The following is a 230,686-nucleotide window of genomic DNA, read 5'->3' on the forward strand; positions in this document are numbered from 1 at the left end:
ATTTCGCCTTTTGATATCCGTATACCGGCATTACGTGCTACATATGAGCCTGGTTGTTCCTCCACCACAACTTTGCAGTTGCCAGGCAAAAAATAACCTTCCGGCACTTTGTCGGCCGTGTAGTTATTCACGACGATGATTTCGAACAGCTCGGAATCGTAGTCTTGATTAGATAGTGCTTGCAGGCACAAAGAAAGCCTTGCCCAATCTTTATAAGTTGGTATGATGATCGAAACAAATTTCGGGGTCATAAAAGTTTATAATGAGTTAATGATTTTAAAAACTACTTTAATTGCTTGACATACTGCCTTGCTTTGATTTTTACTTTATGATATAAAGCAACCTTAGGCTGATGCACCTGTAATAAGCTGTTCACATACTCGGGGAATAAATACTGAAAAGACATGATCTCGGTGTATATATATAGATCGATAGTTGACTTAAGCGCAGGTGTTAACTGGGATCGGTAGCGCAGTTCGTTTTTAATCTGTAACCGTAGGTTTACTCTGTTATTTAAGATTTGCTTTAACTTAGTAAGATCCGTACTCTTTGATACTGAATTATTCGAAAAGTGAACAATTGTATTGATACTTTTATCTGTAATTACAACGGCCTTATTTTTTATAAGTCTGAACAACAAATCGTATTCCTGAGATGAAGTTAACGCCTCATCCCATCCGTTTACCGCGCGTAAAGCAGTAGCCCGCCATAGGTTTGAGCTCGTAATACCTAATTTCGAGTTAATAAGCCCCCTCCAAATGTTTTGGTCGGTATAACGGGTTATCTCCGTTTTGCCATTATCATATTTAAGCAGACAATCCCCAGCCACAACATCTGCGTTTGCTGCAAGTGCAAGATTTAGCTGCTGCTGAATCTTTTCGGGCAATAATTCGTCGTCTGCATCCAGAAACTGTATCCATTCGCCTTTAGCGTATTTCAAACCGTAATTACGTGCAGCGGGAGCACCTTTCTTTAGTTCCTGATATATTCTGATCAAATCAGGGTGCTTTGCCTGGTAATCTCTCATTACCGCAAAAGTTTGATCAGTTGAATTATTATCAACAAGAATTAACTCAATATCTTTGATATCTTGCTTCAATACGCTCGTTATTGCTCTGTCAATAAAAGCTGCACAATTGTAACAGGGGATAATTATTGAAACCATAGGCATATTCATTGATGAAACTATTTTTTACGAAAACCGGTGTAAAAGGCCATCAATTCAGTTTTCATAAATAACCATATGATAGAGCTGTAGCAAGCCATAGTGATTATTCCAGTAATAACATAATTTACCCCGGCAGCCTTTACCAGGTAAGCAACAATCGTGGTAATTATTGCGTCAATAACCGGTGGCTTAATAGCCAATAAAAACTCTTTAAAGCTGATCTTGATAGGGATTAAATAGTTGAAGGTGTACTGCGCCACCAAGACAACAATAAATTTATTAAGCAAAATAGCCCAGGCGGCACCTAATATGCCATAGTAATAGATACCTACAGCTAATGATGGAACAAAAATAGCCGCCTTCAATATCTGTTGCTTCATCTCCAGACCTGGTTTGCCCAGCCCCCTTAACAAGGCGGTATTACCGCTCACTAAAATGTGCAGCATTACCGAAAAAGATAATATTTGCAGCGGCCCAACAGTTCCGGCCCACTTAGCGCCGAAAATGTTGACCACAAACTGATCGCCCGCTACAATAAAATAAGTCATGATCGGGAATATAAACAGACAGTTAAAAAGCACAACCTTTAAGTAGTATTTCTTTAACAGCTCAGGATCGTTTTGCTTTTTACCGTAAATAGGGTACATAACACTATTGATAACAGCCATCAATCTACTTCTGAAGGTATCCGTAAGTACGAATGCCAATGTGTAAATACCAAGAGATGAAGCGCCCAACAGTTTACCGATTAACAGATAATCGATATTGTTATATAAGTAATTTAAAATATTAGATCCGGTAGTGTAAACTCCAAAACCAAATACATCTTTAAAAGCTTGTTTTTCTAAAATAAACGCCGGTTTCCACTTTGTTGCGTTAAAATACAAAGGCATGGCAAAAAACAAATTGGCTACAGAATTAAACACAAGCGCCCAAACCCCTGCGCCCATAAAGGCCATTATAAGAGCAATGACACCTGCGAGTATATTTGATGTATTATCTATAAATGCCAGCTTCTTAAAGTTCATTTCTTTAGTAAGCTGTGCTTTGTGTACAAGGTTAACCGGGCTAACCAATATCCCTATGCTTAATACAGGGATAATTTGCTGCAACATTGGTTCGTGATAAAATACCGCTGCGAGTTTGGCTACAACTAAGCTCATGATGGCAAACAAACAAACGGACCATATTACCCCTACCCAAAACGCGGTGTGAAAGTGCTCCTTACGTAAATCTTCAACTTTACGCTGTACTAAAGCTGAACCAACGCCCAAATCATTCAACACCTGCACAAATCCGGTAAAAACCACAGCCATACCAACAAGGCCAAACTGCCCCGGAAATAATAATTTCGCTAAAATTAGTTTTAATCCGAAAGCAAAGGATTGATTTACGACAAGTTGTAAGAAATTCCAAAATATCCCGCTTGTAACAAGTTTCTTATCGTTTTGTAAAGCAGGTTGCTTAACAGTAGTATCCATCAATTTTAATATTTATGCTTTACCGATTATAATGTTGGCTTAGTAGCGATTGTAACCGCTTGGCTTACCAAGTCGCCGGTTACTTCTTTGTAAAGCGACAAATGTTTGCTTATATATTTTTGAACCGAAAAGTTCCTGGCTTCTCTTACGCAATTTGCTTTCTTTACGGCCAACTGTTCCCTGTTTTTTAAAATGTAACTTAATTGAGCTGCTAACTGCCCCTTACTGGGCGAAAATATCCAGGATGTGTCCGAGCTGTAAAGCTCTTTCAAGCCTCCTCGGTCTGATTGGCATACCGGTACCATGTACGACAACGATTCAATAACTATACGACCAAATGGCTCATTCCATAGCGCAGGGACCACTAATACATTTATGTTATGGTAAAAGTCATCTTGCTTAACTACGCCTAAAAACTCACATTCCACATCATTGAGCTTAAGCTTAAGCTTAAGTTTGTTTATAAATCCCGGATTACCATGGCCTGCAAATAATATCTTCAAATTAGATTTTTCTGCCACATCCAAGGAAGCTATTTCATCAACCATATAGCTTACCCCTTTGTCACTATCAATCCGGCCAATATAGCCAAACACAATTTTTTGGGTCGGCTCGCTTGTATTGAAGGAGGTGTTTCTCGTGTCAACCGCATTGTAAATCAGTCTGCTCTTTGCAGCGATTTGTGGGTGATAAGACTGATATTTACTCAGTATAAAGTTGCTTATGCCAATAAACCTATCAGGGAATTTGAAAAAATGTTTTTTGACGCTGTGTGTCGTTTTGCAGGGGCTGCAAAGCGTATTACAATTATTACTATTATACAAACTGCATTTGTGGCACAACATATAATAATCGCGCATAGAATGTACTAACGGGATTTTCTGCTGTTTGATGATATACCACAAAAACGGCGAAAATCCTTGTATACTATTAGTATGTGCGATATCCGGTTGTATGCGCTTTAATATTGATTTTACCTTAAAATAATATAAAAAATTCAGCGAGTCGAGTAAGTGCCAGAACACTTTTAAAAACTGGGAATGCGGCTTTTTGTCGTAACTGTTAAAAATATTTAATTGTTTAATGCTAATTACAATTACCCCGTTTACTGTGTAAACTTTATCTTCAACACCAGTAGTTAATACATAAACCTGGTTGCCTGTAGCTCTTAACCCTTCAGCTAGTAGCTTTACTGAAATTTCTGCACCACCCACAAAAGCAGGAAAATAGTAGGTATTTGTAATTAATATTTTCATACGGTTATAGCTTTTGACTGCACACCTTCTGATACTTCCTGCGGCATTCCTTTTTGTAAAAGATACTTCCTTGTGACGAACGACCTTATCTTTAATACAAATGCAGCTTCATCAAATGACTCAGCATGTGCCCTTATAAAAGCCGGGCTAAAAGTTAAGGTCTCAAATAAATCGATAGCGCCTTTCAATGCAAGCGCAGTTTGCTCTTTAAAAAATAAGGCGGTGGCTGAAGCAGCGTCCGTTGTATAGGGAATCATTGTTTCTGTTACTCCGCCTTTACCGTAAGCTATTACAGGCCTTCCCGAAGCATTAGCTTCTAACGGTGTTATGCCATAGTCTTCTAATTGAGGAAATATAAATGCCTTACAATTAGCGTAGACCTGGGCAAGTTCTTCACGCGTTAAACCACTTAAAAATGTGATATTAGGGCTGGATATTTTTCTAAGTTCATCTTCTCTTGAACCCTTGCCAACGATAACCAAGTTATGTTGCGGCATGCTTTTAAAAGCTTCGATAACCATATCCACTTTTTTATAAGACTCAAAGCGGGATACAACGAGGTAGTATTGCCCATAACCTTGTGAGACAAAAAAGTTGTCGCATTTTACTGAGGGGTTTATGATAGCAATTTCGGTCTTAGGTTGATAGGCTGCTTTAATCCTCGGAAGCACTTCTTGCGAATTGGTAATAAACCAACTAGTTTTATCAGCAAAACCTTTATCTACACCCTTCATGTAGTTGATAACCTTTTGATATATAAATTTTTTGACACGGCCCGAGTTAGCTATCTTCTCATATGACTCAGAACTCCAAACCAATCTGAAGGGATTGTGGCAGTACGTTATAATTAGGGCATTACTTGCTGTTTTAACGTATTTTGCACAGTGTGTTGTTGACTGTAAAACAACGTCAAAAGCTGTTAAATCCAGCTTTTGCATAGCCAATATGCCCAACGGAAAATAAAATCGTTTACAATTTTTTTCGCTCTTAAAGAGTTTACCGAACCAACTGGTTTTTATTTCACAATCTCTGAATTCAGGATACGTGTTTTGCTCATCATAGCTAAGCGTATATATCGGAGCGTTTGGAAAAGCGTTGTGAAAGCTTAACGCAACCTGTTCTGCTCCGCCTTTACAAACCAGGTTGTCATGTACAATGGCGATTTTCATAGTGTATTTATCGTGTTTAAAATTGGTAGTGATCTATTTCGACACCATACGGTGCTGCAAAATGATTTTCGCGCAAAAAGAAATGGTTACTTAAATCCTTGTATCAGCTGTTTGTAAGCAGTGTAGGCTTCTTTTGGCGCATATAATCTATTGCCTTCCTGATTTATCAAGCCGTAGTGGGCTTCCTCAGCATTACGTTTGCTTAATGCCGGCTGATCATAGAGTTCATATACAAATATGCCAGTTACGCCGTTACTAATTAGTTGAGGTATAGTACTGGTTAAATAATTACTTTGCGTTACCAAATCGGCCTTTAAGGTTCCTTCGGAATAATTAATCTCGGTAACCCAAACCGGTTTGTTGAACTTCGTTTTGATAATCTCCAGCATGTTAATACCGTTTGGTCGTGCGTTGGTAATTGGCCCCATATTGGAGTACCAATGGCAACCCACTATATCATACTGTACATTGTTGTCTTTTAATAATTGCAAATAATAATAATGGGTATAGCTTACTGATAAGGTTATCTTCATATTAGGAGCTACCTTTTTAACCCCGTCAGTAAAGCCCTTAATGGCCGTTATTACACGCTGTGATTTTTCGATGTCATAGTCAGATTTTTTGGTGCCGCCAGAATTGCGCGGTAGCATAATTTTTAAATCAGCTTCGTTATTCACCTCTATAACAGAAAAGTACTTTCCATATCGCTTTGCAAAGTTATTTCCCTGCTTATAGCTGACATTATAAATCGCTTCGCTATCAAGCCCTTTAAGCCCGCTTTGCATAAGTACCGGTAACGCTGCTAACCCGTTATCGGCTAACTTGGACAATAATTGCGTAAACGCTTGATCTTTCTTTGAAAAACCGTCGCTATCTAATAGAACATCGAAGCGATAAGTACTTACATGAAGGTCTTTTAAATCAGTTATTTGCTGGTCAATATTTTTGGTGTAGGCTACTTGGGTGAGCGGGTGCCCATTTATTCCCCATGTCACTTGGGGTAAACTATGTTGCGCAAGTGCTAAATCAAAAATGCACAAAAGCATTAGCAATGTAGTAACCGCTGGTTTGATTTTCATCTCAGTACGTAGGTGCTATTAATGTAGACAGTTTTAAATCACAGTTACTTGACAACATCCCCGTAACCAATTCCGTAACCGTACCCTGAATATTTCGCCTTAGAAAAATCAACATCATTTATCACCAGGTATAAGTTTTCTACGTTATCCTTGGTCTTGATATCATTGATAATGTCAATTTGGTCTTTTCCGGTATAGTTGTGACGGCATACAAATATGGTCATGTCTACATGTTTTTGTATAACCAAAGCATCAGAAACCAAACCAACAGGTGGGCTATCTACAAGGATAAAATCAAAACTCTTTTTTAGTTCATTAATCAGAGTTGGAAGTTTTTCACTCAAAAGTAATTCGCTTGCGTTAGCAACTACCGGACCAGACGAAATCAAAAAGCAATTGTCATCAAATTTGCTTGGTTTAATCATTTCGCTAATTGGTAGATCATCCATTACGTAGTTAGAAAAACCTTTTTCCTTATTATTGATACCCAAGAACCCTGATAGGCGTGGTTTGCGTAAATCAAGTTCAAGCAAAACCACCTTTTTCCCTGCCATTGCAAGTGTACTTCCCAGATTTGATGTTAAGAAGGTTTTACCCTCCCCTTCTACGCTCGATGTGATCATAATCACGTTTGATTGCTGATTATCCAATAAACTACGTAGTTTGGTCCGAAGCGTTCTGAAACTTTCGGTAACAGGAGACCTGGAATTTATATCTACTAATCGACCATCAGAAATAGCGTTGTGTCCAATTTTGCCGATGATCATTACATCGGTTTGTTTTTCGATATCAGCTTCCGAGTTGATTTTCTTTGCAAACAAGCTTTTCGAATTAACATACCCTAGTGGTACGATAAATCCCAAAAAGAAAGACATCACATAAATAATGGGCTTAATAGGTTTAGCAGGTGTTTTGCTACTTTTGGCACTGTCAACAATACGTGAGTAAGGCATATCCGCAGCTTTTGCCATGGCTGTTTCCTCACGTTTTTGTAACAAGTACACATATAGCTGCTGTTTTAATTCCTGCTGTCTCGCAAAATCGCCTATGGCGCGCTGTTTGCCCGGAACCGCACGAATTTTACTTGTTACGGCATTATTCTGGCTATTTGAGCCAGCGGTGGTCAGTGCAATCTCCCTCGAATAGCTGTCGATACTTTGCAACAAGTTGCGCCTTGCTAAAGATATCTGTTGGTCAAGATTTTGAATAACCGGGTTGGATTCTGTGTAAGATAACTTGCTCTTTTCTCGCTCATTAATAAGGTTATTGTATTGAACCAAACCAGCTGCAAACGAAGCATTTTGAATGCTTAAGGAACTTGGAATAACATCTTTATTCCCTGCATCAGCCAGGCGCCTTTTCAAAGCGTTGATTATGGACAATTGTACCTGTTGTTGCTGGTACCTATCTGCATAGGCACTCGCGTTCCCTACTAATACTTTTGATTGTTCAGCAATATCAGTAATATTATTATCGCTCCTAAATGCCTGATAATTCCGTTCAATACCACTAAGTTCCTGCTCAACAACAGCTATCCGGTTATTTACAAAGTTTATAGTACTATCAATATTCCGTTTTCTGTTGGCCAAATTGTCTGCCAGATAACGAGTCATAATTGTTTGTAAAATGGCTTCTCCCTTTTTTGAATTTGGGTAGTAAAGGGTTAGTCCTACCGTTGTAGTTGCCTTATCAGTAAACTCAGCATCATAGCCGTTCATAATTGCTGTGGTTGCATCGTCTTCGGATTGTATCGTAGTCGAAAATTCCTGCTTTACGGGGGCAACTCCGTTACGTTTTTGGATTTGAATATTATATTGTGGCAACGACACTGTTTTCCCAAACGGAACTTTCATATCCACACCTTCATCGCTGTTGGCTATATTGACAGTTTTGTCATCTACCACATTTATTACGTATTCTCTTTGTTTCAAAGAATCTACCTTATTTTTTATTATATCAATTACAAACGGTGTTTCGTCAAACGCTTCGGTTGCTAAAAAACCGCTTTTATAGAAATATCTAATATTAAGGTGCATACTTTGCACAACTTCCTTCATCAGGCTTCTTGATCGCAGCACATCCCCTTCATTTTTGATGTTATCGTTCAACGTTAATGCAGTTGACGCACCACCATTTGCAAATTGTGAAGAAGCATCTGGCGAAGTAGGGTGCTGTTGAAGTAATATAGTGCTTGACACAAGATATTGCTTAGTTGAAAAAGTTACATAAGCATAAGCAAGGCCCAAAAACACAACGAAGCTTATTGCGAATAAATACCAGTGTAACTTTAATTGTAAAAGAAATTTATTAACGGCATTGCCATTCTCTTTTACCGGGCGGATCTCCATAAAAGTTTATTTTATTGTTGTTGAGTAATTGAAGTGACGGGTTGCTTATAAATACCTAATAGCTAAAATGATTGCCGTAAATACTGTAGCCCCTGCGGTAATGTATCTAAATACGTTATTATCATTATTCTGCACCTTAGATTTATCAGGCTCTATGTAAACCACATCATTTTGCTTCAGATAGAAATAGGGAGAGTTAAGCGTCGACTTTTTTGTAAGGTCAAGCCTTACGGTTACATTTTTTCCTGCTGCATCCTTGCGAATAAGCAATACGTTATTTCGTTTACCATATACTGTAAGATCGCCGGCATAGCCAATAGCATCAAGCAAACTAACCTGCTCGTTAGGTATAACGTATGAAGCAGGTTTGTTAACTTCACCTATTACAGTTATTCTAAAATTGGAAAAACGAACATCCACAATTGGGTTTTTGAAAAAGTCGGTAGCCCGCTTACGCACAATATCCCTGGCCTCAAGCGTGGTTAGGCCACCTAGCTTTATACGGCCTATTATCGGCACGTCAACAAATCCGGTTTTGTCTACCAGGTAACCGGTAACCGGGTTGATAGTCCCTGATTGAGGATTAACACCCACATTTGTAAACCCACCGTTCCTGCTATTAATAGCAGTCGTAGCTTGTGGATCAATAGTGTTTATATTGATAGCCAGTATATCGTCGGGCTGGATAGTTGTCTCAGTATACGCTGCAATATTGATGGGCGTTGCACTATCCGACTCAGGCATATCCTGAAAATATTTAAGCCTTTTTGTATTTACACACGAACTAAAGGCCACTACTGTGAACAGAAGCGCCAGTTTCAGGTGTTTGGTTGTACCTTGTATTTTCATATTGTTTAGATGATTTTTGGACATATGCCTTATGTAAAGCATGCAAAGCTTCGCCACTCCGCTTACATAAGCAATTTTGTTATTTTAAATATGGCAACTATCATTAGCATCTGATTTTAAATTGGTAATCATGTTGCTAACTGTTATCAAATATTGCAATAAAACGTGTTAAAATTTAGCATTTAAGAGGGTTGACACCTTATTGTAAAATAGTGTGCAATTAATGTGAACAACGGTTTATTGAACGAGTAATTTGGCATAACCCCGCCCACTGTTTGTGCGGACATTGATAATGTAGACACCCATTTGCAATGTCTTATTTAGGTTAATAAGCCTGTTTACGCTTCCTAAATTATCAGTAATGATTTTTTGTGTGTGAATGGGCTTACCCCAACTATCGGTGACGGTTAACACGCCCTCCTCATTTTTGCCAAAATTTGAAAGGCTGATGTTAAAAGAAGAACCTCCATTTGGGTTAGGATAAACGCTTACTTTCTTTTCCGATGAGATCAGATTGAGATCTTTCGATATTGGTGTTGCAGCTAACCTATTGCTTGTAACAACAGTATTATCATTTACCTGAAACAATTCAAGAGCAGCTAAAGCGACCCTATTTGCCGTAGGGTTAAATTTGATATTTAACACGCCGTCGCTAACGGTCACATTATAATCTTTAACAATCGCTGTACGGTACGGCACTTCACTGATGATGTCAAAATTGGTTAATACCCGCTGATTTTCAAGTGTTATCGCAAAAACCCGCTGGCCTTCATCTTTCCAATAATTTTCAACGAAGTGAAATCTAACCTGATAATTACCATTAGTAACAGGTATCTCGTACCTGGTTTCGGCCAAATCAGCAGCTGCAGACAAATAAGTTTGATAAAGGGAATCTATATCAGTACCATCTATGCCGCTCGCAATTACCTGCATATCTAATTTTATAGAACCTTTACGATAGTTTTTGTCAGACTCATACAAGTTGTTTCCAATGGTAACATTTGCGTCGGATCCTCCTTTAATACGCCTGACGACATTCACTGTTGACGTAGCTGTGTTAGCTATGCCGTATAATGGTATCCTTAAGGGGCTGATGCCACTATTGTAGTTAACTATCAATGCAGCATTTTTTATACCTACACTTTGCGGACTAAACCTTATGTTGATGACTTTTGTAGCCTGCACTGCTAATGTTGTAGTGGAAAAACTGCCGGTTGAAAATTCTGATGCATCAGGCCCTACAAGCTGTATACTTTTAATTTGGATTGATGGGTCGGATGTACTGTCAGCATAAGTAGTACCGGTATTTTTAAGCGTTACAGCTATTGTGCTAGTTGCACCTGTTTGTGTTGCATCAAAGTTATAAGCCGTGTTTGGCAAGGGTACCAGGCTGGAGTAATGAACCGATCCCGAATCTGGCCGTATATTTTCTACATAATAAATATTGTCCTGATAATCGTAGTTGGTATAGGATGTGCCGAGGTAATCTCCGTTTAAAAAGTATGCATTCGGAATAACGTTTCCCTTGTCATCTAATGCTTTTAAAACACGTATCCCAATTAATCCGTTGAAGTTTTGTTTTCGATCTGATGAAGACGACCCTACTCTAAAACCGAATGTATTAGTTGGATTAAACTCACCCCGCGCCAGATTAACACTTGACCCGATTAGACGAGGTAAGATCGATTGCCCATCAAGAGGATTGTGCGTGAATATATTGCTGGACGATGATGACCCTTTATTGAAATACCTGATTGATTCTGTTGCTGAGCAGCATCCGTGATAGGCCGCCAGTTGAACAACCGTTACAGGTTTACTAGGGTCTGCACGAACGAAATAATCTGCGTTCACCTCACTTGAGTTTGGTACGCGTGTTTTACCATCCACACTACCATCATTAGCTGCATAGCCAACAACACTTTTAAAACCAAAAGCATTTAAAAGTTGCTGAGCAAATGGTTCATTGGTACTTTCACCCTCCTTTTGCCATATACCGGTAAGCATTACTTTCTTACTTGGCGCAATGCTATCATTACTAATGATAGTTAATGTATCATTTAATATTTTAAGGCGCGTACCTGCATCTTTAGCCCTAAAATTTATAATTACATCGGTATAGGTGCCTGCATTAATTGATACCGGCAATGTTGCAGCAGTATCTGTGCCAATGGACACTATTTTCCAATCCTGTAAGTTTGTAAGGTTTAGTGCTGTAACTCTAAGCTTACCTGTACCTTTATTGTTTATGCGCAACCTTACCTTGTCATGATTAGCATTGTATGGTGTAGTGTCTGGACTGGTACGCCTCCAGGGCACTTGAATTAATGAGAAAACTAACCGATCATTCGATGGAAAACCGTCCATATTTTTCAAAACCATATAAGCGCCCGTGGTTGATTGCGCCGCGATATTGAACGCGTAGGATGTATTTGTCACATTCCCATTTCCATCTACCGCTTTCACTGCAAGCGTATAATTGCCCGCAACGGATAATGTAAATGGCGATTTGTAATTTGTGAAGGCACCGCCATTTATTGCATATTGCAAAGAAGCCAACCCAGATCCGCCTTCGTCAGTAGCAGATAAATACACCTGTACCTGATCATCATAAACACCTGTTGATTTAAGTGTGCCAACTAATCTTGCGGTGGCTGTTGGCACTGTATTGTCCGCAATTGTTGTTGCAGGTATAATATTGATATAATTGAGCTTGGAATTGGTCCCTCCAAATGCATCCACCGTTAATTTACCATCTGTTACCTGTACCAGGCCGGTAGCTACCCGGTATTTATTGGATGAAGAGGGTGTAAAATCGGCTATCACAGGCAGGCCTTCCACATTTATTTGATTATTGCTATCGTAATATCCAGAATCACCGGCACTTACAATTACGCGGTACATACCATTACTCATAGCATACTCCCATGTACCCGGAACCTGACCATTTGTTGTTGCCTGCATTTGTACCAGGCTTAGCTGTTTTATATCTCCAGACCCTGTTCTGAGGCGCATATTTGCTTGGAGGTCGGCAGGTTGGCCAGTTGTGGGGCTTATCCACCCAAATTGCCTCGACGTATTATATGGAAGGCCCGTGTCAGCAATATAACCCGTTGGAATCGGCGCTGAAGCTGTTTGAAAATTGACGTTAACCGTTGCGCTAACAGGAGCTTTCACAGAAGTCAAGGCGAAATCGTCAAACGAATAGGTCACGGCGGTACTTCCATTACGATAGCTTGCATATATACCCGCATAAGTGGTTAAAGTAGCAATATTGGTATTAGCTATGTTGAGTGACGCTGTTGGATAACTTGACCCAACGTTGACAAAGTTTACGCCATCCACCGAATAAAAGCCTTCAACCGTATTTGCTACCGAATCAACTACCATTCGCAGGCTAACGGTTTTATTATTTAAACCGGATATCACTGAAGTTATGCGCTGATCTGGATTACTCGTACCAGATACGGTTGAAGAAACATCATTAAGTTCTTTCCTTAGCTCAACCTTATTTCCGTTTATGGAAAGCTTTATAAATGTTTTATCGTTCAGGCCAAACCACAATCCTGCCTGTTGCGCTTGCGTACCATTGTAAGGGTTAATTAAATTCGCCTCTAATTGTAATTTTGCGGCTGGTGCAACTTGTACCCCCAACACATTTAGCTGATTGTTATTGCCCTGATAATCGATACCCTTGTTAGCTGTCAATTGCAAAACGCCACCTGTTACTGCAATTTTTGAAGGCTCGTAACCGGGCACTGTCGCAAAGGTATTCGAACCGTCTGCGGTGAGCCTAGTGCCTGAATAGGTGTTTACCGTTGTAAAACCAGTACCGAGGGCGTTTCGATCCTTAATTGTCCCTGCAATGTTATTGGAGAAGCTAAGGTTAAATGGTAGCGCCACTTTTAACGCGTTGCAATCCAGCGTACTAATAGGCGGGCAAGTATCAGCAGGCATCAAAATCATTGCCGTACGCCTGTTGGCTAAGCTGCTACCAAAAGCTGCTGAAGTTTGCGTTGATGAGCAAACTATTGCAATTACCAAAATAAGCGCATAACAAAACACGACGGCATACCCGTCTTTTCTGGTAAAATTTTTCATATTTAAATTGATGAGGTTACTAACCAGCGAAGTGCTGACTAATCACATTTATTTGACTTTTTTGACTATCTGGCTGCGTGAAGTAACTGCTTTTTCGTTATCTTCAGTGACCTTAAGTAAGGTGATCTGAGATATCAAATTAGGATTCTCGTTCCAGTTAAACTCACTGATGTATAAGTTGCCGTTTGTTACATCTTCAGTTATTTCCAAAGGATTGGCAAAACCAACCATACCTTTAAGGCCATAGTTTCCAGATCCGCTTGCTGATTTTACGATATCATAAATACTATCGTTTGCTTGATTAACAAGTTGCTTCTTAGTAATTGAACCAGGTTCCAAAACAATAATATCGCCACCGCCACTGAATCTGCAAACCAATAATTTTCCTTTCAAAGCACGTTTGAAAGCGTTGCTTTTGTATTCGATAACGCCATTGGGTGATTTATTAAAACCGAAATCAAAAGCGGCACCTCTATAATTATTATCCGGCTTTACCCCAGGTGCGTACATCGGGTTATCTTTACTGCCACGGTTAATTACATATTCGCCCCGCAGGGGATTTGGATGGCCGAAATAGCCAACTTTCCTGTCGGGATTTATTCTGAATAGCCAGTCGTGCTGTACCGGCACATTCTCAGTAGCTTTAACTGCCGATCCGTTATAAAAAGTACCATCAGGGCGCCTTGTACCTCGTATAGATTGTGGTGAATTGCCACCGCCACCAGATCCATTGGCAGGTATATAAAGTTGTCCGTTACTATGCCAAACCATATCATACCCGTTACGTATGCCCGAGGCAAATATGGTTAGAGGCGAATTTATGCCGTATGGATTATAAGTGCCATCAGAAAGCTTAATCGAACCTATAGGCGCGTTATCTATTAACTTTTGATTTGATGTAGTTTTAACATCAAGCGGAAGTGCAACCTTCTCAAGTTTTTTTAGGTCGAGGCGCATGATACAACCAGCCAGCAAGGTTTCCTCTCGTTGCCAACCTTTGTCAAATCTACCTGCGGAACTATTACTGCCCTGCGAAATATACAAAGCACCATCGGGGCCAAATACGATGCTGTTTACCATATGGTCTCTGGTAGATCTGGGCAAGTTTATGATCATCTGTTCCTCGGTCAGCAAGTCAGGACCGCTTAAGCGCGAGATTTTCCCATCGAACTCCGGAGCCGCATTTAATCCCGATGATGAATAAGATACCCAAGCAACAGGGTGCGCAGCTGTAGATGAGGGATCGAAAGTAAGGCCGATAGCCGTTGACTCGCCGCGTTTTTTTACGAGTGTATTAATACTGGTCATTCCACTCAGCATACCAGATTCATGATCGATTTTGAAGCGTTCAATACCTCCATTTATCTTCAAAGCATAAAATAGTCCATCGGGTCCAAATGTGAGTGAAGTATACTTTTTATTTTGAGTACCTGGTACAGATATCTTAGTAAAAGCAGCTTTAATAATGTTACTGGAATCAACAGGAGCAGACGATGTTGAGAATGAGCTCTCAAACGGCTGAAATGAAGCTCCGCTGTAAGACTTTACCCCGCTCGTAATCACAAATTTGTAATTTGTGTAGGGTTCTAATGGCTGGGCAGGTGTAAAACTGATAGCGTCCCCGCCGCCCGTGCCCTGCACATTGCCGGGGACAATGCTATCTGTATCATTCGCAACTTTTATTAATTTAACTGTTTTATTTGTTATAGTAGCATTATTTACACCGCCCTTAAATCCTTTTTTTGCCGGGACAGAAATACTGTTTGCTGCAATTGTAGAATTTATGATTATTGTAGCGCCGTTAATTGGGTTAGCACTAATAACGTAGGGCCTAGTTTCGTCAACCACGCGTAACCTAACATCAATAGCCGCTGATGAATATCCATCAGCTGTAGCACTTATCGTAGCGTTATAAGTCCCCGGAGCAAGATTTCGGTTGACCGCATAATCAATTTTTACAGAATCAGTATCGTATGCTTCTCTACTTAAGTGAATCCAGTTTACACCTTTATCTGGATAAGCTACCGTCAATTTGTATGGCACCTTTTTAAGCGCTGAGTTTCGTATTCTAAGGGTCATGTATTGAGGAGTTTTAACATCTCTTCTCAATAACAAATTTTGATCTGCTGATTCAAGATACAGATAAGGATTAACTGAAATTGGCGCAATGCTTACATAGCATATTTTTGTATTAATACCGCCTTTAGCATCAATGGTTAACAGACCATCATTCACCGTTACGGTTACAGTTGCTTCTTTAAATCTGCCCGGGCTTCGTAATTTACCCATTGGTTTAAAATTGTAAATTGCTTTAACACCTTCAACGTTTATACAATCCAATTCTTTTGCCTTATGAACAGCCCCGTCGCCCGTAGCAACAGTTACTTTGTATACGCCATTTAAAACTTTCAGCTCCCAATAACCGCTGGCCTTAACGCCATCAAACGCACCGTATCTTAAACCACTGATATGATCAGCCTGCATGTGCATAAAGGTGGATAGCAAAACGTCTTCTGGCTCGAGTCTTGCGCGGCCATTTCCGCGTAAATCAAGTGGTTTGTCATCAGCTACACTTTTCCATCCAAACGTCAAATCTGAACCTTCAAAAACACCGGGATGAGCAGAAAAAGGTTCACCCCAATCTTTTAACCAGCCCACAGGTGCCTGAGTACCATCATTTTGAAAGTTTATTTGTATTGGGCTTATTATAGGCTTAGCCGCCAAGTTAAAATACTTATCAAAGCGGTAAACAGGCTGCTTACTTACCTCTTTCCTACAGCTGATCGTATAGCAAATAATGAAAATTAATGATGCGATGACACAAATGGTCCTAAGCGGAGACTTTATAATAAATTTAATGATTGTTGCCATGTTTAACTAAAATGAAGCCTCGCAATGATACAGCTTCGCCCTTCCGCTTACATTAAAATTTTTGCGATTTATTATTATTACAATTTTAGATTAATTACTGCTTCATTGGAACTCATAACACCCAGTTGTACGCTTTATGTGCATTTACGCGAAATGGTGAGCAATAGGAAGTCCTGACTTTTTAAAAAGTTGATTAACCCGACGTGGAACAATGAAGACTTTGTACTTGGAATATGTATTGAGTACAAATGATACACACTTTTGTTAAACTTCTCACCCTTCTACAAATTAATATACAACCCCTTTAAAAGATGTTTTAAGAGAAGCCTATGCATTAGTTTAGTAAGAAATTACGAGTGAGGCCACGACACTTGTTATCATATCTACAAACAAACCGAGCACTATCATGAAAAGTCCAAACGATCCGAACTGGATGGTTCTTTATACAAGATCCAAATGGGAAAAAAAAGTGAATAGGCTATTGAATGATCAGAACATAGTGGCCTATTGTCCATTGGTAAAAACCAGCAAAAAATGGGTTGACCGGCAAAAGGTAGTAGAAATTCCGCTATTCAACTCATACATATTTGTATATGCCCGGCACTTGGATTTGGAAAAGATTGTGCAAACGACAGGGGTTGTGACATATATAAGTTACTGCGGAAAACCGGCAATTGTACGCGGACAAGACATTGAAAATATACGTGCAATGGTCAACAAATATCATGATTTGCAAGCCATACCTCTACAGAACCTCAATATTGGAGACGAGGCCGCCATATTAAGCGGGCCATGGAACAACTACCAAGGAGCTATTCAAAAGATCAACGGTAAATCAGTTGTTATGATCCTGAAATCAATGAATTACGCCCTTACAATAAGGACTGATCTTCAAACACTAACGCCAATTTCAAAACGAAACTAAATCACACTACACAACATATGGATAAACATTACGGACAAATTGTTGAACTGACTATCAGGAAAAAAGGCTTTAGTATCAGCGAACTTGCAAGGCTTGCTAACGTTAACCGAAAGTGTGTATATAACTGGTTTAATCAGAAATACCTCAAGCCGGAAACTATACATCGCATCGGAGTATTTATTAATCATAACTTTTCGGTTGAATTTCCTGAACTATTTACTGCAGATGATTTTATCCAACCCCTTAATGACGAAAATTTCGGTTCGTCAACTGATAAAGTTGATGGAAGTACCATATGGAAAGACCGGTACATCGACCTTTTGGAAAAATACAATGACTTATTACTTGAGCAATATCAAAGAAGCTTATAGGTAATAATAGTGCAATCCAAAGTCATAAATAAACAAAGGCAGACCATTATTAGATCTGCCTTTTGAGATAAGAGTATCCCCCGCTACCCTCTATAAAATAAGCTATCTAAAACGATATCATTTACGGCACGAGCACTTTAGCTGACCAAACTTCATTAACTTTTTTGTTGGCATCGTTATGATAAATTTGCTTGCCCTCACGGCTATAAACATTAACCACAATTGCCTGGTCTACATCTGCGGCTGTAACATCTACGCTTAATAAAAAGTTTCTTTGGTATTTAAGCGTGTATGTACCAATCGTTTTATCTATCGTTACTTTGGTAACCTTATCTGCAACAGTATAACTGATGTTGCATTGTCCTGCACACTGTACTGTCAATCTTCCTTCGCCAAATTCTTTATCCTGGTTTACGTCATCTTTTTTACATCCGCTATTCAACATCAACGCCATACCCAGGATTGCGATACATTTTAAGGCAGCTGAACTTAGCTGCGGCTTAACGCGATTATTCAATTTTTTCATCTTTAAATTTTCATAAAAGTAGACGTTACATGTTGCAAATCTACCCTTATCCCAAAAGTGTATAACAGGTTGTGAAATAATGTAAATGCGTTATAACCACAATTAAATAATTGATTTGGCAAGATGGTGGTATGTTATACTTTTATGCTTTTTATATAGATAAAGGAAGATTATAATTATAGCAGCATTCATATTCAATTTTGCTGCTATCACGCTTTACACACATTTGGGCACAATAGCGCAGGCATCTTTTACAAACAAGCTACTTACACTTAAATTTGGTTGCTGCAATTATGGGCACATTTTATAACTACATGCCGACACCCAACAAATCAAATATATTCCTAAAAATATCCTTACTCCTTATAAGCATTAGTATATCGTGCTTGATTTCTGTTGATGTAAACGCAGAATATGATAAAATAGGCGCTTTAGCAAACGTTTATCTCCCATATATAATGGGTGGCTTCACATTATTGTTATTTGGTATTAGTTTGCTTATAAACCGATACAGAAAGTCTACGATTGCTTGCTTTTGCCTCTCAGCAATAAACATCTTCACAGGAATAGCCCTAAATCTAAATTTTGGCGGGTTTATTAAAGATCTTGAAGCCAAGGAGATCGGAAACCTGGCCCCTTTTGAAAAAAATATTAAGCAATCTAGCAATGAAAACATATTGATTAATGAGCCAGCGCTTTATCCCATATTTAACGGCTCTGTTTTCTCCTTGTCTTATAATCCGAAAAGTAACCTAACTGTAGATAAAAAGACCAATCACAACCGTGACAGCGTCACGATAAAGTTGACAAATCAGCGCGTTCAAAACCTTGTCATCAACAAAGCGACTTTCTCAAAGCTTAATTTGTGGGATCTTAATTTTAGTGATACTAATAAACATGTGCTAAGCCTCCCTATTTCTGTACTGCCAGGCAATTCTATTGACATTAATATTCGTTTCACCGGCATGGCACTTAATAACCGGGTTACTCCAGTATGGTGGCGAAGTATTTTTAAATTACATAATTGGTTCATTGGATTTGGGCGCTACTTTAATCATCAGCCATCAGCCGGAAGCACTTGCACAAATGTTGATGGCCTGCTTAACATATACACAAATGATTCAACAGGAAATGTAAAAAGCTTTCGACTAAGTGCCATATGGCAATACGGCGCCGAAAATGATTGGGAGCCGGGTCTGCAAATGATAGTTAATGCATTTCATTTACGAACAAAAATTGGCTTTACTTATTTCGACAATTTGCTCAATGGAAATGAACTTGTTAAAGGTAGCGATGAGATCTTAGCAGATTATTTTGAGTCAGCCGATAAGAAGTTACCGATCTTAATTAAAAAGATTGCCTCCTATCATGGTTGTTGCAACATCAATGATGCCGATACGCTGGAAATATATTATAAAAAAGAAAATTTAACCCTTGGAATAGAAAGAAATGATAAACATAGCGGGCAGATGTTACTTCCAACAACCTTCCCATTGCTGTTAAATGAACAAAGATTTAACCCCTCAATTCCATTCGCACTAAAAATCGGATCGAGCTATTCGGACCGAAAACTAAACTTCGGCCGTAAAATAGGTATCAGGGTATGGAAAGCGATTGATGAGTATCAGCGTGTAATCCCGAACACTTATATTGTAGGTAGTGATTATCTTGGAAAAAAAGGGACAAATTATGATTACCAGGATAACGTTTATATGATTCAAAATATCAAACTTTATAAAGACCAAAAGATATTATATTCAAATAATACAAATTAAGGTGGCAAATTTCTTTTGAAGACCTATTAGCAGACTTTACGTATAACATACTGACTAGTAACAAATATACCAGTAAATCATAATCGTTATCCAGGATTAGAGTTACAATCAGGATTAGATTTATAATTTCAAAAAGCAATTAAATATGTACCTAACTGCTGCTTCGGTATAGACGTTGCGCAGAAAATTAACGCTGCGATTATTTTTATTCAATATAGCAGATTAACAGTATCAACATATTCAAACTTCCATATTGCTGCTGAACTAGTGCATGAGCTCTCCAAACAATACAATATGTCAGTCTGCAATGGATCCAAAGAAATATCGAATGAAAATTCCGAAACGATATGTACTATAAAAATATCAAGGGTGTAAAGTTTAGCATATCAGCGGATCTCATATTCAATCGATGAAAAATCACGCAGTATTACAGCTCAAATTATGTTGTTAGCTGCACGTTAAGGACTATAGCTTAGGCTTATTATCAAAGTCAATAAGCATCTCTTTATACTGGCTTAAAATATGATCCGGTAGGTTATCACGCTTTTTAAGATTTTTAAAGAAAGCCGTGTTTTTAGCATAAATACCTTCCTCAAAGCAAAATTCTTTGTGATCATATTTCAAAAATAAGCTGATATCCTTACGCAATAATAAAAGCACGAATACATTTATGGCCGTAGCAAATCTTTTCATTTAAATAATTTAAGGTACAGATTTATACGTTTTGCGATCAGTAGATGTTACCATGGTCATCCTTTTTTTCACGATTTTATGGAATTAACCGTAGATAATTTGACTTGAATTCGAATAATTCGCAGCTTACCCTTTAGTAAAGTATTATTTAGTAACATATAATCAGATATTAGATACAACTATTCTTCCAGCGAGAGCAAAGATTTAAGGTTGGACCGTTTATGTGCAAATACACATTCGGCATTAGCGCAACACAAAAGATGCACACAATTGATATTTTTATGTCATTAATATTAATTTTATATGGCAGCGAAACATCATGGCCAAATCCTCGAATTTACTTTACGAAAAAATAATTACAACATCAGCGACTTGGCAAAGTCCATGAATGTCAATAGACGAACGTTATATAATTGGTTTAACCAGGAAGTGGTGAAAAAAGATATAGTCTTCAGAATTGGTTGCATAATCAGGCACGATTTCTCTATTCAATTGCCCGAACTTTTTACAGAAAATGAATTCAGCCTTATCAACATGCCTAAAGTAGCCAGAAACATCAGTGCTACAGAGGACGGATGGCGAAGCAAATACATCAGCCTTCTATATAAGTATCGCAATTTACTAGACGAGATGAAGAAAGGAAAAAAGCAATAAGCGCATAATGTGTCTATATTTTATAGCCTACATAGCTATAATGATATTTCTTGTATCGCGTCCATTTTGAAATAGTCCATTGAAAAGTAATGAACGATATGTTGGCTTACAGTATTTCGACTTAACCTGAAAAGATGATGTAAGGCTAAATCATATTCACAGATCATTATTCAGATATGATAATAGAGGTCATATTGTTTTAATTTTTAATACAAACGATAAATGGAAAAACATTACGGACAAATTGTCGAATTCCAAGTTAGGAAAAACGGCTACAGCCTTACGGATCTAGCAATAGAGTTATCTGTAAACAGAAGAACGATATATAACTACTTTGAAAACAAGTTTTTAAAGACCGAAGTGATATTTAAAATTGGATGTATTATAAGGCATGATTTTTCTATAGAATTTCCTGAATTATTTACGAAAGAAGATTTCGTGTTACACAATAACCGTAAGCATTTTGCACGTCAATTAAACAGGGCACATAGCAAAGCAATTGTCGATGATCCCTGGAAAGATAAGTACCTAAATTTACTAGAAGCATACAATCAAGTGTTATTAAATAAGCTCAATAAAACAGCCACCATTGAAAAATGCTTATAAAATGATTATAATTTATCACATTATACCGTACTGATTTCGTCCGTTTCAGTTGTTTATTTTAGGTAGCATAGTTAAAAATAGTATCCATATCTGTGTCGATCTAACTGTAAGAATCCAGATTTGATGCCTTAAACATTAAGCATTTAAAAATTTAACCGCCGATTTCTTTAAGGCGCATTTCTACTCGCCGGTTTTTCTGCCGGCCTTTACTAGTTCTATTGTTAGCAATGGGGATTGTACTGCCAAAGGCCGTGGTCACAATCCTTTCAGCAGCTACCCCCTTGTTTACAAGATACGCCTTTATTACATCCGCGCGTGCCTCTGACATTTTCCAATTACCAATATAGGTTCCTATTGCATCGGCGTGACCTCTTAATGCGATGGCATAATTATTTTTAGTGAGAAATGCTGCAAGGTCATTTAGTTGTAATCGATCACCATCCGAGATGGTGGCCTTGCAGAATTCAAACTCTATGTTTTTGGTTAAAGCCTCAATGTTAGTTAGCCTTTTCTTACCCAAACGCATAGACGCTTGCGGTTTCGAAGCTGCTAACAAAATACTTACATTTAAAATAATAGCTAATAATAAGCCTGGCACTTTAACTTTCATATTCAAAACGAATTAGTAAAATGAAAAATATGCATTAAACAGGCCAAAACAAGCAAAATAGCAAAAGTGTACACCGGCACGTGCAAATGCTCAACTTGATTCCAAATGGACAAGCATCATAATAGGTATAATTTAGGTTTTGATTTCGTCTAAGTCGTCCTTACTTACAGGAATGGATGGAAACGGAAAGACTTATGATTAAAACCGGTGTAGAGGGTTGATCAAACTGTGATGTCGCTATTAGTAACCCGAAACACTCCAATATTATCTTAGACATGCTTTCACAGAAATGCTCATTTAGCTATACAAACCCTTTAATCAAGTGGTCTGGCTACACACTTGTTATATCTTTACATTAAGATTTTTATTATGAAACCAATCAATACACTTCCCACATTTTATCCATCATCAGGAATGTTTCCTTTTATGAAACGAGCTATATTATTTGCCTCATTATCTTTAACGGCTTTAAGCTGCAAAAAATTTGACGGAACAGACAGAGATTTCGGTTACGCTAAAATTACCGTGAAATGCGAGAAATGCAGCGTTTCATATATTTCAGCAGAGCAACCTACCTCATTTACTGTGGAAGGTAGTACGGCTATAAACTACATCAGGTATAAACGAAATTACAATTTAGACATAAACGTACAATCGCTTGGCGTAAAGCAGGCAGTAACTTTGGGCGTGTATAGCAGAAGTGGAAAAGAGGTGTATTTTAGCAATGCTTCACAAGCCGAAAATGAAATAAAAAACGCCAAAATCATAATTCCATAATAATTGCGATTGTCTTCACTGCCAGTATACGCACAGATGATGGTAAGGCGTCATACGCACCTTGTTACCTATACCACCCACAATCAATCTTCATAAATAGTGCAAGCAACTAAGTTGATAAGAAAGCAGCTATAGAGATTTTGCGGGGCGCTGCAATTATTTTAATTGTTTCTAGGCCATGTAATCGGTGCAAGTCGTCAGATGGCGTTAAAGTATCTGAAGATTCAACATGTAGATTTCTTTATGACGCATTTAGTATATCCGGATACCGCTGTTTACAGTAATATCCGGGTATATATATGCCTACAAATCTCTTTTATAATCTCCCTTTAAATAAGCAGTTTGTGTTGGGTAAGATCAACAGCTTATTTATTCTACTCATCGTTGTATCTACGTTATTCTATTCAATACAACACTTAGCACAAATTACCACTAGTTGTATAATTATGCTTTAACCTCTAAGTCAGATTAACCCTGTCGAATCTCAACGAAGTTATAAACAAGTAATAAAATCTTCCCAATCCTCTGATTATAATCAGCTACAAGCGTTAACTAAATGTTGAATAAAAGTTAACTTGTTTACAATCGTTATAGTAAAATGTTTGTAGCATATTAATTTTTAATATTTTTTAATTAAATTAAAACAATACGTAACATTCTTTTAAGTTTTGCCGTTAAAGATTGAAATATTGATTAAACCCCCTTAACAAATGGTAAAAACTTATCTATTCAAAAAACATGGCTTGATGCTATGCGTCACGTTGTTAGGTTTGGCATCGTGCAAAAAAGACGACGCAATTCTTCCATCATCAGACAATCTAAAAGCCGAGTCGACTATCGGTGCCGCAGTTGACCTGTCAGAATCTGCTATGTCGGTTGGATCCATTCAAAGCCTATTAAGCGGCTCGACTTTACAAACAGGTATTGTAGGTCATCCTTTTGGAAGTGAGCCTTACAAAAATATTTCTGCGGCCACGCAAATTAAATTAGTAAAAGGCATGGGTATGAACTGGTACCGTATCGGTACGCTTGTTACATCGACCGGAGAGGTAACCGTACCGAAGCTATTCAATCCTTTATTAGAAGAAGCAGCTGCCGGCAATGTCAACATCCTCCCCATGGTTTACCTTCGCACCATGGACTTTAATGACACCCAGCAAGAATCGTATGCCAAGGGTAAAACACTGGGCGCAAATTTTGCAGCCAAGTATGGCAAGTATTTTACCTACTATAACCTTGGTAACGATTTAGAACTTGATTTGCTCCTGCCTAAGACAACCGGTCAAAGTCAGGCGCACTACGATCGCGCTAAGTTTAATGTCACAGCAGCTTATCTGAAAGGCATGGATGACGGAATTAAATCAAAAGATCCCGGCGCTAAAACAATGATTGGCGCAGGTTGGCTGCACTATGGGTTTTTAAGGATGCTCGAGTGGTATGGCGTTAATTATGACGTAGTAGCTTACCAATGGTATTCGGACATGGAAAATGCTGCTCCAAAAGCACCTAATAACATTCCTGACATCACATTAAAACTTTCAAGCTTGTTTCCTAATAAACCTATCTGGTTTACAGAGTTCAATTACCGGTACAAAGCTTCATATACGCTGGAGCAAAATGAAGCGGCACAAAAAGAATTTATAGCAAATTTCCTGGTAAAGTGCAGAAATAATCCGCAAGTAAAGGTAGCTATCGCCTATGAACTACTTGACGAACCTGTAAAAAGCTTTCAGGAGTCCAACTACGGTCTATTGAAATGGGTTACTCCATTCACCGCCTTTAAAAATAAAATTTCCGCTACCGCACTTCAACTAAAGTAGTTTAAATTTAAAAGGCCCTGCAATCATACTAAGTGGGGCCTTTTCTTTATCGCGCGATTTGTTTTCCTGCTGGTGCTATTCCTGTCAGGACCGGCTTCATTCCAATATTTTCTGACAAAACATTGTTATTAACAATTTCGCTTGTATTTACAGTTTCAAACTTCATATGCTTTATTACAAATCCTAAAGCAATGTATATCCATAACGATGGATAGCCAAACTCGGGCACCGAAGCCATCATGATTAAATACACAAATACCAAACCCAACTTGTAACAAAGTGATATTATCGGACTAGCTATTTTAAGCCCTATGTTTTTCAATGTAAACCATGTAAATACAATTAGGCCAACCAGGCCGTTGTTTACTATCAAGGTTGAAAAAAAATCTGTCGACCGCACATAGCCAAATCCTATACCAAACGCCTGGTTTAGCGGGTTCAAGGTAGACCAGTAAAAAAGGTGTTCCGTAAAGGCCCCGCTACGTTGTTGAGAGGATGAACTTTCACCGCCCAATTTCCCTACAAATATGAAGTTGTACATGCTGTCGAGTAGATGCTTAAAAGCATTGAGTTGCAAAACAAGACAGAAAACAATTATTAAAATACTGATGTAGTAAAAAATAGTAAAGTTTCTTTTGTAAATAATCCAGCATGAGTAAAACAAAATCATACACATATAAGCTGTAGTGGAAAAAGTAAGTATAAGGCAGCCCAGCATCAGAAGTTGGTCAAATTTCCTGTTTAGTCCAAAGGTCAATACCCAAAACGGAAATACTGTAAAAACAAACATCGAAGGCTCGCCCGTATAGCTTTTTATTCTCATCATCCCTATTCCCCCTAAACTAAGGGTTTGAAATAATGAGGCGGACTTTTCTCCTTCTCCAAAAGTACGATTCACCACAAAGTCGCCGTTTTGGCCGGTAAGCATATATAAAAGAAATTCGTAAAGCCCATAAATACACAGGAGACGTAGACCCCAATATATATAATTGATGATTTTTTCTGTTGAGAAATATTTCACATATGCATAAATTATAAATCCAACTATTAGCGTAATGGATTGTGTTATATGCGAGGGTCGATAGAAGGTTTTAGTCAGGTTCTTTTTATTATTGAGCAATATTGTATTAACCAATTTCAGATTCAACACCAGATTAATAAACTGCGAACAAAAACTTAGCAATAATATAACCCCAAAAAAATAGGCGAGCTCGGTGTAAAAGCGGCCCTTCGCTCCGCCTAAAGAGCAGAAGGGAATTAAGCCAAAAAGTAATGCTGACAACACATTTATGATTGTAGAACCCGGAACGCTAGGCGCTAACACAAATGTGGTGATAGGAAAAAACAACATCAAGACATTTGTGTACTTATTTACAAATGAGGCGGATGCACTGGGCAAGGCATAACTCTGTAACGAATTTTCCATTAAATGGTAAGCATTTTAAATTGTGGCATCTTTGACAAAGATTGGTAAAGCACAGGAAAAAAAAGCTACGTTTGGGGAGTTGGTAACTTATTGTATAAAAGTGAGAAAGTATTCAAAAATCATAAAAATTACACTCAGGTTTTTAGAAGCTGGAAATCGCACGCAAATTGCCTCACCATAACTACAAACTAATGTATGATATATAGACACTGTCCCAATGGATTTGAGTTATATATCTTAAAATTAACCATTTACAGCTATCTGATAATTAGTATCGGTTTATCGTTGCTACACTCCCGGCTATTGAATTGGGCAGTAGTATTTTTATTTGATACATCACTCATCATAAAACTTGCATATTTATCGGTAGCCAATTGTGCTCTCACAAATTCGGTCACATCAAAGTATACTCTTTTTGCAACAGGGTCCACACTTGCGGCACTTAATACGCCAGATGTTGGCTGCGGGCTGTTATTAAAAGTTATGCCTTGTTCTGACCAACTGTCACTATTAACACCGAAAGTTGATAAACTTAAACTATTTGTGTTATCAATATTTCGTCCATAAACGCTGAGCGTAGCTGAGTGGATCTCAGTAAAATTGACTAATGAAAATTTATAATAAGCAGCGCGTAAATAGCTGCTGGAAGTGGCACCTTTTATAAAAATCAAAGAATCCGCCCCGTAGTTATTTGACGCAAATTTTCCGTTTCTTACATAGGCATCTTCCGAAGCAACAATTTCAATAGCGGGGTTAGCTTTTTTTGGCGTCCATCTGTAATTGATTGCTGAAAAGTTACCTCCTGTATAGTGAATATTGCCATTCAGAATAGCTGCAACTCCTGCAGATTTTGCAGCACGCATTGGCTCGATTACCGACCAGATATTAGTTGCCGGATCGTAAGAAAACACCTGCTTGCCAGGTGTGTTATGTGCAGTTTGCCCGCCAAGCACTATAATTTTGTCATCGAACACTACTACAGAAGATAATATATGGTCGATACCAAAGGGCATGTCTGCCAATTTTGTCCAGGTATTTGACTGCTCATTGTAAACCTGCAGTGTACGTTGCGGCACGGAAGCTTCGTTTTGGTTATGCGAGCCACCCATTATATAAATTTGACCGTTAAAAACGGCGGCGCCGGGATGATTTACAGCGTTAAGTAGCGGAGCCAGTGTTACCCAACCTGCATTGATGTTATTCAAGTCCAAAACCAAATGAATACCGGTATCCGAGCGCGACTGGTTAGCACCGCCAATGTAATGCAACTTACCATTCAAATAACGCAATTGGCCAGCTGCAAGCGCTTGGGGCAAATCGGGCATTTTAGTATAATTATTTGCAACTACATTGTATTTCCAAACCTGCTTGGTGCCAAATATTTGCCCGGTGCCAGCTGCGTTTGATGTATATCCTCCTGCCAAATATATGTCGGTACCATCGGTAGCAACTGCAACGTGTGTCCCTCCGCCGAAATTTGTCCCATAAGGCTCATGTGGCATGCTTTTGATTGATGCCCATGAGTCATTAAGCGGGTTATAAACGTAAGCCCGTTTTGTGGGTGTCCATTGTGGGCGTTTATTTACATCAAAGCCACCAAAGATGTATAATTTACCCTGTACTACTTCGCCTTGTATTTCATGCGTTGCAATTGGCTGCGACTTTGCGGTACCCCAGACGTTGCCTGATGTACTATCGCTCAAACTCGCTACCGATACATTTGCAATGCCGTTCGCATTTAAATCTCCAGCATTATCCTTTATGTCTGACTTTTTGCAAAATTGAAAACATACTGACACTAAAAGCAATGCAACGGCAGTATGCCCCTTGTAATTTTTCACGAACATATTTAATATCTAATTTTTTATGGTTCGTAAAGTTACAAAGGGCTTATGCCGAAGCCAACGTTTGAAATATGATTGCGCTAAAACTGTGAAATCATTTATTTCTCATTAAAAATCAGAAGATATTGGTAAAGTGCCCCAGTAGCCGAACCAGACAAATTACCACCAATATTAACTTTGCCCGCCGCAAAGTCCTTTTTGTAAAGATCCATAGTAGCCAACTTGGGATCGTCCGTGCCAAGCGTTTCTTTAACTTTGGTAAAACCTTGAAGCCAGGTTGGTAATGTTTTAGCTCGTGGATCATAAGCTATAAAAACAGTGGTAGCACGATTAAGTGTGAAAGAGAGGTAAGTATTCAATTTATTTGTCTTATCGTCATTAGCTACTTTGATGAATGATGACTTGATCAGGTAACTTGGTAACGTTTTGATTTTATAATTTCGATCTGTATAATAGGTAGCATCGGTAACTAACCGTGATGTTTGAGGTTTAACAGATGAATATCCGATTAAATTTGTAAACAGATCTGTTGCCGGTTTTGAGGGTTCTGAAGGCGTTGTTTCCCCACCATCTGGCGTAAATAATTTTGCAAAGCTTTGTGCTACCAGCTTCTTAACAAATATGGTGTAAGGTAAAGACCATTTATAAAAGCCATAGTTGCTTTCATGTCCTTTTTTGTAGGGCTCATCAAACAATTGATAAGCAATCGCAACTTTAACACGCGGATTGGTTTTAATCTTATTAACAAACTTTGTCATAAATTCTTGTTGATCAGCCTCATTATCAGTTGACGTGGCTTTGTAGCGATAACCAAACTCAGTGAACCATATTTCTTTGTCGGGAAATGAATTTGCCAAGGTCACCGATATATCAGGAATGTTGTAAGGAGCTCTTGAAGCAGGCCCCTCCATATCAGAATACCAGTGGTAACCTATAGCATCAAATTTTACATTGTTATTTTTACATAGCGTTAAAAAGCCCCAGTGTAACCAGCCCGCATCTATAATGGTTTTGGCGCCTGGATCTTTAAGTTTAATTCCTTCATCCATACCTTTTAAATATGCGGTGGTGATTGCTGATTTATTAACGTCATAGTGGGTAACCTCACGACCAGTAGTGCCAGACATTAACAAATCGAGCTCCAGATCATTTCCCAAATTGTAATAACTAAAATATTGGCCATATTTTGCAGCGAAGTTAGCACCCAGGGTTTTACCCTTTTGATAGGCGACAGATGGCTTATCATTAAATGTCAATGTGCGGGGATTAAGCATTGGCAAAAGATTTACTGCGCCGCTGGCAGCAGCTTTTTGTAAAGATGAGAATAGAGATGACGATGAAGCGGAAATAGTACCATCGGACGTTGTCAATACATTAATGCGATACCAGTTCATGTTCATCCCTTTGATCAGCTCCACTTGTTTGGCAGCAGATGTTGCAAGGTAAGGCGCATCGCCAAATGGATGACCGTTAACGCCTAACATTAAACTCGATGATGAGGCGATAGATAGGCTACTTTGAAGCGTTTCATTTACTGCACTGAGCTTTCTGTTTTCGGAAGTGGCAGATTCCGGCAGGAAGTCATCTTGCTTTCGACACGAGGTGAATAGTAATCCGGCAGCACAAGCTACTGCCACTAAACTTTTAGCGTAGTTTGAAATCATAAGGGGAATTTTAATTAATCAATAGTTACAGCTGTTTACGGAACAACTGCATAAAAGTTCAATATTAGTTGGTTTTTTTTAAAACAATAACAACATTATTGTCGTTCTATTGCAGACACTGCAAAATTGCCCCATTCTGCTCCTTTACTGTGAAATTTATATTTTCTTTATTGCCCCTACCCGAATTGAGTTTTGCAAAACTAAAACGGCCGGTTCAATGGTGTTCCGTTTCATAACTTACCAGTATCTATAGATATTTTTCCGATGCCTGATTAGCGCGTTGTGATATGCTTGTAAGTCGTCGTAAAAGAAGTGTTCAGATCAGGTACACCGTTAGTAATGCTGAATGTTATTCGTTTGAAGTTTTGATTCAATTGCCACCTTTCAAGGTAGATGGATTGTAAAATCGAATTTTTATTAATCACTCCCCGCCGGTAAGCAAACAAATAATTAGCTTTTTAGAAAAAAACGCCGGTAGAAGTTCTTAGTATTAGCGCCCATAGTATTTTGCGTTTAGAATTTTTTGCAACAACACATGATAGCATATCTTGCCCTTTAAAAAGCATTACCTGCCTATGTCTAGGTAATATCTAGCGCCTGGATATCTTCCGTTTTATTATTTTTTTGAATATGAAAAGCTTTATTGACTCATCAACTCAATACACCTTCTTTCATAAGCTCTAGGTTGTAACACAGCATATACATAGCGTTATAAGCGCAACGATGACTGCAACTTTAAGAATGACTGCCAGGATGCATAAAATTCCATCTCGCTACAATAAGTATAACCCCGGATCCAGGAGGATTTTGCTTGAAAGCTTTTTAATCGGCACCATTGCCATCACATGTGTTTCTGCCTAGTTTAAACAGAGCTATTGTAAGGACCTATAGCCAATACACGTTAAAAATAGATGCGATATAATGGAAGGACTTAATTGATACAATTGTACCAAATTTCGTACTAAACACTTTTTTTAATTCTTAGAAAGTCACAACCCTTGCTGCTATATTACTGACATTATGCCTTGCACTAAATGTCATCAGGCTGCGATGAAGTTTGGCCATATTGTTCTCACCAATACAACGAGCTTTGTAACCAATATCATCAGTATGACCGTTTGACTTACTGGCCACCTACATTGCCAATAGCCATTTATAATTCGGATTCAGTACTATTAAAAATATATCGCTAATCATAAGTCAATGCCAGGTGTTGGGAACTGTTCCTTTTCTTTGCACAAGAATTGTTTGCGCTACAATAGTATATACTAAACTACAAATCCCCAAAGACTTAAACGTAGTTTAACACTAAAAACCTGTTAAAATACGAGCTATCTCGATCGATGCCACAATTACTTCGAAAAGCATTATATTAAATTAGCGATGTGCGGTAATTTTTAACGATATTTTCGTGCTTGATTGTTTGATATCTTTTGTATGATATAGTGGTGAACCTATAAGGCATTTCTCCAGCATAAAGGCACAGGATTCTGAAGTACTTACTTTTAACTTACGAAGTAAGACAGCAGTCGCTATTTTTATCTAAACACTTCAACAACAACTTACGGTGCTGCTCTAATAGGTCGATATACTTACTTTTCCAAACTTCTTCTTCAGAGCTACTGTTTGCCAATGTCGGCGTATCAGACGGTGATTTAGGTAAAACTTTAAACTCGCTTCCAGAGAAAAATTCCGGAAATTCAGCGCTAAAATCATGCCTGATGATAATGCCTATTCTCAATAGGATATCGACTTGAAGGTTTTTGTTTCGAAAATAATTATAAAGTGATCTTCTGTTTACATTTAATTGTAAAGCAAGATCGGTGATACTATAGCCGTACTTTCTGACCAAATACTCAGCTATTTGTCCATTGTGTTTTTCCATTGTAGTGTCCACGAAGTTAATAATTCTCTTTAATCGATTGATTAATATAGCTTCAGGTTGTGAATTATTAATTGTATCTAATGTGGATTGGTGACCAATAATAACATCTCATGTTGAAATAAATTATGAGTTTGAGCACTTTAAGATAAAACATTACAGCTAGCTAATTTCAATTCTATCGTTAATATTTATTAGTTCAATGTACACTTGCTTTACTGATGGCAATACTTACCTATTAAAGTTATAACATCAAAATAGCTTTTAAATTTCTATGAATCTGCAAAGCAAATTAGGTAACTTTTGATTACCCCGGACATTGCAAACAAACTTCGGCGCTTTCCCACCGATAGTATTATTAATTATAACGTTAGTTTAGCTTAGTTTGCGAAATGTACTACTATTTAGCTAGCTATATTTTCATCGCATCGAATCAAATCCGAAATTTCGACTTTCAATACCGCAGATATTTGTAAAAGCGATATGAGCTTAAGTTTGGAGACACATCGTTCAATCTTAGAGTAAGCGTTTTGGGTAATTCCTAATTTCTTAGCCATTTTAGCCTGTGTCATACCAAGCTTAGTCCTTACTTTTTTAATATTGAGTGCAATACCCTTAATATTAACAGGTGATAATTCTTCCATTCTTATTTTTTATAACAGCTAAAGAAAGAACAATAACACTTACTAAAAAGGCCGCTTTACAAAGTGTATACTAATAGGTATTTACATATACGATATTATAGCAAAAAGGAAATATTAAAGGCACAATTTTTCTCGAAAATTCACACCTACGACAAACAGGCTGTGTACAATTTTGAGAAGGCAACTTCAAGATTAAGTGGGAGATAACAACTAATTTAGCTTTAAGGATTGCAAAGCGAATCTAGTATAATTCAACTCGATTCTTGATAGTTTCGACAATTACAATGGAAAAACAAACCGGCTACGTATAGTTGCGCCTATTTTGGATCATTGGTGCCTGCCACCTTATCTTATGAGAGCTTACTTTTTAAAAAAGTGCAAGTCTTTAAACCAAAATTAGACCTGGTTTTAGATAAAGATAAGTAGTGGCCCAAATACAAAGCAAGAATAATACATGGTGCATACTGGTATGCATCCATTAACATTAATTTATAAATTGATATCACATGTTACCTCCAAAGCAATTTAAAATTTGTGAAAAGTGTGGTCACCAGTCTTTAGAGCGGGCACCACGTAAACTATTATACAAAACATTACTTTCCTGGTTGCCGTACAAAAGGTATGCGTGCTACTATTGCCTGCACTCCTACCACAAGTTAAGTTAGAAATAGATTGCTTTGCATCATGATTTTTGATACCATGATCTCACTATTTAAATCGTAATGAACTTCTTATTTTACCAAAGGATCGTATTCAAGATAAAATTATTAAGTGATTACCACTTTAAAAGCAGCCAACGACATTATACTAGTAGTTATATGCAATGGTATCCCATTGGGAATTTGTAAAACTGAAACTTTATTTGACTAAAAGCTTTCGTTTTAAATGATGGCGAAACATGTATACCAAATTGTGTACTTTAATTTAATACACGTTAAATATATTTGACAACCGATTGTGATTAGTTTTAATTTCAAGTATTATTATGTACCTTCTTTCCGTGCACATTCCATGAAAGAATAATCCAGCTAGCGATGTCGTGTTTTTTCTTTCATGGAGTGGGAAAGAAACATCACTTTACGTCGGCCTCAAAGACTTGCAGGTCCTGCAGGTCAATTGTAAAGTATATGGACGGCTGGGCGTAGGGGCGTCTGGCCGTTTTTGATAAAACTAAAACCGGTTTAATAATTTTCAATTAAATATTATTGATGCAGCAGATGATAGCAGTTAGATTACCAATCACCGCTTAAAGACTAAATTAATTAGTAACAAGGTAAGCTATTTAATTTAGGAGTATTGCTTTTCCCTGCAGCAATTTTTATCACCCGTAACTTTTACGCATTGGATGGTAATCGTAATTGAATTTGTTAAGTGTTCTGCCGTCAATGCTGATAAACTTCAAATGACGGGCGTCGTTAATTTAACATTTACTACCGTTTATTATTAATTAGCTAAAGGCCAATAGCTAATTAGCTTAAAAAGCAATATGATGCGGTGAGTGTGGTTATTTAATAGCGTATTGGCAATCAGACACAATTGTTTCCAAATTTCGAAGGTGCACGGGGATAGCTAAACCTGAAGGAACAGCTGGGTATGGTACGCGTTGAATAGTGTTTAAAAGTAGTTTGAATTTATCAGGGCAAATTGATAAGCTAATATTATCTGTGGAAAGGTCAAATATACCAAGATTGTCATTGAACAATATACTCACGATCTCTTTTTCATATATCTTTTCTTTTGCAACATATTCAATCATGTTTCTCCTTCGATAATGTGCCCAAAGATATAATGCTCTTTTCCTGCTTCTATTCATTTACAACTGTTTGTACGCTATTATCGCAAAGTTATGATTCGGCTTATTATTTCAAAGTGCAACGGTCATTTTAGCCTTAGAAAGTATAAAGTGAGGTATTTAAGCCAAAAAAGAACATTTAACTTTACCTATTTTAACAATCTTCGACCATGATATGTGAAATATTCACCACCTAGTAAAAAGCGGGGATTTTCAAATACCTGCGATGAGTGAAAAAAAAGGCAGTTGCTATGCCAGCAACTGCCTTTTGAATTTTAAATGTCAATTTCGGAACGTAAAAAGAGTCATCAATACAGTATCAAAACCAGGTTTGACTTCTGCATTACTGCTTTCAATTCTTCAAATGCACTTCTACAAATTTACTAAATACATACTTGACAAATTTGCTAGGCAAAAAAACAACCTATCACATTTAATCAGCAGTTTACTTTTCAAAGTTCAAAACCAAACTGCGCGTTAATCATGGCGAGTGCATTCCCTTGAATCTTCGGTTTAAAGGTTTACGTATAGCTTAAGCTATACGTAGCTTTTTATAGCTTGACCAATACTACAGCAATCACAGATTAGTATACAAACCAACTGAAACCCATAACTTATAATTTTTTCATTTCTATCTTTCAGCATGACATTTACAGTAAAGAGCTATCAGTGCTTCAAAGACTTTGTATCGGAAATATGCTTGCGTAATAACATTCAGGAGCCCGATCGATATCATGTCCACCACCAAGGCGATATCAATAAGGTTCAATTAAGCGATGCTTTTATCGAGCATTTAAAAAAGTACCCTGTCGCCTTCGAGCAGTTAGTAAACTATAAGGGGTAAATAGTACATTATTAATTAAGCTTATCGCGCTCGGCAGTGGCATCTATGGGTATGAAAATTGAGCTTTTAAAGAATTGTATAATCACTACAACGTTTAACTCATATAAGCAAGTGGAATATTTTAGCCATGCGGTAATTTAATTAATATTTCATCAACAAAAGGTGGTGATAAGATGTCCCTCAAAGTGTGAAGTGTTAGTTTTACGATGCTTTGTATATTTGGCAAGTAATAGTAATGGCCGGCATTTTACCGGATCATTGTGATAAGGTTTAGGTATATAAGTCCTGGCAGCAAGTGCCGGGGCTTATTGTTTCTGCTCTGTGATCAGCCGATAACCGCAAAGCAATTGTATGTTACTAGAAATTCATTTTTAAGTAATTTCAAGATCAGCAATAGCGCCAGGGCATACCAAAATACAACGATCGGCGAAGTAAGTCAATCAAACCGAATATGGATTAAACCATACAGTTAGTCTTGTTTTTCAGCTCAGACACAAGAGCGGTTCTTATCAATTACATATTAACGCCCTCCGCTCATTGCTTTTTCTTTGCACAGGTCCGTCTATAAGCCACCGGACATCGGCCGTCTTCAAGCGAAGCGACTTCTGATGCTGCGCGTTTGCAGTCCTTATCAAACTAAATTATACGGAACGATAATAGGTAGGCAATACTTAATGCAATACGTCATTAATAATATGATCTACTGTGGTTATCTTCAAAACGCTAACTATAGGCATATTACAAAGTTATCCATTAAAAACTTAGTTACTGGATGGCCTATCTAGTTTCAATAACTCTATACGTAGTGATTCATTTTTCAGCTTTACCTCTTTCAATACTGCTAAAATATATGTCGAGCTCAATTCAACACTTAGCTCCACCTCCACAAATACACCATCTATCCCATTAGCCATAAGCTGTAAATCTTCGTTAATATTAAAATAGCTATCATAACCTTTTGGCAAAAACCGTATGCGAGGCCGCTGTTTTTTCGGCGTTAACGTGATTCTAACAATTTCGCCTTCACATCCTGCAATCGTTGTTTTAGACAAACAATAGCGATAACCTTTATTTTTTAAAAAACACAATAAACCCTTTGTTAACTGCAATTTCATGGTAAAGCATAATTGAGTAGAGATTAACCAGCGCCTTCAAGCTTCTTTCAGAAATCTCATGGTGATATAGCAACCCTATTATTCCTTTTTGGTTTAACGGATTTAATTGAAATAATCTTTATAAACGGTTATTGTTCTTTTTACACAAAATTGGATCACAGTATGTTATCCAAAAATGTAGATTCTAAATAGGTATGCTATAGTTCAGAAATCAATACGTCGATTTAAAATAGAGCAGTATCTGTTTGGTGCCTTAAACTTGCTATAATTTCGTTACAATAGAGATTTGTTTGAAGTAAGTGGTTTGCAGGTGAACCGGCTTCTAAGCACCATATCGGCCAATTGCATAACGAAACATTTACACGATAAACGCCTAGATTTGTAAGCATCAATAAGTATTGGTAAATTAATGCCGATCTTACCTGACCCTTTTTCAAACTCATATGGATATGGCACTGGTTTTTGCACTGAGGTAATAACGCGTTAATAAACCAAAATAGGTGTATAATTGCGATGTCTGCTAACGATTTAATATTTACGCGATTTACTACGTCGCATCTTCGGAAAAGTCATAATCCTGTACTAAAATGGAATAACGCACTTGATTATGTCGCAAATTATCTTATATTTATTATCTCAACGATTTCGACATGTTATTGATTATACTTAATATATTGTTTACACTTGCGTTCCTTGGCTTCGCTTATGTTAATTTGAACGATAATGATTGGTACTTATGGGTGCCAATATACTTGAGCGCAGCTATATGTTGTGGATTGGCGGCTTTTCACAAATTATATCCTGCAATTTACATCTTACTAATACTGTTTTATCTCATTTACGCTGTACTACTTTTCTTTCAAAAGGACGGTGTAAGAGATTGGATTGTTATTTATAAAAAACCCAGTTTGATAGAAAGCATGCAAGCCAATAAGCTTTACATCGAAAAAGCCAGGGAATTTTTTGGGTTACTTATTATCAGTGGAGCATTGATAATAAATTATTTCATAGCTACTATTTAATGATTACTGAATTTAAATCAGATAGATTTATAGCATTATTGTCACAAATTCTAAAAGCCAACATTCCACATGATGCGTACATCTGGTTAAACAATGACAAGAATGTTAGGGCAGATGCTTTTGATACCGCTTTTGCTTCGATGCCCCGTAAAACAGGTAGAAGAAACCTAACGCTAAGTGCTGACCAACTTAATGACCTCCGTGTACTGCGAAATGGCCTAAGTTTGAATAATTGGACAGCGGACCGTCTTGGGCGAGTTCAACTTCTAATGAGATTTTGCCTCGCAAATGATAAGGATAGTCTGAAAATTATTGAAAGTCTCTTTGCTACCGCAGAAATGAATGAACAGATCGCCCTTTATAGTGCAATACCCTTACTTCCCATACCGAAGTATTGGGTAAAACGTTGTATAGAAGGCATAAGAAGTAATCTGGATCCAGTACTTGAAGCGATAATGTATGGAAATCCATATCCAGCAGAAAACCTGGATGAGTCTTCGTGGAATCAGATGGTACTGAAAGCTTTTTTTACATCGAAGCGGGTCGATTTAATTTATGGCTTAAAAAACAGGGCTAACCCCGAACTCGTTCGCATGCTGATCGACTACGCTCAAGAACGGCGAGCGGCCGGTAGGGAAATACCACACGGGCTGCATGAGCTGATAGAAAGCTTCACTGATCCTAAAAATTGATAGGTTGACTTAATAATTAAATACATAGACAGTATTAACTATAGATATAAAATGTGCTGCAATCATACTTTAGAAAACAATAAATCAACCGATCAAAAGCCTGACGAGTCATTTGAATTGAATCTGATAACCGGCATGAGTTTTTTTGATCCGCATGTCCACATGACGTCGAGAACGACGGATGACTATCAGGCAATGGCCGATGCGGGAATAGTTGCATTAATAGAGCCCTCATTTTGGCTTGGACAACCACGTACAGGCGTGGATAGCTTTAAAGATTATTTCAGTAGCCTGGTTGGCTGGGAAAGGTTTCGGTCCTCACAATTTGGTATAAAGCACTACTGCACTATAGGCTTAAATTCACGGGAGGCCAATAATGAAGCCCTAGCCGAGCAGGTAATGGAGGTTTTGCCTTTATTTATGTACAAAGATGGCGTGGTTGGTATTGGCGAAATCGGATTTGACGACCAAACCCCTTTAGAAGAAAAATATTATCGATTACAACTTGAACTGGCAAAAGAGGCTAATTTACCAGTTCAGATTCATACGCCACATCGTGATAAAAAACGCGGCACGCAACGCAGTATGGATATTGCTATTGAACATGGCATTGATCCGACGATGGTTATCGTGGATCATAATAACGAAGAAACGGTAAAAGATGTATTAAACAAGGGCTTTTGGGCGGCTTTTACGATTTATCCTTTCACAAAAATGGGTAATCAGCGTATGGTCGAAATAACCAAGCAATTCGGTCCTGAACGAATCATGATCAATTCGGCCGCAGATTGGGGCATCAGTGATCCGCTGGCTGTCCCCAAAACTGCGGCTTTAATGAAACAGCAAGGTATAAGCGTCGATGATATCCGGTTAGTAACGTACCAAAATGCCATTACCGCTTTTGCGCAAAGCGGACAAATTGATGAGTCTGATTTTACTTCCGGCATAGATCAAAGTATTAAGTTTGAAGGAAACAGTATATTGCGCGGAGGACAGCAACCCCGTATTAACAAATCATCTATTATTATTCGTTAATAATTTGAAAAAAGCACTGAGTTACTTAACAATAGTACGCCCCGCCAACGTAGTGACATCCGTTGCAGATGTGGTCGCGGGGGTGGTAATAGCCGGAGCCTTTACGAACGAAAGTACTAAAAACAATGTCACCGGAATTTGTTTGCTATGTTGCTCAACTGCCTGTTTATATGCGGGAGGTATCGTATTCAACGATGTATTTGATGTGAATCTTGATAGGATTGAAAGGCCAGAACGCGCAATTCCAAGCGGCTTGATTAGTTTAAAGCAAGCAATTCTTACAGGTAGCCTACTCTTAGGTGGCGGTATTGCATTCGCAGGTTTGCAAAGTCTATTATCAATGTTATTAGCGTTATTGATTGCTGCTGCCGCTCTTATTTATGACAAAGCAGGTAAGCGCCACGCCTTTTTTGGACCGTTAAATATGGGCATTTGTCGTGGGTTAAATTTACTTTTGGGCGTTTCCATCATACCGTTGGCACTATTCCAATATTACACTTTGGCAATCGTCCCACTCATCTACATTTTTTCCATAACCATGGTCAGCCGTGGGGAAGTACATGGCGGAAATAAGTCTAACTTGTATATTGCTGCAATTCTATACATAATTGTTACGACTTTCATAGTAACCTTTTCCTATTTTAATCATACACTGCTTTGCACTTCTACATTATTGATTCCCTTTCTTTGGATGATTTTTAAACCGCTATCCAAAGCAATAAAAAATCCTGTCGGGAAAAATATTGGGGCTGCTGTAAAAGCCGGTGTGTTATCACTGATACTTATGGACGCTGCATGGGCCGCAACATTTGGTAACATTTACGCCGCAATCTTAATACTTTGTTTGTTACCAGGGTCATTATGGCTGGCAAAAACTTTCGCGGTCACCTAATTGTGAACACTTTCTTACATACATGAATCAGCTCTCTCAATCCTTTACAATTAAATATGAATACCAGGTTTTCTTCACAGAAAATTTATTTGACTTAAGCAATACACTGCTAAACGATTTTTTATTAATTCAAAAAAAGCCCTCTGCACCTGTCAGCAAAATACTTTTTGTATTAGACAAGGGAGTCGTCGAAAAAAATGCCACTCTGGTGAAGCAGATCGAAAGTTATTTTAAACAGTATAATACAGTTGATCTTGTCCCACACTTTTTGATAGTTCCAGGCGGAGAGATTGTTAAGATTGATGAGATCTACGTCAACCAGGTTCTTAAAGCTGTTGACACCTTCTCAATTGATCGTCACTCCTACATTGCGGCACTTGGAGGCGGCGCATTATTAGATATGGTGGGTTACGCAGCAGCGATAGCACATCGGGGAATTAAGCATATTCGGATTCCGTCAACTGTACTTTCTCAGAATGATTCCGGTATAGGTGTAAAAAATGGAGTGAATTATTTCTCCAAAAAAAACTTTTTAGGAACCTTCTCTCCCCCTGCCGCTGTGTTTAACGATGAAATATTTTTAAAAACACTCAGCGATCGTGATTGGCTTTCTGGTATAGCAGAAGCCGTAAAAGTAGCTTTGCTTAAAGATTCCGCTTTCTTTGAATGGATTGAAGCCCACTCGATATTATTGGCTAAGCGAGATATGCCGGCCATGAAATACTTGATATGGAAATGTGCAGCATTACACTTAGAACATATTGGTGGAGCTGATCCTTTTGAGAGCGGGTCATCGCGCCCATTGGATTTTGGACATTGGAGCGCTCATAAACTGGAATACCTAAGCAACTTCGAAATGCGTCACGGCGAGGCCGTAGCAATAGGAATCGCTCTTGATACAATTTACTCTAATGTTTCTGGTCGATTATCAACAGCCGAAACTGAAAGAATTATAACAACACTGCAAACCTTGGGATTTCAACTAACACATAAAATGTTATTTATAAGCAATGAACAGAGCCCCCTTGTTGCTGGCCTGATGGAATTTAGAGAGCATCTTGGCGGACTGTTGACCATTACGTTGTTAAATGGTATTGGTTGTGGTGAAGAAGTACATGAAATCGATATTTCCATGTTAAGCATATCCGCTGAAAGGTTAAATCTTATAGAAGAAAGAAAACTCTATTAATCATATGGAAGTATTGAACGGGCACCTCACCTACTGTACAAATATCTATCCGGGGGAAACCTGGACGGATCACTTCTTTGCCTTAAAGCATAGCTTCTCAGAAATTAAAAGTCATTTGTGTCCAAATACGTTCATGGGTATTGGGCTACGTCTATCTAACATCGCCAGTGTCGAGTTACTTCAGGAAACCAACCTTAATGAATTTAAATCCTGGCTTCAGGCTAATAATGCTTACGTGTTCACCATGAACGGGTTTCCGTATGGCGGTTTTCACAATGTGGTAGTAAAAGATCAGGTCCATGCGCCGGATTGGACAACACTGGAAAGAATAGCTTACACGTCGAGACTATTTAAAATACTGGGGCAACTGCTGCCAGATGGCATAGATGGCGGTATTTCAACGTCGCCATTAAGCTACAAATACTGGTTTGACAATGAAGATAAATCAGCTAAAGCTAAACAAGCTGCTACCGTAAATATTATTAAGGTGCTTGTTGAGTTATACGAGATTCATATTAACACAGGCAAACTTTTGCATCTTGATATAGAGCCTGAGCCCGATGGACTACTTGAAACCGGCAGGGAGTTTATAGAATGGTTTGAAAAAGATTTATTGCCTTTAGGCATCGGCATGTTGAAAAGTCACTTCAATATTACCGAAACAGACGCATCAACTATTGTTAAAAGGCATATCAACCTTTGTTACGATATTTGTCATTTCGCGATAGGATATGAACCGCATCAAACGATCATTGAGGAGTTAAATGACAGAGGCATAAAAGTTGGTAAAATACAGATCAGTGCGGCTTTAAAAGCCATATTTAATAATACGGCGTCAACCAGAAACTCCATACATGCAGCGTTCCAAGAGTTTGATGAGCCAACGTACCTTCACCAGGTAATTGCAAGGCAATCAGATGGCGGTCTCCAAAGGTATGCAGATTTGCCTTTAGCGCTTGAAAAGGACACTGATGCACTAGAATGGCGGGCCCATTTCCATGTGCCAATATTTTTAGAAGATTTTGGTTTATTGCAATCAACGCAGGAGGATATCAAGACTGTATTAAGTATCCAGCGTGAAAAACCGTTTACCAATCACTTGGAGGTGGAAACTTACACCTGGGGCGTTTTACCGGAAGCACTGAAAGCTCCGCTAGATCAGTCTGTTATTCGCGAACTTCAATGGGTTAAATCTCAATTTAGTTAACATTTCAGCATATGAATAAAACAGTTGTTATCAATATTGTAGGATTATCTACGTCCGTTATTGGTGAACATACACCTTTTTTGAATGATTATATAAGGAGCAAATGCCTAAAGCAAATTGAGCCACTGCTACCTGCGTTAACAACTTCAGTTCAGTCAGCATATGTGACCGGGAAATATCCTTCAGAAACTGGTATCGTTGGCAATGGTTGGTACGACAAGGTAGACAGCGAAGTTAAGTTCTGGAAACAATCCAATAAACTGGTGTCTGGTGACAAGATTTGGGATAAAGCAAAAAATGCTGATCCTTCCTTTACCTGTTCAATTATGTTTTGGTGGTATAATATGTATTCAACTGCAGATTATTCGGTAACACCGCGCCCGAATTACTTAGCTGATGGCCGCAAGATGCCAGACTGTTACTCGCATCCTGCAGAACTTCGGGATTTATTGCAGGAAAGATTAGGACAATTTCCACTATTCCAATTTTGGGGGCCTGGTGCCAATATTAGATCAAGCCAATGGATAAGTGATGCGTCTATGCTAAGTGACGATCTATATAATCCTACACTTAGCCTTGTATACCTTCCGCATTTAGATTACTGTCTGCAAAGGCATGGCCCTAACATTAAAAAAATAGCCAGAGAACTACGCGAGATAGATTCGCTACTGAAAAAATTGATTACGTTTTACGAAAGAAAAAACGCTAAAATTATTTTACTATCAGAATACGGAATAGCTCCTGTAAACAACCCTATTCATATTAATAGATTGCTTAGGCAACATGGTTTCCTAAATATTAGAGTTGAAAGAGGATTAGAATTGCTTGACCCTGGCGCTTCAAAGGCTTTTGCTGTCGCTGACCATCAAATAGCACATATATACATTAACGACCAAACCATAACTGAAAACGTAAAGGCATTATTAAAAACTGTTGCAGGCGTAGAAATGGTGCTTGACCGGGAACAGCAAGCTGTCCATCATATTTGCCATGAACGTGCAGGGGACCTAATTATAGTGGCGAACGAAAACAGTTGGTTTACCTATTACTTTTGGTTAGAGGATACGAAAGCTCCCGATTATGCGCGTGTTGTTGACATTCATAAGAAACCGGGATATGACCCCGTGGAAATGTTTATGAATTCCAAATTACGAGCCGGATATAAATTGCTTAGAAAAAAAACTGGACTCAGGTATGTTATGGACGTTATTCCTTTAGATGCAATACTAATTAAGGGGTCGCACGGAAGGGTGAATGTCAAAAACGAATATAAACCTATAATTGTAACTGATAACAAAATCGATAAGGCCCATATAGCAGCAGTAGACGTCTTCGACATTATTTGGGAGCAATTAACTTCACTTTAACTATGAATAAGCACAGCCACCAACTGCGTTGGCAATTCAGTAAGCCAGCTTGTAGATTGATTTATACCAACGGATATTGAATGCATGAGCTCTTGAGTGAAGCTGATTTACGTTTTCTATATAGCAAAGCGTCGGTCGATACGATTATCAAGTGAGATCGTTATCCTTTTGGCACCACTCTAACTAAGGGGGCAGCAGTACCTAAAAAACGTAATTGTGCGTTAAATCAATTCGTACAATGCAAGTTTAATAGTTTTATAAAATCCATGCCAAAAAGTAAGTGACAATATTGGTCGTGTTGCTGCTTTACACACCGTTTCACAAAATTGGCATCAACTGTAGCTACTAGAACTAGCTTGATAACTATTAGGATATATTTGGTTACTTCTTATAACGCGATTATAAATATAATAATCGTTGTTTGTAGAACGATATAGCAATAATACGAGTCGTAATTGAAAATTTCCTGATGAAGAAGATATTGGTAATTGAGGATGACCGGGATAATATGGATACCATTAAACTTATATTGGAATCCGATGGCTACAAAGTATTCGGTATAGAGGGAACAACAGACATTATTAAGAGTGTGCACGAGTCACAACCTGATCTTGTTCTAACAGATTACCTCTTGAAGGGCCAAAACGGCCTTAGTATAAGTAACGCATTAAAATCCAACTTGGCGACTCAAAACATTCCAGTAATACTCACGACTGCACACAGGGATATCGCTATGTGTATTGATAAATCAAGCTTTTCGCATATAATTATCAAACCATTTGATATTGACACCATTCTATATGCTGTAAGAACTGGCTTAAATGATTTGAATAGAATAAATGGCAAGGTATAATTCAATTATTACCATTACTCGTATATAAAGTGGCAAATTTGTGTTCGGTGATTTAATATTTTGCAATTACATTTTGTTGCGATATTAAATACAAATTGTCTTTATTTATTGTTAAAAACTATTCACCTTTAAACAATTGTAAGGCTTATCATATCCTTTAATTAATAATTTTGAAATAGTTAAATTTAGGAAGCTCGAGAATGATCTTAATCTTGCTATTATTAGGCTCTCAAGCAGACCAGTTGGTTCGATTGATTTATGATTCATTGGGTCAGCTATTTCGAATAGTTCTAACATCATTACATAAAATAGCCAAGTCTGATTTGGATAGGCTTTTTCCGATCTTCTTAGTCTTTTGTCCATTTGCTTTTACTTTTAATTATTGTAAACGAGTACACCTGATATTTTCGATAATTTGCGTATACTTTTGCGAGCAGTGTGGCCTGTCTATCAAAATTCATAATAGTTCAACCATTCGCTTCTGTCAACACGTTCAACACCTGCATCCGGTAAAGCTTACCAATAGGTATAACGTTGCTTAAAATATGTATCTCTTCCTGGGTGTAAGAATCGATCTTGTCGAGCGCTACCATATAGGACCGATGAACCCTTATGAATGCAGATGACGGAAGCATGGCCTCAAGGGAAGTGATCGCGTACTTGGTGATGACCGGGCCTTTCTTCGTATTTATCTTGACGTAATCTTTCAAGCTCTCAATGTATAAAATATCACCGAGCATAACCTTTACCATTTTTCGGTCGGCCCGGAAATAAAGGAAAGCTGGATCGCCAGCATGCTGGCTGTTAACCGGCATTTGCGTTTCGTTCCTAATATCCTGCTCAGGTAGCGCTTTAAAGACCGCTTTCAGGAAACGGTCGAAACGCACAGGCTTGACCAGGTAATCCGTGACATCCAGTTCAAAGGCCTTGACCGCATACTGTTCAAAAGCGGTCGTCAGGATAATCTTTGGCGGATTAACCAGTGTGCCGATCAGATCCAGTCCTGAAATCTGTGGCATCTGAATATCCAGAAACATCAGATCGACATGGTGTTGTTTGAGTAGGCTAATGGACTGCACTGCGTTACCACATTCGCCGATGAGGGTAAGCATCGGTAGCTGAGCGACATAACGTCGCAACAACTCCCTTGCAGGGGGTTCATCGTCAACAATGAGGCAGTTATATTTCCTGATGGGTTCCATGATAAATAGTTTTCACTACATCTGCCGAAACTGTTGCCAGCGCGATCCTCAAATTTACAATATACATTTCTTCTTCATCATTGATCACAAGTTCATGCTGACCCGGGTACAAAAGTGCCAGGCGTTTGCGCACATTGGCGATCCCGATCCCAGGGATTGTGTTTTTACTAATTATGGGTTTGCCATTGATCAATTTCATCGACAGTTCATCGTTGTTTACAAGAATAGTAAGACTTATCCAGGGATGCTCAGTTACCTGGCTTGCACCGTGTTTAAAGGCATTCTCGATAAATGGTAAAAGCATTAGTGGTGCGATGAAATGATCAGTTGCTTTTGGCATCTGCACGGATAGATCTAGACCATGATCATAACGTGCTGATTCCAGCGCGAAATAATCCCGTATCATTTTTAGCTCTTTGTCAAGCGGAACGAATGGCTTACTGCAATCATACAGTATATAGCGAAGTAGGTGAGAAAGGCCCATGATCATCCCAGATGCCTTTTCGGATACTTCCTGTGTGAACGAATAAATGTTATTAAGCGTGTTAAATAGAAAATGCGGGTGCAATTGGGCTTTTAGCATTTGCAGCTCAGCATTTGCTTTCTCCTTCTCCAGCATCAGTGCGGTCTGCTGCCTTTCATAAAAGCACTTCATCAGCTTAATGGCAGCGGCTACGCCGCCAACCGTGATACTTCCCCGCAAGCCGGCCAGCATGGCCACGCCAAATTGTACATAAAGTGCCGGATGAGGCTCGCGGGCCACAACAGGCGATATCCTATCTGCATTTAAATGACGTAGGTGGTCGATCACGGTCATAGACAAGGCCGCTGAAAGAGCAGCTGTTAGAAACACGAGTACGATTGCGCTAAATGTAGCCCAAGCATATTTTCCAGGCAACACCAGCGTTGGAATGACCAAATACATAAGCATATAAGCCAAAAATATACTAGGGATCAAATACATCAAACTTTCCGGTGATGTGATGATCAAGCGGTGCAGAAAGGGTTGTTGCTGCAAGGCAGGTGACGGCGAGAACGAGTACAGCAAAAGCTGGAACAGGAACCAAAGCAGCCAAAAACTGAGGTGCCGCGATATTCGCCATTTCGCGCTGTTGGAATATATGAATGGTATCTGCTGCATTGAACTGAATTATCATACTAAGATACATATCGGCTATCAAAGCCTATTAACAGCGCTCACTTATTCGACAAACGCAACTAAGCAGCCCATCAGATCATTTTGTCGTCGACGAAATGATCTGATGGGCAAAGACCAAGTTTATGTTTTCGGAATAGCTACGTCGGGCTACTTTCCAAATTTTGTATGACCAATGCCGGTAGATTTGAATAAAAAACATCACTATGAAAGTATCATTCACCTTAGTTTTTTTGACCTGTTTATCGCTTGGTGCGTTCGCGCAGACCGATACGACGAGCTATCCAAAGGAGCGCCAGGAGATCCGGCAACTTCTGCGCAGTCAGGGACCCGGCACAAACATTGACTGCGCGGATATGATCGCAGTTGGACCAAAAGGCGACATTTCTTTCACTCATCAGCAATGGATAGAAGCGCAGAAAAAAGAAAAGCTGGTGTTTAAGTCTGTCAGGCCGGTACCCGGCAATGAGTTTATCCGGATCTATGATGGCACCACCGCAGTGGTCAACCTGCTGATCAATGTAAATATTATGGTTGATGGCCGCGACCTGAATATCAAGGTCCGCCGTCTGGAAGTGTACCATAAAACCTCCGGTAACTGGTGCCGCGTGGCCGGCCAGGGCACGGAGGTGGACGAGAACTTATTCCCGGTTAATAGTAAATAATTTAAATCGATGACGATCATAAAAGTAAGCATTTTAACCATTTCGCTGTTACTCTCTATGAAATGCTCCATGGCTCAAAGCACCGTCGAGAACGAGATTCGCAGGTTAGATCAACTGGAAGCACAGGCCACCATCAGCGGCGATACCATCACCTTAAAAAAGCTATGGTCGCCTGGCTTTGTGGTAAATAACCCTGCGAATATGGTCGTGAATGTTGCGCAAATACGACAGCTGATGAAAGAAGGCAAGATTTCTTACACAACATTCAACCGTATAATTGAAAAGGTCACGATCACCGGCCCGGTGGCAGTAGCCATGGGTTACGAAGAAAATGAGCCTGAAAAAGCAACGGATAATGCCGGGAAGAAAGTGACGCGCCGTTACACCAACGTCTGGCTAAAAGAAAAGGCCGGCTGGAAGATCATTGCGCGGCAGGCCACCATCATTGATGTGAAGTAAAGAAGTGTAAATCATAAAATATCACTATGAAAAAAGCAATTAACCTGCTGATCGCCGTATCAGTATTGCACTTAGTTATGTTAGGTGCAGGTTGTAAAAAAGATAAAGCGCAAAAAGATCCGGATAAAGACACAAAAGGGCTTTACAGCTTTTCAAACACAGAATACACCGGCATAGCGAACGTTGGCAATCATTATTTTCCCAGGCCGCTGTCGTTACGATTTGGGGCGAAGGACAGCGTCACGGCATGGTCACACCTGACGCTCAGCGTATGGCGCCGGGGTGATGTGAATGGCAAAATAACAAAAGTAGAAGAAGACGATCAGGGGTTCACTTACGTCACGATACTTTTTGATCTGCCGGGGGATGAACAATACAACTCACCGCAGGTGTATAGGATCTCTGCCGATAAGAAAACCATCACAGGTGGCTCTTCACCTATTATCTCTATGGTGGATATGAAGCTGTTCCCCAAAGATGCCCCCAGCGTTGTTGGCGTTTGGGCACAGCCGGAGCATCCCGGTTGGTTCCCGGATGTGAACGTAACATACTTCCTGGAAAGAGGTGTAACCAATTATAAGCAAAACGGTGAGTTTATCCTCATCGCATTTGATCCGGCGCTAAACTTTTCCGAAAAATTCAAGCAGGATGGCTCACGTATCACATTCTGGGGCGTTAACCCACTAGTGACGGCGAACAAAATTACCAGTATTCCATATTATGGCGTGCTCTCCGCTGACGGCAAGATATTATATGTTGATGCCTACGAGTTTTCAGCGGTACGTATAACTACCTCATTAAGCACATCTAACTATTACGGGCCGAGAGGTGTGACGCCTTGGTTGATCAGGCAATAGTCTGGCACTCTATCATGCGCTCTCATAAGACATCTAACGTTGCTCATTGACAATAAATTAGGATAAAGTAAGCCCCATTCAAGCGTCATCAAGCAATTAACCGCTTGCATAACTCCAAAAGCTTTACGATTGAACAATTTAAATCCAGCTTTCGTAAACTTATGCTTAGAAGGGATAGTGAAGCATACATCAAAGTCAGCATTTCAAAAATTATTCCCGACGCTCTTTAATTCCAAAAACATAAACGCTCTTCATCCGCAGATTTTACGGGACGAATTTTTGTCACTGCGTAAGGACTTCCGGAATTGGTGGAAACCAAAGAAATTTTCATATATTTACTGTATAAGCATTAGCATTTATTGAATAATCTGGCATGTGACCTATTGGCGACCTAGGCAAGTCTAAGATAAATAAGGCCTTGATTTAGAGTATATTTATATAAAATTAATTATTCCTTAACTCTCCGCCAGAAGTATTTAAAAGTGTTAAAAGTCCTTTAATTGAAAGATTAAAGGGCTTTTTCTTTTTCATTACCTACCAAAACTCGCATACAATCGTAACTCTATTAAGTCTTTCAAAAATCAATCAAAAAATAAAATGACGCAATGAAAGCAATACCATGTAATAATGCATTCCTAAATATTTTGAGATCATCTCGTCCAAAATTAAACCGCTAATTCTTTACGTATAATTTCAGCGCCTGCGCTTAATGCACTTAACTTACCTCTTGCTACAGTTCGGGATAAAGGAGCCATACCACAATTCGTGCTTGGGTAAAGGTTTTCTATATCAACAAATGCGAGCGTTTTACGCAGGGTGTCTGCTACTTCTTCGGGTGTTTCGATCTCGTTTGATGCCACATCAATGGCGCCGACCATTACTTTCTTCCCGCGAACAAGTTCGATCAAATCTAGAGGCACATTTGAGTTATGGCATTCTAATGAAATTATGTCAATATTAGAATTCCGAATTTTAGGAAAGATCTCCTCGTATTGACGCCACTCCGCACCCAGTGTCTTTTTCCAATCATTATTGGCTTGTATGCCATAACCGTAGCAAATGTGTACGGCAGTTTCACATTGTAAACCTTCAATGGCTTTTTCTAAAGCGGCCATTCCCCAATCATTAACTTCATCAAAAAAAACATTAAAGGCAGGCTCATCAAACTGGATAATATCTACCCCCGCATCTTGCAGTTCTCGCGCTTCTTCATTAAGTACTTTCGCAAATTCCCAGGCAAGTTTTTCGCGGCTTTTGTAATGGGCATCGTATAAGGTATCCACCATAGTCATTGGCCCCGGTAATGCCCATTTGATAGGCTGAGTTGTCTGCTTACGTAAAAACCTTGCATCTTCTACAAAAACAGCTTTTTGCCGCGCCACCTCACCAACAACAACCGGAACACTCGCATCATAACGGTTACGTATCCTAACTACTTTACGATTTTCGAAATCTACACCGCTTAAATGTTCAATAAACGTGGTTACGAAATGCTGACGTGTTTGCTCGCCATCACTAATAATATCCACGCCTGCCAGTTGCTGTTCCTGCAAAGAGATGCGCAAAGCGTCCTGTTTGCCCTCCAATAACTGCTCGCCTTCGAGTTTCCAGGGTGACCATAACTTTTCGGGTGGTGCCAGCCAGGCAGGTTTGGGTAAACTTCCCACAATGGACGTGGGTAATGATCTTTTTATCATAAAATAATTTGAAAGTGTATGGTTGTATAATTAAATCGCAAAATTGGCAGACCACTCATTCAATACGCTTTGGTAGGGCTTGATGAAATGCTCTTGCGCATATTTGCCCTGTTCCACCGCCAGCCGACTGCGCTCTTCGCGGTCATAAACAACTCGGGTAAGTGAATAATCTTCGTATTGAAGACTAGGCTGATAGATTTTCGCAGCCACTGAATTGGCATTGTAAATTTCAGGACGATAGATCTTTTGGAAAGTCTCCATCGTGCTGATCGAGCTGATCAGTGCAAGATCAGTATAATCGGCAAGCAGGTCTCCGGAATGATAAAAAGCCATGGGCGCAACACTGCCCGGAGGCATGAAAAAACGGACTTTTAAGCCCATTTTAGCGAAATATTGGTCAGTAAGTGAGTACTGATCCTGCAGGTATTCAAATCCCAGTACCGGATGCTGATACTCCGTGCGCGTATAAGTTTTATTGCTCGATACACTTAAACAAATGATCGGCGACATCTTAAAGTACTCTTTGTAAGTGTCTGAACTCACAAAGCATTGATAAAGCTTTCCATGTAGTTCACCAAAATTTTCAGGAACAGAAAATTGAGATTTGTTTTTATTGTACTCGGGCAATAAAATACTGAAATCATAATCACGGACGTAAGAAGAAAAGTTGTTTCCGGCGACACCGTCGATACGCTGGTTGGTCTTACGGTCAAAAATATTCGTCTTTAAAACTTCGATCAACGGCAGATCGTTGCTGCCATTTTTGTCGTCGATATGCATTGTTACAGTAATAATCTCGAGTTCAACCGAATAACGATCAGCTTTTGGGTTATCCCAATGAGCTAATGCATTGAATCGATTATTGATCATGTTCAAGGCATTACGCAGGTTTTGCTGGCGATTAGCTCCTCTGGCTAAATTGGCAAAATTGGTGGTCAGGCGCGTTTCACTCGCGGGGTGATAGTTTTCATCTAAGCAAGTGCTCTTTAAGGTGAACACAAAATCATTATTGATGGTATGTTGTGTATTTTCCATGTATTTCTTTTAGTAATTTCTAATCCTCTGATATGATCGATACCATGTAAAATGGGTCATGATCATCGAAAAGTTCTTGATTATTCCGGATACTACAGGAAAAGAAGGGGAATGAGATATGTGCACATACAGGCACAGCTAACCCACTAGGGTTTGCACCTTTTGTTGTACAATCTGACCAATAACCTCTTTACGCGGAAGTATCGTCAATTTAGTAAAGGCAGGTATCCTGGCTTGTAACGATTTTTACCGGCCTTCCCGTTTGCACAGTGACCATAATGGGTAAAACCTTAATTGTGTTACTTACAGTTGCGCGACAGCTCGTGATTTGCACACGATTCCCTATTAATTCACCGCTAAGTAAAACCTTTACCAATTGTTGAAATATATAAAGAACCCAAGTTTTAAACTCTCGCCAAAGTTATATAAACAGTTATTAAAGCTAGGTTGAAGGCTTAATTTCGAATAAAATTACCTTTAATTGAGCCTTTGTTGAATTATTATGCGGTTTAGAGATCCTTTCGCGTCTCTTAAAAGTAATTTATGCTATGGTGCAACTGGATGAGGTCGATTTCAAACTATTAAAAATATTGACCAATGATTCAAGTCAGACAATCAAGAAAGTCGCAGAGCAGGTAAATTCGGTAACATCGCCAGTGGTACAAAGCGTGATACGATAAGAAACTACTGAATTTATCAAATCATAAATAACTGATAGTAGTACAAAATAATGATGGTTCAAACTTCTCTCTCACCTCCCCTACAATACAAAGTGTCATTTAACCGCCAGTGTCGACAAAGTAGATCGTAATTCTTTGATAGTGGCAAAGGCATTCAATTCACCTTGCGAGATTGCCTTCTAAAACTTCTTATGTGAGTAGTATAAAAAAGGGTAGCCAAACTTTTACTTAAATACGGCGCCCAAGTATTCCACTTAATTAATTTTCACTATTTGAAAAAATATTAAACAATACGAAATATCTCGAGTTATAAACATATAAGTTGTAACGCGACTTAATTTACGCTACTCATCGACCGGGCTATTTAAGCTTTTTATCCTTCCGTTATTAGGCCGATAATTTTAGGTTTTCTATGATCGCTGACCCCTTTAATAGGGAAAAGTCATACTGTACACCGATATAAATTTTTCATTATTAATTTTTTATTATGGCTAATTCAACAAAAACGTCTGCACCATCAGACGCTAAGAATCCTCAAACACAGGAAGCTGGGAAACACCTTACCAATGTGGGAACCGCTGGTAGGGTGATATCGCTCTTAGGCGGTGCGGCACTAGCCTATCACGGCTGGACCAAGAAAGACACCGCTGTCGGAAAAAGTCTGACTACTGCAGGCGCTTACCTGGTGTTACGCGGAGTCTCCGGTTTTTGCGCAATTAACAAGGCATTACAAATAGATACAGCGCATTCCGGTGCTGCGGGCTTTGAGGTCACCTCAAGCGTGACGATACTTAAGCCCCGTAATGAAGTCTATCAATTTTGGCGTCAGCTTGAAAACCTGCCCAAATTTATGGCGTACCTCGAAGAGGTGAAGCAGACGGGCGGCAAGCGCTCACACTGGGTGGCCAAAGTTCCGCGGAATATTGTCACTAAAGAAAAGCTGACGACCATAGCATGGGATGCTGAGATCGAGCAGGAGGAAAAAAATAGCCGCATCAGCTGGCGCTCCCTGCCCGGCTCTGAAGTTGAAAATTCTGGTGAAGTAATATTTACGGATGCTCAGGCAAACCTGGGTACCGTTGTGCAAGCGACCATTTCCTATCACCCGCCTTTAGGAATTGCCGGTGAACTGGCGGCCAAGTTACTTAACCCGGCATTTAAAGAGCTGGTTAAACAAGATTTGCGCCGTTTTAAGCGCCTGCTAGAAGCAGGAGAAATCCCAACCATCATCGGTCAAACCTCTGGCCGTAAAGACGAGAACTACTAAACCCATTTTTTTTATTTAATAGATTACTTATGAAAGCGATTTGCTGGGAAGGGATCAATAAGGTGAGTACGGAAACTGTGCCGGATCCAACTATTCTTAATCCTCGGGATGCCATTGTGCGTGTCTTTTTATCGTCGGTATGCGGCTCTGATCTGCATTTGCTAGGTGGTTACATACCCGCTATGCGCGCCGGTGATATCATCGGGCATGAATTTATGGGCGAAATTGTTGAAGTAGGCCCGGAAGTGAAAAAACTGAAGAAGGGCGACCGAGTTGTGGTTTGCTCTGTTTTATCCTGCGGGGGCTGTGAGTTCTGTCAGCGCGAGGAATACTCCTTGTGTGATAACTCCAACGCCGAACCCGAATGGACCGAGAAAGCATATGGCTATCCGGTAGCAGGAATATTTGGTTACTCTCATGCTCTAGGCGGATATGCCGGTAGCCATGCCGAGTACACCCGTATACCTTTTGCTGAAAATACTTGTTTTAAGGTGCCTGAAGGTGTAAGTAACGAGTCTGCTTTATTTACTTCTGACGCATTCCCAACAGGATACATGGCGGCCGACTTCGCGGGAATAGAGCCGGGCGACACCGTGGTGGTATGGGGTGCAGGCGGCGTTGGCCTGATGGCCATGCATAGTGCCTGGCTATTGGGAGCCGGCCGGGTGATCGCCATAGATCAGTATCCTTATAGACTGGAACAAGCCCTTTTAAGGGCCAAGGTAGAAGTTCTAAATTTTAGGGAAGTTGATGTATTGCAGGCCTTGAAAGACATGACTGGCGGCCGTGGCCCTGACCGTTGTATTGATTGCGTGGGTATGGAAGCCAACAGCACAGGAATCGAAAAAATATATGACTATGCCAAGCAATATGCCAGGCTGCAAAACGACCGGCCTGCTGTGCTCCGCCAAGCAATTATGGCTTGCCGTAAAGGCGGAACGGTGTCTGTGATAGGTGTATACGGTGGGTTCGTCGATAAGTTCCCGATGGGTGCGGCCATGAACAAAGGCTTAACGTTCCGCATGGGCCAGCAGTTCGGGCAGCGGTACATTCCCAAATTGCTGGATATAGTGGCCAGAGGAGAGGTGGATCCCGCCTATTTACTAACCCATAAACTGTCATTAGATATGGGGCAAGAAGGATATATGATGTTTAAAGAAAAAACCAACAATAACATGCGTTCGGTATTTGCTCCTGCCGGATAGATCAATTTGTCTTTAAGCCTTGTCAACCAGAGACAATTATTATTCACTTAATTAAATTTTTATGAAAGCATTAGTTTATTATGGGCCAAAGGACGTGAGGGTCTCAGAGGTGCCCGACCCAAAGATCGAACAACCCACCGACGTATTGGTGAAGATCACAACCACTAATATCTGTGGTTCGGACCTGCATATGTACGAAGGTCGAACCGACATGGAAGAAGGACGCATTTTCGGCCATGAAAATCTCGGAGAGGTTATAGAAGTAGGCAACGCAGTGGTTAACATCAAAGTAGGTGATATGGTGTGTATGCCTTTTAATATTAGTTGCGGTCATTGTAAGAACTGCGAAAGTGGGCTTACTGCCTTTTGTTTGACCATGAACCCTGGGTTTGCAGGTGCTGCTTACGGCTTTGCCGGAATGGGACCTTACAACGGAGGGCAGGCCGAATACCTGCGGGTACCATTTGCTGACTTTAACTGCTTAAAACTGCCCGAAGATGCTCAAGAGAAGGAAAATGATTATGTACTGCTATCTGATATTTTCCCTACCGGTTTTCATGCAACCCAGTTGGCGGGCGTTAAGCCCGGGGATAACGTGGTTATATATGGAGCCGGGCCGGTGGGCTTGATGGCAACGATCTCAGCGGGCATAAAAGGTGCTAACAAAATTATGGTAGTAGATGACCATCCGGACAGGCTGAAATTAGCCGAAGAATTGGGTGCCATACCTATCGACTTTTCAAAAGCACCAGCAGTTGACCAAGTCCTTGAATTGACGGATGGTGTTGGAGCTGACAGAGGCTGCGAATGCGTTGGTTACCAGTGTTGCGATAAACACGGGCACGAACATAATAATATCACCATGAACGAACTAGTGCAGGCGGTTAAGTTCACAGGCTCCATTGGTGTAGTAGGTGTGTATGTTGCACCCGACCCAAAAGCCGCAGACCCTCTTGCAAAACAAGGCCACATGGATTTCGACTTTGGTAATTTCTGGTTAAAGGGTCAAAGTATAGCAACAGGACAGGCAAACGTCAAAGCCTATAACCGTCAGCTTTGCGGTTTGATTTCTTCAGGCAAAGCCAAACCATCCGTCATTATTTCTCATGAGCTTTCATTGGATGAAGCGCCAACTGGTTACCAGCATTTTGATGCCCGTGACAAAGGATGGACGAAGGTGATCTTGAAACCGGGTAAGCAAGGTGCCACTAAAAAACAATCAGAAGAACGGGAGGTAGTAACCGCATAATTCTCAAAATAGCTGTGGTTGGAATTAGGAAAGCCTGTTAGTTAAGGATGCAGGCTTTCCTGTCCTGTATGATATTAATAGCGACGATCCTAGCAAGCACTTCAATAGTATTCTTTTATACCTATTCAATTTCAATAACCCATACATTGTTTTTAGAACTTTCTTATGCATAATCATCGACCAACTGACAGGCTTGAGTATTTTAGTGACGCTGTTTTAGCGATCGCGGCAACGTTGCTTGCTACGGAATTGCCTAAACCGGAAAGCGAAACAGGTTTGCTGCAAGAAATTATTAAACTATGGCCTCATTATGCTGCATTTGCCGCATCTTTCCTGTTTATATGTATTGCCTGGTCCAACCATCACAACATGTTTATTTATATCCGGCAAACTGACCAATACTTGCTTCTCTTGAATGTCTTGTTCTTAATGTTTGTTACGCTGATGTCCTTTAGCACAGGCTTATTGGCCAGACACGTAGGCAAACCCGATGAAAAAGCGGCAGCATTAATCTATCATTTCACGTTACTGTTGATGACATTGCTGTACAACTGCGTCTGGTGGTACGCAGTCAAAAATAAAGAACTGTTCGAAGATGCCGATTCAAGGCTAATAGAACTTCTGACTAAAGAATATGCAATTGCTCCAGCACTGCACTTGGTTGCCTTAATCATTTGTTTTTGGAATGTATCGCTTAGTATTATACCTATTATATTACTATACATTTATTTCGCCCTTCCACGTCTCAGTGAAAGAAAATTAAATTAAACAAATGTGTGCTACTGCGGTAATGCCCTGATTAGCGAACGTCTCCATTTCTTCCAACTGCGGGTCGCCATTTACCCCCAGATTATGGGGCAAAAAAATAAAAATTATTGGAAGCTATCACTACAAGCACGCAAGTATGCGCGAAGGCGAACGCCTTTGACAGGATTTCCGCCTCGAAAGGCCGAGTCTTACTATATATTCTAGGTCTATCTGGAGAGTTGATTAGATAATAGGGTCGATCATAGCCGTTGATGCAATAATAATTAGTATAAATATATGAGCCTAGAAAGGGGCTTAGGCAAATCAATCGATATGAGCCTACCGCTGTGGGTATATTAGTGCATTTGGCAAACAGTATTGCATTAAATGATCTGAAAATTGCAATATAAATAATAAATAGAGGTCGTTTATTCTACGCGGAAAAGAAAGAACAAGCTACCCGTTATCCTTACTCAATTGCTCAATCACCTTTGAATTACGGATAAGGGAATCATCAAGTTCGTACGCACAGGCCTCAAGCATATGCAGCAAATTACCCTGTTCTTCTTTCGTTTCGGGCGAACTTAGTAAAGGCAACATGCCTAAGATCGAGCATAGTGGTTTTCGTAATTCATGCGAATGAGACCAAGCGATCCGAAGCAAAGTGTCATTTAATGTTTGTAAGCGTGCTTCTTTATCCAAAACTTCCGTAACATCCGTAGCCATTACAAGCTTACATGGCTCGCCATTAAATCCAAGCGGATGGCTTGTTACGGCCATGCTGATCTCCTTGCCATCTGCCTTAACATGACGCCATATACCCGCCTGCCTGATGCCCTGGCGCGGATCTTTGAGGATTTCTTTTAAACGTGCATGTTCGGCTTCAGGACGAATATTAAAGATGGACATGTTCAGGAATTCATCCTCACTGTATCCGTATTTATCCAAACAGGCATCGTTGACCATGACAAAGCGTAAAGTTTTGATGCTATAGATCCACATCGGGTTAGGATTGGCAGCAAACAAATCACGGTATTGTGCTTCAGAATTGATCAGGGCGCTTTGCTGCAGCGTCACCTGCCTGTAAAGGATCATCAGGACGACACTGAACCAGCTTACATCATTTATCGTGCGCACAACCTCCACCTGCCAATCCGGGTAACCTTGTCCCCAGCTCGTGATTAGCCGATCGCTTAACATTGCCCACGTCAGTCCGCAAATAAATATGATAAGGATAAGGCGATTAAATCTTTTACGCATGGAGCCGGTGTGATTGTGATAATTGCCCTGAATGTCAAGGTTGATATGATAATATGCCCAAATTAAATATTTATCCTATTAACAAAGAATTATAATTCGTTGTTAAGCCTTGACCAGCATGCGAATGGTCACATCAGTGGCGATTAGGTAAGGTCCTGTACTTTCTTCAAGTAAATCAGCGCCATCGCGCTTCCTATCAAGATCAACGCCGTTGGAAAATCTATGATTGAGCGGGTAGCGATAATAATTACCGAGCCCACCAGCGCACCCATCGCTTCTTCAGTAATGTCCTTAACAAAAGCTTTGATGCTGACATTTTTGTCATCTTCTTGAATGATGGCGCAAGCGATACCTTGAACAAGAAACAGGGAAGGAAAGTCGCTGCTGCCGCTACACTTGCACCAGGAAACCGTTGACAGGTAACCAACAAAGCCGGTGGTGATCACCATCGGAACGGACGTGATCATGGCAACAGCGACCGCATCAACAAATTGATCGTCCTTATATTCCTCTTCAGTCAGCCACTGCTTTTTTTCTACTAAATCGCGGTTCATATAACCCAGCAGGCCACCGGCCCGCCGAAGCCCAGAGCGCGAAGCTTTAAAAAATAGAGCGTGAGCTGTTTTAATGAATAAGTTTTTACTATGATCAGAATGCAATACCGAATTGGAAGCCTATGGTGAACGAAGTAGGTCTATTATTGCCGAAGCGTAACGGTAAGGGCACTGCCGCGAAAAGGCTGCTAGACTTGCCCTTGATCACGGTTTAATTAAAACTGGCGTAAGTCCGTACCTGCCGGAGGTTTCAAATGCTGCGCGACCAGCAAGTATCCAGCCCTTGCCTTAGGCTACCAGAACGCCTGGATGGAATATGAAATTGGCCATTTTGCTGTTGCCGTTCTCCGCCCGGATAAAGGGCACAAATTCTGCCGAGAAGCCGATCTTAGCGCTTTTCCAGATATTTATACCGGTTGGCATGCCTAGTACGTAGTGGTCGCCAAAGTTCGTGTCGGTTCCGGCGCTGCTCCATGTGCCGATGGGATGTAGGATACCCACATAACCAGCCACTTTAGGGTAGGTCTGCGTCGGTGTTTGGCCATAGCTGCTGACCAAAATGATAAGGGAGAATAAGGTAAGTAAAGTAGTTTTCATGATTAACGCTTGTATTTAATAATGCAAGGCTATCAATGATTCCTGTACCAAAATTGTATCTATTTAACCATTGGTCTGAATTTTACTTTTTGAGCGACTTTTTGTAGGCAGATGGACTATGACCGGTTACCTTTTTGAAGATCCGGTTAAAATGGCTTTGGTCAGAAAATCCCGTCAGGTAACCGATCTCTGTTAAACTGTGGCCCGAGTGCTTAATAAGGCCTTGCGCTTTTCGATACGAAGCTTGCGCATATAATCACCGAAGCTCAGGTTATCAAAATATTTGGAGAACTCCCGTGACAAATAGGCCGGGTTTACCTCCAGCTCTTCTGAGGCTTGTTGCAGACTCAGGAATATATTCGTGTCCAGTTGGTCTTGGATCATTTCTTTCAATGTTTGAGCCCACTCCGGCACTTTTTTACCTTTTGCCTGTTTAAGATATTGATGATACACCTGTAACAGTAATTGCTCAACCGGCCCGTCTTGAGCATGTTTCTTTTTGAACAAGTGGGTAGCCCAATTGTACAAGCCGTCATAAATGATCATGCCTAACCTCAATAATTCCCGGTCGTCTGTTATATCGTGAGCTAACCCCGAAAAACAGCTTCCAGGCCGGCTGCCTGCGGTGCGAAATCATGCCGGTCCGTATCTGCGCCGCGTACAATAGCGGCGATACGGAACAGGGCCGGATCTTTGAGCTGATGTTTTTTTATGATGTAGTCAAATGTGCATTGGTCATTGTAATGGGAATACTCGACACCGGGCAGATCAAACGGAATGGCGCCGGTGGCTTTTGCTTGGACTATCACTTCGTTGTAAGGCACATAAATGATATCCGCATCTTTATCGACAAAGCGTTTGATCAACCATGGACAGGCGATACGATCGATCTTGGGGCGTTCACGAGTGATCCATTTCATAAAGTAAATTTACTATCAAAGAGGATATGTGTGAGTGGTATCGCTAAAAACATATTTTACGCCATAATATTAAATAGCCAGCTTTATAATAACAAAGATAATTTGATCTATCTATAAGTTGGTGAGGAATAATAACTGGCAAAACATATAGTGGCCTTTGTGTGATTATAACACAGGTGTAAAAGCAAATACCTCAACAAAATATTAGTACTTTTTGCATTAGCTTAAAACTTATCAGCAGTTAGCAACCCGTTATTTACAAACTTTATAAACACAAGTCTGCTTTTTTTAAAAGTTGACTTATGAAATTGCCAGTTAGGCTTAAGGCGGCATCCGCTCCTTAAAATTCAGTTTAGAAGATATTGGTCTTACAAATTTGTGTTTTGAGATAAAATTGCCTTTACAGCCCCTTCAACTCCAAAGAAAAAAGTTGTGCCTTTGGCGCTGTTATTACTTATCGTGTTTGAGCCTGTTGCATAGATTGCATATCCATTTAATGGCTTATCCCTTGTTATAGTATTACTTGTCAAAAAATTACTATCGCCGTCAATAACCATTTCGTGAACGCCGGTGGGTGTATTATTTAAATTGTTATTATAAAAAATATTTTGCTGTATTTTGTTGCCGAAAACAAATGCAGCTATACCCGATCCTGCATTATATTGAGCTTTATTGCCGCTGAATAAGTTACCCCTTCCGTCCAAATAAAAACCTGTTTGCTTATTATACTCTGATAAATTCCCTTTTATCGTATGTCCGGTATTTCGGGTGCCAGTTCTCGGGTTATCTGTAGTTAAATCAAACCCGTCATAAAAATTGTATCTCGAAACATTATTTAATATATGAATTTTGTAATTGCGGGCGTTTAAGCCTCCAATATCTCCCTGATATAATTTTACGCCAGACTCTCCGCAATGTTCAGTTACATTGTTTTGAATATAACCATCATGATTGGCAAGAAAAACAATTCCGTTAAAGCTTGCGTATTTTACCTTGTTGTTTTTTGCTACATTTCCAATACCGTCTTGCCCGTTTAAATTACTAAAAGCTATTGCACCTACACTGTTTTTCCCGCCTATTATATCGCAAAAACTTATCGTAGAATAGGATGCATCATTTATAAATATTGAAACGAAATTGCCTGTTATGTGATCTACTAAAATGCCGGTAGCTTTACCTGAAAAGCTAATTTTCGGACCTACATCTTGCTTTTTTTCTTTTTCTGTCAGGCTATTCCAAATGTCTGTATCATTTACAGTAGGCTGATAACCACCAGTGTTTGCTTTTTTATGTAATATGATCTTCCTTAAGTTACCGGTACTGCGCCCAATAATTATTGGCGCCGTAATATTTTGGAAATGTAAACTTGCTATAACGGAGTTAGTACCTTTAATAACATTTAAAATAATACCATCGCCATAAATAATAGATTGCCTGCCTGCACCCTTCCAAATTACCTTGCCCAAGTGACTGATGGGTTTTGAAACGAGGTATTTCCCGGGAGGAAAGTAGATCGCTTTGCCGCTGTTAGTTGCTGCCTGAATCGCTTTGGTTGCGTCTTTTCCGTTACCGGTTGCTCCAAAATCTGCTACGCTTGTGTAACCTTTTGGTACAGGCCCGGTTGTAGCCAAATTCGAAGTCAGGGCAAACCATAAAAGAAGTATAAATAATTGCTGTATTCTCATCTTGTTAATTTCTCTGCGACATAAAGTCAGTAAAATCGCAATTTAGTGATTTTAAATTTTTGTGGGTATTTAACAATTTTTAGAGTATGCACCGGCATAGATCAATGTTGATTTTTTCGAGTCTTAATAGGTGCATAATCCACTGTTGTTAATTTTATAACTTGCAAGTCATACACATTTGTTTATGCATAATATATCTTTAAGCATTGTTTAGTATATCGCAAATTAATAATGCAATATTTGCAAATAAGATCTCATGAAAAGCTAAAAGATCAAATTCATAGGTTTTGGTATTTGGAAAAAGACTTTGGTAGCAAACCATCTGACTTTGAAGTACTCCCGGACGTCAATGCAGAGATCATTTTTTATTTTGCAGGCGACGTGGCCCTGCACTATAATGATATTCAAGAAACAATGTCTTCACCCTTTATTGTTGGACTTCTGGACCGGACTGTTCATTTCCGGGCGAAAAACCGTTTGCAGATCATTGGTGTTAAATGCTACCCTTGAGCAGTATATAAATTGCTTGATTTGCCTACTCTTCCAGCAGGCGTAGTTACCAAGGCAACACATCCTATCGCGTCGCTGCAAAAGGAGCTGAGTATATTGCTTGAACAAGATAAGATTAGTGAGGTATTAAATTTGGTGCAAGACTGGTTTCTAATACGCTACACGGCATCAAACGGCAAGCCCTTACTAGTCAAAGCTGGTAAAGCAATGGTGAAGGGCAATGGCGCTTTACCAATTGCAGCCGTTGCGGAAGCGGCTCATTCGACGGTTCGAACGCTGGAGCGTAAATTTAAAGCCTCATCAGGGCGCACCGTGAAAGACGTTTCCGGATTAATGCGATTTGAGCAAACCCGTGATAGATTGTGGGGCGATCCGGAATTAAATGTTGCTGGCCTGGCTCATGAACTCGGTTATGCGGATCAATCTCATATAAACCGGGAATTTAAGCGTTACAGCGGCATTACTGCTGCTGCGTTTGCCAAACAGATAAAGGTGCGTAAAGCAACGTTTGGTAATGATTTGTCGCAATTGTTCTATCCTCTCCTCTCTAACTTGTCCAGTTTTGTGCTATAAAGATATAGCGCATGAAAATGATAAAAGATCAAAAAATCCTTATTTCTGGGGCAAGCATTGCTGGCCTTTCGGCTGCTTGGTGGCTGGAACACATTGGTTACCATGTTACTTTAGTGGAAATGGCTGAGCAATCGCGGAGACAGCAGGCGGAGCGATAGACCTGACGCCCGAATCTGTAGATCTCATTAAACAAATGGGCCTTTACGAACAGTTTAAAAGCCATCAACTCGGCGTGGACCGCATTGAATTTAAAAACAAAGACGATGAAACGGATGGCAGCATAGTACTTAGCAAACAAGACGTTGATCAACCCGGCGCCAAAGATGGAATTGAAATTGAGCGCGACAAATTCGTAAACGTCATGCTCAGCGCTTTGGGCGATCGGGTGGAATTTATCTTCAATGATAGTGTCAGCACATTATTTGAAGAAAATGACGTCATAACTGTTTCATTCAAAAAAGCTGCGCCTCGCACTTTTGATCTGTTGATCGGTGCTGACGGTTCACATTCCAATATCCGTAAGCTTTGGTTCGGACCTGAAAGTGACTACAATATTTTCCTCGGTCCTTCGATCAGCATCGTTCCCAGCCTTTTGGTGCCGCAACGAACTATGCAGATATATTGCACGCCATACAGGTCGGTAATGCTGAATGCATACAATGGAAAGACAGACATAATATTCATGTATTTGTCGGATCAAGAGATTATTTATGACTACCGGGACATAGCAAAACATAGGCAGATGATCACCGATCAATTTGCGGGCAAAGGATGGCGGGTTGATGAATTATTGGCGATCGTTGACCAATCAGATAATTTTTATTTTGACAAGTGCTGCCAGATAAAAATGCCTCAATGGTCAGCTGGGCGGGTGGCGCTCATCGGAGATGCGGCTTACTGCGCTTCGCCAGCAGCAGGTCAGGGTGGCCCTTTGTCCCTAATGGGCGCAGCGGCCCTGTCCAAAGCATTACAACAACACCAGGGTAACTACCAGTTAGCATTTCCGGGATTTGAAGCAAAATTGCGGCCGTTCATTGAAATTATTCAGGCGACGGCAGAAAGCAACATTAAAGAAAAGCGTTTGCTACAGACCGAGGAAGAGATACAGCAACGGAACACCGAAGCCAAGCTATTATGATATTTACTAACGATAAAAAAGTTTCATCCGGAAAACTATGAAAGGAATTATTGACTGACAACAAAGACAAGGCTGTTTTTAAGAACCATGCCAGGACTGAATATCATTTGGCCGCCGGGGACAATTTTTATTCTGTGGGGCGTCCCACAGGTCGGTTCTTGGGATTGGGCTATTCGCCGATTATATTCCAGTTGCCGCATTCCGGTATTCATTACCGTATTGAGCCGGTATTGGATGCGACTCAAGCTAGCGACTTAGCCGGCTTAATGCACGACAGCTTTGAAATTAATCTCCTTTATACACCCAAAGAAGTTGTACAGAGAGATGCTTTTGATGGAAATACACTTGGAGCTTATTACCTTATTCACTTTGATCCCCTCACCAAAAAGGCGCTCGAATTGTAACATCCGCATTTAGATGGTCATATGAATATTAAGATTATCGGACAAAATTTGGCTTTATTCGTAGCCGTTTATAAGGAGTTATAGTATTAACAAAATTATATAGCTAAACCTCTCATACCATCGGCTTGGATAAACTACATTTTATACGTTGCGCAAGATACCTTCAACTACTTATCAATTTTTATGTTGTATTAACCACGATAGGTTGTTATTACATTGTTAACTAAGCCATGACTAATAAAATTAAAGTTTTAGTGGTTTTGCTTGTTGCTGTTTCCATTGCTTGCAATAGCTCACAGCAAGCAAAGATTCCTACGCCATCAAAAGCTGATACCGTTGTCTTGAAAGGTAGCGGGGTAATCTTTATTGCCCCAGGCGAAGAAAGTATCAAAGCACTAAAAAGGAAACATGGAAAAAGCTTCTACACGATTGCAGATGATGCTAATGCCTATTTTGCTGAAGCGTCGGGCTATTTGGATTCTTTAAAAGTTCTTTATAAAAATTACGATGATAGCAAGATTATTGTATATGACAATAAAAATACCGTCAGCAAAATCCCCAGGCATGCCAGCCCCTGGTAGGTGATCTTTTACAAGAACGGGAGATATGAAACGCTGAATCTGATAGATGTTAAAGAAGGATATACAAAATTTTTTAAGTATAAAAGTCCGGCAGCCCAAACCCGCCTCGACGCTAAACATATCATAGATTCTATTGCAGCAAAAAAGTATTTTGTATTAGAAGATATAGCGTGCGATCTCAATTCGGATACTTTCAAAGATAGGATCATCGTCTTCGGCAATAATAGTTACGTCAGTGCACAAGACCCAGCAACTAAGGTAGCCCCGATCGCGATTTTTATGAATGACCAGAATAAAAAATACAACGTCCTGATAAATGAGAATATTTATCCGAGTAATTTTGGAGATGCTTTTAAAAGGTTAGTTGTGAAGAATAATTACTTCACCTTTGAACTTTTAAATGAAGTACCCGACCAATATGCCTCTGAGAAGTATATCACGTTTAAAGTCAACAAAACCTCAAATGAAATTGCTCTTTCAAGATACGGGGAAAACATCAACTGGAATGACGGAAATAGGACTGAGACCCTGTGTTCGGACAAAGACTTCGGAACGATCTTATTTCAAACCTTCGATTCCAATACCATTAAAGCTCAATGTAAAAAATAACTTCTTGTCTTAAGGTACCTCTATAAGCAGCTACCACATGGAAACAATAGACTCAAAGTAAAATTGCAGCTTGCAGCTATCATTCCTGTTCGTTTCTCAACGCTTTTATGAGTTGTCTTCAAGCCCAATCCTGTTATTTATTGAGTCATGCAAGCCTATCATAATAAATGTATTAATCCCTTAGGTGAGCTTGAACAAGGGTGAGTAAATCCACCCACCCTTACTTTTGTATTAATCTGCTTTCTGGGCAAAGGAGTCCAAAGTCATAGGCTTTGGAAGATCCACTGAACTGCACGCGTCAGCCAGTGTCATTTCTGTAACAAACAACTCTTTTGGCGTGCGGACTTTTTTCATATTAACCAGCCAATCTTGCCCGGGCTCCCTGTATCCCAATGGAAGGATGACCGTACTTTTATATCCTGACCCTTTTAAATTAAGTAATTCATCAAGCTTGTCTGGTAAAAAGCCCTCGATAGGCGTTGCATCCACCTTTTGCTCCGCAGCAGCAGCGATAGCCATTGCAAAGGATATATAACTTTGCTTAGCTGCATGATGGGCCTGCCATTCCTGGCCAGAACGCTCGTACAGATCAAGGATGACCTGCTTGTATGCATTCATGGTTTCGTGTGGCAAGCCACGTTCATCCATCATGTAATTAAACACTTTGGTTACCCGTTCATCTGTATAGCCATCCCAGGCGGCAAAAATAAGTAAGTGGGAACAATCAGTAATCTGGCTTTGATCATACGCGACCAGCCTGATTCGTTCCAGCAACGCTTTATCTGAAACTACAATCACTTTATACTGTTGCAATCCCGATGATGATGGCGCCATACGCGCGGCTTCTAATATATAATCCAGCTTTTCTTGCGGAACCTTTTCACCGTTCATTTTTTTAGTAGCGTAACGCCACTCCAGATCTGTTAGTAAACTCATATCGATATAATTTCCCCAAATGTAGGGTTAGTCAGTGTCAATAGGTAACTTTAGGACCAAAAGTAATGGTGACTATCGAGGGGTCATTGTGACATAAAAGTAACTATATGGGATCAAAGGATGCGGAACCGGTATTACCACCGTTTGATGATTGTTTAAAAAAAATTCGGGCACTAGATGACACGATGGAGCTTTTAGCCGGTAAATGGAAATTATCCATTCTGGCCCGTCTCTGTTATAAGCCCATGCGTTATTCGGAAATCTTAAACGATATCGAACCGCTATCTGGTAAGGTACTTAGCCGGGAGTTAAAGGATCTCGAAGCTAATGGTCTGATTAAACGTCAGGTGAACGACACCAAGCCACCATCCGTTACTTATAGCGTGTCAGATTATGGAATGTCACTAAGAGATCTTTCAGATAAGATCGCAGAATGGGGTTTACTACATCGCGAACGGATAAGGGGTTCTTTTAAAGAAAAGTGATAAAAAAATGCGTAAGAGTTTGTGGAATGACAACGCTGCTGCAGACCACTATGAGCATCAATATAAAGCGTTTCATGGAGTAATTTTAAAAGTAAATGAGTTAAGGATCAGTTGTGAGCGGTCGCCTGTCTTCAAAAAGGTTGCGAGCATCTTTGCTTTATTAGGCATGATAATACCCTGAAACCATTTTTGTTTGTTAATTTGGATTGTTACCGGTTTTTTAATGTCGATAAGTTCCGTAACAATATCGATTGTAATTTCCTTAACGCAAGAGGTTTGAAGATCAATCACGTTATCGCTTACCATGGCCCGAACAGCGCCGCTCTTGTGTTTAAAAAAGTTGGCCTTACCTGTTTTACCTTCTTGATTGGTTATCATGGGTTGGATGGGCGTGTGCCAAGCAGCAGGTGTGGCAGCTGTATCAAGCTGATTAATATTTACCCAATAGTAGCTTCCATTTCTGACGTCGTCAGTTTCCCAAACCAATTTTTTGGGCGCGGGTTCCCGACGATTGCTGGCAAGCGAATCGAAAAGAAAGTAAACACTGTCAGGCGTAGCATACGGAAGACCATGGGTGCCTCTGATTACACGGCGGTGCCAATTACCACCAGCATTAACGTCCTGATCAAGTACATTATTGACCATGCTGAGTGGGAAAAGCTGATCGTTTGTAGCGCTGACGCTGTAAAACGGGGTTTGATTATGCAGATTACGTAACGTGGTATTACCAGTGTAGATTGAAGGAAAATAACAGATGCCGTAGAAGGCGGCAAATGGAGTAGCCTTGTTCATAGCAAACCAAACAGCCCCCCTACCACCATCGGAATGACCGCCAATGTACACACGATTATCATCGATATGGTAAAGCGTTTTTACGTGCTTAATTTCTTTTAAAATATTCTCGAACGCGTCCTGATTGTAAAGCCAGTTAAACCCTTTTCTACCAAACGGAAAAATAATGAATGCATTCTGTTCAAATGCCCGTTTAAAAAGCTTGGCCTGGCTGCGAGGCTCATACGCCGGGTTGCTGAAATTTTTAGGGCCGCCAACGCCTCCATGCATAAAAACATACAGCGAACTGGCCTTTTTTGCATCGTAACTTTTAGGTATATAAACCAAAAACGGAACGTTTAGCGAGTCGCCAGCTTTTACATAGTAGAGCGTCCAGAAGCCGGTACGCTTTGGTGATGGAAAAGCATTAAAGTCTTTTAGGCGCTTGAGCAACTGCTGCGGTGTGCTTCTAGCTGCCAGCTTCGCAAGATAAGCTTCTTCTGTAAGTAGCGATTTATTCACCCGTACGGTCGTGTCGTTTAACATATCCGTGATCTCTTTAAGTGATCTCATCGCCGAATCGGCCTTAAACCTGAACGGTTCTATAAAAGCTTTCCACTCCGGGCGGTTGTGCAAACAGGCTGCGAGCGGATCATTGGCAAATGTATCGTATGAGGACAGGTCATAACCGATCTCTGCCGAACGTCGTAAATAATAAGCGATTTTTTCAGTCTGCCCTGATTGGCAGGCCGCTACTGCGGCGTAGAAAGTATCATAATTACTTTGCCCATGATGTGGGTCCGCATAAAAGGTGTCATAAAAGTGGTAGGCTTTTTTGAAATCCCTTTTTTCGTAGTAGACCCTGGCAGAGTCATATAGGTTAGCCGGTTTAGTTTGTGCGATTACGCTGTTAGAAGATAGGATCGCAAATAAAAAAAAGCAGCACTTCAAAAATCTGATCATGACACGAAGTAACTGCTTATTCAAGTGTCGTGATAGTATTTTTCAGCCAGACTTTACCGGGTTGTAAGTTTTAAACTCAAACACCAGCCTGCTGTCTCCCACTTGTGCTAATTTGCATAACAGATCACTTGGATTGGAACCAGTGAATTGCCTGTAGAATTTAATTAAATATGACTGATCATAAAAATTACTTTCGTGCGTAATATCGCTGAGGCTTTTAGAACGCTCATCGAAAAGCTTATTTTCCAGCGAGTATCGGAAGCGGGCGATGCGCTGATGGGTAATAGGTGAAACACCGAGGTGCTTTTTAAATAGCCGGTTGAATGTTCTGAGTGATAGCCCCGCTGTGGCTGCGACCATTTCCATCGAGCGATCTGAATGAACATCAGCCAATAATTCAAGTGCTTGTTGCAAACTCCGTTGAGTAAATGGTCTGTAATAGCGGATAAGCAGGTTCTCCAATAGCTGCATTTGTACCGACCGGGTATCGTCGAATAAGTCTGCAGGTATAGTCCAGGCATTGAAGAGGCAAGGGTCGGCGGTGATTAGGTCTCCAAGCGCCTCATCGATGAAATGATTTAACCCTAAAGGTTTGAATAGGATGGTAACTCTGGAAAGGACGCCTCCCATATCGACAAGTAAAGGGCTTTGACGTTTGCCTTGCAGCACGCATGATATATTGTTCGATCCGTTCCCTGTTACAGCCAGTTGCCCTCCAGTATAATGAATACTTGCCCCGCAATAAATTGTAACAGCGTTAAAGGTGTGAGGAAAAGAATAGTGTCTGCTCTGAAAATTATCAGCATCGCTTTTAAGGGTATAAAAACAATAGATATATTCCTTAAGCAAAGGCGAAACAGGGTAAACAGGTTTGAATTCTGAAATCATACTAACAAGACGGCAAAAAGATTAATGCGTTACACCGGATTAAGTGCTCAATAGGCAAGATTATTATGCAACGCTGACTCTTACACATTCGAGATCACCAATAAGTTACACCCAAAAAGTATTTAAGCATTTAGTCGCGCATTAAAAATGCGTAGATTAATTCTATTATTTCTATAGATATTATATTAATTTATATATTTGCATCGTCAAGGTTCTTAATTAATTATCAAGAAAGACTGAGGGAAAGGCCCGATGATGTCTTAGCAACCTGTACGCCAAAAGTATAAAGGTGCTAATTCCTGCCTGCAGCAATGCAGAAAAGATAATGTTTGCAATTATGCATGCCCTTTGGGCACTCATTACATCATCTCTATCCGCAGCCATCTTAAATAATTGATAAGACCAATAAATAGCTACTACATTAATCGAATTTATTTTTTACAGCCCTATATATGAATACAAACATTTACACTAAGCCGCCTTTACCAAAACTGCAAACATTGCAACGTAAAGCTACCTCGTCATCTTCTTCTTTCCGCTCCTCTTTAATGTGTTGCTGCTGCTGTTCACGTTAACCATACCGCGCTGCTATTTATAGCCACATCGCGCCAAATACCACTTATTATTTAATACTCATGAGGCGTTTTAAAACGCGCTCACTAGTCGTTTTTTACCTTTACACATTTAATATGTTCAAAATTTATAAATTTTTATCGGCAGTATTATTGCTGTTTGCAAGCGTGCAACTTACCAATGCACAGGCTGTTAAAATAAGCGGTGTTGTTACCGCCCGGGCCGACGGCCAGCCACTTCCTGGTGTAAGCATTGGGGTAACAGGATCCACAAACGGTACACAAACAGATGTACAGGGTAAGTTTACCCTCAATGCAAACGCAAATGATATCTTAAGGATATCATACATTGGTTTTACCACTCAGGAAATTAAAGTAACCAACACCAGCAATCCATTACAAATTGTACTGCAGGAAGCGCCTAATTCTTTAAATGAGGTTGTTGTGACTGCGCTAAATATATCTAAGGATAAAAAATCTCTGGGCTACGCCGTTCAGGGGCTTAAATCAAAAGATATTTCGGAAGCAAAAGAAACAAACCTCGTCAACGCACTCTCTGGTAAAATAGCCGGTTTGCAGGTTACAGGCAGCCAGGGCGATATGGGTTCGTCCCGCATTATCATTCGCGGCGAAACATCTGTATCGGGTAACAACCAACCGCTATTTGTGGTAGATGGTGTTATTGTAGATAACTCGCAATTCCAGGGAACTAACGGTTCAAGGGATTTTCAGAATGCCATAGCAGATCTCAACCCCGAGGATATCGAATCAATGAGCGTGTTGAAGGGCCCAAATGCAGCGGCCCTTTATGGGTCGCGCGCTGCGGCCGGAGTTATCCTCATAAAAACCAAAACAGGCAAGGGCACCAAGGGGCTTGGCATAACTATCAACTCCAACACATCATTCGCTACGCTTAAAGTTTTCCCGGATTACCAGAACCAGTTTGGACAAGGCTCAAACGGCAGGTTTAGCTACGTAGATGGTAAGGGCGGCGGTATCAATGACGGAGTTGACGAAAGCTGGGGCCCGCCACTGGATGGCAGGCTTATACCGCAGTTTTACTCAAACGGGCAGGCTGTTCCGTTTGTGGCGCATCCAAACAACGTACGCGACTTTTTCAATACAGGTGTTACCTTAAATAACGGTGTTGCACTTGCAGGTAGCGGCGAAAAGTTTGATTACCGGGTGTCTTATAACAATTTACATCAAACGGGCGTGGTACCTAATTCATCTCAGGGCCGTAACTCGATTATGCTGAATTCAACCTTCCGCCCTACTAAAAAACTGACTGTTACAACAATAGCCAATTACATTAAGGACGATGCTGGTAACCTGCCGGGGGCGTATGGCAGGCGCGCAACCAGCACCATGCTGCAATTTACCTGGTTTGGACGCCAGGTGGATATCAACCGCTTAAAAAATTACAGGGATGCAAACGGAAATACCTTTAATTGGAACAACAGCTATTACAGCAACCCATATTTTATTGCTTACGAAAACACCGTAGCCCAGCACAAGAACAGAATTATTGGCAGTGTGGAACTGAATTATAAGATCATTGACGGCCTATCTGCAAATTTCCGCACAGGTACCGATTATTATAACGACCGTCGTAAAATCAAAGTGGCATACGGTACCAACGGAACGCCTTTCGGATCGTATGAAGAGGACGCATATACTGTTAACGAAACTAATACCGAGGCGCGATTACAATACACCAAAAAACTTAACAAAGATTTTTCGTTCGATGGATTTTTAGGTGGTAACATCAGCACCATACTTAATGAGCAAAACGACCAGATAGCACCCAAGCTGGCTGTGGCAGGATTATATACCCTAAGCAACTCGCGCGACCCTTTGGTGTCATCAAATTACTATGGGAAGCTTAAAACCTACAGTTACTTTGCATCGGCACAAATCGGGTTCAGAAACTATGCTTTCTTAAACTTAACAGGCCGTAACGATTGGTCATCCACCCTAGCTACAGCAAACTTATCTTACTTCTATCCTTCAATCAATGGCAGCTTGGTAGTATCAGAAGCCTTAGACTGGAAAAGCGATGCCTTAAGCTATTTAAAACTACGGGGCGGATGGTCTAAAGTGGGTAAAGCAACAACGCCTTACCAGTTAATCAATACGTACAATTTTACGGCGCCATTTGGTACTAATCCGCAGCAGAGCGCTGCAAGCATCAATCTAAATCCCGATTTAAAACCCGAAACAACAACTTCTGGCGAGGCTGGTTTTGAAGCAGGCTTTTTAAGAGACCGGATAAGGCTTGATGTAAGTGTTTACAACACCAATAGCGTAAACCAGATATTAAACGTTGATGTTAGCCCAACAACCGGCTATACACAAAAACTAATCAATGGAGGCCGTATAAATAACAAAGGGCTGGAGGTTCAGTTAAGCGCCACACCGGTAAAATCAAATAGCTTTACCTGGGATGTTACCGTTAACTATTCACGTAACAAAAGCAAAGTGGTATCGCTAGATGACGACGGCCAGTTGCAAAGCTACATTTTGGGCACCAACCGTACGGTGCAAGTATTGGCAGCCGTTGGCCAGCCATACGGAACGTTGTTTGGTAACGCTTACACACGTGATGCGTCCGGACAAATTGTTATAGGTGCAAACGGCACGCCGGTTATAAACCCTGCAAAACAATACCTGGGCAAATACACGCCGGATTGGCTTGGAAGCATTAACAACAGTTTCACTTATAAAGGTGTTAACCTGAGCTTTTTAGTGGATGCCAGGATAGGCGGATCCATATACTCAAACACCAATCGTACGGGCACTTACACAGGGGTGCTTGCCTCAACCCTACCCGGCCGGGGTGCAGCCAATGGAGGCTTAAGCTATTACTACCCGGGTAATAACACATCTGTACCTGCGGTGCAGGTAAGCAACGGAGCAACGGCCCCTGCCGGTGAGACAGTTTATGATGACGGTATGGTATTTAAAGGTGTAAAGGCCGATGGAACGCCAAACACAACAATTTTGTCGGCCCAATCCTACTATAAAGGCTTTACCAATGTGGATGAGGCATTTGTTTACAGTGCATCATACGTTAAACTACGCGAAGTGAAAATTGGTTACACGTTCCCGTCGCAATGGGTGAAGGGAGTAGGCTTGCAATCGGCAACTGTTTCACTAGTGGGCCGTAACTTATGGATCATCCATAAAAACGTACCGAACATCGATCCGGAAACTGCCTTCAATACAGGCAACGGCCAGGGCCTGGAAGACCTTACACTGCCTACCGTACGCAATATAGGCTTTAACATTAACCTTAAATTCTAACTACCATGAAATTCAAATACATCACCACCATATTATCAGCAACGTTCATATTGACGGCAACGTCATGCAGAAAAGATTTGGAAGAGATCAATCAAAATCCTAACGCTTCTCAAACTGCCCAACCCGATTACTTGTTAACGGCGGCCACCAAAGCAACTGCAGATACCTATTGGGGAACGGCCAATAACATGGATGCAAGTTTGCTTTTTGTACAGCACTGGGCAAAAATTCAATATACTGACCCCGACAGATACATTTATACCAACACATCTTTCCAGGATTTATGGACGGTTGGTTACACGAAAAGCATTGTAAACCTAAACCAGATCATCAAATTGGCCGATGCACAATCAAACCCCAATTACAAGGGCGTAGCATTGGTACTCCGGTCATGGGTATTTCAGCTTTTAACAGATGCTTACGGAGATATTCCATATAAGCAAGCTACCAATATCAACGAGTACTTAACACCAGCTTATGACAAGCAAAAGGATGTGTATTTTGCTTTGCTTGATGATTTAAAAGCAGCGCAAAGCCTTTTGAACACAACCGGACCTGCAATTCTAGGTGACGTAATTTATGCCAACAATATTGCGTTATGGAAGAAGTTTGCCAACTCCCTCCGCCTGCGCATTGCACTCCGGATAGCCGACCGCGAACCGGAAAAAGCCAAACAAGTGATTACGGAAATACAAACCGAAGGTGGAAGTTATATAAGCGCTAATAACGAAACGGCACAATTGGTTTACCAGGCTTCACCAAACCAAAACCCTATAAGCAACCTGTTTGATACACGTGACGATTACCGCATCAGTAAAACAATTGTTGATAAGCTTTTTGCATTGGCCGACCCCCGCCTGCCTGTTTATGCAAGCAAAACACAAGATGCCACGCCAGCTACTTATGTTGGTATACCTAACGGATTGCTTGTTGGCGATGCCAGCAACCTTGGCTTTACCAAAACATCTAAACCGGGCACCTACTTTTTGGCTCCAAACGCACCTGCCGTTATATTAAGCTATTCCGAATCTTTATTTGACCGGGCAGAAGCCGCCGCCAGGGGTATTACAACCGACAACGCCGAAAGCTTTTATAGACAAGCTATCCAGGCCTCATTACAGCAATATGGTGCAACAACTGCGGCAGTTGATACCTATTTGGCATCAAATGCGGTGCAGTACGATGCCACAAATTATAAAAAATCCATTGGTGAACAAAAATGGATAGCATTGTTTGGACAAGGTTTGGAAGCCTATGCAGAATGGCGCAGGTTAGATTATCCCCAATTGCAACCGGCTGTAGCCGGAACACTAAGCGGGAAGCTGCCATTAAGGTTTATTTACCCCGGCACAGAACAATCTTTAAACCGGACAAGTTACCAGGCTGCCGTAGCAAACCAGGGAGCTGATGTGCTCACAACTAAACTATGGTTTGATGTAAATTGATATCTATTAATAATCTGATATTAACCGTTATATGAAGGGGCTTTGAGCCCCTTTTTTATTGCAATCGCTTTAAAACAATTGAGTTTTAAAATCATCAAGCAATTGTTACGACTGTGGTCTGGACGTCATAACATAACCAAAATAAAGTGCATCCTGAGTTATGTTAATTCATGATTTTTATAGCCCATGTATCACACCAACAGCTAATGTCCCCAATGTGAGGATGCCCCAAAGTATAGCTAACCATACCTCGGGTTTTATCACGTAATGATTGTTATATTCTTTGTCGGTATCCATATGCATTTACATTTACCCAGCACTATTATTGTCAATCAAATCGGCTGATGGTAATTCAATCTCATCGCCGTTGTCAAGTTTTACGGTAATTGTATCACCTATCGCATCAACTACCTCTCCCTCTTCTCCCCGTTTGGTAATAACCCGCTGCCCTTTCAAAAACAAATGCTCATCCATGCAAGTACAACCTTAAAGAATAATTATTGTTTTTTATTAGTTTAAATTAAAAACCAATAGTTAATACATTAATGATATAAGGAGCGGTTAAGACAGCGTACGTAAGCATGCACTACCTATTAATAGGCAGCCAACTGCTATTAGTCACTTGTGCATTCAATGCTGATTAACAAGAAGTGTAAAAGAAATTAGGTGTAGTAACAAAGCGCAATACTTCGTTATTGAATAGTGATTTTGCTCTTCTTAAAAATCACAGCCCATTTCTCCAAAAATAGTGGCGAAAGCATAGGCTGCTTAACAGCCACAAAATTGATGAATAATGCAGATCGGCCCTGTATAACATAATACAGTTGCGATTCGGGCTTAGGGCTATCGTAAAAGCCTGAAGCCTGTATTTTAAACAGTATCCGGTTGTAGCCATTGGTTTGGCTCTGCTCTATAACCATTAGCGTAGCGTTTTTTGCACGCTTCTTCATCGATGCCAATATCACCGGCGGAATAGCTACCAGCGGTCGCTTCGCGCCCTTTAAAACCAACATCGAACCAATGATTTACCAGTTTTGCAACGTTTCGTTACCCGGAATAAGTTCAACCATTTGCTGGGTACCGCTTTTTTGGTTCGAACCTATCTTCCACTTATATTCTTCCGGCCAAAATATTTTAAGTACTTCCTGCTTCGTTTGGGCAAATGTGTTTTGCGCTGAAACAATAAATAAGATGGCAATGACTAATTTTTTCATGATTAACAAAATAGATTAAACACATCCACAGTACGGCTTATATTATTGCACTGCTCATAATTCACTCTTTATTAACGCGTAACGCTCCGCACAGTTTCAACTATGGGAGATTATCGCCCTATTAATATAGCCGCCTATGGAGGCAGGTCTTCTTTTAAAATCTATATTTGCCCCAGCATTACGTAACTAACCCCTACTACATGAAAAAAGCTGCAATACCATTGCTATTGGCTGCCTTATTGGCTTTGCCTGCTCTGGTAAGGGCGCAGGACAGGAAATCCATTATTCCCTTGAGCCATCTTCGTATGAATGATACGCTCGTGGTTTCAAGCGCAGACACCATACAGCAAAAGGACCTTTATGACGTAATTCGGGGCATTTTTAACAAACACTCCAAAACCGAGAACAAGGCAGCGGTAATTGGCAGCAAGCCCGTTATATCAATTTTACCGGCGGTGGGCTATACATTGCAAACAAAATTGGCTGCCACTATATCCGGCAATATTGCTTTCCGCATGTCGCCGGAGTCGCGCATTTCAACCATATCATCAAACGCAGCTTACACACAGCGAAAGCAGATCTTGATACCCATACAGTCAAACATCTGGACAAAGAACAATGCCTTTAATTACATTGGCGATATTAAATTTTACAAATATCCTCAAAGCACTTTCGGACTGGGCAGCAATTCGAGTGTCAGCAACAACAATCCCATGGACTATACGCTTATACGTGTAGCCGAAACTGTCTTGAAGAAAATAGTGGGTAATTTTTACGCAGGTGCCGGTTTTATTTATGATAACCATTACGGGATCTCTGAAGAAGGTAATCCCGATGGCTCAACATCCGACTATGCCTTGTATGGTGAAAAAAGCCATACCGTATCATCGGGCATAACGTTAAATGCACTTGTTGATATGCGTAACAGCACCATAACCCCTACCAGCGGCTTTTATGCCTCGCTTATATTTAGGGATAACAAAAAGTTTTTGGGCAGCACCTCATCATGGAAATCGCTCATTGTAGATGTGCGCAAATATTATCGCTTCCCCGAAAATTCAAAGAATGTATTGGCGCTTTGGAGTTACGACTGGGTGGTGCTTACCGGCAGGCCACCATACCTTGATTTACCGGCCACCACCTGGGACCAAAACAACGGCACGGGCCGTGGTTACATACAGGGCCGCTTTCGCGGTGCACAAATGGTTTACCTGGAAAGCGAGTACCGTTATGGCATCACCGCAAACGGCTTATTGGGCGGCGTTGTGTTTGTAAACGGGCAATCGTTCTCGGCCAGCCCCGGCAGTAGCCTGGAACGCATGCAAGCGGGCTACGGGGCAGGCTTGCGCATTAAGCTAAACAAAGTTTCTAAAACAAATATCGCTGTTGATTACGGTTTCGGTAACCAGGGCTCAAATGGGGTATTTGTAACCGTAGGAGAGATTTTTTAAAGTCATATATTCTAAAACCCTACAACAAAGGTGCTGTTAGTAAAGTAAAACGCTATGGCACTGGATAGATTTATTGAGGCACAAGAACGTGATTACGGTACTGCACTTACTGAAATAAAGAACGGCCGCAAGCGCAGCCATTGGATGTGGTACATATTCCCGCAAATACAAGGGCTTGGCAGTACCGACACCTCGAAATTTTATGCAATTAAAAATCTAACTGAAGCGTCCGAATACCTAAGCCACCCTATATTGGGTAAGCGTTTAATAAAGATAACTGAGGCTTTATTAGCAAACTCGGGCAATGACGCTCACGCTATTTTCGGCAGCCCGGATGACTTGAAACTAAAATCTTGCATGACGCTATTTGACGCAGTACCCGGCGCCCCCAACTTGTTTAGGCAGGTGCTTGGTAAATTTTACGGCGGGCAAAAAGATCAGCGGACGCTTCAGCTGCTTGGCATAAATAACTAAGCTCCCTTGCGCGATTGCAGGCTGTTCATCAGTTGATCGTACAGGTCGTCGTTGCTCTTTTTCTTTGGCTTAAGCTTTTTAATGGTTGGGCGCTTGCCTTTAGCCTTAGCTTCAATAATCTTAAGCAATTCGGTGTGGTATTCGTCTTTATATTTTGATAGGTCCAGCGGCTCGGTGTATTGCTCAATCAAGTTAAGGCCCATATCCAGTTCCTTCTTACTCACGGTTACTTTATCATCCAGTTTCAGCTCACTTTGATCACGAATTTGCTGCTCAAACCTTATCCGTGTCACCACTATAGATTTCTCAACCGGGTGTATCACGCACAGGCTCTCGGTACTGCGCAGTACAAACCTTGCCAGGCCAGCCTTTTTAGACTTCTTAAGCGCTTCTAACAGTAAAGCATAGGCCTTGTTATTTTTTGTGGCCGGTTCGGTATAGTACGATGTTTCGTAGTACATGGGGTTAACATCGGCAATATCAACAAAGCTTTCAATCTCTATCACCTTACTTTTTTCAGGCGAGGCTGCCTCAAAGTCGGCTTCTTCAACTATAACATAGTCATCATCATACTTATAACCCCTTACAATTTTGTCATAAGGCACCTCTTTTTTTGTCTTTTCGTTTACCCGCTGAAACTTAATATTGGCATGATCGCGGCTATCAAGCATATCCAGGTCAAGCGAGGAAGTTTGTACTGCCGAAAATAGTTTTACCGGGATGCTTACCAACCCAAAACCCAATGAGCCTGTCCATATTGATCTCATAACCTACGTTTTTAATGATTTCGCTGATGCGGATGATGTGCCTCTATTTTATCTGCCAACAGGTTTAAAACCCTCTCATCCAAATTACCCGGGTTTTGGCAAACATGCAGGTACTGGTGAGCGTCTGGCTCAAAACTGGCAACCATTTTCCCATTTTCAAAAACTTTGAATTTGCAGCGCTCATCTTGATGATGAAGGTACTCTCCTATTTCAAATTGATAGGTTTGCTTTTTCAGCGTAACGGTTACCAGATAATTTTCCATACGGCAGCTTATTTCTGTGCAACAACGCCGCTACGCTTTTGTTTAACGTTGGCTGTAACTACAAAGCCCTTAGCTTTTGCAGCTAACGGCTTTGCCAAACATGTTTTTACTTAAGCCAGCGCCTGATAAATTTCGGCGCTAAGCAACCCGCTGCCACCGCCGTAGTGGTAAACAGTTTTGGTACCGGGGCTGTGTTGGTTTACAAATTCTGTTACTTCGGATTCCTCGGCCTCGGTAAAACCATTGCCCAAAAGTGCTATATCAAAATTATCACTTCCCAGCATTTGCTTTGCTTCAAAAAGGTTGTTGGTGCCTATACCTTGCCAGTCGGCGTTGTTGCCCAGCAGTCGTAGTATGGTTTCTCTTATTCCATCATGTTTACATAGCACCAGTATTTTAGCTTGCATATTATTGTTGTTTTACTTCCATTGGCACTTCCATAAGCAATAGTTGTGCGCCCGCTTGTGCATTTATGTCAAGTTCATCAACTGCCCAAATGCCCATACCATCTTTAGTATCAAGTGCCTGGCCATTGATAGTCGCCTGCCCTTTAAGTATCAAAATATAAACGCCATTATCGGCTGCATTGTTGAGCTTGTAGGTAACATTTGTGTCAGTATCAAATTCACCCATATTAAACCATGCATTTTGGTGTATCCAAACGCCTGCATCATCTTTATTTGGCGATAATACCTGATATAATTCATTAGGCTTTTTAGCTTTTATCAGCATCTGGTCGTATCGCGGTGTCACATTGCGTTTATTTGGAAATATCCATATCTGCAAAAACTTCACCGCCTCACTTGGGTCGGCATTATACTCGGTATGATAAATACCTGTACCCGCGCTCATCACCTGTATTTCGCCGGTGGTGATTATGGCCGAGTTACCCATACTATCCTTATGGATCAACTTACCTTCGAGCGGTATCGAAATAATTTCCATATTGTCGTGCGGGTGATCGCCAAAGCCGCGGCCACCAGCCACATAATCATCGTTTAAAACCCTTAGCGCACCAAATTGCACACGTTCATGATTGTAGTAACCCGCAAAACTGAAAGTATGTGAGCTTTTAAGCCAGCCATGATCGGCGTAACCCCTTGTGCCCGCTCTATGTATAACGAAGTTTTCCATCTTATAAATCTTATAATCAAAGATACAAATAAATAAATGTTTAAACACCTATATGCAACTAATTACCTGTGTTTGACATTTTTAGTGTCAGTTGACCTTTATAACATATAAGCTGCTGCATGCATCATTATTAAAACCGCATTAGAAATTCACTATTTATGTAACTTCTTCATCAATTCGCAACAATCAATAAGTTTTTTACATATTTTAGCCGCAGGAATGAAGTGGTTATTCAGATTATTTCTTTCATTAAGTTTTCTCCTCTCGTATGGTTATGCCTTTGTGCATGCTGATACGTTGCAGGTGAACAGCTCCTTACACTCGGCGCAGGCTACCTATAATAGGCTGCATGCCAAGGATACCGTTAAACTTACCACAGGTAACAATAGCAAGAAGGTACGCAAAGTTTATGCTGAAGAAGCAGAAGATGATAGCGACGAAGTTGTTAATTACCGCAAACAGCTTGATAAAGGCACCTGCCTTGCTGCATTATTTTACATACAGCTAACCGGATTTTTAAGTACAGCTCAGCAAAGTAGCCTACCCGTAGAGCCGGTATCAGATGCTCCTACAAATAAAATATACCGCACCCTGCAGGTATTCCGTATTTGATCTTCTTCTCTAAGCAAGCAACTATAAAGCCTGCTTAAATACCATTTGCCCTGCCCAAATAGTTTGCTGCAACGGGCTTAGCGTGCATGTGTCTTTCGCACTTGCCGCTTTTAAATTTCAACTTATTACCTTTTAATATTAAGCTATCATGAAGAGATTTATCATGTTCACGGGGCTGTGTGCAGTGCTTTGCTATACAAGCTGCAAGCCCAAGGAAGAGAAAAAAGAAGAAGAATCAAAACTACTGGTCACCAGCCCGCTGCAAATGGATACAACCGTTACCAACGAGTATGTAGGCCAAATCCGCGCCATAAGGCACATAGAGCTGCGTGCCCAGGAAAAAGGGTATTTGCAAAAAAGTTTTGTTGATGAAGGTGCTTTTGTAAAAAAGGGCCAACTGTTGTTCCAGATAGTACCAACCCTTTACGGTGCCGAAACCGCTAAAGCCGCAGCCGAAGTAAACTTCGCTGAGATTGAATACCAAAATACAAAAAAACTGGCCGACAGTAACATTGTTGCCCCGAACGAGCTGGCCATGGCTAAAGCCAAACTGAAAAAGGCACAGGCCGAACTGTCGCTTACTAACGTACGCCTAAAATTTACAGAAATACGCGCCCCGTTTGACGGTATAATCGACCGCCTGCAAGTGCGTTTAGGCAGCCTTGTTGATGAAGGCGACCTGCTTACTACTCTGGCCGATAACAGCCAGATGTGGGTATACTTTAACGTACCCGAGGCCTACTACCTTGATTATAAAACGCAGCAGCACCAGGCAACGCCGGAAGTTAAATTGATGATGGCTAATCACAAGCTATTCCCTTATCCGGGCAAGGTTGAAACCATTGAGGCCGACTTTGATAATGAAACCGGCAACATCCCTTTCCGTGCTACTTTTCCCAACCCTGATGGCTTGTTGAGGCATGGCGAAACTGGCAACGTACAACTGGTTGTTCCGCTTAAAAATGCACTGCTGATTCCGCAAAAGGCAACCTTTGAGGTGCTTGAAAAGAAATACGTTTTTGTGGTTGACAAGGATAGCCGTGTGCAGGCTAAAGAGATAAACATTGGTTCGGAAATGAACGATTTGTATGTGGTTACCGGCGGCATTACCGCGTCTGACAAAATCTTGTTAGAGGGTTTACGCAAGGTTAAAAACAACGACAAGATCGCTTACAACTTTGAGGACATGAAACACGTGATCCCGCAGTTGCGCCTACCGTCAGAATAATTTGGCAACCTAAAACCAATAAACATGTTTAATAAATTTATTCAAAGGCCGGTACTTGCCATAGTGCTGTCACTGGTCATTATATTAATGGGGGTATTGGCTATCGAAACGCTCCCCGTTTCGCAGTTCCCATCCATAGCGCCACCCATGGTGGTGGTAAACGTAGCCTACCCTGGTGCAAGTGCCGATGTATTAGTTAACTCGGTGCTGGTGCCGATGGAAAAAGCCATCAACGGTGCACCTGGCATGAAGTACATGACGTCTGACGCGACAAGCGCCGGTGAAGCTACCATTCAGGTGGTATTTGACCTGGGTACCGACCCTAACCAGGCTGTAGTAAACGTAAAGAACCGCATTGAGCAGGTAACTAATAGGCTGCCAGAGCTGGTACAGCGCGAAGGTTTGGTGGTAAGCTATACATCGCCAAACATGCTGATGTATGTTAACCTTTACAGTAAAGACCCTAAGGCGAATGAAAACTTCCTTTACAACTTTGCCAGCGTTAATATCATTAATGAGCTTAGCCGACTTAAGGGTGTTGGTAGCGCCAAAATTTTGGGTAGCCGCCAGTATGCTATGCGTATATGGCTAAAACCCGACAGGATGCGTGCCTACAACGTATCTACCGAGGAGGTAATGGAAGCCATGGCGCAACAAAGCGTTATCGGTTCGCCGGGCAGGCTTGGCCAAAGCACGGGTAAACGCTCGCAATCGCTCGAGTATGTATTGACCTACGAGGGGCGTTATAATAAGCCCGAGCAATATCAGAATATCATAGTACGCGCCAACAAAGACGGCGAACTGCTTTACTTAAAAGATGTGGCTGATGTTGAGCTGGGTAGCGAGTTTTATGACATCTACTCGAATATGGATGGGCACCCATCTGCAGCAATCACGCTTAAACAAACCTACGGCAGTAACGCCAGCGACGTAATTAAAGAAGTTAAAGAAAAGCTCGAGGAAATTAAGGCACAATCATTTGCGCCGGGGATGGATTACCAGATAAGCTATGACGTGTCCAGCTTTCTTGATGCATCTATGGAGAAAGTTGCCCATACGCTTATTGAAGCGTTTATCCTGGTGGCTATCGTAGTATTTATTTTCCTTGGCGACTGGCGCTCTACGCTGATACCTACCCTTGCTGTACCAGTATCATTAGTTGGTGCATTCTTTTTTATGCAGTTATTCGGGTTAACAATCAACCTAATCACCCTCTTTGCATTGGTACTGGCTATAGGTATTGTGGTGGATAACGCGATAGTCGTCGTCGAGGCCGTGCACATAAAAATGGCCGAAAGCCACTTGACGCCGTTTAAAGCCACCAAGGAGGTTTTGCAGGAAATAAGCGGGGCCATTATAGCTATTACATTCCTGATGACAGCGGTATTTGTGCCGGTGGCTTTTATGACCGGGCCGGTTGGTATATTCTATCGACAGTTCTCTATTACGATGGCTACATCTATCGTGATATCCGGGTTTGTAGCATTGACGCTTACCCCGGTATTATGTGCCATGATCTTACGCAATACGCATGGCCAGCCGCGTAAAAAAACGCCTATCAACCGCATTATTGATGGGTTTAACAATTGGTTTGAGCGGGTAACAGGCTCATACACCACGCTGCTTCATAAAATTGTAAACAGGCGCGTGGTGACATATGGTATGCTCATTGCGTTTTGCGCAGGTATCTATTTCACATCAAATTCGCTACCTGCAGGCTTTATTCCGGGTGAAGATCAGGGCCAGATTTACGCTATTATCCAAACCCCACCAGGATCAACCCTTGAACGCACAAACGACATTGCACGCCAGCTGCAAAAAGTTGCCGAGCACGTTGAAGGCGTATCATCGGTATCGGCATTAGCTGGTTACGAAATCCTTACCGAGGGCCGCGGATCAAACGCCGGTACTTGTTTGATCAACCTGAAAGATTGGTCGGACAGGAAAAAATCAGCAAAAGAACTTATCGAGGAGCTTGAAGAAAAAGCGAAGGTTATTCCGGGAGCCACAATAGAGTTTTTCGAACCACCGGCGGTGCCTGGTTATGGTGCAGCGGGCGGTTTCTCGCTTCGTTTGCTTGACAAAACCAACTCAGGCGAGTACGAATCATTTGGCAAAGTGAACGATGATTTCATGGCGGCTTTGCGGAAACGTAAGGAGCTTACCGGCTTGTTTACCTTCTTCGCGGCCAACTACCCGCAATACGAATTGGAGATTGATAACAAAGCGGCTATGCAAAAAGGTGTAACCATTGATAAGGCCCTTAATAACCTTTCTATCCTGATTGGTAGTACTTACGAACAGGGTTTTGTACGGTTTGGTATGTTTTACAAGGTGTACGTACAGGCATCGCCCGAGTACAGGGCCTTGCCAGATGACCTTTTAAAGCTATACGTAAAAAACAACCGCGACGAGATGGTACCGTACTCTGCCTTTATGAAAATAAAGAAAAAGCAGGGCCTTAACGAGATCACGCGTTTCAACATGTATACCGCATCAGCAATTAACGGAGCCCCCGCCCCTGGCTACAGCAGCGGCGAGGCCATTAAAGCCATACAGGAAGTTGCCAAAAATACGTTACCGCGCGGTTACGATATCGACTGGATTGGTCTTTCAAAAGATGAAGTCGGTCGTGGTAACGAAGCTATTTACATCTTCCTTGTGGTATTGATATTCGTGTACTTCGTGTTGGCTGCCCAGTACGAAAGCTTTATTATACCGCTATCGGTAATCCTGTCATTACCTACAGGGGTATTTGGCGCATTTATATTGCTCAAGATCATGGGGCTATCGAACGACATTTATGCCCAGGTTGGCTTGGTAATGCTTGTAGGTTTATTAGGTAAAAACGCGGTATTGATAGTGGAGTTTGCCGTACAGAAACATCAGCAGGGCGCTACCATACTTGAGGCTGCAATTGAAGGTGCGCGGATACGTTTCCGTCCCATTTTGATGACCTCATTTGCATTTGTCGCCGGTTTAATACCTATGCTTTTTGCGACCGGGCCGGGTGCTTTGGGTAATCGTACCATTGGTGCGGCATCTGCAGGCGGTATGCTATTAGGTACCATCTTCGGGGTAATTATTGTGCCGGGCTTGTACTACATTTTTGCTACGCTTGCCAATGGCCGCAAGCTGATTAGGGATGAAGATGAGTTTCCGCTTAGTGAGGATTTCACCCACTCGAAAAAGAAGAAAAGGAAGTGGCTGTTTAAGTCAAATGACGAGCACCTGTTAACCCCCAATACTGACAATCATGAATAGACAAAGCATTTATAAATACATAGGGTTTACGTGCCTGTCGGTAGCGGTTTGGGCATGTAAAACGCCCCAATTGGAGCAAAACACGCTCGAGAAGAGCAGGAATATGCCCGCGGCTTACACAACAAACCAGGCAGACACCGCAAATACAGCCAAACTTGTTTGGAAAGACTTTTTCAAGGATCCATACCTAACAGCACTTATTGATACCGCCCTCAAAAATAACCAGGAGCTTAACATTACGCTGCAGGAAATTGAAGTGAGCCGGAATGAAATTCGCGCACGTAAAGGCGAATACCTGCCATTTATTGGCCTGCGTGCCGGGGCAGGTTTAGAAAAAGTTGGCCGTTATACCAGCAAAGGAGCAAATGACGCTACAACGGATATCAAACCGGGTAAGGAAATGCCCGAGCCACTGCCCGACTACCTGATATCTGCCTATGCTACTTGGGAGATAGATATATGGAACAAGTTACATAATGCTAAAAAAGCAGCCGTATCAAGGTACCTGTCGACGGTGGAAGGCAGAAACTTCATGGTTACCAACCTGATTGCCGAAATTGCAGATTCGTACTATGAACTGCTCGCGCTTGACAACCAATTGGCCATAGTGAACCAAAACATAGGCTTGCAAACCAATGTGCTTAAAATTGTACGCACGCAAAAGGAAGCAGCACACGCTACCGAACTTGCCGTTAAACGTTTTGAGGCCCAGGTATTGGCTACCCAAAGCATGCAGTATGACATCCAGCAAAAGATTACCGAAACAGAAAATAAGATCAACTTTTTGTTGGGACGTTATCCGCAGCGTATACAACGGGAAATACAGGGTTTTGAAAATCTGAGTCCTACCCCTGTGCAGGCGGGTTTGCCGTCTCAATTGCTGGCCAACCGCCCGGATATCAGGCAGGCAGAGTTTGACTTGGCTGCTTCAAAGCTGGATGTTAAGGTAGCCAAGGCAAGGTTTTATCCATCCCTTGGAATATCAGCAGCTATAGGTTACAACGCGTTTAATCCATCGTACCTGTTAAATACGCCCGAGTCGTTATTGTACTCGCTTACCGGTGATATACTGGCGCCGCTTGTTAACCGTACGGCAATCAAGGCTGGTTACGCTAATGCCAATGCAAAACAACTGCAAGCAGCATACAATTACGAGCGTGTTATTCTTAACGCCTATGTTGAAGTGGCCAACCAACTCTCAAAGATCAATAACCTTGAGAAAAGTTATGATTTAAAATCGCGCCAGGTGCAGGCGCTGTCTCAGTCGGTGAACATTTCTAACACATTGTTTAAAGCTACCCGGGCAGATTACATGGAAGTATTGCTTACCCAACGGGAAGCTCTCGAAGCGAAGTTTGAGCTGATTGAAACCAAAAAGCAACAAATAAATGCACGCATAAATGTGTACCAGGCGCTTGGCGGCGGCTGGAAATAAACATGAGCCCCCACCCCTACTATATAACTGCACCCTTAACGGGTGTTACAACACAAAAGGCCTGCTTGCGCGGGCCTTTTGTGTTATCACTCATTAAGCCGTGGCAGGCTCCCTCCAAAATATCTCTTGTTGCAAACCATGTTCGCGGGTTATTCTGCGTATATCATATTGAAACTGCTTTTTAATATCGGGCTGCCCTTGCATAAAAGCTTCGTTCCTTAACAATAATGCAAGGGTATAAAGCTTTGATAATTTACTTCCTGAGCCTATGGTTATGGCTTCCACATATCTAAATTCGGGCATTATCTGATTTTCGTGCCCGTTTATAACCAGCATTTTAATTTTCATGCATGCCAGCAGTATACGCATAAATGGTGTAAGCAATTCGTAAGCGTACTTTTCTTCGAGCCATTGATATATTGCGGTTACTTCTTCTGCATTCCCAAACCTGAAATAAGCATCGGCTTGTAATATTTTTGAAAAGAAAGTGTAGGTTTCATCATTACGCTGGCCATTGGCATTGCAATAACTGCCATTTATTTTTTTAACAACACGCATCAATTTACGTGGGTTATTAAATAGGTAGCCGGTATAACATGCCAACAGGCAAAGCATATCATTAGACGCGCTATGCTCAAGCTCGTTGTAATATTCATGAGGCCTGCCGGCAAGCCGGGTTAATTCTACAAGTGCTTCACGGTTTACAATTCCATATTTAAAATAGCTGTGCAAAGCCCTTAAAGCCGACAATGGACTAAATGGAAATTCGGCGAATACATCCGCGGGGATAGCACGCATTTTTTCAATACTGTTTTCAACCGCATCCAAATCAAGACCCATAATGCCTATAATGCCCAGGGCTGTGTAAACAAGTATGCGTTTGCGATGCGGAAGATTAAAAAGCAACAATGTATTTAAAGCATTTTGGTACTCGGCGTTAATAAGCTCCAGGCCGAAGAAATACTCAAACATTTGCTTGCTAAAAGGCTGATTAAAATAATTCACCAGCATTTCAGATTTATCTATCAGCTTAAATTCGTTACGCAATAAATCGCCCAAAAAGTTAACCAGCTCCAACTTTTGATTCGTGTCCAGTTCAAGGGATGGGATACGGCTGAAGCTATCCTGCTGGCCTGTGCGTATGGCATGTATAATGCACCATTTCGCAACCGGCAGTTTCAGCTCCGGGCTATTCAACTCGTTATTGATGCGGGCTATGATATTATTATCAAACCTTTCCTGATTTTCATACAGCCATGTGCGTGCTATGCTGTGGCTTGCAAAATGTATGTTGCCAAACCTAACCATATTACGCGCTGCATAACCAACCACTTCATTTATTTCGCGCAAAAATCCCACACCCAATAGCTGCCGGTAGGCAGGCTCATGCAACTTTATCAGGGGTAATAAATCCTGTTTGTCGGTGCCTTCCTCGCTTCCGCTAAGTACCATTTTGTTAACCAGTTCACGGGTAAGCATTATCTTTTCATCAACATATTTGCCAAGCTGCACTTTGTTGAGTATAAACAGCGCACTTATTTCAAACATTAACGTATGGTCAATATGTTTAAATGAAAAATCCTCTTTATGCTCCCTGTAATAAAATTCAAAATAAAGCGGGTGGCCAAAACTATCTGCAACGGCAATACTTACCGACTCTTTCATGGCAGGATTGATATGACTCGATAATGTGCCAATTTCATACGAGTTTAGCAGCGGCACATTGATGCAATTATCTCCGTTTTTAAACCCGGTGTACCAGTTGCTGCTACCTGTGAGCAAATCATGGCGGTAACTTTCCCACGTTGCCGTGCGCATACTAACAATCATTTTAAAAAAGCTGCTTTCACGGTAGATGAAAAACACATCCATCAACTGGTCAATCAATACCTTAAAATGCTCAGGTTTAAACCAGTGCTCATCAAATCCGTCAATAATCAGATAAAAAGTACCATTGTTCCTATCATTTATATCACTGAGTGCTATTGCATCTTTGCCTTGCCCGTAACCTAGTAATCCTTGCAACCAGTCATGCATATTTCGGCCGCTCAGATATGTACTAATTAGTGCTGTGCAGCTAAAAAATAAATAAATATTATCGTCGTGATTCTTAATCTGATGTTCTACCCATCGGCAAGTTGCTATTGTCTTGCCGTAACCGGCAGGTGCTGCGATGATAGTACCGGCCGAGTCACTTTGTAAAAACTCGTCCATATGCCGGTTGATAAATTGCCTGTCAACGGTATGCTGATAGGGTATCCCGCTACGGTTTCGCAATGATTGCAAGGTATATTCTGTTATGCGGTCTGCTTGCTTCTTTAAACCCCTCCATGTTACTTCGCCTGCATTAGTGGCAGCCGGTTGTTCCCTCTCCTGCCAATGCTGCCAACCTTGGTAACCGCAAAATATAGCCATAGCATCCAGGGTAAACATTGATGGCTGGTACTTTGAAAAAGCAAAACCGTACATGCGCTTAATAGTGGTTTCGCTTATTCGGTGTTTTGTTTTCTGCTCGATCACGAAACAAACAACGCGGCAATCGCCGGGGTTGATACGGGAAAGCCCGGCTTTTACAAGTACCTCGGCTTTGAGTAATTCCAGGTGGTGTGCAGAAATAGTGGTCATGATATAAGATTTATAGGTTTAGTTTTAAAGTATTATCTGACAGCTTTTTACCATCAACAGCAAATCTTAGGGATTACTATTTAGCAATACAATACATATACGGGATATCAATAAACTTGGATACCTCTAAGTACCCGAAATATTCTCACAAGTTGTCAAACCCATTCAATGAACAAAATGAACAATATACAGCGCGACATGTATCCGTTTTTAGCGGATTTTACGCTATGTTTTTATTGTTTGCCATATAAGTTATCTGTTCAGTATTTTTACCAGTTCACTTTTTGTTCACCCACATGGCATCTATTTTATCTCGCAGACGATTTATAAATTTAACGGGCATTAGCGGCATTGCACTATCTATTCCTGATTGGGTATTAGCTGGCATTGGCAAAGTGTCTTCAGCAAAAGTTTTAGAAGCCAGCATAGACGTTGATGTGAACAAAGTGATTGCACCAATTGCTCCTGAAATATTCGGGCAGTTTATTGAACATTTGGGCCGGGCCATAGATGGCGGCGTATATGAAGAAGGGTCGACCCTTTCAAATGCCAAGGGTTACCGGAAAGATGTTTTGGAAAAGGTGCAGCAACTGCGGGCAAGTGTATTGCGCTTCCCAGGCGGCACTTTTACCAAAATCTACCATTGGACGGACGGCGTTGGCCCGAAAAAGGACCGGCATGCACGGCCCAACTTGATTTGGGGCGGCGTTACCAACAACCACTTTGGGACCGACGAATTTATTGACTACTCGCGCACTTTAAACGCAGCGCCATATCTTGCTGTTAATATGGGCACAGGCACTGCCGAGGAAGCCGCTAACTGGGTTGAATATTGCAACGGCACGCGCGATACCTATTATGCCAATATGCGCCGAAAAAACGGCAATGATAAACCGTTTAACGTTAAGTATTGGGGTCTGGGCAACGAAGAATCGGCTGAGCCGGACGCGGGAAGGCTGCAAAATGTTAAGGAGTTTACTAAGGAAGCCTGGTTTTATGCTAAGCTGATGAAGCTACAGGATCCGTCCATCAAATTTATTTTGCCGGGTGCCGATGATACGTGGAATGAACAGCTGCTAAAGGATATGAATCCCGTTTGCGATTACATATCAACCCACTACTATGTAAGCACGCCCAAGAGAGATGTGCCCTCCTCATTGTTTGGATTGGTAGATGGCCTGGAAACGCAGATCATCAAGATGAAAAAGCAAATTGCCGATCTTACGCCTGGAAAGGTGACCGGCTTTAGCGAATGGTACCGCTTCCCGCCAAGGCAACAGGCTGTTAAGATATCTTTAGACGAATTAGGCATATGGGAACACGAGGGAGAAGGCGCATACCATTTGGAGAATGCTTACAATTGGAACCACGCCCTGGGCACTGCTACCTTTTATAACATTATGCTGCGCCATGCCGATGTTGTAGGTATGGCCACATGGGCGCAAACGGTAAATGTGTTGGCACCAATCCTAACAAGTAAAACTGCATCAATAGCGCAAACGGTATTTTACCCAATGGTATTTTATCGTAAACATAGTGGTGACACGGCCATTGCTGCAATTGTTAAAACACCCCAAATTGAAATGAAGGATGCAAAAGAACATGCTGCCCTTGATGTAACAGCAACAATAAATAGTAAAGACGGCAGTCTGATCATATTAGTTGTTAATCGCCACGCCGAAGCTGATACTAAAACAAGCCTGGCTGGCATTAGTAACAAATACCGCAGTGCTACAGCGTACGAACTGAACGCTGCAAGTGTATTAGCTGCTAATGATATAAAGCAACCGAAAAAAAACGTGGTAACTGAGAAAGAGCAGGCACTAAGCCTTCCCTTAAGAGAATATACTTTTAAGGCGCACTCGATCACCGCACTTGTCTTTAAGGGCTAATTTTTCGTAAGGCAAGGTTGGCGTTTATACATATATCTTTTCGTTAATTTGTTGCTGATTTAGCACACACCGGCAAATGCAGGCTACAATACTTATCATCGACGACGAAAAAAAGCTGAACGATTTGCTTACGCGCATTATTGGCCTCGAAGGGTTTAATGTTATACAGGCATTCAACGGTAAGGACGGCATGAAGTTGCTGGAGCGCGAAGATGTGCAGGTTGTTTTAAGCGACGTTAAACTGCCCGACGTAAACGGTGTCGACCTGGTTGCATCAATCAAAGCAAAAAAAAGCTATGTTGAGGTTATCAACCTTACTGCGTATGGTACAATAAATGATGGTGTAAAGGCTATAAAGAACGGGGCCTTCAATTACCTTGTTAAGGGCGATGATAATGAAAAAATAATCCCGCTGTTAAACCAGGCTGTAGACAAGGCTCGATTACAACAAGCTGCTTTTAATGCCGATAAAAAAGCTGCCGACAAATTCAGCTTTGCTCAAATAGTCGGCCACTCGAAAGCCATAACAGATGCCGTAAGCCTTGCACGGCGAGTGGCCGCTACCAATACCACGGTTTTATTATTAGGTGAAACCGGTACAGGTAAGGAAGTATTTGCATCGGCCATACATTATGAAAGTGAGCGCCGCCAAATGCCATTTGTAGCCATTAACTGCAGCGCCTTTACAGCCGAGTTATTAGAAAGCGAATTATTTGGTTACAAGGCCGGAGCCTTTAGCGGTGCTAACCGCGATAAAAAAGGCTTGTTTGAAGAGGCCCATCACGGCAGCATCTTCTTAGATGAAATTGGTGAAATGAACCTGGAGTTGCAGGCAAAGCTATTGCGTGTGCTCGAAAGTAAAACGTTCATAAAACTGGGCGATACGCAAACTACTAAAGTTAACATCCGCATTATGGCGGCCACCAATCGCGATCTTCAGCAGGAGGCCGAGGCAGGAAAATTCAGGCTCGATCTATACTATCGCCTTTCGGTATTCACCATATCGCTACCCGCACTTAACCAACGAAGGGAAGATATTGAGCCGCTTGCAAGGTATTATCTCAACTTTTTTGCAGGCAATGAAAATCGACGTATAAAAATGAGCGATGAGTATTTAAAGCTTTTAAAACAGCATAACTGGAAAGGTAATATCCGCGAGCTGAAGAACCTGATTGAACGCTCGGTGATACTGGCAACCGACGAATTAACAGCTGATACCCTACCGCCACATTTCAACAATCAGGTTACGGAATCTTCATCCCTTGATCTGCAAAGCATCGAAAAGCATCACATCAGCAAAGTACTTACGCATACCCGCGGCAACAAAACAGAAACCGCCCGGCTACTCGGCATTGGTTTAACAACGCTATATAGGAAGATTGAAGAATACGGCTTGTAAGATTTATCTTATGATGCCGAAGCATTTACAAACACTTAACTGATAGCATTCTTTCCCCTAAAACCCTCAGCTTGTCATGCTGAACGTAGTGAAGCATCTGATGACGGATTGCAAAGTATGCGAATAGATTCCTCGTCCATCAGAATAACAATAACTTTAACATTGTAGAGAGGCGACTTGCCGTACTTCCTACTCCCCCTTTCAAAACGATAATCAACCCTTCCATAATGGAAGGGTTTTTTGTTTTTAAAACTCTTTCAAGCTCATCTTAAATTAAATAAACAGCTCTTTTACAATTACTTAAACCTTAAAGCATTCACGTTGGCATTCCCATTGGCATAGGGCTCTCAAATTATTATAAAATGCTAACAATACTGCTCTTTTTGGCCATCCTGCTCAGCTGGTGGCTCATCTTCAAATCAATTAACTGGTTCGAAAACATTTAACTCGCCATGATCGCATTATTTATCATTTCAATAGCAGTCTTCATTTACATGGTATATGTACTGCTTAAACCCGAAAACTTTTAAACCGACATCGTAATGAACACCGAACTTTTAGGCATTACAGCATCCTTTGTGCTGATGCTGATTATAGGCATACCGCTCGGCAAATACCTGGCAAAAATATTTGCAGGCGAGCGTGTATGGACCGATTTTATGAAGCCGCTTGAAAATGGCATTTTCAAACTGTCTGGCATTAACCCCAACGAGGGTATGGACTGGAAACAGTTTTTGAAAGCCATGATGGCCATCAACCTTTTATGGCTGGTATACGGCTTTTTTGTGTTACTATATCAAGACAAGCTGCCTTTAAATCCCGATGGCAACCCGGGCATGACGGCCGATCTTGCTTTTAATAGTATTATAAGTTTTGTAGTAAACTGTAACCTGCAGCACTACAGCGGCGAAAGCGGTGCATCATACTTGGTGCAGCACTTTATATTTATGTTTTTGCAATTTGTGAGCGCCGCAACGGGTATTGCCTGTGCTGTAGCAGTGTTTAAAGCGTTCCGCGACAAAACCACTACAGACCTGGGTAACTTTTGGAACTATTTCCTGAAATCGATCACCCGTTTGCTATTACCATTATCAATTGTTGTTGCACTGGTACTAACTTTTAACGGCACCCCTTCAAGCTATGCAGGTAAAGACCAGTTTATCTCTCTACAGGGCGATACCGTGCACGTATCACGCGGGCCAGCTGCTCAATTTATTGCTATTAAGCACTTAGGTACAAATGGTGGTGGTTGGTTTGGCGCAAACTCGGCACACCCGTTAGAGAACCCAAGCTACCTAACAAATATGGTGGAGATCGTTTCGCAAATGATCATTCCTATTGCTATGGTATTGTGCTTTGGCTACTTTATTAAACGTAAAAAGTTAGGCTGGGTAATATTTGGTGTGATGATGATAGGCGCATTAATGTTGCTCATACCATCAATCAGCAGCGAAACGGGCGGCAATTCGGCCATAGCTAAAATGGGTATTGCACAGCCAACCGGCGCTATGGAAGGTAAGGAAGTAAGGCTTGGCCCAACAGCCACTGCTTTCTGGAGTACATTCACCACTATCGTTTCAACTGGCTCGGTAAACGGTATGCATGACAGTACCATGCCCCTAACCGGTTTATGGCAATTGCTGGGAATGATGATTAACGGCTTTTTTGGCGGTTGCGGTGTTGGTGTACTTAACTATTTCATTTATCTAATCATAGCAGTATTTATATCCGGCCTTATGGTTGGCCGTACGCCCGAATTTATGGGACACAAGGTTGAAGCACGCGAAGTTAAAATTGCAGCTTTAATAACATTGCTTAGTCCGTTTTTAATTATGGTGGGCACTGCAGTAGCAGCCTACTTATTTACCAACCATGGCAATGCCGACTGGGCGGTGAAACCATCTGCGTGGTTAAACAACCCAAGTTTTCATGGCTTTAGCGAAATGTTGTATGAAATGACTTCGTCAAACGCAAACAACGGTTCGGGTTTCGAGGGTCTGGGCGATAACAATATTTTCTGGAACGTATCAGCAGGTATTTTGATGATACTTGGTCGCTTCCTGCCAATTATTGGCCCGGTAGCTATTGCTGGCTTGCTGGCCAAAAAGAAATTCATCCCCGAATCTGCAGGTACGCTTAAAACAGATACCGTAACCTTCGGCCTCATGACCTTCGCTGTAATACTTGTTTTAAATGCATTATCATACTTCCCTGCCCTGGCCCTAGGCCCTATTGCAGAGTTCTTTTCAATGCCTAAGTAATCTAAATCATGACAACCAAATCAAATAAATTGTTCGAACCTGCCCTTGTGCAAACCGCACTTAAGGAATCGTTCATAAAACTTGACCCGCGCATAATGATGCGCAACCCGGTAATGTTTACTGTTGAAATAGGCACAGTAATCATGCTATACATGTGCGTATATAGCTTTACACACAGCGGCCAGGGTTCATTCGCATATAACCTTATCATCTTCATTGTATTGTTGCTAACCCTGCTGTTTGCCAATTTTGCCGAAGCTATTGCCGAAGCACGTGGTAAAGCACAAGCCGACAGCCTGCGCAAAACACGTGAAGAAACACCTGCAAACGTATTGCTTAAAGATGGCAGTATAGTACAAAAATCGTCAAACGAGCTGCGTAAAGGCGATATGTTTGTTTGCGAAGCAGGCGACACCATCCCTACCGACGGCGAAATTACTGAAGGCCTTGCAACCATAGATGAATCGGCAATTACGGGTGAGTCTGCCCCGGTTATCCGAGAAGCGGGTGGCGATAAATCATCCGTTACAGGTGGTACGAAGGTATTGTCTGACAAGATAAAGGTTGTGGTTACCACAGAACCCGGCGAAAGCTTCCTGGATAAGATGATTGCATTGGTTGAAGGTGCCTCAAGGCAAAAAACACCAAATGAAATTGCCCTTACTATATTGCTGGCCAGCTTCACGCTGATATTTATCATTGTTTGCGTTACGCTGAAACCATTTGCAGATTACGCCAACACGCCTATTACCATTGCAGCTTTAATTTCTTTATTCGTTTGTTTAATCCCAACCACTATCGGTGGCCTTTTATCGGCCATCGGTATTGCCGGGATGGACAGGGCATTGCGTGCCAATGTGATCACCAAATCTGGTAAAGCGGTTGAAACAGCAGGTGATATCGACGTATTACTTTTAGATAAAACCGGCACCATTACTATTGGTAACCGTAAGGCAACCCAGTTTTGGCCTGCGCCCGGCATATTACCGGAAAATCTTGTAAAGGCTGCTGTCCTATCTTCATTAGCTGATGAAACCCCTGAGGGTAAATCAATTATCGAGCTGGCTCAACAAAGCAATATGTGCATATCGATGGTTGCCCCGCAAGGTGCCGAGTTTATAAACTTTACTGCCGAAACCCGCTCGAGCGGTATCAACACCCCTGATGGGTTGAGAATACGCAAAGGCGCTTTTGATGCAATGCGTAAACTTACATTAAACGCAGGTAATAATTTCTCTGCCGATGTTGAAGAGCGTGTAAAAGCCATTGCATCAAACGGTGGCACACCACTGGTAGTTGCACAAAACGAACAGATTTTAGGCACCATCGAACTTCAGGATATTATTAAGCCGGGCATTGCCGAACGTTTTGAGCGCCTGCGCAAAATGGGTATTAAAACCGTGATGGTAACCGGGGATAACCCGCTTACTGCCAAATTTATAGCGCAAAAAGCCGGTGTGGACGATTTTATTGCCGAGGCCAAGCCTGAGGATAAAATGAACTACATTAAAGCCGAGCAACAAAGCGGCAGGCTGGTAGCCATGATGGGCGATGGTACGAATGATGCCCCTGCCCTTGCCCAGGCAGATGTGGGTGTGGCCATGAACAGCGGTACACAAGCCGCGAAAGAAGCCGGCAACATGGTTGACCTTGACAACGACCCTACCAAATTGATAGAGGTGGTTGAAATTGGCAAGCAGTTGCTTATAACACGCGGTACGCTTACCACATTCTCAATAGCTAATGATGTGGCCAAATACTTTGCCATTGTTCCTGCACTATTTATTGCATCTATACCGGCGTTACAGGCTATTAACATTATGCGCCTGCACAGCCCGGAGAGTGCTATCCTTTCAGCAGTCATATTTAATGCTATTATCATACCTATGCTTATACCATTGGCGCTTAAAGGTGTTGAATACAAACCAATTGGTGCAAGTGCATTATTGCGCCGCAACTTGCTGATATACGGCTTAGGTGGCGTTATTGCACCGTTTATCGGTATAAAACTTATCGATTTACTTATTTCCCTGTTCTTCTAATTAATTAAGATCATGAAAAATTCAAATATCATCAAATCAATACGCATCACATTGGTACTTACCGTGCTGCTATGCGTAATATATCCTGTGCTTATATCTATGGCGGGCAAATTGTCTAAAGGACAGGGTAACGGCGAAACTGTTACGCTTAACGGCAAAGTGGTTGGTTGTGCCAACGAGGGCCAGAAGTTTGATAAGCCCCAATACTTTTGGGGCCGCCCTTCGGCGGTTGATTACAACGCAGCCGGCTCTGCCGGTAGCAACAAAGGCCCAAGCAACCCCGATTACCTTAAACAGGTGAGCGACCGTATAGATACTTTGCTTAAATATCACCCTTACCTAAAACGCAGCGATATCCCTGCCGAAATGGTTACCGCATCGGGCAGTGGTTTGGACCCCGACATTTCTCCTGCAGCTGCTAAAATACAAATTGAGCGTGTTGCCAAAAATCGCTCGCTAAGTGTTGACCAGGTTAGCCAGTTGGTTGCCAAAAACACCGAAGCGCCGCTATTAGGCTTATTTGGCCCGGCCAAGGTGAACGTGTTAAAACTGAATGTAGCTTTAGACGAATTAAAGAAATAAAACATTTTCATGCTGAGACGCGAAGCATTTATCAGCCTAAGTGGCGACACACAAAGCTGATAGATCCTTCGCTCTCGCTCAGAACGACAAAATAACGAAACAACCTTGTCATGCTGAACGCGGTGTAGCATCTATTATTGAACAGAACAACCTGCTTATAGATCTTGCTCACGATCACAAAAAGCAATCTTGTCATGCTGAGGAAAGAAGCATCTATTGCACAACTTGCAAGTTGACACATGTACAGCAATAGATCCTTCGTTTGCAGATGACAATGAATGAATTATATATACACTAACAAAAAATGAAAAAAGTACTATTTTATATTGCACTTATACTTACATCCCTGTCTGTAAAGGCACAGGACTCTACCAAAACCAGCAACCTTAACATTAGCGGCTACGCCGAAATTTATTACGGTTTCGACTTTAATAAGCCCGCTAACAACAATCGCCCGGGCTTTGTATACTCACACAATCGCCATAACGAGGTAAACCTCAACCTGGGGTTTGTAAAAGCAGCTTATGATAACGGAAGTGTGCGCGCCAACGTAGCTTTAATGGCTGGCACCTACGCAAATGCAAACCTTGCTGCCGAGCCCGGTGTACTTAAAAACATCTTTGAGGCTAACGCAGGCTTTAAACTTTCAAAAACGGCAAACCTTTGGGTTGATGCGGGTATCTTTTCATCGCACATAGGCTTTGAAAGCGCCATATCAAAAGATTGCTGGGTGTTAACACGTAACATAGCTTCAGAGAACACCCCGTATTATGAGGCAGGTGCAAAAATCACCTATATTACTAATGATGGTAAACTAACCTTAGACGGCTTATACTTAAACGGCTGGCAGCGCATAAACCGGTTAGATGGCAACAGCAAACCCGCAGGTGGCGCCCAGATAGTATGGAAACCAACATCGGCAGTTACTTTAAACTATAGCAATTACCTGGGTATTGAAGGTGCAGATTCTGTTGGTGTACGCCGTTTTTATAACAACTTTTACGGTATTTTCCAGCTAACAAAAGCTTTAGGCTTAACGGTAGGTTTTGATTACGGCACACAGCAGCAGGCTAAAAACAGCAGCGAATACAACCACATTATTTCGCCGGTTGCTATAGCCCGTTACCAAGTGGCTCCTAAATGGGCAGTTGCCGGTCGCGTGGAATATTACCAGGATAAAAACGGTATGATCATAGCAACAGGAACCCCCAACGGTTTTAAAACAACAGGCTATTCCTTAAACATTGATTATGCGCCGGTTAGCAACGCCGTTATAAGGCTTGAGGGTAAAACATATAGCAGCAAAGATGATATATTTACCCGCAACGGCAACCCGGTAAGCAACAACTCGCTTTTAACGGCAAGTTTTGCCATATCATTTTAAATAAGCATATGCCTCCCGAAACAAACCAAACGGCAAACAATTTTCTGCAACTGGTAAAGCAGTCGCGCAGGGGAAAGCTCAAGATATACATTGGCATGAGCGCTGGTGTGGGCAAAAGCTACCGTATGTTGCAGGAGGCACATGCTCTGCTTAAAAACAATATTGATATACAAATAGGGTACATCGAAACACATAACCGGGCCGAAACCCATGCACTCCTTGGGGGCCTGCCGATAATTGACCGCCGCAAAACCTTTTATAAAGGTAAGGAACTTGATGAGATGGACCTGCAAACCATCCTTAACCGCCACCCCGAAGTGGTGATTGTTGATGAGCTTGCCCACACCAATATTGAAGGCAGCAAAAACAGCAAACGCTGGCAGGATGTAATGGATATTTTGGAAGCTGGCATAAGTGTTATCACCGCGGTAAACATCCAACACCTCGAGAGCCTCAATCAAGATGTTGAGCAGATAACCGGCATTACAATTACCGAACGTATCCCCGACCGTATACTTGACCTTGCCGACGAGGTGGTAAATATTGACCTTACGGCCGACGAGTTGGTTGCGCGATTAAAAGATGGCAAAATATACGAACAGGCCAAGATTGAACGCTCATTGCAAAACTTTTTCAGGAGCGATAAGATCCTGCAATTGCGCGAACTGGCACTTAAAGAAGTGGCTCACCATGTAGAGCGTAAAATAGATATTGAGGTACCCAAGCAAATCAAATTGCGGCCCGAGAAATTCCTGGCCTGCATATCATCTAATGCCGAAACGGCCAAAATAGTGATTCGCAAAACAGCAAGGCTTGCCTCTTACTACCGGTCGCCGTGGATAGTGCTTTACGTACAAAGCAGTAGCGAAAGTTTGGACAGGATAAAACTTGATAAGCAACGCCACCTTATAAATAACTTTAAGTTAGCCACCGAATTAGGCGCCGAACTGATTAAACTTAAAAGTGACGCCATAACACAAACCATTATGAAAGTTGCCGAAGAAAAAGATGTTACCACCATTTGCATTGGCAAGCCGCACTTAAATTTGTGGCAGGTAATACTCCGAACGGCTATCTTTAATGAGTTACTTAACAAAATAGCCAAAACAGAAACAGATCTGGTCATATTATCATGAAAGTAAGAACTAAACTCAGGCTGGGATTCGGCTTTTTATTTGTAATTGTGCTGCTTTTTGGGGTTGCAGCGTTATTTTACATCCGCGATATCTCTGAAAACTCAAAGGTTATTCTGCAGGACAATTATGAGTCGCTGAGCTTTGCCCGGGAAATGCGCTCCATACTGGATAACAACCAATTGCCATTAAATGCCGCAGCAACAAAAAAATTCAATTACTATCTGGCCAAACAGCAACGGAATGTTACCGAGCCGGGCGAACTGAAGTTTACCCAGGCACTACAGCAAAACTTTGTTAAGCTTAACGGCGCCGGAACTGCAAATGCCGAAACCCTGCGACAATTGCGTATGTCACTTAGTGAGATTGAGCGTGTAAATATGAGATCGATCGTCAGGAAAAACGATATTGCTCAGGCTGCAGTAAGCCGGGCTACCCTATTTTTGGGACTGGCCGGCAGCTTTACTTTTTTGGTATTGTTTAGCTTCAGCGTCAACTTTCCCGAATATATCGCCAATCCACTGCGTTCACTTGTAGAAGGTATCCGCGAAATAGGCCAAAAAAACTATGGCAAACGGCTCAATTTTACACAAAACGATGAGTTTGCCGAGGTAGCTGCAGCCTTCAACGCCATGGCCGTTAAATTAAACGACTGGGAGAATAGCAACCTGGCCACCGTTGTATCTGATAAGCGCCGTATCGAAACCATAATTGAACAAATGCAGGACGCCATTATTGGCGTGAATCAAAATGACGAAGTGCTGTTTATCAACAATGCAGCCCGCAAAACACTCAGTTTAAATGATAAAGAAATCACTGGCAAAAACACCGGGTTACTTGCCAAAAGCAACGATCTGCTGCGCGCCATTTTAGCTGTTGGTAACACCGTAAAACCATTTAAAATAGTGATTGATGGGCAGGAAGCGCACTTCCAGTTACAGACTACAGATATACAGGTGCCAAATATTGGCGATACCAACGATGGGTTGAGAATAGCAAGTAAATCTGCCGGTAAGGTTTACATTTTACGCAACATAACCGAATTTAAAGAGCGCGACGAAGCGAAAACTAACTTTATTGCCACGATATCGCATGAGTTGAAAACACCTATCGCGTCTATCAAGATGAGCCTTAAGCTTTTGAATGATAACCGCGTTGGCGAAATGAATAAAGAGCAAGCGCAACTAATAGAACATATTAAAGACGATAACGAACGCTTATTGAAGATAACCAGCGAACTGCTGGAACTATCGCAGGTAGAAACGGGCAACATCCAGCTCAACTTTGTACCATCCAACCCGGTAAATATTATAGATTATGCGGTTGAATCCATTAAATTGCAGGCCGAACATAAGCAGGTGAGTATTGATGCACATGCTGCGGACAAATTACCGCAGGTGCAGGTTGATATCGAGAAAACGGCTTGGGTAATGGTGAATTTTCTGTCCAACGCTTTACGCTATAGCGCCGAGCGGTCAAAAATTTTGATAGACGTAAAACAAGCAGGTGCCTGGGTGGAGTTCTCGGTGAAGGATTTTGGCAAAGGTATTGACGAAAGTTACCAGAAGCGCTTGTTTGATCGCTATTTTCAGGTACCTACCGACGGGCAAAATAAATCGGGATCGGGCCTTGGGCTTGCTATCTCGAAGGATTTTATAAGTGCCCAGGGCGGTACCATTGGCGTTGAAAGCGAATTGGGCAGCGGCAGCCGCTTCTGGTTTAGGTTACCGGCAATTGCCGCGGCTTAACGCCTCGCCAGCTTTTAATATTTATACAATGAACAGAACTATAAAAGACGATCCTGATACGGATCAGAACACACTAACTATCGAAAAAATTGGCGGTACTTCCATGACCGCCTTACAACAGGTAATTGATAATATAATATTGTTTGGCAGCGATGGTAACACACCGCGATACAACCGTGTTTTTGTAGTATCGGCCTTTTCGGGCGTTACTGATATGCTGCTCGAAAATAAGAAGAATGGTAAACCCGGCGTTTACCACGCCTTTAAAAAATACCAGGATTTTAACCGCCCGCTCAAAAAATTAGTTGCCAGCCTTAAAACCATTAATAACAGGTACCAGCCGCTTGGCCTGAATGTGGAGTTAGCTAACATCTTTTTAGAAAAACGGATTTACAAAGCACAAAAATACTTGAGCAACCTAGCAAACATCCTGTCATCAGGCTATGTAAGCAAGGAAGGCATATTGCAGGCCGCACGGGAGATCCTGGCATCTATTGGCGAAACACATTCGGCATATACGCTCACGCAGATACTGCAAAACAGAGGCATTAACACACAGTTAATCGACCTGAGCGGGTTCGACGATCATAACTCCTTTACGATAGACCAACGTATTAAAAGCGCATTTAAACACATCAACCTTAGCGATAGCATTTGCATAGTTACGGGCTATGCGAAAGGCACTGAGGGTATTATGCGCGAGTTTGACAGGGGCTACTCCGAAGTTACCTTCAGCAAAATTGCCCAGATCCTGAAACCGCACGAGGCCATAATCCATAAAGAATACCACCTCTCTACCGCCGACCCGGCAATGGTCGGCATCGATAACTGCCTTCCGGTTGGTTTTACCAATTATGATATAGCCGACCAGTTGGCTGATGTAGGTATGGAAGCCATACATCCAAAAGCATCAAAGCCGCTTGAAATTGGCAAGATTGACCTGCGTATAAAAAATACGTTTGAGCCATCGCACCCCGGTACGCTTATTACCCGCGACTATGTTAGCGAACACAAGCGTGTAGAGATAATTACCGGTACCGACAAGCTTTTGATAGTTGATGTTTACGACCCCAATATGGTTGGCAACGTGGGCAGCGATTTACTGATTATGCAAATATTAGCTAAATACGGAATAAGCTACACGTTTAAAACCACCAGCGCCAACAGCATATCAACTGTTATTTGGGAAAAAGATTATTCTAGAAAACTCATTGCAGACCTGTCTGCGGCTTTTGAACAGGTCACGGTGGCACCTGCGGCGATGGTATGCTTGTTGGGCTCAAATATGGACAGGCCCGGTTTATTGGCCAAAAGCGCAGCCGCATTGGCATCGGTAGATATCAATATCATGAGCGCAGGCTTGGCCATGCGTAAGGTAAATATTCAATTCCTTGTAGCCCGGGAGCATTACGCCGCAGCAATTGTGGCACTCAACAGCGCAATGAGCAGCAATAATAGTTAAACGTTTACTATGAATAGCAAAATTAAGGCTAACGAAGCATACGTTAAACACCACCAGGAAATTGAGGATATAGGCCGGTCAAACGTTTGCCCCATAACCATTTTGGAACAACAGGGTGGGCAGGCGTTTTTATTTAGGAAGATTCAAACATGGTTACGTTTGCAAAACCAAAAGCTTGACTATCGCTTGCTGTATTGCGACATAGCTGTTTGCTGTGTTTATATATTGTTTATTTTCAGCGCGCTTACGTTCAATTCGGTTGTTTTATCGCAAGATTGGCTTTCAGCTATCATCGTAATTGTATTGCTGGCCGGCTGTATACTATTTATAGGCATTCACTTAGTGCCTTATAAAAAAAGTGATACCATCGCCCCCAAGCCTGTTGCTGAAACCTGGGCAAGTTACAGGCAAATAATTAGCAAGCTGCCCGCTGCTTTAAAAGCATATACGTGCACCTTCATTTTACTCCTGCTGATGTTTGGCTATAACGAATTATATCCTATTCAGATGTTAAGCGCATTTTTGTTACTAAGCACTGCAATACTCTTTGGAACAGGTGTTTATTTGCTATCCAAAGCGCTGAACGCCAAATACATCACCAAGGTATATGTTACCGAAACTGCAAGGTTTGTGCGTAACAACCATATATAAAGGCTCAACACCCACTCAATAATAAGGCTGCCTTTTCAGGGGCAGCCTTTCAGGGTTTGTTCGTTACAACCAATTAACTAATAAACCAATTTCAGGGCTGATATGCCGTTTCATAATCATGGCAATTTGATAGCCTTTGTTTGTTTAAGCTTTAGGCTTTTTTAACCAATGCGTATTCAATTTTTGGATAGCCCCTAACACCACCGTCCTGTGTGGTAAAGCTTACAAACTTCAGCTTATATACATTGCCTGCCGCATCTTTTACAACATAAAAACGATCTGTTTTTACACCAACTGTGCCGGTTGTTGCGCGCCAGTTTGATCCGATTGTATTACGGCCCGCCGCAAAGTTTGTAGTGGCAATATTGGCTTCGCCGTAGGCAGCGTAAGTAACCGAGCTGGTAAGCACTTCAGCCACCTGCGTATTGTTAAGGTAGTTGGTAAATACCAGGTCAGAAAAAGCGTATGGGGTTGTGCCGGTGTAGTAAATGCTGTATGTCCATACAATGTCCCAACGGTCTTTAGCCGGCTCAACGGCAACGGCGGCACCGCTGTCAAAATTGATGTAGTTGAAATTGCGAGCTGTATTTTTAGTAACCGTGAGGGTTTTAAATGTAGTTTCGTTGAGCTTGGCATATTGTAGGGTGTAGCCGTTTGTTGCACGCAGTACACGTATCTTTATCAGATCAGCGGCGGCGGCAGTGCTTCCCGAACCACCAACACGGTTAATTACATAAACTTTGTTGTTTGCATCCGTTGCAGACACACCGGCAATAGCTGTTTTTGTTAAATCGCCGTTTACATCATCAAAAGTGCTGAACGATCCTTTGCCAAAACCAAGCTCCAGGTTGGCAAGGGTAACATCATTTGCTGTAACGGCATTGATATCCGTTTTATCAACCATAACGGTCGATGCAACGGCAGTGTTATTTAGAATAACACGGAAATCATCGCCATTATAAAAGCCTAAATCCCAGCTGGTACGCAGTACTGATGATTGCGCGTTGGCACTAAGATCTACATAAACCGAGTTAACCGCTGCCGAACCGCCGGTTCCACCCTCTAACGTTAATGCAGAACCCGTAGATACGATTGAAGAAAAGCTTAGCTTTAGTGTTTTGGTGCTGCCAACAACAACTGGCGAACCTGCAGAGGCTACATCAAATGTAACAGACTCGGTGCCGTTTAAAAACACGCCCTCTTTTTTTGTCAGCTTAAAGGTCACCGAGCTAGCCCCCGCAGGTACGGTTAAATTCAACTGGTTATTTGTTGCAGCAGGCGTCGTAGTAAATTCGGTACCATAGGCCACGCCTGCGCCGGTTAAGTTAACAACAACCGGTACTGCAACATCTGTAGCGCGGCCAAGGTTTAATGTAATGTCGATGGAAGCATCTGCCGATGCAATACCCTGGCTGGCTGCCGTAAAGTTTAGGGTGTTATCGGGTAGTGCAGGGTCGCTCTTTTTACAGGCTGCAGCCAAAATGGTAACGCTTAAGAATAAGTAGAGTAGTTTTTTCATGAATGTATTGTTATTGTGATTTATTGTGATGTATTAATATTTACTGAACTGATAGGTTATACCCAGGAAGTATGAGCGACCGTAACCCAGCGGCACCGGGCCGCCTGTGCTGTGTGCACCGCCAACATCAGTTGAGGTATTATTCACCGTAGTTACGTTAAACAGGTTGCGTACGCCGCCCGCCACGGTAAATGATTTGTTGATGACTTTGTTGATGGTTAAATCCGCAGTGGAAAAGGCGGCACGTTCGGCACGGCGTATGGTGGTAACGCCATTTACGGCCGATAACTCGTAAACAGGCAGTTTGCCGTTATATTTATAGAATAAGCTCACATCGGTTTTGATGCCGGTAAAGTGGTACATGATATTGCTATTCACTTCCGGATACCAGGTAAAGCCGGGCAATGTGCTATCCTCCTGCTGCATGCGGTTGTAAATACCTGTGTAGGAGAAGCCAAGCTTGGCTGTAAGGTTTTTATAGTTGAGCGTGTTCTCGAACGTACCGCCGGTGGTTTTGGATTTATCCACGTTGATATAAGTCATTACCGAAGGATCAGCAGCATCATACCCTGTTGTGATGAGGTTTTTAAATTGGTTATAAAATCCACCTATCGACGAACGGATAGTTAAAGGCCCGCTGTTCATCACCCGCCACGCCAACGAGCCGTTAAAGCTATTGGAGTATTCGGCTTTTAAGTTCTCGTTACCACGGATAGAATGACTGGCATCAAAAAAATTGAAATATAACTCACGCAATGCCGGTGAGCGGAAACCACGCGCGTACGAAAGCCTTAGATCGACATCGTCGGATAATTTGACTTTTGTATTCAACGACGGGATTATAGGAGGGGCATCATAAACAGAGTTTTTATTAAATCTGGCTCCGGGCCTCAGGCTAACCGGGCCAAGCACTATCTCTGATGACAGGAAAAAAGCATAATCATTTATGGTAGGCTTGCCTGATATACGCGCGCCGCTGCTACCTGTCAGGCTAACCTCAATACCAGGCTGTAAGGAAACCTTTTCGCTCAGTTTGTACTGTGCCGTGCTACGGAAAAACTTTGTATCAAAAATTGCTTTATCCTGCTCGCCCGTACCGAGTGTTAGCCGCACATCTCCGGTGGCAAGGTTTGTATTTGTGGTTTGGGTGCGGCGGCTGTAATCGGTGTATGACGCTGCACCGTTGATACTCAGCCTATCGTTTACCTGCCACTCGGCCTGTAGCTGGTGCATCCAGCGGGTGGTTAAATAGCGCACATCGGTACGGGTATTTTCGGCAGTTGGTGTACCCTCTTTGTAAAGCGTTTCGTCGGTACCGTCAACCCTGTACCATACGTGCAGGCTGTTTGTAAGATAGCCCAGCACGGCATCACCAAGGTATTGCTCCTTGGGCATCCAGCCAAGGCGGGCACCATCAAAAAAGTTGCGGGTAAAGTTTCCTGCTGACTGCCAGCCCTTATGCTCCCAGTTAATGCCAACATTCTCCAGGTGGGTACCGCTTCCGTTGAATGGCTGGTATTCCTTGCCGGCAGTTTCCTCCTGCACGCGGGCAACCAGCCGCAGGCTTTCGCCGCCTGAACCCTTTTTTGTAATAAGGTTAATTACGCCGCCAAGGGCATCAGTACCATAACTAACAGACATTGGCCCCTCTACAATTTCAATATGGTCAATGCTGTTAACATCCACCTGGTTAAGGCTCTCACGGGTATCGCCGCGATCAAGCAATGGCACGCCATCAAGCAATATCTTAACCCGCTGCCCGGATATGCCCATCAATGTAATATCCGTGGTACCCAAAGTAAGGTCGTTGCTAAAACGGAAACCTAATTGGTCGGTAAGCACATCCTGAACTTTAGCCGGGTTGCGCATCTTTATCTGCTCGGCAGTAATTGTACGTACCAGGTATACTGAGTTTTTTAGGGATTGCGGCGCATACTGGCCTGTAACCACCACATCTTTAAGCTGAATGGAACTGACTTCCAAGGTGACGTCGGCCAGTTGCGTAACTTTCCCCGCAGCAATAGTTACCTGTTGCTGATTTGTGGTCATACCCATTGCCTTAAATTGCAAAGTGTAGCTGCCCGGTTTTATATTGATAATATACCTTCCGTTAGCATCAGTACTTGCGCCGTAATTAGTGCCTGGTATTGAAACGGTTACGCCTGCTGCGCCTTTGCCATCGATCGTCAAAACACGACCTTGCAAACTACTTGTAGTTTTTTGTGCTAATAGGGTGGTTGAAATAATAAGTAAGTAAATAGTAACTGAGTAAACACATTTTATCATTATTTAGACTAATTAAAAATAATAATGCAAATATGAGTACTTTGCTATTCGTTAATCAACGCGAAACGGATTTAAATAGACGCAAAACGGATTTTTATTAGTTGTGTTGAGAGGGCTTAGATTTCCATAATATTTCACATTTCCTGACGGATAGTGATCCTAAGAAGATGTATCACAAAAGATACAGAGCATTAACATTTAAGTTAACGGTTTTATGACATTTGCATTCACAGCTATCAAATGTTTTTAGGATGTTTGTAGATTATTTTTAAGCGTTGCCAAGCTGACTACCGGGCCGGAATGATGTGTGATTTTACCAAGTTAACCGAAGAAGAATTGATCGATCTGCTCAAGCTGGATAAGCCTGCAGCATTTCGCGAAATTTATCGCCGGTATTGGAAAGAACTGTATGCCGCTGCCTACAAGCGCCTCAAAAACAATGAAACTGCCGAAGAAGTTACGCAGGAAGTGTTTACCACATTTTGGCACAAGTGTACTGAGATCAGTATCAGCCAAACGATAGCCGGCTATCTGCATAGCAGTACAAGTCATCTAATTATTGATCAATTCAGGAAAGAGCAGGTACGGGCTCGTCACCGTGAATCATTCAAATTAGTCTATTCGGAAAGCGACACATCTACCGAAGATTTGATCCTGGCAAAAGATCTTGAGGAAACCATAGCCCACGAGGTAAATGCCCTACCCGACAAATGCCGTTCTGTTTTCGCACTAAGCCGGATAGAACATAAAACCAACAAGGAAATTGCCTTTGAGCTGGGCATTTCTGAAAAAACGGTTGAACATCATATCACAAAAGCATTAAAAAGGATAAGGCTTGGCTTAGGTAACGCCCTGTTTCTCATGGGCTTCCTGCTACTTAAATAACAATAAATATTTTTTTTAATTCAGAGTAAGGGTTGCGCTTGATATAAACGTCAATGTATATATAAGCCCAAGTTATAAACGCTACCTTCATGAACAAACCTTTACCAGGCAATTTACTGGATAAGTATTTAAACGGCACGTGTTCCGCTATGGAAGAGGAATTGGTGTTGGCCTGGTATAAATCGTACGACAAGGAAGCAGACCATATTTCGGGCCTGAGCGAGGCTGAGCAGTTGGCGCTTGAAGAAAAGATATATGACGCCATTCTTCAAAAAATTGCCTATCGGCAGCCAATTGTCGAAGCACAAGTTATTGAATTGAATAAACCTAAGCTTCCCTGGTATAAAATTGGCGCGGCCGCGGCCGTTATTACAATTGCGGTTACCGCAGGCATTTTTTATACTAAAAGCAACACCACCCCCGCCCCGCATACTGCCAGTGCCGAAACTGTTGAATATATCTTAATAGCCAACAACTCTAATCACATCTATAAATCGGTCTTGCCAGATAGCAGTACCGTTTGGGTAAACCCACATGCTACGCTAAAATATCCGAGTGTGTTTGACAAAGCGGCCCGCATGGTGAGCATGACCGGCGAATGCTTCTTTGAGGTAACTAAAAATCCAAAAAGGCCGTTCATCATAACCAGTAATAACATCATAACCAAAGTTTGGGGAACCAGCTTTTTTGTGCGCGATAATGATATCGATAAAGCAGCTTCTGTATCTGTTGTTACGGGAAAAGTGTCTGTTTCAGTAAAATCAAAAACCAGCACTAACAATATCGCGCAGCTTAATAAGGGAGAAGTTATTCTTTACCTGAAACAAAAAGCTGTTTTCAGCAGGGCGACTAAAGCGCTGCAGATGCAAAGCAACAAACCCGATGCGGAGTTGCAAATATGGAAACATGCCAACCTGGTATTTGATAATAAAGCATTGCGGGATATTGTGCCACAATTAAATGCTACATACAACGTAAATATTAAAGTTGCGGACGATAAGCTAAACAGGTTTATGCTTAATGCGGATTTGACAGGCCTTAACCTGCCTGATGTTTTAGATGCCTTAAGCAAGGCGTTGAATATTGACTATTCTTTTATCAATAATACTATTGTACTTAACCAACCAATAAATTACCGTAAAAATTAAATATGAGGAAAAACGAACCAGAAATCAACCTATAAACATCTCAAAAGCAAAAAAACTTAGAAGTGTTGCGAGCACTCCTAAGCTTAAAAATGAAGCCCACACACATTTTACACACCGTTAGTAGCGGTGCAGGGCATTATTGTTCCATTTTTTACCAACGAAACAAATCAAATATAATGAAATTTCATTTACGTAAACCTATTCCCTGGTATCAAATCATGAGGATTACATTTATACAAATCTTCCTTTTTGGGGTGTTAAGCAGTATGGCTTATTCAAGCAACCTAACTGCCCAAAATATCCTTGACAAAAAGGTAAGCATATCGTTAGCAAACACGTCATTGCAAAACGTGCTTAACCAATTGCAAAAAAACGATAAGGTTAAGTTTATTTATAGCAACACAGCTATCAACTTAAACAAACAAGTATCGATAAGCGCTGATAACCTTACACTTAAAACCGTTTTGGACGATGTTTTAAAATCGAACGGCATTAGCTATGAAGTTATCAAAGATAGGATAATCCTTGGCCAGCCCGGTACGTTGAACACTGCTGTTGCGGGTAATGCTGTACAAGTTGCCGCAACACCTATCCGCGGTAAAGTGGTTGACTCAAAAGGCCAAACCGTTATTGGTGCAAGCGTACTTGAAAAAGGTACAACCAATGGTGTAACCACCGATGTTGATGGTAACTTTAAACTGAACGTAGCCGGTCCAAATTCTGTATTGGTAATTGCCTACATTGGGTTTGCCAGCAAAGAAGTTATTGTAGGCGACCAAACAGAATTTAACATTGTACTTACCGAGAACGTTACCAACCTTAACGAGGTAGTTGTAGTAGGTTACGGCACCCAAAAACGCGGTAGCATTACCGGTGCTATCAGCAGCGTTAAAGCAAGCGACATCCAGGACCAACAATTAACCCGCGTTGATGATGCCCTTAAAGGCCGTACAGCTGGCGTTAACGTTGTGCAAAGTTCCGGCGCACCTGGTTCGGCACCAAACGTACGCGTGCGTGGTGTAACGTCTATCAACAACAGTAACCCATTATACGTAGTTGACGGTGTAGTGTTAAACGGTGGCCTTGAATTGTTAAATCCAAGTGACATCGAATCAATGGACGTGTTAAAGGATGCTGCTGCATCTATCTACGGTTCACGTGGCTCAAACGGTGTAATTTTCATCACAACCAAGAAAGGTAAAAACGGCCCGCCGAGAGTTGCTTACAATGGTTATGTTGGCTGGCAGGCACCTGTTAATAAACCAGAACTTGCTAACGCTACCCAATATGCCACATTAAGAAACCAGGCGCTTACAAACGACGGCAAAGCTGCATTATTTGCCAATCCGTCTGCTTTTGGAACTGGCACCAACTGGCAAAATGAGATCTTCAGCGATAACGCGATGATCCAAAACCATAACTTGAGCGTTAATGGTGCAAACGATAAAGCTAACTTCTATACATCATTCGGGTACATTGATCAAAAGGGTATTGTAATGCCGGAAATTTCAAGCTTCAAGAAGTTTACCTTCACCGTTAATACCGGCTACAAACCAAAAAAATGGTTAAGCATTGGCGAAAACTTCACTTACTCTTACATCCGTAACCGCAATAGCTTAAATACAAACAGCGTATACGGTGGTCCGTTGAGCTCGGCATTAAACCTTGACCCTATTACGCCGGTAGTAGTTACAGATATTAATGGCCAGCCAAATGCATCAATCTACACCAACAATGCAGCAACTATCGTTCGCAATGCACAAGGTTTGCCATATGGTATATCAAACTACGTTGCGCAAGAGATAACCAACCCGTTGGCTTATACGCAAACGCAAAACGGCAATTACGGTTACGCTACCAATTTGTTGGGTAACGTTTATGTAGAGATTGAACCAATTGCAGGTTTAAAAGTACGCTCGCAAATGAATGCTAAACAAGCATATTATGGCAGCGAATCTTTCACGCCTATCTACTACCTAAACTCAAGCACTAGCAACCTGTCAAACACGTCTTTTTACCGCGAAAACAATAACAACTTAAGCTGGAACTTAGATAACACGGCAACTTACACCCGCGGATTTGGTAAACATACCATCACTGGTTTAATAGGCTACAGTGCGCAAAAATTAAGTGCGTCTGGCCTAAATGGTACTTTCCTTGGTTTGCCGGTTAGCAGCTTTAATGAGGCGTCTCCAAACTTTGCTTTGGCAAATGCCAACAAAATTGCCAACGGTTTCGACGACCAGCCTTATACGCTGGCATCAACCTTTGCAAGGGTAACTTACGATTATGATGGCAAATGGTTATTTACCGGTATCATCCGCAGGGATGGTTCATCAAAATTCGGTAGCAACAACGTTTACGGCGTTTTCCCTTCAGGCCAGGTTGGTTACGTAATGTCTAAAGAAGACTGGTTCCCAAAAAATACCTTTGTTGACTACTTAAAAATCCGCGGTAGCTACGGTATTGTAGGTAACGAGATGTCGTTAAACCCATTCCAATACACATCAACTGTAAGCGGTGGCCGTAACTACATTTTCGGTAATGATGTTAACTATGTAGGTTACAGCCCTAACGCACCTCAAAACCCGGATTTGAAGTGGGAACAAACCCGCACAGCTAATATTGGTGTTGATGCAACGTTCTTCCAGAACCTAACCGTTAGCGTAGATGTTTACCGCAAGGTTACTAAAGGCATGTTGCAAACAGTACAATTACCATCATATGCTGGCTTTGCTTTACAACCATCTGCTAACATTGGCGATATGGAGAACAAAGGTATCGAGTTAAACATGTCGTACAGCAATAAAGCAGGCGACTTTAACTATACAGTAGGTGGCAACATATCTTACAACCATAACGAAGTTACTTACCTGGGTAACCAGATCAGCTTCTTCACAGTTGGTAGCGTGCAAAGTACTGCTTATGAAATTGGTCGTACTGCAGTTGGCCAGCCGGTTGGCTCGTTCTACGGATTTGAGCAATTGGGCACATTTAAATCTCAGGCTGAAATTAATGCTTACACCAACGCAAGTGGCGGCTTAATACAGCCAAACGCAAAACCGGGTGATTTTAAATGGATTGACAACAATGGCGACGGTGTAATTAACGATCAGGATCGTAAGTTTTTAGGTAACCCGCTCCCTACGTTTACATATGGTGTTAACTTCAGCGCTAACTATAAGAACTTTGATATCAGGATGTTTGGCCAGGGTGTTTGGGGTAACAAAATTTACCAGGCATACCGCAGGTTAGATATTGCTACTGCCAACTACCCTATTGCGGCTTTAAACGCATGGACTGTTGACAACCCTACCAGCAACTACCCAAGATTAACTGATGCCGACCCGAACAACAACTTCAGGTACCCATCAAACTTTTATTTGCAAAACGGTGCATACTTCCGCATTAAAACTTTGCAGTTGGGCTACAACTTATCATCAGATTTCCTGAAACGTGCTGATATACAACGTGCACGCGTATACCTGGGCAGCAACAACTTAGCTACAATTACAGGTTACAAAGGTTACGATCCTGAAATAAGCGGCGGTATTGATATGGGTATTTACCCGCAGGCCCGCACATTTATGGTTGGTTTGGATATCACTTTATAATAAATACTATCATGAAATTTAGAAATTCCATATACACAGGTGCTGTTTTACTGGCTATTGGCAGTATGGCAGCTTGTAAAAAATCATTCCTTGAAAACGACCCAAAAGGTCAGTTTCTTGAAACTAACTATTACGCTAATCCAACACAAGCATTTAATGCTCTTGTTGCAGCGTATGACCCAATGGTAACCGAAACCGGTGGCCTCGATAACACATACATTAACCCGCTTGGCGCGTTAAACTCAGCATCGGATGATTGCTTTGCAGGCGGCGGCGGCTCGTCTGACGTACCGCAATGGCAAGCCATCAACAATTACACCATGACGCCGGCTATTGGCCCGCAAGGTGGCTTTTGGGCATCAAACTTCCAGGGTGTTAACCGTACCGACGTTTTGTTGGAGAAACTGCCGAACGTACCGGGCTTAAGTGCAGATCTACTTAAACGCTATACAGCCGAAGGACAGTTTTTACGCGCCCATTATTACTTTGACCTTGTTAGGCTATTTAAAAATGTGCCTTTAATACTTACTTCGCTTCAACTTTCGCAGGTTTATCAGCAACCGCAAGCTACGCCGGAAGCTGTTTATGCACAAATAGAGGCCGACCTTACAGCTGCAATCCCGGCATTGCCGGCTTCGGTATCGGCTGCAGAAAATGGTCGTGCTACGCAAGGTGCTGCGAAAGCATTACTAGGTAAAGTTTATCTTTACCAAAAGAAATGGGCTTTAGCAGCTTCAACGCTTGCAGAAGTTAACGGCACACCGGGCGGCACCAGCACTTATGGTTATAAACTGGTAAGCAACTATGGCGACATATTTAAGCCAACCAATAAGTTTAACAGCGAGTCGATCTTCGAGATTGTGCACTCTGGCCTACAAAATTACACCTGGAGCAACTGGAACCAATTTAAATCGAACGTATACGTACAAATGGTAGGCCCAAGAAACTACACCGGTCCTATTTATTACGGTGGTGGTTGGGGCTTTAATCCTATTACACCAAACCTGGTAAGTGCTATTAAAAACGACCCGCGTTACCCATACACAGTGTCGAACATAGATAGCCTTACAAAAGCTACCGGCTCTGCTTTCCTGGAAAGCTACCAAGGCACAGGTTACTATATTGAGAAATACGCACCTAAAAAAGAGAACGTTGTTACAACCGGTTTAACTGATTTGAACTGGCCGAATGACTACATCGAAATACGCCTTGCTGATACCTATCTGATGGAAGCAGAAGCTTTGGTAAACGCAGGTGGCGACATTAACCGCGCAGCAGCATTATTAAACGCTGTACGTGCACGTGTTAAGCTTGCCCCGGTAGCTGCAACTTTGGCAAACATTTATAACGAGCGCCGCCTTGAACTTGCTACAGAAGGTCACCGTTGGTTTGACCTGGTTAGAACCGGCCAGGCTGCATCGGCACTTGCATTTAAAGGTTTTAAAGCAGGTACTAATGATGTTTTACCTATCCCGTTAACCGAAACACTTAACGGTACACAACTTAAACAAAACCCGGGTTATTAATACAGCCCGCAAATAATTGAAAAAAGCTGCCGTTTTAAAAGCGGCAGCTTTTTTATTGCCTTTCCCATCAATGGCTCCTAAAAAAAAGCTTTTATTTTTATGCCTTTTGCTGCTGCCCCTGGCTGCTATTTTAACGCAATGCCTTGGGCCGCAAAAAACTACCGACCCACGCGGCGAGGCATTTGCAGGCTCGCAAAGCTGTAGGAAGTGCCATGGGGCGGTTTACGACAGTTATTTGCAAACGGCTCATTACGCTACCTCGCGCCCGGCTAACGCCAAAAGTATTCATGGAAGTTTTTCAGCCGGTCACAACGGGTTTGATTTTGGCAACGGCAGCAAAATTGTAATGGATCAACGAGCCGATGGTTTATACCAGTCTGGCTATATAAACGGCAAACGCGTACAATCCCAAAAGTTTGGAATCACCATAGGTGGTGTTAAGGCCGAAACGTATTTATACTGGCGCGAGAAGCTGCTTTTCGAGTTGCCTATATCGTACTTCAGCGCCTTGCATAACTGGACAAACAGCCCGGGTTATGATGCCGGACGGATTGACTTTAACAGACCAATTGCCACGCGTTGCCTGGAGTGCCATACATCATACGTGAGGGAAATTGAAAAAACAAGCGGCAGTATTACCGACCGCAGTGTACAATTCGATAAGGCGTCTATTATTTACGGAATCGACTGCGAACGTTGCCACGGCCCATCGGCAAACCACGTAAACTTTCATACCGAGTACCCGGAAGTTAAGGAGGCGAAATATATCCACACAAACAAAAGCTTTACCCGCCAGCAAAAGCTGGATGCCTGTGCCGTTTGCCACAGCGGTAACAAAGAGGCCTTTTTACGCACGGCCTTTGCGTTTAAAATGGGCGATACGCTAAGTAATTTCAAGGAACACAATTTCTTTTCGCAGAATGTTAATCCCGCTACACTTGATGTACACGGCAATCAAAACGGCCTGCTGGCAGCAAGTAAATGTTTTACCATGAGTAATATGGATTGCAACAGTTGCCACGATACGCACAAAAAGCAAACTGGCGACCTTGCTGTGTTTAATCAAAAATGCCTAAGCTGCCATACCCATAACAACGGCAACGAGTGCCCGCTAACCCAAAAGCTCGGCACGGCTATTAAAACAAAATGTATTGATTGCCACATGCCCGCAAAACCTTCCAACCTTATTGCGGTTGAAACTAATAAGAACAATAAGTTGCAAGTGCCCTACCTGGTACGCACACATTATATAGCGGTATATCCGCAGGAAACAAAGAAAGTGATGGCTTTTATAAATGGAGCCCGCTAAAGGCATCAGGTCATTAATAGTCCCTTGAGAAAGGACTACATGAGATTGACCTGATTTAGTTGATAACGCCCCGGGATGAGATCCGGGGCGTTCTTTTGTTGATCAATTTTACAATGACGACTGTGTATTGTCTTCCCTGTCGTCTTCATCAACATCTGTTTGTATGATGTCGTCCGGACCGGTGCCAGATTCAATATTAGTTTCCTTATACGTCGAATCCCAGTCGTCACCGCGCGTTTCTTCGGTGCCTGATAAGCCTTTGTTAGTGGTGATAGTTGTTTCGCTTACATCATCAGGCAATGCTTCTGCCGGTACAGTGTTATCTGTGCTATCCTGGTAAGTAGCGTTCCAATCATCGCCGCGTTTGTCGGCATCTGTTATTGCGTTAAAATTGCTTTGCGTTTTCATAGGTTAATATTTAGAAGTACTAAAACAATATGTATGCCTAAATTATGATGCTGATCTTTTCTTTGATATGACTTCTATTAAATTACATCAAATCATTTAGCTTAATTGGCAGGTTACGTACACGTTTGCCCGTTGCATGGAAAATAGCGTTTGCAATAGCCGGCGGCACGCCTACCAAACCAATCTCGCCAATTCCTTTTATGCCAAGGTCGTTTACAATTTGATCATCTTCTTCCACAAATATCACATCAAGCTGATGGATGTCTGCATTAACAGGGGTATGGTATTCGCCAAGATTAGTATTCATGAAACGCCCTATCCGATGGTCCATTACAGATTCCTCGCGAAGTGCTTTACTTATGCCCCAAACCATGCCGCCCAATATTTGGCTGCGTGCCGTTTTTGGATTTAAAATTTTGCCAGCGGCAATAGCGCTTACCAGCCTGGTTACTTTTACAACACCGAAATCTTCGTCAACCTCAACTTCTGCAAATATAGCGCTATGCGCGGCACGGGTATACTTGCGCTGCTTCATCATTTGCGGCCAGCCCATGTTTTTGCTTGCTATTTGCTTATTTTTTGAGGCAGCTGCCAAATCGGTATAAGCAATCGGTTTGACTGCGCTGTTCGTAGGTTGAAGCTGACCATCCACAAAGGCGATATCATCTAAGTTCACAGATTTATATTCTGCATTGGTACTTTGGGCTTTTTTAAGTAACTTCTTTTTAAGCCCAAGGCACGCTGCCTGTACAGCCGTTCCGCAGCTTGCTGCCGTAAATGACCCACCCGAGATTGGTGCGAAAGGCATGTCCGAATCGCCAAGTTCAAACGTCACATTGTCCAAGCTCATTCCCATAGCGTCGGCAGCAATTTGCGCCATTACCGTATAAGTACCTGTACCAAAATCGGCTGTAGCGCTCCGTACCGTAAGCTTTCCATCCGCGGTTAAAATTGCCTCGGCCCGGGTAGGCACCTGCATGGCTTCCCATATGCCGGTTGCCATACCCCATCCTACCAACTTGTGCCCCCGGCGCATTGACCGTGGCTGAGGGTTGCGCTTGGCCCAGCCAAACTTTTCGGCTGCCTGCTTAAAGCACTCTTTCAGCTCCTTACTTGAGTAAGGCTTACCCGTAGTTTCATCTTCATCGGTATAGTTCAACAACCTGAACTCTACCGGATCCATACCTGCCTGGTGAGCCAATTCATCAATAGTGATTTCTACCGGGTGCATACCAGTGGCGCCGCCCGGCGCACGCATATCCATTGGGCTTGCCATGTTTAACGGAGCCAGTTTGTACTGGAGATTAACATTTGGCGATGGGTAAATCATATTTGCCCAGTTAACAACTATCTCAGTGTAATCTTCATAGGTAGATGTTTCGGCTACACTTTCATGCTGTATCGATTGCAACTTACCATCAGCATCCGCACCGTAGAAAGTATTTTGTAGTGTGGCCGGCCTGTGGCCAAACGTAAACATTTGGTGCCTGTTTAATGTAAGCCTCACATTGCATTGCATATCCAGCGCTGCCATTACCGACAGAAACAACTGATACTGTGGCCGCAAGCCTGATCCAAATGCCCCGCCCACAAACGGCGACAATACCCTTACATCTTTAAACTTTAAGCCAAATACGTTAGCTACATACATTTGGGTATTTACCGAGCCTTGCGTTTTGTCATAAATTTTCAGTTTATCTTTGTCCTCATAAACTACTGTTGTTGCAAAAGGCTCCATGGGGTTATGGTGCTCAACCCCGTGATAAAAACTCCCTCCTGCTTTTAGCGGTGCAGCCTCATAAGCTTTAGCCGCGTTTCCCTTTGGTTTTGGTGGTGGTGGTTTTAAAAATGATGCAAGTCCTTTTTTAGGATCGCGGGCATTTTGCAGGTTTGCCACAAGGTCTGTATCGGATTTATCAGCCTTATATTCAACCGTAATTAATGATGCAGCATAGCGGGCCACTTCAAAACTTTTAGCAACTACCATCGCAATTGGCTGGCCGTTGTACACCACCTTATTGTTGTGCATGGGTACAAATGGCTTGCCTGGCGGGGCATCCATATCGGCGTAATTCAAACTCAGCCATGCTGTTGACGGCCGGTTTTCGTGGGTGTAAATTTTTACAACGCCGTCAACCATTGCAGCCTTTGTAAGATTTATCTTTTCAATTTCGCCGTTTGCAATTGTGCTGTTTACCACGTATCCGTAATGCAGGTCAGGTACGTTATATTCCGCGGCGTATTTAGCTGTGCCGGTAACCTTGGCCGGGCCGTCTACACGGCTTATTGCTTTGCCAATATATTTCTGTTGCATATTACTTATCGGGGTTTAGTGCTGTTAAACAATTACGCACAATGGCACGCTTTGCAAGCTCAATTTTAAAGGCATTGTGTTTTAGCCCTACCGCGCCCTTTAAAATAAGGGTAGCTGCCTGGGTGAAGCTTTCTTTGGCAGGTTGCTTGTTTTTCAAAAATTCCTCTGCCTCCGTAACCCGCCATGGTTTGTGTGCGACACCGCCAAGTGCTATCCTGGCGTCGACTATCAGGCCATCCTTCAATTCAAAAGCTGTAGCTATCGAAACCAGCGCAAAGGCATATGACGTACGATCTCGAAGCTTGAGATAAGAATAGTTTTTATTGAGGCCGCCCGGTGGTAAATCTATCGATGTAATAATTTCGCCGTGCTGCAAATTATTATCTAACTGCGGCGTATCGCCCGGCAGGCGATGAAACTCGTTAAAAGGAATTTGCCTTTCGCCCGTTGCGCCGCTAACGTTAACGGTTGCATTGAGAGCTGCGAGTGCCACACACATATCACTTGGAAAAACAGCTACGCAGTGCTCACTCGACCCTAAAATAGCGTTCATGCGGTTATAGCCATCGTAGGCAGCACAACCACTTCCGGGCTCGCGTTTGTTGCAAGGTGTAGCAATGTCATAAAAATAATAACACCTGGTGCGTTGCAATAAATTGCCACCATTTGTTGCCATGTTACGCAACTGCGCCGAAGCTCCGGCTAAAATGGCGTCGGCTAATAGTGGGTAACGCTCCTGCACCAATGGATGATAAGCGGTATCTGCATTGCGGGCCAGTGCGCCAAGACGTAGACCGGCGTCCGGCAATTCGGTTATTTCATCGAGCCCCGGAATTTTATTTAGATCAATCAATTGATTTGGCTTGGCAATGTTTTCCTTCATCAAATCAATAAGATTGGTGCCGCCAGCTATAAACGCAGCATCAGGATTTTGCGAGATAATATTTGCAGCCTGTTTCGGTGTATCTGCCGCTATATAAGTAAAGTTATTCATTACCCTGCGCCTCCTTCACTTCCATAATGGCATCAACAATGTTGGTATAAGCACCGCACCGGCACAGGTTACCGCTCATTAATTCCTGCACATCCCCTCGCGTATGTGCGTGGCCTTCATTAAGCATCCCAATGGCCGAGCATATCTGCCCGGGCGTGCAATACCCGCACTGAAAAGCATCATGATCAATAAAAGCCTGCTGCATTGGGTGCATTCCGTCTTGGGCAATGCCTTCAATGGTAGTTATATCATTACCGGTTTGCATTACGGCAAGTGTAAGGCAGGAGTTGATGCGTTTACCGTTTACCAGAACCGTACACGCGCCGCATTGCCCGTGGTCGCAGCCTTTTTTAGTGCCTGTGAGGTCGAGCCGCCCACGTAATGCATCAAGCAAAGTAACCCAGGGCCGCACAGTTATGGTGCGATCATGCCCATTTACCCGCAACACAATATCAAGCTCCGGCGCTAAAGCCGCCGGCAACTTATCATGTTCATTATTTATTACCTGTGGCTCCGACTTCATACTTAAAGAATTTCGTTATAAGAAAACAACCCGATACGGCATTACTTGTTTGCTTATAACTATTCTAAACTCAGTATGACGCGTACTGCTTAACGAAGCAACAAATTATAAAATGAAGTACTATCCCCTCGGAAGGCATCAAAATCTACCGTGTGGTTAATACCATCTATCCGGGCAGTTTCCGAGTGTTGCCAAAACTGCCAGTTTGTACCATCGGCCATCTTTAATTCCTGCTGATTGTAGTGGGCAATCCATAAGGGGTAGCTATCAAAATAGCCGTCGAGATAATCCTTATAAAAGCTAAGCCCGGTGTATATAATAGGTTTGGCACCGGTATGCTTTTCAATATGCTTGATAAATGATGTTAGTTCCTTTCGCATGTTTTGCGGAGAGGTGCCATCCAGCCTTTCAATATCAACCACACAAGGCAAATCTCCCGCTTCCACATTTACATTTTGCAGGAAAAACCTGGCCTGCCATAAGCCATTCTTTTTAGGACGGAAAAAGTGGTATGCTCCGCACGTTATGCCCACCTTCGGCGCTTCGCGCCAGTTGCGCTTAAAATATGGGTCTACAGTAAGCAGGCCCTCGGTAGCTTTTATAAAAGCAAACTTGATGCGCACGCTATCTTCTTCCATTGCAGCCACGCGCTGCCAGTTAATTTTACCTTGGGCGTATGATACGTCGATGCCGTGGATCTTATACCTGGTGGGGATGCGGATGTTGAAGCTTCGGTATTTGCGGTAATGCTGATCTTCGCCAATATCAAGCAGCCATCGCCACGACGATGATGCCATTTTAAGCACGTAACCATAATAAAAAGGTGATAGCAAGATGAGTGCAATCACCGTATATTTTGGAAACTCGCTGGGGTTACTTTTCTTTTTTGCAGCCGGCTTTCGTTTCGTGGTTGCACGGGGTTTGGGTTTGAGTATTTGTTTGGCAGACGGTTGTTTTCTTGGCGGCACAGCGCAAAGATAAAACGATTACAAGCAAAATTACCCGTTTTAAATTTTAAACATCGGGTGCTATTGTGTGCATTTCTTAAGATATTTACAGCCAAGCTAATAGTTTACGGGTGGTTACAGGTTACGGCATAAATGATATAACGCAGCACACTTTTGTTTTAAAGGACACCCCTTTTGAAAACATCACCGAGGCCGTTGTACAGCAAAATACCGCAGCCAACATCGATCCTTCATCCTACCAAGACATTACGCCACGCCACATCCAGCTCAACGAAGGCGTTTTTACGCACCAGTTTGATACGACCTTCCCTCCGGTTGGCCTTTTACAGCAACCGGGCCTATTAATATTGACCTGTAGCTGCGCGGCTATTGCCGGTAAAATGTGCATGCACCAGGCGCTTGCTTTGGGCGCTGTGTTACGCAAGCCCGAGCTTGGCATTTTTTTTAATGGTAAATTGCGGCATAAACAATTGCAGAAAATAGCTGCTGAATATGGTTTGGAAAACGAACCTAACCTCGACCGTTTCTTCACCGTTAATTATCAAAATAAAAAGGCAGTAATCAGCGCTGCATCTACGTCTCTCGTAAAGGTAACCAAGGAAAGTCTTGCTAATCTGAATGAGCTCATCGCCCAGCCAACGCAACTGCCGAATAACGAAACCGATCATGCTATATGCGTTGTAATCAAACAGCATAAGTACTACAAGTATCTTTTTATTGAGTTGTACTCGGCGCAAACCACTAAGGAAGGTAAAATTAAAAACCCCATGGTGGTTGTTAACCCGCTGGATATGATCTGGCAAACTGACGATAATAGCTATCTTAAGTTTTTTACCGGAATTAATAAATTTCAAAACCACCTTAACAACACCCGTACCGAGGCCGATGTGAAAGCCCTGCGTGCCATTGTAAAAAATGAGCCGGGTTATACATTTTACTATCATAATGCTGATGTATCTGAAAACGTAACGGCAACATCTGTAGTGCCAGTGAAGGTTGCCATAATTCCCCGTGAGGTGCGGTTGAGTGTTAAGCAAAAGGGTAACTTCTATGAAGTTTCGGGGAGCATCCGTATAGGCGACAAAGATTACCCACTTAACCAACTTGGCATCAGTTTTAGCTATTTTGTATTGCTGAACGGTACGCTTTTCCTTGCCGATAATTTGCAGGTATTGGCGCTGATAGATCTGCTCAAAAACCGCACAGACAACCTGCTGGTACACCAATCAAAGTTCGAGGAATTTAAAGCCGGGTTCTTATCTAAGTTGGAAGACAGGATAAACGTTGGTTATAAAGATATAAAGCCGGCAACGCCGAAACAGCTACAACAACACGGCTTTACAGAAGGTACCGAAAAGATAATTTACCTGTCCGACTTTGGGAGTCACGTGATGATAGTCCCGGTAATGCGCTATGGCGAGGTAGAGATACCCATTCGCACCAAGCGACTTATTTACGGCAGCGACGCAAAGGGTAAACCTTTTTTGATTGAGCGCAACCAGGAGGCCGAGCTCGAGTTTATGGCGCTTTTGCTAAAACAACATGTGTATTTTGAGGAGCAGCTTAACGAGGATGACCTGCAGTACTTTTACCTGCACAAGCGCCATTTTTTAAATGAGGATTGGTTTTTGAGCGTGTTTGAAGATTGGGCTGCCAATGATATAACTGTATTGGGTTTTAATGAGCTTGAAGGCAACAAGCTCAATCCAAATAAAGTTAAGATTACCATAAGGGTGCTAAGCGGTATAAATTGGTTTAATACCGAAGTTAATGTGCGCTTTGGCAAAGCACGCGCACCGCTCAAAAAGGTGAACAAGGCTGTACACAATAAAAGCAGGTACATCCAGCTTGATGATGGCACACTTGGAATTTTACCGGCAGATTGGATAGAAAAGTTTGAAAGTTTTTTTAACGCCGGCGAAATAAGTGCCGACGATACGCTGAACATCCCTAAAACAAACTTTGATATTATCGAAGAGCTTTTTGAAGGGCACCAGCTTGATGAAGCCATGCGTACCGAAGTGGCCAACTACCGGCGCGACTTTAAAAACATTGAAGATATTAAAAGAGTGCCCGTGCCTGCCTCGCTATTGGCAAAACTGCGCCCCTACCAGCAGCAGGGCCTTAACTGGCTCAACTTTTTGGATAGCCATAACTTTGGCGGGGTTTTGGCCGATGATATGGGTTTGGGTAAAACCATTCAGATCATCTCATTTATTTTAAGCCAACGGGAAAAGAATCAGCAAAATACCAACCTGCTTGTAGTGCCTACCTCAGTGCTTTTTAACTGGCAAGCCGAGGTTAAACGCTTTGCCCCTTCCATCAAACTGCTCACTATTTACGGTGCCGACCGCCTGCGCGACATTCACGAATTCGGCTCCTTTGAGATCATCCTAACTACATACGGCACTTTGCTGTCCGATATTAACTTTTTGAAGAATTATACCTTTAATTACGTTTTCCTGGATGAATCACAGAACATAAAAAACCCCGATTCGCAGCGCTATAAAGCAGCGAGATTATTGAAGGCGCGCAACCGCATTGCTATAACAGGGACACCTATCGAAAATAATACGTTCGATTTGTATGGGCAACTATCTTTTGCCTGCCCTGGTATGCTGGGTACAAAACAATACTTCCGGGATATATATGCCATACCCATAGATAAGTTTAAAAGCTATAAACGTGCAGAAGAACTGCAGCAAAAGATATCTCCCTTTATACTGCGCCGCACCAAGGAGCAGGTAGCTGCCGAGCTGCCGCAGAAAACAGAGATGATACTGTATTGCGATATGCAGCAGCAGCAACGCAGCATCTATGATGCATACGAGAAGGAGTTTCGCGACTTTATATCGGCCACTACCGAAGATGTGTTAAAGAAAAGTCCGATGAATGTTTTAAAGGGACTTACCCGCTTGCGGCAAATATGCAACTCGCCTGAACTGATGGCCGGAGAAAAGCCGCCGGGTAACGAGTCGGCCAAAATTGATATGCTGCTTGAACAGATTGAGGGAAAATCGCCCAAACATAAAATCCTCGTGTTTTCACAGTTTGTATCAATGCTGGAGCTGGTTAAAAAACAATTAATTGCGCGCAATGTTGATTTTTGCTGGCTCACGGGAAGCACACGCAACCGCGAGAAGGTGGTTAATGAGTTTCAAACCAATGCAGATAAGCGTGTGTTCCTCATCAGCTTAAAAGCAGGCGGCACAGGGCTTAATCTTACCGAGGCCGACTATGTTTACCTGATCGACCCATGGTGGAACCCTGCAGTTGAAAACCAGGCTATAGACCGGGCGCATCGTATCGGGCAAAATAATCACGTGGTAGCCATAAGGCTAATTTGCCCTAACACCGTCGAAGAGAAAATAATGGAGCTGCAGCAGACTAAAAAGCAACTGGTCAATGATTTAATTAAAACTGATGCATCGGTTTTACAGTCGCTTTCAAAAACGGATTTGCTATCGTTATTAAAATAAAAAGGGTAACCAATGGCTACCCTTTTTTGTTGTAAAGTTCTTTTAATTACAATTGATTGTGGTTGATGATTTTTAAACCTGGTTTTAAATCATTAACCGTGGCCGATGCAGTTCCTTTAGCAAATACAGTGTAATTATTGCCACTTTGAAGGCTTGTATTTTCTAAACGCCCAATTTCGGCACCTGTGTTATGATCTTTGATAACCATTGCAACGTTATTAATGGGTGCAATTTCAATAAAGTTGGTTGCCACCTTGTAAGGCACATTGGCAAATATTGGTGTTTGCCCTGCAACTCCTACATCAACAGATGATGTGCCCGGAGAAAGGTGCACAAACCTAATACGCACTTTATTAGTTGCAGGCGCACGCAACGAGTCAACTGTTAAAACATAGCTTAACGAGTCGCTTGGGGTTGCGCCAACACCGGCAATGTATAGCGAATAGTAAGTGTCTTTATTAAGCTTTAAAGTTTTGTTGATGAGTGTGGTGTTTGCAGTGCTGTTTTCGGTTACGGTAAATTTACGGTCGCCGCTAAAGGCGCGCAGGTAGCTGAAGCCCGACAGGTAGCTGATACCGCTTGAATTTAATTTCTTGTCATCAATAGCAACATTGATAGTTCTTGAGTTTGGCGATGCATTTATAATACTTATTGCCGCTACATCCTGTGCCGGTATAACTGTGTTGTTATCGTTTTTTAGGCACGATGTAAAAACCACGCTTGCCGCAGCTACTGCCACCATAGCAGCGCATTTAGCAATCCCTTTTCCCTTAAGTAATGAAGTGTAAATCATTTTATTGCAAATGTTAAGTGTTTATAGTTTCAACCGCCTGCTTGCCCGGCGGTCATATATAAAACGTAACCCAATTACTAAACGCTACAGTGCAATTGAAAAAAATTAAGTGCACCACTAAATCATTAATTAATGGTTATTAAATATTGACCTGCTGATACCCATTTCCAAACCCCTCAGTTCGGCCAGCCCACGCAAACGACCTATAGCCGAATAGCCCGGGTTTGTTTTTTTGGCCAGATCATCAAGCATTTGGTGCCCGTGGTCGGGCCGCAAAGGTATATTTACTTGGCGGCGTTGCATGGCCAGTATAATTTGTTTTACCACGGCATACATATCCACATCGCCTTCCAGGTGGTTGTCCTCATAAAAATCTCCGGCAGCGTTGCGGCGGGTGCTGCGCAGGTGTATAAAATTAATACGGTCGGCAAATTGGGCAAACATGGCGGGCAGGTCATTATCTGCCCTTACCCCAAATGACCCCGTACAAAAACATAGACCATTGCTCAGAGATGGTACAGCATTAAATAAATATTGCAGATCATCAGCCGTGCTCACTACCCGCGGCAAACCTAAGATATCGTAAGGTGGATCGTCCGGGTGAATAACCATCTTAATACCCAGTTCATCGGCCAGTGGAACAACCTCCTTTAAAAAATTAACTAAATGCAAGCGCAATTTAGCGGCATCAATGCCTTTGTACGTATTTAGTGCCTGCCTGAACTGCTCAAGCGTAAAGCTTTCTTCGCTACCCGGCAATCCGGCAATAATATTCCGCTGCAGTAGCGTCTTTTCGGCATCGCTCATTAAATCAAACCGCGCCCTGGCAGTTAAAATCTCATCATTATTATAGTGTTGCTCCGCCCCTTCCCGCTTCAATATAAAAAGCTCGAACGCAGCAAATGCAGCTTTTTCAAAAAGCAATGCTTTTGATCCGTCGGGCATTTCAAAAGCCAGATCGGTACGTGTCCAGTCAAGCACCGGCATAAAATTGTACGTTACTATTTTAATGCCACAGGCTGCCAGGTTGCGCAGGCTGGTTTTGTAATTTGCGATGTGTCTTTTGTAATCGCCGGTTTGAGTTTTTATGGATTCGTTTACGGGTAAACTTTCAACAACCTCCCAAGCCATACCAGCAGCGGTCACTTCACCCTGCCGTTTTTTTATTTCCGAGACCTCCCAAACTTCGCCATTGGGGATATGATGAAGCGCCGTTACCACACCTGTGCAACCTGCCTGCCTAATATCGGCCAGGCTAACCGGGTCTTGGGGGCCATACCATCGCATGGTTTGCAACATACTGTAAATATTGGCTGAAGGTGTCATGTTGATATGGTTGATTAAAGTCTATTTATGCAGGCATCTAATATATAAAGCAAAAGCAACGCAACCTCAGCTTTTTTAATATAACTTTTTCGCAATCCTTGATGTAAAATCCTCCGCATGAGAACTGTATCACAGAGCTCAACCATCTGTTAATATGCCTATAACTTAATTTTTACAATATATTAACCGTTTTAAATAAGCGATAAACTAATATTGCACATTAACAGCCCTACCTGCGGCTTCCCCCTCTTTAATTGATATTGATGGATGAAAGTGTTATACAACTCAACTTTTCTTAAGCTATTCCTGATTGTTTTGCTTTGCCAGTTAAGCATAAGTGCTCAGGCACAATTATCAGCGTCGGCAGCCAATCGAGGGCGTTATATAGACAGCTTAAGCAAAATAGAGACTGCAAATTTTCTTTTCAACACCAATATATCTTCTGCAAATAACAGCTCAGTTAAAAAGGTCAGCTCACCGGTAAATGTATTTGATGCAGATGATAGCGAATTACAAAAGTCGCTCTCTGCAACCTTGACAAAAAAAGAGCAGCGTGTCCAGCTGATGGAATACCTAAAACAGCTGGATATGGAAGATAACCTGAACGCCAACCAGGCCAACCGTAAGTTGATGTTTAGGTTTGCCAGCCTTTTTACACGGCTTAAAATGTATCCACTGGCAATGAAATGCTTTTTTAAAACCATAAAAAAAGACCGGGATAAAGCAATTAAGCAACAAACAGATAACAATTCCCTTGACAATAACCCCGTAGATAATATTGACGACCTCCCCATCAATTATAAAGATGATTCGCTGATAACAGTGCAGACTCAACTGGTAAAGAATGAAAAAAGTAAGATGACCACTTACCAACGCATTGCCGGGACTTTTAACGATAACAAACCCGCAATTGCTTATGCCATGCTGTTCCATGTTAAGCAGCCTGTACCGGGCAAACGTAAAATATTTTCGTTCAGTAACACAGGGCATACGTTTATTACCCTGATAAAGTACAACGCCGACTCTACCTACGTTACCTGCTCTTTTGGCTTTTACCCAAAAAAAGACCAGCCGCTGGCAGCTACACCTGTAGCACCATCATCGCCATCGCAATTAAAAGATGATAGCGGGCACCTTTGGGATGAAGTGGTTGGCAAATTCATTTCGCAGCGAAAATTTGAACGTATACTTAGCCTAACCAAAAAATACGGCGATCTGGAGTACCATTTAAGCAAAAATAACTGTACCGATTTTAGCTTGCAGGCAGCGTCGCTGGCGGGCATCAGCATCACCGAAACTTCGGGCAAGTGGCCTTTGGGCAGCGGCAATAACCCCGGCGTAACCGGCCAGGCTCTCATAGGCGGCAAATTTAGCAATACCGACGAAAACCCGGGCAACAATCTATTCTCAACGCTTAACCTATCGGTTTTACATTAGCATTACTGACCAATAAAAAATAAATATTGGATTAATATTATTTATCGTAATATTGCGATAATGGGAACTACCAAAGTTGAAGCATATACTGAAGCACAAAATTTACTTGCTGCGCAGCTTAAGGCCATAGCCCACCCGGCACGAATAGCAATTTTACAGGAGTTGATAAAAGCCAACGCCTGCATTTGCGGCGACCTTGTAAGTGAATTGGGGCTTGCCCAGGCAACAATATCGCAGCATCTTAAGGAGCTCAAAAGCGTTGGGCTTATCCAGGGCACTATTGAAGGAACCAGTATTTGCTATTGCATTGAACCGAAGGCATGGCATAGCCTGCAAAAAAAAGTAAACGAACTATTTAACTCTTATAAAGAACTTAACACCTGCTGTTAAAAAAATTTACATTCATTAATCGCAATATTACAATGGAAACAAAATTAGGAACTGACGATAAGTTGAAAGAAATAGTAAGGCAAAAGTATAGTGAAATTGCTTTGCAGGATAAGGAAGACAATCAGGCATCATGCTGCGGTGCAGGCGGATGCTCAACCGAGGTTTATAACATCATGACGGATGATTACACAAACTTAAATGGCTACACCGCAGATGCAGACCTCGGTTTAGGTTGCGGCTTGCCTACTCAATTTGCAAAAATTAAACAAGGCGATACGGTGATTGATCTGGGAAGCGGTGCAGGTAACGATTGTTTTGTTGCACGTGCGGAAGCAGGCGACACCGGTAAGGTTATTGGTATTGATTTTACCCCCGCTATGATTGCAAAGGCCCGTACAAACGCCGAAAAATTAGGGTACAACAATGTTGAGTTCAGGCAAGGTGACATTGAAAGCATGCCCGTAACATCAAATGTTGCGGACGTGGTGGTGAGCAATTGCGTGCTTAACCTTGTTCCTAATAAAAATGGGGTGTTGAAGGAAATATACCGTGTTTTAAAGCCCGGTGCCCACTTCAGCATATCTGATGTTGTATTGGTTGGCGAGTTACCCGATGCTCTGCGGAAAGACGCTGAAATGTATGCGGGCTGTGTATCCGGGGCGATACAGAAAAAGGACTACCTCGACTTGATAGCTGTTAATGGTTTTGTGAACGTGTCGATACAAAAAGAAAAACCGATTATCATTCCTGATGATATCTTAACAAATTACCTTAACGAAACTGACCTTAAAAGTTTTAAAAATGGTGCAACCGGCATTTACAGCATCACGGTTTATGCAGAAAAGCCTTTAGGTGGTAATGTTTGCGCCGGTCCTGAGTGTTGCTAATTAATTAAAAAAGATGACAAACGTATTAATACTTTGTACGGGTAATAGTTGCCGCAGCCAAATGGCGGAGGGTTATCTACGGCATTTCACCGGTAACAAAATAAACATTTACAGCGCCGGGATTGAAACTCATGGCGTAAACCCAAGGGCAATTGAAATTATGAGAAGGGATGGCATCGATATTTCAAAGCAAACATCAAACAATGTAAGCGAGTATTCCAGCATTCCGTTCGACTTTGTAATAACGGTTTGCGATAACGCCCGCGAAAATTGCCCCTGGTTTTCATCTAAGGCGATCAAGCTACATCAAAATTTTCCCGACCCGGCAAAAGCATCAGGGAGTGAAGAAGAAATAACCGAAAGTTTTGATGCAGTACGTGATATGATAAAGCAGTATATCACAAAATTCGTGCAACAGTATCTAAGCGGGCTGAGATAAACCAGCCTGCTTATTAAAATATCCCCAAAAACTTTTTGCGTTTTTTCTTCTTCGGAGCAGACCAACGTTTTGTTTGTGGGCTATCGGTTTTGGCGGCAGCTAAAGAGTCGGCGCGGCGTTTACGGCGCATCATCTTGGCTACTTCAAGCTCTTCAACCGTTTTGGCTACCGCAGCCTCGTCATAAGCTCTATTTATAAACGGAGGCTTGGCAAATACACTATTTTTTAACAGCGGCCCACCGGGCGTATAAGTTGGCTTGGTAAAAATTGCGTATGCAAAAAGCACGGCAAATATCAGCAAGCCGGCTACGGTGAATGTCAAGACCTTTTTAGGGATGATGGCCAGTTTGGGGTTACGCTCATAACGGCCAGTTGCCGGGTTCTTTTTGGCGCCCGTTTCAAGCGCGTAAGCTTTAAGACCGGCCAGTTGGTCTTCATTTACCCTGATCGCCTCCTGCTGCGATTTAACTTCAGCCTGCAGGCGCTCGTTCTCGCTCAATAAAACATCTTGCTGGCCCTGCCGCTCGCCATTCAGGCTGCCGGCAACAATCGCCTCCTGCAGCTCAATACCGCTGGCATAACGCTCACCGGGTTTCTTCTGCAAGCATTTATTTATAACTGATAGTAACCAAAATGGCACCTGCATTTCCAGGTGCTGTTTTTCATCGCTCCATGTTATGGGCAACGCAGCGTGGCGGGCAACCATCAAATCGGGCACGGGCTTTTCCATGTGCGCAATCATTACGGTATTACGCGCCGTTTCGGTATGCCCTTCCAAAGGAAAAGGCACCTGGCCGGTAAGCAGCTCATACATGATTACGCCAAAGCTGTAAACATCGGTTTGCTCCAGCATGGTACCATCATGCTGCTCGGGTGCCATAAACTCAATTGCCCCGGCATTACGGATACTGGTACGCCGTGCCTCGTCTGTAAGTATGGCCAATCCAAAATCAAGCAATACGTAATTGCCTGTGTTGATATTGTATTTTACGTTATTACTTTTAATATCGCCATGCTTTATACCCAGTTTATGGCAGTGAGCAAGCGCATTTGACAGTTGATATGCTACGCGAATCACTTCCTGCAGCATAAATATTCTTTCGTGAGGTGGCTGCAGCAAATCACAAAGATCAGGGCCCTCCACATACTCCATCTCTATGTAGGGTAATGAGCCGCTTTCGGTAATGCCCGAGCTTAAAAATTTTACGATGTTGGGGTTAGCAACCTCGTTAACCATTCGCATTTTGGCTACCTCATTGCTAAACGCGCGATAGTTTTTATCCTCGTCGCTTTCCGAATATATAGGTGTTGGCAACAGCTTAACAGCGCTGATAATAGGCCCCATACGGCGGCCTTTATAAACAGAACCCTGCCCGCCCGACCGTAACGCACCTAAATTTTCAAGACCCTCTGTTATAGTAAATACTTTGCTCATTAATTGCCCGGTTGATAACTAAACTCTAAAACAGCCGATTCGCCCAAAATAATCTGGTCGCCCTCGGCCAGTTGGTGGCCTATCGCTGTTGAACCTAATTTGATAATATCCTCGCTTTTTTCTGACCGGATCTTAACCTTGTTACGTGGTGGTACACCGCCTTCATCTGCATAAATGATAAACTTACCGGCTTCATTGTTCCACTCGATGTGGGCATGCTGGCGACTTACATACTTGTTGGCGTCGTTGCCACTGTCTGAAGGGAAAGCTATATGATTAGTGCGAAAAAAACCATCATCAGCCTGGGCCTTTTTATCACGCCCGATATTGATCTTGTCATTCCCCGATTTTACGTTATACTCCGGCTGATCTGTTTCACCATTCAGCGCACGTAAATACGCCGAAGCTGTTTGTTTGATAAAATTTGTGCTCGTTTTTATGAAAAAGGCGGCATCTACTTTATCTCCCTTTACCGCTTCCGCCGGAATATCTTCACCAAAAATAACCTCAAAGGTCCACTGGTTAGGTAAGGCCACGGCGTAGTCGTCGGCAATACGCTGCACTTCATTCTTAAAAATTTCAGGTTCTTCAAAGTAAACTGCGGCTTCGTACAACGGCCTGTCGGCTGCATTGCAATTCAGGTAAAGGTTAAGCCCCTTGATGTTGCCGCCTTCGCCACCCTCGGCTTTTTGCAATTCCTGCTTTATAAATTGCAGCAATTCATAACGAATGCTTTTTACATCATTCGGCCGATCCTCTTTTGCGTTACTGAAAAAATTAAACATGATACTTAATTGTGATATTATAAACCGCGATAATTATCAATAAACCCCCGTATTATTTAGTTGTTTGCAGGGCTAATGCTTTTAATATAACCCCTTTTTAAAAGATTTGGTATAATGTGCTGGCCGGCCAGTTTTACCGCGTCTGACGAGCCCTTGGTAGATTCGATACGGATACACACTACCACGTTGCCCCCACCCATTTGTTTGGGTGCAAAAAATACATACCAGCCATCATTAATCTGCTCGCCCTTCCAGATACGCTCGGGTGTACCTGTTTTACCCGCGACAGCAAGGCCAAGCGCGTAAGCTTTTGGTGCGCTTTGCTCAATCATATACTTACGCATCAACTGGGCATATTGCGGGTTGCTTACTATCTTGATACCCGGCTTCACTTGCGTTGTAGAGTCGCTTACCTTAAGTACGTACCTGTTATTTGGCATGGTGCCATTATTGGCAATACCAGATGCGAGGCGGGCCACCGCAGCAGGTGTGGCAATGAGCTCGCCTTGCCCCCAGGCCATACCGGATATACCCTTTGCCCTTGTTTTACGGATGTTGTTAGGATTATACCGCGGCTTGGTATTGAACTCGGTTTTACGCCACAGTTCGCGCCACTTTTCTTCCTGCTTTGCGTTTTCCGCATCACGGCCATAATAGTAACCGCCTACACCATGTAAAAACATACCTGTTTGCATGTAAAGTGTAGCCATATACTCCTGCAGGTGTTCCTGATTGGCCAACTTGATAAAATATACGTTATTTGATTTGGCAATGGCTCTTTCAAGAGTAATAGTACCTGTTTCATCCGGCTCGAAACCTTTGGTACGGATGCGCTCGTTCATGGCTACATTATATGTTTTGGCCGCAGCCGCCATGCCCAATTTATTAAATGATGCCAAACCGGTGATAAGCTTTGCTGTTGAGCCGGGTTGCGTTGCCTGGGTAAAGCCAAGGTCGGCGGTGGTCATCCAGCCTGCAAGCTGGTTTTGCTCGGCAGTAGTCATAGTCAGCTTTTCCCAATTATGCACAGGTGGCAAAGGGTATACGGCTGATGTAAGCACATCCCCTGTGTTCGACTCCATTACCACTACAGATACACGATTATCCAGCAATGATGTATCCTGCTCCATGGATTGCTCAATTGCTGTTTGCAACCCGGCATCCATCGTAAGTTTAACATCACGGTTGCGGTTTTTAAATGCCTCAACTTCATTACTGTTTATGCCTGCCAATAGCAATGGCGACAGCGCGCTGTAGTCCTTACGCACAACTGTCATTTCTTTAACCCCCCTTGCCAAAAACCTGTCTTCACGGTAGCGGTTAGCTGTGATGTTCATCTTTTTTGTGGGCAGTTTAAAACCCCGCAGCTCGGCAGCGTGCTCGTACTCGGCAAAGTAACCATTGCTGCTGCCATTAAACACTCCTGTATTTGCATCGCCTGTCCAAAAAAACATTTTCTCCTCAAAAGGATAATACCTATCCAGCCTTTTATGCTCGACCGAATCGATATTGTATGCCTGCGCACCTGCATCCGCTAATTTTGCACGCTGCTTTCTTACCAGTTCGGGCTTGCTGGTAGCCAGTAAAACGCCATACCTGTCATACAAGTTACCCGCCTGCAAACGGTTCATTAATATACCAATGCGCGGATTGTAGCTAAACATGCGTGCGCCGCTTTTATCGGCCACCAGCGCAGGTTGCACCACCCAGCGCGAATTATCAAATAAATAGCTGGATACATTTACGCCCAATAAAATAATGCCCGCAAAGGCTGCTATTAGTGCAGGTACCAGGTTACGATCCTGTTGTTGAGATATGTAACCCATTTGCACAGGCGTACCGCGCACCAAAGAGGCTGACAGCAAAAAGCCCGATGCCACCATGTTGGCCACCAAAGATGAGCCTCCATAACTTTGAAAAGGCAATGATACGCCTGACAGCGGCAGAGCTCCTGTAGAACCACCTGCGATGAGCAGGAACTGCACGAATGTTGATATGCCTATACCTGCGCACAAATAGAACAGGAAAGGTGTACCCGTTCGCCGCCCAATGATAATAGAGCGATGCAGGTATAGCAAGAACATCACAAAAATGCAGATGATACCTGTAAAGCCAAACTCTTCGCCCATGGATGGCAATATCATATCGGTATGCGCCTCGGGAATGGTTTTGGCAAAGCCCTCACCTACACCCTGCCCGCTAACGCCGCCACTGCTTATGGCCCAAAGGCCGTTTGCTACCTGGTCGCCGCCGTAAACCTCGTTGTTCCATGCATCCTGCCAAATAGCTTTACGGTCAACAAGGCGTTGTACCGGCCCGGGGAATATCTTGCCTAAGTACGGCACTTGGTCTATGGTTAAAAAGGCTGCCATGATAACCAGCACCATAATGGCCGACTCGCTCAGCTGCTTGCGTTTAAATAGCATGATAAGCCCTACAACCGCAAAGGTAGCAAGGGCAGATATCCACTCTACTTTCACTATCCAGCTTATTATTACATAGGTGACTACCGCTATGGCCATAAACATAAAATCGCCACGGGAAAATGAGAATAACGCGATAAACGTAAAACAAACAACCATTGCCGGGCCTAAATCGCCCAATATTAAAAACAGCAGTAAAGTCACCAATATGGCCATGAGGGCAAACCAAAAAAACGACCAGCGCTTTGTCCAACTGGTATATTCGCTTATCAGCTTTTCATTGGCTGCAAAAAATCCCGCAAGGAAAAATATAACCAGGTACTTAACAAACTCGCTGGGCTGGAAACCAAAAAGATTTACTTTAACCCCGCTACCTTCGGGGCCGGTACCAAATACAATGGTCATGGCCAACAGGCCCGTTGCTGCAATTATCCATGGCCAGCCGTTTGCTGCACTACGCACATTCTTGAAAGCAAACATGCGGTACACGGCCGAATCCGGTGTGAAGCGACGCAGACTAAACTGCATTACAACCAGCATGGCAATTACACCTATACCAAGGTAGGTAAGCATATCTTTGGCCAAAAAACGATCTCGTAAAGGATCCTGCAAGCTCAGGAGCGTAAGGAATGACAGCCCTGTGAGCAGCATGATAACCGGCAAGATCAATTGATCTGCCATTGAAAACTTCCAGGAAAGGATGATATGCAGGAATAAGAAGGCTCCTATAAAGCTGCCCGCTATGATCCAGAACCAGGAGTTAAAGTCTGCCGGTGTGCGTACTATAAACGACTTTTCTTTCTTAAGAATATTAAAATCGCGTGTTGAAAACAACCTGATGGTATGCGGCGACTGGCTAAATGTAAGCTCTACATTCTCGTCTAAATCCTGCACACCTTGTGAGGTGCCAAACTGATATCCGGGCTGCAAAGGCAAAACTTTAAAGGCCTTGCCGGCAGGTAAATTTTTAAATGAAAATTTCCCGCTTGCATCTGTACGGGCATAAGCAATAAGCGATTGCAGATGGCGCTTGCCGGCACTATCGGGCAGGTAAACCTTCGACAGATTGTTACCGTTTTCCTTTATTGGTCGGGTATCTTCTGAAAGTTCGTCTGTGATAAGACTATCTTGCGGCAACACCATTTGCAGGCGAATTAAGACACCACTAACCGGCACTTTTTTATTGAGTATAATGCCGCTTATGCTGTAGTTACCCATGCCTAAATCGTTTACAGCATTAACAGCCGGCGGATTTTTGCGTTCCTGGCTAAATCGTAATGAATCGTCGCCGGTATAACCCAATAACGACCGCGATGCAGTTACCCGGCTTTTGAAGGACTCCCCACCCTGCTCAAATGCATCGTCTGCATTAAGATAATACTTACGTTTATTGAGTTCCCCAACGTTATCAATGGCCTCGCCTGTGCCAATATTATTGCCTATGGTTTGGGTAATCAAGTCAATGTCGCGCTTATCTTCCAGGTAATAACCTTTGGTAAGCATTATCTTGGTTTTACCTGCCGGATCTTTTGCATTAAGGTTAACCATGGTACCCGCCTGCAGGCGTTTGTCTACATTGGCAAACCGGGTTTGCAGTACGGTATAAAGCCTGAAAAACAAAAAGCCGAACAAAACGGCGATAAGGAACAGGAACAAGCGCTCTTTGGTGCGCTTAATTTTTACAGGACTATCGGGTTGCATTTGGCTTTTGTGAAATAGGTTTTGCTACGGTGTCTGCAATTATGGTTGTATTAGAAAATGCTGCTGTAATAAACTTTTTGTCGTCTAAAAGGTACTGCCGCTGTAAAGCAACGCGGCAATTGGTAAAGCTGGCACCCTTTAAAACTACTGCGCTATTATAAGCAAGTATGCCAACGTCAAACCCATCAAACTTAAGGTTATCAACTATTACGAGTTTGCTTTTAGCTGCAATGTTAAATGCAGGGCCATTGTAAGCAGTGTCCCGCTGAAGAACAACATTCCCCTTAGCGCGAATGTAAAGCGTATCATGCTGCAAATGCAAGGTGTCGCTTATCAAGATGGGCTGCTTGTAAGTAGTGTCTGACAGGGTAAGCGTATCGCCCTTCAAATTATTTAGGGCATTTTGTAACTTGATTTCATCGGGGTGGCGTTGCACGTTATCTTCCTGCTTTACAATCGCCTGCACAGGCGGCTGCAGCGCTTTTTGCCATTGAAAATATAGCCATACACAGCCGGCCGCGAAAACGAAAGTCACTACGGCAAAAAATACGGTAAGTGCGTTGCTCTTTTTTGCGGGGCTATCAGGATTATCATTAACAATAGCAGCGCTTTCAGATTGCTTTTTTACAGTGCCGGCCACTACGTTACCGCCGTTATTACTGTTTTTTTTTAACGTAGCGGCAGGCTTAACGGCTTCCGTTTTTTTCGAAGATTTATCGTTATGTACCAAAACTACGGTTACATTATCGCGCCCGCCATTAGCGTTGGCCGCGGCAACCAATTCGGTTGCCTTTTGCCTTAATGATGAGTTTGGCTGGGCGATTATATCGATTATAGCTGCTCTGTCGACCATATCAGTAAGGCCGTCGCTACACAACAACAATAAATCTCCCGGCAAAAACGGAGATGTACCGGTTTCAACAAAGCTGTCATCGGTATCTATCTGGTTGGTAAAACCAAGTGCCTTGTTTATTTCATTACGCTTAGGGTGGTTCATGGCCTCACTCTCGCTTAAACGACCGGAGTCTTCCAGGAACCCAACAAAGGAGTGATCTTTGGATATCTTAACTAAGGATTGATCGCGCAGCAAATACAACCTGGTGTCGCCAACATGGGCGTAGTAAAAGGTATTGTTTTCAACATCAACAAGTGCAGCTGTGGCAACGCACGCCATGCTTTCCAGCTCTTTATCCTGTTGCTTTTTCTCGAAGATGTTTTGGCTGGCAGTTTTGAAGGCGAGCGTAAGGCTGTCTATTATGTTGCCATTTAAGCCATCGGCCATTGCTGTTAACGCATCTTTTGCAATAGCAGCAGCTACCTCGCCGCCATTATAGCCCCCCACCCCGTCAACCACGGCGGCAAGCAACATGCCATTTGCCGCAGGTAGGGTAACAAAAGTATCCTCGTTATTATCGCGGATACGGCCAGTATCGGTTAATCCATAATAATTTTCAGCCATTGTTCTTACCGGAGTTTTTAATGTCGGCGAAATGAGTGATCAAAAGCAACACACTTATAACCAACAAGCCTATTGATAATATCTGCGACATGCAATTATGATTTAAAAAGGTTTAAACCAATAATGCCGTTCAATAACATGCGTGAGTTTACGGGTAGCTCTACCCATTGCGGTGCATTTACATCGCTGCGCTCAACAACGTTTTCATTCAGCGTGGTAATCTCTCCAAAAGAGGCCAGGTAAAATTTATCGTCGGCCTTGTTGTATTTTATTTGGAGATGGGGCGCATTAACCCATTCTGAAGGTATGGTAAATATGCTCTCATCCTCGCGGGTTTCGTCGCTGCCCGATACGATGATATCATCCGTACGCATTAAATACTCGAGCTTTTTGCCAGCATACTTCTTGTCGGGAATGATTGTTTCTAACCGGGCGATGTTTGATGCTGCCTGCGCAGATTTACGCTCGGCCTGCTTTTCGGGCTCCAGGTTATCCTGGTACGGAATTTCAAAGTAACCCTCGCTGTAATAAGTAAAGCCTTCCAATATATTCTGATCCACATCAAAAGTTTGCGCTATACCTGTTTGTCTGGGGATAAAAGTTACGCGCAGGTTTTCTTCCTTTTTATTGTTGTCTGGCAATAATTTACCGATAAATCCTTTGTCGCCACGGGCGTAATCGGGGTGTGAAACCAGCCTGAAAACCCATTTAGAGCCCGAAGGCTTAACAGTTTTACCGGCATCACGATACTCTTTTAATATCTCATAAAACTTCTCCACTGTTTCATGCACGATCAGACCGAATATGCCCTGCTTATTGGCTATAAATTCTTTATAATCATCTGCATTAAAGCTGATAATAAACTCATGATAAAATACAACCCTGTCGGCAAAAGACAGGTCGGCAATGGAGCTTTTAAAACGCTCTATGATGTAACTGTAAACGGTATCGGGCGTTAACGCCTTTGCCTTGGCCTTTTCGGTTGTTTCGTTGGTCAAAAACCAATCCTGTATGCCAATGCGCTGCCAAAAATTGGGGGTTGATGCCATTTAAATAGTAATAGGTAAATTGATGATATGGTTACTGAACATAAAAGTTATACAGATGTTTACTGCCTGTTATTGATCGGGCTTAACGGTTGTATCGGGCTCCAGGTTTTCAACAGTATCAGTAGTAGCCGGAAATACAACTTTGGGCTGCAATTTTGCACTATCGCGCTTTCGCTTAGCCAGCGAATCTACATCTATGGCATTATCGCCAAGTTGAGTTGCTGAACCATAATTTGGCGGTACATCACTTTGCGAGGTATCGGGCTGGTTGCTTACGCTATCAGCACTAACTGATTTTTGAGGACCCTGTTTTTTAAGAAAAGTGCCGTACACAGCGACGCCCATAAACACCACAAGCAGCGTCATGATGGTATAGTAAAACGGCTTTGATAGCGATATACGGGATGGATCTTCCACTTCGGCAGTTTCAACTACCTGCTGACTTTGCTTAAGCGCTGTCAGTTCGGCTTGTAATCTCTTATTTTCGGCCTGCAATGCAGGGATATCGATATTATTTTGCACAACCGTCACGGGCGCCTCTGATGATAAACTCCCTGCAACAATTGCCTGTTCCAGTTCCACCCCGCTGGCATACCTGTCTTCAGGTTTTTTCTGCAGGCATTTGGCAATCACATTTATTAGCCATTGCGGTATCTGCATTTCTTGCCTAAGTTTGTTGGCTTCCCATGTTTCGGGCAGGGCAAGCTTACGTGCGCGAACAAGATCGGGCACCGCATTTTCGAGATGGGCCAGCATTACTGCATTACGCCCTGCCTCGCCGTTACCCTCAAGCGGGAAAGGCACCTGGCCCGTAAGCAACTCATACAATATTACGCCGTAGCCATAAACATCTGTTTGTGGCAGCATTTTACCCTCATGCTGCTCGGGTGCCATAAACTCAATTGCACCTGCATGGCGTATGCTAGTTCGGCGCTGCTCTTCTGTCATGATAGCCAAACCAAAATCAAGCAGCACGTAGTTGCCAGTATGTATGTTATATTTTACGTTGTTGCTTTTCATGTCGCCGTGCTTAACGCCCACACGGTGGCAGTGTGCAAGCGCGCCGGCCAATTGGTCGGCCACACGAATAACCTCCTTAAGCGTAAAAATTTTGTCGTGCGGCGGGTGCAACAGGTCGCACAAATCTGGCCCTTCAATGTACTCCATCTCGATAAACGGAAAGGAACCGCTATCTGTAATACCCCAACTTAAAATCTTAACTACATTGGGGTTCGGCTGCTCGTTTACCTTTTGCAGCTTGGTAACCTCGTTCCGGAAGCTTTTAAAATTTTTATCTTCTTCGCTTTCGGTGTGTATGGGAGTTGGCAGCAGCTTTATGGCGCTGAATATAGGCCCCATGCGCCTGCCTTTATATACTGAACCCTGCCCACCGGTGCGTAGCGCCCCCAGGTTTTCGAGCCCATCGGTAATTGTAAATACTTTGCTCATGTAGTTTGCAATTGTGTAAGTTATTTTTTAGCTACACACCTAAACTACACTTATTAGGATTAATTGTTGGCGAAAATGTAATCTTTACCGCCAAATACGGTACAAAAAAGCCCGGCATGTTTCACATACCGGGCCTGCTATAATATTTAGCTATTAACTTAAAGGCGCGTATGCCGATGTGCGAATAATATCAGCAAATACTTTGTAGGAATACAAGCGTGATTGATGATCGAATATATGCGATGTAGCCATAACCTCATCAATACCTGTTAATTCCAGGAATGAGGTCAGTTTATTTTTTACCGTTTCGGCACTGCCTATAAATGAATAGGCCAGCATTTGCATTACCGCTTCTTCTTCATAAATATTCCAAACATCGTCCATTGAGCGCACAGGCGGCGGCAGCAACTGGCGCTTACCTGTTACCACGCCCTTAAACATTTGCTTAACTGAAGTGGCCAGGCGTTCGGCCTCGGCATCGGTATCGGCGGCAACCACATTGATACAAGATATCACATAAGGCTCTTTTAAATATTCAGATGGGCGGAAATTATCACGATAAATCCTTATCGCTTCCAAAAAATGCGCAGGTGCAAAATGGCTGGCAAATGCATAAGGCAAACCCATTGCAGCCGCAACTTTTGCACTATCTGTGCTTGATCCTAAAACCCATATAGGGATATCCAGGCCTTCGCCGGGAACCGCACGCACTTTGCTATCGGCGTTATCTGCAGAAAAGAACATCTGCAACCTTGCTATATCTTTTGGAAAGTTGTGTACCGCATTAAAGTTTTCGCCACGGATAGCCAGCGCAGTAAGCTGATCGGTACCGGGCGCGCGGCCAAGGCCCAGATCTATACGGCCGGGATATAATGAGGCCAGCGTACCAAATTGCTCGGCCACTACCAGCGGTGCATGGTTTGGCAGCATAATACCACCCGAGCCTACACGTATTTTTGAAGTGTGCCCCGCTATGTGCCCAATAAGTATTGATGTAGCTGAACTGGCTACTCCGGGCATATTGTGGTGCTCTGCAAACCAATAGCGTGTGTAACCCAGTTTTTCGGCAAGCTGTGCAACTTCAACGCTTTTCTTAAAGCTGTCAGCAGCATCTCCCCCCTGCACAACGGTGGCAAGGTCTAAAACGGAATATTTAATATCAGATAAACTCTTCGCGCTCATTTTCTTTAGATAGATATTGTTAGCTGCCGAATTAAAACAAGCAGCAAATCAAATTTAAGGCTAATTAAGCCCCAATTTTTATGATGATTTTTTAAATGACTTTGGGCACACATACCGACAAACACATGACATATTACTAGGCCAGAGCATTATGGATAGACACCGAGGCTTAAAGTATTTGCTTTGCACAACTCGACTATTTCTTTTTTTCTATCTTAGCGCAAAACATACGCGGACGTTTTTATGATTGATAGTAGCGAGGGTAAATACATTTTGCAAAGGCTGGAGAAAGAGCTTCCTGCACATTTTTATTACCACAACGTTGATCATACTTTAGATGTGTACAAATGCACCGCAGCCATAGCCGGGCAGGAAAACGTTACAGGTAAAAATCTCGACCTGCTCTTGATAGCAGCACTTTACCATGACAGCGGTTACCTGTTACAAATAGCTGATCATGAAACTGTATCAAGCAATATTGCAAGGCAGGCCTTAACACAGTTTGGCTATTCACCCAATGAAGTTGATGCTGTATGCAATATAATAATGGCTACACGGGTACCGCAAACGCCCACATCATTGCTTGAAGAAATTATTTGTGATGCCGACCTTGATTACCTTGGCCGCGACGATTTTTTCACTATCGGGCAAAAGCTATTCGAGGAACTGAAGGCAACCGGACAATTAAATGATGCCGACGAGTGGAATAATAAGCAAGCCACATTTTTACAGCAGCATCGTTATTTTACAAAAACGTCGGTAAATAACAGGCAGGCCAATCAAGAGCGTAACCTTAACCAGATAATACAAAAATCTACCGTATAAACAATGAGTACAAACACAGCTATAAAAATCACTTTAACAGATGTAATGTACACCGTTTTAGGGATACTTTTTTGTGGGTTTGCCCTTAAAAGCTTCTTAGTTCCCAACGCCTTTTTTGATGGTGGTGTTACCGGTATATCATTGCTTATACATGAGCTGTACCACTTTAACATTGCCTATGTAATTATACTTTGCAACCTTCCATTTATTATTATGGGAGCGTTCCAGGTAAATAAGTCTTTTGCCATAAAAACGTCTTTGGCGATTATAGGGTTGGCTTTATGCTTGCTGTATCTGCCCTACCCCGAAAAGATAACTTCAGATAAATTGCTTGTATCTATTTTTGGCGGGGTGTTTATGGGCATTGGTATTGGCTTGGCCATACGCGGCGGCTGCGCGCTTGACGGTATTGAGGTGCTGGCGCTTTACACCGGTAAACGCATCAGCTTTACCATCAGTGAGATCATCCTGGGTATTAATATCGTTATATTCTTAATAGCTGCTGTTAAGTTAGGCTTGCCTACCGCGCTATACTCAATACTTACTTACTACACCGCATCCCGAACGATAAACTTTGTTATTGAGGGACTTGAGGAATATACAGGGGTTACTATCATTTCAGGTCAAAACGAACTGATAAAGGAAATGCTTGTAAAACAGCTTGGCCGTGGTATAACCATTTACAAAGGCGAACGTGGCTTTTTAAAAGAAAGCTATGACATTAGCCACCCTGTAGATATTGTGTTTACCGTTGTTACCCGCCTGGAGCTGCGCCGCTTGAAGGATATGGTACACGAGATTGACCCTAAAGCGTTCATATTTACCAGCATTATTAAGGAAGCTGCAGGCGGTGTACTTAAACGCCGTGCAAGGCATTAATAAAATATTTACCACATAAAAAAATGCCGCTGATATAATGTCAGCGGCATTTTTTATAAAAGTATTTCAATAGTTACTCTACTACTTCGTAAGTGTTAACCGGCTTGGCTTTGTTCTTCAATTCAAACTCACCATTGGGGCGGCATTTAAATGATTCTTTGGCTTGCTGGTAAACATCTTCGGTAATAATGATCTGCCCCGCCTGTGCAACGGATTGCAGGCGTTGCGCCAGATTAACCGAATCTCCGATTACGGTATAGTCGAGGCGTTTTAAGGATACTGAACCAATGTTACCTGATACCATTTCGCCCGAATTGATGCCTACGGAGATTTGCGGTTTAAAGATTTTATCGCCGGCAGTAAGCTCAGGCTCGTTGGCCAATTGGCTCTTTACAGCAAGTGCCGTATCTATCGCCCTATCCAGGTGGTACTCTCCCCTGAACACTGCCATTACAGCGTCGCCCATAAACTTGTCTACATGCCCGCCTTGTGCTATAATTTCCTTTACAATCTTATCAAACAAGCCGTTTAACAGGTTTACCACGGTGTTTGCCGGTACATGCTCTGTAATAGATGTAAAGCCGCAAACGTCTATAAACATTACTGTTGCCTGAAGCGTCTCATTTTTCATGAGGCTGCTTTCGTACTCCTTGTGCGACATAAAGTTGAGCACGTTTTCATCTACGTACATCTTCAGTATGTTGTTTTCCTTTATGGCGCGTAATGTATCCTGTAACTGTCGCACATGGTTGATGGTTTTTTGCATGGTAACATCCAGGTCGTCAAAATCAACCGGTTTTACAACAAAATCAAATGCGCCGCGGTTCATGGCTGTGCGTATGTTCTGCATATCGCCGTAAGCTGATACCACCACTGCCTTAAGCATCGGGTTAGCTTCGGGCAGGTGGGTAAGCAGCGTAAGGCCATCCATTACCGGCATGTTAATGTCCGACAGTATAATGTCCAAATCTGGGTGCTCTTTTACGAGTTCGAGCGCCTGCTGACCGTTTTGCGCAAACAAAAATTCATATACATTCTCCCTGATCTTTTTACGAAATTTCTGCTTTACCAGTATCTCCAGATCAGCCTCATCATCTACAACTAATATCTTAGCCATTACCCTGTAATATGCTTTAGTTTCTCTTTCAACAAATTAAAATCAAGCGGCTTAGTCAAAAAGTCGTTGGCACCTTTTTCCATGGCCTGCCTGTGGTTTTCATCGTCACCATATGCGGTTATCATCATCACAACCGGTGGCGGCGGCGTATCAAAAACTTCGCGGATATGTGAAAGCAGTTCGATACCGCTCATGCCCGGCATATTTATATCCGACAGGATCAACACCACTTCCGAATACTTTTCCTCAAGATAATTAAGCGCTTCCTCGCCCGATCTGGCAAAGGTAAATTCTATCTCGCCGTTGCGAACCTCTTTACGAAATCTTTGCAAAAACAGCGGCTGCACGTCCTCTTCGTCGTCTACTACTAATACTTTCATTTGGCGTTATAAATATAAAAAAACATAACGGCTTGCCCGTTTTTATTTAAGCGGCAAGGTTATAACAAACTCGGTGCCCTGCCCTTCGGCGCTATTGATATTGATGGTACCTTTATGAGCTTTAACAATAATATCGTAGCTTAATGACAGGCCCAGCCCTGTACCCTCGCCGGCAGGTTTGGTTGTGAAAAACGGCTGCATAATTTTGTCTTTTATGCTGTCTGGTATTCCCGTTCCGTTATCTTTAATGCGCACCTCTATTGCAGATGCAACCTGCCTTGTACTCACTTCAACTACAGGCTTAAATTCTGGTCCTGCGGTTTTCTTGCGCTCATGCACGGCATAAAAAGCATTGGTAAACATATTAAGCAGCACCCTGCCAACATCCTGCGATACAATGTTAGCCATTGGCAACTCTGCATCAAGGTTGGCTATTAATTCAGCATTAAATGACTTGTCTTTGGCGCGTAACCCGTGGTAAGCCAAACGGAAATACTCATCGGCAATGGTGTTAATATTGGTTGGCTCTTTTACATTGCTGCTGGCTCGGCTGTGCTGCAGCATACCCTTTACAATACCATCGGCACGCTTGCCATGGTGGCGTATTTTTTCCAGGTTTTGCTTAATGTCTGATGCTATGGCCAGCACTTCTTCGGTATCGCCTTTGGTAAGCTCTTCCTGCATCTCATCAATAAGCTCCATGCTTACTTCCGAGAAGTTGTTTACAAAATTCAACGGGTTTTGGATTTCGTGCGCAATACCCGCAGTCAGCTCACCAAGCGATGCTAATTTTTCCTGCTGTATCAGTTGGGCCTGGGTAGCCTGTAATTCTTTTATGGTTTCCTGCAACTCGTTCTTTTGCTGGGTAAGCTCAACGGTACGTTCGGCAACGAGGGCTTCCAGTTCCGACCGGCGTTCATTTACACGTTTAATCTCCTCGCGTTGCTTTTTAGACGTAGATAAACGTGCAAAGATCCAACCGAAAGCTACAAGTTGGGCAATTTGAAAATAATCATCGTTTTCGGCGTAAAATTTGGAAAAAGCCAGTTCTGTAAAGCCATTAAAAATCGCAACAATAGCTAATGGGTAGTGTGCAAACAGCAGTATATCAAAGGCTTTAAAATCAGGTTCTTTCCTAAGGTAGGTAATAAGCCCTACTAACAAAAAGCCAGCTACAATATTGCTTATATCGTCATCGAAGAACTCATGAAAAAAGAAATATAAACCAACAATTGCAAACGAGCCAAACAGCAGCATACGCCCCCACTTTATAGAAAGTTGCGAAAACCTGATTTCTCGCCTCAGCCTGAGCAATAAAAGAAAAGCGGCTAAAAAACAAAAAAAATCCATGTTGAAATTGCTTTAGGGTTTATTGCACTAAAAGTAGTTATAAAATTGAAGATTGTTGACGCTACGGCTTAACCTTATGGCGATTTGTGCGTTTACATTTTAACCAAGCATTAAAACCGACATGGAAACAACACCATTAATTATTGAACATGCCGTTAACGCTGCACCAAGTTTTGTATGGGATGCGCTGACCAATAATGATAAAATGAAACGCTGGTATTTTGAGATACCTGCGTTTGAGCCCGAAATAGGTTACAAATTTGAATTTAGCGGCGGCCCCGAAGATGGCGAAAAGTATTTGCATCAATGTATTGTAACCGCTGTTGAGCCCGAGCGAAAAATAAGCTATACCTGGAACTATGCGCATATAGAAGGCTCATCGGAAGTTAGTTTTGATTTGATACCGCAAGGAGATGACAAAACGCTGGTTAGGGTAAATCATATTGGGCTGGAGACTTTTCCGAAAGATAGATCCGAATTTGCCCGTGAAAGCTTTGAGCAGGGATGGAACTATATTATTGGTACCAATCTTAAAAACTTTGTTGAGCAACGCTAATAATCAAGCCAATTAATTCCAACAAAAACGGTCGTCAGCAAATGCTGGCGACCGTTTCTTATGACTAAAATTTATATACTAATTAGGCCTTTTTAGGCGTACCCATGCCACCTGCCGGTGTAGTTGTTGGTGAACCTGTTGGTGTAGTGCCCGGAGAACCCATTGGTGTTGTGGTTGGCGATGTACCCGGTGTTACCGAACCTGGTGTAGTTGGTGTTGTACCCGGTGTTACCGGTGTAGTTGGTGTTGTTGGCATTGCCGGTGCTGTAGGCGTTGTTGGCGGTACAGATGGCCTGGTTGGGTCCATTGGGCTATTTGGATTTGTTGGTGTTGTTGGATAGTTTGGCACTGCCGGTGTACCTGGTGTGTTGGGCATTGTAGTTGGCGTTGTGCCCGGTGTTGTTGAACGGGTTGGTGTGGTACGATTTGGTGTGGTAGTCGGGGTAGTTGAACGCCTTTTAGGCACTGTATCCTGACTTACTGTTATCAAACCGTCGGTTAATTTCGTGTTCGACGTTGTGTGTGTTGTGTTTGCGGTAGCATATCCTATTGCGCATGATGCTAAAACCGCCATTGCTAAACTTACCTTTTTCATGATAGATATTATATAATGGTTTACAATTATTAACTTATACATACACTTTATTAACTATATGTACGTATTTAGTTTTCCAAAAACCGTGCCTTAATATCTATCAGGCAAATAACAGCTACGCCATTAATTATTATTTAAGCATAACCAGCGTGGCACCATAGCCAAACTTTTCTTTACGTGCATCTAAAAATGTTTGTACTTTTTGGTTCTTACTCAGCAACTTATGCAACTCATGCTTTAAAATACCATTGCCTGTACCATGAATAAAAGTAATCTCCGTCATGTTATGTACAACGGCCGCGTCAAGCTTTTTCTTAAAAGTGTCCAGTTGTATAGCCAGTATTTCGCTGCTGCTTAAAAACTGATAGTCATCACGCAGTTTCTCTATGTGCAAATCTATTTCTGCATCAGGCTTGGTAATCTCTGGTTTAGTCTCTGACGGTTTAAAAAATGCCTCTTTTAACTTTTGCGCGTCAATAATAAGTTCCGGCTCATCTATCTGTATCATCCAGCCCTGCTGTTTTATAACCGGAACCATTTTCTTAGCTCCCGAAAAATCTTTAGCCTTAAATTGCTCTGCAACGTTAAGCGGCTCGGGCAAAGGCTGGTTTTGTTTGGTATGAAACAGCGCCTGAAAATGGAGCTTCGGCCATAGCTGCAGATCAGAAAGCTTGGCCGAATATACCTTCGCTGCGCCATGTGCATCAACCGCACCGGCAAACTCTCCCTTAAAAGCTTTTTGCTGCTCGGTAACTACCGATGCCAACAACTGGTAGGACGTTTCATTAACGATGTATAAATGCACCAGGCCATTTGCCTTTGCGTCGGGCACTACAGCTACGTGCACACCTTTTGTTTTAAAGTCGGCAGGCGCAATTGTTGTTATGGGCACCAGTATGTCATCATCAGTATGCACAACCTCGTTATGCCCATGCACATAGGTTACCTTAGAAGCCAGCACAGGTATTTCAAAATCATCTTCCACCGTTACGCCAATCATCTGCTCATCCATTATCTGGGTTACGTAACCTTCCAGCTTTTCATCTACAAAGCGCACAAAGTCGCCCAATTTATATTTCATAATTTATCCGCTTGATGCAAATGTATCAATATACTGCCATTAGCTTTACTTAACTCATCTTTAAATAAGTATTTTTACTGTGTCCTTATATTATAAAATTATCCGTACCCAAATCTCAAAGCATGCAACCCACTACCTTACCTGACACCGACTTTCTTAATAACCTTTTTACACATCACCTTAATTGTATTTATAACGGCAAGCAATTTTTAAAGAAAAACATTGGCCGCCTCATTGACATGGCCTCTTCCAAAAAGTTGCGGATAGCCATGCAGGAATTTGCAAGCGATGTAAACACCCAGATTGCGAGGCTGGAAGATATTTATAAGGCTACCGGCAGTGCCCCGGGCGAACACATGTGTAACCCAATTAAGGCCCTTATACAAGATGAATTTTGCCTCGACAAAGAGCAAACCATATCTGCATTGAATGATATGGATATCATACTTTATGTACAGCTTATTGAGCATGTTAATATCACATCGTTCCGGATGCTGCTTGCGGTAGCTAAAAAGCTACGAAAAAGTGATGTTGTACAATTGTTAAAGGAAAACTTTGACGAGTCGAAAGAAAACGATAGCTTATTTATGGCTATAGCCGAGGAATACATAGGCGTTTAAAGAAACAGAGCCGAACACAAGGCCCGGCTCTGTTAGTTATTTAATACCCCTACTAAAATAACTTATTGCAAATAACCGCAATTAAACCCTTGCATACAAGTATTGCCGCCCTGGGCTTCTGTAACAATTCGTTTACTTTGGCTGCGTTAGCCCAAAGCCATATCTTTTTTTACATTTGCGCTTACAGCCAATTGAGCATAAAATATGAACACTTTTAAAACCTTACTAACTGCAACATTATGCCTTGCGGGGCTATCGCATTTGCAGGCGCAAAGCTTATATATGCCGCGCGATATTGCCCAGGCGTATGCCAAAGGTACCCGCAGCGCCGATGGAAAGCCCGGACCAAAATACTGGCAAAACCGTGCGCGTTATGATATAAACATTACAGCAGCGTTGCCTGGACGAACGGTAAAAGGAACCGAGCAAATAGTTTACGTAAATAACAGCCCGGATACTTTAAAAAGGCTGAATCTTAAACTTATTTTGAACATACACCGCCCGGGTGCCGCACGCGACGGCGCCACCGGCCCCGATTACCTAACCGAAGGCGTTAAGATTGACAGCTTTTTAGTAGCAGGCCAAAGCCGCCCAATTAACCCGGCTGCGGCTGTGCGTACAAATCAGGTGGTGTCTTTACCAAAAGCCTTGATGCCGCATGATTCTATTAAGCTAAACATTGCCTGGCATTTTGATGTGAGCAAGCAAAGCGGCCGTGAAGGCATGATAGATTCCACTACCTTTTACCTTGCATACTTTTACCCACGTGTTGCTGTTTACGACGACTACAATGGTTGGGACCGTATAGAATTTGTGGACTCGAAAGAGTTTTATAACGACTTTAATGATTATAAACTAAGCGTTACTGTACCTAAAAACTACATTGTTTGGGCCACGGGCACATTGCAGAACCCTACCAAGGTCCTTCAAAAGGAATTTGCTAAACGCCTGCAAAAATCAATGACCAGCGACTCGACCATTCACATCGCTACGCTTGATGAAGTTACAGGTAATAAAGTAACGGCGCAAAATGACATGAACACCTGGTTTTGGACAGCTAACAACATCAGCGATATGGCCGTTGGCATTAGCAACCATTACATTTGGGATGGCGGCAGCGTGGTAGTTGATAAGAAAACCGGCAGGCGCTCCAGCATGCAGGCTGCATATAGTGAAAAAGGCACCGACTTTAAGCAATCTGTACAATATGGTCGCAATGCCTTGGGTTGGTTTAGCAATAACTGGCCTGGTGTACCCTACCCTTTTCCTAAAATGACCGCTTTTCAGGGTTTTGCTGATATGGAGTACCCAATGATGGTTAATGACAGCCAAATGGGCGACCCGGGCTTTGCACAGCTTGTGCAGGACCACGAGATTGCGCATACCTGGTTTCCGTTTTACATGGGTATCAACGAAAGCCGTTATGCTTTTATGGACGAAGGTTGGGCTACCACATTTGAGTACCTGATAGGCATTGCAGAAAAAGGCAAGGATAAAGCTGATGCTTTTTACAAGCAATTTAGAGTTGCCGGCTGGATAGGCGACAAGACAACGGCCGAAGATCTACCGGTTATTACCCCGAGCGATGAGCAAAAAGCGGGTTATGGCAACAATGCTTACGGCAAACCATCACTAAGCTACCTTGCTCTTAAAGATATGTTGGGCGATGATTTGTTTAAAAAAGCTTTACATGGCTATATGGACCGCTGGCATGGCAAACATCCTATTCCGTGGGATTACTTTAACTCAATGACTAACATATCCGGCCGTAACTTAACCTGGTTCTTTAACAATTGGTTCTTTACAAACGGTTATAATGACCTTGCCATAAAAGAAGTGGTACAAGGTAAAGATGGTCAAACTATAGTTATTTCTAATGTAGGCGGCTTTGCTATTCCGTTTGATGTAATTTTGACTTATGCCGATGGCACGACTAAAACGCTGCATCAAACACCGGCTGTTTGGGAAGCTGATCAGAAACAAACCTTTGTTACATTCAAGGCAAATATTGGCAACAACTTAAAGTCAATTAAAATAGACAACGGCATTTTCATGGATGCCAACCCAAAAGATAATACCTGGGAGAAAAAGTAGTTGAACTGACTACCACAAAAAAAGCCGGCACCAAAATGGCGCCGGCTTTTTTATGTTTTAACAAAACGAGTTATGCGTTTTGTACTGAATTGTTCCAATCATTTGCAGTGCTTTTCGCTTTAGATTTTGCTGAATCTACATAATCTTCTGCTTCGCCAACTGCGCCATTAAATTTTGATTTTACAGAGTCAACCACATTGCTGCCGTACTCTTTTGCTGACGATGCTGTATTTTGCGCTTTCGACTTTGCTTTGTCTACAAGGTCATTCACGTAATCAGCGATATCGCCTCTTAAATCCTCGCCTTTTTCTGGCGCTAATAATAGGCCTAAAGCGGCACCTGCTGCGGCACCCACTAAAAGTGCTGCTATTACTTTTGCTTGATCTTTCATGTTTCTTACTTTTTAGTAGATGATTGTTTTAGTGTTTTAACAAATACCATACCGCCCTGTTTTTATTATTAAAAAATAGTAATAAGTATCACCGTTATTTGATGCATATGCATACAAAAACAAACAAAACCGCCAAAAATCCTTTAAATAAGTACTATTTGCTGAAACTATGAATGTTAAAACGCTACAGCACTGGCTGCAAAACCTGCACATGCGTAAAGAGTTTTACCTTGTGTGCATCATTGCAATTATACTGCTCATAATATTTATTTACAAAATGGTACCTGCCGTTACAAAACCTGGATCATCTGCGCAGCGCTGGCTTGCAGCAACTGGTAATTTTTTATTGGCACTATTTGCCGCAGCTGTTGCTGTTGGCTCGATACTTTTCTGGCTGATTGGAAACAACCACCGCGGGTAATAAAAAAAGGCACTCACTTTAAAAGTGAATGCCTTTTGTAAGCTTAGTTTATTAATATAATTTATTAAACAACTTTCACATTAACGGCATTTAAGCCTTTACGACCGTTTTCAACTTCAAATTCTACTTTGTCGTTTTCACGGATCTCGTCGATAAGGCCTGTAGAGTGAACGAAGATTTCTTGGCCACCTTCGTCTGGTACGATAAAACCAAAGCCTTTTGTTTCGTTAAAAAATTTAACTGTTCCTGATTTTTGCATTATAATAATTATTAAAGCGCGCAAGGTAGGTATAATAATTGGCATTAGGCGCAAACTTTAAATTGCAGGCATTTTTAATAATAACAGGCGCGTCAATAGCAGCTAAGCAACAATAGATAAGTGCCTGCCATGCAGGGTTTGCTCAGAGTCTTTTACAATACTTTTAATTTTTTGATCCAACTCGTTAATGGTTGTCTCCATCATGTCCGAATAGGCAAAATCTAAACATTCCATCTTAATAAGATCCATCATGCCTAACAGTGATGCAACCGGCCTGCGCAACTCATGCGATTGGATGATGGCAATACGGTTGAGCGCTTCGTTCTGTATATTAATATATTCTTCCTGCCTTTTATGGTGTGTAACATCTGCCGAATTAAGTGCCACGCCAATGATTTCCCCCTCTGTGTTTTTAACCGGCATAAAAGTTATAAGGCGCCAGCATGCATGCGGGCTGCCGGGCATCATGAGCCATTCGCGCTTTATGGTACGGCCGGCAAGGGCAACGTTAAAATATTTTCTAAATTCTTTTATGATGCTGGTATCCGTATAGTCGAGCAGATCGTTACCGAGGGTCAGCTTATGGCCATAAATGGTTTTTATAAACCTTGCCGCCGCCTGGTTAAACGCAAGTATGGTGAAGGTTTTATCAACAAGGAGGTGTATATCTGCAGTGCTGTCAAAAATAGCTTTCAACTTCAGTTCAGATTCGTTGATGACTATGTTTTGCTCTAACTCCCTCATATGCTTTTGCTCAAGCTCATTCATACTCCAGCTAAGCTCCATCATGTTAACGACCTGTTTAGCCATCAACAAAATCGATTTTTTTTGATGTTCATTTAACTGACGTGGTATTACATCTATAACACAAAGGCTGCCTATTGCAAAACCGTCTTTGGTTATAAGTGTGGCACCTGCATAAAACCTGATATCGGGATTAGATGTTACAAGTGGGTTCGATTTAAATAAATCATTTTGGAGCGTATCTGGAATGATGTATAAGCCGTTCTGCTTAATTGTATGCGTACAAAAAGATATGCCTCGGTCGGTACATTTTAAATCAGTACCAGTGCCTGCCTTGATAAATTGGCTATGCTCATCAATCAGCGTTACCAAAGCAACAGGTGCTTCGCATATCTCGGCAATTAAGCCAACAATGTCATTTAGGTCTTTTGACACCGCCTTGTCTAGGTTCCTAAACCTGCTAACGGCCAATAAGCGCTCTCGCTCTGTGTAATTCATGATAACGTCCGCTGTAAACCGTAAAACACTCTTTTGTTTCGCCGGTGCTGCTTGCTGCTGTAAACCGGTGTTTAAACGTGTTATTAGCAGGATTTACCATAAATACGCTTTATCAATGCAAAAAGTTTTCCTTAAATGCAAATACTTCAACAGTGATAATAAGATACTTACGATGAATATACGCTTTGAACCTGATCGCGGAGATTGTAGTTAGAAGCCATTACTTCACCGTATGCACCTGCAGTGCGCACAGCAATTAAATCGCCACGGAATGATTGCGGCAATTCAACATCCTTGCGGAAACAATCGGTGCTCTCGCATATAGGCCCTACTACGTCGTATTTTATAAGTGAATTTTCTTTATCGCCAGCAACTCTACTTATATTCTCAATTTCATGGTAAGCCTGATAAAGCATGGGGCGCATTAGCTCCGTCATACCGGCATCCAGAATAAGAAAGTTTTTTTTAAGACCGTTCTTCACATACAGCACCCTTGATATCAGTGATGCCGATTGCGCAACCAAGGCGCGGCCCAGTTCAAAGTGAACTTCCTGGCCAGGCTTAATGGTTAAAAATTTATGAAACACTTCAAAGTAAGCTTCGAAGTCAGCAACAGTATTGCCGTCGGGGTTATAATAATCAACCCCAAGGCCACCGCCGGCATTTAATATCTTAACAGCAAAGCCGTGATCTTCAAACCACTCCTGTATTTCGTTTATACGGGTACACAGCGTACGGTAAACTTCCAGATCGGTTATTTGAGAGCCAATATGAAAATGAATACCCAAAAACTGCAGGTTGGCGCATTTACGCAGGGCGTCTGCAACATCATTAAGCTGCCAGGTATTGATACCGAATTTATTTTCGTCAAGCCCGGTAGTGATGTAATGGTGCGTATGCGCGTCAACATTAGGGTTGATACGGATAGCCACACCTGCTACCTTGCCCTTTGCAGCGGCCAGCTCATTAATGATCTCCAATTCCTGCACCGACTCAACATTGAAGCAAAAAATATCGGCATCCAACGCTGCATTTATTTCTTTATCAGATTTACCAACACCTGCAAAAACAACTTTATCTTTACCAAAGCCATGCTTAATGGCTGTTAAAACTTCGTTACCGCTCACACAATCGGCCCCAAACCCGTACGATTGAATCATGTCGACAACCTTTGTATTAAAGTTGGCCTTCATGGCATAGTGTACGTGGAAGTTATATTTGGCTGAGGCATCGCGGCAAGCGTCGAGTGTTTGCTTCAAAACATCAAGATTGTAGTAGTAAAAAGGAGTTTCAATCCCTTCAAAGCGCTGTATAGTGTAGTTGGAAAACATGTTGCCAATATTTATTTCATGCGTCATTGCGAGGTACGAAGCAATCTCCTGAAACTTACATGCCGATAAGCATAGTTGAAGATTGATTAGTACCTCGCAATGACGCGTTGTTTAGTGTAAGTGAGTTAAAAAAGCCTGTTGTGCAGACTACGCAGTGCCTCAACCTTCTCTTCACTTTTTAGCAAAAGGGAAAGGTTATGATCGCTGCCGCCGTATGATATCATACGCAACGGGATGTGCTTTATAGCTTCCAATACCCGTGCAGCATAGCCGTGCTTATCGGCCCCAAAATCGCCCACCACACAGATAATGGTGTGGTTAACGTCAATATCAACCGTGCCAAATGCTGCAAGCTCTTTGGTTATTTCGCCTAAGTACTTGGTATCGTCAATAGTTAATGACACACCCACTTCCGAAGTTGTAATCATATCTATACTTGTACGATAACGCTCAAATACCTCAAATACGCGGCGTAAAAAACCGTGGGCCAGCAACATGCGGCTGCTTTGTATCTTTATGGCCGTAATATCGTCTTTAGCGGCTATAGATTTTATCTTATCCTTTTCGCTGGTATTGGTAATCAATGTACCTTCAGCTTTTGGGTCCATTGTGTTTAGCAGACGCACCGGTATCTTGTATTTCTGCGCAGGAAAAACACTTTGCGGGTGTAAGATTTTAGCACCAAAGTAGGCCAGCTCCGCAGCTTCATCAAATGATAATTGTGCAATGGGTTTGGTACCTTTAACAATACGCGGATCGTTATTGTGCATACCGTCAATATCGGTCCATATCTGCACCTCTTCACTGCGGATGCCTGCACCTATAAGGGATGCAGTATAGTCACTACCGCCACGACGCAGGTTATCAATTTCGCCGAATGAGTTGCGACAAATATATCCCTGCGTGATGAACAGTTTATTATCTGGATGCTTTTCCAGTAACGGCGTTAAATGCTGTGTAATATGATCAACAATGGGTTCATTATCCTCATCGGTTTTCATAAACTCCAAAGCAGGCAACAATACCGAGGGCACGCCAATTTCCTTTAAATAGATATGGTAAAGCGTGGTTGATAACAACTCGCCCTGGGCCACAACTATCTTATCCTCTATGGGTGTAAAAAGGTCGTTAGCAAAACCACTTAACAGTTTAAAGTGATAATCAATTACCTCTTTGGCCTGGTTATAAAACTCGGGCGTTTGTATCAGTTCCTTAATAAATGCTTCGTACTTATCCTTAAGGACGCCAACAAGCGTTGCCGCCTTTGCCTTATCGCCGGCAAGGTAAGCCTGCCCTATTTCTACTAAACTGTTTGTAGTGCCTGATACAGCCGAAAGCACCACTATTTGCCGTTCGGCGGGATTGATTATATCCAGCAGCTTATGCATACGGGCGGGACTGCCGACCGATGTACCGCCAAATTTTAAAACTTTCATTAATTGTTTCCGTTTACCATAAAACATTAATATCCTTGTACGGTTATTAAGGCGCTAAAAATAGGATTAAAATATCTAAACTTATATCAAAAATGGGCAAAATAAAATTTGGAACCGACGGATGGAGAGCAATCATAGCTGACGATTTCACAGTAGAAAATGTGAAACGTGTTGCTTATGCAACCGCATTATGGCTTAAACAAAACTTTGAAAACCCTACCGCACTTGTAGGCTGCGACCCACGCTTTGCGGGCCCATTATTTGCCGACACTACTACTGCCGTGCTTGCTTCACAAGGCATTAAAGTTTTCCGTGCCGAAAACACGTTCGTGTCTACCCCAATGATATCTTTAGGTACTGTTCGCGTTGGCGCATCTGCAGGTATCATTATCACTGCAAGCCACAACCCGCCGGCATATAACGGTTACAAAATTAAAGCATCATACGGCGGCCCTGCCACACCGGATGATATTGAAAAAGTAGAATCGCAAATACCTGATACCATTAGCCTCGAGCTTAAATCTGTTACCGATTATGTAACCGAAGGCCTGGTAGAATACATTAACCTTGAAGACATGTATGTGGAGCATGCCGAAAACAGTTTCGATATCCCGGCTATTCGCGACAGCGGACTAAACTGGGCTTATGATGCCATGTACGGTGCCGGCCAAAACGTTATGCGCCGCCTGTTTCCTGATATTACCTTTTTACATGCCGACTATAACCCAAGTTTCGATGGTCAGGCACCTGAGCCTATTCAGCGTAACCTGCAGGAGTTTGAGCAGCTAATCAAATTATCTGAAGGCGAAATTGCATCAGGCCTTGTTACTGATGGCGATGCCGACCGCATTGGCTTGTATGACTCGGAAGGCAACTTTGTTGATTCGCATCATATACTGCTGCTGCTTATTCACTATATGAATAAGGTAAAAGGCGAAAACGGTGAAGTGTATTCAACCTTTAGCTGTACAAGCAAAATACAAAAGCTTTGCGACGCATATGGCTTGAACAATACAGTTACCAAAATTGGCTTTAAATATATCTGCGACCTTATTGTTAACTCTGGCAAACCATTTATGGTAGGCGGCGAGGAATCTGGCGGTATTGCTGTAAACGGCCACATCCCTGAACGCGATGGTGTTTGGATTGGTTTAATGATTTGGGAATTTATGGCTAAAACGGGCCGTAGCCTGCAAGACCTGGTTCAGGAGATTTACAGCGTTGTAGGTAAGTTTGCTGTAGAGCGTTATGACCTGCATGTAACCGAAGAAAAGAAACAGCAGATCATCAGCAACTGCAAAAGCGGCATAGAAAGTTTTGGCAGCCTAAAAGTGGCCAGAACGGAAGATTTGGATGGCTTTAAATTCTTCTTTGAAGATGAAACCTGGGTAATGATTCGCCCATCAGGTACCGAGCCGGTGTTGCGCGTATATGCTGAGGCACCAACCACTGCCGAATCGTTTAAAATTCTTGACACTGTAAAAGCTGACTTACTTAAGTAATTCAGGACGCCATATAATAAAAGGCTTGCTTCGGCAGGCCTTTTTTGTTATGCTATATTTAGACATTGGTGAGCAGCCTTTAACAGAGAATCATATCATCGCGAGCGTCAGCGTGGCAATCTCGTCGCCTATTTATCACCGCGAGACGGCTACTGCACTAATTTTTCGATTGCAAGAATCTCGTTTGTCACTATTAATTGTATTTTTAGGCACCAACATAAACATTGCGGCATTGCGCGGCTAAAACCTATCTTATACTATGTACACCAACCGAACTAAAGTTGCCATTATTGGCGCAGGCTTTATATCAGACATACACCTGGAATCATACCATCGCTTTGTGCCCGAGGCCGAGGTAGTGGCAATTTACGCCCGCAATGCAGACAAGGCAAAAGCCTTTGCGGAAAAATATCAAATTGCCCAATTTTTTGATGATGTAGATACACTGCTGGCACAAAGCGGTTGCGAAGTGGTTGACATTTGCGTGCCTAATTATCTGCATGCTTCGGTTTGTATAAAAGCGGCAAAGGCCAAAAAACATATCATCATCGAAAAGCCGCTTGCTGTGACTATTGAGGAGGCCGATGAAATGATTGCCGTTTGCAAAGAAAATGGCGTGAAACTCATGTATGCTGAAGAACTTTGCTTCGCCCCAAAATATGAGCGCGCACGTATGCTGATAAAAGAGGGCGCCGTAGGTGATGTATATATGCTAAAACAAGCTGAAAAACACAGCGGCCCGCATACCGATTGGTTTTACGACATTAACCTTGCCGGCGGTGGGGTACTGATGGATATGGGCTGCCACGCATTGGGCTGGTTCCGTTGGGTGCTGAACCACGAAAAGGTTAAAGATGTTTATGCCACCATGAGTACTGTAATGCATAAGGGCCGTACACAAGGCGAAGACAATGCAGTAGTGATAGTTGAATTTGAAAACGGCGTTACCTGCGTTGCCGAAAGTAGCTGGGCCAAACATGGCGGAATGGATGATCGCTGCGAAATTTACGGAACGGGTGGCGTTGTTTATGCCGACTTATTTATGGGCAATTCGGCACTTACCTACAGCCGCGATGGTTATGGCTATGCCATGGAAAAGGTAGACAGCTCTGCCGGGTGGACCTTCACAATTTTTGAAGAAGCCTTTAACCAGGGTTATCCGCAGGAGTTAAAACACTTTATAGAATGTGTACGCGAAGATAAAACACCTATTGTTACAGGCGAAGATGGCCGTGTTGTTTTGGAAATGATTTATGCTGCTTATGCATCGGCCGGGCAAGGTAAAAAGGTGGCATTACCTTTTACGCCTAAAGTTAGTAAACCGGTAGATCTTTGGTTAAATCCTCAAGCTTAATATTATGCAGGTAAAAGTATTTTCAGATTACGACGCAATGTCAAAAGCGGTCGCAGATATGGTTGCCAAACAGCTTGCAGAAAAGCCAGATTCACTAATATGCTTTCCATCGGGAGATTCGCCTACGGGGATGCTCAAACATTTGGTTGACGCTGCCAACAATGGCGATGTCGACTTAAGTAAATGCGCTTTTGTAGGGCTTGACGAATGGGTTGGCATGGACGAGAATGACTTTGGCAGCTGCAAATATTACCTAAAGCATAACCTGTTTGACAAACTTCTTACGCAGCCCAAGGAAGTAACCCTTTTTGATGCCAAAGCGCCTGACCTCGAGGCCGAATGTAAGCGCATCAACAAATACATTGCAGCAAAAGGTGGTTTGGATATGATGATAGTAGGCATTGGCATGAATGGGCACCTTGGCCTTAACGAGCCGGGCACTCCGTTTGATTTGTATGCCCACCCTGCAGAGCTTGCGCCTATTACCATTGAGGTAGGCCAAAAGTACTTTAAAAGTGAAACCAAATTAACCGGCGGTATCACACTCGGCTTGCGCCATTTGGCCGAAAGTAAAATTCCCGTACTTATAGCCAGCGGCGAAAAAAAGGCGGGCATTATAGCTCAAAGCCTCGAAGGTGAAGTGTGCAAGGATGTACCTGCATCAATCCTGCAAACGCTGCAGCATGCCGTGATTTTGTTAGATGAACCGGCAGCGTCCGGCCTAACTAAAGAGTAAATTTATCGATTAAAACAACCGCGCCATAGTTGAAAGGTTACAAGCCGTAAGGTGCAATCTCGCTTTTTAAAAACTTTAACACGAATAAAAGGATTTTTATGGGTACTTAATCAATATTGAAATACTTATAATAAAGCGTTTAAGTCACATTCACTTAGTCATAAAAAATACCATTAGTACCACATAATTTCTGCATCTTTAAGATACCAATTATAAATCTTCATGTCTGCAGAATTTACGAACAAGCCTGACGATAGCGCAGTGCAAACGTTTGATGCTATAGTTATAGGCTCCGGCATAAGCGGCGGGTGGGCGGCAAAAGAACTTTGTGAAAAAGGCCTTAAAACCCTTGTGCTTGAACGCGGCCGCGATGTAAAACATTTAAAAGACTACCCAACAGCCACCACGCCGCCCTGGGGATTTCCCTATCGCGGGCGTATGAGCGAGGAACACTATAAACAAAACCCGCTTATAACCAAGGCGGCAGGCTACGGCGATGATTGCGATCATTTTTTTATAAAGGATGCCGATCACCCCTATGTGCAGGAGAAACCGTTTGATTGGATACGCGGTTACCAGGTCGGTGGTAAATCATTAACATGGGGACGGGCTACACAACGCTGGAGCGAATTTGAGTTTACGGCGCCCAAACGTTTTGGCTATGGTATTGAGTGGCCGATATGTTATGCCGATGTTGCCCCGTGGTACTCGCATGTAGAAAAATTTATTGGCATATGCGGCAGTAAGGACGGGTTGGAAGCTATGCCCGACGGTGAGTTTTTGCCACCATTTGAAATGAATGCGCCCTTGCAACATATCCGCGACAGCGTAAAACAAAACTTTAACCGCCACTTGGTACACGCCCGCTGGGCACACTTAACCGAGCCTCAGCAAATCCACCTGGACCAGGGCCGTGGCAAGTGCCAGGCGCGTAATATGTGTATGCGCGGCTGCCCGTTTGGTGGGTATTTCAGTTCGGTAAGTTCTACCCTGCCCTGGGCGCAAAAAACGGGTAACCTAACCATCAGGCCAAATGCTGTAGTACATTCAATTATTTATGACGAGCAGTCCGGCAAAGCAAGCGGTGTAAAAGTTATTGATGCCAATACAAAAGAGGTTATTGAGTACCGCGCACGTGTTATATTCATGAACGCGTCTGCATTGAACACCAATCTTATCCTGCTAAATTCGAAATCCAAACGCTTCCCTAACGGCTTGGGTAATGACAGTGGGCTGCTTGGCAAGTATATCGCTTTCCATAATTATCGGGCCTCGGTAAGCGGCAGTATTGATGGCTTTACCGATAAATATTACTATGGCCGCAACCCAACCGACCTTATTTTGGTTAACTATAAAAACCTGCACAATCGAGATACCGATTATTATGGTGGTTACACCACCTTTATGAATGCTTACCGCCCGCAACACCCTAACGATACGCTGGAGGGCCAGGTAGGTGCCCAATACAAAGACGAGCTTTGCGAGCCGGGAGGCTGGCAGGTGTTTGCTTATTTACAGGGCGAAACTGTGCCGGTAGAAAGCAACCATGTACGCCTTAGCGACACAGAAAAAGATCAATGGGGTATCCCACTGCTGGTAACTTCGGTTGAGTATCATCCCAACGATGATAAAATGACGGATGACTTTTTAAATGAAACGGCTGGCATGCTCGAGAAAGCTGGTTGTAAAAACATAAAAAAATATAACAACAAGCAGTCGCCCGGGTTGGATATCCACGAAATGGGCGGCGTACGTATGGGTAAAGATCCTAAGACATCGTTATTGAACAACTGGAACCAGCTACATGCCTGCAAAAATGTATTTGTAACCGATGGTGCCTGCATGACAAGTACAGGCAACCAAAGCCCATCAATTTTGTATATGGCTTTAACGGCCCGTGCTGCTAATTATGCAGCCGATGAAATAAAAAAAGGCAACCTGTAAATTGAAGAAATAAGCGTGACAATTTTATAATTGCTAGCGCTTAGCTTTGCACTATGAGCGAGCAGGCCGATATATTAACCATTACAGATATTAAACTGTTGGTTGATACTTTTTACACGCGTATACAACAAGATGAATTGCTTGGGCCTATATTTGCCGACCGGATACAAAACCGCTGGCCCGAGCATTTAGATAGAATGTACCGCTTTTGGCAAACTGTGCTGCTGGAAGAATTTACGTACAACGGCCGCCCATTCCCGCCACATGCACAGTTGCCGGTTGGTGCAGAACATTTTAAACAATGGCTTACCTTATTTACCAAAACCGTGGACGAGCTGTTTACCGGAGACAAGGCAACCGAAGCCAAATGGCGCGCCGGTAAAATGGCAGATATGTTTAAGCATAAAATTGCTTATATAAAGAATAATCCGTTTAATTTTCAGTAATAGGTGTTCCCGGTATTGTCATCCTGAACATAGTGAAGGATATGTTAGGCGGACATAGATGCTTCGTTCCTCAGCATGACGTGGGAAATTTATCACATCGTTTCCAACTCATCGGGGTGCCTTGGCTGCCAAATAAAGTAATAGAACGCAAGGCAGGCCACCCCAAGTAAAAACGGGATAATGGCGAGATGCTTATAAGTTACCGGGCCAAAAGCATACAGGTGATCGAAGTCCAGAAACTCACTGATCATCCAGTAAGAATTAGCCGAGATCCAGAATGTAATGGCCAGGTTATGGCAAAGTTCGGACATCAATTCTTTGGTACGGTAGGCTATTACAATTGATATGGCCAGCGTAGGTATAATCATCACTATCCCCAATGGTTTCCAAAGTAAGCACCAGACAATGTCTTTAAAAAGCCAGAACACAATATGGAGATTCTCCATTTTTCGATACTTCAGGGGGATAGTATAATTAGCCATGTTACCGCTAAAATACTGAAATAATTGACGTGGAAAAGCGGGGCTACTATGCCAGCCAATCGTTCCAATCGGTAATCTTAAATGCGTAGCCCAACAACGGTTTTACGTTGACGCTTTCTATTACCTTCCATTCATTTAATTCGGGCAAGAAGCCTGGTACGTCATATCCGGATTTAGCCGCAGCTTTCGTATAAAATTCCGCCCTTGTAGGGTGGTGTGGCGTGCAGGCGTTGAAAGTGTAGCCAAATTTATCTTTTTCAATAATCGCCTCAGTTACGCCTATACAATCATCTAAATGGATCAGGTTGATGGGTGCCTGGCCATTAGGTACATTTTGCTTTCCGGCGAAAAACCTTCCCGGATCACGCTCAGGCCCAACCAGCCCTGCAAATCTAATTACAGTAGTTTTGAATGCAGTTTGGTTTCTGGATAATTCCTCGGCTGCAAACAATATTTTACCGGCTTCAGTATTGGGGGCCGGTTCATCTAATTCAGTAACAATTTTATTTAGGTCAGCATATACACCTGTAGAACTAATCAGGATAACTTTTTGCACACTCCCGCCGTTAATGCCAGCCACCGCTTTACCAAGTTTCGTCACATAATCCTGCCCCTGCCCTGATCGTGCTTTAGGCGGAATGGCGATGATCAGCACATCACAGTTAAAAAAATCCCGGTTAAGCTGTTCACTTTCAGGAGACAGATCAATCAGATATGGCAGTATGCCGACAGCCTCGAGTGCTTGTAATTTATCGGCAGATGTGGTTGACCCTTGTACCGTTATGCCTGTCTTTAATAGATGTTTGCCCAAAGCAAGGCCAAACCAACCGCAACCTAAAATACTCACCGTCATGCGTGCTAAGATAGTACTTAATCGTGGGCATAAATATTTCAAATGATATATTTGCTGTATGGATACACCGCAGACCCTGCCAGTTTTAACCGATACCGAATTACGTGTATTGGGCTCTTTAATGGAAAAAAGCAAAACTACGCCCGACTATTACCCCATGACTTTAAATGGCCTTACGGCTGCCTGTAACCAGAAAACATCCCGCAACCCGGTGGTGGATTTTGACGAGAACACCGTAATGCTTTCTTTAGACACGCTAAAGCGAAAAGGATTGATATCTACCGCAACCGGTGGCTCCAGCCGTGCTACAAAGTATAAGCACAACTTTGGCATTGTTTACCCTGTTGTACCTGCAGAGGTAGCCGTAATATGTCTGCTGATATTACGCGGACCGCAAACACCCGGCGAAATTAACACCAACTCGGGCAGGCTATATGAGTTTGACGACCTTGACGAGGTACAAACAATGCTTGAAAAACTTGCGGGCGGCGACACACCGTTTGTTGAGCAAATGCCAAAGCGGCCTGGGCAGAAAGAAGTGCGCTACCGCCACCTTTTAGGCGGAACAATTATTGAAGACGATGCCGTTGCCGACACCCCAAGCCGTCGCGCTAATCAATCGGAATTAGAAGAACGCCTTATTAAGGTAGAAACCGAACTGGCCCAACTTAAAGAGGCTTTGGATAAGCTGATGAACGAACTAATGTAACTTAACGTTTTGCAAATGCTTTGTAGCGTTCCATGGCCTCAACAAAGTAATAGTCGGCGTAGGTAAGCGGCACATCAATTTCGGTTCCTGCAGGTAAGTGCCCAACACTGTGCATTAATATAAAGCCTGCATTTGTGCCCACCTTGGCCCTGTAGGCCGGGGCAGAAAGATTTTTAATAATAGTTTCGGCAGTGGTAAAATACTTTTGCGCTTGCGCTTTATCAGCATACCGGCAAAGCTCAAGTAGTGCCGATGATATTATAGCCCCTGCCGAAGCATCGCGTAAAGCATTTGGTATGTTGGGCGCATTAAAATCCCAGTAAGGAATTTTATCGGTAGGTAAATTGGGGTTGTTCAGTATAAATCCTGCTATCTGGTTCGCGGCATCCAGGTATTTCTTGTCTTTAGTTTCGCGATACATAACGGTATAGCCGTAAAGCCCCCAGGCCTGCCCTCTTGCCCAGGCCGACTCATTGGCAAATCCCTGCGCTGTTTTCCTTTCCCGTACAGCACCAGTTTCCGCATTATAATTAATAACATGGTATGAGCTATGATCTGGCCTGAAATGGTTTTTTAACGTGGTGTTGGCATGGGTAACGGCAATCTTGTAAAAGCTCGAATCGCCAGTTTCCCTGGTTGCCCAAAAGAGTAATTCGAGGTTCATCATATTATCAATAATAACCAGGAAATCGCCCGGTTTGGAATCCCATGACTTGATTGCCCCAACTTTAGGATTAAACCTTGTAGATAATGATTTAGCACTGTTGATTAGTATCTGTTTATAACTGTTAGACGGGTTTAACTTGTTCGCAGTTCCAAAGCTGCAATACATCATAAAACCGAGATCATGAGTGTGGGTATTGTATTGTTCTTTGGCAAGATCGGCCATGATGCGGTTGGCATCGGTCGATAAAGCTTTATCGTGCTTTTGCTGATAAAGCTCCAGCAGCGTTCCGGGATAAAAACCGCTGCACCACCAGTCGGATTTACTGGTCTCCAATTTACCGGTAGCCTTGTTTATAGTTTTAGGGAAACGGCCCGGCTCCAGCAAAGTAGCCATGTATTTATATTGAGCAGCAGCATCGGTAAAGTTTTTGTCGACAACGGTGAGCAAAGCTTTTTGTGGTTTAGGCACAAAACGCTGCTGTGCAACGGCCGGCAAACAGGCAGACGCAAGCAAGACAGCGCCGGCGATAAGGCTTGTGAAATTCATAAAAGGGCTTATAATTGGTAAATGTATTAAAGCGAATTTACAGAAATATCAAATACATCCCGCAACGCTTTTTTAGCAGCATAGTAACCACACATGCCATGTACACCACCACCCGGCGGCGTTGAAGCCGAGCATATGTAAAGCCCTTTTGCTGAGGTTTTGTAGGGCGACAACCTAAGTGCCGGCCGCGTAAACAGCTGGCCAATGTCCAATACACCACCGTTGATGTCGCCGCCAATATAGTTGGGGTTATAAGCCTCCATCTGGGCGCTATCGATGGTATGCCTTGCCAGGATAATATCTTTAAAACCGGGCGCAAAACGCTCAACCTGGTTTTCAATAATGGCGGTCATGTCTTTGGTTGAGCCATGCGGTACATGACAATAACCCCATGCTGTGTGTTTACCCGAAGGCGCGCGGCTGTCATCAAACAAGCTTTGCTGGGCCAGCAATACAAATGGCTTTTCGGGGTGCTTACCGTCCCAGGTTTGTTGCTCGGCATCGCGTATCTCGGCAAGTGTATTACCAAGGTGTACCGTGCCTGCGCCGCCGCAATCTCTTGCCTTGAACGGTATGGGTTCATCTAAAGCCCAGTCAATCTTGTAAACGCCCATGCCGTAACGGTAGCGCTCGAGTTGCCATTTGTATATTGATGAAAATTTATGACCAGCTATTTGCAGCAGTTGTTTTGGAGAAACATCGAACAAAACAGCATGCGCGGATGGCAGCATTTTCAAATCAGTTACATAAGTACCTGTTTCAATTTTGCCACCTAAAGATTTAAAGTATGCAGCCAGTGCATTAGCAATTTGTTGCGAGCCGCCCTTCGGTATGGGCCATCCGCCTAAATGGCCTGCAGCAAGCAACACCAGTGCAATTGCAGATGTAGTTATATTGGTAATAGGCTGCATAGCATGCGCCGCCATACCTGCAAAAAGTGCCTTTGCCTTTTCTGTTTTAAACAAATTGGCCAGTGTAGTAGCGGGGGGCAAAGCCTTTAAACCAAACCGGGCAAAGTCAACTGGATGTTTCGGAAATTTGAGCGGACCTAAAGTATCGGCATCTATTTTGGGCCATATACTTGTAATTTCCTGCAATAACCTCCGATATGCCCGGCTATCGGTTGCTAATTCATCGGCAGTATCATCTATACTATGTTTCAGTATGGCTACGTTTCCATTATCAAGCGGATGAGCGGCGGCAAAAGTTGGCTGAATGTACGACAAGCCGAAATCATGCAAAGGAAGTTTGCTCAAAAACGGCGACGCAGCGGCAAGCGGGTGTATAGCCGAGCAAATATCATGTGTAAAGCCAGGCAAGGTAAGCTCTGCCGATCTCAGGCCGCCGCCTATTGTATCCTTGCCTTCTATTATAAGCACCGACAGGCCCTGCTGCTGCATCAGTATAGCTGCTGCCAACCCGTTGGGCCCCGAGCCTACCACTACTACATCATAATCCCTTTGCTCAAGCTTCATTACAGCTTAAAAATCTGAATAATCTGTTGGCCTTAAAAATATGATGTCGGCCTTTGATACGTTGTTTTGATACTGTGCCATGCCCGATAGTTTTTTCCAGTATGCGTCATCACCAAACGCTTTCCAGTGTTCATCACGATCAGCCATGCTGTTGAACGTGGTCATATACATCAGGTTTGGCATACGGCTGCCGGCAAGTACTTTTGCATAAAAAACAGCGTTAAAGCCAAGCCTTTTAAACAGACCTACCTCGTCGCCATCGTTAAACATCTTAACCTTATTTTTATAATATTTCTCGGTTGGTCCTTCATAGCTACGAAGCTCATAAACGCGCTCGCTTTTGGGTGCGCTTAAGTTTGGCAGTAGCGGACTAACAGCTTTGTCAAACGCCGAGAGTACAATTACTTCCATACGGCTGTATGGCGGGGTTTTATAAGAAGCGTTGATATATTCGGATTTACCATTGGCTGCATCTGCAACATCAATCTTATCCTCGAAAGCTTCGATCGCTTTCCAGTTGGCAAATGGTATCAACACATAGGTGCGCCTGTCGGCCGTATCGTTTGCAAGCGTGTTAAATACTCCTACCTGTTTCATGCCCAACTTATGAACGTTAGGTACAAATACATCTTTCAGGTAAGCATTTGTTACCTGCTGCTGTTCATTTGTTTTAAAGTGGTAAACACGCAATTGATAGTAGTAGCCTGTAGCCATTGCAGGAGCTGCATAGCAAGCTAAAAACGCAACTATAGCAAAAACGCAAATTTTTTTGAGGGCAGTCATGTTGTGATTTATTTTTGTAAATATATTAAATAAAACGCCCTGCAGCGTATGCTACAGGGCGTTCATTATCTTTAACAATCTGCTATTATAAATCTCTGATCCAGATATTACGGAAGCTAAGCGGCTCGCTTTTATCGCCGTGCGATTGTAGTTTAATTGGCGATGCACCGTGCGGCTTGCGGTACGCAGGTGTACCAATATATTGAGTTGGGCCAAGCAGCTCAATGTTGTTTTCAACCAATACACCGTTAAATAAAACAGTAACGCGCGCAGGTGTTTTAACAGATCCATCCTCTTTAAAAGTTGGTGCTGTCCAGATCACGTCGTAAGTGTTCCAAGTGCCTGGTGGCTTGGTTGGGTTAGCCAATGGTATAAACTGTTTGTAAATACTGCCGGCCTGGCCATTCACGTAAGTTTTGTTGTTGTATGAGTCCAATATTTGCAACTCATAACCATCATCTCCTTTACCAATAGATGCAAGGAACAAACCGCTATTACCACGACCCTGACCGGTACCTGTAATGTTTGCAGGAACTTTCCACTCAAGGTGCAACTGGTAGTTATTAAATTTTTGTTTGGTTTGGATGTTGCCTGTTTGTTTGTTAACGGTAAATACACCGTCTTTAACATCCCACTTAGCGGCTGATCCATCCTGCACCATTTCCCACTTGCTAAGGTCTTTACCATCAAACAAAACAACAGCGTCTGACGGGGCATCGCTTACCGTTTTACCTGGTGTAACTACTTTGGGTACCGGCTCCCATTTTTCGGTATCTTCAGGCTTAGCGCCTTGCTGTGCATTTGCCATAAAAACACTGCCCGATAATAAAAGGGCGGTTAATAATATCTTGTTCTTCATATTAATTTAGATTATAAAGATTTGTTTTTGATTAAACGTGCAATACGTTTTTAAGGTAAGCACTGCTTTGTGCAATGCTCTTATAAGGGTCAATCTTAAAGTTTTCCTGCTCAACAATAAAATGTTTGATGCCGGCCAGTTTAGATTGGGCTACAATGCTCTTGAAGTTAATTTTGCCCGTTCCTATTTCGGTATTCAGTTCGTTGTTGGCTTTATCCATATCCTTCACATGAACCATAGCAAAACGGCCCGGATGCTTTTTAAAGATATCAATAGGATTGTAACCGGCACGCACTACCCAATAAAGGTCCATTTCCATTGCCACCAATTTAGGGTCGGTTTCTGCAAGGATAGTATCATAAAACGTGGTGCCACCAATTTTCTCCCACTCAAAGTTGTGGTTATGATAGCCTAATTTTAAGCCGTGTTTTTTACAAACCGCAGCTGCCGTATTCATTTTTGCCGCAACAGATTTAAAATCAGTAACAGATTTTATAAACTCATGATTTAATGACGGAATAACAATATAGGTTTGCCCTGTTGCCTTTGCCGCTTCGATGTAACTTTCAAACTCAGTTGTTTTGCCTGTACCAAAAAACTCATCCATGCCGTAGTGGCCGCTTGGCGTAGTTAAGCCATGTGCCTTCAGCAACGCGCTAAACTCCTTTGCACTCAGGCCCCAAAAGCCGTTTTGCTTTGAGTAGCCATAGGTTTCAACTTCCTTGTAACCTGCTTTAGCTACTTTTGCTATAACGCCTTTAACATCCTTAGGCAAGTAATCGCGCAGGCTGTATAATTGTAAACCAACACGGCCTGTTGGCTTAGCCGACAATAATTGCGGCGCAAGTATCAACCCTGCCGAAGCAATACCGGCCTGTGTTAAAAATTTTCTTCTGTTTATCATTGGTTTTAGTATGTTTTACTTAGATGTTTGATGCATTAAACGTTTAAAGGTTTAAACATCACATATCTGCACCGCTTTACGCAATGATGCAATTTTGTCTTTTTTAGCCGGAATAAACTCTTGAGCCACAAAGCCTTTATGCCCTACCTCTACAACAGCACGCATAATTGCAGGGTAATAAAGCTCCTGCGTTTCATCTATCTCGTGCCTACCCGGCACACCGCCCGTGTGGTAATGGCTGATATATTGATGATGCTCACGGATGTTGCGAATTACGTCGCCCTCATCAATTTGCATGTGGTAGATATCATACAAAAGCTTAAAGTTTTCCGACCCTAATTTTTTAGCAAGCTCTGCTCCCCAAAAGGTGCGGTCGGCCTGGTAATCCTTATGGTCAACCTTGCTGTTAAGCAGCTCCATTACCAACGTAACTTTGTGTTTCTCGGCATGTGCCATCAAAGGCTTTAATCCCTCAACACAATTTGCCCAGCCTTGCTCGTCGGTTTTACCGCGGCGGCTGCCACTAAAGCATATCAACTGGCTATAACCCGCTTTGGCTACCAGTGGTATCATTTCGGTATAGTTCTTCAGCAACTTTGCGTGAAACTCCTTATCACCAAAACCATCGGTAAGGTTAATCTCAGCACCATTACACATTGATGAATACAAACCGTGCTTTTTAAGCGTAGGCCAGTCGGCTGGGCCAACAAGGTCAATACCTTTTATGCCAATGGCTTTAGCGGCAATGCAAAGTTGCTCAACACTCATATCGTCATAACACCAACGGCAAACCGCATGGTTAATATTGCCTTTTAGCTTTGCATCCATTCCCTCCTCGCTTTTTTCCGATGATCTAAATGAAGATAGCATACCCGCAGCGCTAACTGCTGCAGTGCCTGCCAGCATATTTTTAATAGCCGACCTTCTGTTTGATGTAGCCATATTTATACTTCTAACCTGCCTGTGCTTGGCTCTTCAATATCCAAACCTTTTTGCTCCTGGATCTGGTTCGTATCCTTAAAGAAAACAAGGAACAATACCAGTACAACACCGGCAATACCTGCAGGTACCAGCCAAATGCTCATCCAGTTGTGCGATGTATCAGATATTTTCCAATGATCAACTATCGGCCCAGAAATGTACGAGCCGATAAGCATACCCACACCGTAAGTAGCCAATGTGATAAAGCCTTGTGCTGCACTTTTAAATTTCTCGCCGGCTAAGTTATCGGTGTAAATCTGTCCTGTTACGAAAAAGAAATCATAACAGATACCATGCAGTACAATACCTGCAATAAGCATCCAGTAATTGGCGCCGGTGTCGCCGTAGGCAAAAAATATATAACGTAATACCCAGGCAAACATACCAAAGGCAAGCATCTTTTTAACGCCCAAACGCACAAAGAACAAAGGCATCAGCGCCATAAAAGCAAACTCAGATACCTGGCCCAATGCTTGTACGCCGGCAGCGGCTTTCATACCCACCTCGTTCAGGAACGGATTAGTAAAATTGTAATAAAACGCCAGCGGTATACAGATAGCCACCGATGCGACAAAAAAGGTTAAGTACGACCTGTTTTTTAACAAACCAATAGCATCTAAACCTAAAATATCACCCATTGACGTTTTCTGACCTTTTTTTGCCGGCGGGGTTGATGGAAGTGTAAAGCTCAATAAACCTAATATCAATGAAGCTGTACCAGCCATTTTGAAGGTTAATACCAATGAATTGCTTCGCTCCCAACCTAACCAGCCAATAGTTAAACCGGCAACAATCCAACCTGCCGTACCAAGGATACGTATAGGCGGAAACTCCTTGCTTGGGTTTGCCATTTGCTTAAACGATACCGAGTTTACCAAGGCTAATGTTGGCATGTAGCAAATCATGTAAGCCAATATTATCGGGAAAAAGCCCTCAAAATTTGGAACGGTGGTAATATAGTACAACAACGCTGCACCTGTTAAATGTAAAACACCCAATACCTTTTGTGCGGAAAAAAATCTGTCGGCAATGAGGCCAATAATAAAGGGAGCAATAATAGCACCCCATGATTGGGTTGAATAAGCGGTAGCGTTTTGAACGCCCGATGCGCCCAACGTTTTACCCAGGTACGTTCCCATAGTTACAAACCATGCGCCCCAGATAAAAAACTGGAGAAACATCATAGTTGATAACTTAACGCGTGTTGTTACGGTCATAATTGGTTGTGGTTTAAATTAATTCAGGTTGATTTTTGGTTTACTTTACGGTTAAAATGTACGATACCATTTCTTTGGCATCTTCCATTGATAACTGCGGGTGTGATGTCATTGGTGTAGTGCCCCAGTTACCGCTACCGCCTTCAATCACTTTTTTAGCTAATTTATCAACATCTGCTGTTGTGTATTTTTTAGCAATATCAACCAATGCAGGGCCAATAATTTTGCTTTGCGCGCTGTGGCAAGTGTTGCAATCGCTGTTTGCCATAAGTTGTGCGCCTTTTTCTGATGGTGTACCAGGTGCTTTGGTAGTACCAACATCGCTGGTAGCGGTATCATTAGCTGCATTGCTTTGTTGTGCTACAGCAGATTGGTTTGTTGCTGATGCTGAATCTTCTCCTCCTTCAGCCTCGCCCGGTTTGCTGCCGCCGCAAGCTGCTAATGCTAAACTTATACCTAATACTACAAATAACTTTTTCATTCTTGTTTAATTCTATTTAGTTCGTGTGTGTGTGTGTGTGTGTGTGTGTGTGCGTGTTTATAATCCTATTAATGATCTGTTAAAGGCCTCATCACTGCCTGATGCCGCAAAATCATCGAAGGCACGTTCAGTAACCCTGATGATGTGGTCTTGTATAAATGGAGCGCCTTCTTTTGCACCGTCTTCCGGGTGCTTGAGTGCGCATTCCCACTCCAACACCGCCCAACCTTTATAGTCGTACTGTGTTAACTTGCTGAATACCGATTTGAAATCGACTTGTCCGTCGCCCAATGAGCGGAAACGGCCAGCACGATCAACCCAGTTTTGGTAACCGCCGTAAACGCCCTGTCTGCCGGTTGGGTTAAACTCCGCATCCTTAACGTGGAACATCTTAATGCGTTCGTGATATATATCAATGTACTCCAGGTAATCCATTGCCTGTAAAACAAAGTGCGATGGATCATACAATAAACAGGCACGTTTGTGGTTATTTACTTTTTCAAGGAACATTTCATAAGTAACGCCGTCATGTAAATCTTCGCCAGGGTGTATTTCGTAGCAAAGGTCAACACCGTTCTCGTCAAACACGTTCAGGATAGGCTCCCAGCGCTTGGCCAGTTCGGTAAATGCGGTATCAACTAAACCTGCAGGGCGTTGAGGCCATGGATAAACCATGTGCCATATCAGCGCGCCGCTAAAGGTAACATGTGCATTTAAACCCAGGTTTTGTGAAGCCTTGGCAGCAGCCTTTAACTGCGATACTGCCCACTCCTGCCTTGCAGCTGGATTATTCTTGTAAGCATCGGGCGCAAAAGCATCAAAAAGGCTATCGTAAGCAGGGTTAACTGCTACAAGCTGCCCCTGTAAATGCGTTGATAATTCAGTAATTTCCACACCTGCTTCATTAACAATACCTTTTATCTCATCAGCGTAGGTTTTGCTGTCAGCTGCTTTTTGCAGGTCGATAAAGCGTGTATCATTGGTTGGTAACTGTATACCCTTATAACCCAATCCGGCAGCCCACTCGCTTATCGATTTAAGGTCGTTAAACGGCGCGTTGTCGCCAATAAACTGGGCTAAAAATATTGCAGGTCCTTTTATAGTGTTCATAGGTCGGTAAGCTTAGATGGTATAATCGGTCCACTTTTCGTTGCTCTCGTTAGATGCAACAACATTGTTGATAAAAGCCATACCTCTGATACCATCATCGATAGACGGGAAATCCAGCCATTCTTCCTGTGGTTCAACACCTTCAATTTTGGCGCTAAGCGTTAAAGCGAAGTTTTTATAAAGATTACCAAAGGCCTCAAGGTATCCTTTCGGGTGACCACCTGGTGTACGGCAGTTTGACGTGGCGAAGCTTGATAACCTGCCGCCATAGTTGCTGCCGGCGCGTAAAACTTCGGCCGGTTTATCCTGCCATCTTATGGTTAAAGTGTTTGGTTCCATCTGCGCCCACTCAAGGCCACCGTTTTCGCCGTACACGCGTATTTTCAAAGCATTTTCTTCGCCCGCGGCAATTTGCGAAGCGATTAACGAGCCTGTGGCACCTTCTTCAAAGCGAAGCAATACAGCACCATCATCATCCAGCATACGGCCTTCAACAACCGTGTTTAATGAAGCATTAAGCTGGGTTATTTTTAAACCTGATATATACTCGGCCAGGTGTGCAGCGTGGGTACCAATATCGCCCATGCAACCGCTCTTACCCGATTTTTTAGGATCTGTACGCCAAGCAGCGCCGGCATTGCCCTCTCGCTCGCTAAGGCGGCTAAGCCATCCTTGTATGTACTCAACATGTATTTTACGCACTTTACCTAATGCACCGCTTTTAATAAGCTGCCTGGCCTCTTTTACCATAGGGTAACCTGCATAGGTGTGAGTAAGCAATAAAAGCAAGCCGGTTTCTTCAACCTTTTGTTTTAGCTGCTGCGCTTCTTCAAGCGTGAATGTTACCGGTTTTTCAACAACAACGTTAAACCCGTTCTCCAGCGCAAGCATTGCAGGCGCAAAGTGGGCAAAGTTTGGGGTAACAATGGTTACAAAGTCCATACGTTTATCGGCAGGCATTTGCGCCTCGGCCTTAAAAAGGTCTTCGTAGTTGTTGTAAATTCTTTCAGGATCAAGGAAAAGCATCCGTCCGCTTTCCTGTGCTACATCGGCATGCATGCTAAGGGCACCACAAACTAATTCAATTTGTCCATCCATGTTTGCGGCAATACGGTGTATAGCGCCTATAAAGGCATCTTTACCACCACCTATCATGCCCATGCGCAATTTTCTGTTACTCATATAGTGTAGATATAATACTCGATAAACCCGCTAATTGGTTAACGGGAGCGGTTTTAAAAGTATAAAATTTTAGATTAAATAAGAAAGCCTTTCTGCATTTATAGCAGAAAGGCTTGTTTGGATTTTTTTAAGATAATGCCCAGGCCTTATCCCCTTTTTTGTAGGGGTAATTGCCATCGTATTTGCCGGGAACCGGCAGATACCTGAGGGCCTTTGTAGCACCTACTTCTGATGTGAAGAAACCTAACAGGGTTAATTGTTTCATCATCGCGAAGTAGTGGTTTGGCTCTTCCGGTTTCTTTTTGCTATTGTACTCTTTAGCTTCTTTGTCTAAAGCGGTAAGCAACTCGGTGCGCTGTTTAGCATCAGCCTCCATAAAGCCTTTGTTAAATTTCTTCTTGCTGGCATCTTCAAGGTCGCTAACACCTTTTTTGAATACCTTTTGATCTTCCGGTGTGTAACAGTCACGTACCATTACGGCCATAAAATCGCCAACATTGGCTGCTTTGGCACCAGGTGTTGCTGTTGCTGGTAGTATGGTTTCGCCAACCTCGTTAAGGTAAGCGGCAGTTTCTTTAGAAAACAGGTCATCGGTGTTTACCGAACTGCCCGATTTACATCCCGATAGGAAAAACTCAGCGCCGATAACGGTACCGCCGAGGATTAAACCCACTCTGCTTAATGCTTCTCTTCTGTTCATTTTTATTTGAATTATGAGTTTACGGTTATTTGGTTATGCGGTTAAGCTTTAAGCTCGAAACCGGCAGGATACTGGCGTTTAACGTATTGGTTAACATCATCAAAGTTGGTCACCTTCATGGCTTTGTTATCCCATGTGTATTTAAAGGCACCATTCTTTAAGTCGTGACCGCGTACGGCAAGGTTGGCCATCAGCAATGCTTCGGTAAGCGGACCGGCAACTTCAAACGGAGAGCTTACTTCCATTTTACCATAGCCGGCTAAACAAGCCTCAACCCACTGTGCGTAGTGACCGCTTGCACCACCCGGAACACGTTTGTATTTCTGAGGTGCCTTAGCATCAGACATGCGCGACTTTGGCAACAACGTAGCCGCATCAGAGTAAGTACTTGCGTACATTTTACCTTTTGTACCGATAAACAATGTACCGTTACCTTCTTCGCCACCCCATTTCTCGTTAGGGCCCAATTCATCAGGACGCTCGGGCTGTATACCACCATCCATCCAGTGCATGGTAACATCGCCTTTGGTTTTTGCTGTTTTAGGGAATGTTAAAGTGATGTGGCTTGATGGAGGGCAGCTTTCAGGGAAAACGCCTTTTTTAAACTCATCAACAAACACACTGCCTACGCTGGCCTGTACGTCTTTAACATACTGCAAGCCCAACACGCGGAAAGGAGCCTCAACAAGGTGGCAACCCATATCGCCAAGGGCGCCGGTACCATAATCCCACCAGCCGCGCCAGTTAAACGGAACTAATTTTTCAACATAATCTTTTCTTGGAGCAGTACCTAACCATAAATCCCAGTCAAGCTCTTTAGGGATATTGGTGCTTGGCGCAGGCCATTTAATACCCTGCGGCCATACCGGGCGGTTCGTCCAGCAGTAAATAGTGTGTACATCACCAATCATATCTGCATCGTACCACTCAGCCATTAAGCGGGTACCATCGTTTGATGCACCCTGGTTACCCATCTGGGTTACCACTTTATATTTTTTAGCAGCCTCGGTTAATAAACGGGCCTCCCAAATATCATGCGTAAGTGGTTTTTGCACGTAAACGTGTTTACCCATTTGCATTGCATGGTAAGCTATAATTGCGTGGTTATGATCGGGAGTTGAAATTGATACAGCATCAAAATTTTTGTGATCTTTTTCAAGCAATTGGCGCCAATCCTTTACGTACTTAGCTTTAGGGAATGATTTCCTTGAGTTTGCAGCACGGCGATCGTCAACATCGCAAAGGTATGCAATGTTGGCTTTTCCGCTTTTTGCAAATGCAGCAATATCGCTTTCGCCCTTACCGCCTGCGCCTACACCGGCAACATTAAGCATATCACTTGGTGCCGTAAATCCTTTTCCACCCAATACGAAGCGTGGCACTATCATGAAACCAGCTGCTGCGGTAGCGCTGTTCTTGATAAAGTCTCTCCTGGACGAATCCTGTATTGTGGTTCCTTTTTGTTCTTCAGTCATAGTGTGAGATATCAATACTGTAATTAAATGTTACCTTTTTTAAGTTCTTTAACAGCAAAGTCGGCTGCGCGGGCAGTTAACGCCATGTAAGTTAAAGATGGGTTTTGGCATGCTGCCGATGTCATTGCTGCACCATCGGTTACGAATACGTTTTTAGCATCCCAAACCTGGTTGTTACCGTTAAGTACAGATGTTTTTGGATCGCGACCCATACGTGCTGTACCCATTTCGTGGATACCGCGGCCCAATACCGGATCGGTAGTGTATGATTGCACATCTTTCACACCAGCTTTTTCAAGCATTTCTTTTGCGTCGTTCATCATATCGATACGCATTTTACGCTCGTTATCTTTACACTCTGCGTCAATTGCAAGTACCGGCAAGCCCCACTTATCTTTCTTAGTTTTATCAAGATAAGCACGGTTTTCGTGGTAAGGCAATGTTTCGCCAAAGCCGCCCATACCGAATGTCCAGCTGCCTGGTTCAGACATAGCGTCTTTAAACTCGCCGCCAATGTTAAGCTCGGCAATGTCACGGCCCCAGCCCTGGCGGCTGCCGCCACCCTGGTAACCAAAACCGCGGATGTAATCACGTTTTTCGCCGTTTAAGTTGCGGTAACGTGGTATGTAAATACCGTTAGCCCTGCGGCCGAAAGTATATTTATCTTCGAAGCCCTCTATACGGCCACCCGCGCCAACACCCAAGTGGTGATCCATCAGGTTATGACCAAGCTCACCGCTGCTGCTGCCCAAGCCGCCTTCCCAAACATCAGTTGCCGAATTCATCAACACCCATGCACTGTTTAATGCTGATGCGTTTACGAAAACGATTTTTGCGAAGAACTCATAAGTTTTGTTTGTTTCTGCATCAAGGATCTCAACACCTTTAGCTTTCTTGGTGTCTTTATCGTAGATGATCTTGGTTACGATTGACCAAGGGCGAACAGTTAAGTTACCAGTTGCCATAGCTGCAGGCAAGGTAGCCGACTGCGTACTGAAGTATGCACCAAACGGACAGCCTAACCAGCATTTGTTACGGTACTGGCAGTTTGTACGGTTGTTGTGTGGTACAGTGATATTAGCGGTACGGCCAATAACAAAGTGCCTTGTATCTTTATAAAAGTCTTTAAAGCGTTTTTGAACGTCTTTTTCAACTACGTTCATATCCATTGGCGGCATAAAGTCACCATCCGGAAGAATTGCCAAACCGTCTTTGTTACCAGAAATACCTGCAAAGCGCTCTGCGTAACCATACCAGTCGTGCAGATCTTTGTAACGGATAGGCCAGTCGGTAGCTATACCATCTTTGGCATTTGCTTCAAAGTCAACATCGGCCCAACGGTATGATTGCCTGCCCCACATTAATGAACGGCCACCAACATGGTACCCTCTAAACCAGTCGAAACGTTTTACCTCAGTGTAAGGGGCATCTTTTTCGTTTGTCCAGTAATTTAGATTGGTTTCATTTAAGGGATAATCGCGTTTTAAAACCGGATAATCTTCGATCATCTTTTGGGTACGGCCTCCCCTGTGCGGAAACTCCCATGGGCCTTTATTAGCGTTAACATAATCCTTGATGTGTTCGATATTCTCGCCACGCTCAAGCATTATGGTTTTCAATCCCTTCTCTGTCAGTTCCTTAGCGGCCCAGCCGCCTGAGATTCCTGACCCAATGACGATGGCGTCATAAGTATTTGTAGGCATAGTTTTATTGGGTTTTGTTTTTGTTAATTGGTTGTATCGTTAAATGTATGAATAAAAATTATTTTTCAAATATTTTTTCATTGTGTTTTTGTAACACATTGAATTTAAAGTCGGCAGTAAATAGTATATAGTCAGCAGTTTGTTACAAAGCGTTAATGAAGCTAAGAGCCGATGTGTGTTGGACCCCACAAAAGCGTTCTGAAAACTGCTAATTGCTTACTGCAAACTCACTCACGCATTAAGCTTCTTTTTCTCATTTACCCAATGGTCAACCGCGCGGGCAGCAAAAGCCATATAGGTAAGCGAAGGGTTTTGGCATGATGTCGACGTCATGCTGGCGCCGTCGGTTACGTAAACATTTTTACAGGCGTGCAAACGGCTCCATTTATCAAGCATTGATGTTTTTGGATCGTTACCCATACGTACACCGCCCATTTCGTGAATATCCAAACCGGGTGCACGGGTATCAGTATGCGCCTGTATGTTGGTAAACCCGGCCGATGTAAACATTTCGGTCATTTGTTCAATGTAATCCTTTTTCATCTTGGCATCGTTGTCATCATAATCAACAGATATTTTTAACAACGGTACACCCCACTGGTCCTTTTTATCTTTATCAAGCATCACATAGCTCGACTCTTTAGGGATAGTTTCGCCCATCATGTGCGAGCCCACGCTCCAGCCGCCCAACTCTTTTTTGGCAAGGTTATGCTTTAAGTCGGCACCTATGCCCTCGCTGTTACGGGTATTATTGCGGTAAGCGCCAAAACCTGCTGCGTAACCGCGCAAAAAGTCGGTTTCCTGTTTATAAACGTTGCGGAAACGAGGGATATAACCACCGCCGGCCGGGTTGCGACCATCAGTAGCCCATTCTTTATAACCGTCGTACTCGGCGCTGATGTGTGCTGAGTAGTTATGGAAGGCAACATATTTGCCTAAAGTGCCGCTATCATTACCCAACCCGTTAGGGAATCTGCCTGATGTTGAATTAAGCAACACCAGGTTGCTATTCAAAGCGGCAGCATTTAAGAAAATAACGTCAGCAAAGTACTCTATAGCCTCTTTGGTATTGGTATCAATCACTTTAACGCCTACTGCTTTGCCTTTTTTCTCATCATATATAATTGAGTGTACTACAGAGAATGGCCTTAACGTGCAATTGCCTGTTTTTAACGCCCAGGGTATTGTTGATGAGTTGGCGCTGAAGTAACCACCAAATGGGCAGCCACGCTGGCACAAAGTACGTTCCTGGCACTGGCCCCTGCCCTGGTCAAGGTGTATTTGATTAGGCTTTGACAAGTGCGCGCAACGGGCACTGATAACATGCCTGCCCTTATACTTATCTTTTACATGCTTGCTGAAATAATTTTCGACAGCATTTAGCGGGAAGGCCGGCAAAAATTCACCATCGGGTAATTCGGCAAGGCCATCCTTATTGCCTGATATACCTGCAAATTTTTCTACATGGCTGTACCAGGGTGCAATATCATTATACCTGATGGGCCAGTCTACAGCAAAACCGTCGCGGGCAGGGCCCTCAAAGTCAAAGTTGCTCCAGCGCTGTGTTTGGCGGGCCCAAAGCAGCGATTTACCGCCGGTTTGATAGCCACGGATCCAATCAAAAGGCTTATCCTGAACGTAAGGGTGCTCGGCATCCTTCACAAAAAAGTGCATGGCATCTTCGCCAAAGGCGTAGCAACGGTTTACAATTGGGTTGGCTTCCTGCACCGCACTTGGCACAACGCCATGGTGTGGGAACTCCCAGGGATAAAGGTTGGTTGTAGGGTAATCTTTTAAATGCTTAACATCGCGGCCACGCTCAAGTATCAGCGTTTTAAGGCCCTTTTCGGCAAGCTCCTTGGCTGCCCAACCGCCACTCATACCCGAGCCAATTACAATGGCATCGAAAGTGCGATCTTTTATACTATCAATATTTAAATTGGCCATTGCTTAAACTGCCTCTTTCTTAGCTGCCGGATACATGGCATTATACCTGCCCGGCACAAGTTCATAAACTACCTGCTTTGTCATGAAATATTGGGATGTAGTGTACCCAAATACCGTTTGCTGCTTTACCGTTTGGTAAAAGGTCAGCATTTTAGCATCATCCTTTGCCTTATCTTTGATATCTTTTTCGGCCTCGTTAACAAAGGCGGTACGCTCTGCTACGGTGCAATCATTAAAAGACTTTTTATACTTGGCATCAGCAGCGTCTGCAAAGGCCTTTAAGCCGGCTTTAAAATCATCCTGCTGCTGTTTGTTCATGCAGTCGTCAATCATTTTAAAAGCAAAAAGATGCAGGTTTAGGTCCTTGGCACCGGGAGTGTCGGTTTTTGGCAAAATAGTTTCGGCAAGGTTGGCTACAAGCTGTTGCTCATCGCCGTTTAGCTGTAAATGTTTAAGCTCAACAATTGGCTTGCTGTTGTTTTTATCGCCAAGGCATGATGGCAATACAGCAGCACTGCCCAGTATGAGGGCCATGTTACGTATTGCAATACGCCTGTTCATGCTCAAATTCAATGTATGTGAATTTTAGTGTTTATAATTGGTTTGAAATATAGGCTTATCTTATTAATATCCCCACTTTCTCATGGTTTGTAAATCAATTTTTACAGAGTCTACCGGGTCAAGGCCCTGATATGATTCCTGCTCAATAATAAGATATTCGGTTCCGCCTTTCTTTTTAGCAACCGACAGTACATCTTTAACCGGCAATACGCCTTTGCCTATAATGGTACTTTCGTAACCGGTGCCCTCATTGTTTTTGGCGCTCTTTACTTCGTCTTTAACGTGCATCAGCTCAAATCTGCCGGGATACTTGTCAATTAACGAGATAGCTGAGTTTTCGCGCCCATACATGTTACCAATATCCAATTGTTGGGCAACAAGCGAAGGATCAGTATTTTGCAGGATAAAATCGAATAAGCGCATATCGCCTACCATGGTGGTAAATTCAAAATCGTGGTTGTGATAGCCAAACTTCATCCCCGACTTTTTACACAGCTCACCGCTTTTGTTAAACTGATCCATCACCTTCAGCAAGCCTTCGCGGCTGCCACGTAATTTTTCATCAAGCCAGGGGCTTATCACATATTTTTGACCCAACACGGCAGCATCTTCAACGGTGTACTTCCATTCGTCGGTAAAGTCGTTTTTGGCAGCATCCCAATGTTCGGCACGCATTACAGTATGGCCGCTCGGCATTAACAGGCCAAGGTCATCAAGCCTTTTCCTAAATTCTTTTGCGTCCCATCCGTAAAATTTGCGGTTGATATAGTTTGCATGTTCAACATCCTTGTAACCCATTTGTGCAACTTTTTGCAAAGTGGCCGCCGGATCGGCCTTCATGGCATCGCGTACCGAATATAGCTGCAAACCTACCCTTTGTATAGATTTTGGCGCGGCAAGTATGCTTTTTGGCATAACCGCGGCCGCTGCAGCAGCTACCGCACCGGCTTTTAAAAAGTTTCTGCGTGACGAGATCATATTATTTGAGATTTAGTTGTTTTGCTTTAATTATAAGAACTTTCAGTATGGATCATTAATGCAGCACTACGCGGTATTAAGATTTGAGCAAGGCAACAGCGCGAAAGAGCCTGTAAGTTGCTATCCATTAAACTGATGATAATTGGTTGCACCAATATAGTTATTCGTTTACAAAACCAACTTTAAAAATTGCTTTTAAATAAAAAAGGGGCAACAATGCCCCCTTTTATTCTTAAGATATACCTCTTTTTTATTCGGTAACAAATATTTGCTTACCGGTTGTTGGGCAAAATAAAGGTTCGGGTACCGAAGCAGCCTGAACATACTCTTTCAAAAACTGTTGCTTTGAGTCGTGATAGTGGCTTACTGCACCAATAATACTCATAAATTTAATGTATACCCATGCCATATCTACCTGGTAGGCTTTAAATCCCGAGCGTGCACTTTTTGGAAATAGGTGGTGGTTATTGTGCCATTCGCCGGCTACAATGCCCGGCCATACCTGGTTAATTGACATATCTTTACGGTTATAATCAATACCCTCGCGGCGCTTATCCTGGCCTTTACCATGCCCCTCGTAATTAAATGTGCGCACGCCAACAGCCCATACGCCAGCCGCGCCAAATATCGCGCAGGCAAGCCCCATACCACCTAACAGGTAAAAAGCTGCAAACCAAAAGCCCCAGTTAAGTATAACACTCATTATGGTTAAAAACGGGTTGGCCACGGTACCCCACTTTTGATACTGTATGTAGGAGTTGGGCGTAACACCGGTATGTTTCATGAGGGTAACGCAGCGGTTATAATCGCGCTCGCTCATGTTACGGTTAATTGGCTGATGATTAGCATCTGCTAAAAAGCAGTACAGAAAGCCACCCCGGGCGTTATAAGGATCGCCGGGTTGATCTGACAATGCATGATGCACATGGTGCGATATGGCGTAAATCTCTTCGGGAATGATTTTTAGCGTTAAGTTTTGCGTGAAAAAACGCCAGAAATTGTTGCTGAACTTATAAGCACCGTGGGTACAGTAACGATGATACCATATAGTACCATGTGTGCCCATAACAATCATGCTGTAAACAAAGGCAATAATAAGCCCTGTTAAAGTGAAGTATTTAAATATAAAGAGAAGCAAAAACGGCGCAAGCACCAACACCATTGACCAGCTTAAAAATGAAAGCCAGTTTTTTTTGTTGCTGAATACATTGATACGGGATAAAAACTCTCTGAATATTTGACCGGCAGACGGTTTAGAGAGGTTGCCGTGCTCGTCTTTCCAGCCGTATGCGGGCTGTTCAAGCACTGTATGGATAAATGCCATTTAGTAGTGTTAGGAGAAATTAATCAATTGGGTTTATAATCGGGGTACGTCTTAAAGATAGTGATTTGTATTTAAGAAGCGTTAATTTTTTTAATAAAAAATTAAATTGTCAGAAAAGTGTCTTGAAAAATATAATTTTCATAATTCCGGCGATCATTTCTTAAACTTTGACTTTGATTGTTTGTCTAATTCAAGTACGTTAGTCTACTACCATCACAAATCAACTTATGCTTAAACGCTGCTTTATACTTTTAATTGCAATTGCCTCGGTTAATGTTTGCTTGGCTCAAGAAGTTATAGTTGTAAAAAGAAAACTCGACGAGAATATAAACGAAGTATTTGATGTACTAAAGAGCAACAATGCCATAAGAAACGGTAAGTATACGGCATACTATAAAAAGAAGACAATTTTCGCAACAGGCTCATTTGACAATGACAAACGCGTGGGCTTGTGGCAATTTTATGATCTAAAGGGTAATATAACGCAAACTTATAATTACACCTCAAAAAAAATTTATTACGAAGCGCCCGAGCTCGAATCTTCACCTCTTAGATATTTTGTTGACAGAGAGCTGAACCCTGGCGATACTATTACTAAACCACTAAGGGTTGGTGGCCGCTACTACGGCTTTTTGCCCTACCTCGATCTGTTTACCCTGCCGAGCGGCTACCAGGAATTAGATGGTAAAATAGGTGCCATGGTTGAGCTATTGGTAAGCCCAGGTGGCCGCCTCGCCGATTACAAGGTGCATCTTATAGTACCCGGCGCGCCACAGGCCTTTAGAATAATTAACATGAATATTAATTTACCCAACCCCGACGATCTTGTTTTTGTACCGGCTAAGCTGAATGGCGAACCGGTATCTTGCCGTATAAGCATACGCTGTGGAATAACATCAGGCGGACACCTGGAATTTTTGCAGTGAGATTTTGGTCATGCTTAGCACATTGAAGCATCTGATGTAAGTCATGCAGTTCGCCGATAGATGCATCGTCCCTCAGCATGACATGAAATTAATACAAACAAAACGGGCGCAATTTGCGCCCGTTTTGTTTAAGTGTCAATACTTATTAGTGATCGTGATGGCCATCAGGACCGTGGGCATGACCATGCGACAATTCTTCCGGAGTTGCAGGGCGTACATTAAGTATCTCACCTTTAAAATGTAGTTCCTGGCCCGCCATAGGGTGGTTAAGGTCAACCAGTACCGAATCTTCGGTTACTGATACTACCTGGCCCTGGAAACGGTTACCCTGGTTATCCTGTAAAGGCAACATCTGGCCCACTTCAGGTATCTCGCCACCGTCAAACATTTCTTTTGGCAGGTTAGCAACAGCTTCTTCATCAAATTCGCCGTAACCATCTTGCGCAGAAATACGGAAATCATAAGTATCTCCCGTAGATAGTGTGCTTAAGTTCTCTTCAAACTTTGGTATCATCTGGCCTGCGCCAAACAAAAAAGTTAAAGGCTGCTCTTGCGTTGCGCTTTCGGTAAGGCCTTCAGTTCCGTCCTCTTTTTTAACATAGAGGTCATATGTTAACGATACTACGTGATTTGCTTCAATTTTCATTTAATTTTTGTTTTTGGTTGTGGAAGCGTTTTCTGCAAAGAAAGCATTATGCTTCATAACCGGTTTTATTTATAAGGAATCAATTATTTATTTGTTTTAATGCGTCGGCCAAATTATCGGCCGGCAGCTGGCAGGTTTTGTCGCGGCAAACATATATGCGGCTGCCACTTTCAAACTTACCGGCGAGCAAAGGTAATGTTCCGGTGTTACCGCCCAACATTATTTTATCCGGAATGTAAGTTTGCTCCATCTGCTGCCTCAGCGTTTCAAAATCCGGCCCGGTGATGGCTATTTCGTACACCCCGAAAATTTCATCCAGTAACAGCGTAGTCCAGTTTGGATAGGCAGTACCATATTTGGCCAGATGCGGTACAATGTTACGCAGCATTTGTGCCGATACATCGAGGTAACCGTCATTGTCAAAAAACAAACCCAGCTTTTTTAAATTGCGAGCCATTACCGAGTTTGATGAAGGGATAACACCATCCATAATTTCGGATTTACGTGCTATTAGCTGCTCATCATTATCGGCAGTAAAATAAAATATGCCGCCATCTGCACTGTAATAATGTGCCAATGCATAATCAGCCAATTTTTGTGCTTGTATAAGCCAGCTTTCATCAAACGTCACCTCATAAAGGGCAATAAGCGAATCAACAACATTCGCGTAATCATCCAGGAAAGCTTCCCCCCAATTATCAGTTGCGACATTTGGTTTATAAACTCGTGCTATCCTTGCCCCTCGTAATAAATTATTGCTGATGAATAAGGCATTCTGCAGAGCCAGTTCGAGGTAGGCCGGTTCGTTAAATGCACGGTAGGCATCGCAAAGCCCTTTTAGCATGAGCCCATTCCATGATGCCAGAATCTTGTTATCAAGCCCCGGTCGCACCCGTTTACTGCGGACATCAAAAATTTTCTGTTTAGCGGCGGCAATACGATCGGTTAATTCGTTTACAGGCAATCCTAACTTTGCGGATAACGCTTCGTCATCTTCTCTCCTGAAAAACACGTTCGAGTGTTCTTCTTCCCAGTTGCCCTCTTCTGTTACATTGAAATATATGTTAAAGAGTTCTGCCTCATCTCCTAATATTTCATCAATTTCTGCTTTAGCGAAAATGTAAAACTTTCCTTCTATCCCCTCGCTATCCGCATCCAGGGCCGAGTAAAAGCCCCCCTCGGGAGATGTAAGTTCGCGCTGTACAAAATCCACAATTTCCTGCACTACCTTTTTATATAAAGGGTCGGGCTGCCATGTGTAGGCTTCGGCGTAAAGGCTTAGTAGCTGCCCGTTGTCATATAGCATCTTTTCGAAGTGCGGCACGTGCCAAACACCATCCACCGCGTAGCGTGCAAAGCCGCCGCCAATATGGTCGTAAATACCGCCGTAAGCCATCTTTTTTAACGTAAGCTTTACTTTTTCGGCGATACCTTTATCCTTCATTAAGTGCGCGTAGCGCATTAAAAACACCCAATTATTAGGCATCGGGAATTTTGGTGCGCCGCCAAAGCCGCCTTCCTTATCATCAATATAGCGGCGCCATGTAGCAATAATAGGCTGCAGATCGGCTTGGGTATATTTAGCCTGCCCGGCAACAAAGGGCACGCTCTCGTATTGTTTAATACCTTCGGTAAGCCGTACGGCGTAATCCTCGGCTTCTTGCGGTTTGGTTTTGTAGAAGTCGGCAAGGTTAAATAGCAGGCTTGTCCAGTCGTTTTTACGGAAATAAGTGCCGCCATAAATTGGCCGCTGATCGGGCAGGCAAATGCAGTTAAGAGGCCAGCCGCCACGACCGCTCATAAGTTGTATGGCACTCATATATATCTGGTCAACATCCGGGCGCTCCTCCCTATCTACCTTAATACATACAAAATATTCGTTCATTACGCTGGCTACATCGGCATCTTCAAAGCTTTCATGCTCCATTACGTGGCACCAGTGACAGGCGGAGTAACCTATGCTTACCAATATCAGCTTGTTTTCGTCCTTGGCTTTTTTCAATGCCTCTGGCCCCCAGGGGTACCAGTTTACCGGGTTGTTGGCATGCTGTAACAAATATGGCGAAGTAGAATTGGCAAGACGATTCATATACAGTAGATAATTGGCTAAAGTGTTAATTGTTTCGGGGATGTGCAAATCAATCAACTCACATGTGTGAATGACAAAGTATTGGCTTACTTATTTTTCAATATATTTTGAAAGTACAATAAATAAAATATAATTTTGACTGTAAAAATTATCAGTCATGAAAATTGCCGACAAAATTAAATGGGCCAAGTTAATTATGTTTTTGGCCGCTGTTTACAACCTGTTTTGGGGAGCAGTCATTTCACTTTATCCGTATATAATTCTTTTTGGTAACCCTCCTACCGACTTCCTGCTCATTATACTACGTTGTGTGGGCATGTTGGTTGGCGTTTATGGCATTGCCTATTACTTTGCATCACGCGATCCTGAAGCCTATTGGCCCCTAATATTTGTGGGCTGGCTTGGCAAACTGCTTGGGCCAATCGGGTCAGCGTATTATATATTGACGGGTAAATTGACACCTACGTTTTTGTGGGTAAACCTTTGGAATGATATTATTTGGCTTTATCCATTTGGGTGGATTATTTACCATGCTTTTACGGGCCAGCTAAGTACCCAAGCGAAACCTAAAGGAACCTTATACCAGCGGCTTATGGATAATGATTTTAATAAGCTGTCTGATAATTTAAAAGCTTTTCATGGGGCTAACCACCCAATTACGGTAACCGGAGAATTTAAAGTGAGTCGTGGCACGGGCTTTATAAATAATTTTTTTGCAAACCTTGCCAACTTGCCCAAAAGCATTGAGGCGGCGCCCGCGGAGCTGATTGTAACCCCAAATAAAAGCGGTGAAACCTGGAGCCGCAGGTTAGGCGATAAGCAAGTGCTGTCAAACCAATGGCTACGTGACGGCTTACTGGTTGAGCGTTTTAGCGTATTGAATATTTATTTGAAAGCTGAGACTCAAAATGGCGATTTAATCATTTACGATATTGCCTGCACAGTGCTGGGCATACCCATGCCACCGTTTTTCACACCAACAGTGATAGCTACCGGCACTGATGTTGGCAATAGCATCCTCATAGATGTAGAGATAGGGTTTAAACCTTTTGGCCGCATTATCAATTACCAGGGCAAGGTAAAACCAATTGCCGAAAATATTAAAGAGATAGCGTAACGAATACGTCCTAAAAGTGTTAGGATTTTTTAAAGCCGCCGCGCTTTCCCTTTCAGCCCAAAACATTAGTTTTGCAGATCAAGAAAGAGGATAAGGATTTGGATTACTTACAAGGTTTAAACCCCGAGCAAAAGGCAGCTGTACAGCAAATTAAAGGCCCGGTAATGATTATTGCCGGTGCAGGTTCTGGTAAAACAAGGGTAATTACTTATCGCGTTGCACACCTGTTACGCAGCGGGGTTGACAGTTTTAACATCCTGGTTTTAACCTTTACCAACAAGGCGGCCAAAGAAATGCGCGAGCGTATAAACCATATTGTTGGCCCCGAGGCTAAAAACATTTGGATGGGTACTTTTCACTCGGTGTTTTCTAAAATACTGCGTGTTGAGGCCGACAAGCTTGGATACCCAAACAACTTTACCATTTATGATACCGACGACAGCAAAAGTGTTATCCGAGCCATTTTAAAAGAGATGCAGCTGGATGATAAGCTGTACAGTCAAAATTTTGTTTATAACCGTATATCTGCAGCCAAAAACAACTTAGTTGGCTGGCAGGAATATCAAAATAACGAGCAAATACAAGCCGACGATTTTAGCAGTGGCCGTGGGCAAATGGGTAAGATATACGAGATGTATGCCCAGCGTTGCTACCGTGCCGGTGCAATGGACTTTGATGATTTACTATTTAAAACCAACGAGTTGCTTAAACGCTATCCGGAAGTATTAAACAAGTACCAGCACAAGTTTAAATACCTGATGGTGGATGAGTACCAGGATACCAACTTTTCGCAATACCTTATTGTGAAACGCCTTGCCGCGGTGAACGAGAATATTTGCGTAGTGGGCGACGATGCCCAAAGTATTTATGCTTTTCGTGGTGCAAACATCCAAAATATCCTGAATTTTGAAAAAGATTACCCCGACCTTAAAGTGTTTAAGCTGGAGCAAAATTACCGCTCTACGCAAAACATCGTAAACGTTGCCAACAGTATTATTGCCAATAATAAGGATCAGCTTAAAAAGAACGTATTTTCTGAAAAGGAAAGTGGCGATAAAATAAAGGTAATGCGCGCCTTCAGCGATAACGAAGAAGGTAAATTAGTGGCTGATGCCATTATGCAGCAGCGCAGCACCACTGGCGAAAAGTGGAACGATTACGCAATACTTTATCGCACAAACGCCCAGTCTCGATCTATGGAGGAGGCTTTGCGCAAAAACGGTATTCCTTATAAAATATACGGTGGTTTATCATTTTATCAGCGCAAAGAGATAAAAGACCTGATCGCTTATTTCAGGCTTACCTTTAACCCTAATGATGAAGAGGCGCTTAAGCGCGTTATCAACTACCCTAAACGTGGCATTGGCGATACCACCGTTGACCGTATTATTGTAGCCGCCGATAAAAATAATCTTACCCCCTTCGAGGTGATTTTGCAGGCACCGCGCTATGTAGAAAAAGCACCCGCATCGCTAAACGCGTTTGCTGCCATGATACAAAGCTTCCAGGTAATTACAAAAAACCTGAGCGCCTATGAGGCTGCCCTGCACATAGCGCAACACTCGGGCTTGCTGAAGGACCTGTATGAGGATAAATCTGTTGAGGGACTTAACCGTTACGAAAACATACAGGAGTTGCTTAATGGTATAAAAGAGTTTAGTGAGCGGGAAGATATCGAGGAAAAAGGCCTGGATATTTTTATGCAGGATGTGGCACTTTTAACCAACGATGATAACGACAAAAACAAGGATGCAGATACCGTATCGTTGATGACAATACACTCATCAAAGGGACTTGAATTTGCCAACGTACACGTAGTTGGCTTGGAAGAAAACCTGTTCCCATCGCAAATGTCGCTTAATGCACGCAGTGATTTGGAGGAGGAGCGCCGCCTGTTTTATGTTGCCGTTACCCGCGCCGAGCGCAAACTTACCATAAGCTACGCTACATCACGTTTTAAATTTGGCACGCTCATCAATTGCGAGCCAAGCCGCTTTTTAGACGAGATTGATGCTAAGTATCTGGAGCTTGATTTTACCGCCAAACCGGCTCCATCAAGTTCATTTGGTAACGAGCGTACCGCCTGGACACGTAAAACAGACGGACAGCAGGACACCTATTCAAAACCCAAAGCGGCCACATCGGCACCTGTTAAAACTACATCCATACTGGCCAAGGCTCATGTGCCATCGCCGGGCTTTAAACCATCTGATACCAGCAACCTGCAGGTTGGCATGGAGGTTGAACACGAACGTTTTGGTTTTGGTAAGGTAATAAATCTGGAAGGTAACAAGCCTGATATAAAGGCAACGATATTTTTTAAAGAGATTGGCCAGAAACAGCTGCTTTTAAAGTTTGCCAAGCTGAGTATTGTAAATGGTTGAGCCGATGCTTTATTTACCCAAAACTGGGAAAGCTTTTCTACAATTACACACTGACGATAATTAACAGATAGTTAATTGGGACTATTAAGGGCATATTTAACTATGGCATTTGCTTTGGTTAATAGTTAATAACCTTTTTCCCCTATTAATTTTTATTGTTCGTTATGACCGGAGTTATTAAAAAGCAAACAAACAAATCGGCAGGTAAAAATATCCGCACCTTACGTCACGACCGTGGTTGGAGCCAGGAAGATGTTGCCAACCGTTTAGGCATCTCTATCCCTGCATTTTCAAAAATTGAAACCGGTGTTACCGATATTAATTTATCGCGCCTGGAGCAAATTGCAAATATCTTTGAAGTTAGCGTTGTAAACCTGCTTTCTCTTGAGTACGTTGAAGAGCCAAGCACCCATGATGTAAGCTTGAATATTGTTCAGAAAAAATTACTCGACCGCGAAACTGAGATCACCAACCTGCAGCGCAAAGTTATTTTGCTTTACGAAGAACTGCTTAGCAAAGGTAGCACCGTAGCAGTTTAGTTGCCCTCATACACAAGTGTTTGCTAATTAAAACACCTGAAGCATTTTGTATACCGCTTGTATTTCATTTCATTTAAGTTTATTAAATGAAATGAAAATAAAACATGTATTTACGGCTAAACAATGTTAAAAGGCTCGGAACTGTTGATATACACCCATTTGGTAGCATAATTGTAATAAGCTTGGCTCAATTATAATGAGCTATGTCAAATTACATGATATCAATTTCGGACGGGTTGGCGGGTAACGGCACGATACATGATCCAAGCAGCAAACTCAAAATAAAAGCCATCGACTTGCTTAAATCGCGCTTTAAGCCTAGCACCGGCGAGGTTAGTTTTTTTGTAACATCAGGTAACGAAACGCTTGCATTTGAAACTATGGGTTACAAAAGGCATCGTAATCTTTTAATTTTGCAAATGATATCCCGGTACTGTGTTTACCTGGGTTTGTTTGACGCGCAGATACATGCTACCTGGCCGGCTTAAAAACCCGTTTTAGTAAGTATTTTTATTGGTATCGTTAAGCATCTCGCTTATTTCGATAATCTTTTGGTCAATGTCTGATACGCATTTGTCCATCATCTGTATACATTCTTTTTCGTCTACCAGCTTTTCCTTTTCAAGATTCATTAAGCCGCGCAACGTAGCAATTGGCCCGCGTATCTGGTGCGAAAGATATGACGAGTATTCTGAAAGTTTCTTATTTTTTGCCTGAAGATCCTTGGTACGCTCATCTATGATCTCTTCGAGGTGGTGGTTTATACGATCGAGGTTGTCCTTTTGCCTTGATACCTCCGCGTTGAGCTCTGTTAACTGTGTATTGGTAACCGTTTTGCGCTTCACGTTGTTTACGAGCAATACAATTACAATCAGCAGCAAACCCGCCACAACCGTAACCGCCCAAAACTTAATCCGGTCGTTTTGCTGCGCTATCAGCAACAATTCGGTATTCTTTTGCTTAGCCTGCTGCCTAAATTGTTCCTGTATAATGTTTATCTGGGTCGACTCGCTATTCACGTGAGCCGAACTATCCTGCCGGTAAATTCCCTGCAAGTAATATAGTGCCCTTTCAAAGTTTTTCCGCTTGGATTCGAGCTGATAGATGGTGTAATTATAGTCGTTGGTTAGCTTGTCATCAGCAACTACTGCTGCATACTCCTGCCCTTCCTGTACAAACTTTTCGGCCTCGTTAAATTTACCCTGCGCTATGTATAGCGATGAAAGGGTAAGATTGATACTGGCTACAGTTTTGCTCAAACCTGCCTGCTTAGCCTCTTTATTTGCATTCAACAAAAGCTTTTCTGCAATATCATACTGGTGCAGGCTGTAATAGGCTACTCCCCTGTTTTGCAAAACCTGTATCAGATTAGTGGTATCGCCAATATTCGTGAGTATAACACTGCTTTTGTCGTAGTAATTTAACGCCTGGTAAAAATTGTTCTTGCGGTTGTAAACGTTACCAATGTTCATGTACAAAGCGCCCATGAGGGGTTGGTCATTCATGCGCTGTGCAATAAAAAGCGATTTTTGGAAATACTCAAGCGCGCTTGTAAGGTTGTTATCTAAATAAAGGTTTCCAATGTTGTTATAAACCTTCGCCTGCCCTTTAAGGTCACCTATTTTTTCGAAGTAACCGATAGCTTTTAAGTAGTTATCAATAGCACGACGGGCCTGATTTAGGTAGTAATGGCCAATACCCATAACACGGTGCGCTTCGCCCATACCGCGGTTGTATTCAAGCTTTTCGGCAAGTGCAAGAGCTCGCTTACCAATCTCGACAGTTTGGGATGCATTATTTAAACGCAACGCATACGCATCGGTATTGAGCTTCTTAACCTCATTAGTGTCTTGAGCGGCAACACCGGCACCAACACCAGCGTATAAAGAACCACTAATTAATAAAAAAACTAACAGGGCGTAAAGCTTGGTCATTTAAACTCCTATACGTGTAAATACGTGGAAAGTTATGAAATTAATGCTAACTAAAACTGATTATCCGAAATTAAGATTTACAACCAAAAAAAATATTTTTTTTCTATTTCTTGAAAATTAAAAAACATTTTTATATTTGCACTGTTAACTATTTGATTACTAATTAATTAAGATAGTTTAAAGGTATTGTTTTTTATGAAAATTCGTTTCAAAAATGATTGAAGAATTCAACCATTAGTTAGTGGCTACAACACGTAAAGTTAAGCTAAAAAGAAGGGCTGTTTAGCTCGTTTAAAAATTGCGCAAAATATGTGCAGTAGTGAACAAGAACGGCAACAGTTGAAATAAATAATTAAGTAGACGATATAAAGTCAATTCGGTATGAAAAAAATCATTATCGCGGCAGCACTATTTGCAAGTGCTGGTTTATGTGTAAGTGCAGAATTGCTGCCAATTAAAAAAACTGAGCCCCCAATTTCTCGAGGTATTGCCAGTACTGGGCCTATAAATGACGAAGCTGCAAGAAACCTTGGCACCGCCGATTAATTATATATCCTCCTTTATTTAACAGATTAAAAAACATTTAAAAAACGAGATACGATGAAAAAGATACTGTTTGCCCTTGTTGCCATATTAATTGCCGGATTACTGCCATCATGCAAAAACCAGGTTACTATTACTTCATTCGCCAACGTAATCGAACATCAGAATAGCGCTGTATCTCCACTTAAAAATTTGGGCACCGCCGATTAACACCTATTCATTACAGGAAGATTTAAAATAATACAATGAAAAAGATAATAGTTGCAGCAGCATTCATGATTACAGCGGGCCTAACCCAATCATGTAAGAACCAGGTTAGCATCAAAACATTTAATGCTGTAACAGGGCATAGCACCCACGCCATATTTAAAAACCTGGGTACAGCAGATTAATTATCCTTTTCATTTCCAGACAAGTCAACTCACAAAACATATAAATAAACAACAAAGATCATGAAAAAATCAATCATAGCATTCGCATTGATATTAACCACAGGCGTATTATCAGCAACCACCCATGCTCCGATTAAACGGGACTCATCAACCACCAAAAAAGACTTAGGTACCGCAGATACTAAAAAAGACCTGGGTACTGCCGATACTAAAAAAGATCTAGGTACTGCTGATTACAAACTGACTAAAAAAGACTTAGGAACTGCTGACTAATTATTTAGCCCTCGCACAACCAATTACCACAACAAAAATTTCAAACAAGTACAATATATAACATCATGAAAAAATCAATCATAGCAATCGCATTAGTATTATCAACAGGTATCGCTTCTGTAGCCAACGCCGGTACCGGAAAGACCAAAAAAGACTTGGGCACCGCCGATACTAAAAAAGACCTGGGTACTGCCGATACTAAAAAAGATTTAGGCACCGCCGATTACAAACTGACTAAAAAAGATTTAGGAACTGCCGACTAATTATTTAGCCCTACCCCCACACATATCAATTACATAAATAAAACTTCAAACAAGTACAACATATAACATCATGAAAAAATCAATCATAGCAATTGCATTAGTATTATCAACAGGTATTGTTTCTGTAGCCAACGCCGGAACAGGAAAAACTAAAAAAGACTTAGGCACCGCTGATACAAAAAAAGACCTGGGTACTGCCGATACTAAAAAAGACTTAGGTACTGCTGATTACAAACTGACTAAAAAAGATTTAGGAACTGCTGACTAATTATTTAGCCCTGCCCACACACATATCAATTACCACAACAAAAACTTCAAACAAGTACAACATATAACATCATGAAAAAATCAATCATAGCAATCGCATTAGTATTATCAACAGGTATCGCTTCTGTAGCCAACGCCGGAACAGGAAAAACCAAGAAAGATTTAGGCACCGCTGATACAAAAAAAGACCTGGGTACTGCCGATACTAAAAAAGATTTAGGTACCGCTGATTACAAACTGACTAAAAAAGATTTAGGCACTGCTGACTGATTATTTAGCCCTCGCATAATCAATTACCACCACAAAAATTTCAAACAAGTACAACATATAACGTCATGAAAAAATCAATCATAGCAATCGCATTAGTATTATCAACAGGTATCGTTTCTGTAGCCAACGCCGGTACCGGAAAAACCAAAAAAGACTTAGGCACCGCTGATACAAAAAAAGACCTGGGTACTGCCGACACTAAAAAAGACTTAGGTACCGCCGATTACAAACCGACTAAAAAAGACTTAGGCACTGCCGACTAAGCTAAGCTTAAGCACCTAATGTTGAAAGTTGTATTAGCCTTTGCTTCAACTTGCTACAGAATTCATTTAATAAGCACGGCTTTAGTCGTAGCGTCTGCTAAGGCACATTGAAATTGATGCAAAATAAAAAAGGCGCAAAATGCGCCTTAGGAATGTGTAATATGCCAAATAGGTATACAATTATTTAGACTTGAACCTGTTGCAGTTATCAAGATTGTAAATAACCTGGTAGTCAGATTTTGCATCCGTTTGCTGACGGCCATTCGTTTTATTGTAAACCAACGCCTTTTGGGCCAGCTGTTGAGATGAGAGTTTAAACTCAACCGCCATAGTATCCTTCATACCTTCTTGCATAAAGGTCCAGGTAGCTTTTATAATGTCGCCCTGCATAGTGCCGCTTAAAGTACCCTTGCGACTGTCTTTCTCCTTAGGCATCCAGTTCATATCTCCGCTTACTTTGCCATTGTCGATCATCAGGTGTACTGCTGTAGTATCTTGCGCACTTGTGCCATCGGTATGTACAAAACAATATTCCATATTTTGAGCCGGAGTTTCTGCAGCAGTCACCACAGCAGTAGTATCCTGCCCGGCATTAGCTGTTGTATCACCATCTTTTTTTGCGTTACCTGCGCATGATGCAAGGGCAAGCATGCTTATAAAAAAGTACTTTTTCATTTGTTATAGTGTTTCGTAAATATTAAGCAGTAATACAATTTGCTTTAAAAAATGTTCGGCTTTATTAAATGATTAAGTTGTATGCCAACTGTACTTAGATATAGAACGGGTGTAATCATTCTTTCACGTATTTAGTCACAAACACCTCAAAAGTTTGTTTAATTGGCTTTAATACATATATTGGCAACGATTTAAGGTATTGTTTTGCATCTGCACTAAAACAAAACGCCTCGAAAAACATTTTATAACAAATACAATTAAACTAACAATTTTAAAAACTTATCATGGCAGCAGCAAAATCTGGTGGTATTACCGCCTATTCAGTTAAGACGAAAACCAAAAACGTACCGATGGTTGATCCAGTTATCGACGTAAAATCTGGTCGTTATATAGCAACAGGTAAAGATGCCGATGGTAACAAAATGGCAGCTATAATGAGCAAAGCAACTGCCGAGAGCCACATTGAAGCAGGCAACGCTAAAAAAGGTTCGGGCTGGAGTAAATAGTTCGAACTAATAAAAAACGCGGGTTTATTATGATAAACCCGCGTTTTTTATTTAAGGGCATTAATTCCAGTTTTTAAAAGGGTTTACAGATAAGCTTGCATTTGTATACCTGCCATCTTCGCTCACCTCCTTGGTAACCCAATCGGGTTTCTCAAATATTGCCTCTTCGCTCTGCAATTCAATCTCTGCAACTATTAATCCGGCGTTGTCACCTTCAAAAACATCAACTTCCCAGGTATGTCCTTTGTAGGGTATATTGTATCGTACCTTTTCAATCGATGATACAGCAAAGCCTTTTAATATTTCGATACCCTCTGCAATGGGTATTTCATATTCAAATTCGCTTCGGCTTATACCTGTAGTACCACCCTTCAGCGTTATAAAAGCAGATTTATTGGTTACACGAATGCGTACCGTACGGCTCACGTCACTTAAAATGTAGCCTTGCCTGTAAACATTGCCTTCCGGTTTGTTAAATGCAGCCCACTTTATATGATCTACTAAAAATTTCCGTTCTATCTCGATACCCATTTTTCTATCTTAACAATATTGTTATAAAGTGTTAAATAACCGGGCCTTTGGCCTGCGGTAAAGCTAATTGTTTATCTTAGCCCGAGCTACTTTTTTTGTGAAATGATCTTAAGAAAATTTACCCTCCTCGTATCATTAATCGCTCTGTTTTCTGCATCAGCGTTTGCCCAAAGGGATACTGTAGACCTTAACACCCTGCTTGCCAAAACTGTAAAATTTGCAGGCGATTACCCCATCGAGAAAGTTTACGTACACTTTGATAAACGCTTTTATGCCGCCGGTGATACGGCCTGGTTTAAGGCTTATGTTACGATGGAAAATCACCGGCCAACTAATATCAGCACCATAGTTTACCTGGATATTGCCAACAACCGCGATTCAATAGTACAGATACTAAAAATGCCGGTTACCAATGGCGTTGCAAGCGGCAGCCTTATTTTTTTACCTTCACAATATGCACAGGGCAATTATCATATAAGAGCATACACAGCATGGATGCGCAACTTTGAGCCCGACTACTTTTTTAATAAAAACATTGCTATTGGCAATGCTATAGATAACGATGTAAAAACCAATGTAAGTTTTAAAAGCAGCCCTACTGCAGATGGCAAATTAAAGGTTGATGCCGCCATAACTTACAACGAGGCAGGCATAGTGCAGGCAAATAAAAAGGTAAACTGGATTGTTGGCCTAAACGGCAGCGAAATTGCAAAAGGCAAGGGCACTACAGATGCCAACGGCATCTTGAACGTAAGCTTTACCGGAGTTGCAAATGCCAATCTGAAAAACGCCTTGCTTACAACCCAAATGGATATGGGTGAACGCCGAACGGTTACTAATAATATTGCTATAAAGCCGGCCATAGGTAGCAAGGACGTTCAATTTTTCCCGGAAGGCGGCGAGCTAATTAACGGCGTACGCTCTCGTGTGGCTTTTAAGGCTATAGACATAAACGGGTTAGGCATTGAGGCAAAAGGTTCGGTAGTTGATAATGCCGGTACCGAGGTTATTACTTTTTCTTCAAAACATCTGGGGATGGGTGTGTTTGCCATGGTACCTGAAGAAGGTAAAAGTTATAAAGCGAATATCACTTTTGCTGATGGGTCAAAAGCTACCTACCCCTTGCCACGCTCGATGCCGGGCGGTATCAACATGACAATTTACAATGCACCGGCCGATAGTAACATCACGCTGAAAATATCAACCAACCAAAACTATTTCCAGGCAAACCAAAACAAGCACTTTTACGTGATTGGGCAAATAGGCGGTGCCATATTTTTTGCAGCCAAAACTACTTTACAATCGCAGGTTTATAACGCATCGATACCTAAACGCAAATTTCCCACAGGATTGGTACAGTTTACACTGCTTTCAGCTTTTGGTTCGCCGGTTAGTGAGCGTCTTATATTCATCAACCATAAGGACAACCTGAAACTGAACATCGCTACTGATAAAAAGATATATACAACACGCCAGAACGTTCGCTTATCCGTATTGGCCAAAAACAAGCTACTGCCGGTTCAGGGTAATTTTTCGGTGTCGGTAATTGACGAAGGAAAAGTACCTTATGATGAAAACAACGAGACAACCATACTTTCGAACCTTTTGCTTACATCAGACCTGAAAGGATACATTGAAAAGCCGAACTATTACTTTTTAGCTAAAAACGCTACAGCCGAAGAAGATTTAGATTTGCTCCTGCTCACACAAGGTTATCGCCGCATATCCTACTCAAACATCATAAACAACCGTTTGCCAAAATTATTTTTAATGCCCGAATTAAACGGAATTGAAATAGCAGGCATCTTACGGAACAACACGGGCCTTCCTATTGCAAAAGGTAATCTTCGCCTTGCTATACCCGGCAAGCAGTCCGTCGAAACCATAACTGATATGACGGGTAACTTTAAATTGTCGAATCTTAATTTCAAGGATTCATCACAGCTTACATTGAGCGCGCGCAACAATCCAAATAACAGGAACCTGATGATCAACGTGAATCCGGAAACAGTGCAAAGCCCTTCCGCCAACGCCTATGCGCCGGATGAGATCACAAATATCGATAGCACGTTTAAGCCTTACCTAAATAATAGCAAGGTAAGATATGATGCCTTACACATATTGAAAGAGGTTGTAATTAAATCGACAGTTATAAAACGGGCTCCGCACCTTGACTACCCTATGTTGAGTACGCTGCCGCCATTAGCCGACCAAACCATTGGGGCCGAAAGGATTGGATCTTGCCCATCATTGCTAACCTGTTTGCCAGCTATAGCTTTAGGTATAACATTTGACAATAATCTTTTGTACCTTACCCGCTACTACAACACTCCCAATAAAGCCCCGGTACAAATCTATGTAGACGGCCTTGCTGTTGATGCAAACTATTTAAATGGTGTACGCGGCGACAACGTTGAAAATATAGAGGTTTTTTATAAAGATGGCGTAAGTGGCATTAATAACATGTTCGGCACAATGGGCATTATTTCCATTACTATGAAAAAAATAAAAAAGGAGAAGATAAGTTTTGCCCAACTTCAGGAAATGATTCCGCCGCCAAGTATACTTAATTTTATGCCGTTTGGTTACGCGCCTGTGCGTGAGTTTTACTCGCCCAAATACATAGTGCCTAAAACAAACGGCACTACAGACCTGCGCACTACAATTTACTGGAACCCTAAAGTGATTACCGATAAAACAACAGGTACAAGCACATTTGATTTTTACAATGCCGATAGCCGTGGAACCTACCGCGTAACTATTGAAGGGCTTGATACTGATGGCAACCTTGGCCGTTCGGTTATCAGGTACACGGTTAAGTAGCTATAATACTATATGATTTATTAGTCCGCTCATTTATTTGTGCGGACATTTTTGTTTAGGTAAATGACATTGTAATGGTTTAGATGCGTGAACAATTGAACGCCAACGCCTGTTGCTTAATCAATATCAAACACCAAAATCATGAGCGATATAAACACCTCAACAAACAAAACATTTAAAATAGGCGGCGAAATCACCATAAACAGGCTTGGTTACGGCGCCATGCGCATTACCGGCAAAGGCATATGGGGGCCGCCTGCCAACCATGATGAATCTATCCGCGTGCTAAAAAAAGCTGTAGAGCTTGGCGTTAATTTCATTGATACTGCCGATAGCTACGGCCCAAATGTATCTGAAGAACTGATTGCCGAAGCACTTCATCCGTACGCATCAGACTTGCTAATAGCCACCAAGGGCGGTTTATTGCGCACCGGGCCCGACCAATGGCCTGTTGACGCCAGCCCTGAGCATTTAAAAGAAGCTTTGGAAGGTAGCTTGAAACGCTTAAAAGTTGACCATATCGACCTGTATCAATTACACCGCATTGATCCAAAAGTACCTGCCGAAAAAAGCTTCGAATTTTTAAAGAACGCACAACAGGAAGGTAAAATAAAACACATAGGTTTATCGGAAGTTGATGTTGATGCCATTAAACATGCGCAGGAATACTTTGATGTGGTATCGGTACAAAATATGTACAGCGTAGATAACCGTAAATGGGAAGGTGTCCTGGAGTATTGCGAAGAAAATAATATTGCGTTCATACCATGGTATCCCCTAAGCGGTGGCAATGTCACCGCGGAAGAAAAGCTGAAAGCAATTGCCGACAAACACGGCGCTACCATACACCAGATTGCCCTTGCATGGCTATTGCAACATTCGCCCAATATATTACTTATCCCGGGCACATCAAGTGTGGCCCACCTGGAAGAGAACATGAAGACAGCCGACATTAAACTGGACGAAGCTGACATTGAAGAATTAGATGGTATTAACCCGCCGGTAGGTTAAGCGACCATTAAGCTATTTAAAAGGATATCACAAATGTGATATCCTTTTTTGTTATATGTATTTTTGCTTCAATGAAAACTAAAGAAGAGATTCTAGACAGCTTTTATAGCACTGGCGCTGATGGCAATCCCGAAATGTCTGCCAATGATTTATTGAACGCTATGGAAGCTTATGCCAGGCAGGCTTTTGAAGCAGCAAAACAAACGCAACATGGGCAGCAAACGTTTACCAGCTATGCCGACTACGTAGCCACTTTACAGCCGGAGCCACACAACGCAGAGGCAGAAACCGTGCGCCTTGTTTCCGAAACAATCATTGAACAATTTATCCCGCATGACCCCGCTGTTCAGCAGTTTTCGTTCGATTTTAAAACGTCCGGTAAAAGTTACCGTGTTCATTACCAAAAATCGGCACAGGGTTACTGGGAATTTAACGGCTACGACTGCTTATAACTTCACTTAGATATTCCTAGATATTTGCCACCTTAAATGGCTTAATATCCACCGTCTCCCAAACTTTAGCTACAATATAAATTTCGTTTTCCTTCCAGTCCTGCAGTTCGCTTTCGCTCTCAAATTGCAGCACCAGCGTTGATCCTATCATTTTACCATCGTCATTAAGCATGGCACCGCCTAAAACAAAATTGCCGCTCTCCTTAAGGCGTTTTGCGCCATCAAGGTGTTGCTGCCTCGCATTCATGCGTCTGTCAAGAGCACCCTCGTCGGTATAATCGTATCCGGTAACTAAGTATTGTTTCATATCAAGAAAATTAAATTATTAGCCAATGCAAATACGCAAAGGGCAATGCAAATTAAGTCAATTTACTTATTTGCCGTACCGCTAATAAGCTTAAGTTTTTTCATATTTGTTAAACATTGCCAAAGTAAACGCAAACATGAAAAACCAACTTCAGCAACAATTTAAACAAACATATAATAAGTCGGCCACACATTCTTTTTTTTCGCCCGGGCGCGTAAATCTTATTGGCGAGCATATCGACTACAATGGTGGCCTGGTAATGCCTTGCGCAGTAACATTCGGCACTTATTTGCTGGTAGCACCAAATGATGATAACGTTTTTCGTTTTAAAAGTATCAACTTCCCCGAAGAAGGCAGTATAGAAATTAACGCCGACCATGCCAAGCAAGGCAGCCTCTGGTACAACTACCCTACCGGAGTCATCAGTTACTTTCTGCAACAAAATAAAACGCTTGGCGGGCTAGATATGCTTTATTACGGCGATATCCCCATAGCGTCTGGCCTTTCATCTTCTGCATCAATAGAAGTGGTAACGGCTTTTGCGCTTAACCAAATATTCGATGCCGGTTTCAGCAAGCTGGACCTTGTCCTGCTTTCTAAATGGGTCGAAAACGTTTTCATAGGCCTAAACAGCGGCATTATGGATCAATTTTCGGTAACCTTTGGCGAGCAGAATAAAGCTTTGATGCTTAACTGCGACACGCTTGAATATGAAGCGGTACATACCAACCTTGGGGAGTACGTTTTAGCTATTATAAATACCAATAAGCCGCGCAAATTGGCAGAATCCAAATACAACGAACGCGTTGAAGAGTGTGCCGAAGCGCTGCAGGCACTAAAGCAGGAGCTTTATATCAAATACCTTTGCGATATTGATACCGATACTTATAACAAGTACCAACATCTGTTAACAGACCAAACAGTAAACAACAGGGCACGCCACGTAATTGAAGAGAACGACAGGGTAAAACTGGCAGCGGAAGCGCTAAGCGGCAATAACCTGGAAGAATTTGGCAGGCTTATGTATGCTTCGCACAATTCACTTCGCGATTTATATGAAGTAAGCGGTATTGAACTAGATACCGTTGTTGAATATGCCGCCACAAACCCCGACGTTATAGGTGCCCGCATGACGGGAGCCGGATTTGGCGGCTGCGCCATTGCATTGGTTAAAGGCAGCGCCTTTGATAAGTTTAGTGCAGAAGTTACAGAATACTACACCAATAAAATTGGATACGCTCCATCTGTTTACAAATCATTAATTGGCAATGGCGTTAGCGAATTGAAACAGGAGCAATATGCGTAAATTAAAACTCGACGAACTGAACCGCGCTACCATTGGCGAATTTAAAGAACAGGATAAATTGCCCGTTGCCGTGGTGTTAGATAATGTGCGCAGTATGCATAATATAGGTTCGATTTTTCGGACGAGTGATGGCTTTGCCGTTGAGCAGATTTGCCTTTGTGGGATCACAGCGCAACCACCACATCGCGAAATTGAAAAAACGGCATTAGGTGCTACACAATCGGTGGAGTGGACTTATTTTGAAACACCAGTGCAAGCCGTAGGAAAGCTAAGAGCTGATGGATACAAGATCATTGCCATTGAACAGGCCGAAAATAGCACCATGCTGCATACTTTTGAGCCAAAGCCAAACGAAAAGTATGCACTTATATTTGGCAACGAGGTAAACGGCGTGAGCGATGAAGTAATGCAGGTAATTGACGAGTGCATCGAGATACCGCAATTTGGCACTAAGCACTCTTTCAACATCGTGGTATCGGCAGGTATAGTGCTGTGGGATTTTTTCGCTAAACTCAATCTCAAATAAACAAATATGAATGCGCTTGCAAAAAAGTTACTGATGAAACCGGGTCAAAGCTGGCTGATACTAAATGCGCCCGAAAGCTATCCGTCTACTTTAGAGCCGGTACCGGATAATACGCAGCTTATCTTTAGTTTAAACGAAGCAAGTGTTAACGGTATGCAGATTTTTGCTAAGAACAGCAGCGAACTTGAAGCAAACCTTGCACAGATAAAACCGATTCTCACTAACGATACCGTGCTGTGGATCATTTATCCAAAAAAGAATTCAGGGGTACCGACAGACCTTGAAATGATGGGTAGCTGGGATATTATGGCTGCGCATGGATTGCGCCCGGTAGCCTCAGCTGCTGTAAATGGTGTTTGGACGGCACTACGTTTCCGCCCGGAACATTTGGTTAAAAAATCTGATAGCAGCAAGCAAGCCATTGGTAACAAAAACGATTATTCATCATTCATCGACCCAGATACCAAAACAGTAATGCTACCTGCAGATGCTATGGAAGCCCTGGCTGGCCACCCTACTGCACTCGGGCATTTTGACAAACTCGCCTACTCCCACAAAAAGGAATATGCAGTTTGGATTCTTAGCGCCAAGCAAGAACAAACGCGTCAAAACCGCATAGCAAAAATGGTGGAGATGCTGCTGGCAGGCAAACGCAATCCTACTGACAAATAAAAGATTGAGAATAATATACAATATTAGTAAAATGTAAAGGGCCGCATGCGGCCCCTTCTATTTTAAAGTATCTTATCTACATAAAAGAAGTTAGAAACACCATCAACCGTAAAGAAACGGTAAACAGTACATTTTATCCGGAGCGGGGCGTTGGCTTTAGCAGCGGTTAAGGCATCGGCATTGTTACCGGTAAAAGGCACGTAAAACTTCTGCTTGTAACCATTCAGGCTTACTCCTATAGCCTTTTTCAATCTGTTTAAATTAAGGCCGTATAACTTGTTTATCTGCATTAGGGTGAGCAGGCTGTTTCACTAACCTTGCCTGTTTCACCTGTGTAGGTAGCATACAGCGTAACCGTATCTTTGTAGGCATTTGCAAAAGCCATATTTGCAAACGGGTTTACCAATACCGAACTTTTTGAAGTTTGAGCTTTAACAGAAAAGTTAAGGGCAAGCAACGTACATATTTCCAAAGCTATTTTTGCCATAGATTAAATTATTGAGTAAAACCTTCCCCTCTAATCCTGGCTCGCAATAAGCGGCTATACTGTTTGAAAAAACTTTTCTAATATAATAAAATAACTCTACTGTCAATTAAATAGTTAGTAAAAAACCTGCTCAAATTGATTGACCGCATCTTTACTCTCAAGCGTTGTGTGCCCCATCAAAAACTCATCAACCTTACGTGCAGCTTCACGCCCTTCAGATATTGCCCAAACCACCAGTGATTGTCCCCTGCGCATGTCTCCTGCGGTAAAAACCTTACTTACATTTGTGCGGTAAACGCCTTCTTGTGCCTGTACGTTTTTACGGTCATCCAGTTTTACGTTAAGCTGCTGCAAAGCACCCTCAAACTGGGGGTGTACAAAGCCCATTGCCAAGAAAACACGCTGGCAAGGTATTTCGCGTTCGCTGCCTTCAACTTCGCTAAATTTCATAGGGCGGCCAAAATCATCAATCTCCCAGCTTACGTCACTTACTTTTAGAGCCCGCAGTTCGCCATTTTCATCGCCCAAAAACTCTTTGGTATTTATACCCCAAAAGCGTTCAACGCCTTCTTCGTGAGAACTGGTAGTTTTAAGCACCATTGGGTATGTAGGCCAAGGCATGTGCGCAGTACGTTTCTCGGGCGGTTGCACCATTACCTCAAACTGCTTAACCGAAGCTGCATTCTGGCGGTTTGATGTACCCACACAGTCAGATCCGGTATCACCACCGCCTATAACCACAACATCCTTGCCTGTAGTTAGTATTTCTTCTGCATTGATAGCTGTGCTGCTAACGCGTTTGTTCTGTTGCTTTAAGAAATCCATCGCGAAGTGTACGCCCTTTAACTGGCGGCCCGGTATAGGCAAATCACGCGGAATGGTTGAACCACCTGCAAGTACTACGGCATCATGCGTGCGCACAATCTCATCCGCAGCAATGGTTTTACCTACCTCAACATTGCATTGAAAAGTTACGCCATCCTCTTCCATAACCTGGATGCGGCGATCAATAACCCATTTCTCTAATTTAAAATCGGGTATACCATAACGCAGCAAACCACCGGGGCGGTCGTCGCGCTCGTAAACAGTTACACTGTGGCCTGCTTTGCTCAACTGTGCAGCAGCAGCCAAACCTGCGGGGCCCGAACCAACAACAGCCACCTTTTTGCCCGTTTTAATTAAAGGCGCAACCGGCTTAACCAGGTTTTTTGAGTAGGCTATCTCAATAATATGTTTCTCAATTTCCTCGATAGCTACCGCTGGCTTATTAATGCCTAACACACATGCAGATTCGCAAGGTGCAGGGCAAATTCTGCCGGTAAATTCGGGAAAGTTATTAGTTGATGACAAAATTTGGTAAGCCTCTTCCCAGCTGCCGCGATATACTGCATCATTAAACTCAGGGATAACATTGCCAAGCGGGCAGCCCGAGTGGCAAAACGGTATACCGCAGTTCATACAACGTGCCGACTGCTGGTTTAACTTTTCATCGCTATATAAGCCAACAAACTCATTATAGTTTTTTACCCTTTCGGCAACAGGTGTTTTATGAGGGAGTTCCCTATTAAATTCCTGAAATCCTGTAACTTTTCCCATAATTATTATTGACTGATAGTTTGATATTCTAATTTCTCCAATGCCTTTTTGTACTCTTTAGGGTAAACCTTTATAAATTGGCCCGAAGCCTCGCTCCAATTTTTTAACAGGTCTTGCGCTACCTTACTTTTTGTTAGGCTTACATGTTTTTTAAGCAGGGCCTTTATCTGCTCTTCATCCTTCAATGAAAGCGGATCAAGGTCAACCATTTCGGTATTGCAGTTATCGGCAAAGGTGCCTTTAGGGTTGTATACCCATGCAATACCACCGCTCATGCCGGCAGCAAAGTTGCGGCCTGTTTCGCCAAGAATAAGTGCACGACCCCCGGTCATGTACTCGCAACCATGATCGCCAATACCTTCAACAACCGTGGTAGCGCCCGAGTTACGCACGGCAAAACGCTCGCCGGCCATACCGTTTACAAATAGTTCGCCGCTGGTAGCACCGTAAAGGGCCACGTTACCAATGATGATATTATCCTGAGGCGAGAAGGTTGCATTAGCAGCCGGGTAAATCGCCAGTTGCGCTCCCGACAGGCCTTTACCAACGTAATCGTTAGCCTCCCCTTCAAGCTCAAATGATATACCTTTTGCTGTGAATGCCCCAAAGCTTTGCCCGGCAGATCCTTTAAACTTGTAGTTGATAGTATTATCGGGCAAGCCTGCTGAACCGTAAACTTTCGAAATCTCGTTGGATAACAACGTTCCTATCGTGCGGTCAACGTTCTTCACAACGAATGATGCAAATACCGGCGTTTTATCTTCTAAAGCTACTTTAGCGTTCTTTAACAGCTCCCAATCCAATATGGCATCCATACCATGATCCTGCTCCTCACTTTTGTAAAGCGTCATACCTTTGGCAGTATTTACAGGGTGCAATATGGCAGAAAGGTCAATCTTTTTGGCTTTCCAGTTCTTGATACCATCCTTAACTTTAAGGAATTGCACACGGCCAACCATTTCATTGATGGTACGGAAACCAAGCTCGGCCATAATTTCGCGCAGTTCCTCGGCCATAAACCTAAACAGGTTTACAACATGATCCGGGCTACCGCTAAATAGTTTGCGCAACTCAGGGTCTTGCGTGGCCACGCCTACAGGGCAGGTGTTTAAGTGGCATTTACGCATCATAATACAACCGCCGGCAACAAGGGCCGCAGTTGCAACACCCCATTCCTCGGCTCCCATTAAGGTGGCAATGGCCAAATCACGACCGGTTTTTAATTGTCCATCTGTTTGTAGCGTTACACGGCTGCGCAGTTTATTGCGTACCAGCGTTTGGTGTGCTTCGGCAAGGCCAAGCTCCCATGGTAAGCCCGCGTGTTTTACAGAGCTTATTGGCGATGCACCTGTACCACCGTCATACCCTGCAATCAGGATCACATCCGCATGTGCTTTGGCAACACCCGCGGCTATGGTGCCCACACCTGCTTTTGATACCAACTTAACATTGATACGTGCAGCGCGGTTAGCATTTTTAAGATCGAAGATAAGCTGGGCTAAATCCTCAATAGAATAAATATCGTGGTGCGGTGGCGGCGATATAAGGCCTACACCCGGTGTTGAGTGGCGTGTTTTGGCAATCCACTCATCAACCTTATGGCCTGGCAGCTGACCGCCTTCGCCTGGCTTAGCACCCTGCGCCATTTTTATCTGTAACTCATCGGCATTGGTAAGGTAGTTTGAAGTTACTCCGAAACGTGCCGATGCAATTTGCTTAATAGCCGAGCGCATAGAGTCGCCGTTGGCCATTTTCTCGTAGCGCATCTCGTCCTCACCACCCTCGCCGGTATTGCTTTTGCCGCCAATGCGGTTCATAGCAATGGCCATTGTGCTGTGTGCCTCGTGAGAGATAGAACCGAATGACATGGCACCGGTTGCAAAGCGCTTCATGATGCTCTCAATCGGCTCAACCTCGTCAATGCTTATGGCCTCGCGGTGGTGTGCAAAATCGAGCAAGCCACGTATGGTAAAATGCTTCTCGGTTTGCTCATTAATAACCGATGCATAGTTTTTATAAACCTGGTAGCTGTTGCTGCGGGTTGCATGCTGCAGCAAGTGTACCGTAGTTGGGTTAAACAAGTGCGCCTCGCCCCTGCGTTTCCATTGGTAAATACCACCCTCGGGCAATAAGTGGTTTTCAGATTTCGCACCAAAGCCAATTTTGTGTTTACACAAAGCTTCGCGGGCAATCTCGTCAAGGCCAAGGCCCTCTATACGGGTAACTGCACCTACAAAATATTTATCCACAACGGCTTTGTTAAGACCCAATATTTCGAACACCTGCGAGCCATGGTATGACTGCAAAGTAGAAATACCCATTTTCGAGAAGATCTTCAACAAGCCATCATTGACTGATTTAACGTAGTTTTTGAAAAGGCTCTTAATATCAAGGCTGGTATCTAACGCACCTGCATTTTTCAATGTTTCTATTGATGATAATGCCAGATACGGGTTGATAGCTGTAGCACCAAATGCCAGTAAAGTAGCAAAATGATGTACTTCCCAAACGTCGCCTGTTTCGGCAACAATGCCTACAGCACCGCGACGACCTTTTTTGATCAGGTGGTGGTGCACGGCAGACACTGCCAGCAACATCGGGATAGGCGCGTGTTCCGAATCGATAGCACGGTCGCTTAGGATCAATACTTCAAAACCATCATCAACAGCATCTTCCGCATAACGGCAAAGTCGCGCTATACCTTTTTCTAACGAGCCGGGCTGGCCGTCGGCATTAAAGTAGGTTTGCAGTGTTTTGGCATGAAACAAACCGGTATCGATACTCCTCAGTTTTTCAACCTGGTGGTTCTTTAATATCGGGTGGTTAAGCACAACGCAATGGCAGTGCATTTTATCCTCGTCAAGTAGGTTGCCATTGTTACCAATAAAGGTAGCAAGGCTCATTACCAAACGCTCACGAATTGGGTCGATAGGCGGGTTGGTTACCTGCGCAAAAAACTGCTTAAAGTAGCTTGAAAGGTGCTGAGGTTTATCAGACAGGATAGCCAAAGGCACATCAGTACCCATCGAGCCAACCGGTTCCTTACCATCCAAGGCCATTGGTTTGATAATGGTATCGATATCCTCGCGGCTGTAACCAAACACCTGCTGGTAACGGTAAACAGCATCTGCCGAAAGGCTGGCAAAGGCCAAACGTGGTGCAGCCAATTCGCCCAGGCGAATTTTATAGTTTTCCAACCAGGTGCCATAAGGCTGCTGGCCGGCAACTTCTTGTTTAATTTCTTCGTCGGTAATAATGCGGCCTTTTTCGGTATCTATAAGCAGCATTTTACCAGGTTGCAGGCGGCCTTTTCTTAAAACAGTGCTTTCGTCTATTTTAAGGGTGCCCGCTTCTGACGCAGCAATAACGCGGTTATCGCTGGTTATTACAAAACGTAGGGGGCGCAGGCCATTACGGTCAAGCACGGCGCCTACCTTTTTACCATCAGTAAATGATATGGCTGCAGGGCCATCCCAAGGCTCAACCAGGGTTGCATGGAACTCATAGAAAGCTTTTTTTACCGGGTCCATCTGCTCGTTGCCGTCCCATGCCTCGGGCACCAGCATCATCATTACGTGCGGTAATGATCGGCCGGTATGCAGCAATATCTCGATCATGTTATCCAAACAGGCCGAATCCGACTGGTTATTGTCGATGATTGGTAGCAGGATATCCATCTCTTCGGCGGTAAAGTAAGCCGAAGCATATGATTTTAAGCCGGCATAAAACCAGTTTAAGTTACCTGTTAAAGTATTGATCTCACCATTATGGGCAATAAGCCTGAAAGGCTGGGCCAATTTCCATGACGGGAAAGTGTTGGTAGAAAACCTGGAGTGGATCATGGCCAAACAGGATGCTACACGTGTATCTACCAGATCCGGAAAGTATTGGCGTAACTGGAAGGTAGTAACCTGCCCTTTGTACACAATAGTTTTGCATGACAGCGAGGTAAAGTAAAAATGCTCGCCGGCTGCAGCCACCGTTTCATTAACCTGTTTATTTATATAGCGGCGCAGTACATAAAGCTTGCGCTCAAAATCATCAGCATTTACAATGCCTTGCGGCCTTGCCAAAAACAGCTGCTCACAATCAGGCTCGGCCTGGCGAGCGGTTTCGCCAATTACCGATGAATTAACAGCCAGCTTACGGAAGCCAAGTATCTTAAAACCAAGCTTATCTGCAGCTGCGCCAATAATGGTGCGGCATGCCTTTTTCAAAGCGGGTTCTTTAGGGAAAAATATCATCCCCACGCCATACTCGCCGGGCTCAGGAAGGCTTATCTCAAGGTCGGCACATTCTTCTAACAAAAATTCGTGAGGGAGTTGAAACAGGATACCTGCACCGTCGCCGCTATCAGGGTCGCACCCGCAAGCACCGCGGTGTTCCATGTTTTCTAACATGGTTAGCGCATCATCAACAATGCTATGCGATTTATGTCCATGTATATGGGCTATAAAACCGGTACCACAAGAGTCGTGTTCAAATTCGGGCCTGTAAAGGCCTTGCTGGTTGCCATCTGTTTGATCCATATCTTTCACACGCATTTTTGTAAGCACGTGTAAAAACGAAGTTACTAAATTTCAATATTTTTATATTAAACAGCTTTATTTTTTTAAATTTATTAAAACAATGCCAATTTTTTATTAAAAAATTATTAAGTCTATAATATTCGTATACATTAGCTATGAAATTGACAATTGCATTTGCGCATTTAATATGCACACATAGTAAAAGCAGGCAATTGTTTACCTTTGCCAAAAAATCAGGATAATCTATACATCATGGCCGAAAAAGTGAAAGCAGTTTTTTTAGATCGCGACGGAGTTTTAAACAAGGAAATGGGCGACTATGTATGCCGTGTGGAAGATTTTCATATTTTGGACAACTTTGATGCACTTAAGGAATTGCAGGATCGAGGCTATCTTTTACTGGTAGCTACAAACCAGGGCGGCCTTGCCAAAGGCTGGTATACCGAAGACGAACTTGCAAAAATGCACGCGCTTTTAAAGCAAACCTACTATGACCATGGTGTTAAACTGACCGACTTTTTTTACTGCCCCCACCACCCCGATTTTACCGGCGACTGTGATTGCCGCAAACCAAAACCGGGCTTGCTATTACAGGGCATCGAAAAATACAATGTCGACCCGGCAAAATCATACTTTATAGGCGACCGCGAACGTGATGTGATTGCAGGTACATCAGCCGGTGTAAAGGGTATATTAATTAACAGCGACCAGCCGTTAAGCACTGTGCTTGATTTGATTGAGTAATTTGGTTGTTATATCAAAGCAATTTAAGGACGTTGTTTCGATGGTTTTAAAACAATATGCTCTTTGTATCCTTTTAAGCGATGAATGGGATTTTTAGATAAAATAAAAAACTACGATACCCTGCTTTTTTCGGCGATAGGGATTTACGCCATTTATATATTTACGAGCTATAACGGCGTAGGCATCTCGCCCGACTCAATCATGTACACAAGTGCGGCCCGCAGCTTTGCGGCACACGGCACGCTTCACACCTTCAACCACGTCCCTATTGTGGATTTCCCGGTATTTTACCCGGTATTTTTAGGCATAATAGCATTTACAACGGGCGTTGACCCGGTAGCGTTTGGCGCAACGCTCAACATGATTTTATTTGCTTTGCTGATATGGCTGAGCGGGTACATCATGTACAGGTTCAATCCATCGTCGCGCATATATAAGTGGCTGATGCTTACCGGAATCATCCTTAACCCGGGCTTATTGCAGATCTATTCATTGCTATGGTCCGAGACGGTATTTATCCTCGAAGTACTCATCTTCCTCGTGGTTTTCAGGCAGTATCTGGCCACCTACTCGGTTAAATGGCTGGTTGCAGCGGCTACTGTTGCTGCCATATCATGTGTAACGCGTTATGCCGCTGTAACCATTGTAGGCACGGGTGGCTTAATATTATTGTTGGACAGGCATCTGCCAATTAAAAAGAAAATCAGCCACATATTTATATACGGCTTTATCTGTATATCGTTGTTGGTAGCCAACCTGGCCATGAATGCCTATGTATCGGGCACGGTTACCGGACCGCGCGAACCTTCCATAACACCATTTATGGAGAACCTGCACTACTTCGGTACCGTTTTCTGCGACTGGATGGGCTTTACACCCGAACAATACTTCCTGGCTACCCCGCTGGCTATTATAATCCTTTTGGGCTTTATAGCCGCATTGGCTTATAACTATTACCGCAGGCATTTAAACAGCTACGAAAACCTGGCCATCACATTTGCGCTGATCTACGGTTTGTTCATCGTGCTTTCGTCAACCTTTTCGCGGTACGAGCGTATCAACGCCCGCCTGTTATCGCCCATGTATATCCCGGCCTTATGGGGTTACACCAGCTGGGCATTACTCGCACTGAAAAAAATCAGGGTTAAAACCACCCGAAACATTGTTGCAGGCATTTTCATACTACTGATGCTTGGCTACCTTACAAAGGTTTTTATGATAGATAAAGCCCGTTACAACGATCAGATTGCAGACGACTACGGCGTGCCGGGTTATACAGATGCAGAGTGGCAGGAGTCGGCTATGGCAAACTATCTGAAACAGGTAGATCATAATGCATTTAAAAAAGGGGTTCCTGTATATTCGGATGCACACGAGGCCGTGTATTTTTTCTCGGGCATGTCGGCCTATTTGGTACCCCATGTTTTCTTTAAACAGGAAATTGCCAATTTTTATAAAAAGAAACGGTTTTATATCATCTGGTTCGACCGCTTATATAATAAAGAGTTGATTACACTTGATGAAATCAAGAAGAATAAAAACCTTAAACTGCTAAAAACCTTTGAGGGTGAAGGTGCAATTTATGAGTACGATGAGGTAGACATGGTAAAAGTTTCTGACATAAAATAAGCTTATCATTCCGTGGGAAGCGCAGCGAAAGGAATCTGTGAAATTGCATAGCTCGCTATTAGATTCTTTCTTAAGCTCAGAATAACAAGATTTACTTACCATAATTATATAAGCGCTTATACATATTGCCATTTTTATAAAAAAGTGGCATAAAAATTTCATTTTCGGCAAAAAAATTCATTTTAAATTTTGATTTAAAATTGTAGTGTATATATTTGCAGCACTTACCGATACGTGTACTAAATACAAAATGGAAAAGTTTAAACTACATCATCTTCATCTGCATCATCACCATCTGGTGGTAAATAGATAATGTACGTTTCTACACGAAATAACAACTCCATTTTTTTTAATAGTCACTTTAAATCCAACTTGTGAAAACACTTAAAATAGCGATCCAAAAATCGGGTCGGCTCAACGAAAAATCCGTTGAATTATTGAAAAACTGCGGCTTAAATTTTGAAAATTACAAAAGCTCGCTTATCTCTCCTGTATCAAATTTCCCGTTAGAAATTCTTTTTCTGCGTGATGATGATATCCCCGAATATGTTCAAGACGGCATTGCCGACCTGGGTATAGTTGGCGAAAACGTTATACAGGAAACCGAAGTTGAGGTGAGCTACCTGCAAAAGCTTGGCTTTGGTAAATGCTCGCTTAAAATAGCGGTGCCTAACAATAACAGCATTGAAGACCTTTCTCAGCTAAACGGGCGCTCGATAGCTACCACTTACCCGGTAATACTGGATAAGTTTTTAAAGCAACAAAATATAACTGCAGATATTCGTACCATATCCGGTTCTGTTGAGATTTCTCCGGGCCTTGGCCTTGCGGATGCCATTTGCGATTTAGTATCAACAGGCGGCACCCTGAAGAGTAATGGATTGAAACCATTTGCCGATGTAATGAGCAGCGAAGCGGTGCTAATTGGCCGCAAAGGCAGCGAAGACGATGACCTGATAAAGGAACTTATTCAACGGGTACAATCAGTTTTACGTGCCAAAGAAACCAAGTATGTGGTATTGAATGTGGAACGCAAAAACCTTGAGGCCATATTAGCATTGCTACCGGGCGTGAAAAGCCCATCAGTTGTGCCATTGGCCGAAGGCGATTGGGTGGCTGTACACACTGTAATTCCTGAGCGTGATTTTTGGAGCCGTATAAGCCAGCTTAAACAGGCAGGCGCACAGGGCATTGTTGTTATGCCTATAGAAAAGATAATATTGTAAACCCCTACCCCTAAAGGGGAACAGAATTTGCGTGGCAATCCTAAAAAGGATATAATACCTCATCATGGAGAATAAAAACTATTCGCAACCAAGCTCTTTAAAAGCTCCCCTTTCAGGGGGCGGGGGGGCCATATACAAATATTCCGAACTTTCTGTCTCCGATATTTCTCGCCTGATACAACGTAATGTTGATCCGGCAAATGAGATACGCACGCTTGTTGAGGATATTATTGAAAATGTTAAACAACACGGCGATAATGCTTTGGCCGACTATGCCGAAAAGTTTGATAAGGTAAGCCTTGATAAACTTTATCTCGATAAAACCGAATTGCAGGAAATAGCAGCTGCTGTATCGGCCGACCAGCAAGCCGCTTTACAAGTTGCTTACGACAATATTTACAAGTTTCATCAAAGCCAGTTAAAAACCGAGGATAAGGTGGAAACTATGCCGGGTGTTAGCTGCTGGCGAGAGTTAAGGCCTATCGAAAAAGTTGGCCTTTATATTCCCGGTGGTACGGCTGTACTACCATCAACCTTTTTGATGCTGGGCATACCGGCAAAAATAGCAGGTTGTAAAGAGGTTGTAGTTTGCTCGCCGCCTCAAAAAAATGGTAAGGTTAACGCATTTATAGCTTACGTGGCTTTAATGTTGGGTATAGATAAAGTTTACCTGGCAGGCGGCGCGCAAGCAGTTGCCGCAATGGCCTACGGTACCGAAAGCATTGCCAAGGTTGATAAGATATTTGGCCCGGGCAACCAATTTGTAACAAAGTCAAAAACCATTATACAAAGCACTACCACTACTGCCATTGATATGCCTGCGGGCCCTTCGGAAGTATTGGTGATTGCCGATGATACTGCAAACCCTGTTTTTATTGCAGCCGATTTGTTGGCTCAGGCAGAGCATGGAATTGACAGCCAAAGCATTTTGGTTTGTACCTCGCAACAGATTGCCGAAGCAACGCAAGCCGAGGTTGACAGGCAACTACCTACCCTGCCCCGTGCGGAAATAGCAAGGCAGGCGCTCGATCAATCGTACATGGTAGTTACCGGGAATTTGGAAGAAGCCATGGCCTTTAGTAACCAGTATGCGCCGGAACATTTAATTTTAGCTACCCAACACTGGCAACAAATAAGCGGTAGCATCATAAATGCCGGGTCGGTGTTCCTGGGTAACTTAACGCCCGAAAGTGCCGGCGACTATGCATCGGGCACAAATCATACCCTGCCAACCAGCAGTTATGCAAGGGCTTACTCGGGTGTTTCGGTAGATTCGTTTGTGAAGAAGATTACCTTCCAGCATTTGACACATGAGGGTATCCAGAACATTGGACCATCAGTTGAAATTTTGGCCGAAATGGAAGGCCTGCACGCACACAGAAATGCGGTGAGTGTGCGGTTGAGCCCCCCGGCCCCCTGAAGGGGGAGCTGGAGTTAGCAAGGACAAAAATAATATGTCATTGCGAGGAGCATAGCGACGCGGCAATCCCGTCGCCAATGCATAATTCCTAAAACGCGAGGAGATTGCCACGCTGTCGCTCGCAATGACATGATAGAATAAAAAGACGTCTCATTGCGAGGAGATTGCCACACTATCACTCGCAATGACACGACGAAATAAAAATAAAATTTGTCATGCCTAGAAACGAAGGATCTATTAAGCTATAGATTCTTTCCTATACTCAGAATGACAAAGCGATTAAAGAATAACCATGTTCGACATTAATAACATACTACGCAACAATATCAAAAACCTGGTGCCTTATTCATCAGCAAGGGATGAGTTTCAGGGTGAGGCAAGCGTTTTCCTCGACGCTAACGAAAATGCATTCGGGTCGCCATTACAAACGGCTTACAACCGCTACCCCGACCCGATGCAGTACCAGGTAAAAATGAAACTGAGCCAGATTAAAGGTGTGCCTGCACGCAATATATTTTTAGGCAACGGCAGCGACGAGGCAATTGACGTATTGTTCCGCAGCTTCTGCAACCCCGGGGTCGACAATGTGATCATTGTACCTCCTACTTATGGTATGTACCAGGTATCGGCCAATATCAATGATGTTGAGGCAAAAAAGGTTCTACTAACTGAAGATTACCAGCTAAACCTTGAAGGTATTGCCGAAGCGATTGACAAGAACACCAAAGTGATCTTCATCTGCTCACCAAATAATCCAACAGGCAATTCCATTAATCGTGATGATATTGAAACCCTGCTGGCAAATTTTACCGGGCTGGTTATTATCGACGAGGCTTATATCAACTTTAGTCGCCAAAAAACATTTATACAAGAACTTACCGAATATGCCAACCTGGTAGTGCTGCAAACCTTGTCAAAAGCATGGGGCTTAGCCGGTCTGCGTATAGGCATGGCCTTCGCCAGCGAAGAGATCATTGAGGTAATGAACAAGGTAAAGCCACCTTACAATATCAACGAGGCTTCGCAGACTTTAGCGCTTGAAGCATTAGCGAATGTTAAGCAGGTGAACGATTGGATCAAGGAAACCCTTGAGCAGCGCGACAAATTGGTGCTGGCCCTAAAAGAAATGCCTTTTGTGGTAGACATCTACCCGTCTGACGCAAACTTTGTATTGGTAAAAACAACTAACGCTACCGCGATATATGATTTTCTTGTTAACCAAGGTATTATTGTGCGTAATCGCACAAACGTTGAGCTTTGCGAAGGCTGCTTGCGCATAACAGTTGGCACCTCGGCCGAAAATATTAAACTGATTGAAACCTTACAGCAATACAAATAAATGAGCCAGTTGCAAAAAGTACTTTTTATTGACCGCGATGGTACACTGATAACCGAACCTGAAGACGAGCAGATCGACTCATTCGATAAACTTGGCTTTTATCCCGGCGCATTGCAATACCTCCCCAAAATAGCAGCCGAACTCGATTACGAGTTGGTAATGGTTACCAACCAGGACGGCTTAGGTACAGCATCATTCCCGGAGGATACGTTTTGGCCGGTGCATAACTTCATTGTAGATACGTTTAAAAACGAAGGTGTTGAGTTTAGCCACCAGGCAATTGACCGTACTTTTCCTAAGGACAATGCCCCTACCCGCAAACCGTCAACAGGTTTATTGACGCAATATCTTGACGAAACCAAATACGATCTTAAAAACTCTTTCACCATAGGCGACCGTAAGAACGACATCTTGCTTGCCCGTAACCTTGGGGCAAAGGCCATCTGGATCAATAACAAAACAGGCTTGGGTAATGCCGAGTTCGACATTAAGGATGATGAAAACCTCGGTGACGTTATAGCACTGGAGACTACAAGCTGGAAAGAAATTTATGAGTTTTTAAAGTTGGGCAGCCGTGTTGTAGAACATCGCCGAACCACTAAGGAAACTGATATTTATATCAAGTTAAATTTAGATGGAACCGGTGAAGCCAAAGTATCAACGGGCCTGCATTTTTTTGATCACATGCTTGACCAGATTGCCCGCCACGGCGGCATCGACCTTACCATTGAAGCTAAAGGCGATTTGCATATTGATGAGCACCACACTATTGAAGACACAGGTATTGCCTTAGGCGAAGTTTTTGCCACTGCATTGGGCAACAAAATGGGCATAGAGCGCTACGGCTTTTGCCTGCCAATGGACGATTGCCTGGCGCAGGCAGCCATTGACTTTGGCGGCCGCAACTGGATAGTTTGGGATGCCGAATTTAAACGCGAAAAAGTTGGTGACATGCCTACCGAAATGTTTTATCATTTCTTTAAATCGTTTAGCGATGCATCAAAAAGTAACCTCAATATAAAAGCCGAGGGTTATAACGAACATCATAAAATTGAAGCTATATTTAAGGCCTTTGCAAAAGCCATAAAAATGGCCGTTAAACGCGACGCAAATAAAATGGTCTTACCAAGTACTAAAGGACTCTTATAGTTAACAGTAAGCAGTTAGCAGCTACCAGTTTAAGGGCACTGCTAACTGTTGACCAATAACTGCAAACTAAATATGATAGGCATTATCCGCTACGGCGCCGGGAATATATTTTCACTTACTGCAACGCTTGACAGGCTTGGCATTGCCTATGGTATGGTTTATACCGAAGATGATCTTGAGCAATATGACAGGTATATCATTCCGGGTGTAGGGCACGCTGGTGCAGCCATGCAAAAGCTTGAACATACCGGTTTGGTGCCACAGATAAAGGCACTGAACAAGCCAACGTTAGGCATTTGCGTAGGCATGCAGCTGTTAACGGCACACAGTGAGGAAGGCGATGCCGAAATGCTGGATATTTTTCCCGTTAAAACGCTGCACTTTCCGCAAGCCGAGTCATTCAAAGTGCCGCACACAGGCTGGAACCAGGTTTTTGCAGAGAAAGACAACCCGCTTTTTGCAAATATCCCGGTTGGATCACACTTTTACTTCGTACATTCATACTTTATTGAATACGATGAAGCATATACTTTAGCGTCAACCAATTACATAAATAAATTTTCGGCATCAATTTGGCATAACAATTTTTACGGGGTGCAATTTCACCCTGAAAAATCGGGAACGCACGGCGAAACACTTTTAAAAAACTTTTCAACTATATAAACAGATGTACATAATACCAGCTATCGACATTTTAGACAAAAAGGTTGTCCGCCTGCGCGAGGGCGACTATAGCCAGGTAACAGAATATGACGTTACCCTTGAGGAAATGATTGAAAGGTACCAAAGCAACGGCACCAACTTTATACATATTATTGACCTTAACGGTGCCAAAAACGATTTCAGTAACCAGCAGTATTTGTTTGATGTGATCAAAAAAACAGATATGCAGGTGCAGTACGGCGGCGGCATACGGAGTATTGAAAAGGTAAAAGAACTTATTGGCGCCGGGGTGCAACGCGTTATTGTTGGTACGCAAGCCATCACAAATCCGTCTTTTCTTGAAGATTTAAGCAAAGAAATTTGCGGTAACGACAAATGCAGCGACCAGGTTATTGTGGCGATAGACGTGTTGGATGAAGTTATTAAATACTCGGGCTGGATGGAAAGCTCGCCGATAAAACTGATGGATTATGTGGATAAGTGTCTTTCTTTAGGCTTTTTCCGCTTTTTGTGTACAGACATCAACAAAGATGGTAAACTGGGCGGTGCAGGTGTTGAGCTGTACTCTAAACTGCTTGATCATTCGCCGTTCATCAAACTTATTGCATCAGGCGGCGTAAGCTCCATGACCGATATCGAGCAGTTGAGCCGCATCAAAGTGGAATCGTGCGTGGTAGGAAAAGCTATTTACGAGGGTCACATCAGCATCGAAGAAATCAAAAACTGGAATTTGGAGAGCTTGATGTCGATTTAAAAGCCTATCCCCCAGCCCCCTGATTTTCAATATGTAATTGCGAGAAGGTACGACGAAGCAATCGCCTCGCTACCTATCCACGCAATGCATCGTGTTCAAATAACATAGAGAGATTGCCGCGCTATCGCTCGCAATGACATAGCTTTTTGCAATCACACTTATAAAAATAAATGCTCGCTAAACGAATTATCCCCTGCCTTGACGTTAAAGACGGCCGCACTGTAAAAGGTGTCAATTTTGTTGACCTGCGCGATGCCGGCGACCCTGTTGAACTGGCCTGGAACTACTCGCAGCAAGGTGCCGACGAACTGGTTTTCCTGGATATCACGGCTACTGTTGAGCGACGCAAAACCATGGTAGAGTTGGTAAAGGCGGTTGCAAGGCAAATTAACATTCCGTTTACTATTGGCGGCGGCATTAATGAAATAGCCGATGCCGATGCATTGTTGAATGCTGGTGCCGATAAAATATCCATCAATTCGGCAGCGGTGCGTAACCCGGCATTGATTGACGAACTGGCCAATGCATTTGGCGTGCAGTTTGTAATTGTGGCGGTTGATACCCGCGTTATGGATGGCAAAAATATAGTGCACCTTAATGGTGGGCGCCTGCCGACAGAAAAGCAAACGCTTAACTGGATCCTGGAAGCGGAAAGCCGCGGCGCAGGCGAAATATTGCTTACCTCTATGGACCATGACGGCACCAAGGCTGGTTTTGACAACGGCTTGCTTAAACAGGTAAACAGTGCCGTAAATATTCCTGTAATAGCATCGGGCGGTGCTGGTTCTGTACAACACTTTGTGGATGTGTTTCAGCAAACAAATGTGGATGCTGCATTGGCAGCTTCGGTGTTTCACTATGGCGAAATATTGATCCCTGATTTAAAAAGGGAATTAAGAACTAATAATATTGAGGTTAGAGAGGTATAATTGCCCTTGCTTAATTGCGAGGAACAATAGTATCTCCGAACTTTGAAGAAATAACAATGTCATTGCGAGGAGCGCAGCGACGAAGCAATCTCGTCGCCAGTGCATAAACACGAGGAGATTACCATGCTATCGCTCGCGATGACATGATATAAAAACACAATGAATATCGATTTCAACAAATCTGACGGCTTGGTGCCGGTTATTATACAGGACGAGCAAACGCTTGAAGTTTTGATGCTTGGTTACATGAACCAAGAAGCTTACGATAAAACGGTACAAGAAAACATCGTTACCTTTTATTCACGCTCGAAAAACCGTTTATGGACCAAAGGCGAAACCAGCCAAAATTATCTGCATGTTAAAAGCATGCATATCGACTGTGATAACGATACACTCCTTATAAAAGTGAAGGCAGATGGGCCAACCTGCCACACTGGCTCGCGCAGTTGTTTCCAAACAGAATACAACCAAAACTTTTTGATGGAGTTGGAAAACATCATTGGCGACAGGTTTGACAACCCGCAGGAAGGGTCATACATCAACAAATTACGCAAAAAAGGTCTTAAAAAGATCACGCAGAAAGTTGGCGAAGAAGGTGTTGAAGTAGTGATAGCTGCGCTGCATGAAACTGATGTTGAATTGATTGACGAATCGTCTGATCTGCTGTTTCACCTGATGGTGTTGTTGCGCGAGAAAGGTTTATCACTGGCAACGATTGCTAAAAATCTGGAATCAAGGCACAAATAGTTAGGCCATAGCTGATGGTTAGTGGGTTATAGCAACCAACTTCCATTAAATATATGTTGTAAACTATCAACCATGAACTACCGACCATCATCTAAATGCTAACCGTACAAAAAACAGCCGAACTTACAGGCCATGCAAACCCGATATTTTCTATCGAACTTTCTCAAAAGCCAGGTATATTATTTAGCGGCGGCAATGATAAGGGCCTGGTGGAGTGGAACATTAATGATAATACTTTCATCAAAGTGATGTTTCCTGTGCCCACTTCCGTATACGCCATTCATTGCCCGGAAGGATACCCCTTGATGTTTGCAGGACTTCGCAATGGGGAAGTTTTGGTTTTCAATTTTATCGAGCAGAAAATTACACATCGCCTGCGTAAGCACATAAAGCCTGTGTTTGATATTAAATCATCCGCAAAAAAAGATGAGTTACTCGTAGCCTCCGAAGATGGCACAGTAAGTATCTGGAGTTTGCAAACAATGGACTTACTGCATTCCATTAAAGTCTCTGATGATACCGTACGCTGTATTGCCATTAACCCTGCGCAAAACCGCGTGGCTTTTGGCTGCCGGGATAGCCGTGTAATGGTTTACGATCTTAACGACTATTCGCCAATAAAAGCGCTTATCGGGCATACCATGGCGGTATTCTCTGCCCAATACTCGCCGGATGGGCAATACCTGCTTACGGGATCACGTGATGCACAATTGAAAGTATGGGATGCAAACGATTACGAATTGATTAAAAATATCCCGGCACATATGTTTGCCATAAACCATATCCTGTTCCACCCCACCCAACCCTACTTTGCTACTGCCAGTATGGATAAAAGCATAAAAATCTGGGGAGCCTATGATTTTAAACTTTACAAAATCATAAGCCGTGAAAAAGGTTATCCGAGCCACATGTTATCGGTTAACAAGCTTACCTGGGTTGACAATCAGCTACTTTCTACGAGTGATGATAAGAGCATTATAAAATGGGCAATCACTTTCTAACAGCTCGTTCATTATATTCACTTTTTATCGCTACACTTAAATTTACGTTCATTTTGTTCATTACATTTTTAACCTATAACTAATATCTAACTTCAATCGTAAGAAAAAACGCCTGCAGTTTGCTTGTATGGCATATTACTTACGCGGTTGATGATAAGATATTTTTTGTACGGTTTCTTATGCCTGTGGCAGCTACTTGCTTACAACGCTGCAAGTGCACAGGCTACTTATGACTGGACTGGAGCTGTTAATAGCACCTGGACAACTGCCGGCAATTGGGTTGTGACACCTGCAACTGCGTCAGCGATCCCATCCGCCGCCACCGACAAAATTCGTATTGGCGTAACCCGCACCTTTACAAACCAACCCACTACTTCCACAGCCGTAACTTGCGATTCTTTAACTGTAGGCACGGCAAATGTTGTTGCCTTATTAAATAACCCGCTATTAACTATACCGTCAGCAATTACGTTGACGATAAATAACACCTTCACTGTAAACAGCATTTCGATGTACCATGGAAGCATTGGTACAGCCAACACTCGTACCACCTTTACTTTAGTTGGCACAGGAAGCGTTACTTGCAACGGTAACGTACAGATTGGGAACAACACATCACCCCCTACCGGTTTAATAATTGGAATTGGCGCGCTTAATGGAACAGTTTACAGTCGATTGAGTGCACAAATGCCTACGTTTAATATTGGCGGAAACGTCTATCTCAACTCAACGGGTAATAATGCGGACGGTGTAAACTTTCCGGAGTTTATGCTTGACAATGGCAACGTGACCATTGGGGGAAGAATTATAACGCAAAACACAAACACGTTTAGTGGCACACAAGCCTCGCCTACAGTAGCTATAAGAGGGTTGTTTCAGTTAGATAATAGTGCAACAAATACAACAAGCTTAACACTTACCAACAATGCTGCAATTAACGAGCCCATTGCCGCAGGGCAGGTTATAGACTTTACCAATAACGGAACCAGCAGTTGTACAGTTATATATGCCTCAACCACGGGCAGCCAAACCGTTTACTCAGGTGTAACTGCCCGCATTGGACGTGCTAACTTTACATATGATAATTTAACACTTACCGGGCCGAGTACAAAGGTTGTACAAGGAAACTATACCACAGGAACGCCGGGGCTAACAGTGGGAGGCAATTTATTGACCCAGGGCGGCGCTGTAAATATGCTTACCAACGGCAGTCAAATTCAGGTGGCGGGTAATTGGACCAACAGTGCGGCCACCACCCAAGGTGCAGGCGATATTGATATAAACGGCTTTCTTTCCACCTCAGGCACATTAACTCTCGGGGCCGGGAATTTATATGTAGCCGGAAACTATACCAACAGCGGCACTTTTACTTATGGTACAGGCACTGTAATATACGATGGCACGGCACAGACGCTGCTTGACAATGGAAACGGTACAACATACCGTAATGTAAACTTTACTGGCGGCGGTACCAAAACAATGTCGGCCGGCAACTTTGCCGTCGCACCGGTGGGCATTTTGACTATGTCATCAAGTTCTGTACTAAATGTAACCGGAAACTTTACTTTACAGTCCAGCACAACTTCTACAGCGTCGGTAGATGCCATTCCTACAGGCAGCAGCATTACAGGAAACGTCAACGTGCAGCGCATGCTTGTTGGTGGCAATGGCAAAGCGGCCAACGGTGCGTATACGGCACGCGGATATCGTATGCTGAGTTCACCTGTGCAGATTGGGACATCAAGACTTTACGCGTTAAATTATATAGGCCTTACCGCTCTAACCGGAGGCCCGGGTACCGGCTTCACGGTAAACAACTCCAACCCTACTATTTATTTATACCGGGAAGACGTTACCCCTAGCAATACTACTTTCAACTCCGGCAAGCATAAAGGCATCCTCAATATCAATGGTAATTTGGTTGATGTATCTGGCGGGCCTACAGGTATATCTGTGCCTATCGGCAACGGGTATATTTTTTACTTTGTGGGCAATACAACCAACCCCGCAACCAAGGCAAGTGCCAACCCTACAACCGGCCCTGAAAACACTATAATAACTGCCACTGGTAACCTGAACCAGCAGAATGTATTGGTGAGCCTTTGGTATACGCCTGCTGGTGCAACGGGTGGCACCACCGGCAAACTATCTTTTAATAGCGCATTAGGTACATCGGCAGGGTACAACATGGTTGGCAATCCGTATGCCGCAACGCTTGATCTCAATAGCGTTATCAGCACCAACAGCAGTGCAACCGGCATTCAAAACAGCATTTATGTGTTAGATAACGTAAACCCCGGCCAGCAGTATGTGGTGTACAGCCCGGCGGGTGGGTCTAGCCCGAGGGCCAACCGTTACCTGGCCAGCGGACAGGGTTTTATTGTAAAAGCTAAAGCGGCCAACTCTACGCTTACTTTCCAGGAAGCTAATAAGGCGGTTGCTTCACAGCCATCGCCGCTGCTAATGGGTATACCGTTGGCAACGCAAAACGGCCCCACAGGCTTATATGTAAAAATGGAGCGCGATAGCCTAATAGCCGACTATTGCGGCGTATACTTTAGCGGCAGCAGCTCGGCCAATTTTAACGATGAAGACGCTAAAGATTTGGATGGCACATCGTCACAAATCTACATGTCGAGCTATACGGCAGACGGCGTACGGACGGCAGTAAACCACATGCCCGATTACGTTAATGGCAGCCGGGTACGTTTGTATATAAATACCTCTGCAGACGGCATACACAAGCTAAGGGTTGAAGATGTGAGAAATATCGATACCCTGTACAACATCTGGCTGAAAGACAAATACAAAAAAGATTCGCTTGATATAAGGCGCTATGGCACTTACAATTTTAATGTTGTACGCAGCGACACCGCTACCTATGGCGGCAACCGCTTTGAACTGGTTATAAGGCGGAAGCCCCTACCGCCATACCAGCTGATTGACTTCGCAGCAGCCAAAACTACCGAAGGCATAAAATTGAATTGGAAAACCTATAATGAGGGCAACTTTACAGGCTTTACCGTTGAAAAACTACAGCCATCAACAGGGCAATACGTACCATTATACAATCAGCAAAGTAACAGCAAAACCAACTATGCTTACACGGACCTAACACCTCAAAAAGGCGTTAACACCTATCGGCTGCAGCAAAACGACATCGACGGCAAAATTACGTGGAGCAAACCCGTAAGCATATCGGTTGCTGACGACCCGACGCCTACTATCAAGACAAATTTAATAAGCGTTTACCCTAATCCTGCAGCTGCCATGATTAATGTGAGTGTAAACCCGCAAACACCCGCAAATGGATACACTGCAAAAATATACAACTACACAGGCGCCGTAGTAAGCCGGCAAAAAGTAAACGGCAACAACTGGACGCAGGATGTTACGCAACTGCAGCCCGGCACCTATATCATTGAACTGAACAAAGCCGATGGAGAGCTTGTAGGCAGGTCGAAATTTATTAAGAGATAGCGAGAAAACGATTAGTGAATATAATAACTACCACCATGAAAAAAATTCAGATCATTAAAAAAAAGGCAGCAATAAGCATTACGGCTGTGCTGACGGGTGCTGCCCTTCTCCTCTGCCCTGCAGCCGGCTATAGCCAAAGTTCGATAGATGATGATCTGGATTTGCCATGCGGCGGCGAAGATCCTTATGCAACAGAGTGCCCTGTAGATACCTGGACGTACGTGCTGGTTATAGCAGGTATATCATTTGGCACATATTCAATACACCACGCCAATAAGACAAGCGAAAGATAAACGGTATTTACAAAAAACGCTTTATAACGGTGAGTTTGTGGGTATAGCGCTTAAGTTCCTCGCTGTAAATACCCTCGTTGTCCAGCTTGTCAATTTTGACTTTGCCGGATGCGTGAATAATTTGGTTACCGTTTAATACAATACCAACGTGAACAATTTTGCCATTATCATTCTCAAAAAAAGCAAGGTCGCCAAGTTTGGCATGTGCAAGGCTGTCAACCAACTCACCCTGTAAGGCCTGTTGCGATGCATCCCTATCAATCTGTATACCTAACAATTTAAACACCACCTGGCTAAAGCCCGAGCAATCGATACCAAAATGCGTACGGCCACCCCAAAGATAAGGTGCGTTTAAATACGATTTTGCAATATTGGCGATATGGTCTTTATCCCCGATTTCTCCAATGATTTCAAACTTCTGATTGCCAATATAGCTGGTGGTTCCTTCTAAAAAGGCAAGCGAGCTGCCTGCGGCCAGGTATACAACGCTATTATCAGAAATTTTCCAGGCTTGGGTTACCGGGCGGTATGTTAAGGGCGGCGGCTCCTGCAGTAACCTTTTATAGGCCACATGGCCAAGCATAGCAAACTGCAACCTATCTACCCAGCCGGTGTAATTGTCGGCAGCTGTTTTTATTTGGGCCCACTTTTCGCGCCATTCAATTATTTCAAAGGCTTCCCCAAACAGCAGCTGCGATACCAGTTCGCTGCGATCGCTTGGTTCGGCCCGCATAGGTACAACTGCGAGGTTACAAATTCCGTATTCCATAACTTAGGTATGGCTTTTAAACGTTAAAACTTATGTTAAAGTTTCTGCAACAAAAAAGGGAGCACAAATATTGTACTCCCCTTTGGTTTACAGTAATGATTTATTAACCGTTAATGTGTAACCAATCTTTTTTGGCAAGCAGTTCTTCTTCGGTTTCGCGTACGTCCTCGTCATCTACACAGCAATCAACCGGGCAAACGGCAGCACATTGCGGCTCGTCATGAAAACCAACACACTCGGTACATTTATCAGGAACTATATAGTAAATATCATCAGATATCGCTGCCTGTGTTTCTTCGGCATTAAGCGTATTGCCATCGCCAAAATCAATTACACCGCGCAAACTTGTACCGTCAGAAAAACGCCAGCCCGCTCCCGCATCATAAATTGCATTGTTTGGGCATTCCGGTTCGCAGGCGCCGCAGTTAATGCATTCATCGGTAATTATAATCGCCATATTATTTAAATATTCTTATATTCTCAATTAACTTTGCCCTTTAACAGGGCTCGCAAATATAACAAAAAAAGGCTTCAGGGGTTTACCCCGATTACATATATATGTCAAAATTAGATATAACAAATACTATAAACACCTTCGCAATGCTTGGCAAACAGCTACGTACACCAAGTCAAGAGCTGATCAGCATCATCGAAACAGAGCGTCAGCATAACGCATGGTTCACGGCAGACAGTGTTTTAAATGCCATACTTGCAACCGGCGAAATGCTGAATGAAGCCGACCTTACAACATGGCTAAATAAGTACAGCTTTGTGAACGAAGGTGGCAAAAACGTTGGGCTGGTATTGGCTGGCAATATTCCTCTTGTAGGTTTTCATGATGTGCTAAGTGTGCTGGTATCAGGTAATTTTGCGCTTATAAAAGCATCAACGCAAGATTCAAGGCTGATAAGGCACGTACTGGAAATGCTGGTAAAAATTGATGGCACTTTTACCAACCGCTTTAAATTTGTTGAAAGGCTGGAAGGCTTTGATGCCATTATTGCTACCGGCAGCAACAACACATCGCGGTACTTCGAATACTATTTTGGTAAGGTACCGAACATTATCCGTAAAAACCGCAACAGCATTGCCGTGCTTACCGGAAATGAAACTGCCGAAGAACTGCATGAGCTTGGCCATGACATCTTCGATTATTTTGGTTTAGGATGCCGTAACGTATCTAAACTTTTGGTACCTGAAGGTTACAAATTTGACTTCCTATACGAGTCGATAGAGGATTACAAAACCATCATCCACCATCACAAATACAGCAATAATTACGACTACAATAAGTCCATATACCTCGTAAACCGCGACGATCATTTCGATAACGGCTTTTTGATGATTAAACGCGATAGTAAGCTTACGTCGCCCCTGTCTGTGGTATTTTATGATACCTACACCAGTTTGCAGGACGCTGAACAGCAACTTGCTGCGCAGGCCGACCAGTTGCAGTGCATTGTAAGCAACGCGCCTATTAATACTCAAAATCAATTGGTAAGTTTTGGTGAAAGCCAGCATCCTAAACTTTGGGATTATGCCGATGGGGTTGATACGATGGCCTTTTTGGTTGGGTTAAGTTAAAAGCATAAACACTAAGCTGAAAGCTTATTTAGGAAAAGCTAAAAGCTTTCGCCCAAAAAAAGTAAATTTGAAAACTAAAGCTTTAAGCCTTGTGCTTTTAGCCTTAAGCTTTAAACGATGTACATTATAAAAGTAAAAGGCGTTGCCAAGATACCCGACTATGTGCAGCTGCGAGATGATAAGTTTACGCTGCTGGCTTACTTCAGGGTAGACCGACCCGAAAAGTCGCTTGATAAGATTGGCCTTGGCGACAAGTACGATTACATAATGGGCGTTGTACAAGAACTACCCTTTGGTAAAATTTTAAAATTAGACCTGTAACACCATGATAGGAAATTCTATTATAAAACTAAATAACGTTGATGTATTTCAGCAAAAGCACCTGGTACTCTCAAACGTTAACCTGCATGTAGATAAAGGCGATTTTGTTTGGCTTATCGGCCAAACGGGTTCAGGAAAGAGCAGTTTACTTAAAATAATTTATGGCGATTTGCATATTGCCAGCGGTACGGGCGTAGCCTGCGGTTACGAGCTAAGCAAACTGGCCGGTAAAGACGTGCCATTTTTGCGCCGTAAGCTTGGTATCGTTTTTCAGGATTTTCAGTTACTTACAGATAGGTCTGTTGAACAAAACTTACAGTTTGTTATGCGTGCTACAGGCTGGACAGAAAAACAACAAATTGCCGACCGTATTTTGGATGTACTTGAAAAAGTTGGTCTTCGGTCTAAGCTGAAAAAGATGCCGCATGAGCTTTCAGGCGGCGAGCAGCAACGCGTGGTTATAGCCCGTGCCCTACTTAATAATCCAGAAATTATTTTGGCCGATGAGCCTACCGGCAACCTCGACCCTGAAACATCTGAGGAGATTGTTTTATTGCTTAAGCAAATAAGCCAGGGCGGTACGGCTGTACTGATAGCCACGCATGATTATCATATCATCCGCACGTTTCCGTCACGCATTATAAAATGCGAGAATGGCAAAGTGTTAGAAGATGTGCAGATAGCGTAGGGCTGTAGTTTAAAATCTCCGGTTTGCAGTTGGCCTCCACGGAACAAAATCGTGATAACTGCCAACTTTAAACTGCAATCTTTACCGACCAATTATGACTCCACTGACACCTTGTCGCATTTATTGCTATGGCAAGGAACTTGATTGGCGTTATACGCCATGAAATTTAATGACATGCTAAAGAAAAAAAAGAAGGAAAATTCAGAGATGGCTGATAATACTACTGACATAAACAACGAGAACGGACAGACTGACGGTTTGGAAGATAATCAGCCAACCGAGCAAGCTAACGATGCAGTCAATGCTGAGGAAAAACATAAAGAGGAGTTAACCGCAGCTAACGATAAATACCTAAGGTTATATGCCGAGTTTGACAACTTTCGCCGTCGCACCATAAAAGAGCGCGAGGAAGCACGCAAAACCGAAGGTAAAGATGTTATTGTAGCGCTGTTACCTGTATTGGATGATTTTGAGCGCGCATTACGAGCCATGGAAAATGCCACTGAAGTCAGTTCAGTTAAAGAAGGCGTTGCCCTTATCCAAAACAAGTTGAAAAATGTACTTGCGCAAAAAGGCCTTAAGGAAATGAAATCTATAGGCGAACCTTTTGATGCCGATTTACATGAAGCTATTACCAACGTGCCTGCGCCTGATGATATGAAAGGCAAAGTAATGGACGAAATGGAAAAAGGCTACGAGCTTAATGATAAAGTTATACGCTTTGCAAAAGTTATTGTAGGCGCATAATCATTAAAATAAACACCGATAAACCTCATTGCCCGATTGCTGTTTACGCACGGGCAATTGGTGGTTAATATCAAACATATTAACAACATTAATAACCGATGCGAATCGGTTTAAAATGATCCGAAGGAATTTAAATAATGGCTAAGAGAGATTATTACGATGTGCTTGGGGTAAGCCGTGGCGCGGATGCTGATGAGATAAAAAAGGCATATCGTAAAATGGCTATCAAGTATCACCCCGATAAGAACGAGGGTGACAAGGCAGCCGAAGAAAAGTTTAAAGAGGCAGCCGAGGCTTACGAGGTATTAAGCACGCCTGAAAAGCGCCAGCGCTATGACCAGTTTGGCCATGCCGCAAATGCTTCGTCGCCTAATGGTGGCGGCTATGGCGGCGGCAACATGAATATGGACGACATATTTAGCCAGTTTGGCGATATTTTCGGCGGTGGCGGCAGTCCTTTCGATGGTTTCTTTGGTGGTGGCCGTCAGGGTGGCGGTGGCCGCAGGGTTGCCCGTGGCAGTAACCTGCGCATTAAAGTAAGGCTAACACTTGAAGAAATTGCCAACGGTGCCGAAAAGAAAATAAAGGTAAACAAGCAGATTGTTTGTAAAACCTGCGATGGCACGGGGGCAAAAGATAAATCGTCTTTCCAAACCTGTAAAACTTGCGGT

General features: G+C 42.6%; 212 protein-coding genes and 2 riboswitches (2 of these 214 only partly in view). Of the genes, 111 read left to right on the top strand and 101 right to left on the bottom strand.

The genetic code is table 11. From position 1 onward, the window contains the following. The 10 genes from FPZ43_RS11300 to FPZ43_RS11345 form a co-directional block, all read right to left on the bottom strand. On the bottom strand, positions 1 to 251 hold the 5' end (the start) of the coding sequence (locus FPZ43_RS11300) for a glycosyltransferase (protein ID WP_146382034.1). Its footprint begins 640 nt before the window's first position; 251 of the gene's 891 nt are visible here — the first part of the coding sequence; it begins with the start codon at positions 249 to 251; the stop codon falls past the left edge of the window. 32 nt (positions 252 to 283) lie between these two features. Next, entirely contained in the window at positions 284 to 1,177 is an 894-nt protein-coding gene (locus tag FPZ43_RS11305) for a glycosyltransferase family 2 protein (RefSeq protein ID WP_146382035.1), read from the bottom strand. 8 nt (positions 1,178 to 1,185) lie between these two features. Next, positions 1,186 to 2,649 carry a lipopolysaccharide biosynthesis protein gene (locus tag FPZ43_RS11310; RefSeq protein WP_146382036.1) on the bottom strand — a complete coding sequence of 488 codons (1,464 nt, stop codon included), beginning with the start codon at positions 2,647 to 2,649 and terminating at the stop codon, positions 1,186 to 1,188. A 26-nt stretch (positions 2,650 to 2,675) separates the two neighbouring features. Further along, positions 2,676 to 3,905 (bottom strand): glycosyltransferase family 4 protein, encoded by a 1,230-nt coding sequence (locus FPZ43_RS11315; protein ID WP_146382037.1) that lies wholly within the window; start codon positions 3,903 to 3,905, stop codon positions 2,676 to 2,678. Next, positions 3,902 to 4,843: a glycosyltransferase gene (locus FPZ43_RS11320; protein ID WP_222430963.1), complete on the bottom strand. Its 942-nt coding sequence runs from the start codon at positions 4,841 to 4,843 to the stop codon at positions 3,902 to 3,904. Before FPZ43_RS11320 ends, FPZ43_RS11315 begins: the two co-directional genes overlap by 4 nt. A 317-nt stretch (positions 4,844 to 5,160) precedes the next feature. Beyond that, a complete protein-coding gene (locus FPZ43_RS11325; protein WP_146382039.1) occupies positions 5,161 to 6,153 on the bottom strand; it encodes a glycosyl hydrolase in 993 nt (330 codons plus the stop codon). 44 nt (positions 6,154 to 6,197) lie between these two features. Further along, the gene (locus FPZ43_RS11330) at positions 6,198 to 8,501 is read right to left on the bottom strand and encodes a GumC family protein (protein WP_146382040.1); all 2,304 of its coding nucleotides are present in this window, start codon (positions 8,499 to 8,501) and stop codon (positions 6,198 to 6,200) included. A 45-nt stretch (positions 8,502 to 8,546) separates the two neighbouring features. Beyond that, positions 8,547 to 9,350 (bottom strand): polysaccharide biosynthesis/export family protein, encoded by an 804-nt coding sequence (locus FPZ43_RS11335; RefSeq protein WP_186461821.1) that lies wholly within the window; start codon positions 9,348 to 9,350, stop codon positions 8,547 to 8,549. 237 nt (positions 9,351 to 9,587) lie between these two features. Further along, on the bottom strand, positions 9,588 to 13,448 hold the full coding sequence (locus FPZ43_RS11340) for a malectin domain-containing carbohydrate-binding protein (protein ID WP_146382042.1): 3,861 nt from the start codon (positions 13,446 to 13,448) through the stop codon (positions 9,588 to 9,590). Between the two features lie 48 nt (positions 13,449 to 13,496). Then, entirely contained in the window at positions 13,497 to 16,319 is a 2,823-nt protein-coding gene (locus FPZ43_RS11345; protein WP_146382043.1) for an Ig-like domain-containing protein, read from the bottom strand. A gap of 406 nt (positions 16,320 to 16,725) precedes the next feature. Here FPZ43_RS11345 and FPZ43_RS11350 point away from each other — a divergent pair, with 406 nt between their 5' ends. Beyond that, positions 16,726 to 17,244 (top strand): UpxY family transcription antiterminator, encoded by a 519-nt coding sequence (locus tag FPZ43_RS11350; RefSeq protein ID WP_146382044.1) that lies wholly within the window; start codon positions 16,726 to 16,728, stop codon positions 17,242 to 17,244. A 17-nt stretch (positions 17,245 to 17,261) separates the two neighbouring features. Next, entirely contained in the window at positions 17,262 to 17,615 is a 354-nt protein-coding gene (locus tag FPZ43_RS11355; protein WP_146382045.1) for a helix-turn-helix domain containing protein, read from the top strand. Between the two features lie 121 nt (positions 17,616 to 17,736). Here the strand turns inward: FPZ43_RS11355 and FPZ43_RS11360 are convergent, their stop codons facing one another. After that, on the bottom strand, positions 17,737 to 18,141 hold the full coding sequence (locus FPZ43_RS11360; RefSeq protein WP_146382046.1) for a hypothetical protein: 405 nt from the start codon (positions 18,139 to 18,141) through the stop codon (positions 17,737 to 17,739). 386 nt (positions 18,142 to 18,527) lie between these two features. On the opposite strand from FPZ43_RS11360, the gene FPZ43_RS11365 reads away from it, so the two are divergent. Next, positions 18,528 to 19,916, top strand: a complete 1,389-nt coding sequence (locus FPZ43_RS11365; RefSeq protein WP_186461822.1) for a hypothetical protein — start codon at positions 18,528 to 18,530, stop codon at positions 19,914 to 19,916. A 465-nt stretch (positions 19,917 to 20,381) separates the two neighbouring features. On the opposite strand, the gene FPZ43_RS11370 is transcribed toward FPZ43_RS11365, so the two are convergent. Next, the gene (locus FPZ43_RS11370) at positions 20,382 to 20,609 is read right to left on the bottom strand and encodes a hypothetical protein (RefSeq protein WP_146382048.1); all 228 of its coding nucleotides are present in this window, start codon (positions 20,607 to 20,609) and stop codon (positions 20,382 to 20,384) included. Between the two features lie 303 nt (positions 20,610 to 20,912). Between FPZ43_RS11370 and FPZ43_RS11375 the strand changes: the two genes are divergently transcribed. Together FPZ43_RS11375 and FPZ43_RS11380 are read left to right on the top strand one after the other, a co-directional pair. Further along, positions 20,913 to 21,263 (top strand): hypothetical protein, encoded by a 351-nt coding sequence (locus FPZ43_RS11375; protein WP_146382049.1) that lies wholly within the window; start codon positions 20,913 to 20,915, stop codon positions 21,261 to 21,263. Positions 21,264 to 21,485: 222 nt separating this feature from the next. After that, positions 21,486 to 21,869: a hypothetical protein gene (locus FPZ43_RS11380; RefSeq protein WP_146382050.1), complete on the top strand. Its 384-nt coding sequence runs from the start codon at positions 21,486 to 21,488 to the stop codon at positions 21,867 to 21,869. 151 nt (positions 21,870 to 22,020) lie between these two features. Here the strand turns inward: FPZ43_RS11380 and FPZ43_RS11385 are convergent, their stop codons facing one another. After that, on the bottom strand, positions 22,021 to 22,479 hold the full coding sequence (locus FPZ43_RS11385) for an OmpA family protein (protein ID WP_146382051.1): 459 nt from the start codon (positions 22,477 to 22,479) through the stop codon (positions 22,021 to 22,023). A 369-nt stretch (positions 22,480 to 22,848) separates the two neighbouring features. Between FPZ43_RS11385 and FPZ43_RS11390 the strand changes: the two genes are divergently transcribed. Further along, complete coding sequence (locus FPZ43_RS11390; RefSeq protein ID WP_146382052.1) at positions 22,849 to 23,256, top strand: hypothetical protein; 408 nt, start codon at positions 22,849 to 22,851, stop codon at positions 23,254 to 23,256. A gap of 710 nt (positions 23,257 to 23,966) precedes the next feature. Beyond that, positions 23,967 to 25,076 (top strand): hypothetical protein, encoded by a 1,110-nt coding sequence (locus FPZ43_RS11395; protein ID WP_146382053.1) that lies wholly within the window; start codon positions 23,967 to 23,969, stop codon positions 25,074 to 25,076. A gap of 46 nt (positions 25,077 to 25,122) precedes the next feature. Here the strand turns inward: FPZ43_RS11395 and FPZ43_RS11400 are convergent, their stop codons facing one another. The 6 genes from FPZ43_RS11400 to FPZ43_RS11425 all read right to left on the bottom strand — a co-directional run bounded on the left by FPZ43_RS11400 (position 25,123) and on the right by FPZ43_RS11425 (position 34,349). Beyond that, positions 25,123 to 26,502, bottom strand: coding sequence for a hypothetical protein (locus FPZ43_RS11400; RefSeq protein WP_146382054.1), 1,380 nt, complete (start codon positions 26,500 to 26,502; stop codon positions 25,123 to 25,125). Positions 26,503 to 26,759: 257 nt separating this feature from the next. After that, a complete protein-coding gene (locus tag FPZ43_RS11405) occupies positions 26,760 to 28,343 on the bottom strand; it encodes a CBM96 family carbohydrate-binding protein (protein ID WP_186461823.1) in 1,584 nt (527 codons plus the stop codon). 101 nt (positions 28,344 to 28,444) lie between these two features. After that, the gene (locus FPZ43_RS11410; protein WP_146382056.1) at positions 28,445 to 30,010 is read right to left on the bottom strand and encodes a glycosyl hydrolase; all 1,566 of its coding nucleotides are present in this window, start codon (positions 30,008 to 30,010) and stop codon (positions 28,445 to 28,447) included. Between the two features lie 1,510 nt (positions 30,011 to 31,520). Beyond that, positions 31,521 to 31,895 (bottom strand): TetR/AcrR family transcriptional regulator, encoded by a 375-nt coding sequence (locus tag FPZ43_RS11415; RefSeq protein ID WP_146382057.1) that lies wholly within the window; start codon positions 31,893 to 31,895, stop codon positions 31,521 to 31,523. A gap of 401 nt (positions 31,896 to 32,296) precedes the next feature. Next, the gene (locus tag FPZ43_RS11420) at positions 32,297 to 32,536 is read right to left on the bottom strand and encodes a helix-turn-helix domain-containing protein (protein WP_146382058.1); all 240 of its coding nucleotides are present in this window, start codon (positions 32,534 to 32,536) and stop codon (positions 32,297 to 32,299) included. 1,504 nt (positions 32,537 to 34,040) lie between these two features. Then, positions 34,041 to 34,349, bottom strand: a complete 309-nt coding sequence (locus tag FPZ43_RS11425) for a hypothetical protein (protein ID WP_146382059.1) — start codon at positions 34,347 to 34,349, stop codon at positions 34,041 to 34,043. Between the two features lie 622 nt (positions 34,350 to 34,971). Between FPZ43_RS11425 and FPZ43_RS11430 the strand changes: the two genes are divergently transcribed. Then, complete coding sequence (locus FPZ43_RS11430; RefSeq protein ID WP_146382060.1) at positions 34,972 to 35,172, top strand: hypothetical protein; 201 nt, start codon at positions 34,972 to 34,974, stop codon at positions 35,170 to 35,172. Positions 35,173 to 35,933: 761 nt separating this feature from the next. Here the strand turns inward: FPZ43_RS11430 and FPZ43_RS11435 are convergent. Continuing rightward, entirely contained in the window at positions 35,934 to 36,287 is a 354-nt protein-coding gene (locus tag FPZ43_RS11435) for a hypothetical protein (RefSeq protein ID WP_146382061.1), read from the bottom strand. A 650-nt stretch (positions 36,288 to 36,937) separates the two neighbouring features. Here FPZ43_RS11435 and FPZ43_RS11440 point away from each other — a divergent pair. The 8 genes from FPZ43_RS11440 to FPZ43_RS11475 all read left to right on the top strand — a co-directional run bounded on the left by FPZ43_RS11440 (position 36,938) and on the right by FPZ43_RS11475 (position 44,544). Then, positions 36,938 to 37,309 carry a transmembrane 220 family protein gene (locus tag FPZ43_RS11440; RefSeq protein ID WP_146382062.1) on the top strand — a complete coding sequence of 124 codons (372 nt, stop codon included), beginning with the start codon at positions 36,938 to 36,940 and terminating at the stop codon, positions 37,307 to 37,309. Next, complete coding sequence (locus FPZ43_RS11445; RefSeq protein ID WP_146382063.1) at positions 37,309 to 38,001, top strand: EboA domain-containing protein; 693 nt, start codon at positions 37,309 to 37,311, stop codon at positions 37,999 to 38,001. The genes FPZ43_RS11440 and FPZ43_RS11445 overlap by 1 nt, the downstream gene beginning before the upstream one ends. A 135-nt stretch (positions 38,002 to 38,136) precedes the next feature. Further along, positions 38,137 to 39,036 (top strand): TatD family hydrolase, encoded by a 900-nt coding sequence (locus FPZ43_RS11450; protein ID WP_261381060.1) that lies wholly within the window; start codon positions 38,137 to 38,139, stop codon positions 39,034 to 39,036. A 4-nt stretch (positions 39,037 to 39,040) separates the two neighbouring features. Further along, positions 39,041 to 39,928: a UbiA-like protein EboC gene (gene eboC / locus FPZ43_RS11455; protein WP_146382065.1), complete on the top strand. Its 888-nt coding sequence runs from the start codon at positions 39,041 to 39,043 to the stop codon at positions 39,926 to 39,928. A 22-nt stretch (positions 39,929 to 39,950) separates the two neighbouring features. After that, a complete protein-coding gene (locus FPZ43_RS11460; RefSeq protein ID WP_146382066.1) occupies positions 39,951 to 41,117 on the top strand; it encodes a 3-dehydroquinate synthase in 1,167 nt (388 codons plus the stop codon). A 4-nt stretch (positions 41,118 to 41,121) separates the two neighbouring features. Continuing rightward, positions 41,122 to 42,324: a metabolite traffic protein EboE gene (gene eboE, locus FPZ43_RS11465; RefSeq protein ID WP_146382067.1), complete on the top strand. Its 1,203-nt coding sequence runs from the start codon at positions 41,122 to 41,124 to the stop codon at positions 42,322 to 42,324. Between the two features lie 11 nt (positions 42,325 to 42,335). Further along, positions 42,336 to 43,691 carry an alkaline phosphatase family protein gene (locus FPZ43_RS11470; protein WP_146382068.1) on the top strand — a complete coding sequence of 452 codons (1,356 nt, stop codon included), beginning with the start codon at positions 42,336 to 42,338 and terminating at the stop codon, positions 43,689 to 43,691. 469 nt (positions 43,692 to 44,160) lie between these two features. Then, positions 44,161 to 44,544, top strand: a complete 384-nt coding sequence (locus FPZ43_RS11475; protein ID WP_146382069.1) for a response regulator — start codon at positions 44,161 to 44,163, stop codon at positions 44,542 to 44,544. A 111-nt stretch (positions 44,545 to 44,655) separates the two neighbouring features. Here FPZ43_RS11475 and FPZ43_RS11480 read toward each other — a convergent pair whose 3' ends face one another. The 4 genes from FPZ43_RS11480 to FPZ43_RS11495 all read right to left on the bottom strand — a co-directional run bounded on the left by FPZ43_RS11480 (position 44,656) and on the right by FPZ43_RS11495 (position 46,903). Beyond that, complete coding sequence (locus FPZ43_RS11480) at positions 44,656 to 44,907, bottom strand: hypothetical protein (protein WP_146382070.1); 252 nt, start codon at positions 44,905 to 44,907, stop codon at positions 44,656 to 44,658. Between the two features lie 104 nt (positions 44,908 to 45,011). Then, positions 45,012 to 45,746: a LytR/AlgR family response regulator transcription factor gene (locus FPZ43_RS11485; RefSeq protein ID WP_146382071.1), complete on the bottom strand. Its 735-nt coding sequence runs from the start codon at positions 45,744 to 45,746 to the stop codon at positions 45,012 to 45,014. Further along, the gene (locus tag FPZ43_RS11490; RefSeq protein WP_261381062.1) at positions 45,724 to 46,563 is read right to left on the bottom strand and encodes a sensor histidine kinase; all 840 of its coding nucleotides are present in this window, start codon (positions 46,561 to 46,563) and stop codon (positions 45,724 to 45,726) included. The genes FPZ43_RS11485 and FPZ43_RS11490 overlap by 23 nt, the downstream gene beginning before the upstream one ends. A 130-nt stretch (positions 46,564 to 46,693) precedes the next feature. Next, positions 46,694 to 46,903, bottom strand: coding sequence for a hypothetical protein (locus FPZ43_RS11495; RefSeq protein ID WP_146382072.1), 210 nt, complete (start codon positions 46,901 to 46,903; stop codon positions 46,694 to 46,696). A 205-nt stretch (positions 46,904 to 47,108) separates the two neighbouring features. Between FPZ43_RS11495 and FPZ43_RS11500 the strand changes: the two genes are divergently transcribed. From FPZ43_RS11500 to FPZ43_RS11510, 3 genes are read left to right on the top strand one after another with little or no spacing between them, the layout of a single operon-like run. After that, positions 47,109 to 47,567, top strand: a complete 459-nt coding sequence (locus FPZ43_RS11500) for a DUF4440 domain-containing protein (protein WP_146382073.1) — start codon at positions 47,109 to 47,111, stop codon at positions 47,565 to 47,567. Between the two features lie 9 nt (positions 47,568 to 47,576). Then, complete coding sequence (locus FPZ43_RS11505; protein ID WP_146382074.1) at positions 47,577 to 48,026, top strand: nuclear transport factor 2 family protein; 450 nt, start codon at positions 47,577 to 47,579, stop codon at positions 48,024 to 48,026. Between the two features lie 26 nt (positions 48,027 to 48,052). Beyond that, positions 48,053 to 48,883 carry a hypothetical protein gene (locus FPZ43_RS11510; RefSeq protein ID WP_146382075.1) on the top strand — a complete coding sequence of 277 codons (831 nt, stop codon included), beginning with the start codon at positions 48,053 to 48,055 and terminating at the stop codon, positions 48,881 to 48,883. 665 nt (positions 48,884 to 49,548) lie between these two features. Here the strand turns inward: FPZ43_RS11510 and FPZ43_RS11515 are convergent. Together FPZ43_RS11515 and FPZ43_RS11520 are read right to left on the bottom strand one after the other, a co-directional pair. Next, positions 49,549 to 50,580, bottom strand: coding sequence for a methionine synthase (locus tag FPZ43_RS11515; RefSeq protein WP_222430964.1), 1,032 nt, complete (start codon positions 50,578 to 50,580; stop codon positions 49,549 to 49,551). 30 nt (positions 50,581 to 50,610) lie between these two features. Continuing rightward, on the bottom strand, positions 50,611 to 51,615 hold the full coding sequence (locus FPZ43_RS11520; RefSeq protein ID WP_146382076.1) for a DUF1852 domain-containing protein: 1,005 nt from the start codon (positions 51,613 to 51,615) through the stop codon (positions 50,611 to 50,613). A gap of 202 nt (positions 51,616 to 51,817) precedes the next feature. Beyond that, positions 51,818 to 52,001, bottom strand: a riboswitch (cobalamin riboswitch). A 162-nt stretch (positions 52,002 to 52,163) separates the two neighbouring features. On the opposite strand from FPZ43_RS11520, the gene FPZ43_RS19735 reads away from it, so the two are divergent. The 5 genes from FPZ43_RS19735 to FPZ43_RS11540 all read left to right on the top strand — a co-directional run bounded on the left by FPZ43_RS19735 (position 52,164) and on the right by FPZ43_RS11540 (position 56,784). Then, positions 52,164 to 52,295, top strand: a complete 132-nt coding sequence (locus FPZ43_RS19735) for an AsnC family transcriptional regulator (protein WP_391563975.1) — start codon at positions 52,164 to 52,166, stop codon at positions 52,293 to 52,295. A gap of 487 nt (positions 52,296 to 52,782) precedes the next feature. Then, positions 52,783 to 53,562 carry an SRPBCC family protein gene (locus FPZ43_RS11525; RefSeq protein WP_146382077.1) on the top strand — a complete coding sequence of 260 codons (780 nt, stop codon included), beginning with the start codon at positions 52,783 to 52,785 and terminating at the stop codon, positions 53,560 to 53,562. Positions 53,563 to 53,591: 29 nt separating this feature from the next. After that, positions 53,592 to 54,767, top strand: a complete 1,176-nt coding sequence (locus tag FPZ43_RS11530) for a zinc-dependent alcohol dehydrogenase (RefSeq protein WP_146382078.1) — start codon at positions 53,592 to 53,594, stop codon at positions 54,765 to 54,767. A gap of 61 nt (positions 54,768 to 54,828) precedes the next feature. After that, a complete protein-coding gene (locus FPZ43_RS11535; protein ID WP_146382079.1) occupies positions 54,829 to 56,016 on the top strand; it encodes a glutathione-independent formaldehyde dehydrogenase in 1,188 nt (395 codons plus the stop codon). Positions 56,017 to 56,181: 165 nt separating this feature from the next. Then, complete coding sequence (locus FPZ43_RS11540; protein ID WP_146382080.1) at positions 56,182 to 56,784, top strand: TMEM175 family protein; 603 nt, start codon at positions 56,182 to 56,184, stop codon at positions 56,782 to 56,784. Positions 56,785 to 57,219: 435 nt separating this feature from the next. On the opposite strand, the gene FPZ43_RS11545 is transcribed toward FPZ43_RS11540, so the two are convergent. The 7 genes from FPZ43_RS11545 to FPZ43_RS11565 form a co-directional block, all read right to left on the bottom strand. Next, positions 57,220 to 57,963, bottom strand: coding sequence for a PAS domain S-box protein (locus tag FPZ43_RS11545; protein ID WP_186461824.1), 744 nt, complete (start codon positions 57,961 to 57,963; stop codon positions 57,220 to 57,222). Positions 57,964 to 58,166: 203 nt separating this feature from the next. Then, positions 58,167 to 58,682 (bottom strand): chromate transporter, encoded by a 516-nt coding sequence (locus tag FPZ43_RS11550; RefSeq protein WP_146382082.1) that lies wholly within the window; start codon positions 58,680 to 58,682, stop codon positions 58,167 to 58,169. A gap of 183 nt (positions 58,683 to 58,865) precedes the next feature. Then, positions 58,866 to 59,174, bottom strand: coding sequence for a hypothetical protein (locus FPZ43_RS19420; protein WP_222430965.1), 309 nt, complete (start codon positions 59,172 to 59,174; stop codon positions 58,866 to 58,868). Positions 59,175 to 59,256: 82 nt separating this feature from the next. Further along, a complete protein-coding gene (locus FPZ43_RS19540) occupies positions 59,257 to 59,391 on the bottom strand; it encodes a helix-turn-helix domain-containing protein (protein WP_315897965.1) in 135 nt (44 codons plus the stop codon). Beyond that, positions 59,367 to 59,720, bottom strand: a complete 354-nt coding sequence (locus FPZ43_RS19545; protein ID WP_261381064.1) for a helix-turn-helix transcriptional regulator — start codon at positions 59,718 to 59,720, stop codon at positions 59,367 to 59,369. The genes FPZ43_RS19540 and FPZ43_RS19545 overlap by 25 nt, the downstream gene beginning before the upstream one ends. A gap of 41 nt (positions 59,721 to 59,761) precedes the next feature. Next, positions 59,762 to 60,094: a chromate resistance protein gene (locus FPZ43_RS19550; protein WP_261381065.1), complete on the bottom strand. Its 333-nt coding sequence runs from the start codon at positions 60,092 to 60,094 to the stop codon at positions 59,762 to 59,764. Between the two features lie 368 nt (positions 60,095 to 60,462). Then, positions 60,463 to 61,779 carry a tail spike protein gene (locus FPZ43_RS11565; RefSeq protein WP_146382083.1) on the bottom strand — a complete coding sequence of 439 codons (1,317 nt, stop codon included), beginning with the start codon at positions 61,777 to 61,779 and terminating at the stop codon, positions 60,463 to 60,465. A gap of 231 nt (positions 61,780 to 62,010) precedes the next feature. Here FPZ43_RS11565 and FPZ43_RS19425 point away from each other — a divergent pair, with 231 nt between their 5' ends. The 7 genes from FPZ43_RS19425 to FPZ43_RS11590 all read left to right on the top strand — a co-directional run bounded on the left by FPZ43_RS19425 (position 62,011) and on the right by FPZ43_RS11590 (position 65,594). Further along, on the top strand, positions 62,011 to 62,289 hold the full coding sequence (locus FPZ43_RS19425; protein WP_315897963.1) for a DUF6597 domain-containing transcriptional factor: 279 nt from the start codon (positions 62,011 to 62,013) through the stop codon (positions 62,287 to 62,289). A 21-nt stretch (positions 62,290 to 62,310) separates the two neighbouring features. Then, positions 62,311 to 62,862 carry a helix-turn-helix domain-containing protein gene (locus FPZ43_RS19430; RefSeq protein WP_222430967.1) on the top strand — a complete coding sequence of 184 codons (552 nt, stop codon included), beginning with the start codon at positions 62,311 to 62,313 and terminating at the stop codon, positions 62,860 to 62,862. Between the two features lie 11 nt (positions 62,863 to 62,873). Continuing rightward, complete coding sequence (locus FPZ43_RS19435) at positions 62,874 to 63,020, top strand: NAD-binding protein (RefSeq protein ID WP_222430968.1); 147 nt, start codon at positions 62,874 to 62,876, stop codon at positions 63,018 to 63,020. A gap of 35 nt (positions 63,021 to 63,055) precedes the next feature. After that, complete coding sequence (locus FPZ43_RS11575; protein ID WP_222430969.1) at positions 63,056 to 64,000, top strand: FAD-dependent monooxygenase; 945 nt, start codon at positions 63,056 to 63,058, stop codon at positions 63,998 to 64,000. Between the two features lie 50 nt (positions 64,001 to 64,050). Next, the gene (locus FPZ43_RS11580; RefSeq protein ID WP_146382084.1) at positions 64,051 to 64,404 is read left to right on the top strand and encodes a hypothetical protein; all 354 of its coding nucleotides are present in this window, start codon (positions 64,051 to 64,053) and stop codon (positions 64,402 to 64,404) included. A 230-nt stretch (positions 64,405 to 64,634) separates the two neighbouring features. Then, entirely contained in the window at positions 64,635 to 64,985 is a 351-nt protein-coding gene (locus FPZ43_RS11585; RefSeq protein ID WP_146382085.1) for a hypothetical protein, read from the top strand. Then, positions 64,986 to 65,594 (top strand): hypothetical protein, encoded by a 609-nt coding sequence (locus FPZ43_RS11590; RefSeq protein WP_146382086.1) that lies wholly within the window; start codon positions 64,986 to 64,988, stop codon positions 65,592 to 65,594. A 231-nt stretch (positions 65,595 to 65,825) separates the two neighbouring features. On the opposite strand, the gene FPZ43_RS11595 is transcribed toward FPZ43_RS11590, so the two are convergent. Then, on the bottom strand, positions 65,826 to 66,530 hold the full coding sequence (locus FPZ43_RS11595) for a nitroreductase family protein (RefSeq protein WP_146382087.1): 705 nt from the start codon (positions 66,528 to 66,530) through the stop codon (positions 65,826 to 65,828). Positions 66,531 to 66,637: 107 nt separating this feature from the next. Between FPZ43_RS11595 and FPZ43_RS11600 the strand changes: the two genes are divergently transcribed. Further along, a complete protein-coding gene (locus FPZ43_RS11600; protein WP_146382088.1) occupies positions 66,638 to 67,015 on the top strand; it encodes a winged helix-turn-helix transcriptional regulator in 378 nt (125 codons plus the stop codon). 72 nt (positions 67,016 to 67,087) lie between these two features. On the opposite strand, the gene FPZ43_RS11605 is transcribed toward FPZ43_RS11600, so the two are convergent. Together FPZ43_RS11605 and FPZ43_RS11610 are read right to left on the bottom strand one after the other, a co-directional pair. Further along, a complete protein-coding gene (locus FPZ43_RS11605) occupies positions 67,088 to 68,749 on the bottom strand; it encodes an alpha/beta hydrolase (protein WP_146382089.1) in 1,662 nt (553 codons plus the stop codon). 42 nt (positions 68,750 to 68,791) lie between these two features. Continuing rightward, positions 68,792 to 69,637, bottom strand: a complete 846-nt coding sequence (locus FPZ43_RS11610; protein ID WP_146382090.1) for a helix-turn-helix domain-containing protein — start codon at positions 69,635 to 69,637, stop codon at positions 68,792 to 68,794. Positions 69,638 to 69,857: 220 nt separating this feature from the next. After that, positions 69,858 to 69,966: riboswitch (SAM riboswitch) on the top strand. A 360-nt stretch (positions 69,967 to 70,326) separates the two neighbouring features. On the opposite strand from FPZ43_RS11610, the gene FPZ43_RS11615 reads away from it, so the two are divergent. Together FPZ43_RS11615 and FPZ43_RS11620 are read left to right on the top strand one after the other, a co-directional pair. Continuing rightward, positions 70,327 to 73,515: a SusC/RagA family TonB-linked outer membrane protein gene (locus FPZ43_RS11615; RefSeq protein ID WP_146382091.1), complete on the top strand. Its 3,189-nt coding sequence runs from the start codon at positions 70,327 to 70,329 to the stop codon at positions 73,513 to 73,515. 5 nt (positions 73,516 to 73,520) lie between these two features. Further along, a complete protein-coding gene (locus tag FPZ43_RS11620) occupies positions 73,521 to 74,960 on the top strand; it encodes a SusD/RagB family nutrient-binding outer membrane lipoprotein (RefSeq protein ID WP_146382092.1) in 1,440 nt (479 codons plus the stop codon). 309 nt (positions 74,961 to 75,269) lie between these two features. On the opposite strand, the gene FPZ43_RS11625 is transcribed toward FPZ43_RS11620, so the two are convergent. The 3 genes from FPZ43_RS11625 to FPZ43_RS11635 all read right to left on the bottom strand — a co-directional run bounded on the left by FPZ43_RS11625 (position 75,270) and on the right by FPZ43_RS11635 (position 76,174). Beyond that, a complete protein-coding gene (locus FPZ43_RS11625; RefSeq protein WP_146382093.1) occupies positions 75,270 to 75,434 on the bottom strand; it encodes a preprotein translocase subunit YajC in 165 nt (54 codons plus the stop codon). Positions 75,435 to 75,652: 218 nt separating this feature from the next. Beyond that, complete coding sequence (locus tag FPZ43_RS11630) at positions 75,653 to 75,973, bottom strand: hypothetical protein (protein WP_146382094.1); 321 nt, start codon at positions 75,971 to 75,973, stop codon at positions 75,653 to 75,655. 12 nt (positions 75,974 to 75,985) lie between these two features. Then, positions 75,986 to 76,174 (bottom strand): hypothetical protein, encoded by a 189-nt coding sequence (locus FPZ43_RS11635; protein ID WP_146382095.1) that lies wholly within the window; start codon positions 76,172 to 76,174, stop codon positions 75,986 to 75,988. Positions 76,175 to 76,374: 200 nt separating this feature from the next. On the opposite strand from FPZ43_RS11635, the gene FPZ43_RS11640 reads away from it, so the two are divergent. Together FPZ43_RS11640 and FPZ43_RS11645 are read left to right on the top strand one after the other, a co-directional pair. Next, complete coding sequence (locus FPZ43_RS11640) at positions 76,375 to 77,625, top strand: BamA/TamA family outer membrane protein (RefSeq protein ID WP_146382096.1); 1,251 nt, start codon at positions 76,375 to 76,377, stop codon at positions 77,623 to 77,625. 54 nt (positions 77,626 to 77,679) lie between these two features. Then, complete coding sequence (locus FPZ43_RS11645; protein ID WP_146382097.1) at positions 77,680 to 78,099, top strand: DUF1810 domain-containing protein; 420 nt, start codon at positions 77,680 to 77,682, stop codon at positions 78,097 to 78,099. Here the strand turns inward: FPZ43_RS11645 and ku are convergent. The 4 genes from ku to FPZ43_RS11665 all read right to left on the bottom strand — a co-directional run bounded on the left by ku (position 78,096) and on the right by FPZ43_RS11665 (position 80,263). Beyond that, on the bottom strand, positions 78,096 to 78,866 hold the full coding sequence (gene ku / locus FPZ43_RS11650) for a non-homologous end joining protein Ku (RefSeq protein ID WP_146382098.1): 771 nt from the start codon (positions 78,864 to 78,866) through the stop codon (positions 78,096 to 78,098). The two genes, FPZ43_RS11645 and ku, sit on opposite strands and share 4 nt — an antisense overlap. 11 nt (positions 78,867 to 78,877) lie before the next feature. Next, a complete protein-coding gene (locus FPZ43_RS11655; RefSeq protein ID WP_146382099.1) occupies positions 78,878 to 79,129 on the bottom strand; it encodes a hypothetical protein in 252 nt (83 codons plus the stop codon). A gap of 110 nt (positions 79,130 to 79,239) precedes the next feature. After that, positions 79,240 to 79,536, bottom strand: coding sequence for a hypothetical protein (locus FPZ43_RS11660; RefSeq protein ID WP_146382100.1), 297 nt, complete (start codon positions 79,534 to 79,536; stop codon positions 79,240 to 79,242). Position 79,537: 1 nt separating this feature from the next. After that, positions 79,538 to 80,263, bottom strand: coding sequence for a pirin family protein (locus tag FPZ43_RS11665; protein ID WP_146382101.1), 726 nt, complete (start codon positions 80,261 to 80,263; stop codon positions 79,538 to 79,540). Between the two features lie 219 nt (positions 80,264 to 80,482). Here FPZ43_RS11665 and FPZ43_RS11670 point away from each other — a divergent pair, with 219 nt between their 5' ends. The 4 genes from FPZ43_RS11670 to FPZ43_RS11685 all read left to right on the top strand — a co-directional run bounded on the left by FPZ43_RS11670 (position 80,483) and on the right by FPZ43_RS11685 (position 86,802). Next, positions 80,483 to 80,875 (top strand): hypothetical protein, encoded by a 393-nt coding sequence (locus FPZ43_RS11670; protein WP_146382102.1) that lies wholly within the window; start codon positions 80,483 to 80,485, stop codon positions 80,873 to 80,875. 148 nt (positions 80,876 to 81,023) lie between these two features. Next, positions 81,024 to 82,103, top strand: coding sequence for an efflux RND transporter periplasmic adaptor subunit (locus FPZ43_RS11675; protein WP_146382103.1), 1,080 nt, complete (start codon positions 81,024 to 81,026; stop codon positions 82,101 to 82,103). Between the two features lie 24 nt (positions 82,104 to 82,127). Beyond that, the gene (locus FPZ43_RS11680; RefSeq protein ID WP_146382104.1) at positions 82,128 to 85,367 is read left to right on the top strand and encodes an efflux RND transporter permease subunit; all 3,240 of its coding nucleotides are present in this window, start codon (positions 82,128 to 82,130) and stop codon (positions 85,365 to 85,367) included. Further along, positions 85,360 to 86,802, top strand: coding sequence for a TolC family protein (locus FPZ43_RS11685; protein WP_146382105.1), 1,443 nt, complete (start codon positions 85,360 to 85,362; stop codon positions 86,800 to 86,802). The genes FPZ43_RS11680 and FPZ43_RS11685 overlap by 8 nt, the downstream gene beginning before the upstream one ends. Before the next feature lie 93 nt (positions 86,803 to 86,895). On the opposite strand, the gene FPZ43_RS11690 is transcribed toward FPZ43_RS11685, so the two are convergent. After that, on the bottom strand, positions 86,896 to 89,427 hold the full coding sequence (locus tag FPZ43_RS11690; RefSeq protein WP_146382106.1) for a hypothetical protein: 2,532 nt from the start codon (positions 89,425 to 89,427) through the stop codon (positions 86,896 to 86,898). Positions 89,428 to 89,723: 296 nt separating this feature from the next. Between FPZ43_RS11690 and FPZ43_RS11695 the strand changes: the two genes are divergently transcribed. The 11 genes from FPZ43_RS11695 (at position 89,724) to FPZ43_RS11745 (ending at position 103,981) form a co-directional block, all read left to right on the top strand. Beyond that, complete coding sequence (locus tag FPZ43_RS11695) at positions 89,724 to 91,319, top strand: alpha-L-arabinofuranosidase C-terminal domain-containing protein (RefSeq protein ID WP_146382107.1); 1,596 nt, start codon at positions 89,724 to 89,726, stop codon at positions 91,317 to 91,319. A gap of 76 nt (positions 91,320 to 91,395) precedes the next feature. Continuing rightward, a complete protein-coding gene (locus FPZ43_RS11700) occupies positions 91,396 to 92,718 on the top strand; it encodes a sigma-54-dependent transcriptional regulator (RefSeq protein ID WP_146382108.1) in 1,323 nt (440 codons plus the stop codon). A 452-nt stretch (positions 92,719 to 93,170) separates the two neighbouring features. Next, entirely contained in the window at positions 93,171 to 93,248 is a 78-nt protein-coding gene (locus FPZ43_RS19740; protein ID WP_146382296.1) for a potassium-transporting ATPase subunit F, read from the top strand. Between the two features lie 12 nt (positions 93,249 to 93,260). Then, complete coding sequence (kdpA, locus tag FPZ43_RS11710) at positions 93,261 to 94,979, top strand: potassium-transporting ATPase subunit KdpA (protein WP_146382109.1); 1,719 nt, start codon at positions 93,261 to 93,263, stop codon at positions 94,977 to 94,979. A gap of 8 nt (positions 94,980 to 94,987) precedes the next feature. Beyond that, positions 94,988 to 97,021 carry a potassium-transporting ATPase subunit KdpB gene (kdpB, locus tag FPZ43_RS11715; RefSeq protein ID WP_146382110.1) on the top strand — a complete coding sequence of 678 codons (2,034 nt, stop codon included), beginning with the start codon at positions 94,988 to 94,990 and terminating at the stop codon, positions 97,019 to 97,021. 12 nt (positions 97,022 to 97,033) lie between these two features. Next, entirely contained in the window at positions 97,034 to 97,603 is a 570-nt protein-coding gene (locus FPZ43_RS11720; RefSeq protein WP_146382111.1) for a K(+)-transporting ATPase subunit C, read from the top strand. A gap of 304 nt (positions 97,604 to 97,907) precedes the next feature. Next, positions 97,908 to 98,987, top strand: a complete 1,080-nt coding sequence (locus tag FPZ43_RS11725) for a porin (protein ID WP_146382112.1) — start codon at positions 97,908 to 97,910, stop codon at positions 98,985 to 98,987. A gap of 8 nt (positions 98,988 to 98,995) precedes the next feature. Continuing rightward, the gene (locus FPZ43_RS11730) at positions 98,996 to 100,123 is read left to right on the top strand and encodes a sensor protein KdpD (RefSeq protein WP_146382113.1); all 1,128 of its coding nucleotides are present in this window, start codon (positions 98,996 to 98,998) and stop codon (positions 100,121 to 100,123) included. Continuing rightward, entirely contained in the window at positions 100,120 to 101,868 is a 1,749-nt protein-coding gene (locus tag FPZ43_RS11735) for a sensor histidine kinase (protein WP_146382114.1), read from the top strand. Before FPZ43_RS11730 ends, FPZ43_RS11735 begins: the two co-directional genes overlap by 4 nt. 28 nt (positions 101,869 to 101,896) lie before the next feature. Further along, positions 101,897 to 103,330 carry an aspartate kinase gene (locus tag FPZ43_RS11740; RefSeq protein WP_146382115.1) on the top strand — a complete coding sequence of 478 codons (1,434 nt, stop codon included), beginning with the start codon at positions 101,897 to 101,899 and terminating at the stop codon, positions 103,328 to 103,330. 9 nt (positions 103,331 to 103,339) lie between these two features. Beyond that, a complete protein-coding gene (locus FPZ43_RS11745; RefSeq protein ID WP_146382116.1) occupies positions 103,340 to 103,981 on the top strand; it encodes a hypothetical protein in 642 nt (213 codons plus the stop codon). 151 nt (positions 103,982 to 104,132) lie between these two features. On the opposite strand, the gene FPZ43_RS11750 is transcribed toward FPZ43_RS11745, so the two are convergent. Both FPZ43_RS11750 and FPZ43_RS11755 read right to left on the bottom strand, forming a co-directional pair. Beyond that, positions 104,133 to 105,500 carry an HmuY family protein gene (locus tag FPZ43_RS11750; RefSeq protein WP_146382117.1) on the bottom strand — a complete coding sequence of 456 codons (1,368 nt, stop codon included), beginning with the start codon at positions 105,498 to 105,500 and terminating at the stop codon, positions 104,133 to 104,135. Positions 105,501 to 105,533: 33 nt separating this feature from the next. Further along, positions 105,534 to 107,786: a TonB-dependent receptor gene (locus tag FPZ43_RS11755; protein WP_146382118.1), complete on the bottom strand. Its 2,253-nt coding sequence runs from the start codon at positions 107,784 to 107,786 to the stop codon at positions 105,534 to 105,536. Between the two features lie 300 nt (positions 107,787 to 108,086). Here FPZ43_RS11755 and FPZ43_RS11760 point away from each other — a divergent pair, with 300 nt between their 5' ends. The 5 genes from FPZ43_RS11760 to FPZ43_RS11780 all read left to right on the top strand — a co-directional run bounded on the left by FPZ43_RS11760 (position 108,087) and on the right by FPZ43_RS11780 (position 116,268). Beyond that, positions 108,087 to 108,671, top strand: coding sequence for an RNA polymerase sigma-70 factor (locus FPZ43_RS11760; protein ID WP_146382119.1), 585 nt, complete (start codon positions 108,087 to 108,089; stop codon positions 108,669 to 108,671). Positions 108,672 to 108,760: 89 nt separating this feature from the next. After that, on the top strand, positions 108,761 to 109,819 hold the full coding sequence (locus FPZ43_RS11765; RefSeq protein WP_146382120.1) for a FecR family protein: 1,059 nt from the start codon (positions 108,761 to 108,763) through the stop codon (positions 109,817 to 109,819). A 176-nt stretch (positions 109,820 to 109,995) separates the two neighbouring features. Next, positions 109,996 to 113,433: a TonB-dependent receptor gene (locus FPZ43_RS11770; protein ID WP_186461825.1), complete on the top strand. Its 3,438-nt coding sequence runs from the start codon at positions 109,996 to 109,998 to the stop codon at positions 113,431 to 113,433. Between the two features lie 11 nt (positions 113,434 to 113,444). Continuing rightward, positions 113,445 to 114,959, top strand: coding sequence for a RagB/SusD family nutrient uptake outer membrane protein (locus FPZ43_RS11775; RefSeq protein WP_146382122.1), 1,515 nt, complete (start codon positions 113,445 to 113,447; stop codon positions 114,957 to 114,959). Between the two features lie 16 nt (positions 114,960 to 114,975). Continuing rightward, positions 114,976 to 116,268 carry a multiheme c-type cytochrome gene (locus tag FPZ43_RS11780; protein ID WP_146382123.1) on the top strand — a complete coding sequence of 431 codons (1,293 nt, stop codon included), beginning with the start codon at positions 114,976 to 114,978 and terminating at the stop codon, positions 116,266 to 116,268. A 108-nt stretch (positions 116,269 to 116,376) separates the two neighbouring features. On the opposite strand, the gene FPZ43_RS11785 is transcribed toward FPZ43_RS11780, so the two are convergent. From FPZ43_RS11785 to FPZ43_RS11805, 5 genes are all read right to left on the bottom strand, one after another. Next, complete coding sequence (locus tag FPZ43_RS11785; protein ID WP_146382124.1) at positions 116,377 to 116,676, bottom strand: hypothetical protein; 300 nt, start codon at positions 116,674 to 116,676, stop codon at positions 116,377 to 116,379. 82 nt (positions 116,677 to 116,758) lie between these two features. Next, positions 116,759 to 118,990 (bottom strand): xanthine dehydrogenase family protein molybdopterin-binding subunit, encoded by a 2,232-nt coding sequence (locus tag FPZ43_RS11790; protein WP_146382125.1) that lies wholly within the window; start codon positions 118,988 to 118,990, stop codon positions 116,759 to 116,761. Between the two features lies 1 nt (position 118,991). Further along, the gene (locus FPZ43_RS11795) at positions 118,992 to 119,984 is read right to left on the bottom strand and encodes an FAD binding domain-containing protein (RefSeq protein WP_146382126.1); all 993 of its coding nucleotides are present in this window, start codon (positions 119,982 to 119,984) and stop codon (positions 118,992 to 118,994) included. Beyond that, positions 119,977 to 120,507, bottom strand: coding sequence for a (2Fe-2S)-binding protein (locus tag FPZ43_RS11800; RefSeq protein ID WP_146382127.1), 531 nt, complete (start codon positions 120,505 to 120,507; stop codon positions 119,977 to 119,979). Before FPZ43_RS11800 ends, FPZ43_RS11795 begins: the two co-directional genes overlap by 8 nt. 89 nt (positions 120,508 to 120,596) lie before the next feature. Then, positions 120,597 to 121,475 carry a glycoside hydrolase family 25 protein gene (locus FPZ43_RS11805; protein WP_146382128.1) on the bottom strand — a complete coding sequence of 293 codons (879 nt, stop codon included), beginning with the start codon at positions 121,473 to 121,475 and terminating at the stop codon, positions 120,597 to 120,599. A 110-nt stretch (positions 121,476 to 121,585) separates the two neighbouring features. Here FPZ43_RS11805 and FPZ43_RS11810 point away from each other — a divergent pair, with 110 nt between their 5' ends. Continuing rightward, positions 121,586 to 124,954: a DEAD/DEAH box helicase gene (locus tag FPZ43_RS11810; protein ID WP_261381067.1), complete on the top strand. Its 3,369-nt coding sequence runs from the start codon at positions 121,586 to 121,588 to the stop codon at positions 124,952 to 124,954. Between the two features lie 46 nt (positions 124,955 to 125,000). Here FPZ43_RS11810 and FPZ43_RS11815 read toward each other — a convergent pair whose 3' ends face one another. Together FPZ43_RS11815 and uxuA are read right to left on the bottom strand one after the other, a co-directional pair. Next, positions 125,001 to 125,747 (bottom strand): DUF4397 domain-containing protein, encoded by a 747-nt coding sequence (locus FPZ43_RS11815; protein WP_146382129.1) that lies wholly within the window; start codon positions 125,745 to 125,747, stop codon positions 125,001 to 125,003. Positions 125,748 to 125,876: 129 nt separating this feature from the next. After that, positions 125,877 to 127,073, bottom strand: coding sequence for a mannonate dehydratase (gene uxuA, locus FPZ43_RS11820; protein ID WP_261381069.1), 1,197 nt, complete (start codon positions 127,071 to 127,073; stop codon positions 125,877 to 125,879). Between the two features lie 267 nt (positions 127,074 to 127,340). On the opposite strand from uxuA, the gene FPZ43_RS11825 reads away from it, so the two are divergent. The 4 genes from FPZ43_RS11825 to FPZ43_RS11840 are packed head-to-tail and all read left to right on the top strand — an operon-like array spanning position 127,341 to position 130,226. Next, positions 127,341 to 128,510: a hypothetical protein gene (locus FPZ43_RS11825; protein ID WP_146382130.1), complete on the top strand. Its 1,170-nt coding sequence runs from the start codon at positions 127,341 to 127,343 to the stop codon at positions 128,508 to 128,510. 60 nt (positions 128,511 to 128,570) lie between these two features. Next, entirely contained in the window at positions 128,571 to 128,900 is a 330-nt protein-coding gene (locus tag FPZ43_RS11830; RefSeq protein WP_146382131.1) for an ArsR/SmtB family transcription factor, read from the top strand. Positions 128,901 to 128,932: 32 nt separating this feature from the next. Beyond that, positions 128,933 to 129,787: an arsenite methyltransferase gene (locus tag FPZ43_RS11835; RefSeq protein ID WP_146382132.1), complete on the top strand. Its 855-nt coding sequence runs from the start codon at positions 128,933 to 128,935 to the stop codon at positions 129,785 to 129,787. A 13-nt stretch (positions 129,788 to 129,800) separates the two neighbouring features. Continuing rightward, positions 129,801 to 130,226 carry an arsenate reductase ArsC gene (locus FPZ43_RS11840; protein WP_146382133.1) on the top strand — a complete coding sequence of 142 codons (426 nt, stop codon included), beginning with the start codon at positions 129,801 to 129,803 and terminating at the stop codon, positions 130,224 to 130,226. 13 nt (positions 130,227 to 130,239) lie between these two features. Here the strand turns inward: FPZ43_RS11840 and FPZ43_RS11845 are convergent, their stop codons facing one another. From FPZ43_RS11845 to FPZ43_RS11875, 7 genes are all read right to left on the bottom strand, one after another. Further along, the gene (locus tag FPZ43_RS11845; protein WP_146382134.1) at positions 130,240 to 131,661 is read right to left on the bottom strand and encodes a serine/threonine protein kinase; all 1,422 of its coding nucleotides are present in this window, start codon (positions 131,659 to 131,661) and stop codon (positions 130,240 to 130,242) included. Next, on the bottom strand, positions 131,661 to 132,446 hold the full coding sequence (locus FPZ43_RS11850; protein WP_146382135.1) for an FHA domain-containing protein: 786 nt from the start codon (positions 132,444 to 132,446) through the stop codon (positions 131,661 to 131,663). The genes FPZ43_RS11845 and FPZ43_RS11850 overlap by 1 nt, the downstream gene beginning before the upstream one ends. A gap of 56 nt (positions 132,447 to 132,502) precedes the next feature. Further along, on the bottom strand, positions 132,503 to 136,570 hold the full coding sequence (locus FPZ43_RS11855) for an FtsW/RodA/SpoVE family cell cycle protein (RefSeq protein WP_146382136.1): 4,068 nt from the start codon (positions 136,568 to 136,570) through the stop codon (positions 132,503 to 132,505). After that, positions 136,557 to 138,029, bottom strand: a complete 1,473-nt coding sequence (locus FPZ43_RS11860) for a protein phosphatase 2C domain-containing protein (protein ID WP_146382137.1) — start codon at positions 138,027 to 138,029, stop codon at positions 136,557 to 136,559. The genes FPZ43_RS11855 and FPZ43_RS11860 overlap by 14 nt, the downstream gene beginning before the upstream one ends. Positions 138,030 to 138,124: 95 nt before the next feature. After that, positions 138,125 to 139,078 carry a hypothetical protein gene (locus FPZ43_RS11865; protein ID WP_146382138.1) on the bottom strand — a complete coding sequence of 318 codons (954 nt, stop codon included), beginning with the start codon at positions 139,076 to 139,078 and terminating at the stop codon, positions 138,125 to 138,127. Positions 139,079 to 139,147: 69 nt separating this feature from the next. Next, the gene (locus FPZ43_RS11870) at positions 139,148 to 140,527 is read right to left on the bottom strand and encodes a serine/threonine protein kinase (RefSeq protein ID WP_146382139.1); all 1,380 of its coding nucleotides are present in this window, start codon (positions 140,525 to 140,527) and stop codon (positions 139,148 to 139,150) included. Between the two features lie 153 nt (positions 140,528 to 140,680). After that, positions 140,681 to 141,709 carry an LLM class flavin-dependent oxidoreductase gene (locus tag FPZ43_RS11875; protein ID WP_146382140.1) on the bottom strand — a complete coding sequence of 343 codons (1,029 nt, stop codon included), beginning with the start codon at positions 141,707 to 141,709 and terminating at the stop codon, positions 140,681 to 140,683. A gap of 243 nt (positions 141,710 to 141,952) precedes the next feature. On the opposite strand from FPZ43_RS11875, the gene FPZ43_RS11880 reads away from it, so the two are divergent. Beyond that, positions 141,953 to 142,534: an HD domain-containing protein gene (locus FPZ43_RS11880; RefSeq protein WP_146382141.1), complete on the top strand. Its 582-nt coding sequence runs from the start codon at positions 141,953 to 141,955 to the stop codon at positions 142,532 to 142,534. A 3-nt stretch (positions 142,535 to 142,537) separates the two neighbouring features. Next, complete coding sequence (locus FPZ43_RS11885) at positions 142,538 to 143,413, top strand: YitT family protein (protein WP_146382142.1); 876 nt, start codon at positions 142,538 to 142,540, stop codon at positions 143,411 to 143,413. Positions 143,414 to 143,486: 73 nt separating this feature from the next. Here FPZ43_RS11885 and FPZ43_RS11890 read toward each other — a convergent pair whose 3' ends face one another. From FPZ43_RS11890 to FPZ43_RS11900, 3 genes are read right to left on the bottom strand one after another with little or no spacing between them, the layout of a single operon-like run. Continuing rightward, positions 143,487 to 144,530 (bottom strand): adenylate/guanylate cyclase domain-containing protein, encoded by a 1,044-nt coding sequence (locus FPZ43_RS11890; RefSeq protein ID WP_146382143.1) that lies wholly within the window; start codon positions 144,528 to 144,530, stop codon positions 143,487 to 143,489. Then, a complete protein-coding gene (locus FPZ43_RS11895; RefSeq protein WP_146382144.1) occupies positions 144,530 to 144,910 on the bottom strand; it encodes a response regulator in 381 nt (126 codons plus the stop codon). Before FPZ43_RS11895 ends, FPZ43_RS11890 begins: the two co-directional genes overlap by 1 nt. Before the next feature lie 42 nt (positions 144,911 to 144,952). Next, the gene (locus tag FPZ43_RS11900) at positions 144,953 to 146,260 is read right to left on the bottom strand and encodes a sensor histidine kinase (protein ID WP_146382145.1); all 1,308 of its coding nucleotides are present in this window, start codon (positions 146,258 to 146,260) and stop codon (positions 144,953 to 144,955) included. Positions 146,261 to 146,381: 121 nt separating this feature from the next. Here FPZ43_RS11900 and FPZ43_RS11905 point away from each other — a divergent pair, with 121 nt between their 5' ends. Continuing rightward, positions 146,382 to 146,816, top strand: coding sequence for an SRPBCC family protein (locus FPZ43_RS11905; RefSeq protein ID WP_146382146.1), 435 nt, complete (start codon positions 146,382 to 146,384; stop codon positions 146,814 to 146,816). Between the two features lie 82 nt (positions 146,817 to 146,898). On the opposite strand, the gene FPZ43_RS11910 is transcribed toward FPZ43_RS11905, so the two are convergent. Beyond that, positions 146,899 to 147,411 carry a hypothetical protein gene (locus tag FPZ43_RS11910; RefSeq protein WP_146382147.1) on the bottom strand — a complete coding sequence of 171 codons (513 nt, stop codon included), beginning with the start codon at positions 147,409 to 147,411 and terminating at the stop codon, positions 146,899 to 146,901. A gap of 130 nt (positions 147,412 to 147,541) precedes the next feature. Next, positions 147,542 to 148,492, bottom strand: coding sequence for a Smr/MutS family protein (locus FPZ43_RS11915; protein ID WP_146382148.1), 951 nt, complete (start codon positions 148,490 to 148,492; stop codon positions 147,542 to 147,544). A gap of 122 nt (positions 148,493 to 148,614) precedes the next feature. On the opposite strand from FPZ43_RS11915, the gene FPZ43_RS11920 reads away from it, so the two are divergent. Together FPZ43_RS11920 and FPZ43_RS11925 are read left to right on the top strand one after the other, a co-directional pair. Then, positions 148,615 to 149,112, top strand: coding sequence for a DUF892 family protein (locus tag FPZ43_RS11920; RefSeq protein ID WP_146382149.1), 498 nt, complete (start codon positions 148,615 to 148,617; stop codon positions 149,110 to 149,112). A gap of 204 nt (positions 149,113 to 149,316) precedes the next feature. Next, positions 149,317 to 151,206: a M1 family metallopeptidase gene (locus tag FPZ43_RS11925; protein WP_146382150.1), complete on the top strand. Its 1,890-nt coding sequence runs from the start codon at positions 149,317 to 149,319 to the stop codon at positions 151,204 to 151,206. Between the two features lie 70 nt (positions 151,207 to 151,276). Here FPZ43_RS11925 and FPZ43_RS11930 read toward each other — a convergent pair whose 3' ends face one another. Next, positions 151,277 to 151,597: a YtxH domain-containing protein gene (locus FPZ43_RS11930; protein WP_146382151.1), complete on the bottom strand. Its 321-nt coding sequence runs from the start codon at positions 151,595 to 151,597 to the stop codon at positions 151,277 to 151,279. A 169-nt stretch (positions 151,598 to 151,766) separates the two neighbouring features. On the opposite strand from FPZ43_RS11930, the gene FPZ43_RS11935 reads away from it, so the two are divergent. Further along, a complete protein-coding gene (locus tag FPZ43_RS11935; protein WP_146382152.1) occupies positions 151,767 to 152,018 on the top strand; it encodes a hypothetical protein in 252 nt (83 codons plus the stop codon). A gap of 64 nt (positions 152,019 to 152,082) precedes the next feature. Here FPZ43_RS11935 and FPZ43_RS11940 read toward each other — a convergent pair whose 3' ends face one another. From FPZ43_RS11940 to FPZ43_RS11955, 4 genes are all read right to left on the bottom strand, one after another. Further along, positions 152,083 to 152,277, bottom strand: a complete 195-nt coding sequence (locus FPZ43_RS11940) for a cold-shock protein (RefSeq protein WP_146382153.1) — start codon at positions 152,275 to 152,277, stop codon at positions 152,083 to 152,085. A gap of 102 nt (positions 152,278 to 152,379) precedes the next feature. Then, complete coding sequence (locus FPZ43_RS11945; protein WP_146382154.1) at positions 152,380 to 153,519, bottom strand: PAS domain-containing protein; 1,140 nt, start codon at positions 153,517 to 153,519, stop codon at positions 152,380 to 152,382. Between the two features lie 167 nt (positions 153,520 to 153,686). Continuing rightward, a complete protein-coding gene (gene lysA, locus FPZ43_RS11950) occupies positions 153,687 to 154,850 on the bottom strand; it encodes a diaminopimelate decarboxylase (protein ID WP_146382299.1) in 1,164 nt (387 codons plus the stop codon). A 125-nt stretch (positions 154,851 to 154,975) separates the two neighbouring features. Next, the gene (locus tag FPZ43_RS11955) at positions 154,976 to 156,286 is read right to left on the bottom strand and encodes an aspartate kinase (protein ID WP_146382155.1); all 1,311 of its coding nucleotides are present in this window, start codon (positions 156,284 to 156,286) and stop codon (positions 154,976 to 154,978) included. 92 nt (positions 156,287 to 156,378) lie between these two features. Here FPZ43_RS11955 and FPZ43_RS11960 point away from each other — a divergent pair, with 92 nt between their 5' ends. From FPZ43_RS11960 to FPZ43_RS11980, 5 genes are all read left to right on the top strand, one after another. Next, positions 156,379 to 157,788, top strand: a complete 1,410-nt coding sequence (locus FPZ43_RS11960; protein ID WP_146382156.1) for a phosphohexomutase domain-containing protein — start codon at positions 156,379 to 156,381, stop codon at positions 157,786 to 157,788. A 259-nt stretch (positions 157,789 to 158,047) separates the two neighbouring features. Continuing rightward, positions 158,048 to 159,142: a Gfo/Idh/MocA family protein gene (locus FPZ43_RS11965; protein WP_146382157.1), complete on the top strand. Its 1,095-nt coding sequence runs from the start codon at positions 158,048 to 158,050 to the stop codon at positions 159,140 to 159,142. A gap of 4 nt (positions 159,143 to 159,146) precedes the next feature. Further along, positions 159,147 to 159,878, top strand: a complete 732-nt coding sequence (locus FPZ43_RS11970; protein WP_146382158.1) for a glucosamine-6-phosphate deaminase — start codon at positions 159,147 to 159,149, stop codon at positions 159,876 to 159,878. Positions 159,879 to 160,100: 222 nt separating this feature from the next. After that, positions 160,101 to 161,822, top strand: a complete 1,722-nt coding sequence (locus tag FPZ43_RS11975) for a GMC oxidoreductase (RefSeq protein WP_146382159.1) — start codon at positions 160,101 to 160,103, stop codon at positions 161,820 to 161,822. 53 nt (positions 161,823 to 161,875) lie between these two features. Then, positions 161,876 to 162,268 carry a group III truncated hemoglobin gene (locus FPZ43_RS11980; protein ID WP_146382160.1) on the top strand — a complete coding sequence of 131 codons (393 nt, stop codon included), beginning with the start codon at positions 161,876 to 161,878 and terminating at the stop codon, positions 162,266 to 162,268. A gap of 92 nt (positions 162,269 to 162,360) precedes the next feature. Here FPZ43_RS11980 and FPZ43_RS11985 read toward each other — a convergent pair whose 3' ends face one another. Both FPZ43_RS11985 and FPZ43_RS11990 read right to left on the bottom strand, forming a co-directional pair. Further along, positions 162,361 to 162,750 carry a hypothetical protein gene (locus FPZ43_RS11985; RefSeq protein WP_222430970.1) on the bottom strand — a complete coding sequence of 130 codons (390 nt, stop codon included), beginning with the start codon at positions 162,748 to 162,750 and terminating at the stop codon, positions 162,361 to 162,363. A gap of 46 nt (positions 162,751 to 162,796) precedes the next feature. Next, on the bottom strand, positions 162,797 to 163,603 hold the full coding sequence (locus tag FPZ43_RS11990; RefSeq protein ID WP_146382161.1) for an SDR family oxidoreductase: 807 nt from the start codon (positions 163,601 to 163,603) through the stop codon (positions 162,797 to 162,799). Positions 163,604 to 163,661: 58 nt separating this feature from the next. On the opposite strand from FPZ43_RS11990, the gene FPZ43_RS11995 reads away from it, so the two are divergent. Next, the gene (locus FPZ43_RS11995) at positions 163,662 to 164,312 is read left to right on the top strand and encodes a YceH family protein (protein WP_146382162.1); all 651 of its coding nucleotides are present in this window, start codon (positions 163,662 to 163,664) and stop codon (positions 164,310 to 164,312) included. Position 164,313: 1 nt separating this feature from the next. Here the strand turns inward: FPZ43_RS11995 and FPZ43_RS12000 are convergent, their stop codons facing one another. From FPZ43_RS12000 to FPZ43_RS12080, 17 genes are all read right to left on the bottom strand, one after another. Beyond that, positions 164,314 to 165,525: a glycoside hydrolase family 88 protein gene (locus FPZ43_RS12000; protein WP_146382163.1), complete on the bottom strand. Its 1,212-nt coding sequence runs from the start codon at positions 165,523 to 165,525 to the stop codon at positions 164,314 to 164,316. 26 nt (positions 165,526 to 165,551) lie between these two features. After that, complete coding sequence (locus FPZ43_RS12005) at positions 165,552 to 167,000, bottom strand: phytoene desaturase family protein (protein ID WP_146382164.1); 1,449 nt, start codon at positions 166,998 to 167,000, stop codon at positions 165,552 to 165,554. Positions 167,001 to 167,006: 6 nt separating this feature from the next. After that, positions 167,007 to 167,783 carry an NIPSNAP family protein gene (locus tag FPZ43_RS12010; protein ID WP_146382165.1) on the bottom strand — a complete coding sequence of 259 codons (777 nt, stop codon included), beginning with the start codon at positions 167,781 to 167,783 and terminating at the stop codon, positions 167,007 to 167,009. Between the two features lie 85 nt (positions 167,784 to 167,868). Continuing rightward, positions 167,869 to 168,642 (bottom strand): 3-keto-disaccharide hydrolase, encoded by a 774-nt coding sequence (locus tag FPZ43_RS12015; protein ID WP_146382166.1) that lies wholly within the window; start codon positions 168,640 to 168,642, stop codon positions 167,869 to 167,871. Between the two features lie 31 nt (positions 168,643 to 168,673). Further along, positions 168,674 to 169,546: a sugar phosphate isomerase/epimerase family protein gene (locus tag FPZ43_RS12020; RefSeq protein WP_146382167.1), complete on the bottom strand. Its 873-nt coding sequence runs from the start codon at positions 169,544 to 169,546 to the stop codon at positions 168,674 to 168,676. 51 nt (positions 169,547 to 169,597) lie between these two features. Beyond that, the gene (locus FPZ43_RS12025; protein WP_146382168.1) at positions 169,598 to 170,488 is read right to left on the bottom strand and encodes a hydroxypyruvate isomerase family protein; all 891 of its coding nucleotides are present in this window, start codon (positions 170,486 to 170,488) and stop codon (positions 169,598 to 169,600) included. 2 nt (positions 170,489 to 170,490) lie between these two features. Further along, on the bottom strand, positions 170,491 to 171,744 hold the full coding sequence (locus tag FPZ43_RS12030; RefSeq protein WP_146382169.1) for a nucleoside permease: 1,254 nt from the start codon (positions 171,742 to 171,744) through the stop codon (positions 170,491 to 170,493). Between the two features lie 40 nt (positions 171,745 to 171,784). Beyond that, entirely contained in the window at positions 171,785 to 172,225 is a 441-nt protein-coding gene (locus FPZ43_RS12035) for a c-type cytochrome (RefSeq protein ID WP_146382170.1), read from the bottom strand. Positions 172,226 to 172,282: 57 nt separating this feature from the next. Then, positions 172,283 to 173,335, bottom strand: a complete 1,053-nt coding sequence (locus FPZ43_RS12040) for a sugar phosphate isomerase/epimerase family protein (protein ID WP_146382171.1) — start codon at positions 173,333 to 173,335, stop codon at positions 172,283 to 172,285. A 12-nt stretch (positions 173,336 to 173,347) separates the two neighbouring features. Then, a complete protein-coding gene (locus FPZ43_RS12045) occupies positions 173,348 to 174,517 on the bottom strand; it encodes a Gfo/Idh/MocA family protein (RefSeq protein WP_222430971.1) in 1,170 nt (389 codons plus the stop codon). A gap of 127 nt (positions 174,518 to 174,644) precedes the next feature. Further along, on the bottom strand, positions 174,645 to 175,217 hold the full coding sequence (locus FPZ43_RS12050) for a gluconate 2-dehydrogenase subunit 3 family protein (RefSeq protein ID WP_146382172.1): 573 nt from the start codon (positions 175,215 to 175,217) through the stop codon (positions 174,645 to 174,647). A gap of 41 nt (positions 175,218 to 175,258) precedes the next feature. After that, positions 175,259 to 176,692: a Gfo/Idh/MocA family protein gene (locus FPZ43_RS12055; RefSeq protein WP_146382173.1), complete on the bottom strand. Its 1,434-nt coding sequence runs from the start codon at positions 176,690 to 176,692 to the stop codon at positions 175,259 to 175,261. Positions 176,693 to 176,715: 23 nt separating this feature from the next. Next, positions 176,716 to 178,395, bottom strand: coding sequence for a GMC oxidoreductase (locus FPZ43_RS12060; RefSeq protein WP_146382174.1), 1,680 nt, complete (start codon positions 178,393 to 178,395; stop codon positions 176,716 to 176,718). Between the two features lie 231 nt (positions 178,396 to 178,626). Further along, on the bottom strand, positions 178,627 to 180,342 hold the full coding sequence (locus FPZ43_RS12065) for a GMC oxidoreductase (protein ID WP_146382175.1): 1,716 nt from the start codon (positions 180,340 to 180,342) through the stop codon (positions 178,627 to 178,629). A 3-nt stretch (positions 180,343 to 180,345) separates the two neighbouring features. Further along, complete coding sequence (locus FPZ43_RS12070) at positions 180,346 to 180,903, bottom strand: gluconate 2-dehydrogenase subunit 3 family protein (RefSeq protein ID WP_146382176.1); 558 nt, start codon at positions 180,901 to 180,903, stop codon at positions 180,346 to 180,348. A gap of 63 nt (positions 180,904 to 180,966) precedes the next feature. Continuing rightward, positions 180,967 to 181,881, bottom strand: a complete 915-nt coding sequence (locus FPZ43_RS12075; RefSeq protein WP_146382177.1) for a sugar phosphate isomerase/epimerase family protein — start codon at positions 181,879 to 181,881, stop codon at positions 180,967 to 180,969. A gap of 250 nt (positions 181,882 to 182,131) precedes the next feature. Continuing rightward, positions 182,132 to 183,205, bottom strand: coding sequence for a fatty acid desaturase (locus FPZ43_RS12080; protein WP_146382178.1), 1,074 nt, complete (start codon positions 183,203 to 183,205; stop codon positions 182,132 to 182,134). Positions 183,206 to 183,432: 227 nt separating this feature from the next. On the opposite strand from FPZ43_RS12080, the gene FPZ43_RS12085 reads away from it, so the two are divergent. Next, positions 183,433 to 184,131, top strand: coding sequence for a toxin-antitoxin system YwqK family antitoxin (locus FPZ43_RS12085; RefSeq protein ID WP_146382179.1), 699 nt, complete (start codon positions 183,433 to 183,435; stop codon positions 184,129 to 184,131). A gap of 145 nt (positions 184,132 to 184,276) precedes the next feature. Here FPZ43_RS12085 and FPZ43_RS12090 read toward each other — a convergent pair whose 3' ends face one another. Together FPZ43_RS12090 and FPZ43_RS12095 are read right to left on the bottom strand one after the other, a co-directional pair. Next, entirely contained in the window at positions 184,277 to 184,777 is a 501-nt protein-coding gene (locus FPZ43_RS12090) for an FKBP-type peptidyl-prolyl cis-trans isomerase (protein ID WP_146382180.1), read from the bottom strand. Positions 184,778 to 184,856: 79 nt separating this feature from the next. Next, entirely contained in the window at positions 184,857 to 186,866 is a 2,010-nt protein-coding gene (locus FPZ43_RS12095; RefSeq protein WP_146382181.1) for a thioredoxin domain-containing protein, read from the bottom strand. A gap of 157 nt (positions 186,867 to 187,023) precedes the next feature. On the opposite strand from FPZ43_RS12095, the gene FPZ43_RS12100 reads away from it, so the two are divergent. The 4 genes from FPZ43_RS12100 (at position 187,024) to FPZ43_RS12115 (ending at position 191,394) form a co-directional block, all read left to right on the top strand. Continuing rightward, complete coding sequence (locus FPZ43_RS12100) at positions 187,024 to 187,983, top strand: DUF4166 domain-containing protein (RefSeq protein WP_146382182.1); 960 nt, start codon at positions 187,024 to 187,026, stop codon at positions 187,981 to 187,983. Positions 187,984 to 188,081: 98 nt separating this feature from the next. Further along, positions 188,082 to 190,367 carry an ATP-dependent helicase gene (locus FPZ43_RS12105; protein WP_146382302.1) on the top strand — a complete coding sequence of 762 codons (2,286 nt, stop codon included), beginning with the start codon at positions 188,082 to 188,084 and terminating at the stop codon, positions 190,365 to 190,367. Positions 190,368 to 190,531: 164 nt separating this feature from the next. Beyond that, the gene (locus FPZ43_RS12110; RefSeq protein WP_146382183.1) at positions 190,532 to 190,906 is read left to right on the top strand and encodes a helix-turn-helix domain-containing protein; all 375 of its coding nucleotides are present in this window, start codon (positions 190,532 to 190,534) and stop codon (positions 190,904 to 190,906) included. Between the two features lie 203 nt (positions 190,907 to 191,109). Continuing rightward, positions 191,110 to 191,394, top strand: coding sequence for a hypothetical protein (locus FPZ43_RS12115; protein ID WP_146382184.1), 285 nt, complete (start codon positions 191,110 to 191,112; stop codon positions 191,392 to 191,394). Positions 191,395 to 191,403: 9 nt separating this feature from the next. Here the strand turns inward: FPZ43_RS12115 and FPZ43_RS12120 are convergent, their stop codons facing one another. Beyond that, complete coding sequence (locus FPZ43_RS12120) at positions 191,404 to 192,840, bottom strand: tetratricopeptide repeat protein (RefSeq protein ID WP_146382185.1); 1,437 nt, start codon at positions 192,838 to 192,840, stop codon at positions 191,404 to 191,406. A gap of 381 nt (positions 192,841 to 193,221) precedes the next feature. Here FPZ43_RS12120 and FPZ43_RS19295 point away from each other — a divergent pair, with 381 nt between their 5' ends. From FPZ43_RS19295 to FPZ43_RS12145, 8 genes are all read left to right on the top strand, one after another. Beyond that, positions 193,222 to 193,386 (top strand): hypothetical protein, encoded by a 165-nt coding sequence (locus FPZ43_RS19295; RefSeq protein ID WP_186461826.1) that lies wholly within the window; start codon positions 193,222 to 193,224, stop codon positions 193,384 to 193,386. A gap of 54 nt (positions 193,387 to 193,440) precedes the next feature. After that, positions 193,441 to 193,593, top strand: a complete 153-nt coding sequence (locus FPZ43_RS19300; protein WP_186461827.1) for a hypothetical protein — start codon at positions 193,441 to 193,443, stop codon at positions 193,591 to 193,593. 35 nt (positions 193,594 to 193,628) lie between these two features. Then, positions 193,629 to 193,775, top strand: a complete 147-nt coding sequence (locus FPZ43_RS19305; protein ID WP_186461828.1) for a hypothetical protein — start codon at positions 193,629 to 193,631, stop codon at positions 193,773 to 193,775. Between the two features lie 60 nt (positions 193,776 to 193,835). Continuing rightward, positions 193,836 to 194,048, top strand: a complete 213-nt coding sequence (locus FPZ43_RS12125; RefSeq protein WP_146382186.1) for a hypothetical protein — start codon at positions 193,836 to 193,838, stop codon at positions 194,046 to 194,048. A 65-nt stretch (positions 194,049 to 194,113) separates the two neighbouring features. Further along, a complete protein-coding gene (locus FPZ43_RS12130) occupies positions 194,114 to 194,311 on the top strand; it encodes a hypothetical protein (protein ID WP_146382187.1) in 198 nt (65 codons plus the stop codon). 70 nt (positions 194,312 to 194,381) lie between these two features. Beyond that, a complete protein-coding gene (locus tag FPZ43_RS12135) occupies positions 194,382 to 194,579 on the top strand; it encodes a hypothetical protein (protein WP_146382188.1) in 198 nt (65 codons plus the stop codon). A gap of 71 nt (positions 194,580 to 194,650) precedes the next feature. Next, positions 194,651 to 194,848 (top strand): hypothetical protein, encoded by a 198-nt coding sequence (locus tag FPZ43_RS12140; RefSeq protein WP_146382187.1) that lies wholly within the window; start codon positions 194,651 to 194,653, stop codon positions 194,846 to 194,848. 65 nt (positions 194,849 to 194,913) lie between these two features. Then, complete coding sequence (locus FPZ43_RS12145) at positions 194,914 to 195,111, top strand: hypothetical protein (protein ID WP_146382189.1); 198 nt, start codon at positions 194,914 to 194,916, stop codon at positions 195,109 to 195,111. 180 nt (positions 195,112 to 195,291) lie between these two features. Here the strand turns inward: FPZ43_RS12145 and FPZ43_RS12150 are convergent, their stop codons facing one another. Further along, the gene (locus FPZ43_RS12150) at positions 195,292 to 195,786 is read right to left on the bottom strand and encodes a hypothetical protein (RefSeq protein ID WP_146382190.1); all 495 of its coding nucleotides are present in this window, start codon (positions 195,784 to 195,786) and stop codon (positions 195,292 to 195,294) included. A gap of 284 nt (positions 195,787 to 196,070) precedes the next feature. Here FPZ43_RS12150 and FPZ43_RS12155 point away from each other — a divergent pair, with 284 nt between their 5' ends. Continuing rightward, positions 196,071 to 196,292, top strand: coding sequence for a hypothetical protein (locus tag FPZ43_RS12155; protein ID WP_146382191.1), 222 nt, complete (start codon positions 196,071 to 196,073; stop codon positions 196,290 to 196,292). 60 nt (positions 196,293 to 196,352) lie between these two features. Here the strand turns inward: FPZ43_RS12155 and FPZ43_RS12160 are convergent, their stop codons facing one another. After that, complete coding sequence (locus tag FPZ43_RS12160; RefSeq protein WP_146382192.1) at positions 196,353 to 196,823, bottom strand: CYTH domain-containing protein; 471 nt, start codon at positions 196,821 to 196,823, stop codon at positions 196,353 to 196,355. 102 nt (positions 196,824 to 196,925) lie between these two features. Between FPZ43_RS12160 and FPZ43_RS12165 the strand changes: the two genes are divergently transcribed. The 3 genes from FPZ43_RS12165 to FPZ43_RS12175 all read left to right on the top strand — a co-directional run bounded on the left by FPZ43_RS12165 (position 196,926) and on the right by FPZ43_RS12175 (position 201,109). Beyond that, positions 196,926 to 199,646: a carboxypeptidase regulatory-like domain-containing protein gene (locus FPZ43_RS12165; protein WP_146382193.1), complete on the top strand. Its 2,721-nt coding sequence runs from the start codon at positions 196,926 to 196,928 to the stop codon at positions 199,644 to 199,646. Positions 199,647 to 199,787: 141 nt separating this feature from the next. After that, on the top strand, positions 199,788 to 200,657 hold the full coding sequence (locus tag FPZ43_RS12170) for an aldo/keto reductase (protein WP_146382194.1): 870 nt from the start codon (positions 199,788 to 199,790) through the stop codon (positions 200,655 to 200,657). Positions 200,658 to 200,728: 71 nt separating this feature from the next. Continuing rightward, positions 200,729 to 201,109 carry a hypothetical protein gene (locus FPZ43_RS12175; RefSeq protein ID WP_146382195.1) on the top strand — a complete coding sequence of 127 codons (381 nt, stop codon included), beginning with the start codon at positions 200,729 to 200,731 and terminating at the stop codon, positions 201,107 to 201,109. Between the two features lie 16 nt (positions 201,110 to 201,125). On the opposite strand, the gene FPZ43_RS12180 is transcribed toward FPZ43_RS12175, so the two are convergent. Next, positions 201,126 to 201,416: a YciI family protein gene (locus FPZ43_RS12180; RefSeq protein WP_146382196.1), complete on the bottom strand. Its 291-nt coding sequence runs from the start codon at positions 201,414 to 201,416 to the stop codon at positions 201,126 to 201,128. Between the two features lie 136 nt (positions 201,417 to 201,552). On the opposite strand from FPZ43_RS12180, the gene FPZ43_RS12185 reads away from it, so the two are divergent. The 3 genes from FPZ43_RS12185 to FPZ43_RS12195 are packed head-to-tail and all read left to right on the top strand — an operon-like array spanning position 201,553 to position 203,920. Further along, entirely contained in the window at positions 201,553 to 202,722 is a 1,170-nt protein-coding gene (locus tag FPZ43_RS12185; RefSeq protein ID WP_146382197.1) for a galactokinase, read from the top strand. Next, the gene (locus FPZ43_RS12190; protein WP_146382198.1) at positions 202,715 to 203,248 is read left to right on the top strand and encodes an RNA methyltransferase; all 534 of its coding nucleotides are present in this window, start codon (positions 202,715 to 202,717) and stop codon (positions 203,246 to 203,248) included. The genes FPZ43_RS12185 and FPZ43_RS12190 overlap by 8 nt, the downstream gene beginning before the upstream one ends. 6 nt (positions 203,249 to 203,254) lie before the next feature. After that, positions 203,255 to 203,920, top strand: a complete 666-nt coding sequence (locus FPZ43_RS12195; RefSeq protein WP_146382199.1) for a YdeI/OmpD-associated family protein — start codon at positions 203,255 to 203,257, stop codon at positions 203,918 to 203,920. Between the two features lie 62 nt (positions 203,921 to 203,982). Here the strand turns inward: FPZ43_RS12195 and FPZ43_RS12200 are convergent, their stop codons facing one another. From FPZ43_RS12200 to gltB, 4 genes are all read right to left on the bottom strand, one after another. Next, positions 203,983 to 204,210 carry a hypothetical protein gene (locus FPZ43_RS12200; RefSeq protein ID WP_186461829.1) on the bottom strand — a complete coding sequence of 76 codons (228 nt, stop codon included), beginning with the start codon at positions 204,208 to 204,210 and terminating at the stop codon, positions 203,983 to 203,985. After that, complete coding sequence (locus FPZ43_RS12205; RefSeq protein WP_146382201.1) at positions 204,210 to 204,407, bottom strand: hypothetical protein; 198 nt, start codon at positions 204,405 to 204,407, stop codon at positions 204,210 to 204,212. The genes FPZ43_RS12200 and FPZ43_RS12205 overlap by 1 nt, the downstream gene beginning before the upstream one ends. Before the next feature lie 114 nt (positions 204,408 to 204,521). Further along, entirely contained in the window at positions 204,522 to 206,003 is a 1,482-nt protein-coding gene (locus FPZ43_RS12210) for a glutamate synthase subunit beta (protein WP_146382202.1), read from the bottom strand. Positions 206,004 to 206,008: 5 nt separating this feature from the next. Then, positions 206,009 to 210,532 carry a glutamate synthase large subunit gene (gene gltB, locus FPZ43_RS12215; protein ID WP_146382303.1) on the bottom strand — a complete coding sequence of 1,508 codons (4,524 nt, stop codon included), beginning with the start codon at positions 210,530 to 210,532 and terminating at the stop codon, positions 206,009 to 206,011. 252 nt (positions 210,533 to 210,784) lie between these two features. On the opposite strand from gltB, the gene FPZ43_RS12220 reads away from it, so the two are divergent. The 13 genes from FPZ43_RS12220 (at position 210,785) to FPZ43_RS12280 (ending at position 225,906) form a co-directional block, all read left to right on the top strand. Next, a complete protein-coding gene (locus tag FPZ43_RS12220; RefSeq protein ID WP_146382203.1) occupies positions 210,785 to 211,276 on the top strand; it encodes a D-glycero-alpha-D-manno-heptose-1,7-bisphosphate 7-phosphatase in 492 nt (163 codons plus the stop codon). Positions 211,277 to 211,360: 84 nt separating this feature from the next. Continuing rightward, on the top strand, positions 211,361 to 212,905 hold the full coding sequence (locus FPZ43_RS12225) for a hypothetical protein (protein WP_146382204.1): 1,545 nt from the start codon (positions 211,361 to 211,363) through the stop codon (positions 212,903 to 212,905). A gap of 374 nt (positions 212,906 to 213,279) precedes the next feature. Beyond that, positions 213,280 to 214,131, top strand: coding sequence for an ATP phosphoribosyltransferase (gene hisG, locus FPZ43_RS12230; RefSeq protein WP_146382205.1), 852 nt, complete (start codon positions 213,280 to 213,282; stop codon positions 214,129 to 214,131). A 64-nt stretch (positions 214,132 to 214,195) separates the two neighbouring features. Continuing rightward, positions 214,196 to 215,551: a histidinol dehydrogenase gene (gene hisD, locus FPZ43_RS12235; protein ID WP_146382206.1), complete on the top strand. Its 1,356-nt coding sequence runs from the start codon at positions 214,196 to 214,198 to the stop codon at positions 215,549 to 215,551. Between the two features lie 292 nt (positions 215,552 to 215,843). Then, the gene (hisC, locus tag FPZ43_RS12240; RefSeq protein WP_146382207.1) at positions 215,844 to 216,890 is read left to right on the top strand and encodes a histidinol-phosphate transaminase; all 1,047 of its coding nucleotides are present in this window, start codon (positions 215,844 to 215,846) and stop codon (positions 216,888 to 216,890) included. Next, the gene (gene hisB / locus FPZ43_RS12245) at positions 216,891 to 218,039 is read left to right on the top strand and encodes a bifunctional histidinol-phosphatase/imidazoleglycerol-phosphate dehydratase HisB (protein ID WP_222430972.1); all 1,149 of its coding nucleotides are present in this window, start codon (positions 216,891 to 216,893) and stop codon (positions 218,037 to 218,039) included. It abuts the gene before it with no gap. A 72-nt stretch (positions 218,040 to 218,111) separates the two neighbouring features. Continuing rightward, positions 218,112 to 218,702 carry an imidazole glycerol phosphate synthase subunit HisH gene (gene hisH, locus FPZ43_RS12250; RefSeq protein ID WP_146382208.1) on the top strand — a complete coding sequence of 197 codons (591 nt, stop codon included), beginning with the start codon at positions 218,112 to 218,114 and terminating at the stop codon, positions 218,700 to 218,702. A gap of 4 nt (positions 218,703 to 218,706) precedes the next feature. Then, entirely contained in the window at positions 218,707 to 219,456 is a 750-nt protein-coding gene (locus FPZ43_RS12255) for a 1-(5-phosphoribosyl)-5-[(5-phosphoribosylamino)methylideneamino]imidazole-4-carboxamide isomerase (RefSeq protein ID WP_146382209.1), read from the top strand. Positions 219,457 to 219,626: 170 nt separating this feature from the next. Next, a complete protein-coding gene (gene hisF / locus FPZ43_RS12260) occupies positions 219,627 to 220,385 on the top strand; it encodes an imidazole glycerol phosphate synthase subunit HisF (RefSeq protein WP_146382210.1) in 759 nt (252 codons plus the stop codon). Between the two features lie 159 nt (positions 220,386 to 220,544). Continuing rightward, positions 220,545 to 221,132, top strand: a complete 588-nt coding sequence (gene hisIE / locus FPZ43_RS12265) for a bifunctional phosphoribosyl-AMP cyclohydrolase/phosphoribosyl-ATP diphosphatase HisIE (protein WP_146382211.1) — start codon at positions 220,545 to 220,547, stop codon at positions 221,130 to 221,132. Between the two features lie 95 nt (positions 221,133 to 221,227). After that, positions 221,228 to 222,133: a WD40 repeat domain-containing protein gene (locus FPZ43_RS12270; RefSeq protein ID WP_146382212.1), complete on the top strand. Its 906-nt coding sequence runs from the start codon at positions 221,228 to 221,230 to the stop codon at positions 222,131 to 222,133. A 150-nt stretch (positions 222,134 to 222,283) separates the two neighbouring features. Next, positions 222,284 to 225,613 (top strand): T9SS type A sorting domain-containing protein, encoded by a 3,330-nt coding sequence (locus FPZ43_RS12275; protein WP_146382213.1) that lies wholly within the window; start codon positions 222,284 to 222,286, stop codon positions 225,611 to 225,613. A gap of 35 nt (positions 225,614 to 225,648) precedes the next feature. Next, entirely contained in the window at positions 225,649 to 225,906 is a 258-nt protein-coding gene (locus FPZ43_RS12280) for a hypothetical protein (RefSeq protein WP_146382214.1), read from the top strand. 7 nt (positions 225,907 to 225,913) lie between these two features. Here FPZ43_RS12280 and FPZ43_RS12285 read toward each other — a convergent pair whose 3' ends face one another. Together FPZ43_RS12285 and FPZ43_RS12290 are read right to left on the bottom strand one after the other, a co-directional pair. Then, complete coding sequence (locus tag FPZ43_RS12285) at positions 225,914 to 226,675, bottom strand: C40 family peptidase (RefSeq protein WP_146382215.1); 762 nt, start codon at positions 226,673 to 226,675, stop codon at positions 225,914 to 225,916. 103 nt (positions 226,676 to 226,778) lie between these two features. Continuing rightward, on the bottom strand, positions 226,779 to 227,132 hold the full coding sequence (locus FPZ43_RS12290; protein ID WP_146382216.1) for a 4Fe-4S dicluster domain-containing protein: 354 nt from the start codon (positions 227,130 to 227,132) through the stop codon (positions 226,779 to 226,781). Between the two features lie 101 nt (positions 227,133 to 227,233). On the opposite strand from FPZ43_RS12290, the gene FPZ43_RS12295 reads away from it, so the two are divergent. From FPZ43_RS12295 to dnaJ, 5 genes are all read left to right on the top strand, one after another. Further along, the gene (locus FPZ43_RS12295; protein ID WP_146382217.1) at positions 227,234 to 228,259 is read left to right on the top strand and encodes an acyl-CoA reductase; all 1,026 of its coding nucleotides are present in this window, start codon (positions 227,234 to 227,236) and stop codon (positions 228,257 to 228,259) included. A 117-nt stretch (positions 228,260 to 228,376) separates the two neighbouring features. Further along, positions 228,377 to 228,580: a fructose-6-phosphate aldolase gene (locus FPZ43_RS12300; RefSeq protein WP_146382218.1), complete on the top strand. Its 204-nt coding sequence runs from the start codon at positions 228,377 to 228,379 to the stop codon at positions 228,578 to 228,580. 4 nt (positions 228,581 to 228,584) lie between these two features. Then, positions 228,585 to 229,268 (top strand): cell division ATP-binding protein FtsE, encoded by a 684-nt coding sequence (locus tag FPZ43_RS12305; RefSeq protein WP_146382219.1) that lies wholly within the window; start codon positions 228,585 to 228,587, stop codon positions 229,266 to 229,268. A 159-nt stretch (positions 229,269 to 229,427) separates the two neighbouring features. After that, positions 229,428 to 230,015, top strand: a complete 588-nt coding sequence (locus tag FPZ43_RS12310) for a nucleotide exchange factor GrpE (RefSeq protein WP_261381081.1) — start codon at positions 229,428 to 229,430, stop codon at positions 230,013 to 230,015. A 137-nt stretch (positions 230,016 to 230,152) separates the two neighbouring features. After that, positions 230,153 to 230,686 carry the 5' end (the start) of a molecular chaperone DnaJ gene (dnaJ, locus tag FPZ43_RS12315; RefSeq protein WP_146382220.1) on the top strand. The gene runs 630 nt beyond the window's last position, so 534 of the gene's 1,164 nt are visible here — the first part of the coding sequence; its start codon is at positions 230,153 to 230,155; its stop codon lies beyond the right edge, outside the window.

The sequence above is a fragment of the Mucilaginibacter pallidiroseus genome, assembly GCF_007846085.1.
Lineage (GTDB): Bacteria > Bacteroidota > Bacteroidia > Sphingobacteriales > Sphingobacteriaceae > Mucilaginibacter > Mucilaginibacter pallidiroseus.

Coding starts and splice junctions, on each gene's coding strand:
- FPZ43_RS12275 (WP_146382213.1), top strand. CDS start 222,284: ATGATAAGATATTTTTTGTACGGTTTCTTATGCCTGTGGCAGCTACTT.
- FPZ43_RS11750 (WP_146382117.1), bottom strand. CDS start 105,500: ATGAAAAAACTACTCTACTTATTCTTAAGCGTTACCATTTTGGCTGCA.
- FPZ43_RS11325 (WP_146382039.1), bottom strand. CDS start 6,153: ATGAAAATCAAACCAGCGGTTACTACATTGCTAATGCTTTTGTGCATT.
- FPZ43_RS19435 (WP_222430968.1), top strand. CDS start 62,874: ATGAAAATGATAAAAGATCAAAAAATCCTTATTTCTGGGGCAAGCATT.
- FPZ43_RS11520 (WP_146382076.1), bottom strand. CDS start 51,615: ATGGAAAATACACAACATACCATCAATAATGATTTTGTGTTCACCTTA.
- FPZ43_RS11635 (WP_146382095.1), bottom strand. CDS start 76,174: ATGAAAAAATTAGTCATTGCCATCTTATTTATTGTTTCAGCGCAAAAC.
- FPZ43_RS12065 (WP_146382175.1), bottom strand. CDS start 180,342: ATGGCCAATTTAAATATTGATAGTATAAAAGATCGCACTTTCGATGCC.
- FPZ43_RS12225 (WP_146382204.1), top strand. CDS start 211,361: ATGGGATTTTTAGATAAAATAAAAAACTACGATACCCTGCTTTTTTCG.
- FPZ43_RS11870 (WP_146382139.1), bottom strand. CDS start 140,527: ATGAGCAAAGTATTTACAATTACCGATGGGCTCGAAAACCTGGGGGCG.
- FPZ43_RS11905 (WP_146382146.1), top strand. CDS start 146,382: ATGGAAACAACACCATTAATTATTGAACATGCCGTTAACGCTGCACCA.
- hisF (WP_146382210.1), top strand. CDS start 219,627: ATGCTCGCTAAACGAATTATCCCCTGCCTTGACGTTAAAGACGGCCGC.
- FPZ43_RS11390 (WP_146382052.1), top strand. CDS start 22,849: ATGAAACCAATCAATACACTTCCCACATTTTATCCATCATCAGGAATG.
- FPZ43_RS12305 (WP_146382219.1), top strand. CDS start 228,585: ATGATAGGAAATTCTATTATAAAACTAAATAACGTTGATGTATTTCAG.
- FPZ43_RS11430 (WP_146382060.1), top strand. CDS start 34,972: ATGACATTTACAGTAAAGAGCTATCAGTGCTTCAAAGACTTTGTATCG.
- FPZ43_RS12285 (WP_146382215.1), bottom strand. CDS start 226,675: ATGGAATACGGAATTTGTAACCTCGCAGTTGTACCTATGCGGGCCGAA.
- FPZ43_RS19740 (WP_146382296.1), top strand. CDS start 93,171: ATGATCGCATTATTTATCATTTCAATAGCAGTCTTCATTTACATGGTA.
- FPZ43_RS12210 (WP_146382202.1), bottom strand. CDS start 206,003: ATGGGAAAAGTTACAGGATTTCAGGAATTTAATAGGGAACTCCCTCAT.
- FPZ43_RS11860 (WP_146382137.1), bottom strand. CDS start 138,029: ATGGCTGAAAATTATTATGGATTAACCGATACTGGCCGTATCCGCGAT.
- kdpB (WP_146382110.1), top strand. CDS start 94,988: ATGACAACCAAATCAAATAAATTGTTCGAACCTGCCCTTGTGCAAACC.
- FPZ43_RS11700 (WP_146382108.1), top strand. CDS start 91,396: ATGCAGGCTACAATACTTATCATCGACGACGAAAAAAAGCTGAACGAT.
- FPZ43_RS11445 (WP_146382063.1), top strand. CDS start 37,309: ATGATTACTGAATTTAAATCAGATAGATTTATAGCATTATTGTCACAA.
- hisIE (WP_146382211.1), top strand. CDS start 220,545: ATGAATATCGATTTCAACAAATCTGACGGCTTGGTGCCGGTTATTATA.
- FPZ43_RS12310 (WP_261381081.1), top strand. CDS start 229,428: ATGAAATTTAATGACATGCTAAAGAAAAAAAAGAAGGAAAATTCAGAG.
- FPZ43_RS11505 (WP_146382074.1), top strand. CDS start 47,577: ATGACGATCATAAAAGTAAGCATTTTAACCATTTCGCTGTTACTCTCT.
- hisD (WP_146382206.1), top strand. CDS start 214,196: ATGGAGAATAAAAACTATTCGCAACCAAGCTCTTTAAAAGCTCCCCTT.
- FPZ43_RS12180 (WP_146382196.1), bottom strand. CDS start 201,416: ATGAAACAATACTTAGTTACCGGATACGATTATACCGACGAGGGTGCT.
- FPZ43_RS11345 (WP_146382043.1), bottom strand. CDS start 16,319: ATGGCAACAATCATTAAATTTATTATAAAGTCTCCGCTTAGGACCATT.
- FPZ43_RS11915 (WP_146382148.1), bottom strand. CDS start 148,492: ATGAAATATAAATTGGGCGACTTTGTGCGCTTTGTAGATGAAAAGCTG.
- FPZ43_RS19545 (WP_261381064.1), bottom strand. CDS start 59,720: ATGATCATTTATGACGGCTTGTACAATTGGGCTACCCACTTGTTCAAA.
- FPZ43_RS11875 (WP_146382140.1), bottom strand. CDS start 141,709: ATGAGCGCGAAGAGTTTATCTGATATTAAATATTCCGTTTTAGACCTT.
- hisB (WP_222430972.1), top strand. CDS start 216,891: ATGAGCCAGTTGCAAAAAGTACTTTTTATTGACCGCGATGGTACACTG.
- FPZ43_RS11530 (WP_146382078.1), top strand. CDS start 53,592: ATGAAAGCGATTTGCTGGGAAGGGATCAATAAGGTGAGTACGGAAACT.
- FPZ43_RS11865 (WP_146382138.1), bottom strand. CDS start 139,078: ATGGCATCAACCCCCAATTTTTGGCAGCGCATTGGCATACAGGATTGG.
- FPZ43_RS11615 (WP_146382091.1), top strand. CDS start 70,327: ATGTTCAAAATTTATAAATTTTTATCGGCAGTATTATTGCTGTTTGCA.
- FPZ43_RS11415 (WP_146382057.1), bottom strand. CDS start 31,895: ATGGAAAAACACAATGGACAAATAGCTGAGTATTTGGTCAGAAAGTAC.
- FPZ43_RS12060 (WP_146382174.1), bottom strand. CDS start 178,395: ATGCCTACAAATACTTATGACGCCATCGTCATTGGGTCAGGAATCTCA.
- FPZ43_RS11385 (WP_146382051.1), bottom strand. CDS start 22,479: ATGAAAGTTAAAGTGCCAGGCTTATTATTAGCTATTATTTTAAATGTA.
- FPZ43_RS11685 (WP_146382105.1), top strand. CDS start 85,360: ATGAATAGACAAAGCATTTATAAATACATAGGGTTTACGTGCCTGTCG.
- FPZ43_RS12145 (WP_146382189.1), top strand. CDS start 194,914: ATGAAAAAATCAATCATAGCAATCGCATTAGTATTATCAACAGGTATC.
- lysA (WP_146382299.1), bottom strand. CDS start 154,850: ATGTTTTCCAACTACACTATACAGCGCTTTGAAGGGATTGAAACTCCT.
- FPZ43_RS11350 (WP_146382044.1), top strand. CDS start 16,726: ATGAAAAGTCCAAACGATCCGAACTGGATGGTTCTTTATACAAGATCC.
- FPZ43_RS12090 (WP_146382180.1), bottom strand. CDS start 184,777: ATGAAAATTGAAGCAAATCACGTAGTATCGTTAACATATGACCTCTAT.
- FPZ43_RS11725 (WP_146382112.1), top strand. CDS start 97,908: ATGAAAAAAGTACTATTTTATATTGCACTTATACTTACATCCCTGTCT.
- FPZ43_RS11880 (WP_146382141.1), top strand. CDS start 141,953: ATGATTGATAGTAGCGAGGGTAAATACATTTTGCAAAGGCTGGAGAAA.
- FPZ43_RS12185 (WP_146382197.1), top strand. CDS start 201,553: ATGAAAAACCAACTTCAGCAACAATTTAAACAAACATATAATAAGTCG.
- FPZ43_RS11410 (WP_146382056.1), bottom strand. CDS start 30,010: ATGATTTCAAACTACGCTAAAAGTTTAGTGGCAGTAGCTTGTGCTGCC.
- FPZ43_RS11640 (WP_146382096.1), top strand. CDS start 76,375: ATGAAAAAAGCTGCAATACCATTGCTATTGGCTGCCTTATTGGCTTTG.
- FPZ43_RS11515 (WP_222430964.1), bottom strand. CDS start 50,580: ATGATAAAAAGATCATTACCCACGTCCATTGTGGGAAGTTTACCCAAA.
- FPZ43_RS11575 (WP_222430969.1), top strand. CDS start 63,056: ATGGGCCTTTACGAACAGTTTAAAAGCCATCAACTCGGCGTGGACCGC.
- FPZ43_RS11435 (WP_146382061.1), bottom strand. CDS start 36,287: ATGAAATTGCAGTTAACAAAGGGTTTATTGTGTTTTTTAAAAAATAAA.
- FPZ43_RS11495 (WP_146382072.1), bottom strand. CDS start 46,903: ATGATAATTCAGTTCAATGCAGCAGATACCATTCATATATTCCAACAG.
- FPZ43_RS11540 (WP_146382080.1), top strand. CDS start 56,182: ATGCATAATCATCGACCAACTGACAGGCTTGAGTATTTTAGTGACGCT.
- FPZ43_RS11565 (WP_146382083.1), bottom strand. CDS start 61,779: ATGAGAATACAGCAATTATTTATACTTCTTTTATGGTTTGCCCTGACT.
- FPZ43_RS11450 (WP_261381060.1), top strand. CDS start 38,137: ATGAGTTTTTTTGATCCGCATGTCCACATGACGTCGAGAACGACGGAT.
- FPZ43_RS11375 (WP_146382049.1), top strand. CDS start 20,913: ATGGCAGCGAAACATCATGGCCAAATCCTCGAATTTACTTTACGAAAA.
- FPZ43_RS11990 (WP_146382161.1), bottom strand. CDS start 163,603: ATGACGGTGAGTATTTTAGGTTGCGGTTGGTTTGGCCTTGCTTTGGGC.
- FPZ43_RS19300 (WP_186461827.1), top strand. CDS start 193,441: ATGAAAAAGATACTGTTTGCCCTTGTTGCCATATTAATTGCCGGATTA.
- FPZ43_RS11665 (WP_146382101.1), bottom strand. CDS start 80,263: ATGGAAAACTTCGTTATACATAGAGCGGGCACAAGGGGTTACGCCGAT.
- FPZ43_RS12095 (WP_146382181.1), bottom strand. CDS start 186,866: ATGAATCGTCTTGCCAATTCTACTTCGCCATATTTGTTACAGCATGCC.
- FPZ43_RS12270 (WP_146382212.1), top strand. CDS start 221,228: ATGCTAACCGTACAAAAAACAGCCGAACTTACAGGCCATGCAAACCCG.
- FPZ43_RS11995 (WP_146382162.1), top strand. CDS start 163,662: ATGGATACACCGCAGACCCTGCCAGTTTTAACCGATACCGAATTACGT.
- FPZ43_RS11895 (WP_146382144.1), bottom strand. CDS start 144,910: ATGAAAGTATTAGTAGTAGACGACGAAGAGGACGTGCAGCCGCTGTTT.
- FPZ43_RS11355 (WP_146382045.1), top strand. CDS start 17,262: ATGGATAAACATTACGGACAAATTGTTGAACTGACTATCAGGAAAAAA.
- FPZ43_RS11765 (WP_146382120.1), top strand. CDS start 108,761: ATGAACAAACCTTTACCAGGCAATTTACTGGATAAGTATTTAAACGGC.
- uxuA (WP_261381069.1), bottom strand. CDS start 127,073: ATGACACCTTCAGCCAATATTTACAGTATGTTGCAAACCATGCGATGG.
- FPZ43_RS11690 (WP_146382106.1), bottom strand. CDS start 89,427: ATGACCACTATTTCTGCACACCACCTGGAATTACTCAAAGCCGAGGTA.
- FPZ43_RS11490 (WP_261381062.1), bottom strand. CDS start 46,563: ATGACCGTGATCGACCACCTACGTCATTTAAATGCAGATAGGATATCG.
- FPZ43_RS11745 (WP_146382116.1), top strand. CDS start 103,340: ATGAATAGCAAAATTAAGGCTAACGAAGCATACGTTAAACACCACCAG.
- FPZ43_RS11485 (WP_146382071.1), bottom strand. CDS start 45,746: ATGGAACCCATCAGGAAATATAACTGCCTCATTGTTGACGATGAACCC.
- FPZ43_RS11360 (WP_146382046.1), bottom strand. CDS start 18,141: ATGAAAAAATTGAATAATCGCGTTAAGCCGCAGCTAAGTTCAGCTGCC.
- FPZ43_RS12120 (WP_146382185.1), bottom strand. CDS start 192,840: ATGACCAAGCTTTACGCCCTGTTAGTTTTTTTATTAATTAGTGGTTCT.
- FPZ43_RS11835 (WP_146382132.1), top strand. CDS start 128,933: ATGGAAACAAAATTAGGAACTGACGATAAGTTGAAAGAAATAGTAAGG.
- FPZ43_RS11315 (WP_146382037.1), bottom strand. CDS start 3,905: ATGAAAATATTAATTACAAATACCTACTATTTTCCTGCTTTTGTGGGT.
- FPZ43_RS12220 (WP_146382203.1), top strand. CDS start 210,785: ATGGCCGAAAAAGTGAAAGCAGTTTTTTTAGATCGCGACGGAGTTTTA.
- FPZ43_RS11855 (WP_146382136.1), bottom strand. CDS start 136,570: ATGCAACCCGATAGTCCTGTAAAAATTAAGCGCACCAAAGAGCGCTTG.
- FPZ43_RS11920 (WP_146382149.1), top strand. CDS start 148,615: ATGCAACCCACTACCTTACCTGACACCGACTTTCTTAATAACCTTTTT.
- FPZ43_RS12020 (WP_146382167.1), bottom strand. CDS start 169,546: ATGATAAACAGAAGAAAATTTTTAACACAGGCCGGTATTGCTTCGGCA.
- FPZ43_RS12195 (WP_146382199.1), top strand. CDS start 203,255: ATGAATGCGCTTGCAAAAAAGTTACTGATGAAACCGGGTCAAAGCTGG.
- FPZ43_RS11305 (WP_146382035.1), bottom strand. CDS start 1,177: ATGAATATGCCTATGGTTTCAATAATTATCCCCTGTTACAATTGTGCA.
- FPZ43_RS12160 (WP_146382192.1), bottom strand. CDS start 196,823: ATGGGTATCGAGATAGAACGGAAATTTTTAGTAGATCATATAAAGTGG.
- FPZ43_RS12295 (WP_146382217.1), top strand. CDS start 227,234: ATGTCAAAATTAGATATAACAAATACTATAAACACCTTCGCAATGCTT.
- FPZ43_RS12000 (WP_146382163.1), bottom strand. CDS start 165,525: ATGAATTTCACAAGCCTTATCGCCGGCGCTGTCTTGCTTGCGTCTGCC.
- FPZ43_RS12205 (WP_146382201.1), bottom strand. CDS start 204,407: ATGGCAAAAATAGCTTTGGAAATATGTACGTTGCTTGCCCTTAACTTT.
- FPZ43_RS11470 (WP_146382068.1), top strand. CDS start 42,336: ATGAATAAAACAGTTGTTATCAATATTGTAGGATTATCTACGTCCGTT.
- FPZ43_RS12015 (WP_146382166.1), bottom strand. CDS start 168,642: ATGAAGAACAAGATATTATTAACCGCCCTTTTATTATCGGGCAGTGTT.
- FPZ43_RS12030 (WP_146382169.1), bottom strand. CDS start 171,744: ATGACCGTAACAACACGCGTTAAGTTATCAACTATGATGTTTCTCCAG.
- FPZ43_RS12070 (WP_146382176.1), bottom strand. CDS start 180,903: ATGAACAGGCGTATTGCAATACGTAACATGGCCCTCATACTGGGCAGT.
- FPZ43_RS12300 (WP_146382218.1), top strand. CDS start 228,377: ATGTACATTATAAAAGTAAAAGGCGTTGCCAAGATACCCGACTATGTG.
- FPZ43_RS11380 (WP_146382050.1), top strand. CDS start 21,486: ATGGAAAAACATTACGGACAAATTGTCGAATTCCAAGTTAGGAAAAAC.
- FPZ43_RS11965 (WP_146382157.1), top strand. CDS start 158,048: ATGTACACCAACCGAACTAAAGTTGCCATTATTGGCGCAGGCTTTATA.
- FPZ43_RS11645 (WP_146382097.1), top strand. CDS start 77,680: ATGGCACTGGATAGATTTATTGAGGCACAAGAACGTGATTACGGTACT.
- kdpA (WP_146382109.1), top strand. CDS start 93,261: ATGAACACCGAACTTTTAGGCATTACAGCATCCTTTGTGCTGATGCTG.
- FPZ43_RS11480 (WP_146382070.1), bottom strand. CDS start 44,907: ATGGACAAAAGACTAAGAAGATCGGAAAAAGCCTATCCAAATCAGACT.
- eboE (WP_146382067.1), top strand. CDS start 41,122: ATGGAAGTATTGAACGGGCACCTCACCTACTGTACAAATATCTATCCG.
- FPZ43_RS12130 (WP_146382187.1), top strand. CDS start 194,114: ATGAAAAAATCAATCATAGCAATCGCATTAGTATTATCAACAGGTATC.
- FPZ43_RS11900 (WP_146382145.1), bottom strand. CDS start 146,260: ATGGATTTTTTTTGTTTTTTAGCCGCTTTTCTTTTATTGCTCAGGCTG.
- FPZ43_RS12155 (WP_146382191.1), top strand. CDS start 196,071: ATGGCAGCAGCAAAATCTGGTGGTATTACCGCCTATTCAGTTAAGACG.
- FPZ43_RS11970 (WP_146382158.1), top strand. CDS start 159,147: ATGCAGGTAAAAGTATTTTCAGATTACGACGCAATGTCAAAAGCGGTC.
- FPZ43_RS11825 (WP_146382130.1), top strand. CDS start 127,341: ATGAAAGTGTTATACAACTCAACTTTTCTTAAGCTATTCCTGATTGTT.
- FPZ43_RS11370 (WP_146382048.1), bottom strand. CDS start 20,609: ATGAAAAGATTTGCTACGGCCATAAATGTATTCGTGCTTTTATTATTG.
- FPZ43_RS11475 (WP_146382069.1), top strand. CDS start 44,161: ATGAAGAAGATATTGGTAATTGAGGATGACCGGGATAATATGGATACC.
- FPZ43_RS12140 (WP_146382187.1), top strand. CDS start 194,651: ATGAAAAAATCAATCATAGCAATCGCATTAGTATTATCAACAGGTATC.
- FPZ43_RS12200 (WP_186461829.1), bottom strand. CDS start 204,210: ATGCAGATAAACAAGTTATACGGCCTTAATTTAAACAGATTGAAAAAG.
- FPZ43_RS12010 (WP_146382165.1), bottom strand. CDS start 167,783: ATGACTGCCCTCAAAAAAATTTGCGTTTTTGCTATAGTTGCGTTTTTA.
- FPZ43_RS11425 (WP_146382059.1), bottom strand. CDS start 34,349: ATGAATAGAAGCAGGAAAAGAGCATTATATCTTTGGGCACATTATCGA.
- FPZ43_RS11840 (WP_146382133.1), top strand. CDS start 129,801: ATGACAAACGTATTAATACTTTGTACGGGTAATAGTTGCCGCAGCCAA.
- FPZ43_RS11675 (WP_146382103.1), top strand. CDS start 81,024: ATGAAGAGATTTATCATGTTCACGGGGCTGTGTGCAGTGCTTTGCTAT.
- FPZ43_RS12175 (WP_146382195.1), top strand. CDS start 200,729: ATGAAAACTAAAGAAGAGATTCTAGACAGCTTTTATAGCACTGGCGCT.
- FPZ43_RS11655 (WP_146382099.1), bottom strand. CDS start 79,129: ATGGAAAATTATCTGGTAACCGTTACGCTGAAAAAGCAAACCTATCAA.
- FPZ43_RS11500 (WP_146382073.1), top strand. CDS start 47,109: ATGAAAGTATCATTCACCTTAGTTTTTTTGACCTGTTTATCGCTTGGT.
- FPZ43_RS11535 (WP_146382079.1), top strand. CDS start 54,829: ATGAAAGCATTAGTTTATTATGGGCCAAAGGACGTGAGGGTCTCAGAG.
- FPZ43_RS12005 (WP_146382164.1), bottom strand. CDS start 167,000: ATGAAGCTTGAGCAAAGGGATTATGATGTAGTAGTGGTAGGCTCGGGG.
- FPZ43_RS11610 (WP_146382090.1), bottom strand. CDS start 69,637: ATGATTTCAGAATTCAAACCTGTTTACCCTGTTTCGCCTTTGCTTAAG.
- FPZ43_RS19420 (WP_222430965.1), bottom strand. CDS start 59,174: ATGAAAACTACTTTACTTACCTTATTCTCCCTTATCATTTTGGTCAGC.
- FPZ43_RS11910 (WP_146382147.1), bottom strand. CDS start 147,411: ATGAAAAAGGTAAGTTTAGCAATGGCGGTTTTAGCATCATGCGCAATA.
- FPZ43_RS11760 (WP_146382119.1), top strand. CDS start 108,087: ATGATGTGTGATTTTACCAAGTTAACCGAAGAAGAATTGATCGATCTG.
- FPZ43_RS11730 (WP_146382113.1), top strand. CDS start 98,996: ATGCCTCCCGAAACAAACCAAACGGCAAACAATTTTCTGCAACTGGTA.
- FPZ43_RS12100 (WP_146382182.1), top strand. CDS start 187,024: ATGAAAATTGCCGACAAAATTAAATGGGCCAAGTTAATTATGTTTTTG.
- FPZ43_RS12110 (WP_146382183.1), top strand. CDS start 190,532: ATGACCGGAGTTATTAAAAAGCAAACAAACAAATCGGCAGGTAAAAAT.
- FPZ43_RS12150 (WP_146382190.1), bottom strand. CDS start 195,786: ATGAAAAAGTACTTTTTTATAAGCATGCTTGCCCTTGCATCATGCGCA.
- FPZ43_RS11940 (WP_146382153.1), bottom strand. CDS start 152,277: ATGCAAAAATCAGGAACAGTTAAATTTTTTAACGAAACAAAAGGCTTT.
- FPZ43_RS11340 (WP_146382042.1), bottom strand. CDS start 13,448: ATGAAAAATTTTACCAGAAAAGACGGGTATGCCGTCGTGTTTTGTTAT.
- FPZ43_RS11585 (WP_146382085.1), top strand. CDS start 64,635: ATGACTAATAAAATTAAAGTTTTAGTGGTTTTGCTTGTTGCTGTTTCC.
- FPZ43_RS11595 (WP_146382087.1), bottom strand. CDS start 66,530: ATGAGTTTACTAACAGATCTGGAGTGGCGTTACGCTACTAAAAAAATG.
- FPZ43_RS11740 (WP_146382115.1), top strand. CDS start 101,897: ATGAACAGAACTATAAAAGACGATCCTGATACGGATCAGAACACACTA.
- FPZ43_RS11795 (WP_146382126.1), bottom strand. CDS start 119,984: ATGAATAACTTTACTTATATAGCGGCAGATACACCGAAACAGGCTGCA.
- FPZ43_RS11320 (WP_222430963.1), bottom strand. CDS start 4,843: ATGCAAAAGCTGGATTTAACAGCTTTTGACGTTGTTTTACAGTCAACA.
- FPZ43_RS11985 (WP_222430970.1), bottom strand. CDS start 162,750: ATGGCTAATTATACTATCCCCCTGAAGTATCGAAAAATGGAGAATCTC.
- FPZ43_RS12125 (WP_146382186.1), top strand. CDS start 193,836: ATGAAAAAATCAATCATAGCATTCGCATTGATATTAACCACAGGCGTA.
- FPZ43_RS11770 (WP_186461825.1), top strand. CDS start 109,996: ATGAAATTTCATTTACGTAAACCTATTCCCTGGTATCAAATCATGAGG.
- FPZ43_RS12075 (WP_146382177.1), bottom strand. CDS start 181,881: ATGATCTCGTCACGCAGAAACTTTTTAAAAGCCGGTGCGGTAGCTGCT.
- FPZ43_RS11420 (WP_146382058.1), bottom strand. CDS start 32,536: ATGGAAGAATTATCACCTGTTAATATTAAGGGTATTGCACTCAATATT.
- FPZ43_RS12255 (WP_146382209.1), top strand. CDS start 218,707: ATGTACATAATACCAGCTATCGACATTTTAGACAAAAAGGTTGTCCGC.
- FPZ43_RS11735 (WP_146382114.1), top strand. CDS start 100,120: ATGAAAGTAAGAACTAAACTCAGGCTGGGATTCGGCTTTTTATTTGTA.
- FPZ43_RS11755 (WP_146382118.1), bottom strand. CDS start 107,786: ATGATAAAATGTGTTTACTCAGTTACTATTTACTTACTTATTATTTCA.
- FPZ43_RS11720 (WP_146382111.1), top strand. CDS start 97,034: ATGAAAAATTCAAATATCATCAAATCAATACGCATCACATTGGTACTT.
- FPZ43_RS11310 (WP_146382036.1), bottom strand. CDS start 2,649: ATGGATACTACTGTTAAGCAACCTGCTTTACAAAACGATAAGAAACTT.
- FPZ43_RS12045 (WP_222430971.1), bottom strand. CDS start 174,517: ATGAGTAACAGAAAATTGCGCATGGGCATGATAGGTGGTGGTAAAGAT.
- FPZ43_RS12080 (WP_146382178.1), bottom strand. CDS start 183,205: ATGGCATTTATCCATACAGTGCTTGAACAGCCCGCATACGGCTGGAAA.
- FPZ43_RS12035 (WP_146382170.1), bottom strand. CDS start 172,225: ATGAAAAAGTTATTTGTAGTATTAGGTATAAGTTTAGCATTAGCAGCT.
- FPZ43_RS12165 (WP_146382193.1), top strand. CDS start 196,926: ATGATCTTAAGAAAATTTACCCTCCTCGTATCATTAATCGCTCTGTTT.
- FPZ43_RS11600 (WP_146382088.1), top strand. CDS start 66,638: ATGGGATCAAAGGATGCGGAACCGGTATTACCACCGTTTGATGATTGT.
- FPZ43_RS12025 (WP_146382168.1), bottom strand. CDS start 170,488: ATGGCTACATCAAACAGAAGGTCGGCTATTAAAAATATGCTGGCAGGC.
- FPZ43_RS12040 (WP_146382171.1), bottom strand. CDS start 173,335: ATGAACACTATAAAAGGACCTGCAATATTTTTAGCCCAGTTTATTGGC.
- FPZ43_RS11785 (WP_146382124.1), bottom strand. CDS start 116,676: ATGAAAACGCAAAGCAATTTTAACGCAATAACAGATGCCGACAAACGC.
- FPZ43_RS19305 (WP_186461828.1), top strand. CDS start 193,629: ATGAAAAAGATAATAGTTGCAGCAGCATTCATGATTACAGCGGGCCTA.
- ku (WP_146382098.1), bottom strand. CDS start 78,866: ATGAGATCAATATGGACAGGCTCATTGGGTTTTGGGTTGGTAAGCATC.
- FPZ43_RS11460 (WP_146382066.1), top strand. CDS start 39,951: ATGAATCAGCTCTCTCAATCCTTTACAATTAAATATGAATACCAGGTT.
- FPZ43_RS12055 (WP_146382173.1), bottom strand. CDS start 176,692: ATGACTGAAGAACAAAAAGGAACCACAATACAGGATTCGTCCAGGAGA.
- FPZ43_RS12290 (WP_146382216.1), bottom strand. CDS start 227,132: ATGGCGATTATAATTACCGATGAATGCATTAACTGCGGCGCCTGCGAA.
- FPZ43_RS19550 (WP_261381065.1), bottom strand. CDS start 60,094: ATGAAATGGATCACTCGTGAACGCCCCAAGATCGATCGTATCGCCTGT.
- FPZ43_RS11670 (WP_146382102.1), top strand. CDS start 80,483: ATGAAGTGGTTATTCAGATTATTTCTTTCATTAAGTTTTCTCCTCTCG.
- FPZ43_RS11790 (WP_146382125.1), bottom strand. CDS start 118,990: ATGCAACAGAAATATATTGGCAAAGCAATAAGCCGTGTAGACGGCCCG.
- FPZ43_RS11510 (WP_146382075.1), top strand. CDS start 48,053: ATGAAAAAAGCAATTAACCTGCTGATCGCCGTATCAGTATTGCACTTA.
- FPZ43_RS11960 (WP_146382156.1), top strand. CDS start 156,379: ATGGGCAAAATAAAATTTGGAACCGACGGATGGAGAGCAATCATAGCT.
- FPZ43_RS11330 (WP_146382040.1), bottom strand. CDS start 8,501: ATGGAGATCCGCCCGGTAAAAGAGAATGGCAATGCCGTTAATAAATTT.
- FPZ43_RS11935 (WP_146382152.1), top strand. CDS start 151,767: ATGAATGTTAAAACGCTACAGCACTGGCTGCAAAACCTGCACATGCGT.
- FPZ43_RS11925 (WP_146382150.1), top strand. CDS start 149,317: ATGAACACTTTTAAAACCTTACTAACTGCAACATTATGCCTTGCGGGG.
- FPZ43_RS12050 (WP_146382172.1), bottom strand. CDS start 175,217: ATGAACAGAAGAGAAGCATTAAGCAGAGTGGGTTTAATCCTCGGCGGT.
- FPZ43_RS11955 (WP_146382155.1), bottom strand. CDS start 156,286: ATGAAAGTTTTAAAATTTGGCGGTACATCGGTCGGCAGTCCCGCCCGT.
- FPZ43_RS11545 (WP_186461824.1), bottom strand. CDS start 57,963: ATGTTAAGCGATCGGCTAATCACGAGCTGGGGACAAGGTTACCCGGAT.
- FPZ43_RS12115 (WP_146382184.1), top strand. CDS start 191,110: ATGTCAAATTACATGATATCAATTTCGGACGGGTTGGCGGGTAACGGC.
- FPZ43_RS19735 (WP_391563975.1), top strand. CDS start 52,164: ATGGTGCAACTGGATGAGGTCGATTTCAAACTATTAAAAATATTGACC.
- FPZ43_RS11695 (WP_146382107.1), top strand. CDS start 89,724: ATGGCATCTATTTTATCTCGCAGACGATTTATAAATTTAACGGGCATT.
- FPZ43_RS11980 (WP_146382160.1), top strand. CDS start 161,876: ATGAGCGAGCAGGCCGATATATTAACCATTACAGATATTAAACTGTTG.
- FPZ43_RS11775 (WP_146382122.1), top strand. CDS start 113,445: ATGAAATTTAGAAATTCCATATACACAGGTGCTGTTTTACTGGCTATT.
- FPZ43_RS11395 (WP_146382053.1), top strand. CDS start 23,967: ATGGTAAAAACTTATCTATTCAAAAAACATGGCTTGATGCTATGCGTC.
- FPZ43_RS11680 (WP_146382104.1), top strand. CDS start 82,128: ATGTTTAATAAATTTATTCAAAGGCCGGTACTTGCCATAGTGCTGTCA.
- FPZ43_RS11525 (WP_146382077.1), top strand. CDS start 52,783: ATGGCTAATTCAACAAAAACGTCTGCACCATCAGACGCTAAGAATCCT.
- FPZ43_RS12190 (WP_146382198.1), top strand. CDS start 202,715: ATGCGTAAATTAAAACTCGACGAACTGAACCGCGCTACCATTGGCGAA.
- FPZ43_RS11625 (WP_146382093.1), bottom strand. CDS start 75,434: ATGGATGAGCATTTGTTTTTGAAAGGGCAGCGGGTTATTACCAAACGG.
- FPZ43_RS12085 (WP_146382179.1), top strand. CDS start 183,433: ATGCTTAAACGCTGCTTTATACTTTTAATTGCAATTGCCTCGGTTAAT.
- FPZ43_RS12170 (WP_146382194.1), top strand. CDS start 199,788: ATGAGCGATATAAACACCTCAACAAACAAAACATTTAAAATAGGCGGC.
- FPZ43_RS11620 (WP_146382092.1), top strand. CDS start 73,521: ATGAAATTCAAATACATCACCACCATATTATCAGCAACGTTCATATTG.
- FPZ43_RS11845 (WP_146382134.1), bottom strand. CDS start 131,661: ATGAGCAAAGTATTTACTATAACAGAGGGTCTTGAAAATTTAGGTGCG.
- FPZ43_RS11630 (WP_146382094.1), bottom strand. CDS start 75,973: ATGTTGGTTTTAAAGGGCGCGAAGCGACCGCTGGTAGCTATTCCGCCG.
- FPZ43_RS11850 (WP_146382135.1), bottom strand. CDS start 132,446: ATGTTTAATTTTTTCAGTAACGCAAAAGAGGATCGGCCGAATGATGTA.
- FPZ43_RS12280 (WP_146382214.1), top strand. CDS start 225,649: ATGAAAAAAATTCAGATCATTAAAAAAAAGGCAGCAATAAGCATTACG.
- FPZ43_RS11605 (WP_146382089.1), bottom strand. CDS start 68,749: ATGATCAGATTTTTGAAGTGCTGCTTTTTTTTATTTGCGATCCTATCT.
- FPZ43_RS12135 (WP_146382188.1), top strand. CDS start 194,382: ATGAAAAAATCAATCATAGCAATTGCATTAGTATTATCAACAGGTATT.
- gltB (WP_146382303.1), bottom strand. CDS start 210,532: ATGGATCAAACAGATGGCAACCAGCAAGGCCTTTACAGGCCCGAATTT.
- FPZ43_RS11440 (WP_146382062.1), top strand. CDS start 36,938: ATGTTATTGATTATACTTAATATATTGTTTACACTTGCGTTCCTTGGC.
- FPZ43_RS11890 (WP_146382143.1), bottom strand. CDS start 144,530: ATGGCTAAGATATTAGTTGTAGATGATGAGGCTGATCTGGAGATACTG.
- FPZ43_RS19425 (WP_315897963.1), top strand. CDS start 62,011: ATGCAATATTTGCAAATAAGATCTCATGAAAAGCTAAAAGATCAAATT.
- FPZ43_RS11335 (WP_186461821.1), bottom strand. CDS start 9,350: ATGAAAATACAAGGTACAACCAAACACCTGAAACTGGCGCTTCTGTTC.
- hisH (WP_146382208.1), top strand. CDS start 218,112: ATGATAGGCATTATCCGCTACGGCGCCGGGAATATATTTTCACTTACT.
- FPZ43_RS11400 (WP_146382054.1), bottom strand. CDS start 26,502: ATGGAAAATTCGTTACAGAGTTATGCCTTGCCCAGTGCATCCGCCTCA.
- FPZ43_RS11975 (WP_146382159.1), top strand. CDS start 160,101: ATGTCTGCAGAATTTACGAACAAGCCTGACGATAGCGCAGTGCAAACG.
- FPZ43_RS11800 (WP_146382127.1), bottom strand. CDS start 120,507: ATGAAGTCGGAGCCACAGGTAATAAATAATGAACATGATAAGTTGCCG.
- FPZ43_RS11930 (WP_146382151.1), bottom strand. CDS start 151,597: ATGAAAGATCAAGCAAAAGTAATAGCAGCACTTTTAGTGGGTGCCGCA.
- FPZ43_RS11815 (WP_146382129.1), bottom strand. CDS start 125,747: ATGATTTACACTTCATTACTTAAGGGAAAAGGGATTGCTAAATGCGCT.
- FPZ43_RS11830 (WP_146382131.1), top strand. CDS start 128,571: ATGGGAACTACCAAAGTTGAAGCATATACTGAAGCACAAAATTTACTT.
- hisC (WP_146382207.1), top strand. CDS start 215,844: ATGTTCGACATTAATAACATACTACGCAACAATATCAAAAACCTGGTG.
- FPZ43_RS11885 (WP_146382142.1), top strand. CDS start 142,538: ATGAGTACAAACACAGCTATAAAAATCACTTTAACAGATGTAATGTAC.
- FPZ43_RS11660 (WP_146382100.1), bottom strand. CDS start 79,536: ATGCAAGCTAAAATACTGGTGCTATGTAAACATGATGGAATAAGAGAA.
- FPZ43_RS19295 (WP_186461826.1), top strand. CDS start 193,222: ATGAAAAAAATCATTATCGCGGCAGCACTATTTGCAAGTGCTGGTTTA.
- FPZ43_RS11945 (WP_146382154.1), bottom strand. CDS start 153,519: ATGAATTACACAGAGCGAGAGCGCTTATTGGCCGTTAGCAGGTTTAGG.